The following is a 195,000-nucleotide window of genomic DNA, read 5'->3' as shown; positions in this document are numbered from 1 at the left end:
TAGTGTAACGAGCAAGCTTAAGCCGGTAGGTGTAGGCGTAGCGAAAGCGAGTCTGAACAGGGCGTTCAGTTCGTTGCATTAGACCCGAAACCGAGTGATCTAGCCATGAGCAGGCTGAAGGTTGGGTAACACCAACTGGAGGGCCGAACCCATAACTGTTGCAATAGTTCGGGATGACTTGTGGCTAGGGGTGAAAGGCCAATCAAACTCGGAAATAGCTGGTTCTCCGCGAAATCTATTTAGGTAGAGCGTCGACCTTATACCCTCGGGGGTAGAGCACTGGATGGGCTATGGGGACTCACCGTCTTACTGATCCTAACCAAACTCCGAATACCGAGGAGTACTAGTCGGCAGACACACGGCGGGTGCTAACGTCCGTCGTGAAGAGGGCAACAACCCTGACCTCCAGCTAAGGTCCCCAAGTCATGGCTAAGTGGGAAAGGATGTGAGGATCCCAAAACAACCAGGATGTTGGCTTAGAAGCAGCCATCATTTAAAGAAAGCGTAACAGCTCACTGGTCTAAATAAGGGTCTTTGCGCCGAAAATGTAACGGGGCTAAAGCCATGCACCGAAGCTGAGGATTTGAGCTTATGCTCAAGTGGTAGCGGAGCGTTCCGTAAGTCTGTGAAGGCGGACCCGTGAGGGCTGCTGGAGATATCGGAAGTGCGAATGTTGACATGAGTAACGATAAAGGGAGTGAGAGACTCCCTCGCCGAAAGACCAAGGGTTCCTGCTTAAAGTTAATCTGAGCAGGGTTAGCCGGCCCCTAAGACGAGGCGGACACGCGTAGTCGATGGGAACCACGTTAATATTCGTGGGCCTGGTGGTAGTGACGGATCTTGTGTGTTGTGCATTCTTATTGGATTGGATGTGCGGCGAAGAGGTTCCAGGAAATAGCTCCACCGTATAGACCGTACCCGAAACCGACACAGGTGGTCAGGTAGAGTATACCAAGGCGCTTGAGAGAACTATGTTGAAGGAACTCGGCAAATTGCACGCGTAACTTCGGAAGAAGCGTGACCCCATTTTAGGCAACTATGATGGGGTGGCACAGACCAGGGGGTAGCGACTGTTTATCAAAAACACAGGGCTCTGCGAAGTAGCAATACGACGTATAGGGTCTGACGCCTGCCCGGTGCTGGAAGGTTAAAGGGAGAGGTGCAAGCTTTGAACTGAAGCCCCAGTAAACGGCGGCCGTAACTATAACGGTCCTAAGGTAGCGAAATTCCTTGTCGGGTAAGTTCCGACCTGCACGAATGGCGTAACGACTTCCCCGCTGTCTCCAACATAGACTCAGTGAAATTGAATTCCCCGTGAAGATGCGGGGTTCCTGCGGTCAGACGGAAAGACCCCGTGCACCTTTACTATAGCTTTACACTGGCATTCGCCAAGGCATGTGTAGGATAGGTGGTAGGCTTTGAAGCGCGGACGCCAGTTTGCGTGGAGCCATCCTTGAAATACCACCCTTATCTTCGTGGATGTCTAACCGCGGTCCGTTATCCGGATCCGGGACAGTGTATGGTGGGTAGTTTGACTGGGGCGGTCGCCTCCGAAAGAGTAACGGAGGCGCGCGATGGTTAGCTCAGACCGGTCGGAAATCGGTCGTCGAGTGCAATGGCATAAGCTAGCCTGACTGCGAGACTGACAAGTCGAGCAGAGACGAAAGTCGGTCATAGTGATCCGGTGGTCCCGTGTGGAAGGGCCATCGCTCAACGGATAAAAGGTACGCCGGGGATAACAGGCTGATGACCCCCAAGAGTCCATATCGACGGGGTTGTTTGGCACCTCGATGTCGACTCATCGCATCCTGGGGCTGGAGCAGGTCCCAAGGGTATGGCTGTTCGCCATTTAAAGCGGTACGTGAGTTGGGTTCAGAACGTCGTGAGACAGTTCGGTCCCTATCTGCCGTGGGTGTAGGAATATTGACAGGATCTGTCCCTAGTACGAGAGGACCGGGATGGACGTATCTCTGGTGGATCTGTTGTCCTGCCAAGGGCATAGCAGAGTAGCTATATACGGAATGGATAACCGCTGAAGGCATCTAAGCGGGAAACCAACCTGAAAACGAGTGTTCCCTATCAGAGCCGTGGAAGACGACCACGTCGATAGGACGGGTGTGGAAGTGCAGCAATGCATGAAGCTTACCGTTACTAATAGCTCGATCGACTTCTTCGTTCCCATTGTTCATGCTCATCGAAGATGAGCATTCCTCTTCTGTCCTGACGCGTGGAATACGCTCCGGACGGGCCGCGCCACGAGGCGCGACGACCTCTGGTCTGTATGGGAAACATACGGATAGGTCAGAGAAAGACGTGTTAAAAATAGAAAGTGGCCAAGCCACCCAGCTTCTCGAAAACAGCGTATGTTTTGCGCTTTGCCGACCTGGTGGTTATTGCGGGGCGGCTGCACCCGTTCCCATTCCGAACACGGCCGTGAAACGCCCCAGCGCCAATGGTACTTCGTCTTAAGACGCGGGAGAGTAGGTCGCTGCCAGGTCTGCAAAACGCAAAACATATACTCCATCTTCTCGTCACACCCTCGGCCCAGCCGAAATCAAAAGGGCCGCTAACCAAGCGGCCTTTTGTGTTATGATAGCTTGATCAAAAATAAAGCGGGCTGGAGCAGCCCCCGACCTCCCGCAGGAAGCAAAGCTTCCGAGGAAGGACAAACAAAAGACCCGGGCGCTTGTTCGACGTCAGCTCATAAATAACGCGGGGTGGAGCAGCCCCCGTCCTCCCGCAGGAAGCAAAGCTTCCGAGGAAGGACAAACAAAAAGACCGGGCGCTTGCTCGAACGTCAGCTCATAAATAACGCGGGGTGGAGCAGCCCGGTAGCTCGTCAGGCTCATAACCTGAAGGCCGCAGGTTCAAATCCTGCCCCCGCAACCAAATCCCCCAGCATATCCCGAAAATAACGCCAGCAGAGATGTTCGACACAGCGTCGCTCTTTGATTGGGACTTCTCCCCCTGAAAAACTTAGGAGCCGCTGATTGCGGGCTGGGGCGGTTCGTAAGCCTCGGCAATGTCATGGCTCTCTGCCCTTCAAGGCGCGGGCAAAGACAGGCAAGATTTTAGTTTGCTAGCAAATCCCTCACGATTGTCAGGAACGCCTCGCCCGCCACACAGACATCCCCGCTATTGTCCAGCGTCACCACCTCGAAATCGCCGCAGACGTCGACACCGCTGCGCTCCAGCCGACGGGAAATCTCCGACACGCTCTCACGACCGCGGCCCGACAGACGGGCAGCCAGAACCTCTGGGCGCGCAATCACATTGATCACCAGCAGCTTTAAGAAAATCTCCCGGAAATCAGCAAGCGCTAAGCGGGAGCCATTGGCGATCAGGATTGCGCCACGCTCCGTTGCATCTTTCGCTGAGGCGGGGATGCCGTAGCTCAGGCCGTGGGCGCTCCACGACACGCAGAACGCACCCGACAACCGCCTGCGCTCGAACTCGGCGTCATCCACGCCCTCATGCAGTTCCCCGCCAGCATCGCTGCTGCGTGTAATGACGCGGCGGACGTGGTGAAGGCGAGGGTGCTTGCCGATACGCTCAAGCGCATAGTCGATCAGCGTATCCTTGCCCGCACCGCTTGGGCCAACCACGACGATCATCGTGCCGAGTGTAGAGGAGGTGTTCGGGCTAGAGTCAGTTTCGTCGGCACTCATGCAACACGAACACCCTGACGCCAGACACTGCGCACGACGGGAACACCTGCCTCACGGTGTACGCGCACCAGATCTCCCCGCAGGCCAGCGGCGATACGACCACGGTCGCTCAAGCCGACCGTCGAAGCAGGCGTCGACGTCACCATCGACAAGGCCCGTGGCAAGGAGATGCCCTCGACCTGGTCCGCCAACAGAAATGGCGCGTAAAGCAGGCTGAAGGGAACGTAATCCGAAGACAGCACGTCGAGAACGCCAAGTTCGGCCAGATCACGCGCTGCTATATTCCCCGAATGCGACTTGCCCCGCACGATGTTCGGCGCCCCCATCAGAACGCTCATGCCCGCGCTATGCGACGCCTTGGCCGCCTCGATGCTCGTCGGAAACTCCGCAAGCCTAACTCCGTGACCAATCGCTTCCCCAACATGTGCCTCCGTCGCATCGTCATGACTCGCAACCGTGATGCCACGCTCGGTACAGCGTGCTGCGAGATAGTTTCGATGCTTGTCGGAATATTTCTGCGATGCAGCGACGCGGCGGTCAACGAAGGCTTTGAAGACCTCGTCGCTGAGGCCCCGCTTCTTTTGATAGAACATGATGTACTGATCCATCGTCTGAAACTGGCGCTGGCCCGGGGAATGGTCCATCAGCGAGATCAGCTTCACATGCGGATCGGTCTCGAAATCCTCGAAATGCTCAAGCACATCGGCAGAGGCAACTTCGCAGCGCAGGTGAAGAAGATGGTCTGCACGCAGGCGGTTTTCCCGCTGGGCCTTTTCTATGGCGTCCGCCATGTCACGCATCTCGCCGCGCTCAAAGCCACCGTCCTCGTCCGAGCCCAGACGAAGGCAATCGAAAACGGTGGTGATTCCGGAAGATGCGACCTGAGCGTCGTGCGCCTGAATAGCGGCGATCTTGTCCCAGGTCACACCCGGGCGGGGAGAGTAATGCTGTTCCAGATGGTCGGTGTGAAGTTCGACCAGACCGGGGATGAGATAGTCGCCTTCGAAGTCCTCGCCACTGCGGGTCTGACCTTCGCTGATATCGGCAATCAGGCCGTCACGGAGAAGAACGGAGCCTTCGAGAATTTCATTCTCAAGAACAATTTTTGCATTGGATAGAACATGTTCGGACATATCGGACATCTTTCATATCGTTGTCAGCCAAGAGGCTGCCATGTGTGAACGGTAAATGCATCGCCGCGCGCTTTCTCCACGAACAGGCCGAGGCCGGAAATGGTGAGCGGGCGTTGAGTGAAATCGGAAAATGTCTGCGCGAGAATGCTGGCCGCCCGCTCGCTCTGGCTCTCTTCGACCGGGCCTGTCAGTGTCATGTGAAAGCGGAAATCATCCATCACATGCGGATAGCCCCACGTCGTGAGATTACGCCGCTGGCTGTCGCTGAGGTTCTGCGGTTTCCGGCGCGCTATGTCGCTCTCCGACAAGGGCGCGCGGAATGGCTCGAAATACTCCACGACGTCAGCGGCAAAGTCCTGAAGCGGCTGATATGTCGAAGCGGGAACCAATGCGAAGAAGGGTCCAAGCGAGCCGATAACGATCTCGGGTATGTCGAATGCCGGACGGGACGCGGTGAATCGTGTCAGCGCATCGATGAGGTCCGCTTCGCTATAGTCGGGAGAAAGTTCGAAGGGAGCCTTTAGCGTCGCATGAAAGCCATAACGACGTGGCTCGGCAGTCATCTCCGCAAAGGATGCGTAGTTGCTATAGGCCTGATCCGAAAACGCGTTTCGACCCAGCCAGTGCGATGCCTTCTGTGTGAGGGAATCGCTTTCGGCGGGAGTGAAATAGATTGCGTAGCGCACAGTGTCGCACTTTCGAATGTCACGGGAACGGTTGAGGAGCATTTGAGACGACTCGTCTCGGCCCCGCAAGATCAGAAGTGCGAGGTAGACCTTTTCCGTGACAGAATGATGATATCCGGCAAATGAACATCATGAAAAGACGCTCTAATGATGCAATTTTCCGATCAGGCGAGAGCGGATGGCGTTTGACATATTGTCGAACAGGAAGACGACGATGAGGATGAGAAGCACCATATAGGCGACCTTGTCCCAGTCCTGATTGGTGCCCATGGCTTCGAGCAGCTTGAGGCCGATACCGCCAGCACCCACGGCGCCGATGATGGTGGCTGAGCGCGTATTGCTTTCCCAGAAATAAAGCGACTGCGAGATGAAGACCGGCAGGACCTGAGGAATGACGCCGTAGCGGTTTACGATTGCAGGCGACGCGCCGACGGACTTCACGCCCTCGCGCTGCTTGTCATCCACATTTTCGAGAGCCTCCGCGTAAACTTTACCGAGAGCGCCCGTATCGGTGAAGAAAATCGCGGCGATCCCGGGGATTGGTCCCGGGCCGAAGCTGCGGGTGAAGAACAGCGCCCAGATCAGCATATCGATAGAGCGGAGGAAATCGAAGGCGCGCTTCATGCCCCAGTTGGCGAGGCGGCTGCGCGTTATGTTGCGTGCCGCGATGAAAGCCAGAGGGAAGGCGAAGAGAGTTCCAAGCAACGTCCCGACAAATGCCATCACCAGCGTCTGTAACAGCTTGGAGAGAATATCCGCGTGCTGCCAGACCTTGTTGTTCAGAAAGTCATTGGTCATTGCGGAGATATTGGACTGCTGGGGATCGAGACGCTCGCCCCAGAGCGCCAGCGCTGCGAGCCCGGGATAGCTACGGCCCCAGAATTTGGAATCCGTATCGAACAGGAAATTGGCCCATCCTAGGAAGCGGCGCTGGACATAAAGCTGGCCGGTGCGAATTTCGGCCTGACCGGCAAAACCGTACTCGACGATAACCTTGCTGCCATCCTGACGAATTTGAGGTGGCACGCCTGCGGGTGCGGTCACGGCATCCGGGGTGATCGTGACAGGATAGGATTTTCCATCGACATAGACATCCGCCCGTGTCGGCGTGATATCGATCCGATTGGTGAGATCGCCATAGATCACGCTGTAACCACCATCCGGAAGTGGCTGGAGCCAGTCGATCTTCGCGTGCGCCGGATATTGGCCTCGGCTCGTCCATTGCGGCGTGACTTTGCCATTGTCGAACCGCAGGCGCGGCTGCGCGCGCCATGAGTACCAGTCCTGAATGTAGCTGGAGGCGCGGTCCCAGCGCCCCTGCATGAAGGCGGGGCCGACATTGAAGGCGAAAAAGCAGATGACAAGATAGGAAAACACCGCGCCAAGCGCGATCAGCAGACCATAACGCTGCAAAAAGCTGCGCTGGAAAACGTGAGGATATTGCGAAAGCAGGCGTTCGCGGTCGGCACCGTTGATCACGTAACTGGAAGACATCACGCGGCTCCTCTACCGAATTCGAAGGATTGCTGCCCAATCAGCTTCCGGCGCGCCCAGGCGGAAAACTGGTCGACGGCGATAATGGTGACCAACAGCAGGATGATGATGGCATAGGTCTTGGCAGCGTGATCGCGACCGATGGAGAGGCGGAAGACCTCACCGATACCGCCGCCACCGACTGCCCCGATGATTGTGGATGCCCGCACATTGATTTCGGCACGAAGCAGTGCGTAGGACACGAAATTCGGCAGAACTTGCGGCACGATTGCGAAGCGCACACGCTCGATCCAGTTCGCTCCCGATGCGCGCAAGCCCTCGTCGGGTTTCATGTCGGCATTCTCCACCACTTCGAAGAACAGTTTTCCCAAAGCCCCGACGGTGTGGATGGTGATCGCGACAATGGCTGCGATGGGCCCCAGCGAAAGAATGGCGGTTAGAAGACCCGCGACGACGATCTCGGGAAATGCCCGCATCAACTCCATCACGCGTCGCACGACGAAACGGACGATACCGGCGCCGACAAGATTGGTGGATGCAAAGAAGCATAGAACGAAGGCGAAGGCCGTGCCGATGAGCGTTGAGACAAGCGCGATATTCAGCGTGATGACGAGTTGGTAGAAGAAGTTCGGAATGTAGAAATTATCCGTCAGATAGACCCGGTCTGCCGTGTAGTTGTATTTCAGCGAACCATCGGCAAAAGGCGATGGCAGGTCGAACATGGCGCGGAAGATTTCCAGCGGGCTGTCTGGCACGAAGGTCTTCATGAAGTCGAAGAAGTAGGGAAGCCGCTCGAAGAATTTACCGGAATTGGCGCTATTGGCAAAGTCCAGGGACGCGAACAGGACCGCAAGGAAAACGACTATGGCGATGCCCGTATAGATACGGCGTGTAACCAGTTGCTGCTGGTAATGCTGCATGACCTTTTGAGACGCTTCGCTCAAACTGCCGTGCTGAGATGCCGATAGGGCCATGTCCTGCTTCCTTCTTCCTTGCAAAAACGGCGGCGTCTTCATGACGCCGCCGTTTCTCGTCTATGCCGATGATCAGCCGCCGATGATGGATTTACGGGCGTCTACGATCGTCTGGTAGAAGGAAGGATCAACCTTGATGAACTCTTTATTCTGGCCCTGCGTAAAGCCTTGGAAGCAGGCGAGGTCTTTCTTCGGTAGCGCGAGGAAGAAGTCTTCGATCTTCTGCTTCATGGCGTCCCCAACTTTGTTGGCAACCATGGTCGGGCCATTTGGAATAAGCGGGGATTTCCAAACTTGAACGATATCGTCCATGTCGAGATTGCCCTTGGCGACCATCTGGTGAAGTGCACCACTGGTGTAACCTTCCTCCCACTTTCCGACGCCAGAACCAAAGGTCGTGCCAACGTCGAACTTCTTGTCGAGAACTGCGAGAACCAGGTTCTCATGGCCGCCGCCGAAACCAGTTTCAGAGAAGTATTCTTTCACCGGTGCGCCGGTTTCCTTGGGCAATGCAACGTTTGGCACGAGGTAACCCGACGTGGAGTCTGGATCTGCGAAGCCGAGCTTCTTGCCCTTCGCGTCTGCAAGCGTCTTGATTCCAGAATCCTTGCGGGCAACCATTAGTGTGTAATAACCGCTGGAGCCATCAGCGCCGACTTCAGTCAGGATTGGATCGACGGCCTTAGGATCTTGCAAAGCGATCTTTGCATAGGAAGAGGCGCCCATTCTCGCGATATCGATGGTGCCGCCGAGCAGACCCTGAATAACGCCATTATAGTCCGGCGATGGGAAAATCTGGACTTCGGAAACGCCCGTTGCTGCCTTCAGGCCATCGGCAACGCACTGCGCGTTGCGCAGCTGGTCGGATGCGTTTTCCGAACCGTCGAGACCGATGCGCAGAACCTTGACGTCCTGTGCAAGAGCGGAACCAGCCAGCACGCCAAGCGCAACCGCTGAAAGAAGAACTTTCTTCAACATGGATTTCTCTCCTGTTTTCCGGCATGCCGGAGTTTAGAATGGCTGAAATGAGCCCCTGACGCGGGCGGGTCGATGCTGTGCGGTCTTTAAAGCCCAGCCATTGTGAGCGGCTGGGGAGCCGAGGCTTCTGGACCGGCAGATTGGTTTTGTGCGCGCTCCGGCAGGCGTGCGCCTTCGATGGTGATGCTGGTCGACGTCATGCTTTCATCGATGCCACCACCTTGAGAATCGGTACCGTAGATTTCCTTCACGGCGCGGGCATTAAGCTCGGAAGGCGTGCCATCGAACACGACGCGACCGGCAGCCATGCCGATGATGCGTTCGCAGTAATTGCGCGCCGTATCGAGCGTGTGAAGATTGGTCATGACCGTGATGCCTTCGCGCTCATTGATGTCGCGCAGCGCATCCATCACGATCTTGGCATTCAGCGGATCGAGCGAGGCAATCGGTTCGTCCGCCAGAAGCATGCGCGGTGCCTGCATCAGCGCACGCGCAATCGCAACGCGCTGCTGTTGCCCGCCGGAAAGCGTACCTGCAGCCTGCATCGCAACGTGCTCTATACCGAGGCGCTCAAGCGCAGAGATGGCCATCAGGCGCTCTTCGGTGGTGAAGATGCTTAGCAGGCTAAGGACAGTGGAGCGGTGATTGAGGCGGCCCAGCATGACATTCGTCAGAACATCGAGGCGCGGTACGAGATTGAACTGCTGGAAAATCATCGCGCAGTCGCGCTGCCAGTGGCGCAGAGCCGAACCCTTGAGCGACGATACTTCCGTGTCATTGAAGTGGATTGAGCCCGACGTTGGATCGACCAGCCGGTTGATCATGCGAAGCAGTGTGGATTTACCAGCACCTGACCGCCCAATGACGCCGACCATCTGGCCCTGCGGAATGTCGAGGGTTACGCTATCGACGGCGGTGTGATTGCCGAAGCGGCGCGTAACCTGTTTCAGGTGGAAACTCATAGCCAAAACCCAGTGTATTCTTATGGGTTCGGCGTATCAGCAATACGTGAAGTGCTAATGTCAGTTTGATGAATAAAATATTACACCGCTCACACGACGCTTTATCCGCCATACTTCTCCAGAAACGCTTCTGCCTCAATGGCGCGGAAATCATCGAGCGCTAAACGCAATGTTGCGTGGTCCCAATCCCACCAGGCCAGTCGGTCCATCCGCTCGCCCACTTCTTGGGGAAAGCGGCGCTTGATGAGCTTTGCCGGCACGCCGCCGACAATAGTGTAAGGCGCGACATCCTTGGAAACGACCGCTCCCGCCCCAATCACGGCGCCGTTTCCAACCGTTACGCCGGGAAGGATGGTTGCTCCGTGACCGATCCAGACGTCATGTCCGATGACGACCCGCTTTGCGCGGCGGGCTTCGAAGAACTCGGTTTCGTCTTCCGCATCGTCCCAATAGTTATTGGCGCGGTAGGTGAAATGGTGAAGCGTCGCGCGCCAAGTCGGGTGGTTCGTGGCGTTGATGCGCACAGAGGCGGCGATGTTGACGAACTTGCCGATGGTTGCGCACCAGATGGAACCATCCTGCATGATGTAGGAATAATCGCCCATCTCGGTTTCTTCGATGCGGCAGCGCTCGGAAATTTCGGTGTAGCGACCGATGCTGGATCGGACCACGCGGGCAGTCTCATGAATGACTGGCTCAAGACCCACTTTAACGCTCATGCTGCTGCCTTTCGCGGTGAAAATTGCGAGACGTCGAGAATGCGATCTGCAACGGCTTCACGAACTTCCTCATCATGGAAAATGCCAAGAAGGGCCGTTCCTTCCTGCTTCTTTTGCCGGATCATTTCCACCACCACCTTGCGGTTGGCAGCATCCAGCGAGGCCGTCGGCTCGTCCAGAAGCAGGATGGCGTGATCGGTGATGAAGCCTCGCGCAATATTGACGCGCTGCTGTTCACCGCCTGAGAAGGTGGCGGGCGGAAGCGACCATAATTCGCGCGGCAGATTGAGTTTTGCCAGAAGATATCCAGCCCGATCCCGCGCCTCTTCCAGCGGCACTTTACGCGCTAGAAGCGGCTCTGCCACCACATCCACCGCCGCAACGCGCGGCACGGTGCGCAGAAACTGGCTGACATAACCGATGGTGCGATGGCGGACCTCGAGAACGGTGCGCGGGGCAGCGCTGCCGATATCGACCATCTGCCCGTCATGCCTGATCAGAATCTGGCCGCTATCGATGGCGTAGTTGCCGTAAAGCATTTTGAGGATCGAGCTTTTGCCGATACCCGACGGGCCGCCAAGCACGACGCATTCACCGGCTGCAACGGAAAAATTCACGTTCCGCACCACAGGCAGTTCGATGCCATCGCGCAGATGCATGGTGAAGCTTTTGAACACTTCGGAAACGATGAGAGGAGTGGGCATCAATATCTCTTTCTTATACGCGCAGCTAAACCTGCAAGATCGAGGAGACGAGAAGCTGGGTGTAAGGCTCGCGCGGATCATCCAGCACGCGGTCGGTCAAACCATGCTCGATGACATTGCCGCCCTTCATCACCATCATGCGGTGGGAAAGCAGCCGTGCCACGGCAAGATCATGGGTGACCACAATGACGGAGAGACCGAGATCGTTGACGAGACCGCGAACGAGATCGAGCAGACGGGCCTGAACCGAAACATCGAGACCACCGGTCGGCTCATCCATGAAGACGAGCCGGGGTGAGGTGACCAGATTGCGGGCAATCTGAAGACGCTGACGCATGCCGCCGGAAAAAGCACGCGGCTGATCGTCGATCCGGTCCGTCCCGATTTCAACGCGCTCCAGCCATTCGCTGGCGCAACCGCGAATATTGCCGTAATGACGGTTGCCGATTGCCATCAGCCTTTCGCCAACATTGGCGCCTGCCGAAACGGTCATGCGCAGGCCATCTGCCGGGTTCTGGTGGACGAAGCCCCAGTCCGTGCGCATCAAAAGGCGGCGCTCGGCCTCGCTCATATGGTACAGATCGCGTGTCGAACCATCGCGCATGCGATACTCGACACTGCCGGTCGTCGGCATCAAGCGCGTTGAGATGCAGTTCAGCAGCGTGGTTTTGCCGGAACCGGATTCTCCGACGATGGCGAGAACTTCGCCCGGCCAGAGTTCGAAGGAAACATTGCGGCAACCGGCGCGGTCGCCGTAATATTTCGAAACGTCACGAACTTTCAGAAGCGGTGCGTCACTCATTCTGCGGCCTCCTTCGCATCGGCCAGAAGATGGCCACGATGACCATGGGCCTGACGATCTTCGCAATGATCGGTATCGGAGCAGACGAACATTCGCCCGCCCTTGTCGTCCAGCACCACCTCGTCCAGATAGACATTATCGGCTCCGCACAGCGCGCAGGGCTTGTCGAAGGTCTGGATTTCGAAGGGATGGTCGTCAAAGTCGAGGCTGACGACTTCGGTGAAGGGCGGAACGGCATAGATGCGCTTTTCGCGACCGGCACCGAAGAGCTGCAAGGCCTCCGACATGTGCATTTTCGGATTGTCGAATTTGGGTGTTGGCGAAGGATCCATCACATAGCGATCCGCGACTTTCACCGGATATGCATAGGTGCGCGAGATGCGTCCGTTATGGGCGATATCCTCATAAAGCCGAACATGCATGAGGCCGTATTCTTCCAGCGCGTGCATCACGCGGGTTTCGGTTTCGCGCGGCTCCAGAAAGCGCAGAGGTTCAGGGATCGGCACCTGATAGACCAGAACCTGACCTTCCGTCAGCGTTTCCTCGGGAATCCGGTGGCGAGTCTGGATGATGGTAGCGTCCTTGGTGTGCGTCGTCACCGCAACCTGCGCGACCTTCTGGAAGAAGGCGCGGATGGAAACGGCATTCGTGGTGTCGTCAGCACCCTGATCGATGACTTTGAGCACGTCATCGGGGCCGAGGATCGCGGCTGTCACCTGCACGCCGCCGGTTCCCCATCCATAGGGCATGGGCATTTCGCGAGAGGCAAAAGGCACCTGATAGCCGGGAATGGCAATGGCCTTCAGGATCGCGCGGCGGATCATCCGCTTCGTCTGCTCGTCCAGATAAGCGAAGTTATAACTCGCCAGGCCTTCATCCGTCAGTTCGTCTTCAAATGAAACTTCTTCAAGCATCGTGCGTTGTCCTTCCGTAAGTCACAACGGATGTCAGGAGTAAAAGGTCATGGAGATCGGAATTCTCATCACGCTGTTCTTCACTGTATTTGCAGCATCGAGCGTATTTTGCGCCTATTGGTTCAACGAACACGGCTGAGGCTAAGTCTTTACTCTGCCGCATCGCTCAACCATTCTTCAGATGATTTTTGCGCTGCTTCGAAATCAGCGCGCATCTTGCGGACCAGGCCAAGTTCGGCCTGAAAATCCACGTAATGCGGAAGCTTCAGATGTTCTACGAACCCTGTCGCCTGGACATTATCCGCATGTGAGATAACGAATTCTTCGTCCTGCGCCGGTGCCGTCCGGTCTTCTCCGAATTCATCTGCCCGAAGCGCCCTTTCCACCAGCGACATGGCCATGGCCTTCCGCTCACTTTGTCCAAAAACCAGACCGTAGCCCCGCGTAAATTGTGGTGGTGCCTTTGCCGAGCCTTTGAACTGGTTCACCATTTGGCATTCCGTCACCTGAATATCGCCGATCGAAACGGAAAATCCGAGTTCCGGCACATCCAGCTCCACCTCGATGTCACCGATGCGGATTTCTCCGACGAAAGGATGGTTCCGCCCATAGCCGCGCTGGGTGGAATAGGCCAGCGCCAGCAGGAAACCTTCGTCACCCCGCGCCAGCGATTGCAGACGCAGATCCCGCGGCATGGGAAACTCCATAGGCTCCCGCGTTAGGTCTCCGGGAATATGATCCGTCGCCATGTCTCCATCGCTTTCGATCAGGCCTTCTTCGCTAAGAATGTCCGAAACGCGCATGATATTTTCGGCCTCCGCATCGCGGAAGGCTGGTGCATCCACCGCCTCATCTTCGAGAAGGGATGGATCGAGCAGGCGATGCGTGTAATCGAAAGTGGGCCCAAGCAACTGACCGCCCGGCAAATCCTTGTAGGTCGCGGAAATGCGCCGCTCCACCAGCATCGCGCCGGTATCGACAGGGTTGGAATAGCCGAAACGGGGAAGGGTAGTGCGATAGGCACGCAGCAGGAAGATCGCCTCGATCATGTCGCCACGCGACTGCTTGACTGCAAGTGCGGCTAGCGATCTATCATAGAGGGAAGCTTCCGCCATTACACGGTCGACTGCCAGCCCCAGTTGCTCGACAATCTGGGTGATCGTCATCGCGGGTAAGCTGCGGTCTCCGCGGCGGCGATCCGCCAAAAGGCGGTGGGCATTGGCGATGGCGGTTTCTCCGCCTTTTACGGCAACATACATCCTCAGGCCTCCATCAGGGTAATGCGGGTGGAGCGCGGCAGGCAGAGGAAGTGATTGCCGCAGGTCAGGATGACATCCACGCCGCGCGGAAAGGCTGCGCGGTTCTCATTCCACAGGCGCTCGAAAAGATCGGGCAGGCCGCCGGGGGAAATGGTCATGGAGGTCTGGATGCCCGGGCCGGTAAGGCGCATCGCAGGACCATTCTCCATATCCGGAACTTCGATGAGAAGCGTTGCCGATCGGTCGGGATATTCCTGCGTGCCTTGAGCAAAGAGATCGAAAGAGGAAAGCGCGCTACCAATTTCGATGACGGCGAAACGCGCCTCAGATTTTTCCTGCGCTAGAACCGCCCCCGTATGAAAGCTCAACCAGCTCGGAACCAAAGATTTGGCAGCCAGCGAGCTCAACCACACCGGCGTATCGTGATCGCAAAGCGTGAGAAGAATTCCACCAGCCGCAATATTGAGCGGAGAGGGCGGGCGGATGGGCAGTTCGAACGATTGTTTACTTCCCGGGCGCGCCATTCCGTCCATGAGAGCCCGAAAAACGTGCTGCGAATCGAAGACGGGGTCGGAGAAGCCGCCAGTCACGATATTTGCTCGTGCGGTCATCAGTCGTCTCCTCTGACCATGGTGAAGAAATCGACGCGGGTCGCTGCCGTTTCCCTGATGCGCTGCGACTTCTTTTCAGCGAGGCGCTGCGCGACAACCGAAAGAACCCGGCTTTCGATAAGCGGACGTGTCGCCTCTTCCTGCCACAGCGCATCGGCAATCGCTGCGTACCAGGCCTGCTTGCGACTGGTTCCCAGCGCATGTGCGTGGCCGATTGTGCCGGACCCGAGCTTGACGGTGGCGCGCGTCACCGTGGCCTCACCAAGATTGAAGGGCGAACCACCTCCGCCGATCTTTCCACGCACCATCACCAAACCCGTTTCCGGACCTCTGACTTTTTCAACCTGCGGCTTGGTTTTGAGCGCGTTCCAGAATGCCAGAAGCTCATCCACCGTTGCGCGTGCCAGAAGCCCGGCAGCCCGTCTTCGTGCCTCATGTATTTCGGTCGGATCCATCATGTTTGTCCTTAAATGTCTATTGATATAGACAACCATACAAGATAGGATAGATGTAAGCCTGAAGAATGACAAGCGTGTGACATGAACCTGACGAGCAATATGAGAAAGAAGAACGGCGTCGCGCTTTGGCGCCAGATTGCCGACCGCATCAGAGCCGCAATTTCCGCCGGTGAATATGACGCCACAGGCATGCTGCCGCCGGAAATGGTGCTTGCGGAACGCTTCGGCGTGAACAGGCACACGGTCCGAAGCGCCATCGCGGCGCTGGCTGGCGAAGGGATCGTGCAGGCGCTGCAAGGGCGCGGTACGATAATCACGAGGAAAGAACGGCTCAATTTCCCGATCTCGAAGCGAACTCGCTTCACGCAAGGGCTCGGAGATCAGGCGAGAGACATGGCGGGCCTGCTTCTTTCTCACTCGGTGGAAGGCGCGACGACGTCACTTGCGGAGAAGCTGCGGGTCGATCCCGGTGCACCACTCATTCGTCTGGAAGTGCTTCGCAAGGTCGATCAGAAGCCGGTTTCGAGATCGACCTCATGGTTTCCGGCAGGGCGCTTCGATGGTGTTGCGGAGAATTACGAAAAGACCGGATCGATTACCGAAGCATTGAAGAGGGCTGGCGTGTCCGATTACGTGCGCGCATCGACCGTCGTGTCTGCAAAACACGCCGAAGCTGACGATCTAGCCGATCTCGAGCTTTCTCCGGGTGCCATTCTGCTCGTTTCCGATGCGCTCAACCTCGATATGGACGGCGTGCCCATTCAATATGGCATCAGCCGTTTTCCGGCTGACGTCGTTCAGTTCACAATCGAAAACGATCTGTAATCCGAATCCGGCTTGCAGGCTCGTTCCAATTCGATCAGTCGATCTTGATCGGCAGTGTGACATCCCGGGCCGCATTCGGCGGAGGCGCGGTTACTGGAGACGCCCTTTCGATCCAGGAGACGACCTGCTGATCGACGGAGGCATCGCCTGTCGAACCACGCAGGCGAATGGAGCTCAAAGCGCCGCTTTCGCTGACCCGGAAGCTGACGGTCACCAGCATGCCCTTGGCCTTCAGGTTACCCGGCTTTCTACGTGATATCTGCGAGCGGATCCGAGATTCCCATTTGGCAGGGGTCATGGAAGAAGAAAACAGCCCGCCGCTGTTTCTCGGCGCTGCGGTTCGATTGGACTGCGTCGTCTCCGCCTTGGCAATATCGCGCTGCTCCGCGCGCTGCGGCGCCTGCTTCGGCTTCTCCGCCTGCGTTTTCTTCTTTTCCTTCTCCACCTTCTTTTCTACCGGGGGCGGAGGCGGGCGGATGACGGGAAGTGGAACTTCGACATTTTCGAGCGCTGCCATCTGCTGCTGCTCGACAGGATCGACCTCTTGAACGGGTTCTGGCGGAAGCTCCTCAGGCACTGGCTCGGCAGTTTCCTGCGGAGGCTCCGGCGGGGGGGCTGGCGTTGGCGGCGGCTCTTCGACCACCGGCTCCGGAACGGGTTCCGGTTCCGGCTGCGGTTCTTCCGGTACGGGCTCTTCCACAGGTTCGGTCACATTGCTCATGACCTCCTGCTGCTCCACCTGATCGTTGGCCTCGACGGTGTCTTCGGTCTGAACCGCTTCAGGCAAGGCGGCAAGCTCGATCATGATAGCCGCAGGCGGAGCACTGTCGCCAGCGGGCTCTTCCGGTTCCTGCAGAAGATAATAGGCAGCGCCCGCATGGACGGTCAGTGTCAGCATTGCCGCCGTCGCCCACAGCGCGACTTCTCCCAGCCGGGACCGTCTGGACTGAAGGTAGGCGGTCTTCGTCATTGCGCAGCTCCATTCGCGGACGGTGCCGGAGGCTGCGCAGGCGTACTTGGCTGGCTCGCAGCTGCCGTGCCTTCCAGTCCGACAAGGGCAATCTTGAGATAGCCGCTGTCACGCAGCATGTTCATGATTTCCATGAAGTGCCCGTAATCCACGGCCTTGTCCGCCCGCAGGAAGATGCGCGTATCCTTATTGCCGCCGGTGCGGGCATCGAGGCTTGCAGCTAGTGCTTCGCGGGCAACCGCATCATTGCCGAGATTGAGTGACAGATCGTCCTTCACCGTCAGGTAAAGCGGCTCGTCCGGCCTTTCGGCGGGCTTTGCCGTGGAGGCGGGCAGATCGACATTCACGTCGACCGTGGCAAGCGGTGCCGCCACCATGAAGATGATCAGAAGCACGAGCATGACGTCGATGAACGGCGTCACGTTGATTTCGTGGTTCTCGGAGAGTTCTTCCCCGTGACTTTCCCGAATACCGCCAGCCATGTTCTTAGCGCCCTACCAGAGAAACGGCGGGCTTTACTGCGCCGCCGGGCGGAATGCGACGGAAATCCAGATCACGGCTGACGAGACGCTCTACCCCAGCGGCGACATCGGCCAGCAGATGGCGATAGCCAGTGATAGAACGGGCAAAGACGTTGTAGATCACCACTGCCGGAATGGCCGCGACAAGCCCGATGGCCGTTGCAAGCAGAGCTTCGGCAATGCCCGGGGCGACGACGGCCAGGTTGGTGGTCTGCGATTCCGAGATGCTGATGAAGGAATTCATGATGCCCCAGACGGTACCGAACAGACCGACGAAAGGCGAAACCGAGCCGATGGACGCCAGAACGCCAGTACCACGCGACATGCGGCGACCGGCATGGGTTTCAATGCGCGAAAGAATGGAGGTGACGCGCTCCTTGATGCCACCGCCATCCGTGTGTTCCACCACGGCGTCGGACAGCTTCATTTCATGCGTCGCCATGCGCAGCATCAGGGCCGCCGGGCCGCCCTTCTTTTCCACGGCGTCCGTCGCTTCGGAAAGCGTCTTTGCCTTGTGAATGATCTTCAGCGTCGAACCGGCCCGAACGCGGGCACCCGCGAGCTCTACCGTCTTTGCAAGCCAGACCGTCCAGGTGATGAGGGAGGCGATGGCAAGTCCGATCATCACGCTCTTGACCACCCAGTCGGCGGCCATGAACATGCCCCAAGGGGAAAGATTATGGGGAATATCGGCGCGCGCGCCACTATCGACATCAACCGGTGCCGGGGCAGCCGGAGCGGCTTGAAGCGCTGGATCGGCAGCAGAAGGCTGCGCAGAGGGTGCTTGAACGGGAGTTTCGCCAGCCGGTGCGGCTGGTGCGGGCTCGGCTGGCGTGGTTGCAGCCGGTGGCTGCCCAGCTTGCGACGTGGGTTGCTGAGCAGGCGCAGAAGGCTCGGCGGTCGTGGCAGGCGCCACCTGTTGCTGAGGCTCGGATGATTGGGTAGCGGGCTGCGTGTTCTCAACCGGAGCCGGTGCTGGTGCCTGCGCAAAAGCCGCCGTCGAAGACATGGCCGACATCACCGCCAACGCCAGAACCATATTGCGGGCTCCAAGACGTGGCGTCTTGATAAGGTGCGACGAGAGGATCGAGTTTCCGGCTGCCATCAAAATATTCCCGAGTTTCACACGCTGTCCGACGATGAAGTTCGTCGGTAGGTCCCACTGCCATCACGTCGCAGGCATGCCTTGCCCGTCTCTCGATAAAGTGGAGTAAGATTGGCAACTAATACAGTGTGGAAACCGGAGCTGTAAACTCTTCTTTTACAAAAAAAGAGCGTTTGAGCGCCCGCTCAAGTAAGAGTTGAATTATTTGTGAGGTCAACTCTGCTGCGTGGGGAGGAATTGCGCCACCAGTTCGTGGCGGTCTCCGGGGTAGGTCACCGTGACGTGGGTGATATAGGTCTGGCCATTCCAAGTGCGCCGTTCGATGACGAGGCATGCGGTGCCGGTGGGGATGGCCAGCGCTTCCGCCACCCTACGATCCGCCGAAACCGCGCGAATCCGGTGTTCGGCAGCGCTCCACGGCACCATCTGCAACAGCCATGTGCCGGGGCCGATATGCGTGAAATCCGCCTCTTTCGCTTCCGGCACGGAAGAAACATTGATCGTGCGCTCCTCCAGACAGAAGGGAACGTCGCCGGTAAAATGCCTGCAGGTGATGCTAAGAACGACGGCGCCTGCCTTGACCTCGAGCTGCGCACGGTCCTCAGCGCTCGCTTTTCTCATTTCGCGATGATCGAGTTTATAGGCGTATGCCAGGCCCATATCCTGAACTTCACGCTGAATATCGTGAATTTCCAGCACGGCGGATTGCGCATGTGGCTGCGTGACGAAACTACCTGAACGGCGGCGGCGCTCGATGAGGCCTTTCTTGACCAGTTCTGTCAGCGCCTTGTTCACCGTCATGCGCGAACAGCCATATTCCAGGGTCAATTCGTGCTCGAAGGGAATACGGTATCCAGGCGGCCATTCGCCGGACAGGATACGGCCTTCCACGTCGCTCATAATGCGCTCGTGCAAAGATTTATCCTGCGTTACCCCAGCTTCAGCCATTCGGTTTGCCCCGTTTCACGGACCGCCTGATATCACCCTCTCCAACACTTAGCCATGGGCGACGGTCGCAATGAGCCATGGCTCACGTTGCTATATGCCGGGCGGCTCTGGCCTCCAGCATAGACAGCCCGCTGTGGATCAAAACCGCAAGCGCGGCCACGATAAGTCCGCCTTGGAGAATAAAGGCGAGGTTGTTGGACTGGAGCCCGGCAATGATGACTTCGCCCAGCGTTCTCGCGGCAACTGTCGAACCGATGGTGGCGGTGGACAGGCTGATGACGGCGGAAAGGCGGATACCGGCGAGTATGGCTGGAAGTGCCAGCGGTATCTCCACCCGCCAAAGCCGCTGCCATCCGGTCATACCTGCGCCACGGGCGGCTTCTATGATGGATGGGGGGAGGGTCGTCAGCCCGGTCAGAGTGTTCTCGAAGATTGGCAGGAGTGCGTAGAGAAACAGCGCAACGAGTGTCGGCTTCTGCCCGAAACCCATGATCGGCACCGCCAGCGCCAGAACTGCAACTGGCGGAAAGGTCTGACCGATATTGACGATGCTGCGAGACAGCGGCAGGAATTCGCGCCCGAATGGTCGGCTGACGAGGATGGCAAGCGTCGTGGCGATTAGGATTGCACAGCCCGTGGCGATCCCGACAATGGCGAGATGCGACAGCGTCAGCGACAGGAGATTTGCCTGCGTGTAGATGGCGGGCGCGTTGGTCTGCACCAGCGGCGCGAAGATGACGCTGAAGGCTTCCGGCTTTAGGAGGAACGCCAGGAGCAGGATGGCAAGGGCAACCAGAAGGATCGGCGCAAGCAGCCTTTTCATGCATGCGTCCCCGTTTCGTAACCAGCCGTCATGCGTGTCCCGCTGCCTGCTGCAACAGGGTTTCGCGTCGGATACGTCCGCGTTTTTCGCCCGACGCACTGACGACCGGAAGATAATCGCGACCTGCCCATAGCATGGCGGACAGCGCGTCGCGCTGGCTCAAATCCTCCTGCAAGGGTTCGCCTTCCGCCTCACCCGGCTCGATAATATCGGAAACCGTCGCTACCGAAAGCAGCCTCAATGGCCGCTCGCGCTCGCCGATCATGGTGCGGACGAAATCGGTTGCGGGGTTGAGGACCAGATCGGCGGGTGGCCCGTACTGGACAATCTTTCCCTTGTCCATGACGGCAATGCGATCCGCGAGATGGAAAGCCTCATCCATGTCATGCGTGACGAGGATGATGGTGACGCCAAGCTTCTTCTGGATGGCAAGCAGATCTTCCTGCGCCTTTGCGCGGATGATCGGGTCGAGTGCCCCAAAGGGCTCGTCCATCAGAAGAATATTCGGCTCTGCCGCCAGCGCCCGCGCCACACCGACGCGCTGCTGCTGTCCACCTGACAATTCATTGGGAAAGCGATGCGCGTAGGATGCGGGTTCAAGCTGAAACAGCGCGAGCAGTTCTTCCACCTTGGCATCGATCCGTTGGCGGTCCCAACCCAGAAGCTCCGGCACGGTCGCGATGTTTTGCGCCACGGTCCGGTGCGGGAAAAGCCCATGTCCCTGGATCGCATAACCGATACTACGGCGAAGCTGGAAGCCTGGCATATCCAGAATGTCGTGCCCGTCGATGCGAATGGCCCCGGAAGTGGGCTCCACGAGGCGATTGATCATACGCAGAAGCGTTGTCTTGCCGGAGCCGGAGGTGCCGACGATGACGGTGACGCTGCGAGGCTGCATCGTCAGCGATACGGCATCGACAACCGTCGTGTCGTCATACCTTTTGGTGAGGTTGTCGATTTCGATCATCGTGCTTTTCCTCGCGACAAGAGGTTGCTGTCGATCAGGGCATCGAGAAGGATGGCCGCTGCAAATCCCAGAACGACCGTGGGGATCGTTCCGAGAAGCACGAGATCCATCGCAGTCTGGCCTATGCCCTGAAAGACGAAGACGCCAAAGCCACCACCGCCGATCAGCGCTGCAATCGTCGCAAGGCCGATATTCTGCACGAGCACGATGCGGATACCGGTGAGAATGATGGGAAGCGCAAGCGGAAACTCGACCCTCAACAGCCGCTGAAAACCGGTCATGCCAAGCCCGCGTGCCGCCTCCCGGACGGAAGGTGAGACGCCATCGAGGCCAACGACCGTGTTGGAAACGACGGGCAGCAGCGAATAGAGAAAGAGCGCAACGAAGGCAGGCGCCATACCGATGCCTCGAATGCCGATGTCCGATGCGCCGGGCACGTTGGCGGCGATCCAGCCGAGCGGCGCGATGAGAATACCGAAGAGCGCAATGGAGGGGATGGTCTGGACAATGTTGAGACAGTTCAGCACCGCGGCGCGCAGTCGCTTCACCTTGAAGCAAAGCACGCCCACCGGGATGCCCACGACGGTAGCGGCAAAAAGCGAGCCGATTGCAAGCTGGACATGCCGCAACGCTTCCGTCCAGAATATGTCCGCCCGGCTCTGATATTCCTTCATCACCGACAGGTCATTCCACAGACCCGAAAGGAGAATGGCGGCCAACAGGGCAAGCGCGAGAAGCAGAAGAACGACCCGGATGATCGGTTTAGGGTCGAGACGGGCTATGGCATCGGTCGCCATCACCACCAGTCCTGCAAGCAGCAACCAGAAGCCGCTTGCAGCAGAAACGCGGGCATAGGTGTTATCCGGCGGGATCAGAAAGGAGGCGGAAACACCGATAGACACAGAAAGCGCGGCCAGACCGATAAATGCCAAAAGTAAGCGCAGCTTGGTGTCGGCAACAAAGACCGCTGTAAGGGCGGCGATAAGAACGATGCCTATGAAACAATCGCCTGCCGCGCCGGGCAAGCTGTCGAGTAGGAAACGGGCCTCACCCTGCACGATACGGTTTGCACGAAAACTGACGAAGGGCGGGATGAAGACCGCGTAAAGCAGCAGCGCGCAGATCAAAACGCCGACCTTATCGGGATTGAACGAAATGATCTGCGGCTTGCGCAAGGCGTGCTGCAATGTCGCCTCTTATTTCACGAAGCCGTTTTTGGTCAGGAAGTCCAACGCCACGGCTTTAGCCTGCTCGCCACCGACCTGAACGCGACCATTGAGCTCCTGAAGTGTCGCGAGATCGAGCTTTTCGAAGACAGGCTTGAGGATTTTCTCGATATCCGGGTGCTCTTTCAATACCGTTTCACGGATGATCGGCGCAGGCTGATAGACCGGCTGGACATGCTTGTCGTCTTCCAGAACGACAAGACCGGACGGCGCGATGCCGCCATCTGTGCCATAGACCATGGCGGCATTGGCATTGTTCGTCTGGTTGGCTGCAGCCGCAATGGTCGCCGCCGTATCGCCACCCGAAAGCGTAATCAGCTGCTCTGGCTTAAGCGTAAAGTCATAGGTCTTCTGGAATGCAGGAAGTGCCGCTGCCGAGTTCACGAATTCCGACGATGCGGCAAGCACGATCTGGCCACCGCCAGACACATATTTACCGAGGTCGCTCAGCGTCTTCAGATTGTTCTTCTCAGCCACGTCCTTGCGAACTGCAATGCCCCAGGTGTTGTTAGCCGGCGAAGGGGTGAGCCAGACGATCTTGTTGGCGTCGTAATCCAGCGTCTTGGCTTCTTCATAGGCTTTCGCCGAATCTTTCCAGAGCGGATCATCTGCCTTTTCGAAGAAGAAGGCGGCGTTGCCGGTATATTCCGGGTAAATGTCGATTTCACCTGCCGTAATCGCCTTGCGGACGACGGGGGTTGCGCCCAGCTGAATGCGGTCGGTCGTGGCGATATTATTGACGTTGAGAACTGACTGGATGATGTTGCCCAGCACACTGCCTTCGGTATCGATCTTGGACGAGACGACGACCTGTGCATGTGCAATCGAGGCATAGAGAGCAAGCGCAAATCCAGCGCCAGCCAGCTTCATCAAACGGTTCATGGGCATTCTCCACTCGGAACGGTTCGGCGGGCAGGGCAATCCCTCGTTTCTGTCTGGCTAACGATGTGAGATGTGTCCCCGGTTCAGTCAGCTGTAACGAAGTCGAGAGCAAAAAGGTTGCATTCGAATTTCGATTTATGCACAGTCTCTAATTATACGCCAGACCATACTGCTTCCCGACGATCGCTTCGACAGTTAGAACATTGGAGATTGCGCATGGTGCTCTTCATGATGACGGTTCTGATCGGTTTCGTTTCCGGGCTTAGAACCATGACAGCCCCGGCAGCCATCAGTATTGCCGCCTATCTCGGTTGGCTCAAACTTGCCGATAGTTGGGCGGCCTTCTTGGGGCACTGGCTTGCGGTTGCGATTTTTGTCGTGCTGGCCCTGGTCGAGTTCGTGACCGACCAACTCCCCGGAACGCCAAGCCGCACGGTCCCTCAACAGTTTGGCGCGCGTATCCTCAGCGGCGCGTTTTGCGGAGCAGTCATCGGAACGATCGGCGGTTCGCTTGTTCTCGGGTTGATTGCGGGTGTCATGGGTTCGGTCCTTGGCACGCTCGGTGGCTATGAGGGGAGAAAACGTCTCGTCGCTGCCATCGGCGGCAAGGATTTGCCGATTGCCATTCTCGAAGATGCGATCGCCGTTCTTCTGGCTTTATGGGTGGTGACCTTTTTCTCATGACGAAGCATTTCGACGCAATCATCATCGGGGCTGGGCAGGCAGGACCTTCACTTGCCGGGCGTTTGACGCAGGCTGGTCGCAAGGTCGCACTCATCGAGCGCAAGCATGTGGGCGGCACCTGCGTCAACACGGGCTGCATGCCGACCAAGGCGATGGTGGCAAGCGCTTATGCGGCTCACATGGCAGCACGGGCGGAAGATTACGGTGTGCGCATTCAAGGGAAGCCGGAAATCGATTTTTCCAAGGTTATGGCGCGCAAGGACATAGTGCGGTTCAACGCGCGGAAGAACAACGAAACATGGCTGGAGGGAATGGAGAACTGCACTCTGATCAGAGGCCATGCGCGCTTCGAAGACGCTCATAGCATAAGCGTCGATGGCGCGCGGCTGACAGCGGACATGTTTTTCATCAACACCGGCGGTCGCGCTGCAATACCGGATTATCCCGGCCTGCCGGGCATACCATACCTCACCAACGTCTCGCTGCTCGATCTCGATAGGTTGCCTGCGCATCTCGCAATCATCGGCGGCAGCTATATCGCACTGGAATTCGCCCAGATGTTTCGCCGCTTCGGCTCGAACGTCACGGTCATCGAGCGCGGCCCGCGTTTGATCGGACATGAGGATGAGGATGTATCGGCTGCGGTGAAGGACATTCTGGCAGATGAGGGCATCGATATTCGCTTGAACGCCAAAACGCTGAGCTTTTCCAAGCACGGGGCCGGTGTCAAAATCGCCATTGGCGATGACGCGGTAGAGGCTTCCCATGTGCTGATCGCAACCGGTCGAAGACCGAACACGGATGATCTGGGGCTGGAAAAGGCTGGCGTGGAGCTTGATGCGAAGGGCTTCATCGGGGTGGATGACCGGCTGAAAACCAATATCGATCACATCTACGCGCTGGGAGACTGCAACGGACAAGGTGCCTTCACGCACACATCCTACAATGATTTCGAGATCGTCGCAGCCAACCTTCTCGATGGGGATGATCGCAAGGTAAGCGACCGGATCAAGACCTTTGCGCTCTATATAGACCCGCCGCTTGGGAGGGTGGGCATGACGGAACGCGAGGCGCGTGCCACGGGCCGTAAACTCCTTCTCGGTACACGCCCCATGAGCCGGGTCGGTCGTGCCGTCGAAAAGGGGGAGACACTCGGCTTCATGAAGGTGATTGCTGACGCCGGAACCGACGAAATTCTCGGCGCATCCATTCTTGGAACCGGCGGGGATGAAGCGGTGCAAAGCATTCTGGATGTGATGTATGCCCGCAAACCCTACACAATGATCACGCGCGCCATGCATATCCACCCGACGGTATCAGAGCTTATTCCGACGGTGTTCGACGATATGAAGCCCGCACATTAATCCGACCGCTGTCGGGCGTCCTTTCCAAGAACGAAGGGCATCAGAACGGAAAGGAACAGCATGCGCAGGACGTGGTGCGACCCGACATAGGCAGAATCGGCATGCATCATGACGGCCATGGCTGCCATCGTTTCCAGCCCTCCCGGAGAAAACGCGATCATGACCGCGTTCAGCGGTACGCCGGTGAGGTTTGAGACCAAGAGGGCAACGATGGAAGCGAGCAGCATGACGGCCAAAGTGACGACGCCGCCTGCCAGAAAAGCTTTTCGCATATCCCGCAGGGAAGCGCGGGAAAAACGAGTGCCGATAAGGCTGCCCAATACCACATAGGTCGGAATGCTCATCCAGCCGGGAACGCCGCCGGTGGTCATTCCAGTAACATGCGTTCCAATGGAGATGGCAACGCCACCGAGAAGGAGCGCCGCAGGGAACCGGAGGCGCAGAAAAAGCCAGCCCAGCCCCAGCGATGCGACAATGGTGAAGCCTAGAACAAAGGGGTGCATCGGCGGCGCAAGAGCGGAAGGCTCGGTGCTGATCAGTTCCAGATATTCCACGATTAAGGGGACGGCGAGTGTCAATGCCAGTACGCGCACGCTCTGGATGACGCTGACCGTCGCAAGATCGCTCTTGGTCTCCGCCGTCAAACTGATAATGTAGCTGAGATGACCTGGCGAAGCGCTGAGCATGGCAGTGGTGTGGTCGTAACCGAAGCCGAAGCGGAGAATCCAGTAGGCGACATAGAGCAATATGACGACCGTCAGCAGCACCGCCACGAAGCTCAGTGGCCAGGCTCTGGCGGCATCGAATACTTCCGGCGTGATGTTCGTGCCCATCGAAATACCGACGACCACGAAACTGGCGTTTCGCAGGATGGTGGGTACGGAGAGCTTGAGGCCCAGAAAACCGGCCATGGTTACCGCAAGGGCCGGACCGCAGAGGAATGGAGCGGGAAGGCCAATGATCGTCGCAATGAGGGCGCCAAGACTGCCGATGATTGCGGTCAGGACGAAGCTATGAAATTCCGGCTTGATGATCATTGCGTTACAAAAGAATCATGAAAAGGCAGGCGAGACGGCATTTGCGCCTGTTCCGCCGCCAAAAGCAACCTTGGCGAATAAAAGAAAACCCGCGGGCGGGGAGCGCGCGGGCTTGCATTCACAGCTTTAACGATAAGGTTCAGGCCGCGGCGACCGGCTGAGCTCTCGGAGCGACCTCATCCAGACCAAGCAGGAAGTTGATCTGCGGACGCGCCTTGACCAGATCGTCAATGGAATATTCCGTCAGCACATCGAAGAACGCGTTAAGCGCCTTGCGAAGTGCCGAGTTGAGGCCACAGCTATCGACCAGAGGGCATTCGACGGCGCCGTCTTCGAAGCACTCCGCCATGGCAAAGCTGTCTTCGGTCACCTTCACCACATCGAACAGGCTGATTTTTTCAGCAGGCTTGCCAAGCTTCACACCGCCGTTACGACCGCGAACGGTCTCGACCAGACCGGCCTTCGTCAATGGCTGCAGGATCTTGAAAAGGAAAAGCTCGGAAACGCCATAAGCCTTGGCAATTTCCGGAATGCGGCTGAGCTTGCCGTGATTTGCGGCGCAATACATCAACATGCGAACGGCATAATTGGTCTGTTTGGTCAAACGCATGCTGATCTCCTGACATCTAATGTGGAGTTATATAGTCGGTTTTTCAGTTTAGAACAATTCCAGAAATGAAAAAATCTTTAACCGGGTCCATCATCATGGAATTGCCCCGTTGACCGCTCAAGCGATTCATGAACAAACAACTCAACTATCCAATCTATCGGAGGCCTTGGCCATGGCAAGCTTGAAAACTGCGTTTCTCATGTTCGGGACGGGGATAGGGGTTGTCTGTGGCGGAATGTCCACAGCTTTTGCGGGTGGCGAGGTCAACGTCTACTCCTACCGCCAGCCCGAACTCATCCAGCCGCTGCTCGACGCCTTCACCAAGGAAACCGGCATCGAGACAAATGTGCTTTTCCTCGACAAGGGTCTTGTCGAGCGTATTCAAGCCGAAGGCGTCAATTCACCCGCCGACATTCTGCTGACCGTCGATATTGCGCGACTGGTGGAAGCCAAGGAAGGCAAGGTCACGCAGCGGGTTCTCGGCGATCCGGTGATCGAGAAGGACATTCCCGCCAATCTGCGTGATCCCGAAGGCGAGTGGTTCGGACTGACGACGCGCGGACGTGTGGTCTATGCTTCCAAGGAGCGCGTGCCGCAGCAGAATATTACCTATGAAGAACTGGCCGATCCCAAATGGAAGGGCAAGATCTGCATTCGCGATGGCCAACACTCCTACAACATCGCTCTCTTCGCTTCGATGATTGCCCATCACGGGCTCGATTATACGAGAACATGGCTCACTGGCCTGAAGAACAACCTCGCGCGCAAACCGGATGGCACCGACCGGAGCCAGGCAAAGTCCATCTATTCCGGCGAATGCGACATCGCGCTCGGCAACACCTATTATGTCGGCCTGATGCTGACCAATGAGCAGGAGCCGGAGGAGAAGGTCTGGGCCAATTCGGTAAAGGTCATTTTCCCGAATGCGCAAGACCGCGGCACCCATGTCAACATATCCGGCGTTGCCCTGACCAAATATGCGCCGAACAAGGAAAACGCCCTGAAGCTCATGGAATTCCTCGCTTCCGGTGAAGCGCAGGAAATCTACGCCAAGCAGGTCTTCGAATACCCCGTCCTGCCCGGCGCCCAACCCTCGGATGTCGTCAAAGGCTTCGGCCCTATCAAACCCGACACACTTTCCCTGACAGAAATCGCCGCCCACCGAAAGGAAGCCTCCGAACTGGTGGACGAGGTCGGCTTTAACGATGGGCCGTCGAACTGAGGCCAATAAAAAGGGCGGCACCGAGCCGCCCCTCTTTTATTACTTCATCGTCGGCATGACGAATTCAGCGCCTGATTTGATGCCGGATGGCCAGCGTGCCGTAATCGTCTTGGTCTTCGTCCAGAACTTTATCGAATCCGTGCCATGCTGGTTGAGGTCGCCGAAGCTCGATGCCTTCCAGCCGCCGAAGGAGTGGTAGGCGAGCGGAACAGGGATTGGCACGTTGACACCGATCATGCCGATGTTGATGCGGCTTGCGAAATCGCGGGCTGCATCGCCGTCGCGGGTGAAGATGGCGACGCCGTTGCCGTATTCATGCTTCATCGGCAGATCGAGTGCATCCTCGTAATTCTTGGCGCGAACGACGGAGAGAACCGGCCCGAAGATTTCCTGCTTATAGATATCCATATCCGGCGTGACGTGGTCGAACAGGCAGCCGCCGACGAAATAGCCGTCTTCATAGCCCTGAAGCTTGAAATCGCGACCGTCGACCAGAAGCTTCGCACCCTGTTCCACGCCGCTATCGATCAAGCCTTTCACGCGCGTCTGTGCTTCCTTGGTCACCAGCGGGCCCATATCGGCCTTGTCATCGGTGTAGGGACCGATCTTGAGAGCCTCGATCTGCGGGATCAGCTTTTCTACCAGACGGTTGGCCGTTTCTTCACCGACGGGAACGGCGACGGAAACGGCCATGCAGCGCTCACCGGCAGAGCCATAGCCTGCGCCCATCAGCGCGCTGACGGCCTGGTCCAGATCGGCATCCGGCATGATAATCATGTGGTTTTTCGCCCCACCGAAGCACTGGGCGCGCTTGCCGTTCATCGCTGCCGTGCCATAAACATAGCGCGCGATGGGCGTCGAGCCCACGAAGGAAACGGCGCCGATATCCGGGTTGGTCAGGATGCCATCCACCGCGCTCTTGTCGCCATTGATGACGTTGAGGATGCCAGCTGGAAGACCAGCTTCGATGAGCAGTTCAGCAAGACGGATCGGAACGGACGGATCGCGTTCGGAAGGTTTGAGAATGAAGGCGTTGCCGCAGGCGATTGCCGGAGCAAACATCCACATCGGGATCATTGCCGGAAAGTTGAACGGCGTGATACCCGCGCCGATGCCGACAGGCTGGCGGATGGAATACATGTCGATGGCCGGACCGGCACCTTCGGTGAACTCACCCTTGGCGAGATGCGGGATGCCACAGACGAATTCGCAGACTTCCAGACCACGGATCACGTCGCCCTTGGAATCCTCGACCGTCTTGCCATGTTCGCTGGAAAGCAGGGTGGCAAGCTCGTCCATGTTCTGGTTCAGCAGTTCCACGAACTTGAAAAAAACGCGGGCGCGGCGCTGCGGATTCGTCGCAGCCCATTTCGGCTGGGCGGCCTTGGCGCTCTCGACAGCGGCCAGAATTTCGGCGTCGCTGGCAAGTGCCACCTTTGCCTGCACTTCACCCGTTGCGGGATTGAAGACGTCGGACGTGCGACCGCTGGTGCCCGCAACGCGCTTGCCGTTGATGAAATGGCCGATCTCTCTCATGGGTTTCCTCCGAGATTTTTGCTGGTGCCACCTTCGCCCTTTGAATTGCACAAATCAATCACCTCGAATAATCATCCGTTGTGCGTATATTGAAGTTCCTCAAGCCAAACTTCATCCACTTAGATGATTTTGCGCAGAGCGAAGGAGATGTGGAATGGACGATGAGCGTGTCGTGCGCATGGCGGAAATCGAGATCGACCCTGATCAACTGGATGCCTATCGGCGCCTGCTGTCGGAAGAAATCGAAGCCTCAGTCAGATTGGAAGACGGCGTGCTTGCATTGAGCGCGGTGGCGTTGAAGGATCATCCGCACAGGCTTCGTATCCTCGAAGTCTATCGAAACGTCGCGGCCTATCAGGCACATCTAGAGACGCCTCATTCTGGAAGTACAAGACTGGAACCGCAGGCATGGTGACGTCGCTCACCCTTCTCGATGTCGACCCGATCATGATGTGCAGCAAGTGATGAACTGGGACGATGTACGGATTTTTCTGGCGGTCGCGCGAACGGGGCAAATTCTTGCCGCTTCCAAAAGGCTTGGGCTGAACCATGCCACACTGTCCAGGCGGCTGACCTCTTTGGAAGAGGCGCTGAAGACGCGACTTTTCGTTCGACGACCAAATGGTTGTGAACTGACGGAAGAGGGTGGGCGGTTTCTCGTCTCGGCGGAGCGCATGGAAGCCGAAATGCTGGATGTTCAGGCAAGTCTGGGACGTGTTGACGCCGCTATCAGCGGCACGGTGCGGATCGGCGCGCCGGATGGTTTCGGCGTCTCTTTCCTTGCGCCAAGGCTCGGAAGGTTGACGGCGCTTCACCCGGAATTGAAGATCGAGCTCGTGCCGGTGCCGCGCTCCTTCTCGCTTTCGCAGCGGGAGGCCGATATCGCCATCACCATCGAAAGGCCGGAGCAGGGGCGGTTGGTGTTTTCCAAGCTCACCGATTATTCCCTCGGTCTCTATGCGTCGAAAAGCTATGTGGAGGAGCACGGCAAGCCTGAGACGGTCGAGGCTTTGAAAACGCATCGGCGGATCGGTTATGTGGAAGACCTGATTTTCTCGCCATCCCTGAACTTTACGGGGGAAGTGATGCGCGATTGGGATGCGAGTTTCGCCATTTCCAGTGCGATCGGGCAGACCGAAGCCGTGCGTTCCGGTGCTGGCATCGGCATTCTCCACGATTATATCGCCCGTGGCGACGCCGATCTCGTGCGGCTTCTGCCTGAGGTTTCGATCCGCCGATCCTATTGGACGGCGTTTCATGAGAATGCGCGACAACTGGCGCGCGTTAAGACGGTGGTCGAGTTCCTGCAAGAGACTGTCGCAAGGGAACGACGGATGTTCTCCTGAATTGGATTCAGGCAGCGTAGAGCCGAATCACATAGCTGACGATGTTTTCGGCTTCAACGTCTGCCGGGCCATCCAGAAAAACCGCATCCAAACGCTCCGGCTCAACGTTTTGCGCCTCCGAAGAAATTGAAATCGGGCCAGTCGTAAGGACGACAACGGTTTCATTCTGCTTGGGCGGCGAGATGCTAAAACTGCCGATCATCCTCTCAACCCGATGGCTGAACCTGCCACGACGGGTCATGACATTGAGATCGATGATCGTCCCATCGGCCAAGGTGGCATCGACAGGAACATCAGCAGCGAAACTGAGAGGTTTGCTGCTCGTCGTCAGCAGGACCGGGCCAGCGCCATCAATGGCAAGCGACATGCCCTTTCCATCCAGAATCGATAGCGTTCGATCTATCTGCGGAAATATCGAGAACGGCCCGTCGCTGGCAACGGTCGCCATGCTGATCCGCCAGTCGAAATCATCGACCGTTGCATGGGGAGGAAAGACGGCGATTTCCACCGTCTCCCCGCCGCCGTTCTTCCACGGCATACGCTTGTGATCGCTGGCGCGTAGCACGTGCATGGATCAGTTGCCCAGAATGCCGGGCAGACGCAGGCCCTTGTCCTTGGCGCAATCCAGCGCGATGTCGTAACCGGCATCAGCATGGCGCATAACGCCCGTTGCCGGGTCGTTCCAGAGCACGCGCTCCAGACGGCGTGCAGCATCATCTGTGCCATCGGCGCAGATGACAACACCGGAATGCTGGGAAAAGCCCATGCCGACACCGCCGCCGTGGTGCAGCGAAACCCATGTCGCGCCCGACGCAGTATTGAGCAGCGCGTTAAGCAACGGCCAGTCGGATACGGCATCCGAACCGTCCTTCATCGCTTCCGTCTCGCGGTTTGGCGAGGCGACGGAGCCGCTATCGAGGTGGTCGCGACCGATGACGACAGGCGCTTTCAGCTCACCGTTCTTGACCATCTCGTTGAAGGCCAGCGCAAGACGATGACGATCGCCAAGGCCAACCCAGCAGATGCGGGCGGGCAGGCCCTGAAAGGCAATGCGTTCGCGCGCCATATCCAGCCAGTTGTGCAGGTGCTTGTTGTCGGGCAACAGTTCCTTCACCTTGGCATCGGTCTTGTAGATATCCTCCGGATCGCCGGAGAGTGCTGCCCAGCGGAACGGGCCGATGCCGCGGCAAAACAGCGGGCGGATATAGGCAGGAACGAAGCCGGGGAATGCAAAAGCGTTTTCGAAACCCTCTTCCTTCGCAACCTGGCGGATATTGTTGCCGTAGTCGAGCGTCGGGACACCCGCATTCCAGAAATCGACCATGGCCTGAACCTGCACCTTCATCGAGGCGCGGGCGGCGGCTTCAACGGCCTTCGGGTCGCTCTCCTGCTTTGCGCGCCACTCGGCAACGGTCCAGCCAACAGGCAGATAACCGTGGATCGGGTCATGCGCCGAAGTCTGGTCGGTGACGATGTCGGGGCGCACGCCACCCGCTTTCATCCGCTTGACGAGCTCGGGGAAGATTTCTGCGGCATTGCCGATCAGGCCGACGGACTTCGCTTCGCCCGCCTTGGTCCATTGGTCGATGAGGGCCAGCGCCTCATCCAGCGTATGCGCCTTGGCATCGAGGTAACGGGTGCGAAGGCGGAAATCGACGCGGGTTTCATCGCATTCCACAGCAAGGCAGCAGGCACCTGCCATGACGGCTGCCAGAGGCTGCGCACCGCCCATGCCGCCGAGGCCACCGGTCAGAATCCACTTGCCCGTAAGGTTTCCATCATAATGCTGGCGACCGGCTTCCACGAAGGTTTCATAGGTGCCCTGCACGATGCCCTGTGTGCCGATGTAAATCCACGAACCGGCTGTCATCTGGCCGTACATGGCCAGCCCCTTCTTATCCAGCTCGTTGAAATGCTCCCACGTTGCCCAATGCGGAACGAGGTTGGAGTTGGCGATCAGCACGCGCGGTGCATCCTTGTGGGTGCGGAAAACGCCGACCGGCTTGCCGGACTGCACCATCAGGGTCTCGTCTTCGTTTAGGTCCTTCAGTGTCGCGACGATGCGGTCGAAATCTTCCCATGTGCGGGCGGCGCGGCCAATGCCGCCATAGACCACCAGCTCATGCGGGCGCTCGGCCACGTCAGGGTCGAGATTGTTCATCAGCATGCGCAGCGGCGCTTCGGTCATCCAGCTCTTGGCGTTGAGCTCGGTGCCGGTCAAGCTGCGGACTTCGCGTTCATTATGGCGCGGATTGGTCATCATCATTCCCCTTATTTCTTGAGCTTCGGCGCGATGTCTTCCAGGCGCGTCAGAATGGTTTTGAGGTGTGTGCGCAGCCGCTCGGCCTTATTTTCATCATAGGCAAAAGGCGGCGCTTCCGTTGCGAGATGGGTGGATTGCGCCAATTCCATCTGGATAGCGTGGACGCCATCTTGCGGCTGGCCATAATCGCGCGTGGTCCAGCCGCCTTTGAAGCGGCCATTGAGGATGGAGGTGTAACCCTCGGCCTTGGTCGTGACATCGAAGGCGATATTTTCAATCGCCGGATCGCAGGTCTTGCCCATATCCGTGCCGATGTTGAAATCCGGCAGCTTGCCCTCGAAGAGAAAGGGGATGTGCGAGCGGATCGAGTGGCAATCATAGAGTATGGCAACGCCGTGGATGGATTTGACGCGCTCGATCTCCGCCGAAAGCGCTGCGTGATAGGGTGCATGGAAATGCTGAAGCCGGTGGGCGATATCGGCCTCGGTCGGCTCCTGACCTTCCGTCCAGATGGGATTGCCATCGAAATCCGTCGTTGGAATAAGACCCGTCGTGTTTTGACCGGGATAAAGGCTGGTGCCGGAGGGATCGCGGTTGGCATCGATGACGTAGCGATGGAAGGTGGCACGAACCGTCGTGGCGTCGGCAAGCAGCCCTGCATAAAGCTCATGAATATGCCAGTCTGTATCCGCCAGCAGCCTGCCATTATCGTTCAGCCGCTCCCAGATGTCCTTAGGAACATCGGTTCCCGTGTGGGGCAGCCCGAGAATGACGGGTGATGTACCTTGGTCAAGTTCCAAAGCCGCCATCCTCAAGCCTCCAGCTTCGGCAGAATTCCACCCGAAATCGCGTCAACCAGCGCGCCAGAGGCGATGAGATCGGACGCGGTCCTCAGATCGGGTGCCATGTAACGGTCCTCTTCCAGCGCTGGGATTTCATTTCGAAGGACGCCGATTGCCTTTTGCAATTCCGGGCTGGTTTTCAACGGACCGCGCAGCTCCACGCCCTGAACGGCGGAAAGCGCTTCGATACCAAGGATCGCGAAAAGATTTTCGGTCATGGGCAGCAGGCGGCGTGCGCCGTGGCAGGCCATGGAAACATGGTCTTCCTGATTGGCGGAGGTCGGCGTCGAATCCACCGATGCCGGGTGTGACATTTGCTTGTTTTCACTCATGAGTGCAGCGGACGTGACCTCGGCAATCATCAGGCCGGAATTCAGGCCCGGCTTCTTTGAAAGAAAGGCGGGTAGGCCGTAGGACAGCGCCGGATCCACCAGCAGCGCGATGCGGCGCTGGGCAATGGCCCCGATTTCACAGACTGCAAGCGCCGTCTGGTCTGCTGCGAAGGCAACCGGTTCCGCATGGAAGTTGCCGCCGGAGACGACGGAATTATCGGAGAGAACCAGCGGATTGTCCGTCACCGCATTGGCTTCGATTTCCAGTGTCCGCGCGACCTGTCGCAGCAGATCGAGACACGCGCCATCCACCTGCGGCTGGCAGCGAATGCAATAGGGGTCCTGCACGCGCTCATCGCCTTCGATGTGGCTAACACGGATTTCGGAGCCTTCCAGCAGCTGACGCAGGGCAGCACCCGCATCGATCTGGCCCTTGTGGCCGCGAAGCGTGTGAATATCAGGATGGAAAGGTGCGGATGATCCCATTGCGGCATCGGTCGAAAGCGCACCGGTAATCAGTGCGGCCTGTGCGGCACGGTGAGCGCGGAACAGACCTGCAAGTGCCAGCGCGGTGGAGGTCTGGGTGCCGTTGATCAGCGCCAAGCCTTCTTTCGCGGCCAGCACCACCGGCGTCAACCCGGCCTTGGCCAGTGAGTCCGCTGCCGAAAGTTGCTGCCCCTCGAAGAACGCTTCACCTTCGCCCATCATAACTGCGGCCATATGCGCGAGTGGCGCAAGATCGCCCGAAGCTCCGACCGAGCCTTTTTCTGGAATGAGCGGAATGACGCCCTTTTCCAACATGCCTTCGATCAGCCGCACCAGTTCCAGCCGCACGCCGGAGGCGCCGCGACCGAGCGAAACCAGCTTTAGCGCCATGATCAGGCGCACTACATTCTCCGGCAGTGGAGCGCCGACGCCGCAGCAATGCGACAGGATGAGATTTCGCTGGAGGGTCGCGACATCGGCGGCATCGATCTTGATCGAGGCGAGTTTGCCGAAACCGGTATTGATGCCGTAGACAGGTGCATTACCAGCGGCGATTTCCGCGATCCGGTTCGCCGCCTTCTCGATACCCGCATCGAAGGACGGATCGAGTTTCGCGGTGGCATTGGTCCAGTAGATGGTTGCGAGATCGGAAAGCGGCACGGAGCCCGGGTGAAGCGTGATGGTCATGGTCAGATCGTCCGTCCCTTGAAGATGCGTGTGTGAAGCGGGTTGAAGCCGATGCGGTAGACAAGCTCTGCCGGGCGCTCGATGTCCCAGATGGCGAGATCTGCGGACTTGCCTACCTCCAGCGTTCCGGTTTCGCTTATGATGCCAAGCGCCCTGGCAGCATTTCGTGTTGTCGCGATGAGGCATTCCTCGACAGTCAGCCGGAACAGCGTCGCGCCCATATTCATGGTCAACAACAGGGAGGTAAGCGGCGAGGTGCCGGGGTTGCAGTCCGTCGCCAGCGCGATATCGGCCCCCGCATCGCGCAGCGCCTGAACCGGCGGAAGCTTGGTTTCGCGCAGCGCGTAAAAGGCTCCCGGCAGGAGAACGGCAACCGTTCCCGCCTTTGCCATGGCTTCAGCGCCTGTCTCATCCAGATATTCAAGATGATCGGCGGAAAGCGCGCCGTAGGAAGCGGCAAGTTCAGCACCGTGAAGGTTCGAAAGCTGTTCAGCATGGAGCTTGACCGGCAGGCCCAGCGCCTTTGCATGATCGAAAACCTGCCCCATCTCTTCGACGGAGAAGGCGATGCCTTCGCAGAAACCGTCGACGGCATCGACAAGGCCTTCCGCGTGGGCAGCGTTCATGCCCGGCAATACAACGTCTGCTATGTAATCCGCATTTCGACCCCTGTAGTCTGCGGGAGTGGCGTGCGCCGCGAGATAGCTCGTGACGATGCGAACGGGACGCAGCGTTTCAAGTTTACGCGCGGCGCGCAGCATCTTGCACTCGGTCTCGATATCGAGACCGTATCCCGACTTGATTTCGACGGTGGAAACACCCTCTGCAAGAAGCGTATCGAGCCGAGGAAGCGCCTGAGCCATGAGTTCCTCTTCGCTGCAAGCCCGCGTATCGCGCACGGAGGAAACGATGCCGCCACCGGCCTTGGCAATCTCTTCATAGCTTGCGCCATTCAGGCGCATTTCAAATTCCATGGCGCGATTGCCGCCAAAGACGAGATGTGTGTGGCAGTCGATCAGCGACGGGGTGATCCAGCGACGTTCACAATCGGTCGTTTTGGATTGAGCAGCCAAATCATGGGGAAGCTCGGCTTCCGGGCCAACGAAAACAATGCGCCCGTCGTCTGCCGCAATGGCGCCATTCTCGATGATGCCGAGACCATCCTTAGAGGGGGCAAGCGTTGCAATGCGGGCATTCCGCCACACTGTTGCGCGCTTTTTTTCCGACTTGGAGTTCCTGTCCGCCATCAGTTTTTCCTTCCCATCTGCTGAATATGTATATACATAATAGACGGGTAGGCAAGTGCCTTGCCGATGAATTTGAGGAGCTGAGATGTCTGTTCATGCCAAATCTGCTTTGTTGCCAACGGGTTGGGCAAAGAACGTTCGCATTGAGATCAGCGACGGCAAAATCGCTTCGGTAAACGAAAATACTGCCGCTCTGCCGGGCGATGAGTTGCTTGAGGTTCTCGTGCCCGCCATGCCGAACCTTCATAGCCACGCCTTTCAGCGTGCCATGGCTGGCATGGTTGAAACGCGTGGGGCCACCGAAGACAGTTTCTGGAGCTGGCGCATGCTGATGTACCGCTTCGCATTGACCATGACGCCGGAGCAGATGGAGGCTGTCGCGGCCCAGCTTTACGTTGAGATGCTGGAAGCAGGTTTCGGGCGCGTGGGAGAATTCCACTATCTCCACCACGACAAGGACGGCGGCCAATACGCCAATATTGCCGAACTCGCTGAAAGGATCGCCGCTGCCGCATACGGGACAGGCATTTCGCTGACGCTGCTGCCCGTCCTCTATGCCCATTCCGGTTTTGGCGGGCAAATGCCGGTGGAAGGCCAGCGGCGGTTCATCAATTCACCGGATAGCTTTGCGCGCCTCCTGGAAGGCTGCCGGAAAGCGGTATCCGGCGTGCGGGAAAGCGTGGTTGGTGTCGCGCCACACAGCCTGCGGGCGGTGACGCCGGAACAGCTACAATTCGCAGCGAACCTTGCGCCGGACGCACCAATCCACATCCACATTGCCGAGCAGGTGAAGGAAGTCGAGGATTGCATCGCATGGTCCGGTAAACGTCCTGTGCAATGGCTTTTGGATAATGCAGAGGTGACGGATCGCTGGTGCCTCATCCATGCAACGCATATGACGCAGCAGGAAACGGAAGATGTGGCAAAGAGCGGCGCCGTCGCGGGCTTATGCCCAATCACGGAAGCCAATCTCGGTGATGGCACCTTTCCGGCGGTCGAGTTTCTCGCTCATGGCGGTTCCTTCGGCGTGGGTTCCGACAGCAATGTGCTGATCGGAGTGGGAGAGGAATTACGCCAGCTCGAATATTCCCAGCGTCTGGCCCACCGTGCGCGCAATGTCATCGCTCCCGCCAACGGGTCTACGGGACGTAGCCTTTTCGATGCGGCCATGGCTGGTGGTGCGAAGGCGCTTGGTGCCAAGGCGGGCATCGACACCGGGCGAGCTGCGGATCTCGTGTCGCTCGATATGTCAGCCGCGCCCTATCTGGAAGGCGACCATATTCTCGATGGCTGGATTTTCGGAAATCTGGTGAAGCCGGATCGGGTCTGGATCAACGGCAGATTAGTGGTGAGAGGCGGTCGCCACGTCAACCGCGAAGAAATCGCGCGTCGCTTCCGGCATACGATGAGTCAGCTTTTGAGCGTCTGAAATCTCCATGGATCGCTAATATAGCCCTCAGGACGCCTTGACTTGCGTCGTCTGCTCGTCAAGTCATTGCTGTCAATGCAGGGAGGCGGGGCGTCTGCTGCTTTTAACGGTCGTTTAGCGCTCCGGGGAGTTCAAAACAAAATGCCGCAATTTATTCGCCAGCTTTCGCCGACGGGTCTTGGCGTGGCCGTCATGCTTCTCGGCATGCTGCTCTTTGCCCTCAACGATGCCATGGGCAAATGGCTGGTTTCGACCTACAGCCTCGGGCAGGTGGTTGCTATCCGCAGCGTTGCGGCCATCGTCATTCTCGTGCCAATCCTATGGAAATCCGGCCTCTCAAAGCTGGTGAATGTGGAACGCCCCGGCTTGCAGGTCGCGCGCGTTTTCTTTTCCACCGCCGAGCTTTTCTGTTTCTACTTCGCGGTGGCAGCACTGCCTCTGGCAGACGTCATGACCTACTGGCTGGCCGCCCCCATCTATGTGGCAGCACTTTCGCCCTTTCTCTTAGGCGAAAAAGTGGGCTGGAGACGATGGACCGCAATCGGCATCGGCTTCATCGGCGTTCTGATTGCGCTGAAACCAAGCTCCGCTTCACTAACGAGCGCTGCATTCTTCTCCATTCTCGGCAGCGCCGCCTTTGCCTTTATGATGCTGTCCGGTCGGCAACTGCGTAATACGCCGGATACGGTTCTGGCCTTCTGGCAGGTGATCGGCGCTGGCCTCGCCGGCGTGGTCGCCATCATGCTGGCGCCTTCGGGTTGGGTGCCGTTGCAATCGGGCTTCGATCTCTCGCTGCTTGCCCTTCTGGGCATCGTCGCGATGACCGCGCATGTGCTGGTCAATCGCGCTCTCAAGCTCGCCGATGCAGCGACAGTCGCACCGCTGCAATATACGTTGCTGCTCTGGGCCGTCGTCTTCGGCTGGCTGATGTTCGGCGATATTCCGCAGTCCAGCATCGTTATCGGAGCCGCGCTGATCGTCGTTTCCGGCCTTTACATCTTCTTCCGTGAAAATGCGCTGAAGCGGAAACAGGCGAAGGTGGCGGATCAACCACTTGGCGATGTGGTGTAACACCTGATCGATCAGGAAACGATTAAGCCAATCACAACCTGAGATAATCGAAACAGCATTAAGTTTGACGGTTTTTGGCCGTCAATGCAGTAAAAAACAACTTTCGCCTTGACGAAATCACGAAGTTGAGAGACTAAAGGACATTCCCGCCCCTGACATCGGGTAGGGACAGAACTTTGGTGCCGGGCCCCTCTGGCGAGAGTTTTACGGCGCTCTCGCGATGTCGGTACCGCCTGCTTGTTACGCCGGCGGATTAACACCCATGAACAATCTGACCAAGCATCACATGCTGGCGTCTGACGCCATGCATATGTCTCGCTCTTCCTTTATCCGGGGGGCGTTCTGATGACCTCTACCACACACTCGACCCTCGCCTATTTCAAATGGGCCTTCATCGTCACGGTCGTCGGCCTTATTTTGGGCGGATGGCTCGGCTGGGAAATGACGGGCACCGTCAGCGGTACGGCCACGATCTTCTTCATTTGCGCGGTTCTGGCGGTTCTGGAAATCTCGCTTTCCTTCGATAACGCCATCGTCAACGCCAACAAGCTCAAAGACATGACCCCGGAATGGCAGCACCGCTTCCTGACCTGGGGTATTCTGATCGCCGTCTTCGGCATGCGTATCGTCTTCCCGCTGCTCATTGTAGTCGTTGCAGCCAATGTCGGCCCGTGGACAGCCATGGTCATGGCCGCAACCGAGCCGGATCGTTACGCACAGATCATGCATGACGCGCATCTGCCGATTGCTGCCTTCGGCGGCACCTTCCTGATGATGGTGGGCCTCAGCTTCTTTTTCGATCATGAGAAGGATGTGCACTGGGTTCGCTGGTTCGAAGAAAAGATCGCGACCTATTCGTCCATCAAGGGCATCGAAATCGCTTTCGTTCTCATCATTATGCTGATCTTCACGCGCATCATCAGCAACAGCACCAATCCGGATCTCGGCCCGGAGGCAGCAAACGTTTTCTTCACCTCCGCGATCTGGGGTCTCTTGACCTTCCTTCTGGTCGAGGTGCTGGGCGGCGTTCTCGATCGCAGCCAGCAGATGCTGGAAGGTGCTGCAAAGGGCGGCTTCGGCGCGTTTCTGTACCTCGAAGTGCTCGATGCCAGCTTCTCTTTCGATGGCGTGATCGGCGCCTTCGCGCTGACGTCGAACCTGTTCATCATCGCAATCGGTCTCGGCATCGGCGCGATGTATGTCCGCTCCATGACCATCATGCTGGTGGAAAAGGGTACGCTTGCAGAATACCGCTACCTTGAGCACGGCGCGTTCTACGCCATCCTCATCCTGTCGGTCATCATGTACATGCAGAGCCTTATCCATATTCCGGAAGTGATTACCGGTCTTGGCGGTGCGGCACTCATCGGCATCTCGCTCTGGTCTTCCATCCGCTACAATCGGCAGGAAAAAGGCCGTGAGGTGGAAGCTGCGCAGGGTGCGGAAATCTAAAATCTGCCCGGCCTTTGGTTTTTCAGCTTAAAGGCCGGTGCGACTTAATTTTGCGCGGCGCTTAAAAAAGCGCCTCGCATCTCCTTCTGACCAAGCCATCGTAAGCGAAATGGCTTGAAATCGACTTGGCACGCTTCCTGCATATCGAAGCGCAAGTCCAGAGGGGACGTAAAAAGCTCAAAACGAGCAAAGAAAGCTGCCGCCGTTCTGAAACAGCTGTTTCGAGACGGCGGCGGTTTTGTTTTTATTCACCGCTTTGCGCGACTATGGGCGGCAGATCGTCCGAACGAACAGGGAGTTTCTCCGTGCCAGTGGAATTGTCGCCAAGTCAGGCGCTGGGCTTGTGGCACCGCGTTGCATTGGCGCAGGTGGAAGACAATGCGCCTGATCTGACACTACGGCAGACGGCGATCCTGCTTCACATCTATCTCGTTCCACCGCCTCACACGGTCCGGGGATTGGCCAGCGTCCTCGGTGTAACGAAGCCGGTGATCACGCGCGCGCTGGACAGCATGGGTGCGATGGGTCTGGTGGAGCGCGAGCGCGACGAAAAGGATCGCCGCAATGTGGTGATCAAGCGAACGGTCGCGGGGGCGCTTTATCTGGAAAAATTCGGCGATATGATTATCGATGAAGCGCGCGAGGCGTGAGGCCGAAGATTCGCCGCTTTGGACCTTCATTCAGCGCTAGAGCTTAAACCAATCAGGATCGAAGAGCATGACATCCGCCGAAACCCTGGACCGCCGCCTGAACATTTTCCGTAACGATCTCGCGGATGAAAACCTCAAGGGCAAGGTGGAGGCGGAACGTTTCGTCAGTGGCGCTGAGGCTCGTATCGCCCTTCCCGTCGTCGGACTTCGACCAAAGCCAGACGAAAAATCCGGTATCGATACGGAGCTTCTGCTCGGCGAAACCGTGCGCGTGTTCGACCGCGCTGATGGCTGGGCATGGGTACAGGCCGAATCGGATGGTTACGCCGGTTACGTCCCCGAAGCGGCAATCGGTGAGGTTGAAGCCGCAACGCACATCGTCACTGCGCCCCGCACCTTTCTTTACCCGATAGCTGAACTTCGAAAGCCACCTGTCGCTGCCTTGTCCATGGGCAGCCGTCTGACTTTCGTCGGCGAGGAGGAGACGCGTGGCACGCGCTATCTGATGACCGCAAAGGGCGAGGGCGTGATTGCCGCTCACTGCATTCCGGTCGAACAGCGCGTTTCAGAGGATTATGTTGCGGTGGCTCTCCGGTTTCTGGAAACCCCCTATCTCTGGGGCGGACGTTCCGGTTTCGGCATCGATTGCTCGGGCCTCGTGCAACTCTCCATGGCAATGACGGGAAAATCCGCGTTGCGCGATACGGACATGCAGGTGAAATCCCTGGGCACTGAAATCACGCGCGATGAATTGCGCCGTGGTGATCTCGTTTTCTGGAAGGGTCATGTCGGCATCATGGAGGACGAGACCACGCTGCTCCACGCCAATGGCCACACCATGAATGTGTCGCGGGAGAATCTGGAAGAGGCGATCAAGCGGATTGGCTGGCTCTATGAGTTGCCGACGGCTTATCGCAGACCTTGAACCGCTCACGAAAACGTTTTGATCGAAGCATCTGCATTTGAGCATTTTCTTCGCCTATATTGGCTCGGATAGCATCTGGATGCAGACGATGAAGAGAATGAAACGCTGGAGTGCCGGAATAGCGATTATCGCAGTCGCCCTCTCGATGGCGAGTATGGCCGAGGCGCAAACGGTATTCGAAAAAGGCTATCTGCCGGCACCGGACGCCTACGCCAATCTTCCCGGCGTCAAGGACCCGAAGACGCTCCAGCCAAAGGAGCGATACCACTGCTACTCGACAACGGTCCCCTCGGGATATCCGAACGGCGCCTACCGCGATCTTTTCGGCAATAACGGACTTCCCGTGCAGGGATATCGCTGCACCGGTTCGGCTGGCGTTTCCGCTTTCGGAACACGGGTCCCAACGTCGAAAGACTGGTATCCCGGCATCAATCCACCCGCAACGGACTTTTGAGACGTCAGTAACCGAACCGGCTTCACACAAACCGGTCTGGACTTGAGGCGACGTTTTCAGATAAGTCTTTGTTGAATAAGGCTCACGCCTTTCGAAATGCGCGGCGATACCGGCTTCTCTTCATAGGGAAAGCCCGGTGTGGGGGATGGCAGCAGCAATGACGAAGACAGATATAGCGACCCGTGTTCACAATCACACCTGGAAGCTGGACCCCATTATCCGCAGCCTCATCGATACGGACTTCTACAAGCTGTTGATGTTGCAGATGATCTGGAAGCTTTATCCAGAGGTGGACGCCACCTTCTCGCTCATCAACCGCACCAAAACGGTAAAGCTCGCGGATGAGATCGATGAGATGGAGCTTCGCGAGCAGCTGGATCATGCCCGCAGCCTCAGGCTCTCAAAGAAGGAAAGCATCTGGCTTGCCGGTAATACCTTCTATGGCCGGTCGCAGATTTTCGAGCCGGAATTTCTGTCCTGGCTGTCCAGCTATCAATTGCCGGAATACGAGCTTTTCAAGCGCGATGGGCAATATGAGTTGAACTTCCACGGTCGCTGGATGGATACCACGCTATGGGAAATTCCAGCCCTTGCCATCATTAATGAGCTGCGGTCGCGCAGCGCAATGCGCTCCATGGGGTACTTTACGCTGGATGTGCTTTATGCCCGCGCCAAGGCCAAGATGTGGGAAAAGGTGGAGCGCCTGCGCGAACTGCCGGGCCTTCGGATCTCGGACTTCGGCACACGCCGTCGCCACAGCTTCCTGTGGCAGCGCTGGTGCGTCGAAGCCTTGAAGGAAGGCATCGGCCCGGCTTTCACCGGCACGAGCAATGTATTGCTGGCGATGGATTCGGACCTCGAAGCGGTGGGCACGAACGCGCATGAACTTCCCATGGTGGTCGCGGCTCTGGCGCAGAACGATGAGGAACTGGCGGCAGCACCCTATCAGGTCATGAAGGACTGGAACCGGCTCTATGGTGGCAATCTCCTGATCGTCCTGCCGGATGCTTTCGGCACCGCTGCCTTCCTGCGCAATGCCCCCGAATGGGTGGCGGACTGGACAGGCTTCAGGCCCGATAGCGCCCCACCAATCGAGGGCGGCGAGAAAATCATCGACTGGTGGAAGAAGATGGGCCGCGACCCGAAGAAGAAGCTGCTGATCTTCTCCGACGGCCTCGACGTAGATGCCATAATCGACACCTATAAGCACTTCGAAGGCCGTGCGCGCATGAGCTTCGGCTGGGGCACTAACCTCACCAACGACTTTGCCGGTTGCGCGCCGAAGACCATCGAGGGATTGAAGCCGATCTCCATCGTCTGCAAGGTGAGCGATGCGAATGGCCGACCTGCGGTCAAACTCTCAGACAATCCGCAAAAGGCGACCGGCGATGCGGAAGAGGTGCAGCGCTATCTGAAGTTCTTCGGACAGGAAGACCGGAAGGATCAGAAGGTTCTGGTCTGACACCAGACGGGCGGGGCGCAACAGCGGCCCCGCCTCTGATCCATTATTTCCGCACGAACTCACGGGATATATAATGGAACAGCGCCCGGATCGCCTGCGCTTCACCACCCACGGATGAGTGGGGACGTTCGCTTAAGCACCAGCCGTAAATATCGAAATGGGCCCACTTCTTCGTCTGTGTTACAAAGCGCTTGAGGAAGAGCGCTGCGGTAATCGATCCTGCCATGCCGCCGGATGGGGCATTGGTTATATCTGCAGCGCGCGAGCGAATATCCTTGTCGTAACCCATGTAAAGCGGCAGGCGCCAGACGGGATCATCCGTGTCCATGCTGGCATCGGAAATGCTGTGGGCTAGGTCTTCATCGTCGGTGAAGAAGGGCGGAACATCCGGGCCGAGCGCAACGCGCGCAGCACCCGTCAGGGTCGCCATGTCGATCATGAGGTCCGGGGCATCTTCATCCGCATATGCCAGTGCATCCGCCAGAATCAGACGGCCTTCGGCATCGGTATTGTCGATCTGAACCGTAAGCCCCTTGCGGCTCTGGTAGATATCGCCGGGGCGGAAGGCGTTGGACGAGATCGAGTTTTCCACGGCCGGAACGATGACGCGCAGGTCGATGGGCAGGCGCGCATCCATGATCATCAGGGCAAGGCCAAGCACGTTGGCAGCACCGCCCATATCCTTCTTCATCAGCGCCATGGAGGAGGAGGGCTTGATATCGAGGCCGCCAGTATCGAAGCACACGCCCTTGCCGACAAGCGTCACGCGCGGATTGCCCTTCTTGCCCCAGCTCATTTCCAGCAGGCGAGGGGCGCTTTCGCTTGCGCGTCCCACCGCATGCACCAGCGGGAAATTCTCCTTCAGAAGATCGTCGCCGGTAATGACCGAAACCTGCGCCTTGTAGTGTGCGGCAAGGCTGCGGAAAGCGATTTCCAGCTGGTCCGGCCCCATATCGTTGGCGGGCACGTTGATCAGATCGCGGGCAAGATAGACACCTGCCAGCACGCGCTTGATCTCCGCATCTTCTGCATCGCGCGGTATTAGCAGCTTCGCACCGCTGCTTTTGAGCGTCTTGTATTTATCGAAGCGGTAGGCACCCAGACCGAAACCCAGCGCGAGACGGTTGACCGTCAGCGGCGCGGTTTCGATGTGCCAGTCGCCTTCTGGAAGTTCACGGGCGAGCTTGCCGGTGATGAAGGGCAATTCGGATGGATTGGTGCCAAGACCGAGCAGCGCGCCACCGAGCGCGCCTTCAGCGGACGGAATAAGAAGCATCGAACCGGCATCGGCCTTGAAGCCCGCCTTGCGCGCCCAGTCCAGCGCGATGGGATCGATGGCGCCCTGTTCGATATGGGCTGGCGTAACGGCAAAAACAGGCAGTGTTTTTCCTGCCTTGGAGCTGAAAGGGGTAGCGCGCTCGATAAATTGAAAGGGGGCCATTGTCTGCTTTCGTAAACGGCTGAAATTGCCAAATTAACACTCTGTTAGGGTTAACAGATTATTGCTGGAGCGAAAGTTGCGTCGCAAACGCGGCGTAACTGCAAGATCCGAACACGGAGCCGGGGCGATATCATGATTGCCGTTTCCTTATTCCATGCCCGCAAGCGTGCCGCTCTTCACGGCGTCTGCGCGGCTGCCCTCGCTCTGACGCTCGCAAGCTGTTCTACCAACAAGCCGGACCGCATGTCGACCGGTTCCATCCCTGCGGTTTCGCATTCCTATGATCAGATGAATATGGAGCAGCTGCGACAGGCCGAGACGTCCGTTGGCGCGGCCTATTCGCGCAATCCCAAGGACCGAAATGCCGGTTTGAACTATGCCAACATATTGATGATGACCGGCAAGAATGCGCAGGCGCTGGCCGTCATGCAGCAAGTGGCGATTGCCTATCCGGCGGACCGGGAAGTCTTGGCAGCCTATGGAAAGTCGCAGGCAGCTGCCGGTCAGCTGGAACAGGCGCTGGGCACGATCAACCGCGCACAGACACCGGATCGCCCCGACTGGCGGCTCTATTCCGCCGAAGGCGCCGTTCTCGACCAGCTTGGACGCTCCACCGAAGCGCGGGCGAAATACCGTCAGGCCCTTGACCTGAAGCCGAACGATCCGAGCATACTTTCCAATCTCGGCATGTCTTACGTGCTGCAGAGCGATCCTCGCACGGCAGAAACCTATATGCGGTCTGCCGCGTCCCAGCCCGGCGCCGATAGCCGTATCCGCCAGAACCTCGCCCTCGTCGTCGGCCTTCAGGGTCGTTTCGAAGAGGCGGAGCGCATTGCCATGCAGGAGCTTTCCGCACAGCAGGCGCAGGCCAATCTGACCTATCTTCGCGGCATGCTTGCGCAGCAGAACGCCTGGTCGCAACTGGCGGACAAGAACAAGAAAACCGCTGCCAACTGATCGATCCTCGTAAATACAGCGAGAGAAATTGCGCCGATTGCCGTATGTTCTGCGGTTAAGATAACCGGTGGTCAGAACGTATCCGACACCCGTATGCCTGCCGGTCCCAGAATGACGGCGACCAGAACGGGCAGGAAAAACAAGATCATCGGTACCGTGAGCTTTGGCGGCAATGCAGCCGCCTTCTTTTCGGCCTCGTTCATCCGCTCATCGCGACCTTCCTGCGCCAGGACGCGGAGTGCCTGAGCCAGCGGCGTACCATAACGCTCAGCCTGAATAAGGGCCTGAACGACGCTTTTGACACCCTCGAGCTGGGTGCGGAGCCCAAGATTTTCCAGCGCCGTGCGTCGATCCTGAAGGAAAGAAAGCTCGGCGGTGGTCAGCACCATTTCTTCTGCAAGCTCCGGCGATTGTTCCGTCATTTCATCTGCCACGCGGCGCATGGCAGCTTCCATGGAGGTGCCGGATTCAACGCAGATCAGCATCAAATCCAGAGCATCCGGCCATGCGCGTTTGATGGATTTCTGTCGTTTGGTGATGCGGTTGGAGACATAGATATTGGGTGCGTAAAAGCCGAGATAGCCAAAGAGCAGAACGGCCATGACGCGTACCATGAAACTATAGTCGGGAATGTTACCAAGCCCGAACACCCAGAGCGCAGCAACGATCAGGAAGATGAAGGGCAGGATGAAGCGGGCGGCCAGAAAGGTGTTGAGCGCATTCTGCGAACGGAAGCCAGCCGCCTTGAGCTTGTTCATCGTGTTGGCATCGACCAGCGCTTCACGCAGATTGAAGCGCTCCACGATCTTCGTTGCAGACTTGTTGTTGTTCGCGCGCAGCGTTGCCTTGCCACCGCTTTTGCTCACCGCATTCAGCCGCTCACGTTCGCGGCTGCGAATCTGGTCACGCTCGGTAGACACGGCGCGCATGCGCTTGTTGAGATCGCCACGGTCGAAATAAGGAATAGCCAGCGTGTAGAAGGTGGCGAACGCCGCAACGGCAACCAGAAGCGCGATGATCAGCTGCGGATTGATGAGGCTCGATGCGAATTGCTCGGTCATGGCTAGGCCTCAAATATCGAAATTGATCATGTTGCGCATGATGATGATGCCGATCGACATCCACAGGCCGGATGCACCGAGAATGAGGTGTCCGCGCGGATCGGTGAAGAGCACCATGATGTAGTCCGGTGAGGTGAAGTAGACGAGCGTTGCCACGACGAAGGGAAGCGAACCGATGATCACGGCGGATGCCTTCGCTTCCATCGAAAGGGCGCTGACCTTGGCCTTCATCTTGCGCCGCTCGCGCAACACCTTGGAGAGGTTGGAAAGCGCCTCGGAGAGGTTGCCACCTGCCTGTGCCTGAATGGTGATGACGGTGCCGAAGAAGTTCACCTCCGGCAGTGGCATGGTCAGCATCATGCGGTCGATGGCTTCCGGCACGGTCATGCCCACCTGCTGCGCCTCCACCACGCGCTGGAACTCCGCTTTCACGGGTTCCTGACCATCGGACGCGATCAACCTCACTGCATCGTTCAGCGGCAGGCCGGATTTGATGGAGCGGCACATGACGTCGAGAGCGTTGGGAAATTCTTCGAGAAACTTGTTCTGGCGGCGCTTGATCAGGAAGGCGATGGCCCAGCGCGGCAGGCCGAGAACGCCAACGAAACCGATGCCAAGCGCAATCAGCGGCGGAGCACCGTAAAGCAGCGCGACGAGCGCTGCGGAAACACCGAAGCAGATGCTGAAAACATAAAAGCGGCGAACGGAAAGCGACAGACCGGATTGGGTGAGACGGCCTTTCAGGCTCGTATCTTTCCGGTCCTTGGCCTTTTCACTCTGCTTCTTTTCGAGCTCTTTGAGCGAATCCTGCATGGATTTGCGGCGCTTGCTCATTTCCTGCACGCGGTCGCGCGCAGCCTTGATCTTCGTGTGGTCGGTCTCCGCCGCCTTCACACGGTTGACGCGGCTTGCAGTCTTCTTTTCAGTCTCGATCTGCTGAAAAAGGAAAACATAGGCCAGCGCTCCTGCCGAGATGGCGACAAGGACGACGAGGAGCAGCATGGTCATGTTCATTGCGATGAGCGCTCCATCTCGTCGAGTGCCGCCGCCAGGCGCCGCTCTTCGTTGAAATAGCGCGCGCGATCCCAGAAGTGCGGCTTGCTGATGCCCGTCGAAACGTGGCGCCCGATCAGGCGGCCCGCGGCATCCTCGCCATCGATTTCATAGCGCATAAGGTCCTGCGTGATGATCACGTCGCCTTCCATGCCCAAGACTTCGGTGACCTGCGTTATCCGGCGCGAGCCATCGCGCAAACGGGCAGCCTGAATGATGACATCGACGGAGGAGGAGATGATTTCGCGCACGGTCTTGGCAGGCAGGCTGAAGCCGCCCATCGCAATCATCGATTCCATACGGCTGAGACACTCACGCGGCGTGTTGGCGTGGATCGTTCCCATGGAGCCGTCATGGCCGGTATTCATGGCCTGCAGAAGATCGAACACCTCCGGTCCGCGGACTTCGCCGACGATGATGCGTTCAGGGCGCATACGCAGGCAGTTCTTGACGAGATCGCGCATGGTGATTTCGCCTTCGCCTTCGATATTCGGCGGGCGGGTTTCCAGTCTCACGACATGCGGCTGCTGAAGCTGAAGTTCCGCCGTATCTTCGCAGGTGATGACACGTTCGGTTTTGTCGATATAGCTCGTCAGGCAATTCAACAGCGTGGTCTTGCCAGAGCCGGTGCCACCGGAAATGACGACGTTGCAACGCACACGGCCAACGATCTGGAGAAGCGTTGCCCCTTCCGGCGTAATCGCGCCAAAGCGCACCAGCTGATCAAGGGTCAGTTTGTCCTTCTTGAACTTACGGATCGTCAGCGCCGGGCCATCGATGGAGAGCGGCGGTGCGATGACGTTGACGCGTGAGCCATCGGGCAGGCGCGCGTCGCAGATCGGGCTCGATTCATCCACACGGCGTCCGACCTGGCTGACGATACGCTGGCAGATGGAAAGAAGCTGGGCGTTGTCACGAAAGCGGATGTCGGATTCGATTGTCTTGCCGCCGACTTCGATGAAGGTCTGGCCTGCGCCATTCACCATGATATCGGCAATGTCGTCGCGCGCCAGAAGAGGCTCCAGCGGGCCATAGCCGAGCACGTCGTTGCAGATGTCTTCGAGCAGCTCTTCCTGCTCGGAAATGGACATCGCGAAATTCTTGATGGTGATGATATCGTTGACGATATCGCGGATTTCTTCGCGCGCGCTTTCGGCATCCAGCTTTGCCAGCTGCGAAAGATCGATCGTGTCGATCAGGGCCGAAAAAACCTGAGCCTTGGTCTGATAATAGTCATCCGTGCGCACGCGTTTGCGCGTGGCGCTGGAAGGGGCCTGTGGGGTCGGCGCTGGCTTTGGCGCCGGTGGCTGAAGCACCTTCGTCTCCGAAGGGGCGGGCTGCTCCACCCGTGGCATGGCGCTGACGGCAGGTGACGGGACGGGCGGGGGTGCCGCCTGTCCGGTATTTCCGCTTCGTCCGAAGCCGTCATTGCCGCGTTTTCCAAACATCTCTTGTCTTCCGGTTCATTGCCGCGTGGAAACACCACGCCTTACTTGCGCTTCAGGATTTCCATGAATTTGCCGATGCCCGCGCGCTTCGCCTTACGCGCAGACGAACGGCCCGTAAGGATGTGGGAAAGCTGCGAGAACGTCTCGGCGACAGGCGACTTGGCATCGATCTCGCTGATCATACGGCCACTATTTGCAGCATTGCCGAAGAGCTGTACGTCGAATGGAATGATGGCGACGGGTTCGATTTCGAGAGGTTCGAAGAAATCGGCAGGCACGATTTCCGGTCGCTTTGCCATGCCAACCTGATTGAGCACGAGATGCGGAACCTTGTCATTCGGGCGCAGCTTGCGCAGCGCATCCAGAAGGTTCTTGGTATTTCTCAAATTTGCCAGATCGGGAACCGCAGTGATGACGACTTCATCCGCTTCGGCCAGCACGGTCTGCGTCCAGTCCGACCAGACATGCGGAATATCGAGAACCGCGACCGGCGCACTCCGCTGCAGAATTTCGAGCAGAGGCTGAAAAGCACCCCGGTCAAAGTCGTACCCACGGTCCAGCAGCGAGGGCGCTGCTAACAGGGACAGATGCTCCGAACATTTGGTCAGCAGACGATCGAGAAAGACCTCGTCCAGCCTGTCCGGTGAAAAGACGGCTTCGGCGATGCCCTGTGCGGGGTCCTGATCGAAATCGATATTGGCGGTGCCGAAGGGAAGATCCAGATCGGCAAGAATGGTTTCGGTGGAGAAAAGCGTCGAGATGCCGAAGGCGCAATTATGCGCAATGGTGGAAGATCCGACCCCGCCCTTTGCGCCGATAAAGGCGATATTGCGCCCAAGCGGTTCGGCTTCGGGGTCCACGAAGATGGCGGCGATGGATGCCAGCAAATCCGGCATCTTGACCGGCGCCACCAGATATTCCGAAATGCCGTTGCGGATCAATTCGCGGTAAAGCGAGATATCGTTGTGACGGCCGATGATGATCACGCGTGTCGTGGGATCGCAGACTTCTGCCAACGGCGCCAGATCGTCGAGCAGGGTCGAAGGATCGCGGTTGGTCTCGAGCACGATGAGGTTCGGCGTGGCGGTGGAGGAGAACATGCTTGCCGCTGCCTCGATCTCACCATTGGTGACGCGCAGGCTGACCTTGTTCATACGGCGGTCGCTTGCCAGTCGTTCCATGATCCGCTGCATGCCTTCGCTTTCGCAGAAGGCATGGATGGAGATGCGCGGCAGGGGCCGAAGGCTATCGAGATCGCCCGGACGCATTGCCTCCTCGGCAAGCGGCAGTCCCTCATCCCTGCGCTGAATGTCGTAATCCACCGAGCTCATGTCAGATCCTGTTGCTTATGCTTCGTCGCCATCATCAATTTTCGCTCGTCACGGTCGTCTTACCGGCGCGGTAATTGTCGATGACTGTGGACCGGCGCTCGGCATCGATTGGGCTCATGCCGCGTGGACCGACGAGATCCATCGGATTTGCCACCTGCGCGGCGAGATTGTTTTGCGATGCGCAACCGAAATTGTACCAGTTCTTATTGGAATAGGTGTTGTTGCTAAGGTCTTCCGGCCACTGGCCGCACTGGCCCGTCATGGCGGTAACAGCGATGTAAGACAGGCGAATAGGGGCGGCATCGCCGTAAGGAGATGCTCCATAGGGAACTTCCACGATCTTGTTGCCGGGCACGCCGGAAGACACCAGCGCCGAGCGGATCTGCCGCTTGAGCAGGGAGGCCGTTGCCGAATTTGGCGAACCGGTTGGCACCTGAATTTGAAAGACGCCGGTAGAGGTTGCCGTGTAACTCTGGGCAAAGCCCTTGACGTTGTCCGCCATTGCGGTGGTCAGCTTGTGATCCGCAGGTGAAACCGGAATATCAAGCGAGTGCTGAGCCTCCGACAGCGTGATCGGATGGCGTGTGCGGTAATCGTCGGGGATCGCACCGGTCGTCTGCGGGTCGCGGGCGCATCCCTGCGCCAATAGTGCGACCAGCGACATGGTGCAGATCAGGCCCGATCTGCTGGCGGAAAAACCGGTGGTCTTCATCGGGTGCGTCTTCGTCATTTGTAGATAAATCCTACGGAGCCCTGATAAGGCTGGGCCTGAACCTGCTGCCTGTTGTTGCCGTAAACCTTGTTCACCCGGTTCATGAAATACATCGCGGCATCGTTCTCTGGATTGAAGTTGTCATCCGGGCGGGCGATCTGATTGCGAGCCACGGGACGAACGAGATAGGGCGTGGCGATGATGACCAGTTCCGTTTCGTTGCGAACGAAGTCCTTGCTGCGGAACAAAGTGCCGAGCACCGGTATCTTGGACGCCCCAGGCAGGCCGGACATGGCCTGACGAACATTGTCCTGCACCAGACCGGCAATGACGATTGAACCGCCCGACGGAAGTTCGACACTGGTCGAAGCTTCGCGCTTGCGAATGGAGAGATAGGTGCTGCCGGGCACGCGGGCCGTGTTGCCGTTACCGGAGACAACGCTTCCCTCATAAGTCGGCTCGGAAACGTTGGTCTCGATCTTCAGGCTGATGCGGCCGGGAGAAAGCACGACCGGGCGGAAATTTAGCTCAATCCCGTAGTCGACCGTATCCGTCTGTCGTGTGACAGTCGGTGCACCTTGTTCATCGAAGGTTACGTTCTGTATCCCTGCAAGACGGAATTCGCCGCCCACATAGAACTTTGCCTGCTCGCCGGAAATAGCCGTGAGGCTGGGTTCGGCAAGCGTGCGCATCACGCCAGCCTGCTCCATTGCGTTGAAGTAGCTGGAGAAAGCAACCTTGCCGATGGTTCCGGCAACTGTGCCGGTTCCGGCGACGCCTATCGCATTGCCCAGATTGGCGGGGTTGGCAAAGGACACGCCTGTATTCGGGCCACTAATCGTACCGTTGAATCCGAGCTGCTTCAAAACCTGACGGCTGACTTCGGCAACCGTTACCTTCAACGTCACCTGATCTTCGCCTTCAATGGTCAGCATGTTGACGATGGAGGATTTCTGCCGGTCTTCGGCAAAGATCGCCACAGCCCCATCGCCATTGCTCTGGCTGGTGGCGGTAATGTTGCGGGTTGTTGCTTCACCACCTTGAAGGAATGCGCTGGCAAGCTGGACGGCGCGAGCGGAATCCTGCGGTGTACGCACGCTTCCCGAAAGGACGATATTGTCCGATACGATCTCCACGCGAATGTCGGAATCGGGGATGAAGCGGCGCAGATTGGTTTCGAGCCCGGCAATATCCCGTTCCACTTCGAGATCGAGACTGACGATCTCTTCGCCCTGAGCGCCGAAGATGAAGATATTCGTCTGCCCGACGGACTTGCCGAAAAGATAGATGCGACGCGACGTGCGGGTCACCGCGTCAGCCATGCTGGGATCGGCAACCAGAATATCGTGGGCATCCTGAGGAAGATCGATCACCAGCGCCTTGTTGAGACCGAGCTTCACGCGCTTGCGAACGCCGGTGCCGCTTTCATTGATCCGCACGATGCTCGCGCTCTGCGCCAACGCCTCCATCGGGCCGAAGCCATGGGGTGAAACGCCGGGCACGCCAGCGAAAGCAATGGTGAAAGCGAGGCCGCCGACGATGGACGTTTGAAGGGCTTTTTTCAGCGATTGGATTGGTCTGATCTCGCTCATTGCGTTGCCCCCTGATTGTCCCGCACGATAGAGCCTGACTTGATGACTTGAATTGCAGGCTTGCCCGAGCCGCCGCTGAGAAGGTAATCCGCGGATTGAGTGTCGCTATCCTGCGCGTCCGCGACGGATCTCAGCGAAAGTGTCAGGCGGTCAGCCATCTGGTGTGCAACGGTAATGATCTTCGCCTGATCAGGCGTCAGTTCCAGCGTCGCCGTGGCGCCGACGACCGCCGATGTGCCGTCCTGGCCTTCCTTGATCTGCTGGTCGATGGCAAGAACGCGGACATTGTTGAGAACGTTTTCCGTCAGAAAGCCGCCGCCCTCATTCTTGCGCACCATAATGACATCGACGCGATCGTTGGGCAGCACGAAGCCGCCTGCGCCGGTCGCAACGGAGATTTCGGTCGCAACGGCACGTTTTCCGGCTGGAAGCAGCGAGGACATGATGCGCGTGCTGGAATCGACCACCTTTTCCGGGCGAAGCGGCTCGCCCTCGAACAGCGGCAGGCGCACGACTGCGCCGCTCAATTCATTGACGGCGTCGGGCTGTTTCGCGTCGGTGATATAGCTGTCCGTAACGCTGCCCTGCGGCCAGGCGGCCCAATGTACGGAATTTGCGTCGAGCCTGCTTCCGACCGGCAGATTGATCGAGGAGACGAGCACGTTGACGGTCGGCTCTTTCTGAATAATCGCCTCAGCCTTCTGCACCACCTGCTGCGGGCTGGAAAGTTGCATGGCAAGCAGGCCCGCGAGGCCAGCGGCCACGACAGCAACGGAAAGAATGACGACACGCGAGGGCTTCATGCTGGGCCTTTGAAGAAGGTAGAATCTCTGCCCTCAGGATGGCCCGCCATTCGTGTAATTATGGTTAATAAAATCTGATCGCGTCTGGTTAATCAGAAATAAACAGCGTCGAAGCTCAAGTGGAGACGCAGCGCTCTACTCGAGATCAAAGAATCGAACGCATCGCCGCCTGAACGATAGGAGCTTCCGGGTAAGTCATCAGACCTGCAATCGCGATGGCGATGCCGTAAGGAATTTTCTTTGCGATTAGAAGTGAGTCGGGGACGGGAAGACCAGATGCTGTGATCTCTTGATGATAGGCTCGGATGAAAAGGATCAGCATAGTTAGTATCCCTCCAACGACTGCCACGGCAACCATATACATTGCGAGCTGACTGCTAAAGCCGAACCATAATGCAGAGGCTGTAAGAAGCTTAGCATCTCCGCCGCCCATGGTGTTCAAGGCGAACAATGTGAAGCCACATATGAAGACGAGTGCAGCCCCGACCAAGCTCATACCGAAAGTTTGCCACGTCATTTCGGTAAAGGGCGCAATGAAGAAGAAGGAACTGAACAGGATAATTGAAATCCTGTTGGGTATCGTCATCGTGAACAGATCATTGAAGGCTGCAAAAGCGAGACAAAGCGGAACGATAACGAAAATACATGCAATTATCATATTCACCCGCCAAAGAGCAGTATGTCATTCTCATAGAATCAGCTGCCTTGGAAATTCCAGGACAGCTGATCATTAAAGCATACTATACTGCCGATTAGGATCAGTTAGTTTTTGCTGCGAGGTTCAAGTAAGATCCGATATTCGTAAACTGTGTGCTAAGAGACGTTCCCAAGCTCTTTGCGCCAGTGATGATAGCAACAGAAATGAGGGCTGCGATCAGGCCATATTCGATGGCGGTTGCGCCGGACTCATCTTTCATGAAACGTGCGAAAATCTTGGTCATGCGGGTTTCTCCTAAGCTCTTGTTTGTTGGTCAGCACTCCGACAACTGTTTTCCGTTGTTCGGTTGCCTTCAACCTACAAAAGCTCGATTTCCAGCGGCTTAATAAAAGCGATTAATATAGTGTTAAAGCGGTAATGCCGAGCGATTGGTAAATGATTATACCAAGTAAAATATCGATTTTTACTGAAGTCACAAAAGTCCTGATAATAAGCGCGTTCAGGGTCTTGGAGAAGGCGTATCTGTTTCATATTGTGAGACACACCCTGTGCAATAATGGTTCGCTTCCTGCGTGCTGCAATCATTGCGGGATTTGCGCGTTTACTCTTTCGAGCGCAAAATCCGGTCTTTAAATCTTCATTCACCATTCCGGGTCATTGTGGCCGGGCATAGATAATGCCTGCTCGTGCTAATGAAGGTCCGCCTGAACCATGTCATCCTCTACCTTTACGAGATTCGCAGTTGCCATGGCGGTGCTGGCCGCTGTTCCTGCTGCGGCTCGCGCGCAAGAAGATGAGATGTTGCGGGTGTCGATGAACCATGCGCGCGTGCTGAAACTGGACAGGCCCGTAAGCAAGGTCATCATTGGCAATTCCAAGGTCGCGGATGCGACGGTCGCCGATTCCACGACAATCGTCCTGACCGGCCGCAGCTTCGGCACCACCAATCTGGTGCTGCTTGATGGGCAGGGCAACGCTATTGTCGATGAGCGGATACTCGTATCGATCGATGAGGGCAACACGGTGCGCGTGTTCCGCCAGACGGCGCGAACCGTTCTTTCCTGCACGCCGAACTGCGAAGAGCATTCCCAGAACGAAAGCAGCGCTGGCGCGACCGGCGCAGGCCAATAATCAGACACAATATATCTTTGGAAGAAGCGAGGGACCAGCGCTCTCAGCGCCGCCGATCCGTGCGCGATGGCCACGGAATTTCCGCTGCCCCGAAGGGCAGGTCAACTCATCGATTTTTCGGTAAGTCATTGATCTGGCTAGGATCAAATAAGGAATGGTGCCCAGAAGAGGACTCGAACCTCCACACCCTTTCGAGTACCAGCACCTGAAGCTGGCGCGTCTACCAATTCCGCCATCTGGGCGACGAGGAGCCATGTACGGGGGTGAGCGCTTGGTGTCAACAGAGATTTTGAAGTTTTATGACGATCTTTGTTTTTTCATCGAAAAACATGGATTGTTGTGGATGGCACCCGCTTTCGAACATGCGCTTTTCACCCAAAAGGGGGGTAGAAAAAGAGCAATGGCCTTCAACGATCCGAATCGCGAAGCGGACTTATTATCGAACAACGAGTGGCTTAACTGTCGAGCCCTTCGTTTTTCTGCCGGTCCAGATGACCGAGGTCGCGATCGGGGTCTATCATGTCACGCAGCCTCTGCTTCAATTCCTTAGGGCCAGGGAAGCCACCATCGCGCTTGCGCTCCCAAAGAAGTTCACCATCCACGGTGATGTCGAAGCGTCCGCCTGTTGCCGGAATGAGAGCGACTTCCGCGAGGCTGTCGGAAAACGTGGCCAACAGCTCCTGTGCCATCCATGCGGACCGGAGGAGCCAGTTGCATTGCGTGCAGTAGGTGATTGCGACACGGGGCTTGGTTGTCGTTTCTGTCATGAGCCTCTCCAATGTGGGTCACAGAAATATTACTTACTCACTCAGGTTTTCCGCAATTGCTGCTTGTTAACGGACCCTGTTTTTCGCAGAAGATTGTGCATTGCAACCTGCGGAGTATTCAATGGCTAATACTGAGCTTTCGCGTGAGCGCCTGATCGTCCCGGCGGTCGCTCCCCTTTATAACAGCACATATGAACTGGCGGAAACCATTCTGCGCGTCGTGGCTGGCGTGCTGCTGGTTACGCACGGCTTCGGCAAGATCACCAACCCGTTCGGCGCTGTCGGCATGGTGGAAGGACTCGGCTTTTATCCCGGCGTGTTCTGGTCACCGCTGCTTGCCGCGACGGAATTTTTTGGCGGCATCCTCGTCGCCATCGGTCTGCTGACGCGCCCTGCCGCTTTCGCATCCTTCATCGTCCTGATGGTGACCGTCTATTTCCACTGGATCGTAAAGGCTGAAGGCCTGGGCGGATCGGAGAAGTCGATCCTGTGGGCCGCCATCTTCCTCTTCTTCGCGGTCCGAGGCGGCAATAGCCAGTCGGTCGATGCCAAGCTCAGGAAAGTCTTCTGAATTGATGGCAAGACCGCAGAAGCGTTTTCAGCAAAAGTGCGAAGCGGTTTTGCGTCCGGAAAACGCGATATAGCAGAGACTTAGGGCATTTACACGTTTCGGAGAAAAGCGGAAATGCCCTATATCGCGGCGGTCACCACGACGCGAAGGCCCGGACTGTTGTCCTCTTCATCGAGATGGCCTTTCAGCCGGTCGCCAATGGCGGTCAGCATGCGGGAGCCGAAGCCGCTGGTGTTCTGGCTGGTCTTGCCCCGGCCCTTATCGGCCACGATCAGGCGGAACGAAGTTCGGTGCTGTTCGAGCTTTATCAGCAATGACCCCGGATCGCCGTCATAGGCGTATTTCTGCGCATTGATGATGAGTTCAGTCAGCAAAAGCCCGACATTCACAGCGCGGTCCGTCGAAATCAGGATGGGTGCCAGATCCATGATCATGTGGTTGACCCAGCGCTGATCCATCGACGCCTGCATGTCCCGCACGAGGTCTTCGAGATAGCGCGACAGATCGATAATTTCGACGCTATCATCCTGATAAAGCCTGCGGTGAACCAGCGCCACTGCATTCAATCGCTTCTGCGCTTCTTCCAGATGGGTCGAGACGGCCTCATCGCCTGCGGCTCTGCCCTGCATTCTCAGAAATGCCGAGACAAGCTGCAGGCTGTTTTGAACGCGGTGGTTCACCTCTTTCAGCAGATAGTCCTTCTGCTTGATCAGGCTTTCATTTTCCTTCAGCGTCGTCGTCAGCTCCATATTGAGTTGTCGTGTGCGGCGATTGTTGCGGTGTTCGAGCATCAGCCGGACGATACGGCTCGCAGCATCGATTTCGGCATGGCTCCAAGGCCGTGCCTTTTCGCGCACGCTCTCCGTCCACTCCTCGAAGGATGTTCTGGGATTGAGGGTCTCGTCCGGTTTGACGGGAATATCCTTGTGCGGATTACCCGCCCACTTCACCACTTCCAGATGTTCGGCCCGGAACCATAGCAATATGGTCGGCACTTCCGTCGACATGGTCACTGCAAGAAGCCCGCTGGCCCGATCGGCATAGGCTTTTGCTTCCGGCAAGAGGCGCGGCAGGCTGGCGGTCGAAAGCGCCTGCACGGCTGCGGGGCGTCTGACGAATTCGGCAATATCGCGAATATCGATATTGTCCGGGCAGCGCCCGAAGGTGAACAGGTCCTTGCCCTGAGTCGCGGCAAAACCATCGGCATTCAGCAGCTTGGCAAGCTCACGACCGGAATTCTCAAAGAAGTCGCCAAGCGATTTGTCGCCACCCAGCTGGGACAGCACGGCATCTTCCTGCGCACGAAGCCGGATGCGCTCGCGATAAAACTCCGCCTCTTCCTTCGCCTTCACCTGCCGCGATAGCCCACTGGCAAGCGCCTGACATGCAAGCCGGATGCTGAGCGGTATCGTCTTTGGCTCGTGATGATGGCAGGCGATCAGCCCCCACAGCGTCCCATCCTTCACGATGGAGATGGAGGCGGATGCGGCCACGCCCATATTCCGGAGATATTGCAGATGCACCGGGGAAACGCTGCGCAGCATGGAATCGCTGAGATCGATACCCGAAAAATCCTCCGTGCCCATCACGGGCTGCGGCACATAATGCACATCGGGTATAACGCGCACCTTGTTGCGCACATAAAGCGCGCGTGCCTGACGCGGAATGTCGCTTGCCGGGAAATGGTGGTTGATGAAGCTGCCGGATGTCTCGTCAAGGCTCTCGCCCGTCACCACGCCCGCGTCGTCATCCAGAAACTGGTAGATCATGACCCGCCCGTAGCCGGTCAGTTGGCGGAATGTCTTGGCGGCCTCCTGGCTTAAATCCGCAAGCGTTCCGGCGCGTTCGAACATCGCTGTCGCGGCTTCAAGACCGTAGAGAAAGGGCACGCTCAGAATAGCATCCTCTTCCGCCTCATCCAGCTCGACGACGATGTAATCGCCCGAGACGAAGGCAACAGCGTTCATGTCGCCCTTGGCAACAGACACCCTGCCGATCACGGCAGGATGCCCGGTGCGTGCCGTTGCGGAAATCTGAGTGAGATCGAGCCCGAGAAATACATCTAGGGTCTGGCCATGCCAGTCCCTGCCGAAGCGCAAGGCAACATCACCGCCTGCGCCGACGATTTCCAGTGTTTCCGCGCGCGCAACGAGCATCAGGCCATGCGGCTGAATGGAGCCGGGCCGATGGATCGGTTCGAGATCGCAGGAAATGATCTGGGTGTTCTCGTCTCGCAGCATGCGGTTCTCCCGTCTTCTTGTTGGCACCGCGAATAGCTTCGAGCAGCTATTGAGCGAGATGCGTCTTTTGCGATTGATACATCTTTATCAGTATTTTCGAACAAAGGTAAATTTAAGTCCCGCTAGCGAAAGGATAAATTCGCTTTTTAAAATTCGGCAGCACCAGGAACCTTTCCCGCTCCCAAATATTATGCGTCTAATGGGAATGCGGGAAAATTTATGGTCGATTATTTACTGCCCTCAGAAGCGCGCAAAGCTGGTGAGCGCCTGCTTGCAGATCATCTTTCGGAAGACCCCTTCGCAGCGGCTTTCAAGGCAACGCGAATGCCGATGATCATCACCGATCCGAAGCAGGACGATAATCCTATTATTTTCTGTAACAAGGCCTTTAATGACCTGACTGGCTATTCCAACGAGGAATTGATCGGCAAGAATTGCCGGCTGTTGCAGGGCGAAAAGACTGACCCCGGCGCTGTCGCGAACATTCGCGACGCGATTGACGCGGGTCGCCCTGTATCGGTCGATATCCTCAATTATCGCAAGGACGGTTCAGAGTTCTGGAACGCTCTTTTCGTCAGTCCTGTGCGCGATAACAAGGGCCAAGTGATATACTATTTCGCATCCCAACTGGATTTCACCCGCATCAAAACCAAGGAAGCCGAGCTGGCCGAAGCGCGCATTCTAGCCGAAGAAGAGGTGACCCGGCGCACGAAGGACCTTCGGGATGCGCTGGAAGCCAAGACGCTTCTCGTTCACGAAGTGGACCATCGCGTCAAGAACAACCTCATGACGATTGCCTCCATCGTGAAGCTTCAGGATCGCATGACCGGGAACGAAACGGTGAGCGCAACGCTGAAATCCGTGCTGAACCGGATCGAAGCGCTGAGCACCGTTCATCGCAAGCTGTTCACACTAGAAAATATTGCCCGTTTCGATGTCGCAGATTTTGCGGAGGATCTGGTCGTCAATCTCACCGGCCAATTGAAGCGTAACGATATCAATGTCGAACTGGACCTCTCACCTGTCTATGTTCCCGCTGCAAAAGCCTCGCCGCTATCGCTCATCGTCAATGAACTGGTAGGCGATGCCGTGCGGCGCGGGCTGGGGGACGGCGGCGGCGACATCAAGGTTACAGTGAAACGGCTGAACGGCCATTTCCTGATCGAGGTCACCGACACGATCGATCCCGTAGAGGTCAATGAGGAAGAGCAGAAGTTCAGCCAGATGCTTCTGGAAACCTGCGCGCGGCAGGTGAATGCCGATATCAAACGAGAACGAGATGGCAGGCGCACCATGGTAAGCGTCACGCTGATGGTTGAGAATGAAAAGGAATAATGGTTTGCGCATTATGATTGTTGAGGACGAAGCACTGCTTGCCCTCGAACTGGAGAGCGAAATCGAAGCCGCAGGCCACTCCGTTACCGGTATCGCAGCCGCCAGCATGGCGGCCCGCGCTCTCGTCGAAAAGGACCGTCCGGACTTCGCCTTTGTCGACATTCATCTCGTGGATGGTCCGACCGGGGTCGATGTGGGAAGGTTTTTGGCGGAGGAAGACATTCCATATGTCTTCGTCAGCGGCAATGTGAAGCGCATCCCGGATGATTTTGCCGGTGCCGTGGGCGCCATCGAAAAACCTTACACGGTCAATGGTCTTCAAAATGCGATTGAATATCTCGATGCCAAGATCAACGGGAACGACACGCTCTCCGTTCCGCCAAATCTGATCATGCCGACGCAATAAATCTGTCATCCGTCGAGGTAATAGCGTAAAAAACGCCAGTTTATCGAGATGGCGTTTTTGTGATTATTATGGGGTTGTGAAAATTGACCAGCAGTACCGGCAATATTGGCCCTATCCTGACGCAGCTATTCGAGCAGGCACCCACCTTCATTGCTCTGTTGCGCGGCCCGGAACATCGTTTTGAACTTGCCAATCCCAGCTATATGAACCTCGTCGGTCGGCGCGATATTGTCGGGCGCACGGTTGCCGAGGCCCTGCCGGATGCAGCGGCGCAGGGTTTCGTGAAAATACTGGATGAAGTCTATTCGACGGGCACTCCTTACACCGCCTCAGGCGCGCTTTTTGCCGTGCAGTCCGAACAGGACGGCCCGATCAAGGAGCGTTATCTCGATTTCGTCTATCAGCCGATCCGCGGAGCCGACGGCTCGGTGAGCGCAATCTTCGTGGAAGGTTCGGATGTGACTGAGCGCACACTCTCGGAACGGGCGCGGCGGGAAAGCGAAGATCTCTATAAGGGACTGTTCGACGCCATCGATGAGGGTTTCTGCATCATCGAGTTTCTGGATGGGCCGCATGGTCCAGATAGTGATTATGTCCATATTCAGGCCAATGATGCCTATGCCCGTCATGCGGGTATTCCGAATGTGGTGGGCCAGCGGCTTCGTACCATGGTGCCGGAAGAGGCCGATGCCTGGATTGCCCGTTATGGTGCCGTGCTGCAAACCGGAGAGCCGATCCGCTTCCAGCAGGAACTCGTCGCAACCGGGCGATATCTGGAGCTTGCCGCGGTCCGCATCGAACCGATAGAGCGGCGTCAGGTCGCCGTTCTGTTTCAGGACATTACCGCCCGGCGCAAGGCGGAACTGGCGCTTGAGACGTTGAACGCCACGCTGGAACAGCAGGTGGAGGAGCGCACGAGCGAGCTTATGGCAGCGGAAGAGGCGTTGCGGCAGGCGCAGAAAATGGAGGCCGTCGGCCAGCTGACCGGCGGGCTCGCGCATGACTTCAACAACATCCTCGCGGGCATCAGCGGCAGTCTGGAAATGATGAATACGCGACTGGCGCAGGGGCGGGTGGGTGATCTGAACCGTTACATCAATGGCGCCATGGGCGCGACCAAACGCGCATCGGCGCTGACACAGAGGCTTCTCGCCTTCTCTCGCCGCCAGACGCTCGACCCCAAACCGCTCAATATCAACACGCTCGTCGACAGCATGCTGGAGCTTGTCATTCGCAGCGTTGGGCCTGAAATCAAGGTCGAGACCGTCGGCGCTGCTGGTCTGTGGCCGACATTCGTCGATGCAAGTCAGCTTGAAAACGCGCTGCTCAATCTCTGCATCAATGCCCGTGACGCCATGCCGAACGGTGGCAGGCTGACCATCGAAACGGGCAACCGCTGGATGGACGAGCGCTCTGCCCGCATGCGCGGGCTGGAGCCTGGGCAATATGTATCGCTCTGCGTTTCCGATACCGGAACAGGCATGTCGCAGGATGTCATCGAGCGCGCATTCGATCCGTTCTATACGACAAAGCCGATAGGGCAGGGCACCGGGCTTGGCCTTTCGATGGTTTACGGCTTTGCCGGACAGTCCGGTGGTGCCGCGCGCATCTATTCCGAACTCGGCAAGGGCACGATGATCTGCCTGTATCTGCCACGCTATGCGGGCTCGATTGAAAACGCAGATATGGAGGCCGAGGCGAGCCATATCGATGCTCCGCGCGCCGATGGCGACGAGACGATTCTGGTGGTGGATGACGAGCCCCTGGTTCGCATGCTGGCGGTGGAAGAGCTTCAGGATCTCGGCTATTCCGTAATCGAAGCGGAAGACGGCCCCTCTGCGCTGAAAATCCTCAACTCCAACCGCCCTATAAGCCTGCTGATCACCGATGTCGGTCTGCCGGGCGGAATGAATGGACGCCAGCTGGCCGACGCCGCCCGCGTCAACCGGCCTGAGCTGGAGGTTCTCTTCATCACCGGCTATGCCGAAAATGCAGTGCTGAACCACGGGCATCTGGACCATGGCATGCATGTCATGACAAAGCCGTTCCAGTTGGATGTCTTTGCCCAAAGGGTCAAAACGCTGGTGCGTTCGAACTCGTAGTTCACGCGTGAACTAAGCTACACGGCGCTATCCTCCGACAGCGCCGTGATGCGTCTCTCTCAGCTTCGAAGTGCGTCCACGGGAGACTGACGATAGGCAAGCCAGGCAGGCAGAAGAGCTAGTGCTGCGGCTGCGCCAAGCAGAATGCTGGCCTGTACGCCATCGGCTCTGGCAAATTCCACCGGCATGACGACGCCGCTTTTGGCAACGAGCGTCATGGTAATCGCCTTTGCGGCGACGAAGCCGACGGCAAAGCCGAGCGCGATACCTGTGGCAAACAGCGAAAAGAGTTCGGTCCAGACGATCAGCCATATGGATGATCTCGGAGCGCCGAGCGCCCGCAATGCGCCGATCTGCTTGCGCCGCTGCACGACGTGGGTAAGCGTAACCAGTATGAGCGCCGCCGCAACGAGAATCTGCGCACCGATGGCGACGAAAGACAGCACCTCGCGTGCATCGCCCAGCGTCGCGTAAAGCTTGGTCAGCACTTCCCCGGGGAAAACGGCCAGCGTGTTGCCTTGCCGATATTGCTGGCGCAGCTTGTAGGCATCCGCGATGGACTTTGGCTTCACAAGAATGGCGGGAACGCCGGGCGATGCCTCGGAGAAGTTCTCGACCAGCTCTTCCTCGTGTCCTTCTTCGTGCTCATGTTCATGCGCGTCGTGTCCCTCGTCCTTTGCCTCTTCCGCATGGTCGTGAGAATGTTCGCCGGTTTCCATGCCGTGAATGTGCCAAACAGAGCTTATGGGAACGAGAATGGCCCTGTCCCACGGCGTGCCGGTGGGCTTGAGGCGGCCCTGCACATGGTAGACGATTTCCGTGTGGGTATGCCCGCCTTCCTGCGCGCTTCCATGCATGGGCTTGATCTTTGCGCCGATGGAAAGATCGACGGCAGAGCCAATAACGGCGTCGGAACCGTCCGAAAGGCCTTCGCCTTCCGCAAGGCCGCCGGACGTGTTCTCGATCAAGGCGCGGGTCGTTCCCACGATTGGATAGCCGGCAAAGGAATCGCCGAAGCCCACGGGTCCGGCCCAGGAAACGCGAGGATCTTTCGAAAGAGCTGCCAGAACATCGCCGCCCACAAGCGGCAGGGGTGCGGCTTGCAGGAAGACGGAAGAAAGCACAAGCTGTGTTTCGCTGCCAGCAGCACCGACCACCAGATCGAACTTGTCTGCTGCGCGCGCAGAACCAAGCCGCAGGGCTCTTTCCTGCAGTGTTACTGTCACCCCAAGCGCCGTCGCCATGGCAACGAGCAGGACGACGATAATCGAGCCCGCCCAGAGGCGTCTCAGATCGGACAGGATGAAGCGCATCATTGTGAGGTACTTTCAGAAGCGTCTGAGACGATGCGACCATTGGCGAGCTCGATACGGCGGTCGAGGCGCCGCGCAAGCGACATGTCATGGGTAATGACGACCAGCGTCGAGCCTTCGACCCGCGCCAGATCGACAAGCAGACGCCCAACGGAGGCGCCATTTTCAGGATCGAGGCTGGCCGTCGGTTCATCCGCAACGATGACGCCCGGCTTGCGCAAAAGCGCACGGGCAATGGCCACGCGCTGCATCTCTCCGCGAGACATGGTGTCGATTTTCTGGGCTGTGCGGCTGATACCGACCTTGTCGAGAAGGAACTGGGCGCGCTCGGCATGCGCTTGCGTCATGGAGCGCGAGAGCTGCACCGGCAGCAGTACATTTTCCATGGCGGAGAGCCCTGGCAGCAGATGAAACTCCTGCATGATGAGGCCGACATTTTCCCCGCGCCAGCGGTCGCGCTGCGTTTCAGTCAGCGTCTCTATGGCCTTTCCGCCCCAGGAAACGCTGCCTTCCCGAATACGCTCGAGGCCGGTGACGATATTGACCAGCGTGCTCTTGCCGGAACCGGAGGCGCCGGTCACGGCAATCTTTTCCCCGGCGGAAAGCTGCAGAGAGTCTACAGCAAGAACGGGCGTGCCGAGCCCGGAATAACGAACCGAGAGCCCGGAAATGGTGAGGGATAGCATCGTCAGGATACTCGATATTCGGCGTCGCGAATGCGAACGAGACTGACGAAACCCGTTTCCGGGTCCGTCCAGGAGCCGCGCTCCAGCTTGCCGGTTACCTCGATGGTGGTGCTTGGCTGCACGAAGGTCTGTTTCTCGGAGAGATACACCACGACGATATTGTCCGGCCAGTCCGCATCCGAGGAGCAGAAAGGGCAAAGCGCCATCGGAATTTCGGTCAGCACGAAGAAGGAGGCTTCCGCTTTCAATGGCGGCGCCATGAAGCCTTTCATGCTGATTTCCTTGCCGGTCAGCTGCTTGAGCTTGTCGGAAAATTCAAGGCCCAGAACACCGATCTTGCCATACATCTCATCGAAGGTCAGCGACGAAGCCGAGGCCATGGCCCGCCCGCTGCTCAGCATCAGCGCTCCCAGCCCTAGGGCTTGTAGCGATTGCCTGCGCGTCAACAGAGAAAAAGGTTTCGTCATGACGATCTCCTGTTCGGCTGGGTGGCATGTCGTGAAAATGGATAAAGTAATCTGGACACAAACATTGGATGATACAAAAAGTAAGGCGTGTAAGGTGCTTTAAACGGTAACGATCCGGCCCGCTGAGCGAGCCGGATCATCGAATGTGTCAGATGCTGTTACTGCGTCTGCTTGGCACCAAGGGCAAATGTGTCGGCCAGTACGCGGTAGACGTCGCTCTGTTCCATGTAACCCTTGAACCCTTCCGAGCCGGGACCGGTGGACTGCAGAACGATATCGTCCACGGCGTGAACGCCGCTATCGCCGTCCTTCGGAATGTTACCCTGTACGAATACTGCGCCGGGGACATTCTTGTAGGCTTCGTTGGCGACATATTCCTTCTTCTCGTTCTGGATAGCCGGAACGAAAGGACCGTCCATCTTCGGGCGGAAGGTTTCATAATGGTCAGGACCATTATTGGCATTCAGGAAGAGGCGGCGCGAAACGTCGATACGGTCAGGATAACCGTCGCCATCCTTGTCCTCGTAGTTCGGGAAGCCAGCCTCGGCATAGGTGCCGACCTTGGCACGCATTTCATCGCCTGGCTTTTCATCGTCAACCGTGCCGATGATGGAAACGCCGTGCGCATGGTCACCCGTGACGACGATCAGCGTGTCGGGGTTCTTTGCCGCAAACTCGCGGGCAACGCCGATAGCCTTGTCGAATTCGATGGTTTCGACAACGGCGCGGTCCCAATCCAGCGGGTGAGACATCTTGTCGATGTTCGCCGCTTCGACCATCAGGAAGAAGCCTTCCGGGTTCTTGGAAAGCTCGCCTAGCGCGGCTTGGGTCATGTCGACCAGACCAGGCTGATTCGGGAACCTGTCGACGGTGCCTTTCTTGAGGAACTTGCGGTCGAGAAGCGTGTCCATGTTGCCGGTGTGGAACAGACCGAGCAGCTTTCCGGTGTTGGAACCTTCAGCCTTCTCAAGCTCGCTCTTGTCGGTCGCCAGCGTGTAACCGGCATCCTGGAACAGCTTGATATATTCCTTATCGTCCTTGCGCTTGGAGCCGGGAACGTCCTTGCCGAGGAAGTAGGCGGAACCGCCGCCCAGCACCACGTCCGGCTTCACGTCGAACATCATGGTGGTGATTTCAGCCTTGTCGCCGCGCTTGCGTGTGTGGGAAACGATGGCCGCAGGGGTTGCGTCCTGCAATTCGGATGTCGTGACGATGCCGATGGACTTCTTCGTCTGGCGGCGCAGGGCTTCACCAATCGTCTCTACCTTCGGGTCATCGAAGCTGGAAGGCGTGCGATCGCCGTAAACGCCGAGTGCGTTTACCGGTGCCTTGTGGCCCGTCATGTAGGCGGACATGGTGTTGGCGCTGTCGGTGGCGATTGCTTCGGTGGAAGACGTGCCGATGAACGCCATGCGGTCCATCTCGTCCATGTTGAGGCGGCCGTTCGCCTTACCCTCGGTCATGCCTTTCGACATGATGCGGGCGGCGGTGCGATGAGCGACAGAAAGTCCGTCACCAAGAAGGAAGATGATGTTTTTCGCCTTTGGAGTTTCCGCAGTGGCGTAAACCGTCCATGTCACGTCCTTCTTTTCCGATCCGGCAGACACTTCGACCTTATACTCGCCAGCCTTGGCGATCTTCAGGCCGCGGAGAATGACGGCAGAGCCGAGGACCTTGTCTTCCTTACCCTTTTCTTCCGCTACGAACTGTACGTCGGAGCCGAAGACGGTCTTGTAATCCTGGCCGTTGACGGTGATCTTCACGTCTTCAGCCTTGATGACGTTCTTAAATTCAATTTTGAAATCGAATGGGGATCCGCTGAGAATAGTGGCGCGATCCAGCGGATAGACGGTTGCGGCCTGTGCGGCACCGGCGAGAAATGTCGTCGTGACGAGTGCTGCGATAAGTTTGCGCATGAGAACCTCTAAGGAGTGGCATTTTCTTGAAAACGCCTTCGCTATAGGCAGGCTGCATGACAGATACATGACGGTTCAGGCGAATCATCATGGCTCATACAACCCGGTTCACCTCGCGCCCTTGCAGCAAAGGCGTTGCGCTGCCGCATAATCCTCTTCTTCGCTGCTTCATTTCTTTCTTTTTGCTGCTCTCTCACCCGTCATCCGCCTTGCAGCGGCAAAAATCGCTCCTTATATACGCCGCAGAACAGCAGAAATGCTGACAATTCGGCAAGACCATCCAAGTCAAGGATACGTCAATGGAATGCCTCCCGGGGTTCCGACGTCTCGCTTCAAGGAGAGAAGAAAAATGGCAAAAGTAATCGGTATCGACCTTGGCACGACCAACTCCTGCGTCGCAGTGATGGACGGCAAGGACACTAAAGTTATTGAAAATGCGGAAGGCGCGCGCACGACCCCTTCCATGGTCGCATTCAGCGACGATGGTGAGCGTCTGGTCGGTCAGCCGGCAAAGCGCCAGGCCGTCACCAACCCGACCAACACGCTCTTCGCAGTCAAGCGCCTGATCGGCCGCCGCTATGAAGACCCGACCGTTGAAAAGGACAAGGGCCTCGTTCCGTTCGAAATCGTCAAGGGCGATAACGGCGATGCGTGGGTTCAGGCTCAGGGCAAGGGTTACTCCCCGTCGCAGATTTCCGCGATGATCCTTCAGAAGATGAAGGAAACCGCTGAATCCTACCTCGGCGAAAAGGTCGAGAAGGCCGTCATCACCGTTCCCGCATACTTCAACGACGCCCAGCGTCAGGCCACCAAGGATGCAGGCCGCATCGCTGGTCTCGAAGTTCTGCGCATCATCAACGAGCCGACGGCTGCAGCTCTTGCTTACGGTCTCGACAAGAAGGACGGCAAGACCATCGCCGTTTACGACCTTGGCGGCGGTACCTTCGATATTTCCGTTCTGGAAATCGGCGACGGCGTTTTCGAAGTAAAGTCCACCAACGGCGATACCTTCCTCGGCGGTGAAGACTTCGACATGCGTCTGGTCGAGTACCTTGCTGGCGAGTTCAAGAAGGATCAGGGCATCGACCTGAAGGGCGACAAGCTTGCTCTGCAGCGCCTGAAGGAAGCTGCCGAAAAGGCAAAGATCGAACTGTCTTCTTCGCAGCAGACCGAAATCAACCTGCCGTTCATCACCGCAGATGCGACCGGTCCGAAGCACCTGACGCTGAAGCTGACCCGCGCCAAGTTCGAAAGCCTGGTCGATGACCTCGTGCAGCGCACGGTCGCTCCCTGCAAGGCAGCCCTTAAGGATGCCGGTGTTTCCGCTTCCGAGATCGATGAAGTCGTTCTCGTCGGTGGCATGAGCCGCATGCCGAAGGTGCAGGAAGTCGTCAAGCAGCTGTTCGGCAAGGAGCCGCATAAGGGCGTGAACCCTGACGAAGTCGTTGCCATGGGCGCTGCCATTCAGGCAGGCGTTCTGCAGGGCGACGTTAAGGATGTTCTGCTTCTCGACGTGACGCCTCTGTCCCTCGGCATCGAAACGCTGGGCGGCGTCTTCACCCGTCTGATCGACCGTAACACGACGATCCCGACCAAGAAGAGCCAGACCTTCTCGACCGCTGAAGACAACCAGTCTGCCGTGACCATCCGCGTTTCGCAGGGTGAGCGCGAAATGGCTGCCGACAACAAGTCGCTCGGTCAGTTCGACCTCGTCGGCCTGCCACCGGCACCACGCGGCGTTCCGCAGATCGAAGTCACCTTCGATATCGACGCCAACGGTATCGTGCAGGTTTCCGCCAAGGACAAGGGCACCGGCAAGGAACAGCAGATCCGCATTCAGGCATCTGGTGGTCTGTCCGACGCCGACATCGAAAAGATGGTCAAGGACGCCGAAGCAAACGCCGAAGCCGACAAGAAGCGTCGTGCTGGCGTTGAAGCCAAGAATCAGGCCGAAAGCCTGATCCACTCCACCGAGAAGTCGGTGAAGGAATATGGCGACAAGGTTTCCGAAACCGACCGCAAGGCGATTGAAGACGCCATTGCTGCCCTCAAGACGTCTGTTGAAGCAGCCGAGCCGGATGCCGATGACATTCAGGCCAAGACCCAGACCCTCATGGAAGTGTCCATGAAGCTCGGTCAGGCCATCTATGAGGCCCAGCAGGCTGAAGGTGGCGAAGGCGCAGAAGGCGGCAAGGACGACGGTGTCGTCGATGCCGACTATGAGGAAATCAAGGACGACAAGAAGTCTGCTTAATCGCAGCTCTTGAAATCCAGATTGATGCTTGACTAAAATCCGGCTGCCCCGAATCTCTGATGATTTAAGTTGTTTCAACCTGAAATCATCTTTGTCTGGCAGCCGGAAATCCATTTCCGGGGCTTGTTAATTGATGGCGAAAGCAGACTTTTACGAAACACTTGGCGTTGGCAAAACCGCTGACGAAAAAGAGCTGAAAAGCGCCTTCCGCAAACTCGCGATGAAGTACCATCCGGACAAGAATCCTGATGACGCCGAGTCCGAGAAGAAGTTCAAGGAAATCAACGAGGCCTATGAAACGCTGAAGGACCCGCAGAAGCGGGCGGCCTACGACCGTTTCGGCCATGCTGCCTTCGAACAGGGCGGAATGGGCGGCGCAGGCGGTGGCTTCGGCGGCGGCGGATTTGCCGGTGGCGGCTTCTCCGATATTTTCGAAGACATATTCGGCGAGATGATGGGTGGCGGACGTGCGCGTCGCTCTTCCGGCGGTCGCGAACGCGGTGCCGATCTGCGCTATAATATGGAAATCTCGCTGGAAGAAGCTTTTGCCGGCAAGACGGCGCAGATCAGGGTGCCAACATCCATAACCTGCGATGTCTGTTCCGGTTCCGGCGCAAAGCCGGGCACCAGCCCGAAAACCTGCGGCACCTGCCAGGGTTCTGGGCGCGTGCGTGCAGCGCAGGGTTTCTTCTCGGTCGAACGTACCTGCCCGACCTGTCACGGTCGCGGCCAGACGATCACCGATCCCTGCACCAAATGCCACGGCCAGGGCCGTGTAACGGAGGAGCGTTCGCTCTCCGTCAACATTCCGGCCGGTATCGAAGACGGCACCCGCATTCGCCTTCAGGGTGAGGGTGAAGCGGGTATGCGCGGCGGCCCTTCGGGTGATCTCTACATCTTCCTATCGGTGCGCCCGCACGAGTTCCTCCAGCGCGATGGCGCCGATCTATACTGCGCGGTGCCGATCTCCATGACGACGGCAGCGCTTGGTGGCACCTTCGATGTAACGACGCTGGACGGAACGAAGTCGCGTGTGACAGTGCCGGAAGGTACGCAGGCGGGCAAACAGTTCCGCCTCAAGGGTAAGGGCATGCCGGTTCTGCGTTCTGCACAACAGGGCGATCTCTACATCCAGATCCAGATCGAAACACCGCAGAAGCTGACCAAGCGCCAGCGCGAACTGCTGCAGGAATTCGAGCAGATTTCCTCCAAGGAAAACAATCCGGAATCCACCGGCTTCTTTGCCCGGATGAAGGAATTCTTCGACGGCTGATCCCGTCGGATCATCGCATTTCAAAAACGCCGCCGTCTCTCAAAGACAGGCGGCGTTTTTGTCAGAGCATTTCCAGAAAAGCACGAAGCGGTTTTGCATCCGGACGATGCGTTATTTCCGTGCCTCAAAGAAACGCGGAAACCCTCTCGATCAGCCCGCAAAGCCTCCCTCACGAAGGAAGGCTTCTTCTTCCGGCGTGGTCGGGCGCAGAAGAATGTCGTTGCGATGCGGGAAGCGACCGAACCGCTTTACGATATCCCGATGTTCTATCGCAAAGGGCAGGCAACGCTCACCAAGCGGCTCGCACAATTTGCAGCAAAGCTCCTGATCCTCGATCTTCTCTGAATGCATGTGCGGCAGGTAGAAGAAGATGCGCAGCTCTTCATCGATCTGTTGATCGAGACCCTTTGCCATTGCCTGCTCCGCATAATGCAGTGCCAGCGGGTCCGTCGCATACATATGCGCCGTGCCGCGAAAGCAGTTGCGGGGGAACTGATCGAGAAGAAGCAGGAGTGCGAGGCTGCTTTCCGCACTGTCCAGCCAGCTATCCAGCTCCCGGCGCGCTGCCATGAAATGCAGTTCGAAGAAGCGTTCGTGGAAGCTCGCATCGAAATGAGCGTCCTTGTTGAACCACTTGTCGGGGCCAGCATCGTTCCAGAAGGCCAGAACGTCGGCGGCGGAAACGGGGAGGGAATCGGACGTCATTGCATACTCCTCAATAATGCGGTGGCTTGGTGATTGCGGGCGCGTCCAGCGATTGCTCCTCAAGGCTTAGGAAACGTTCGGTCAGACGGTCGAGCTTGGCGCGTGTCTGTTCCACCACTCTCCATTGTTCGGCCAGCTGGTCCGACAGTTCCTCGATCGTCTTCGCCTGATGCGCCACCGTTTCTTCCAAAGCGATGATCCGCGCTTCGCTGTCCTCTGCCATGGATATCTCCTTTATTATTGAGCCCTGCTTTCGCAGCTTTATACCCAACAAACAAGACAAAGGCCGGACACGATGTGCCCGGCCTTCGTAGCTCGAATATTTCGGCAGCCTCAGCCCTCGTCCTGGAAAACCTCCTCGCGCTTCTTCTTCACGCTTGGCAGGAAGACGACGACGAGAACCAGAAGAGCGATAACCAGCAGCGTCGCGCTGATCGGGCGAGTGACGAAGGTGCTTGGATCACCACGAGACAGGATCATAGCGCGGCGCAGGTTTTCTTCCAGCAGCGGTCCCAGCACGAAGCCAAGTAGCAATGGTGCAGGCTCGCAGCGCAGTTTCACCAGCACGTAACCGATGAAACCGAAGAAGGCGACGGCGTAGAGATCGAAGACGTTGGAATTAACGCTGTAAACCCCGATAGCGCAGAAGGCCATGATGATCGGGAACAGCACGTAGTAGGGGATCGTCAGAAGCTTCACCCAGAGCCCGATCAGTGGCAGGTTCAGAACCACCAGCATAAGGTTGCCAATCCACATGGAGGCGATGATGCCCCAGAAGAGGGCTGGCTGTTCTGTTGCAACATTCGGACCGGGCACGATGCCCTGAATGATCATCGCACCGATCATCAGCGCCATGACCGGATTGGCGGGAATGCCGAGCGTCAGCAGCGGAATGAACGAGGTCTGCGCACCGGCATTGTTGGCCGATTCCGGGCCTGCCACACCGGCAATCGCGCCGTGGCCGAATTCTTCCGGGTTCTTCGAAACACGCTTTTCAACCGTATAGGAAGCGAAGGCCGCAAGAATGGCGCCGCCACCCGGCAGAATGCCAAGCGCCGAACCAATGGCCGTGCCACGAAGGACAGGGCCAAACATCTTTTTGAAGTCTTCCTTGCTGGGCAGAAGGCCTGCCACCTTGGCCATCAGTACGGAACGGCTCTTCTCATCCTCGAGATTGCGGAGGATTTCTGCAATACCGAAGACGCCGACCGCAACCGCAACGAAGTTCAGACCATCAGCATATTCACGGATGCCAAGCGTAAAGCGCGGTGTGCCGCTGTAGATATCCGTACCCACCAGACCGAGCAGCAAGCCGAGCACCACCATGGCCAGCGCCTTGACGATGGAACCATGGGCCAGCGCGATGGAAGACACGAGGCCGACCACCATCAGCGAGAAATATTCGGCAGCACCGAATTCCAGCGCGATAGCCGTCAGTGGCGGCGCGAAGATCGCAACGAGGAAGGTCGAAACGGTACCGGCAAAGAAGGAGCCGATGGCTGCAATCGCCAGCGCCACGCCCGCCTTACCCTTGCGCGCCATCTGATAGCCATCGATGGCGGTGACGGCGGATGAGGATTCGCCCGGCATGTTGATCAGGATCGCCGTGGTCGAGCCGCCATATTGCGCGCCGTAATAGATGCCTGCCAGCATGATGAGCGAGGAGACCGGCTCCAGCTGGAAGGTAATCGGCAGCAACATGGCAATCGTTGCCGTCGCGCCGATGCCGGGCAACACGCCGATCAGCGTTCCGAGCAGAACACCGATCAGGCAGAAGAACAGGTTGTGAATGGACGAAGCGGTGTAGAAGCCGAGCGCCAGATTATCGAAGAGTTCCATGACGCCACCTTTAGAAATTGAGCCAGGGGCCGAAGCGCTGGAAAGGCAGGCCAAGACCGTAATTGAAAACGGCAACGGAGAAGACCGTGATGGCGGCGGACAGAATGACGGCCATGAGCGGTTTCATCTTATGCGATGCAAAGGAGGCGATCAGCGCGCTGAAGAACAGCGCAGGCACGAAGCCGAGACCACGCACCGTGAAGCCGAAGAAGATCGGTGCAGGCAGAATGAGAAAAATACCGCGCCAGGCGATCGCACCGAGAGCCTCATTCGTAACCTTGCCCGCACGCAACAGGATGACCCCACCGAGCGCAATTAAAATGAAGGACAGAACGAGGGGAAAATATCCCGGCCCCATGCGGAAGGCTGTACCCAGTTCCAGCCCATAGGATTGCAGGGCAAAGAAGATGCCCGCGCAGATAAATATGGCACCACAGATTGCCTCTGTGGCATCGATAGATTGTGATTTCATGGTCGTCCCCGCCTGTGCATCGGCATGAAAATCAGGCTCGATGTCTGTAGAGTTCGAAAGATCGATAGGGTTTCATCGCGCTATGCGGAACAGCCCGCAAACAGCGAACCGGCGGCACCTGTCGATGCCGCCGTTGCTGGCGAATGATCAGTCGGCGTACTGGCCAGCGGATTCGATGACCGGCTTCCACCGCGCAATTTCGCTTTCCAGCTTCGCCTTCAGAGCGGCTGGCGTGCCATCTGCTTCAGGCGAAGGAACGGTGCCGAGTTCGGCGAAACGTGCGGACACGTTCTGATCCTTCAGTGCGACCTGAAGCGACTTCGACAGGCGCTCATTAATCTCCGCAGGCGTGCCCTTCGGCGTGTAGACGCCGTGCCAGATGCCGACTTCGAAGTTCGCAAGGCCAGCTTCTTCCGCGGTCGGCACGTTCGGAAGAACGTCGAGACGCTTTGGAGAGGTAACGGCATAGGCTTTTACGGTGCCGCCCTGAATCTGCTTGGTCGTGTTGGTCGTCTGATCGCACATGATATCGACCTGTCCACCGAGAAGATCGGTCATGGCAGGGCCGGTGCCCTTGTACGGCACCGTGACGAGTGGCGTCTGGATGGCGCTCATGAACAGCATGCCGCAGAGATGCGAGGCAGCGCCGATACCGGCATTGGCAACGGTTACCGTGTCCTTGTTGGCCTTGGCATAGTCGATCAGGCCCTTGAGATCATTGGTCTCGAGGTTCTTGCGCGACAGGATCGTCATTGGAACTTCGGTGACCAGACCGACATATTCGAAGGCGTTTGTCGTGTCGTAGGCGAGCTTGCGATAGAGCGTCGCGCTGGTCGCCATGCCGATGTGGTGAAGAAGGATCGTGTAGCCGTCCGGATCAGCCGCCGCCACGCGACCGGCACCCAGCGTGCCACCGGCACCGCCGACATTTTCAACGATGATCTGCTGACCGAGATCCTTGCCCATGGATTCCGCCACAAGGCGCGCCACCGTATCCGTCGGGCCGCCTGCGGCGAAAGGCACGACCATGGTGATGTTGCGGGTTGGGTAGGACTGCGCGGCAGCGGAGAGCGCAAACAGTGATACGGCAGCAGCAGCAACGGCACCCGTGACGGTTTTCAGAAGTTTCATCTTTTCCTCCCGATGAAATATGGCCTCTGCGGCGAAACGCACTCCTCTGCGCCCGCCGGGGTGTGACCATTTGCAATCGGCTCGATCCGCCGTGCAACGGATAGGAAAGGACGAGATCGGAAAAGATCATCCTTATGTGCCGGGATGGGTGGATTCCGAAACATCGTCGTCAAGACGTGGGTGGATTTCCACCCATCGCACTAAAGCTAGATGCGCAGGATCAGTTCTTCATGTCTTCTTCGACAAGAGCGTGTTTCGTCAGCGCGTATTTCTGCATCTTTTCGTAAAGCGTCTTACGCGATATTCCGAGCGTCTCATAGACGGCTTTGAGATTGCCTTTATGGGCAGAAATTGTTCTTGCGAGGATGCTCTTTTCGAACTCCGCGACCTTGGCCGAAAGGCCGTGAGCCGAGAGATCACCCGACTGTACGCCTTCGGCAAGCTGTCCATCCAGCCCGAGAACGAATCTGTCAGCAGCGTTTCTCAACTCGCGAACGTTACCTGGCCAGTCCTGCATAGCCAGCGATGAAATGATGTCGGAGGGAACTTCGGTGTCCTCTCTGCCGTACCGCGCCGCCGCTTCCCGCACGAGATGCAGAAACAACAGCGGGATATCGGCACGCCGCTGGGCAAGCGAGGGTACATGCACGGTTGCGACATTCAGGCGATAGAGCAGATCCTGACGGAAGCGTCCCGCGAGTGCCTCCTGCGCCAGATCGACCTTGCTGGTGGCGATGAAGCGGACGTCGAGCTCAACCGTTTCATTGGAGCCAAGCCTTGTGATGGTTCGCTCCTGCAGAACGCGCAACAGCTTGCCTTGCATCTCGAATGGCATGGAGCCGATTTCATCCAGCAGGATAGTCCCGCCGCGTGCATGTTCGAACTTGCCGTAACGAGGGCGAAGCGCGCCCGGAAAAGCTCCTGCCTCATGGCCGAAGAGTTCGCTTTCGATCAAATGCTGCGGCAGCGCCGCGCAATTGATGGCCACGAAGGGCCGGTCGGCGCGGGCGCTGACATCGTGAAGAGCGCGGGCGACGACTTCTTTACCGGCCCCCGTGTCGCCGATGATCAGCGTATCGGCATCTGCTGCACCGATGGCACGGATGCGGTAACGCAGGTCCACCATGACCTGCGTGCGGCCCGGAAGGCGCGTTTCCAGATCGTCGCGCTTGCCTGCCACTGCGCGCAGGCGTCGGTTTTCCAGCACCAGCGCACGCCGGTCCATGGCGCGTTTGATGATGCCTGCGAGATACTGGATGCTGAAGGGCTTCTCGATGAAGTCATAGGCGCCGTTGCGCATGGCGCTGACGGCCAGTTGCACATCGCCATGACCCGTAACCAGAATGACCGGAATTTCGGCGTCCAGTTCGCGCACCTTTTGCAGCAAGGTCATGCCGTCCATGCCCGGCATTCGAATATCGCTGACGATGACACCATCGAAACTGTAGCCGATCAACTCAAACACATGGTCGGCATTTTCAATGGTGACGACGTCGAGCCCCGCAAGCTCCAGCGCCTGCGCGGTGGAAAGCCGCAAGTCCTCTTCGTCATCGATCAGCAATATGCGGGACATGTTCATTCCGCCGCAACCTCCATCGGCGCCTGCGCCGCCAGTTCGATATCGAACCGCGCGCCGCCGCCGTCAAGATTGGTGACGCTAAGACGCCCACCGAAATCCTTCACGATGTTGTAGGAGATGGACAGGCCAAGCCCCAGCCCTTTGCCCACGCCCTTGGTGGAGAAGAAGGGGTCGAATATGCGCTCCATGATCGCGGGCGGTACACCCGGTCCCCGGTCGCGCACTGAAATCACGATCCGCTCGTCCTGTCGGCTGGCCGTAAGGTCGATCCGCCGGTCTTCGAGGCCTTCCACCGCATCGGCAGCGTTGGAGATGACGTTGACGAGAACCTGTTGAAGTCGCACCGGCCCGGCTTTTACGAAGAGCGGATCAGGCCCGAAATCGACATGCAGAACCGCATCCGCCGCCTTCAGCCGCGCGCTGACTATCTCCAGCGTATCGGCCACCACTGCATCCAGAGACACCGGTCCAATACGTTCATTGGGTTTGCGGGCGAAATTGCGCAGGTGCTTACTGATCGCCGCCATCCTGTCGATGAGCGCGGAAATGCGCGAGAGGTTGGAGCTTGCCTCCTCGACGCGCCCCCGCTCAATCAATAGGGCGGCGCTCTCGGCATAGGTCTTGGCAGCGGCAAGCGGCTGGTTGAATTCATGCGAAAGCGCTGCCGACATCTGGCCGAGTGCTGCGAGCTTGCCTGCCTGAATGAGATCCTTCTGCGTTTTGCGCAGCTGCTTTTCCGTCTGGCGGCGTTCCGCGATTTCGCGCTTAATGTCACGGTTCACCCGCGCCAAATCAGCTGTGCGCTCTTCCACGCGATGTTCCAGTTCTGCCTGCGCCTCCGCCTGATGGACAAGCCGATCCCGCAGTCGCCTGCGCCGCTGAAGCATGGCCGCAGTCACCGCGCCTGCCAGCCCGAGGCAGAGGATGGCGGCAATCATCATCGTCTTGACCTGCGTGCGCACGGAGCCTGTGTCCATCAGCACGTTTACCGTCCACCCGGCTTCGGGCATGGGCTGGGTCAGCAGAAGGTATTCGCGGTCCTGTTCGCCCTCCTTGATCGTCATCAGCCGGTGGCTGCCGAAGGCTCCTTCGGAGGCAGGAAGCTGGCTCAGCCTTGCATCGGCATAGCGGCGGGAGGCTTCGGTGCGGGCAATCCTGTCAGGCGTCAGGGGCAGGATGGCGGAGTAAAGCCATTCCGGCGTTCCCGTCATGAAGATGATGCCTTCGGGATCGGTGACGAAAATGCGGTTCTCACCATTGCCGAAGGAGGATTCGATGCCTTCGATATCCACCTTGAAGACGATGACGCCCTTGATCACGTCGTTGAAAAGGATCGGCGATGCGAAATAATAGCCGCGCTTGTGAGACGTTGTGCCGAGTGCGAAGAAGCGGGATTGCAGACCTTTTGCGGCATCCTGAAAATAAGGCCGATAGCTGAAATTCTGGCCGACGAAGCTTGCCGGTCCGTCATAATTGCTGGCCGCAATGGTCTCGCCATCCAGCGTCATGATGTAGATGTCGGAGGATTTCAGCAGGTCGTTGATGGATTTCAGGTAGATATTGGCCCGTTGGCGCAGCAGCTGATCATCCGGGTGCGCGACGAGTTCCTCGATATCGTCATGATCCGCCATCAGGGCAGGAAGCGGCTCATAGCGGTTGAGATGCCCACCGAGTGCTGAAACCGCAAGCCGCAACGTCGTGCCGCCCTGTGCGGCAGCCTCGTTGAAATAGCTTTCGGCAACAAGATCGCTTCCCTTGGTCAGCGCGATGCCGCCAATTCCAAGGCAAAGCAAAACGATGCCGATCCATCGGTATCTCAACGAAGTTGAACCCTCCACGTTAGCTGGTTTTCCGCTCCGCCGTCATCCCGGACTTGATCCGGAATCCAGTGCGATCAAGTCTTTGATCGCGAAAGAGTCTTTGCGCCGCAGACGCGCCGCTGCTGGATTCCGGCTTAAGGCCGGAATGACGGAGAGAAAAAATGCAGCTCTCCTCTCAGCAAGTCTAAGTGGAAGCGCCCAACTTTCCAAGCACCCTTAGCAAAACAAAAAAGCCGACCCAAAGGCCGGCTCATTCGTCATGCAGGACATGTTGAAGCGCTATATTATGCGCTTTCTTTCGGCGTCAGAACCTGACGGCCACGATACATACCGGTCTTCAGATCGATATGGTGCGGGCGGCGCAGTTCGCCGGAGTTCTTGTCTTCAACGTAGGTTGCTGCCTTCAAGGCGTCAGCCGAACGGCGCATACCGCGCTTGGACGGGCTCGTTTTTCTCTTAGGTACTGCCATTTGTGTTACTCCACTTAAGCGGCGAAACACGGGAACCGGCCAGAACCAAGGCCGAATGTCGCATGTCTCGATATCGGAAATTTGGCGCGCTTATACATGCCTTACGGGGCTTTGACCAGCCCTGACGCGCATTTTTTCGCGAGAGGCGAATCGCCGCGCCATTTTCATATCAATGCGCCTCATCCCAATTGTCTGCAGCGCGGGCATCCACCTGCAACGGCACCTTCATGTCGATGGCGGGCATGGCGGCGTTTTCCATGATGGAGACCACGACGGGCAGGGTCTTCTCGATCTCGCTTTCCTCGACTTCGAAGATAAGTTCGTCGTGTACCTGAAGCAGCATGCGGGCCGAAAGCTTTGCCTCATCAAGGGCAGGTTCCATGCGGATCATGGCGCGGCGAATGATGTCGGCGGCGGAGCCCTGGATCGGTGCGTTGATGGCGGCGCGTTCGTTGAAGGCGCGCACCGATGGATTGGACGACTTGATTTCAGGGTAATTCACCCGGCGACCGAAGATGGTTTCGACATAGCCGTTTTCGCGCGCGAAAGCCTTGGTGTTTTCCATATAATCGCGAATGCCGGGGAAGCGTTCGAAATACTTCTTGATGTAATCGCCCGCTTCCGAGCGGCCAATGCTCAGCTGGTTGGCAAGGCCGAAAGAGGAGATGCCGTAGATGATGCCGAAGTTGATGGCCTTGGCGCGGCGACGCACTTCGGACGGCATGCCTTCCACCGGCACGCCGAACATTTCGGATGCCGTCATGGCGTGAATATCGATGCCGTTTTCGAAAGCGTTCTTCAGCTGCGGAATGTCAGCGACATGCGCCAGCACGCGAAGCTCGATCTGGCTGTAATCGGCAGAAAGCAGCTTGTTGCCCGGCGTGGAGATGAAAGCCGTTCTGATTTTGCGACCTTCTGCCGTGCGCACCGGAATGTTCTGGAGGTTCGGCTCGGAGGAGGAGAGGCGTCCCGTTGTCGTGGATGCCAGCGAATAGGAGGTGTGGACGCGCTTGGTGTCGGCGTGGATATAGCCGGGGAGGGCATCCGTATAGGTGGATTTCAGCTTGGTCAGCTGACGCCAGTCCACGATTTTGCGCGGCAGCTCCATACCTTCGGCGGCAAGGTCTTCCAGCACAGAAGCGGAGGTGGACCATTGGCCGGTCTTGGTCTTCGAGCCACCCGGCAGGCCCATCTTGCCGAAGAGAATATCGCCAAGCTGCTTCGGTGAGCCGATGTTGAATTTCTCGCCGGCGAGCTCGTAAATTTCTTCTTCGAAGGCAGCGGCCTTCTGCGCCAGCTCGCCTGAAAGGCGCGAGAGGATTTGCCGGTCTACGGAAATGCCGCGCTCTTCCATATGCGCCAGAACCGGCACAAGCGGGCGTTCCAGCCGCTCGTAAACCGTGGTCAGGCGATCTGCCACGAGACGAGGTTTCAGCACCATCCAGAGGCGAAGCGTGACATCGGCATCTTCGGCGGCATAGGCAGTCGCCTTGTCGATATCCACGAAATCGAAGGTGACGCCGGATTTGCCGGAGCCCGCGACATCCTTGTAAGGGATCGGCGTGTGTCCGAGCCAGCGTTCCGAGAGCGCATCCATTCCATGCGCGCCTTTGCCCGCTTCCAGAACGTAAGACAGCAGCATCGTGTCGTCATAGCTCTGCATGACAATGCCGAGACGTTTCACCAGCAGGTAATCATATTTCAGGTTCTGAGCGACCTTCAGAACGGCGGGGTCTTCCAGAAGCGCCTTCAGCCGCTCGATCGCAAGATCGTAAGGAATCTGGTCGGGTGCCAGCTTGATGCCATCGCTGAACAGATCGCCACCGGAGCCGGTCTTGTGAGTGAGGGGTACATAGGCCGCGATAATATCGGAACCGCTCGCGTTCTTGCTGTTATCGGCAATCGCCAGCGAAAAACCCACCAGTTCGGCATTCATCGGGTCGAGCGATGTCGTTTCGGTATCGAAAGCGACGACGCCGGTTTCGCGCGCCATGGCGACCCAGCGATCCAGTTCTTCAATGGTGCGGATGGTCTGATAGGCTGTCGTGTCTATCTTTGCAGCGGAGAATGTCGCTTCGCGGGCAGATGCAAGCTCTTTCGGCGTGTCGCCTTCTGCCTTGGAAAGAACGGCACCGACATCCGAAACCGAATTCTCGCCAAGCGGAACCCCAGCCTCGTCTGCCGAGCCCGCTATTGCATCCAGATCGGGCCCGTGTGCTTCTGCGCCACGCTCGACAGGAACATGCGCGGGGTCGATGGCAGAGGCATCCGCTCCGGTCGCTTCGGCCACGCGGCGCGTCAGTGTGGTGAATTCCATGGCCTTCAGGAAGGCGATCAGCTTCGGGCCGTCCTGCGGCTCGAGCGTCAGTGCATCCAGAGCAAGCTCCAGCGGAACATCTGTGCGCAGCGCGACGAGCTGGCGGGAAAGACGCGCCAGTTCCGCATTGGCGATGATGTTTTCACGGCGCTTCTGCTGCTTGATTTCCCCAGCGCGTGAAAGCAGCGTATCGAGATCGCCATATTCTTCCAGCAATTGCGCCGCCGTCTTAGGCCCGATGCCGGGGATGCCCGGAATATTATCGGTCGAATCGCCTGTCATCGCCTGAAGGTCGATCATCTTTTCAGGCGGCACGCCCCATTTCTCGACGACATCGGGAACGCCGATCTGCTTGTCCTTCATCGCGTCGTACATATGCACATTCGGCGTGACGAGCTGCATCAAATCCTTGTCGGAGGAGATGATGGTCACATCCGCGCCGATTGCTTCCGCCTGGCGGGCGTAGGTGGCGATGATATCGTCAGCTTCGAAACCTTCCGTCTCGATGCAGGGCAGGTTGAAAGCGCGCGTGGCGTGGCGGATGAGGCCGAACTGCGGAACGAGATCTTCCGGCGGCGCGGAGCGGTTGGCCTTGTAGAGATCGTAAAGCTCGTTTCGGAAGGTTTTGGAGGAATAGTCGAAAATCACGGCAAAATGGGTTGGCGTCACCCCGACATCGGTATTGCGCGCATCCTTCAAAAGCTTCCACAGCATGTTGCAGAAACCGGACACGGCATTGACCGGCAAACCGTCTGATTTGCGGTTGAGCGGAGGGATGGCATGGAACGCCCGGAAGATGAAACCGGAGCCGTCCACGAGGAAGAGATGATCGCCTTTTTTCATGGGAAGCATGGATAGCGCGCAGGGCAGATAACGTCCACATAAACTTGATGGAAGAGCGGTGAGCGGAGGGCGGATTTCGCTCTCTACCAGTCACTCGGTTTTTCACCGTAACGTTACCGATTTGTAATCCGGTCTTCCCTTGAAAAGCCGCATTTGGGGCCTCATTTCTAGGAGGACGGCGACTGATCACGCCGTAGTCTGATTGCTGGCTCGTCCCCCGCCGCGTCAGACCGGGCAAAGGCCTTTCCCCCTCTCCGGGCCTTTGTCCCTCAATATGACCGCCATGACCGTCCCCTCCCGGTCATGGCGGTTTCTTTTTGTGGATGACGCATGTTTCGCGAAAGCATTCCCTTCTATATCGCATGGTATGTAATTGATCCGGACGATGCGCCCGATGCGATTTTCACGACATGATTCGGCGACCTATCTCGCGGCACAACTTGCCAAGACCTTTTCGAGAGCGCTGCACAAGCGCGCCGCCGCTCTCGGCTTTTCACCGGGCCAGTTCCCCGTTCTGCTGGAACTCTGGAATGAAGACGGCTTGACGCAACGCCAGCTTCTCGACAGGGTCGATATCGAGCAGGCCACCCTCGCCAATACCTTATCCCGCATGGAACGGGACGGCCTCATCGAGCGCAAGCCTCACCCGAATGATCGCCGCGCGCAGGTGATCAAGCTCACGGAAAAAGGCTTGAGCCTCGAGCAACAGGCAATCGCCGCATCGAGGGCAACGGATGATACGATCCTGCAAGGTCTGTTGAAGTTCGAGCGTCAGTTGCTGCTGGAATATATGGGCCGGGCAATCGACGCAGCAAAATCCGAAAAGTGAGTTTTCCGGCTCGAAACCGCGGTGGGTTTGCTCTATCTTCCGCCGATCTAACGCATCGGCGCGAAAACCGCACACGATTTTCGGATAGCGCGATGCGGAGGTTCAAACAGTTGGAGCGTTCCAGTGCGTCCATATGGCGCGCAACTCTCCAGTTATGACAGGATCGCGCAATGACAGATATTTCCCCCGTTCTTTCGGCGGTTGACGACAATCTTCCTTCCAGCCTCGAAAGATTGTTCGAACTCGTCCGCATCAAATCCATCTCGACGGACCCGGCCTATAAGGCCGAGTGCCGCAAGGCAGCCGAGTGGCTGGTGCGTGACCTGACCGGCATCGGCTTCGATGCCTCCATTCGCGATACCGCCGGTCATCCCATGGTGGTTGCGCATCATGATGGTGCAGCGGCTGATGCGCCGCATGTGCTGTTTTACGGCCATTATGATGTTCAGCCTGTCGATCCTATCGAGCTTTGGGAAAACGATCCCTTCGACGCGGGCCTGAAGGACATTGGCGAGGGACGACAGGTCATCACCGGTCGTGGCACCTCGGATGACAAGGGTCAGTTGATGACCTTCGTGGAAGCGTGCCGCGCCTATAAGCAGGTCAGTGGCTCGCTGCCCATCCGCGTCACCATCCTGTTCGAAGGCGAAGAGGAATCCGGTTCGCCGTCCCTCAAGCCATTCCTCGATGCCAATGCGGATGAGCTGAAGGCCGACTACGCGCTGGTCTGCGATACCAGCATGTGGGACAAGCAGACACCCGCCATTGCCGCCGCTCTTCGCGGGCTGGTGGGCGAAGAAATCGTCATCACCGCCGCTGATCGCGATCTGCATTCCGGCCTTTTCGGCGGCGCTGCCGCAAATCCGATCCATATTCTAACCGGCATTCTTGCCGGTCTGCATGATGAAACGGGCCGCGTCACTCTTCCCGGCTTCTACGACGGTGTCGAGGAAACGCCCGCCAATATCAAGGCATCTTGGGAAAATCTCGGTCGCTCGGCGGAATCCTTCCTCGGCGAAGTCGGGCTCTCCATTCCAGCCGGTGAGAAAGGCCGTTCCGTTCTCGAGCTGACCTGGGCTCGCCCAACCGCCGAAGTGAATGGCATCGTCGGCGGCTATACGGGCGATGGCTTCAAGACTGTCATTGCTGCCAAGGCTTCAGCGAAGGTTTCCTTCCGTCTGGTCGGCCAGCAGGACCCGGCAGCCATCCGCGAAAGTTTCCGCGCCTATGTGCGCTCGAAGATCCCGGCTGACTGCTCGGTTGAATTCCACGAGCATGGTGCGTCTCCCGCTATCCAACTGTCTTATGATTCTCCCGCGCTGACCAAAGCCAAGTCCGCCCTTTCCGATGAATGGGAAAAGCCTGCCGTCGTTATCGGCATGGGTGGCTCGATCCCGATCGTGGGCGACTTCCAGAAGTTGCTGGGCATGGATTCGCTCATGATCGGCTTCGGTCTGACGGATGACCGCATTCACTCGCCAAACGAAAAATACGAGCTTCAATCCTTCCACAAGGGCACGCGCTCCTGGGTACGGATTCTGGCTGCGCTGAGCGGAAAGTGAAATCGAGTGGTGCCGCCTGTCGGGCGGCACCTGCTCCAATTCGGAGCCTGAAAAACAAAAAGGCCGGGCAAGCCCGACCTTTCATTCCGTTTAAGCTTTCAGTGCCAGTACATCCGTGGTCAAAGCGCTAAAACGGTTTGTGTCTCAGCACGGCGCCAACTTTTCGCTGTCGCTCATGTCTTCCCTTTCATCATTGCGCACCTTGGTTAATTTTTCATTAACGGGAAGAGCAATGCGGCGGCTCATCTAAAGCCTCATCGGGAACTGCCGAAACACTGAGGAACCCTATATTGGTGTGCATCATGTCTTTTACAAGGCCGATCATCAATTAAACTGAAAAGACCTAAAAACGAAAAAGGCCGAGACGAAGTCCCGGCCTTTCGAATGATGACTGCTGGCCAGGCCAGCAGTTGCGTTATGCAGCTACGATGCTGTCAGCAGACATCTTGCCAGAACGACGGTCCTGAACGAGTTCGTAGGAGATCTTCTGACCGTCCTTGAGACCGCTCATGCCTGCACGCTCAACTGCAGAGATGTGAACGAATACGTCCTGTGCGCCGTCATCCGGCTGAATGAAGCCGTAGCCCTTGGTTGCGTTGAACCACTTTACAGTACCAGTCGCCATAACGATTTCCTTCCGTTGGCAAATTACGTTTGCGCTGAGAATCAGCGCGGTTTGGTCGAATTTGAAGGAAAGAAAGATCGTCGTGTGCGTCTTTTAAGGGACGCCGAAGCTCTGGTCGTCAAACAAATATCGATGGCAAGAGAAGTAGGGTGCAACGATCAAGAAGTCAAGTTTACGCGATCAAACGCAGACCGACAAATTTCGTAGGCGATAATTTCTATGAAAGTCAGATGATTGCGTCACATGACGGCAATAAAAAACCCGGCGCGGGAGGAGGTGCGCCGGGTTCTTAAAACTGACTGACAACTGGGAGGAGGAGTGTTGCCAGTCCAATCGGGCGACGCTGGGAGGAGGAGTGCGTCGCTTCGATGCCTGTAGGATACAATAGTTCCCGTCCGAAAACAGACCTATCATTGCAGCGCAGCATTGCAAATTACGCATAGCTAGGCCGTTGCCACTTGCTTCCAGAACATTCGACGCCTAAAGATTGCGCATGAGCCTCGTTTCCGTCCAAGAATTCTTCGCCAACCATGCTCCAGACATCAAGGTGCTGGAGACAGAGGAAAGCTCCGCCACCGTCGCATTGGCTGCTGAGGCCCATGGCGTCGATCCCGACCAGATTGCCAAGACAATCTGCCTCAAGGCGGGCGACACCATTATCCTTGTGGTCGCGACGGGTATGAAGCGGTTGGATAATCGCAAATTCAGGGACCGCTTTTCGGCAAAGCCGCGCATGTTGGGTGCCGAAGAAGTCGTAGAGGTTACGAGCCATCCCATCGGCGGCGTATGCCCCTTTGGCCTGCCGTCTCCCTTGCCTATCTATTGCGATGTATCGCTTAAGCAATATGCCGAAGTGGTTCCGGCTGCGGGCGCCATCAATGCGGCCGTGCACATCTCGCCGGAGCGTCTGGTGCAACTGACACATGCCGAATGGGTCGATGTTTGCCAGTGAATGCCAGTGATCGGTCGCGGCGCCGCAGGCACGCCCAAGTGACGCTCCAGTGTCGACAATGTGAAGCGCAAGCGCCCTTAACGCCACCTTAAATCGCCGCATTTAAGCTTCATCGGGATGAACCTGAAATCACGAAGCGTCCGCAGCGGCGTCATTATCATGGAGCAGTTTCCGACAGATGGCAGGTAGTGGAAAATCACGCCAGAGAGTTGAACCTTCTTTTGGGGATTTCCACGATTCCGGTGACGATCTGCGTCTGGATGCGAGCGACCGCGTGGCTGGGACCAATGGCGGCGGCAAAAAATCCGGACCATCCGACGCGCCGACGAAAAAACGCCGCAGCAAAACATCCGCGCCAAAGAGGCAATCCCGTGAAAGCAGCGGCGGGTTCACAGGCTTTATCCGCTCCTGCATCTACTGGTGCATCGTGCTGGGCATCTGGGGCGGCATCGCCGTTGCAGGCGTCGTCGTCTATTACGGCGCGCGCATGCCGAGCGCCAGCACATGGACGATCCCCGAAAGACCACCAAATCTGAAAATCGTCGCTGTTGATGGAACGGTGCTTGCCAACCGTGGAACGACCGGCGGGGAGGCGCTGTCTCTCGAAGATATGTCGCCCTATATTCCGCAGGCCGTCATCGCGATTGAAGACCGTCGTTTCTATTCGCATTTCGGGGTGGATCCGCTGGGTCTTGGCCGCGCCATCGTCACCAACCTCATGCATGGACGAACGGTGCAGGGCGGCTCCACGCTGACCCAGCAGCTGGCAAAGAACCTTTTCCTCTCGCCCGAGCAGACATTCGAAAGAAAAATACAGGAAGCGCTGCTCGCCATCTGGCTGGAGCAGAAATACACCAAGGACCAGATTCTCGCGATGTATCTGAACCGCGTTTATTTCGGTTCGAATGCTTATGGTGTCGAGGCCGCAGCGAGGCGTTATTTCAACAAGTCGGCGCGAGACGTCAATCTTGGCGAAGCGGCAATGCTGGCGGGCCTGTTGAAGGCACCGTCCCGCCTCTCTCCCGCGCGTGATCCACAGGCCGCGGAAGAGCGTGCGCAGGTGGTGCTGCAATCCATGCAGGATGTCGGCTTCATCTCTGAAAGCGAAATCAAGACCGCCATGTCCCAGCCGCCTACCAAAGCTAAACGCTTCTGGTCGGGTGCCGAGCATTATGCAGCGGACATGGTGCTAGACGAGGTTCGTGGCCTGATCGGCGATATCAAGCAGGATCTGACGGTCGATACGACAATCGATCTCAGCCTTGAAAAGGATGCGGAAAAATCCCTGGGCGATGTGCTGAAGGGTGAAGGCAAGAAGCTTGGCGCGTCGCAGGCCGCTCTCGTTTCCATCGATGGAAGCGGTGCCGTGCGCGCAGTTGTCGGCGGTGCGGATTATGCCGAAAGCCAGTTCAACCGCGCCACCAAGGCCAAGCGCCAGCCCGGATCTGCTTTCAAGCCCTTCGTCTATATCGCCGCGCTGGAATCCGGCCTGACGCCGAATTCGGTTCGCAACGACGCGCCGGTGAAGATCGGCAACTGGACGCCTGAAAATTACGACCAGAAATATCGCGGCGAGGTAACGCTCGCGACGGCTCTGGCCAATTCGCTCAACACCATTGCAGCGCAGCTGGTCATGGAAGTCGGCCCGAACCGGGTAACGCAGGTCGCCCATCGCATGGGGATCGAATCCGATCTTCAGGCCAATGCCTCCATTGCGCTCGGCACCTCGGAAGTCTCGCTGCTGGAGCTGACATCCGCTTATGCGCCGATGATGAATGGCGGCTTCAAGGCCACGCCGCACATCGTCAAGCGGATAACCGATAGCGATGGCAAGGTTCTGTACGAAAACAAATATGACGATCCGCCCCGCGTGCTGGATGAGGGCATTGCCGCAACGATGAATGGCATGCTGACCGGCGTCATCAATGAAGGTACCGGCAAGGCTGCACGCCTCAAGGGCTGGCAGGCGGCGGGCAAATCCGGGACCACGCAATCCTTCCGCGATGCTCTCTTCGTCGGTTACACCAGCCAGCTGACGACCGGGGTCTGGTTCGGCAATGATGATGGCACGTCGATGAAGAAGGTCACCGGCGGTGGCCTGCCTGCCAAGGCATGGAAGGAATTCATGACGGCAGCCCATAGCGGCCTGTCACCTTCGCCACTCTTCGGCCTTGGAACCTACGGCGCACCGGATATCGGCCAGCCCATGGCACAAACACCTGCCGCACCGCCTTCAACAATCGGCGACATCATATCGCATGCGCTTGGGGGCGGCTCGGCACCCACGCCACCTGAATATCCCGCAGCACCGGTGGGCCGCGAACAGACAGCAGGCACCGTACCTGCGCCGCCTTCCGAATACCCGAGCCAAGCCTATCCGCAACAGCAATATGGTGGCCCGGTTCCGCCTGCGGATGTCGGCGGCGGTTCACCGCAGCGTCAAAACGGGCCGAAACAGACGACGCTTTTCGACATTCTTATGGGTAATTGAGAGCCGACCCATCAGCGCCGCGCCTGCCGCTGCACAATTCTGCCAATCACGCAAAATCAACTGCCGGTGAAGCTTGCCTTCATCCGGCTCGTTGCCGCTTGGCGTAAAGATTGGATTCAGTCTTTTTTGATAATCTTCCGTTAGTCATACCTTTTGGTCACCGGGGTTGCGGATTTTTCGCCGCCGGTTTTGTTTTGCGTACGGGTTCTCATGCGTCGATCGACAGTGCCAGCTTTAGTTCTCGCCTGCCTATCCATTACGGGCTGTACGTCCAGTTCCGGGCCTGAGAGCCTGATGGCGGGCGTGCCTTCAAAGGAAGTGACGAATTCCGTCACGCCGTCTGCGCCTGTTCCACAGGCAAGCGTCGGTCAAGGTCAGGTCAAAGCTCCCTTGCGTGCAGAGCCGCATCAGGAAGTTCTCGCCTGGGGCGGCCCTATGCCGGGAGGTTCTCCGGCATTTGCCGCTGTCGATAAGCAGGTTGGGGGACAGAATATTCCAGTGCCGCAGCCGGTCGCGCCCGTTGCTCCGCAAGCCCGCATCGATCTCCCGCAGGATCGACCGGTGCAGGTTGCCATGGCGGGCAGCGCGGCCATCAGCGCTGGTTCGTCCGCACGTTCGAGAATTTTTCGCTCGGCTTTCTCCGATGCAAAGCCGATCAATTTCGGCAGAATTCAACCGCGGCATTTTGAAGTTCACGGTGTCGATGTTTCCCGCTGGCAGGCCAATATCGATTGGGAGCGCTTAAGATCGCGTGGCGCGAACTTCGCCTTCATCAAGGCGACAGATGGCGGCGACCATCTGGACCCCATGTTCAGGACCAACTGGGCACGAGCCAAGGCCGCTGGCGTTCGCCGTGGCGCCTATCATTTCTTCTACTGGTGCCGCCCTGCGAGCCATCAGGCAGACTGGTTCATCCGCAACGTGCCGAAAGACCCGGACGCCCTGCCTCCGGTTATCGATGTGGAATATAACGGCGAATCCAGCTGCCGATTCCGGCTTTCCCGCGCGCAGGTGCTGGAGAAGATGCAGGTCTTCATGGACAAGCTGGAACGCCATTACGGCCAGCGCCCGATCATCTATACCGCGCCGGATTTCTACAAGGATCACCTTGCCGGTGAGCTGCGTGATTATCCCTTCTGGCTGCGCGCCGTCGCGCAGCATCCATCCAAGGTTTATCCAGACCGTAAGTGGTTGTTCTGGCAATATTCCGGCTCGGGCCTCTCCCACGGCGTGGAAGGCAAGATCGATCTCAACGTCTTCAACGGCAGCGAAGAGGCCTGGCATCGTTGGGTCGGGCGTGGCGGTAATGGTTGAGGCTTAAGGCCGGAGGCTTACTTCGCAAACTTCTTGGCACCTGCCACGCAGGCAACGACGCCAAGCGTGACCGCCAGCATGGCAATGCTGACGGTCTCGCCAAGCAGGGTCGCTGCGAGCAGCAGCCCGAAGAATGGCTGCAATAGTTGCAACTGACCCACTGCCGCGATGCCGCCAAGCGCCAGACCTCGATACCAGAAGATAAAGCCGATCAGCATGCTGAAGAGCGAGACATAGAAAAGTCCGCCCCAGGCCTGTGTCGCGATTCCACTCCATGTAGAAGGCATGGTGAGGAAGGCCAGCGGAAGCATGATCGGCAGGGAAATGACCAGCGCCCAGGAAATTACCTGCCATCCGCCAAGCCTGCGCGAAAGTGCGGCACCTTCCGCATAACCCAGCCCGCAAGCAGCGATTGCCGCCAGCATCAACAAATCACCTTCGAGATTACCCTGACCGTTGAGGCTGATCGCAAAACCGGCGACCAGCGCGCTGCCGATGCAGGAGAAAAGCCAGAACGCCGCCCGAGGCCGCTCACCGCCGCGAAGGACCGCGAAGATGGCTGTCGCCAGCGGCAGCAACCCGATGAAGACGGTGGAGTGAGCGGACGTGATATGCTTCAACGCCAGCGCAGTCAGCAGCGGAAAGCCGACGACGACTCCCAGTGACACGATGACGAGCGAAAACAGGTCACGCCCCGCCGGTCTTTTCTGACGAAAGATAAGCAGCAGCGAAAAACCCAGTAGTCCCGCAATGCTGGCGCGGGCCAGTGTCAGGAAAACCGGATCGAAGCCCGTCACCGCCAGTCGGGTCGCGGGAAGCGATCCGCTGAAAATCAAAACGCCGATAAAGCCGCTCAGCCAGCCGCTCGATAATCTGTTCATGCCATGCACTCCATTTCAAAATTTTTATGGCTTGAAAAGGCTGGCGCTACCAGAAACAGTGGCATACAGTTTTGCAAAACTGTTATGGTTTCTTGAGCAGAACAGATGGATGTCACTCGAAGCAGTACCGAAAGCTTGTCTCCCCGAATAGATGCCGTCATGACGGAAATTCGGCGGCGTATCTCTTCCCGCACATTGACGCCGGGGGCGAAGCTTCCCTCGGTTCGGGCGCTTGCAAAGATTTTAGCCGTCTCGACCTCGACCGTGGTCGAAGCCTATGAGCGGCTGGTTGCAGAGGGCGCGATACGATCGCGCCCGGGCTCCGGCTTCTATGTGGCCAGCGCTCTCGCACCCCTGTCGCTGGCGGACATCGGTCCAAGGCTCGACAGGGCGGTCGACCCCTTCTGGGTTTCGCGTTTAGCGCTCGATCCGAGAGAGGATATCGCCAAGCCCGGTTGCGGCTGGCTTCCGCCATCATGGATGCCGGAGGAGGCGCTCAGAAAGGCGCTGCGCAATTTATCGCGTATGCAAACCAACATCCTGACGGATTACGGCACGCCGCTCGGCCTGCTGCCGCTCAGGCAATTGCTTGCCAGAAGGATGGCGGAGAATGGGCTTGCGGTCGGAGCCGATCAGCTTTTGCTGGTCGATTCCGGAACGCAGGCTATCGACCTTATCTGCCGTTTTCTTCTGGAGCCGGGCCAGACGGTGCTGGTGGATGATCCCTGCTATTTCAATTTCCACGCATTGCTGCGGGCGCACCGCGTCAAGGTCGTCGGCGTTCAGTACACGGCGGATGGGCCCGATGTCGCGCTCTTCGAAAGGGCTCTGGAAGAGCATGGGGCCCGGCTCTACATCACGAATTCGGCCATTCATAACCCGACGGGCGCCGTCCTCTCACCCGTCAACGCTCACCGCATATTGATGCTGGCGGAGCGCGCCGGGCTGACGATTATCGAAGACGATATTTTCGCGGATTTCGAAATCACCAAAGCGCCGCGACTGGCCGCTTTCGATGGCCTGAACCGTGTCGTCCAGATCGGAAGTTTCTCGAAAACGCTCTCCGCCTCTGCCAGATGCGGCTACATCGCCGCCCGCAAGGAGTGGATGGAGCCGCTGGTCGATATGAAGATTGCCGCCAATTTCGCGGCAAGCCAGCTCTCCGAGGCTCTGGTGCTGGAAGTTCTGAAGGATGGCAGCTACCGGAGGCACATGGAAGCACTTAAAGTTCGGCTCTCAAAGGCGCGGGCCGAATTGATCCCGATACTGAAGACGCTTGATATCCAGCCATGGATCGAGCCGCGATCCGGCATCTTTCTCTGGTGCAGGCTGCCGCATGTCGTCGATGCCGCCACTGTTGCGCGTCACGCGCTTAATGAAAACATGGTGCTTGCACCGGGCAATGTCTTTAGCCAGTCGGAAGCTGCATCCGGCTTCATGCGCTTCAACGTGTCCCAGTGCGATCATTCCAAATTCGTTGAGATTCTCCGGCAAGCAATCGCCGCCTCCCGCAAGTAGCGAAACGGCGATTTATCATATTCGGAACAATTCACGCAGATGTGCATTTTCTCCGCATAGGAAGAGGAGAAAATGACATGACTTTTGATCCAAACCTGCCCCGCGACCCGAATCTTCGTCCGGATCGCCCTGAACTGCGTACTACCCCCGAAGCCTCCCGCAAATCCGCCGGTTGGGCTCCATGGGCCGCAATCATCGTCGTGCTGCTGGTAGGTGGTTTCATCTGGATGCAGATGAGCAGCCCATCCACCACCGACCCGACGACAACATCGTCCACGACGCCGCCAGCCGCAAGCGATCAGGCTCCAGCACCGGCACCGATGACGCCAACCGCCCCGGCTACGCCACCAGCAAATAACGCTGCCCCGGCTTCGCCTAACGGTACGTCCACACAGCCGTAATCGGTTCGTTGTTATTGTTATGGAAACCGCTTGCCTCGGGGCAGGCGGTTTTTCTTTTGATCAGAATCCCTGGAAGAGGAAATCAGTTGCTGCGATGATGGCGTCGTTGTGGACCGCAAAGTTCGAAACGGTAGCTTGTATGTCTCTGGAAGAGATTGCACCAAGCATATGGGTGACCATGACATATCGTATGCCATCGAGATCAAATACGGGATTGAGGCGTGCGACGGGTCTGGGAAACTCTTCGAGACGTAAAAGTGGCGCTACGACGCGTGTTTCTAATCCATCGATAATGGACGATTGAAGGTCCACGACAAGCGCGCCCGACTTCAGGCGATGCACATCAAATCGCGTCATCAGAAGGTGCGATATTGGGCAAGTGGCAAACCATGCTTTTCGACATATTCGTTCGATTGCCGAATAGCCTCAGCATTCTCAAGTCGCCATAAGCGCTCACGCTCCGCCTTGATGGCGTGGCTGATGCCTTCTTCGGCTGCACGGGAAATATTGATTTTCAACTCTTTGGCCTGCTCGACAAGAGCACCATCGAGAGAAAGATTAGCGGCTTTTCTGGCTGTCGATGGCATGGCAATCTCCAAAAGCAATGCGCATATCCTATACGCATTGCGCCCGGAGGAAAAGCTTACTCATCTTTCATCTTGAGCGCTGCGATGAACGCTTCCTGAGGAATGTCCACCTTGCCGAACTGGCGCATGCGCTTCTTGCCTTCCTTCTGCTTGTCCAGAAGTTTGCGCTTGCGGCTGGCGTCGCCGCCATAGCACTTGGCGGTCACATCCTTGCGCATGGCAGAGATCGTTTCACGGGCAATCACGTTCGAGCCGATTGCAGCCTGGATCGGAATCTTGAACATGTGGCGCGGAATGAGGTCTTTCAGCTTTTCGCACATGTCGCGGCCGCGCTTTTCGGCAGCCATCCGATGTACGAGCATGGAGAGAGCATCCACTGGCTCGCCGTTGACCATGATCGACATCTTCACGAGATTGCCTTCGCGATAACCATCCAGATGGTAATCGAAGGAGGCATAGCCTTTCGAGATAGACTTCAGACGGTCGTAGAAATCGAACACGACTTCGTTGAGCGGCAGCTCATAGGTGATCATGGCGCGCTTGCCGACATAGGTCAGTTCTGTCTGGACGCCGCGACGATCCTGGCAAAGCTTCAAAATACCGCCGAGATAATCATCCGGCGTCAGGATGGTTGCCTTGATCCATGGTTCGCGGATTTCCGCAATCTTCACGACATCCGGCATGTCAGCCGGATTGTGAAGCTCACGCTCGGAGCCATCCGTCATTGTCAGCTGATAAACCACCGAAGGCGCGGTCGCGATGAGATCCAGATCGAACTCGCGCTCAAGACGCTCCTGAATGATTTCCAGGTGCAACAGGCCCAGGAAGCCGCAGCGGAAACCAAAGCCGAGAGCCGCAGACGATTCCATTTCGAAGGAGAAGGACGCATCGTTGAGGCGAAGCTTGCCCATGGCCGCGCGCAAATCTTCGAAATCTGCCGCATCGACGGGGAAGAGACCGCAGAACACCACCGGCTGCGCAGGCTTGAAGCCCGGCAGCGCATTGGCGGTCGGGCGCTTGTCTTCGGTTATGGTATCACCCACGCGGGTATCGGCCACTTCCTTGATCGAACCGGTGATGAATCCGATTTCGCCCGGACCGAGGCTATCGACAGCCACCATTTTTGGCGTCAAGACGCCGACGCGTTCCACCTGATATTTGGCGTCCGTGCCCATCATGCGGATGGTCTGGCCCTTGCTCAGTACGCCATCGAGAACGCGCACAAGAACCATGACGCCGAGATAGGTGTCGTACCAGCTATCCACCAGCAGCGCCTTAAGCGGACCCTTTTCGCCAAGCTCGCTCTTGGGTGCTGGCAGCTGCTGCACGATTGCTTCCAGCACATCGGGAATGCCAAGACCGGTCTTGGCCGAAATCAGCACCGCCTGCGATGCATCGATGCCGATGACTTCCTCGATCTGTTCCTTGATACGGTCCGGTTCAGCAGCCGGCAGGTCGATCTTGTTGAGAACGGTGACCAGTTCGTGATTGTTGTCGATGGCCTGATAGACGTTGGCAAGCGTCTGCGCTTCCACGCCCTGAGAGGCATCGACCACCAACAGCGAGCCCTCGCAGGCCGACAGCGAACGCGAGACTTCATAGGCAAAATCGACGTGGCCGGGTGTGTCGATGAGGTTCAGGACGTAGGTCTCGCCGTCATTCGCCTTGTAATGCAGGCGCACTGTCTGTGCCTTGATGGTGATCCCGCGCTCACGCTCGATATCCATCGAGTCGAGAACCTGTTCCGACATATCGCGCTCGGCAAGCCCGCCCGTCGACTGGATCAACCGGTCGGCAAGGGTCGATTTGCCATGGTCGATATGGGCGACGATGGAGAAGTTGCGGATATGGTCGAGTGGCGTGCGGGTCGAATTGGTGCTCATGCCCCGCGCTATAGAGGGTTTCGCGCTCAAATGGAAGCTGTTCTATCGCTGCAAAAAGCGCTATCGCGGGCTTTTCGGGCGCTGAATTGTTCAAGGTAGCCACCGCGCGTTGCCGCGTTGAAGATCGAGCCTCGATAGAGCTCAAACGTTGTTCAGCTTCCCACGCATCGCATGCCCCGTATACACGCCGAGGATCCGCACCTTCTCCGAGAAGAACTTCAGCTCTTCCAGCGCGTGGCGCACCGATTCGTCTTCAGGGTGGCCTTCGATATCTGCGTAGAATTGCGTTGCAACGAACTTGCCGCCGATCTGATAGCTTTCGAGCTTCGTCATGTTGATGCCGTTGGTGGCGAAGCCGCCCATGGCTTTGTAGAGGGCTGCGGGAATGTTGCGGACGTTGAAGACGAAGGTGGTGACGATCACCTCTTCCGGCGTCGTGCGCTTCGCCCATTGCTCGTCTCGCGACAGGACGACGAAGCGCGTGACGTTGTTGTCTGAATCCTCAACATTTTCGGCAATTATATCAAGCCCGTAAAGTGAGGACGCGAGGCGTGGCGCGAGCGCTGCCATGCTGCGGTCGCCCTTTTCCGATACGAGCTTTGCGGCACCGGCGGTGTCACCTGCCACCACCGGCTTCCAGCCGTTGGAGCGGATGATCTTGCGGCATTGACCCAGCGCATGGATGTGGCTGTGGACGGTCTTGATCTCGTCCTTTTCAACGCCCGGAAGCACCATCAGCTGAAAGCGGATCGGCATGAAATATTCGCCGATGATGTGCAGGCGGGATTCGGGCAGAAGATGATGAATATCCGCCACGCGTCCCGCCAGCGTGTTTTCGATGGGGATCATGGCCAGATCGGCATCACCATTTTCAAGCGCGTTGAACGCATCCTCGAATGTCGGGCATGGCAGCGGGTCCATGGTGGGAAACACATCCCGGCAGGCCATGTCGGAATTGGCGCCATATTCGCCCTGAAAGGCAATGCGATTGCTGCTGGTCATGATGATGATGCCGTCAGTTCTGTTTGCTGCTGAGAATTTTGCGGGCGGTTTCCAGCTGTGGCTGGGTATCGACGCCAAGAGGAACGGAATTCACGATTTCCGCATCGATCCGCATTCCCGCCTCCACAGCGCGCAGCTGCTCGAGGCTCTCGCGCTTCTCAAGCACCGAAGGCTTCAGCGACACGAATTTTTCGAGTGCGGCACGTCGATAGGTGTACAGGCCGATGTGATGATAAAGCGGGCCGTTGCCATAGGGTGCGGTGGCGCGTGTGAAATAAAGCGCGCGCAGACGCGTGTCGGAAAGCGGGCTGCCGACAATTTTCACGATGCTCGGATCGGTCTTTTCTTCCTCATCGGTGATCGGCACGGTCAGCGTGGCGATATCGACGGAGGGATCTTCCATCGGGCGAAGCGACGCGCGGATCGTCTCCGGCTCGATGGTCGGAAGATCGCCCTGCACGTTGATGATGAATTCGGCGCTACCGTTCGGATCGGCTTTCTGAAGCGCTTCATAGATGCGATCGGAGCCTGACTGGTGATCCTGCCGGGTCATGGTGACATCGAAACCGGCATTCTTCACGGCCTCGAAAACCTGTTCGTTATCGACGGCAACGACAATGCGTTCCGCTCCTGCTTCGCGGGCGCGCAGAGCAACCTGAACGATCATCGGCTTGCCGCAAATGTCGGCCAGCGGCTTGCCTGGAAGGCGGGTTGAAGCCATTCGTGCAGGAATAAGCACGATCGCCTTTTCGAAAAACCGATTATTCATTCGACACCCTTCAAATTCCGCCGGAAAAGTGGCAATACGTCACGGGGCGGAGAGCATATTCAAGTTGCGCAGGCTGTGCAAAAGCCATAGCTTTCAAGCAATTTCAAGATGCCCGTTTCGAGCAAACGGTTGTGAGGGAGCGCAAATCAATGAATTCACGGGTAAACATGGCGGTCGGCGCCCTTCTGGGCACGGTGTTCGTCCTTATGTCGGTGTCTATAGCGTCGGAGGGTATTTTTCACGCCCCGGCCCCCGAAAAGGAAGGCTACGCCATTGTTGCGGAAATTAGCGGTAGCGAAAGTGCTGGTGGAGCAGCCGAAGCGCCCGCGACGCCGATTGCCAAGCTTCTCGCCAGCGCCGATGCGGCAAAGGGCGAGACCACATTCAAGAAGTGTACGAGCTGTCACTCCGGGGAAAAGGGCGGCCCCAATAAAGTCGGCCCTGACCTTTACGACGTCGTCAACCGCCCGATCGCGAGCCACGAAGGCTTCAGCTACTCTGCAGGCATGAAGGATTTCTCCAAGGGCAGCACCGAGAAGTGGGACTACGATCACCTCAACTACTTCATCGAAGCGCCCAAGAAGCATGTTCCCGGCACTGCGATGGGCTTTGCGGGCCTGAAGAAGGAAACCGAACGAGCAGACCTGATCGCTTACCTGCGCACGCTTTCGGACAATCCGGCACCGCTGCCGGACCCGAATGCAGCACCGACCATGCCTGCCGCGACGAATTGATCCTTATCAGTTCATCAAAAAAGCCCGGGTGACCGGGCTTTTCTTTTGTCATGCAGCGGCTTTTTTGGGTGTTTCAACCGCGTCCGCATTGGTGGCATGTTCTCGGTCATGCTTTCTGGAAAAGAGCTTGCCCAGACGCGTTCCCATCCGGTCCATCTCCACGAAGATGACAGGGGTGATGAACAGCGTCAGGATCTGCGAAACCACCAGGCCGCCCACAACCGCGATGCCAAGCGGCTGGCGAAGTTCCGAACTGGCACCCGAACCGAGCGCAATGGGCAATGCACCCAGAAGCGCGCAGAAGGTCGTCATCATGATGGGCCTGAACCGTCGCACGCAGGCTTCGTGGATGGCGGTGATGGGCGATTCGCCCTTGCTGCGAATATTGTCCACTGCCACGTCGATCATCATGATCGCGTTCTTCTTCACGATACCGATCAGCATAAGCAGGCCGATAAGCGCGATGATGGAGAAGTCCATGCCCATCAGCTCAAGTGCTAGAAGCGCACCGAAGGCGGCAGCGGGTAGACCTGAGAGAATGGTGAGCGGGTGGATGAAGCTTTCATACAGCACGCCCAGCACCACATAGATCGTCAGCACCGCAGCCAGAATCAGCAATCCGGTGTTGCCCTGCGATTGCTGGAAGATCGCAGCCGTGCCGCCATAGGTGGTGAAGACATCCGCAGGCAGGCCGATTTCGGACTTGATCGTATCGATCCGCTCCATGGCCTGACTGAGCGACACACCGTCCGGCAAGTTGAAGGAGATGGTGGTGGAGACCAGCTGGCCGGTCTGGTTGATCGTGACCGGAGCCTGCAGGCGTTCGACGGAAGCGAAGTTCGACAGTGGCACCAGCGTATTGGTCTTGGTCGACAGGATGTTGATGTCGCGCAGGAAGTCGTCCGTCCAGGGCTTGGCCCGGTCGAATTCCACCACCACGTTATAGCTGTTGCCGGTGGACTGGATTTGCGCGGCATCATAGCCGCCGAAAGACATTTCCAGCGTCTTGCGCAGCTGATCGTTGGTGATGCCGAAGGCGGCGGCCTTTTCGGGATCGATCTTGATCGTTGCCGAAATCGCGCCGTTCTGCGCATCCGAAGTGACGGATGTGAAGGTGCGGTCCTTGCGCATCTCATCCATCAACTTGCCGGACCACTGGCTGGTGGCATCGGCACTCAGGCCCTGCACCACCAGCTGATATTGCGAGGCGGAGCTGCGGCCACCAAAGCGAAGGCTCTGCTGCGGGGTGATGTAGGTTCTGATGCCCACGACCTTGGAAGTGGTTTTGGTCAATTCGCCAAGCGTTTGTGAAAGAGGCGGTCTTTCGTCCTTCGGCTTCAGCTGAACGAACATCGAGCCGTTATTGAGAGGACTGCGCGAGTTGCCGCCGACGATGGAGGTGACGTGCAGCACAGCCGGATTGGCGCGAATGGCCGCGGCAACCTGGTTCTGAAGATCGCTCATAGCGGTATAGGATATATCCTCACGAGCGCGCGTCGAAACGGACAGCTGGCCGATGTCTTCCTGCGGGAAGAAGCTGGAGGGCAGGATCTTGAAGAGGATGCCAGACGCAGCAATCGAGCCGAGGAAGCACATCAGCACGATAGCGCGATGGCGCAGGCACCAGCCAACCGCCCGGTCGTAACCCGAAAGTGTGCGATCGAACCCGGCATTGAACCAGCGGATGATGGCAGGAGGCCGCGAGGAATGCGAGGACAACCGCGAGGCAAGCATCGGCGTGACGGTGAGCGACACCAGCGCAGACGCCATGATGGCAAGCGTCACCACCATGCCGAACTCGTTGAACAGACGCCCGACAACACCGCCCATCAACAGGATGGGGATGAAGACGGCAACCAGCGATACCGACATGGAGAGGATGGTGGCGCTGACTTCACCTGCGCCCTGAAGCGCCGCTTCGCGCATGGGCAGGCCTTCCTCATGCAGGCGCAGAATATTCTCCAGCATGACGATGGCATCGTCCACCACAAGGCCGACGGAAAGTGTCAGCCCCAGTAGCGAGATGTTGTCGATGCTGTATCCGAGGCAATACATGGCGCCGAAGGCAGCGATCAGCGACAGCGGAACGGCGAGGCCGGGGATGATCGTCGCCGTCAGATGCCCCGTGAAGAGATAGATGACGAGGACGACGAGCGCTATCGTCAGGAACAGCGTGAACTGAACGTCGGATACCGCATCCTTGATCGCGGTCGAGGTGTCGTTCATCACGTGGATATTGATCGATGGCGGCAGCTGCTCCTTCAGCGCAGGCAGCTTGTCCTTGATGGCGTTGACCACATCCACCGTATTGGCATCAGACTGGCGCTGGACGGCGAGAATAATGGCAGGTTCGCCATCGAACCAGCTGCCCGCATCCGGATTATCCACGCTGTCCTGCACATTGGCGACATCGCCGAGATGGATCGGAGCGCCATTCGCCGTGGCGATGACGAGCGACTTGAACTCTTCTGCATTGGTTCTCTGCGTGTCGGCATCGATGGTCAGGCGTTGGTTCTGATTTTGCAGCGCGCCGACCGGCACCTGATTATTGGCCTGGGTGATTGCCGTCGTCACGGTATCGACGCCGATATTGCGTGCCTGAAGTAGCGATGGATCGAGACCCACACGCACGGCATAGGTCTTGGCACCGTAAATACTGACCTGCGCCACGCCTGAAATGGTGGAAAGCAGCGGCGAAATCACGTTTTCCGCAATATCATCCACCTTGCTGGCGGGCATTTCCTTGCTGTTGACGGCAAGCAGCAAGACCGGCGCATCTGCCGGGTTGGTCTTGCGGTAGCTCGGCGTCGTCGTCATGTTCGTCGGCAGCTGCCGCTGCGCGCGCGAGATCGCGGCCTGCACGTCGGCAGCGGCGGCGTCGATATCGCGGTTCAGATCGAACTGGATTACGATGGAGGTGTTGCCGAGCGTGTTGGTGGCGCTGATTTCGCTGATACCGGGGATGGTTTCGAACTGCTTGACCAGCGGTGTCGTAACGGACGTCGCCATGGTTTCCGGCGAAGCACCGGACAGCGAGGCCGAGACGTTGATCGTCGGAAAATCAACCTTGGGAAGGGCCGCGACTGGCAGCAGGCGATAGCCCGCCAGACCCGCAAGGATAAGGCCTATCGCGAGCAGGACGGTGGCAACAGGGCGATTGATACAGAAGCGTGCGATCATTGGGCGGCCTCCGTGACAGGGCCGTTCTGCGCAACGGTGTCTGCCTTATCCGCAGTCGGCGACATCTTCTCGATGACCGTCTGGCCATCCACCAACTCTGACTGACCTTCAACGATGATATGCTGCCCGGCAGAAAGCCCCTTGGCAATCGCAGTCATGTCGCCATTCGAACGTGCGACATCGACGGGCGTGACGTGCACATGCTGGCTGTCATCCACAGTATAGACGAAAGCGCCTGTCGGCCCGGCTCTCAGAGCAACCGTTGGAACGACGATCTGCTCGTCATCCGACTTGAAGTGCACGGTGACATTGGCCGATTGGCCCGGCCATACAAGGCCTTTATCGTTCTGGAATTCCGCCTTGACGAGAACCGTGCCGGAGGCCTGATCGACATTGTTATCGAAGAAGCTGAGCTTGCCGGTGACCGGTGTTCCGCCCGTTGCGGCAGGATCGATGCTGACGGCGGCTTCCGACTTCAGACCCTCATGAAGCTGCGGCAGATAGCGTTGGGGCAGCCTGAACTCCATCGAGATCGGGTCGTAGCGCGTAATGCTGACGATGGTGACGCCTGCGCTCAGGTAAGCCCCGGGGCTGACCGTCACATCGCCGAGCCGCCCATTATAGGGCGCGCGGATTTCCATATCCTGAAGCGCTGCCTGATCGGACTGAAGGGTCGCCTTATCGGCGTCGATCTTGGCTGCTGCCGAATCACGCGCGGCCCGCGTCTGTTCCAGCGACTGCTGCGATTCGACGCTCTGCTTTGCCAGATTGGAAGCGCGCTGAAACGCGGCCTCGTTTTGCGCCAGCGTGGCCTGGTCGGCAGCGATATCTGCCTGATCCTTCGCCACTGCGGCGACCGCGTATCGGTCATCCATCTTGAGGATCAGATCGCCAGCCTTGACTTCCTGCCCATCCTTGGCACTGACGGACAGGACGACGCCCTGTTCTCTCGGCGCGATATTGGTAGAGTCTGCCGCAACGGCCCAGCCGGTTGCTGCAACATCCATTGGCAGTGTCGCTTCTTCGACTGCGACGGTGGAAACCGAAGGCGGGCCACTATTGCGGCGACCGCCGCCCTGGCCCCTGCCGGAACCTTGCCCGCCGGATGACTTTTCACTCGATGATTGGCCGTCCTGCGAGCGGCCGCCAGCTTTTTCACCGTTCTTCTGTTCTCCGCCAGCAGCGGCAAGCTTCTGGTGGTTTTCTCCGGCAATGAATGGCAGGGTCTTAATATAGGGAATAGAGTCGCGAAATGGCCATGCTGCAACAGCGATGACGGCGACACTGGCAAGTATCCATAATTTTTTCATGACGGAGTTCCGGCTTGGATGAGAAAACCGCAGCACGCCACCGTGCCGTTGAGGCTTTCCAAGCTAGAGGAAACATCCTTCCTGCACCAAAATCACCTTAAGTTTTGGTAATCTAATTTTTTATTTAGAATCGCAATCAACAAGCTGTCTCAAATACTGGCGTTAGCGACACCTGTCTTCGGCCATCACGTTATTCCTCTACCGTTTTCCTGTCATTTTTTGCGGGTACGCTCTCTGCTAATCGTAGAAAATCTTTGATCGCAGCTTCAAGATTTACGGCTTTTGTTTGAGGATTCAACGCACTGGACTCATCGGCTTCGCCATTGGCAGAAGAGGCGCTGTCTTCATAAGATTTAGCCGCTCTGATCTTTTCTAAGTCCTCGCGCCATTCCTTTATATAGTCACTATAATGCTCAGGTGGATCAACAGACGCTCCATTCGCCGTTAATCGCAACTCTGGGCGCTCAATTCCATGGTGAACTATGTAGCTTTCCAAGTATGTAAACAATTTAACAAAGTCAGCTTCTCTCGGACGATCCAGTAATTCACTTTCTAAACTTTGAAGATAATCAAAAGCCTCATCGCGACTAGTAATTAGAGAAATAACTGGATATTTCTGGCCCTTTACTACACCTTTAAATTCTTGTGGTTCGTGAAAGACAAACCTTCCGTCAAACTTTGTAGTATCTACATTTCGCTTTGCTTTACATAAAAGATATGCGAGCGCTGGGGAAATAGTAAAAGTATCAATTGTAGAATTACGTGAGATGCGAAAACCGCCGTCAATACCTTTTCCCAAAAAATCATAATTGCTTGGGGTATCGTCGACCTTTGCCTCAAATGCCTCAGTTAAAACTTCATTCTCCCCAATTAATGGATCGTCACCATTCATTGATAAGCGAATACTTCGATTGGGATTAGGAAACGCTGCAATCCAAGCATTTCCCTTCGTGTTCAACTCGTAAGAAGTGTGCACCTCTCGTCCAAAATCTATTAGAGTCTGCGCAAACGCTTTAACATACGCACCTAAGTGAGTAATGCTATTAACTCTATTGACAAATAATATCTCGTCTCCAATCGTTTTCCAGACTTTTGGGTCGACGCTATATTCTTCTACGGGTATTTCGGGAATCGATGAGCAAAGCTGCTTATAATTCCTTTTAAATTGATAAGGAAATTCTCCGTAGAATTTTTGAAAAGCTTTTATCCACTTTAAATTGGTGCTGCCCTCTTTTGATTTGTATGCGGTCGATCCAACTAAATCTACAGATAGAAAGAGGCGAATTCGGTATTCCGGCGGAACTTCGTCATCCATGCGATAAAAGACCAAGCGACTTAGCGCGCGTTTGTACTGCTGCTGCGCTCACGTCAAATTCGTGTTGAGCAGTAACGGCACCGCCATTATTGAAGGAACGAATAAAGGGCTCTTTCGGCATCAAGAACGCTGCAGCAAACCAATTAGCTTCCCATTCTGCCCGCTTCTGAGCTTCGCTATTTTCGTCAACCCAGCGAGTGGCTCTCATGATCGCATCAGCATCCTGCTGCTTAATCTTAGGGAGGTGGAGGAGTAAATGACCTAACTCATGAGCTATTGTAAATCTATCTCTCTGCCTGGAAGTATTTCTAGACAAATATATAGTATAGTCACTCATATCGCGGGCTATGATGGAGCCGCTCTCATAGTCGCCCGTACCGCTTGAGCCAAACAAAAGTTGGCCACCAGTCTTGCTAACGAGTTCTTCTAGGCTATCACCAGGAAAAAAACCTATATGCTTAGCAACATCTTCAGCGAAGATTTCAACCTGATTCTTTGTTGCCCCAACAGCTTCAGGTGCAATATATTTTGTTGACATCCGATGCCTCGCTTTCAGGAGGGCCGAATCACTGCCCGCAAACACTACTCCCTATATAGTAAAAATACAATTCCAATGCAAGTTCCCTATTTGTTCTTTTTTTACTTTCGGTTGTGTTCGTCAGTCCAGTAAAATATAAGCGTGAAGTAGCCGCTTTTTTAAAGTTATCTCGTATTTCCTCGGGAAAAGCCAAATGGCGGACAGGGTGGGATTCGAACCCACGGTACGCTTTCACGCACACACGCGTTCCAGGCGTGCGCCTTAAACCACTCGGCCACCTGTCCTTTTTGAGCATCTGCATGTTTTGGGAAATGCAAATCACTGGAACGGCGCGATATATACCGATGAATTCGCCGCGATCAACCCGATTCTGACAGTTTTTTTAAATGTGTGCAAAAAGCCTGTTTATGACGTGATTGCAAAGCGCTTCTGCGGACAGTATCCAAGAGGCATGAAAGCCGAATATCGGTTTGTGATTTGCCTGTCGAAAAACCGGGGAGACCTGCCATGAAAGCGTTGTTCCGGTTCGTAAGCTTCCTGCTCCTGGCTGGTGCGGTGGCAATCGGCGTTTTTGATTCCATCCGCTCCGTTTCCACATCCTCCGTCGATCTCATGAGCTTTAGCCAGGGCTGGGCGCAACTTTCTCCTTCATCGCTTGCCATGGCAGAAAGCATGACGGCACACTATATTCATCCGGAAGCGTGGCGCTGGATCGAAGACGGCCTGTCTGCAATTCCCGCCTTTGCAGTTCTTCTCGGGCTTTCCCTGCTGTTCTGGATGGCAGGATACAGGAAGCCAAGGCCCTTGGGTCGTTTTGCGGCCTGACGAGACGGCAGCAACCACGCAATGCACATCGGAACGCGGCGTCTGACTGCCGCAGGGAGACTGCAATGTTTGGATTCGATACAATTTCAAAGAAAACCGTGATGCCTACCGCCGACACCGCGATCCCCGGTCGCGATCAGGCGCTTGCGGTGCCCGAACATCATTTCGTCAACGGGAACCCCCTGAAGGGCCCGTATCCGGAAGGTCTGGAGACGGTCTATCTTGGCATGGGCTGCTTTTGGGGGGCAGAGAGGCTTTTCTGGAAGACGCCAGGCGTGTGGGTTACGGCTGTCGGCTATTCCGGCGGTATCACCCGCAACCCCACCTATCAGGAAACGACGACGGGGCTGACGGGCCATGCCGAGGTGGTGAAAGTCGTTTACGATCCGTCACAGGTTACGCTGGCTTCCCTGTTGAAGATATTTTTCGAAGAGCATGACCCCACGCAGGGCATGCGTCAGGGCAATGATGTCGGCACGACCTATCGCTCCGTCATCTACACGACGAGTGACGAGCAACTGGCCGAGGCAAAAGCGGCGCGCGACACGTTCCAGCAGGCACTGGAAGCCGCCGGTCACCGCCCGAAGATCACCACCGAGATCGAGCCGCTCGATATCTTCTATTATGCCGAAGACTATCACCAGCAATATCTGGCCAAAAATCCCGGCGGTTATTGCGGCCTGCGCGGCACCGGCGTCAGCTGCAACATCGGCTAGTTTTTCAACATTATGCCCGGTGGAAAGGATTAAAAAAGCATCAGAAACAGCTTTTTCCACCGGGTAAAAAAAACGGATGAATTTTTCTCGCAGCCGTGCAAAGGTAATCCTTACGCACAGCCGAAAACGGCTGGCTTTTCCGCAGAACATGCCCGATTAAACGGGCTTGCGGGAGGACCCTTTATAAAACCAAACTGCAACAACAGGGCTGCACAATGAAAAAATCCCTTCTGACGCTTTTCGCGCTGGCCGCGATGTCGGCTTCCGCTTTGGCTGCGGATATCAAGCCTGCACTGGTCTACGGAACAGGCGGCAAGTTCGACAAGTCGTTCAATGAAGCTGCTGCGACGGGCGCTGAAAAGTTCAAGGCCGAGACCGGCATCGAATATCGCGATTTCGAGCCGACCAGCGACACGCAGGGTGAACAGGCGATCCGCAACTTCGCAAGCCGCGGCTTCAACCCGGTTGTTGCAGTGTCCTTCGCATGGACATCGGCCATGGAAAAGGTTGCCGCCGAATTCCCGGACACCAAGTTCGTGATCGTGGACTCCGTCGTTGAACTGCCGAACGTGCGTTCGGTCGTCTACAAGGAAGAAGAAGGTTCCTACCTCGTTGGCCTTCTGGCAGGCATGGCTTCCAAGACCGGCAAGGTCGGCTTCATCGGCGGCATGGACATTCCGCTGATCCGCAAGTTCGCCTGTGGCTACGCGCAGGGCGCAAAGGCTGCAAACGCAAAGATCGAAGTCTTCCAAAACATGACCGGCACGACCGGCGCGGCCTGGAACGACCCTGTTCGCGGCGGTGAACTGACCAAGAACCAGATCGACCAGGGCGTTGACGTGATTTACGCTGCGGCAGGTGCTACCGGTATCGGCGTTCTGCAGACGGCTGCCGACAACAAGAAGTTCTCGATCGGCGTCGATTCCAACCAGAACCACCTGCATCCGGGCTCCGTTCTGACCTCGATGGTCAAGCGCGTCGACCTCGCCGTCTACAACGCCTACAAGGATGCCAAGGACGACAAGTTCACCGGCGGCGTTACGGCACTTGGCGTGAAGGAAGACGGCGTTGCATACGCTCTCGACGACAACAACAAGGCGCTGATCACGCCGGAAATGACGGCTGCGGTCGATAAGGCGAAGGCCGACATCATCTCCGGCGCAGTCAAGGTTCACGACTATATGTCGGACAATTCCTGCCCAAAGTGATCTAACCATTTGAACAAGGGCGCATCGCGGCTTCGCGTTGCGCCCTTTTCATTTCTGTCTTCGGAGACGTCTGGTTTTGACCATGGAACCTGCAATCGAGCTTGTAGGCATCGATAAGAAATTCGGTGCGGTACACGCCAACAAGAATATCAATCTCACCGTTGCCAAGGGTTCGATCCACGGCATCATCGGGGAAAACGGGGCGGGGAAATCGACCTTGATGTCGATTCTCTATGGCTTTTATCACGCCGATTCCGGCGAAATCCGCGTCAACGGCAAGCCGGTGTCCATCAAGGACAGTCAGGCGGCCATCGATGCGGGCATCGGCATGGTGCATCAGCACTTCATGCTGGTCGAGAATTTTTCCGTTCTGGAAAACGTGATGCTGGGTGCCGAAGGTGGCGCGCTGTTGTCGAAAGGCACGGCTGCGACCCGCAAGGAACTGAAGCGTCTGGAGGACGAATACGGTCTCGAGGTGAACCCCGATGCCATCATCGAGGATCTGCCGGTTGGCCTGCAGCAGCGTGTTGAGATCCTGAAAGCCATGTATCGCGGCGCAGAAATACTGATCCTCGACGAGCCAACCGGCGTTCTGACGCCAGCCGAAGCCGATCACCTGTTCAAGATTCTAAGTGTGCTGCGTGATCAGGGCAAGACGGTCATCCTCATCACCCACAAGTTGCGCGAAATCATGGCGATCACCGACGAGGTGTCCGTCATGCGCCGCGGCGAGATGGTGGCGACGCGCAAGACATCGGAAACGACAGTCGAAGAACTGGCCGAATTGATGGTCGGTCGCCGCGTGCTTCTGCGCGTGGAAAAGGGTGAGGCAAAGCCCGGCGAAATTCTGTTCTCCGTGCGCAATCTCACCGTCAAGGACAGCCGTGGCGTGACCATGGTCGATGATGTTTCCTTCGATGTACGCGCTGGCGAAATCGTCGGTATCGCCGGTGTTGCAGGTAACGGTCAGTCCGAATTGCTGGAAGCCCTTGCCGGCATTCGCAAACCGCATTCGGGTGAAATTCTGATCGGCGGCAAGCCGGTGGATAAGGTCGATCCTGCTATTCTGCGCCAGCTCGGCCTCGCCCATATCCCAGAAGACCGGCATCATATGGGTCTGGTTCTGAAGTTCGAGGAATATGAGAACTCGATCCTCGGCTATCATCGTGACGAGCGATACGGCAAAGGTCCGTTCCTAAACCCCGAAGCGATCCGCAAGGATGCTGAGGAGAAGATCGAGAAATACGATATTCGCCCACCGAATGCGCGGCTGAAGACGGCCAATTTTTCGGGCGGCAACCAGCAGAAGATCGTCGTCGCGCGTGAAATCGAGCGTGACCCAAGCATGTTGATCATCGGCCAGCCGACACGCGGTGTCGATATCGGTGCCATCGAGTTCATTCATCGTCGCATCATCGAAATGCGCGATGCTGGCAAGGCGATATTGCTGGTATCGGTTGAACTGGACGAGATTCGCTCGCTATCGGACCGTATTCTGGTCATGTTTGCGGGCCGGGTCGTTGGAGAAAAAACGGCGGAAGCCGAAGAACAGACGCTGGGCCTGATGATGGCCGGCATTGCCGCATAAGGCCGGATATTCATGAGTACAGCTTCCGTACCCCTACCCAGTTGGATGACTTACGGCCTTCTGCCGTTGCTCAACATCCTTACTGCCTTTTTCATCTCCGGCCTCGTGGTCTGGTCGATTGGCGAAGACCCTTTTGCAGCCCTTCGATTGTTGATCGAAGGCGCGCTGGGACGCGGTGACGCCATTGGCTTCACCCTGTTCTATACGACCAGCTTCATTTTCACCGGCCTTTCCGTCGCGGTTGCGTTTCATGCCGGGCTGTTCAACATCGGCTCCGAAGGTCAGGCCTATATTGGCGGTCTCGGTGCCGCCATCGTTGCATTGGCGCTCGATCATTATGTGCCATGGTATGTAACCATGCCATTCGCCGTCATCGGCGCTGCCCTTTTCGGTGCGGCCTGGGCCTTCATTCCCGGCTGGTTGCAGGCAAAGCGCGGCAGCCACGTCGTTATCACCACCATCATGTTCAACTTCATCGCTGCGGCGCTGATGGTTTATCTGCTGGTCAACGTCTTCATCGTTCCCGGCAAGATGGCGCCTGAAACGCGCACCTTCCTCGCTGGCGGACAGTTGCCGAAGCTCGACTGGTTGATGGCGATGTTCGGCCTCAAGCTCGGCCCCGCACCGTTCAACGTGTCTTTCATCATCGCGCTCGTCATGGCGTTTCTGGTGTGGGTGCTGATTTGGCGCACCAAGCTGGGTTATGAAATGCGCACTCTCGGCATCAGCCCTTCTGCTGCCGTCTATGCTGGCATTCCCTATTCGCGCACCGTAATCATCGCCATGCTCATTTCCGGTGGTCTCGCTGGCATGATGGCGCTGAACCCTGTCATGGGCGCATCCGCTCGTTTGCAGGTGGAATTCGTCGGCGGCGCGGGCTTTGTCGGTATCGCCGTTTCGCTGATGGGCAGAAGCCACCCGCTCGGCATCGTCTTTGCAGCTTTGCTGTTCGGCATTCTCTATCAGGGCGGCGCGGACCTTTCGTTTGAAATGCCCAATATCACCCGCGAGATGATCGTCGTCATTCAGGGTCTGGTGATCCTGTTCGCCGGTGCTCTTGAATATATGTATCGTCCCGCGCTCGTGCGCATCTACCAGAATTTCGTGAAGAGGTAAGGCTATGGAAACCTTCGATATGCTGGTCAGCATTCTCGGTTCGACCGTTCGCCTGACCATTCCGCTTCTGTTCACCGCACTCGCAGGCCTGTTTTCCGAACGCGCTGGCGTGTTCGATATCGGCCTCGAAGGCAAGATGCTGGCAGCAGCCTTCGCATCCGCCTGCGTTGCCTATTTGACGTCAGACCCATGGGCCGGTCTCGCGGCTGGCATCGGCGTTTCGATCTTTTTCTCGCTGGTGCACGGTTTTGCCGTCATCACCAACCGCGGCAACCAGATCGTTTCCGGTGTGGCGCTCAACTTCGTCGCAGCCGGTCTGACGGTCGTTCTCGGTCAGGCATGGTTCGGCCAGGGTGGCCGCACGCCGCAGATCGCGGGCGAGGGCCGCTTCACGCCCGTCATCCTGCCTGGCGTGGATATGATGCGCGACGTGCCGTTCATAGGCCCGCTCTATGCCAACGTCATTTCCGGCAACAATATTCTTACCTATCTCGCGTTTCTGGCGGTGCCGATCTCATGGTGGGTGCTGTACCGCACTCGCTTCGGTCTTCGCCTGCGGGCTGTGGGTGAAAACCCGGGCGCTGTCGATACGGCTGGCATTTCCGTCACATGGATGCGCTTCCGCGCCGTCATGGTCGCCGGTTTCCTCTGCGGTTTTGCAGGCACTTATCTGGCGGTGGCGCAATCGGCTGCCTTCATTCAGAATATGTCGGCGGGTAAGGGTTACATTGCGCTGGCCGCATTGATCTTCGCCAAGTGGAAGCCAGTGCCGGTTATGTTTGCCTGCCTTTTGTTCGGTTTCTTGGATGCGATGGGAAACTTTTTGCAAGGCAAGGCGATTCCAGGCATCGGAGAGGTACCAGTCCAGACATTTCAGGTGATGCCCTACGTTCTCACGTGTCTCCTGCTGGCCGGTTTCATCGGCGTTGCCAAGCCGCCGAAGGCCGGTGGCGTTGCCTATACGAAGGAGCGCTAAACCATGTCGAACGACACCGCATCTCACGCGCTCTTCGAAGCCGCCCGCGAGGCCATGGGTTTTGCCCATGCGCCTTACTCCAAGTTTCCGGTGGGTGCTGCCATCCGCGCGGAAGACGGCAAGGTCTATAAGGGCGCCAATATCGAGAACCTGTCCTTCCCACAGGGCTGGTGCGCGGAGCCTTCCGCCATCAGCGCAATGGTGATGGGCGGGGCAAAGCAGATCAAGGAGATCGCCGTTATCGCGGAAAAGCTGGCGCTCTGCCCGCCCTGCGGCGGCTGCCGCCAGAAGATTGCCGAGTTCGCCACGCCTGAAACCAAGGTCTATCTCTGCGATGAGACCGGCGTCCAGAAGGTGATGACCATGGACGAGCTTCTGCCCTTCAGCTTCAAGACCGAGTTGTAAGATGGATCACGCGATCATCGACGTGCTGGTCGACAGACTGAACGGCCTCGTGCCGCGCACGGCCATCGTGCTGGGTTCCGGCCTTGGTTCGCTGGTGGATGAGGTCGCGGATGCGATCCGCATTCCCTATGCGGATATTCCGGGTTTCCCGGAAAGTGCAGTATCGGGCCATGCGGGCGAACTGGTTGCCGGTTACCTCGGCGGCCAGCCGGTCATCATGCTGTCAGGTCGTGTGCATTATTACGAAAGAGGCGATGCGGGCGCCATGCGCCCGGCTATCGAAGCACTGGCAGGCATTGGCGTTCAGTCGCTGATCCTTACCAATTCCGCAGGCTCCGTGCGACAGGATCTGCCGCCGGGTTCCGTGATGCAGATTACCGACCACATCAATTACTCCGGCATGAACCCGCTGATCGGCGAAGAGAGCGACCGCCGTTTCGTCGGCATGACCAGCGCTTATGACGCCGATCTGGCGCTCGCCATGCGCAATGCCGCCATCCGCGCGACAGTGCCTCTGTTTCCCGGCGTTTACATGTGGTTTTCCGGCCCGAGCTTCGAAACACCGGCGGAAATCCGCATGGCCCGCACGCTGGGTGCAGATGCTGTCGGCATGTCCACCGTGCCGGAAGTCATCCTCGCGCGCTTTTTCGGGATGCGCGTTGCCGCCGCTTCAGTTATTACGAATTACGGCGCCGGAATGACCGGCGCGGAACTCAGCCATGAAGAAACCAAGGACATGGCTCCCATTGGCGGCAAACGTCTCGCCGCGATTTTAACGGAAATGATTTCAGGAGGAAATTGAGCATGGAACTTCAGCGCCCGCGCGAAGCTGCCGCTCTCGCTTTGTCCTTGCTGGACCTGACCAATCTCAAGGATGACTGCACGCCTGAGCAGATTGCAGCTCTATGCCAGCGTGCCCGCACGCAATATGGCAACACGGCTGCCATCTGCATCTGGCCGCGTTTCGTGGCACAGGCGCGTGCAGCCTTTGGCAATGATCACGCGATCCGCATCGCAACTGTCGTCAATTTCCCGTCCGGCGATCTCGATGTCGAAACCGTTGTTGGGGAAACCGAACGCGCGGTTCGCGATGGCGCGGATGAGATAGACCTCGTCATCCCCTACCGGAAATTCATCGCAGGCGATGAAAATGCGGTGTCTGAAATGGTCGCGGCTGTTCGCAAGGCCTGCCCCGAACCGGTGCTTCTCAAGGTCATTCTGGAAACGGGAGAGCTGAAGGACAAGGCGCTGATCCGCCGGGGATCGGAAATCGCAATTGCCGAGGGTGCGGATTTCATCAAGACCTCCACCGGCAAGGTCTCGACAAACGCTACGCTCGAAGCAGCCGACATCATGTTGCAGGCCATCCGCGACAGCAGGAAGAAAGTCGGCTTCAAGCCAGCCGGTGGCATTGGCACCGTCGAAGATGCGACGCTCTATCTGCGGCTTGCGGAAACCATCATGCAGCCTAACTGGGCCATGCCTTCCACCTTCCGTTTCGGCGCGTCCAGCCTTCTGGACGACGTGTTGAACGTGCTGGGTGGCGGCGAGCCTGCCAAGGCTTCCAGCGGATACTGATCGACCATGATCCCGCAGGAAATCATCCGTCGCAAACGCGATGGCGAAACGTTGGGGGCCGATGATATCGCAGCCTTTATCGCCGCGCTTTCCAACGGCTCGATTTCCGAAGGACAGGCAGCAGCGTTTGCCATGGCCACCTTCTTCCGGGGCATGACGCGGGATGAAACTGTGGCGCTGACGCTTGCCATGCGCGATAGCGGCGATGTTCTCTCTTGGTCGGATATCGGCAAGCCGATTTCCGACAAGCATTCGACAGGCGGCGTCGGAGACAATGTCTCGCTGATGCTTGCCCCAATCGTGGCTGCCTGCGGCTTGGCTGTGCCGATGATTTCGGGTCGAGGCCTCGGCCATACGGGCGGCACGCTGGATAAGCTGGAAGCCATTCCCGATTACAATGTCATGCCGGATGAAGCGCTGTTTCGTCGCACGGTCAAAGAGGTCGGCTGCGCCATCATCGGCCAGACGGGCGATCTGGCCCCTGCCGACAAGCGGCTTTATGCCATTCGTGACGTAACGGCGACAGTGGACTCCGTGCCACTGATTACTGCTTCGATCCTCTCGAAAAAGCTGGCGGCGGGCCTCGAAACGCTGGCGCTGGACGTGAAGTTCGGCAGCGGCGCCTTCATGTTGACGTCTGACGAAGCGGAACTGCTGGCAGCAGCGCTGGTTCAGGTTGCCAATGGCGCAGGCGTGAAAACGTCAGCGCTGATCACCGACATGAACGAGCCTTTGGCGGATGCTGCGGGGAACGCACTCGAAATCGTCCATTGTCTGGATTTCCTGAACGGTAAAAAGAGCGGCACGCGCATCGAAACGCTCGTCCTCGCTTTCGCAGCGGAAATGCTGGTTCAGGGCGGGGTTGCGGCTGAGCTTCCCGACGCGGAAGCCACGGCACGCGATGCGCTTTCCTCGGGTCAGGCTTTGGAGCGCTTCGGGCAGATGGTGGCAGCGCTCGGCGGCCCCCATGATTTCATCGCCCGGCCTCAGAATTATCTGAAAGTCGCGCCACACATCCTGCCAGTTCCCGCTCCCGCAAGCGGGTGGCTTGCGTCGTGCCAGACGCGTGATCTGGGCATGGCCGTGGTGGAACTCGGCGGCGGCCGACGTCATCCAAGCGACCAAATCGATCATCGCGTCGGTATCTCGAACATCGTGCCGCTGGGTACGAAGGTGGATGAGGGCCAGCCGATTGCCATGGTGCATGCCGCGAGCCGAGAGGATGCGCAGCGCGTCGTTGCTTCCGTTCAACGGGCGTATGGCGTTTCGCCGACGGAGACGCAGGTCGGGCCGGTTGTTTTCAAGCGCTTGGGATAGGCAGCTTCCTCAATTAATCTTTATGGACTTGGTATAGGGTATTGATTGCATTTCGTTTTTGTAATCTGTCCGAACTCGGACTCGCCCGTGCAACGCTGGCTATGAATGTGGCAACGGCAATCCCCACTTCCGTCATCCCGGACTTGATCCGGGATCCAGTCAGACCAAGTCCTTGGTCTGAAAGACTTTTTCGACGCGCAGACGCGCGTCTGCTGGACCCCGGCTCAAGGCCGGGGTGACGGGTGGGGGAGCTGTTCTCGCCCCGAACTACCCACCCAGTTAAACCGGACAGAAGTGGGCTTGACCCGAGGATCCACAACCGTTTGATTTCGTTGGCGGCGATGGATCCTCGGTTCAAGGCCGAGGATGACGGTGGTGGGTTTGTCGATGGTGTCATACACATACCCCACGCCATTCTTCGCTTGCGTCCGAAGTCCTGCGAGTTAGCAGAATGCATGGAGTTTATGTCCTGCATCATGTCTGAGTAGTTACATCGGACATTAGTGGACGCGATCCGGATGAAACTTCTCGTGCATTTTGGACGGCGCAGACGAATGTTCGCGCTCGTCCGAAATACTACAGCCCCAAACCCTCGAACAGCGCCGTTGAAAGATACCGTTCAGCAAATGACGGGATGATCACCACGATTGTCTTGCCGGCGCTTTCTTCACGCGCGCCGACCTTGATGGCGGCAGCGAGGGCGGCGCCTGAGGAGATGCCGACCGGGACGCCTTCCAGCCGTGCAGCCAGGCGTGCGGTTTCGAACGCTTCGTCGTTGGTCGTCGTGACGATTTCGTCATAGATTTTGGTGTCGAGAATGGCGGGCGCAAAGCCAGCGCCGATGCCCTGAATCTTATGTGGGCCGGGATTGCCCCCTGAGAGAACCGGACTGTCGGCAGGCTCTACGGCCACGACCTTGAGATCGGGCTTGCGGCCCTTCAACACCTGTCCAACGCCAGTGATCGTTCCGCCCGTGCCGATGCCCGAAACGAAAATATCGACTGCGCCATTCGTGTCGTTCCAGATTTCCTCTGCCGTCGTCTTGCGATGGATTTCCGGGTTGGCGGGATTTTCGAACTGCTGCGGAATGATGGCATCGGGCAGCGTCTCGGCCAGTTCATGCGCCTTGGCAATCGCGCCTTTCATGCCCTTCGGGCCTTCCGTCAGCACAAGTTCAGCGCCCAGCAAAGCCAGCATCTTGCGACGTTCCACCGACATTGTTTCCGGCATGGTGAGGATGAGCTTATAGCCCTTGGCCGCGGCTGCGAAAGCAAGCGCAATGCCCGTATTGCCCGATGTCGGTTCGACAAGCGTCGTCTTTCCCGGCGCGATCTTGCCCTGCGCTTCGAGAGACTCGATCATCGCGACGCCGATGCGGTCCTTTACCGAGGCAATCGGGTTGAAGAATTCCAGCTTGGCCAGAAGTGTCGCCTTCACACCCTTTTCCGCCGCCAGCTTGTCGAGGCGCACCAACGGCGTATCGCCAATCGTGTCGGTGATGGAGGAATAGATGCGTCCGCGTCCGGGTTTTCTGGCTTCAGACATGCTGTGTTCTCCTGCTAATGCCCGCAAAACTTTGGCGCAGGATAGGGCGATGCACGTCGAGAAGCCAGAGAACGAATATGCTTATATTGAGCAGTTCTTAGGACGGATTGCTCAATATAAAGCAGTATCGAGGGATTATTTTCAGTTCGTGCGGGTGGCGATCATTGCTGCCGTTCCAGCGAGAATTCCTGCAGCGGTGCGGTTGAGGATTGTCAGAGCGCTTGGTCGCTTGAGCAGCGTGCGGGCCTTTGAAGCCAACAAAATATAGGGCAGCAGCACCGCCATCAGCACAGCGAATGTGACGCCAAGCAGAAGCATGTATTCGGATGTTCCGATCATGCGGATATCGATCAATGTGGGAACCAGCGCGACATAGAATAGCATCGTCTTGGGGTTTCCGAGCGTGATGAACAGGCCGGAAAGGAAGGACATTCCGATGCTCGTACTTTTCTTCGCCTGCAAATCCTGCGGCAGAAGTCCAGCTGTCCAGAGCTTCCAGGCGATGTAGAGCAGATAGGCAGCGCCCGCGAACTTCAGCACCATGAAGGCTTCCTGAAAAGTCTGCGCCACGAAGGCAAGGCCGAGGATCACGGCCGTCAGATAGGCCATATCGCCAAGCACCAGACCAAGACCCATGAAGAAGGTTTCTCGGAAACCGGAACCCAGCGCTCGTGCAACGATGGCCGTCATGCCCGGGCCGGGAATGGCGGCGGCGATGAACAATGCAGTCGCATAGGCGAGAATGGTCGTAATCGTCATGAAGATGCCCCCGGCGTGTTTCCCTTGGCATACTCCAAAACAGCATGCGTCACAACGTTGTGATCACACGCCCGTCGAGCCGAAACCGCCTGTTCCGCGCGCCGTTTCGGAAAACTCTTCCGCTTCCGTAATCGTCACCTGCGTCACGGGCGCAATCACCATCTGGGCGATGCGCATGCCGCGTTCGATGATGAAATCGGTGTCTCCGAGATTGGCGAGAATGACCTTCACCTCACCGCGATAATCGCTATCCACCGTGCCGGGTGAGTTGAGACAGGTGATACCGTTTTTGATGGCGAGACCCGAGCGTGGCCGGATTTGTGCCTCGTAGCCGAAGGGTACCTCGAAGATGAAACCGGTCGGCACCAGAGCGCGCGCGCCGGGCTTCAGCACCATCGGCTCATCTGGCGAGACGGCGGCACGCAGGTCCATGCCCGCGGCACCTGCGGTTTCATAGGAAGGCAGCTCGATGCCCTCCCCATGCGGAAGGCGGATGAGTTTCAGGACGGGGGAAAGGGTGTTTTGCGTGTTCATGCGGCATTAGTTTGCCCTTGCATCGCCAAGGTCAATTGCAAATGCGGGCTCAAAACGCTAGATAGCCCGCAATTCCACAGGATTTCAGAGAATGGCCGAAACACTTGCCGAGGCGGTCTCCCGCCGCCGCACCTTTGCTATTATCGCGCACCCGGACGCGGGTAAGACGACGCTGACCGAAAAGCTGCTGCTGTTCGGCGGAGCGATCCAGCTGGCCGGTGAAGTGAAGGCCAAGAAGGACCGCATCCAGACCCGTTCGGACTGGATGAAGATCGAGCGCGAGCGCGGCATCTCGGTCGTGACCTCGGTCATGACCTTCGAATATAATGATCGCGTTTTCAACATTCTCGATACGCCCGGCCACGAAGACTTTGCTGACGACACCTACCGCACGCTGACGGCGGTGGATGCAGCGATCATGGTCATCGACGCCGCCAAGGGTATCGAGCCGCGAACGCTGAAGCTGTTCGAAGTCTGCCGCATGCGCGATATTCCGATCATCACCTTCATCAACAAGATGGACCGCGAAAGCCGCGACGCTTTCGAAATTCTGGATGAGGTGGAAGAGAAGCTTGCGCTCGATACCGCGCCGATAACCTGGCCGGTCGGTCGTTCCAAGACATTCTGCGGTGCCTATAATCTGGCGGAAAACACGTTTCGCGGCAACGATACGCAGGTTGACGGTCTGCCCGTCAATGGACCACAGGCCGTTGCAGACCGCTTGCCGGAAAACGAGCGCGATGCCTTTATCGAAGAAACGGAACTGGCAATGGAAGCCTGCCGTCCGTTCGATCGTCAGGCATTTCTCGAAGGCCATATGACGCCGGTCTTCTTCGGATCGGCCTTAAGAAACTTCGGTGTGCGCGATCTCATCAACGCGCTGGGCGATTTCGCACCGCCGCCGCGCGATCAGGTGGCAGACATCCGCACCGTGCATGCGGCTGAAGAAAAGATGACGGCGTTCGTCTTCAAGATTCAGGCCAATATGGACCCGAACCACCGCGACCGTATTGCTTTCGCTCGCATCTGCTCCGGCAAGCTGGAGCGTGGGATGAAGGCGCGGCTGGCACGCACCGGCAAGCAGATGGGCCTCACCGCCCCGCAATTCTTCTTCGCTTCGCAGCGCCAGCTGGCGGATACTGCCTATGCGGGTGACGTAGTGGGCATTCCCAACCACGGAACGCTCCGCATTGGCGATACGCTGACCGAAGGCGAGAACCTCGTCTTCCAGGGCGTGCCGAACTTCTCGCCAGAAATTCTGCGCCGCGTGCGTCTGGAAGATGCGATGAAGGCGAAGAAGCTGAAGGAAGCCCTTCAGCAGATGGCTGAGGAAGGCGTCGTACAGCTTTTTTCGCCGGAAGATGGCTCTCCAGCCATCGTCGGCGTCGTCGGCGCGCTGCAGTTGGACGTGTTGAAGGAACGCCTGATGGGCGAATATGGCCTGCCGGTTTCCTTCGAAATGTCGCGCTTCTCGGTCTGCCGCTGGATTTCTTCGGACCAGTCCGCCGAGTTCGAAAAGTTCCTGAACGTCAAGCGCGGCGATATCGCGCGCGATCTGGACGGTGATCCCGTGTTTCTGGCGCAGGATGCGTTTTCGCTGCGCTATGAGGCGGAGCGTTTCCCCGCCATCAAGATGGTTGCCATCAAGGAATATCACGTCGCCAAGGCGGCGTGATAAACCGCGCTACGCCGAGGCGATTGCACTTTGTATGCCAGGGGCTTGCAGTAGCGAAAGCAAAGTCGCTGCTGCAATATTTCTGATGCGCGCATCTTTTCCGAAAACCGCTTCACACTTTTCGGGATGCGCTATAGTTTCCCAGCCAAACGGAAAACTGGTCCAGCATCATGGCTCTTTCAGGCAAGCATATTCTTCTCATCATTTCCGGCGGCATCGCGGCCTATAAGAGCCTCGATCTCATCCGCCGCCTGAAAGAACGTGGCGCAAAGGTGACGCCGGTAATGACGAAGGGCGCGCAGGAATTCGTCACGCCGCTGGCAGTCGGTGCGCTCTCTGCAACCCACGTCTTCACGGAGCTTTTCTCCCGGCAGGACGAGCAGGATGTAGGCCACATTCGGCTGGCGCGCGATTGCGATCTGGTTCTGGTGGCACCCGCCACGGCGGACCTGATGGCCAAGATGGCACATGGTCTGGCCGATGACCTTGCCTCTACCGTTTTGCTGGCCACTGATCGCAAGGTGCTGTTGGCGCCCACCATGAACCCGAAAATGTGGGAGGCGCAGGCTACAAAGCGCAATATTGCCACCCTGAAACAGGACGGCATTTCCTTTGTCGGTCCCATGGCAGGTGAAATGGCGGAGAAAGGTGAGGCTGGCGTCGGACGCATGGCCGAGCCGTTGCAGATCGTGGCCACTGTGGAAGACTTGCTGGATAATTCCGCCAAACCCCTGGCCGGTAAGACCGCAATCGTTACCTCCGGCCCCACGCATGAGCCCATAGATCCCGTGCGATATATCGCCAACCGTTCATCCGGCAGACAAGGCCACGCCATTGCCGCTGCGCTGGCAAAACTCGGCGCAGACGTAACCCTCGTTTCCGGTCCAGTCACGACCCCTGATCCCGCAGGAGTGAGAACCATCCATGTGGAGCGCGCCGAAGAGATGCGCGATGCCGTCGTTTCAAAGCTACCTGCCGATATCGCTGTTTTCGTCGCTGCGGTCGCAGACTGGCGGGTGGCGGCATCTGCCGATCAGAAGATCAAGAAGCAACCGGGCGATGCGCCGCCCGCACTGCAACTGACCGAGAACCCGGACATCCTGAAAACCGTCGGCCATCACGAGAACCGCCCGAAGCTCGTCGTCGGTTTCGCCGCCGAAACGCAGAATATTGAAGAGAATGGACGCGCCAAGCTGGAGCGCAAGGGAGCAGATTTTATCATCGCCAACGATGTATCCGCCGAAACCGGCATCATGGGCGGCGCGAACAATCAGGTGAGGGTCATCTCGAAATCAGGCATTGACGCCTGGCCGAAAATGACAAAAGCCGAGGTCGCGGAGCGTCTGGCCGCCTTGATCGCGGAGACGCTGGCATGAGCATTTTCGAACGCAAGACTTTCGATGCCACGCTCGGTACCTGGCCCGGTGTTACCTTCGTGGACCAATGGGATTCCCACGTCGCAAAGGTTGGCGACAAGGTCTTCGCCGTTCTGGGTGAGCGTGACAATTGGCGACTTGTCGTCAAATGTTCCGAGGAAAGTTTCGAGATACTCACCTCACTGGAAGGCATTGCGCAGGCTCCCTATTTCGCCAAACGGAAATGGGTGTCGATTGCCGATCATTCTCCGCTTGAGGGTGAAGAGCTCGAGCATTATGTGCGTCGTTCGTATGAGCTCGTGGCTGCGGGACTGACGAAGAAACTGCGGACTGAACTTGGTATCGTGCTTGAGTGATGGAGAGCGTACTGCGCTAACCTCAGCAAGGCATAATGCAAGACAAGAGCGCAGCTCGTCGAAGGTTAGCACGGGAGCGTGTCGAAGAACGCGATGGTGCTGACGGTTTACCTCACCCCATCCCACTCGATCCAGTCCCGCATCAGCCGATGCGCAATCGCGCCGCGTGGGGGAGGGGATTTGCCGTTGGCGGCGCTCGCATTCAACATCTCCACCACCTCGTCACGCGTGAACCAGCGGCAATCCTCAAGCTCTGCCTCGTCACGCGTAATATCGAAGGAGAGTGCTTCCGAATAGCAGCCGATCATCAGCGTATGTGGCATAGGCCATGGCTGTGATGCGTGATAACGGACGCGACCGATCTCGATGCTGGACTCTTCCCGCGTTTCGCGGCGCACAGCATTCTCGATCGTCTCGCCCGGCTCCACGAACCCCGCAAGGCAGGAATACATGCCCGGCGCGAAATGGGCTCCACGGCCCAAAAGGCAGAGTTCGCGCTCCAGATCGATGGTCAGCATAATGACGACGGGGTCGGTGCGCGGAAAGATGGTGTGGCCGCAGCTGGCGCAGATGCGCTTGTAGCCGCCGATGCGAAGTTCCATGTGACCGCCGCAGCGACCGCAGAACCTGTTGTCGGCATTCCAGTTGACGAGGCTGACGGCCTGCGCGACTTCGCCGAGCAGTTCCTCGCCAATCAGCTGGTCGCGGTAGAGCGAGCGTGCATCCACCGGCTTGTAGTGACTGGCAAGCGCATCTTCCGCCACACCCACCGGCACGGCCACGCGGGGCTCGCCGTTTTCCTTGTGGCCGAGCAGGATCGCCCGTTCGAAATCCGGATCGAGCTCAGCCAGTTCATAGGCGGAGAAGAGCGGGTCTAGCACCTGATCGTCGTGCTTCAGAACAAGCTTGTTGCCCGCAAAGGCAAGCAGATGCGTACCTTCGACCTTCAAGGCATCGACAACGCAGTTTTCATCACGTTTCTCCGCCAGACGGTTGAGACCGTTCTGAGCGAATGCTGTGAGAGTCGAGGGTTCGGGATGTGGCGAGTTGGTTTCGAAAATGCTTTTTGAGATCATCAGAGCGCGCCAGCCAGTTTCTTCATGAATGTCTGTTTCTCGTCTTCGGCGTAAGGTATAGCGGTGCCCTGTCCCCAGATCGGCCCCGGCCAGCAAGGATCGCCTTCGTTGCGTGCGATAATATGGACGTGTAGCTGGCGAACGATATTGCCAAGTGCGCCGACATTGATCTTGGTCGCGCCGGTGATGTCCTTCAGGGCTGCCGCAACCAGATTGGTTTCGAATGTCAGCACCGCCTGATCGAGAGGCGTCAGGTCGAACAATTCGCTGACATCGTTGCGCTGCGGGACGAGCACAAGCCAGGGCCAGCGGCTGTCGTTCTGAATGCGCAGCTGGCAGAGACCAAGAGTGGTGATCAGCGCGCTATCGCGAGCCAGTCTGTCGTCCAGCCGGAATGTGTCCAAGGTGTCCTCCAAAGCATGTGGCGTGGAAATGTCAGCGTTTTCGCTCCTGCCACAGGCGCAATTATAAACTGTTTTCACAGCGATAGCAGTTTTTTGAAGGCTTGGCTTGCATTTGCTTTTAATATTGCCGATATGTGGCCCCGGGAGGTTGGTGGTGGACGAGCCACTCGCCAACCGGGTCAGGTCCGGAAGGAAGCAGCCCTAACGAGCCAGGCACGGGTCGCCGTGCCAGCCTCCCACCTTTTCTTTTTTAGACGCGCTCTGCTTCGCCGGGCCAGTTCAGCCTGAAAGCGGGCCCAACTTCAAAACTGGCGAGGCGATGAGCGACACCGGAACCAACATGCCCCAGACGAATGAGCAGGGTACCGGTTACCGGGTCTTGGCACGCAAATATCGCCCCAAGGATTTCTCCGATCTGATGGTCGGGCAGGAGCCGATGGTTCGCACGCTGACCAACGCGTTCGAAACCGGTCGTATTGCCCAGGCCTATATGCTGACCGGCGTTCGCGGCGTGGGCAAGACGACGACGGCGCGCATTCTGGCGCGCGCGCTGAACTACAAGACGCCCGAGATCGACAAGCCGACCATCGACCTGCGCGTTCCCGGCGAACATTGCCAGGCCATCATGGAAGGCCGCCATGTCGATGTTATCGAGATGGACGCCGCCTCGCATACGGGTATCGATGACATTCGCGAGATCATCGAGCAGGTGCGTTACCGCCCGGTTTCGGCGCGCTACAAAGTCTACATTATCGATGAAGTGCACATGCTTTCGACGCAGGCTTTCAACGGCCTGTTGAAGACGCTCGAAGAGCCGCCGGAGCATGTGAAGTTCATTTTCGCGACGACCGAAATCCGCAAGGTTCCGATCACGGTTCTCTCGCGCTGCCAGCGCTTCGATCTGCGCCGCATCAGCGCTGCCGATCTGGTTGGTCTGTTCACGGCCATTTCCTCCAAGGAAGGTTTCGAGGCCGATCCACAGGCATTGGCGATGATCGCGCGTGCGGCGGAGGGTTCGGCGCGTGACGGTCTCTCGCTACTGGATCAGGCGATTGCCCATGGCGGCGGTCGCGTAGAGGCGGAAGCGGTGCGCGGCATGCTGGGTCTTGCGGACCGCGCTCGCATCGTCGATCTGTTTCAACATGTCGTCAAAGGCGATGTGGCCGCGGCACTTTCCGAGTTCACCGCGCAATATGAGGCAGGTGCCAACCCTGTCGTCATTCTCAACGATCTGGCGGATTTTACCCACCTCGTCACGCGTATGAAATATGTGCCGGATGCAGCGGAAGACCCGTCGCTTTCGGAAGTGGAGCGTGTGCGCGGTGCCGAATTTGCTGATAGCATTGCCGTCTCCACCCTGTCCCGCATCTGGCAGATGCTGCTGAAGGGAATACCGGAAACGGAAAACGCCTCGCGTCCGGCAGGCGCTGCCGAAATGGTGCTGATCCGCCTGTCGCATGCGGCAAATCTTCCTGCACCTGAAGATGCAGCGCGCCGTCTGGCGGAGCTTTCCAATGGTGAGGGCAGCTCTTCGAACGGCGGTCCGTCAGGCGGTGGCGGAAATGGCGGTGGTGCGCGTGCGTACTCATCCACTCAGGCCGTAGCCTCAGCCCAAGCCTCACCGCAGATGCAATCCTCTCCGCAGCCGACAGCCATGTTGCGCGCCGTGCCGGATAGCCGCCCGCAGGAGATGCAGGTTGCGGCACCCCGGACCGAAGAACGACCGGAACCGAAGGTGCCGGTAAAATCGGTGCAGGATATCGCCGATCTCTGCCAGAAGAACCGCGATCCGGTGATGAGGGCGAAGGTTCGCAATTTCGTTCGTCTGGTGCGGCTGGAGCCGGGTCGTCTCGACATGCGGCTTGGCGAAGGCGCACCGGGAACGCTTCCCGGTGAACTCGGCGTCAAGCTGAAGGAATGGACCGGCATCCACTGGATCGTCAGCCTCAGCAAGGAAGAGGGCGAGCCGACGCTGGTCGAGGCCGAAGGCAATGCGCGAAATGCGCGGCTTGTCGATGCGCGTCAGGACCCGGATGTTGCCGCGATCCTCTCGCAGTTTCCCGGTGCCAAGATTACGGACGTGCGTATTCGCGCGCCATTGGTGGAAGAGGCGGATGAGATCGCACCGCCTTCCGTTGCCGAATCCAGCGAAGGTGACATCCTTCCGGGCGACGATATCGAATTCTAATAAGCGGCGGATCGAAAAGTGTGAAGCGGTTTTCGGACAATCCGCCGCTACAACAAAAGAGGAGTTTCAGCCATGCGTGACATCATGGGCATGATGGGCAAGGTCAAGGAAATGCAGGCCAAGATGGAGAAGGTGCAGGAAGAAATTGCCGCACTGGAAGTCCACGGCACATCCGGTGGCGGCCTCGTCACCGTTACACTCAACGGCAAGGGTGAAATGCGCGGCCTCAAGGTCGATCCATCGCTCTTCAAGGAAGACGACGTCGAAATTCTCGAAGACCTGATCGTTGCAGCTCACAAGGATGCAAAGGAAAAGGGTGAGGCGCAGGCGCAGGAAAAGATGGCGGGCATCACTGCCGGTATTCCTCTGCCGCCCGGCATGAAGCTGCCTTTCTAAGAAGCTGCTTGGAAACGGCGCTAAGTCTCGATCATCGCGCGAAAGCGACTGGCAAGGGGCGTGTCGAGAAACGCGACGCGCTCTTCCTCAGACAGGCGGTTGGGCCGGAAGCGCTGCAGGATGACCGGGATCAGCAGTTTCGTCCCCTCATAGGGAACGAAGGTCACGCTTTCGCCAGCCTCTATCATGCCGGGTTTCAGCACCCGGCAGTAAAAGCCGGGATGACCGGCCTCCCGGAACCGTGGGGTAAAATGCGGATCACCGATACGGGCGTTCAATGTGGCGCAGGGTATGCGCGCTGCGGTGACTTCAAGTGTGACCTGCACCAGTTCCAGCCGGTCGCCGACATGAAGTTCTGCGCTGTCGATGCCCTCGATCACCAGATTTTCACCGAAAAATCCGGGCTCGATCTCACGGCGAAGTTCGCGTGACCAGAAATCCAGATCGGCGGAGCCCATGACATAGATGGCCTGATCCGGCCCGCCGTGGTGCTTGCGGTTACAGACGGCATCTCCCACGATGCCAGCCTCATCCACCATGACCGGGCCTTGCAGGGCATGCTTGAAGATGCCGGTCTTCGATGTCTTGCCGGGGAGTGCTCTGGGCTCGGCCCGGCAAACGGCCTGAATTTTCATGACACGCCTTTCGCGCTTGTGATTCCCGTTCAACGATTAATGCAGTAGAAACGCTTCATGGCAAAACGAGTCACTGGTCCTGAAATCGAAAAATTGATCCAGCTTCTGGCAAAGGTGCCGGGGCTTGGGCCGCGCTCGGCCCGCCGCGCAGCCCTTCACCTCATCAAAAAGAAGGAACAGCTGCTCGGTCCCCTCGGCCACGCCATGGGCGAAGCCTATGACAAGGTAAAGATCTGCTCCTGCTGCGGCAATGTCGATACGATCGATCCCTGCACCGTGTGTTCGGATGAACGTCGTGACCAGTCCGTCATCATCGTTGTCGAAGATGTCTCGGACCTCTGGGCGCTGGAGCGGGCGGGCGCAATGAACACGGCCTATCATGTTTTAGGCGGCACGCTCTCGCCGCTGGATGGTGTGGGGCCGGAGGACTTGAACATCAAGGGCCTGATCGAGCGCGTCACCGCTGGCGGCATCAAGGAACTCATCATCGCCGTCAACGCCACCGTCGAGGGGCAGGCGACGGCGCATTATATTACCGACCGACTGACCGATCTCGGCGTCAAGATCACCCGCCTTGCACATGGCGTCCCAGTGGGCGGCGAACTGGATTATCTGGACGAAGGCACGCTAACGGCGGCACTTCGTGCACGCACGGCGATTTAGAAGTATTTTCAGCAAACGTGTGACGTGGTTTTGCGTTGGGAAAATGCGTAAACACAGAGTCAGATTATCGAAGGAGACCGAATGCGCGCTCACACCATCGGCCTTGCTATAGCCGCCGCCATCTCGCTTTTGTCATCCGGTTCTGCAATGGCGCAATCCATCCCAACCGGCGCTGCTGCAGCAAAATACGATGCGGAATTCAACGCCTGGCTGAGAAAAGAAATCTGGCCGGAAGCGCGCAAGGCGGGTGTTTCGCAGAAAACTCTCGAAGCAGCGCTGACGGGACTGACGATCAACTGGAAACTGCCGGATGTCATCGTTCCCGGCCAGAAGCCGCCGAAGGAGCAGGCGCAGAGCCAGGCGGAGTTTTCCTCTCCCGGCGCCTACTTCTCCGAAACGCGCCTGCAAGGTCTGGCAGCAACGGGCCGTTCTCTGGCCACCACCCACGCCGCGACACTGAAACGCATCGAGGCGACCTATGGCGTGCCCGGCAATATTGTCGTTGCCATATGGGGCCGCGAGTCCGGTTTCGGTCGCGCCAAACTTCCGAATTCCGTCATCGACGTTTTGGCAACCAAGGCCTATGCCTCCACCCGCAAGGATATGTTCCGCGCCGAGTTGATCGATGCGTTGAAGATTGCCGAAAGCGGGGATGTGCCCGCCTCGCGCATGATGGGATCATGGGCAGGCGCGCTCGGCCAGCCGCAATTCATGCCCTCCAGCTATCTGAAATACGCCGTCGATTTCGATGGTGACGGTCATCGTGACATCTGGAATTCCGTACCTGACGCGCTCGCATCCATCGCTAACTATCTATCGAAGCGCGGCTGGCAGCGCGACCGCGACTGGGGCTTCGAGGTTTCCATACCAGACAATGTATCCTGCGCGCAGGAAGGGCCTGATCTGGCAAAGCCGGTTGCGGAATGGGCGAAGATGGGGATCACCCGCATTTCCGGAAAGGGCTTTCCCGCCAATGACTTGAGTGCCGAGGGCATGATGCTCGTCCCGGCTGGACGCCATGGCCCGGAATTCGTCGTGACGCCGAATTTCTACGTCATCAAGGAATACAACAACTCAGACCTCTACGCGCTCTTCATCGGCAACCTCGCAGATCGCATCGCCTATGGTGCGGGTCCCTTCAAGGCCGAGTGGGGCAATGTCGGCTCCATGTTACGATCCGACGTGCTGGCAATGCAGAAGGCTCTGGTCGCCAGGGGTTACGACGTTGGCAAAGCAGATGGTCTGGCCGGTTTCAAGACACGCCGCTCACTGGGCGACTGGCAGGCAAAGAACGGTTTGCAGCCCACCTGCTTCCCGGATGCTTCTCTAAAGGCAAAGCTGAAGTAAATATCGACCCGCTCAGTGCGGGTCGATATGCGCCTTATGGAAGATATCGTCCTGCGGCGGAATGGCCTGGCGTTCGATCATACGGTGGACACGCGGGCGTGTCTGCCCGCGATGGAGGGTCAGGATACGATCCCAGCTTTCGGCATCTGCCTGCGTGCGGCGGTGATTGTGCCGGACATATTCCACCCATGTCGGGACATGGTAAATCTCGGTCCAGATATCCGGGTTTTCGAGATCCCGCATCAGGCTCCAGTTCTGCGCGCCATCACGTAGGCGAATACGCCGTCGCTCCGCCATGATCGCCATGAATTCCGGCAGATCCGCATCATCGATTTCGTAATCAACCATGATGGCAATGGGTCCGCTGCGCGGCTTCACGTCCAGCCGCAGCGATGGTTCCACGAAGCGGTTGAGCGGATCGAGGTTGAGCGAGGCGAAGGCTGGCATGGTCAGCTTGAAGCCGACGACGACGCCGAGCAACATCAGCGCGCAGGAACAGAGAAGCGAGAAGGTCAGGCCGTGATCTTCGGCCAGTGAGCCCCATAGCCAGCTACCCAGCGCAATGCCGCCGAAGGTCAGCGTCTGGTAAAGCGAAAGAGCACGTCCAACCACCCAGCGCGGAGTGGAAAGCTGGACGATGGTGTTGAAGAGCGAGAGCGCAAGAACCCAGCTGGCGCCGGAAATCGTCAGCACGAGGCTGGTGATGATGGCGTTGGTGCTGATGGCCGTCACACCCGCGCTGAGCGCAAAGCCAAGGAAGGCCACCCGCACGATCCACTCGCTGCTCAGCATCTCGCGCAGCCGGGCGCTGATCAGCGCGCCGCCGATGGCACCGACGCCGAAGGCTCCGAGCATGACGCCATAGGTCAGCGGCCCGCCCTGAACCAGATCGCGCGCCACAAGCGGCATGAGGGCAAGGATGGCACTGGCGGAAAGCCCGAAAAGGAAGCCGCGCACCAGAACCTTGCCGATATTGGGCGACATCGCCACATAGCGCATACCGGCAGATATGGCGGCGAGAAGCTGCTCACGCGGAAGCGTCGACGTGTTCTTCGGCGGCTGCCATTTGACCAGGGCGTAGATCAGCGCGAAATAGCTGAGCGCATTGACGAAGAAGGCCGCGGCAGCACCGGCGGCAGCGACGATGACACCGCCGATGGCAGGACCAACACTGCGGGTGATGTTGAAGCCGACGCTGTTGAGCGTGACCGCGGCTGGCAAGTCTTCGCGTGGGACCATCTCACCGACGGACGCCTGCCAGGAGGGATTGTTGAGCGCCGTGCCGCAGCCGATCATGAAGGTGAAGAACAATAACAGCCATGGCGTCAGCAGGTTGGCCCAGGCGAAGGCGGTGAGCAGCACGGAAGCCACCAGCATCAGAAGCTGGGCCGAGATCATGATGCGCCTGCGGTCGAAACTGTCTGCGAGTGCGCCAGATACCAGAGAGAAGAGCATGATCGGCAACGAGGTGGATGCCTGCACCAGCGCGATCATGTTTTCGGATGTCGAAAGCGCGGTCATCATCCATGCGGCACCCACCGCCTGAATGAGGCCACCGAAATTGGAGGCGAGGCTGGCGAACCATATTCGCTTGTAGGTCGGGTGCCTGAGTGGCGCGAGTGGCGATTTACGGTCCGGCACGAGCGATCCAATTGATTTCAACTGCTGTTCTGGCGCAAGCCACTATAAACGGCGAGGCGGGTAGCGCCACTCATTCAAACTCGCCAGTGGTCATTTTGTGGCAAAAAAATCGAATCTCCGGTTTTAAGCCGTAAACCTTGCAATTCCGGCTACAAGGGTTTATATGCCCATTCAAATTCTTGATCGTCTGATGAAGAGTGGGGCCCGCAAGGCTCCGCTCTTTTTCGTTAGGCGGATTGTTTTATCGGAGCAGATGTTCCGCTTGAGGAAGACCGGAAGAGCATAATGGCAGAAGCCGAACCGAGACTGATAACCGAAACTGGCATCGACCAGCGGATCGCCGAAATCATCGAGCCGGTTTTGACCGGAATGGGTTTCGTTCTTGTCAGAGTTCGACTTTCCAGCCAGAATGGCTCGACTTTGCAGATCATGGCCGAACGCGAGGACGGCACCATGACCGTGGAAGATTGCGAAGCGGTCTCCATGGCCATTTCGCCGGTTCTCGATGTGGAAGATCCGGTCGAGAAAGCGTATCATCTGGAAGTATCGTCGCCCGGCATCGATCGCCCCATGGTGCGCAAGTCGGATTTTGCGCGCTGGCAGGGACATCTCGTCAAGGTCGAGACGTCTATCCTGGTGGATAATCGCAAGCGTTTCCGCGGCAAGATCGCGGAAGTAGAGGCGGACGGTTTCAAGCTCGAGCGTGATCAGATCGGCTATGGTGAAGAGCCGGTCGTGACGATCCCGTTCAACACGCTTTCGGATGCGAAGCTGATTTTGACGGATGACCTTATTCGTGACGCTCTGCGGGCAGACAAGCAGGCCAAGGCCGCCGCTGCTGCGAACCAGAACGAAGAAGCAGACGAAGACTAATTCGAATTAGAGACGCCCCACGGGGCTGTACCCAACGCAAACATGCGACTTATGGAGACAGAAAAATGGCAGTAAGTGCTAACCGGCTTGAGCTTCTGCAGATCGCCGATGCTGTGGCGCGCGAAAAGGTCATCGACCGCGAGATCGTGCTTGCCGCAATGGCCGATGCTATCCAGAAGGCCGCCCGCTCGCGTTACGGCTCCGAAACCAACATTCGCGCCGACATCAACTCCAAGACCGGCGAAATCCGCCTTCAGCGTCTTCTGGAAGTGGTGGAGAAGGCCGAGGATTACGGCACCCAGATTCCGCTTGAACTGGCGCGCGACCGCAATGTCGATGCCAAGATCGGCGACTTCATCGCAGACCCGCTGCCGCCGATGGATTTTGGCCGTATCGCCGCACAGTCTGCAAAGCAGGTCATCGTACAGAAGGTTCGTGAAGCCGAGCGTGACCGCCAGTATGACGAGTTCAAGGATCGTATTGGTGAAATCATCAACGGCACGGTCAAGCGCGTCGAATATGGCAACGTTATCGTTGACCTCGGTCGTGGCGAAGGCATCATCCGTCGTGACGAGATGATTCCGCGTGAAAACCTGCGTTACGGCGACCGCGTTCGCGCCTATGTCTACGACGTTCGTCGTGAACAGCGCGGCCCGCAGATTTTCCTCTCGCGTACCCATCCGCAGTTCATGGTCAAGCTCTTCACCATGGAAGTGCCGGAAATCTACGACGGCATCATCCAGATCAAGTCGGTTGCCCGTGATCCGGGTTCGCGCGCCAAGATCGCCGTGATTTCGAACGATTCCTCCATCGATCCTGTCGGCGCCTGCGTCGGTATGCGCGGTTCGCGCGTTCAGGCCGTTGTCGGCGAGCTTCAGGGCGAAAAGATCGACATCATTCCGTGGAGCCAGGAGCCTGCAAGCTTCATCGTCAACGCGCTGCAGCCTGCGGAAGTGGCCAAGGTCGTTCTGGATGAAGAATCCGAGCGTATCGAAGTGGTGGTGCCGGATGAGCAGTTGTCGCTTGCCATCGGTCGTCGCGGTCAGAACGTCCGCCTCGCTTCGCAGCTGACCGGCTGGGACATCGACATCATGACGGAACAGGAAGAATCCGAGCGTCGTCAGAAGGAATTCAACGAGCGTACCAACCTCTTCATGGAAGCGCTGGACGTTGACGAGATGGTCGGCCAGGTTCTGGCATCGGAAGGCTTCGCGCAGGTCGAGGAACTCGCCTATGTCGAGCTGGACGAAATCTCGTCCATCGATGGCTTCGATGAAGACACCGCTGTTGAAATCCAGACGCGCGCCAAGGAATATCTCGACCGCGTCGAAGCGGAAATGGATGCCAAGCGTCGCGAACTCGGTGTTGCTGACGAGCTGCGCCAGACGACGGTCTGACCTCGCAGATGATGGTTGCCCTCGGTGAAGACGGCATCAAGTCGGTTGAAGACTTCGCAGGCTGTGCGGCTGACGATCTGGTTGGCTGGACCGAACGCAAGGATGGCGAGACGAAGAAGTTCGACGGCATCTTCTCCAAGCTCGACGTTTCGCGCGTCGAAGCTGAGAACATGGTTCTTCAGGCCCGCCTTCTGGCTGGCTGGATCACCGAGGAAGAACTGGCTGCCGAACAGCAGGCTGCGGAAGATGCGGATACGACCGAGGAGGCGGATACCGCTGTTGAGGAATGATTTCGCAGGCGCATGAGCCCGAGGTCGAATCCGACGAGGATTTGGCAGAAGGCAACGCCAATGGGCGTATGTGCATTGTGACACGGCAGAGCGGATCGCCGGATGAGCTGATCCGCTTCGTCGCAGGCCCGAACGGCTCCGTCGTGCCGGACCTGAAACGCCAATTGCCGGGGCGCGGCTGCTGGGTAACCGCAGAGCGCGCCGTGGTCGAAAAGGCAATCGCAAAGAAGCTCTTTGCGCGCGCCTTGAAAACGGATGCCAAGGCAGGGCCGGATCTTCTGGAGATACTGGACCGGCTGATGGTGCAGCAGGTGACGGGCATGATGAACATGGCGCGCAAGGCGGGTCAGTTCATCAGCGGCGCGATGAAGGTGGATGCGGCTGTCCGGTCTGGACAGGCGCTCGCCGTCTTCCACGCCACCGATGCCGCAGCCGATGGTGTCCGCAAACTGGATCAGGCCCGCAAGGCCTGGGTGCTCGGTACGGGCACCGACAAGGAAATACCGTCCTTCAAGCTCTTCACCGGAGCGGAAATGGACGAACTGATGGGCCAGAATGCTTTTATCCATGCCTGCGCGCTTGCGGGACAGGCGGGTGAGGGTGTAGTGAAGCGCGCAAAGATGCTTGAGCGGTATCGCCACGGCGAGAAAACTGAAGCGGAAGTTGGCGCTGCCCGAACGGAACGACAATGATGCGGTTATCGGACAAGACCGGTTTCCGTGTTCGGATGCAGCAATTGAAAGACAGGGCCTGATGGTGTCATCCGGCTCTCGTCTGAAGGAACGGGAACGGAATGACCGATAACAACGACGACAAGACACTCAACGCACAGCCTAAGAAGACGCTCACCCTCAAGCCGGGCGGGTTGAATCAGGGCACGGTGCGTCAGGATATGGGTCGTGGTCGCACCAACGCAGTTGTCGTGGAGACACGCAAGCGACGCCCCATACGTCCTGAAGACGAGAAGCATGTGGCGCCAGCCCCTGTTGTTGCGCAGCAGCCCCGGCCTGCAGCACCTGTTGCTGCGCCAGCCGCGCCGCGTCCGCAGCAACCGGCACCCCGCGTTCATCAGCCGAACAACAATCAGCAGCGCTCGCAGCCATCTTCGCAGCAGCGTCAGCCAGAGCGCCCTCGCGGTGCCGTTCTGCATGACCTTTCTGCCGGTGAAATGGATGCGCGTCGCCGCGCTTTGGCTGAAGCCCAGGCTCGCGATATCGTAGAAGCCAAGCAGCGTGCCGAAGATGAGGCTCGCCGCAAGGTCGAAGAAGAACAGCGCATTGCCGCGGAGAAGGAAGAAGCAGCACGTCGCGCCGCCGAAGAAGCCGCGGCAGCAAAAGCTGCAAGCGAAGCTCCTGCCAAGGTGGAAGAAAAGCCAGCGGAACGCCCGGCAACGACGACGGCTGCTCAGCCGGTGCGTCGCGATGTGCGTCCGCAGTCGCCACGTCCGTCTCCAGCCGCCGCCGCTGCTCCGGCTCCAGACATGCCGGGCCGTGGTGTTCCAGGCGCTCGCCGTACCGATAAGGACGATGACGACGATCGCAATGCACGTCGTACCAGTGCGCCGGCTCGCGGCAAGGTCGTTGCACCTGCGCCCGCCAAGCCTGCTGCCCGTCTGAAGACGGAAGACGAGCGTCGTCGCGGCAAGCTGACTGTTACGTCGAACCTCGATGAAGAAGGTTCGCCACGCGGTCGTTCGCTCGCCTCCATGCGTCGCCGCCAGGAAAAATTCCGCCGCAGCCAGATGCAGGAAACGCGCGAAAAAGTCATGCGCGAAGTCATCCTGCCGGAAACCATCACCATTCAGGAACTGTCGCAGCGCATGGCGGAGCGTGCGGTGGACGTCATCAAGTACCTGATGAAGGAAGGCCAGATGATGAAGCCGGGCGACGTCATCGACGCCGATCTGGCTGAACTGATCGCTGGCGAATTCGGCCACACCGTCAAGCGCGTTTCGGAATCGGACGTCGAAGAAGGTATCTTCAACATTGCCGACGTCGAAGGCGAAATGCAGTCGCGTCCGCCGGTCGTCACCATCATGGGTCACGTCGACCACGGCAAGACCTCGCTGCTCGACGCCATCCGTCAGGCCAACGTCGTTGCTGGTGAAGCCGGTGGCATCACCCAGCATATCGGTGCTTATCAGGTCGAGCAGAACGGCCAGAAGATCACCTTCATCGACACCCCCGGCCACGCTGCCTTCACGGCCATGCGTGCCCGCGGTGCGCAGGCAACCGACATCGCCATTCTGGTGGTTGCGGCTGACGACAGCGTGATGCCGCAGACGATCGAATCGATCAACCATGCCAAGGCCGCCGGTGTTCCGATCATCGTGGCGATCAACAAGATCGACAAGCACGAGGCAAACCCTGAAAAGGTTCGCCAGCAACTGCTCCAGCACGAAGTGTTCGTGGAATCCATGGGCGGTGAAGTGCTGGACGTGGAAGTCTCTGCCAAGAAGAAGCAGGGTCTCGACAAGCTGCTGGAAGCCATCCTGCTGCAGGCCGAAATCCTCGACCTCAAGGCCGACCCGACCCGTACGGCGGAAGGCACGGTCATCGAAGCCGAGCTCGACCGTGGTCGCGGTGCGGTTGCCACCGTTCTCGTCCAGAAGGGTACGCTGAAGCCGGGTCAGATCATCGTTGCTGGCGATCAGTGGGGCCGTGTGCGCGCTCTGGTCAACGACAAGGGTGAGCACGTCAAGGAAGCGGGCCCAGCCATGCCGGTCGAAATTCTCGGCCTGTCCGGTACGCCGTCTGCCGGTGACCGTTTCGCGGTTGTCGAAAGCGAAAGCCGTGCGCGCGAGATTTCCGAGTATCGTCAGCGTCTTGCCCGTGACAAGGCCGTTGCCCGCCAGACCGGCCAGCGCGGTTCGCTCGAGCAGATGATGAGCCAGCTACAGACTTCCGGCATGAAGGAGTTCCCGCTGGTCATCAAGGCCGACGTGCAGGGTTCCGTCGAAGCGATCATCGCATCGCTCGAAAAGCTCGGCACCGACGAAGTGCGCGCACGCATCGTTCATTCGGGCGCAGGCGCCATCACGGAATCGGATATTTCTCTTGCAGAAGCATCCAACGCCGCGATCATCGGCTTCAACGTCCGTGCGAATGCACAGGCACGCACCGCGTCCGAGCGTGCTGGCATCGAAATCCGCTACTACAACATCATCTACGATCTGGTGGATGACGTGAAGGCGGCGATGTCTGGCCTCCTGTCGCCGGAACGTCGCGAGACCTTCCTCGGCAATGCCGAAATCCTCGAAGTCTTCAACATCACCAAGGTCGGCAAGGTTGCCGGTTGCCGTGTGGTCGAAGGCAAGGTGGAACGTGGTGCAGGCGTTCGTCTGGTTCGCGACAACGTCGTCATCCACGAAGGCAAGCTCAAGACGCTCAAGCGCTTCAAGGACGAAGTCAATGAAGTGCCGGTCGGCCAGGAATGCGGTATGGCCTTCGAAAACTACGAAGACATTCGCGCAGGCGACACGATCGAGTGCTTCCGCGTGGAGCATATTACCAGAACGCTCTAAGCGCTCTGCTTGATTGACTGAATTGTAGCGAGCGCTGGCTTTACCGGCGCTCGCTGAATTTTAAGGGTACCCGGCAAAAGACGGCTTTAGCGGTCTTCAGCCAGACGGTGCTTAACCAGAAGCTTGGGCGACATCTCAATTCCGTTTCCCATAATGCTGAGGCAAGAATAACAATGGCAAAAGCAACATCATCCGCACCCTCCCAACGCATGTTGCGCGTTGGTGAACAGGTGCGCGCTGCGATCACCCAGATTCTCCAGCGCGGCGAAGTGCGTGACGACCTGATCGAGAAGACAATCATTTCCATTTCGGAAGTCCGCATGTCTCCCGATCTGAAGATCGCCACCGCCTATGTGACTCCACTCGGCGTTGCCGATCACACCGATACGATCGCGGCGCTGAACCGGCATGCCAAATACCTGCGCGGCAGGCTGGGTCCGCATTTGCAGCAGTTCAAATACGTGCCTGAACTTCGCTTCCGCGACGATACCAGCTTTGACAATTACAAGAAGATCGATGCCCTGCTGCGCTCTCCCGAAGTGCAGCGCGACCTCGGACCTTCCAACGAAAAAGACGACGAACAGAACTGAAGAATGTCCAAACCACGCAAACAGCAGAACCGCAAACCCAAGGGCCGCCCGATTTCCGGTTGGCTCATCCTCGACAAGCCGTTCGACTTCGGCTCCACCGAAGCCGTTTCCAAGATCAAGTGGCTTTTCAACGCGCAGAAGGCAGGCCACGCCGGAACGCTCGATCCGCTCGCCTCCGGCATGCTGCCGATTGCGCTCGGCGATGCCACAAAGACCGTGCCTTACGTCATGGACGGTCGCAAGATTTACGAGTTCACCGTCAGCTGGGGTGAAGAGCGCACGACGGACGATATGGAAGGGGAGGTCCTCAACACCTCCGACACCCGTCCGAGCGAGCAGGATGTCCGTGATCTCTTGTCGAAATATACCGGCACGATCCTCCAGATCCCGCCGCAGTTTTCCGCCATCAAGATTGCCGGTGAGCGCGCCTATGATCTGGCCCGCGAGGGTGAGATCGTTGAAATACCCGCTCGTGAAGTCGAAGTTCATCGCCTGACGCTGCTGGCATGCCCGGATGAGAATACCGCGCATTTCGAAGTGGAATGCGGCAAGGGCACCTATGTTCGTGCGCTGGCGCGTGACATGGGTCGCGATCTCGGCTGCTACGGTTTCATTTCCGAGTTGCGGCGCTCCATGGTCGCGCCCTTTGCCGAAGACGTGATGGTGCCGCTGGAAAAGCTGACGGAACTGGAAACCATCGAAGACCGCGACGAGCGCCTCGCAGCTCTCGACGCTTACCTCATCGATACGTCCGAAGCCCTGTCCTCACTGCCGCATCTGATCATCAATGATGATCAGGCGCATCGCCTGAAAATGGGCAATCCCATCCTGCTGCGTGGTCGCGATGCGCCGACGCAGGAATCGGAAGCCTATGCTACCGCGCGCGGCAGGCTGATCGCGATTGGCGAGATCGGTCAGGGCGAGTTCCGTCCCAAGCGCGTCTTCGGCTGAAACCAGTTAAAAGAGGCGAAGAGCTAAGCCTCTTTCATTTGCACCCGGAATGGTTTATAGGCACCGCCAGCTAGGCGTTGCCTTTGCTATTGAATGGCCAGTGCTGGACGACATCCCGGCACGTGGCGTCCCGTTTTCCTTAAAATAGAAAGGATATCACGATGTCGATTACTGCAGAGCGCAAAGCCGCCCTCATCAAGGAATATGCAACGAAGGAAGGCGACACCGGTTCGCCTGAAGTTCAGGTCGCAATCCTGACCGAGCGGATCAACAACCTGACCGAACACTTCAAGGGCCACAAGAAGGACAACCACTCTCGTCGTGGCCTTCTGACGCTGGTTTCCAGCCGCCGTTCGCTTCTCGACTATCTGAAGAAGAAGGACGACGCCCGTTACACGAAGCTGATCGGCGCCTTGGGCATTCGCCGCTAAAACCTGACCGGCGGGCCACCTCTTGAAGGTGCCCGTCGGTTTTTCATCCGGCACCATGCCGGAAAACGAAGACGGGCCGGATGGGCCGGAGCCGTCTGAACCAACCGATGACCTGTCATGGGGCAGGATTGCAGGACGCTTGTCACCGAACACGGTGGCGCTCTTTTAAAAGCCTCCCGCTGTCTTGCCCGTGATTTGGTTCGCAGCCGCTCTTTTCAAAAAGCGCGGCGACAAGAAGGACAAGATATGTTCAATCAACATTCCGTGGAAATCGAATGGGCAGGCCGCCCGCTGAAGCTGGAAACGGGCAAGGTTGCCCGTCAGGCTGACGGCGCCGTCATCGCCACCTATGGCGAGACGATGGTTCTCGCAACCGTCGTTTCCGCAAAGTCTCCGAAGCCGGGCCAGGACTTCTTCCCGCTGACGGTCAACTATCAGGAAAAGACCTACGCTGCCGGTAAGATCCCAGGCGGCTACTTCAAGCGCGAAGGCCGTCCAAGCGAAAACGAAACGCTCGTTTCCCGCCTGATCGACCGCCCGATCCGCCCGCTCTTCCCTGAAGGCTACAAGAACGACACGCAGGTCGTCGTCACGGTTATCCAGCACGATCTGGAAAACAACCCGGACGTTCTGTCGATGGTTGCCGCTTCCGCAGCGCTGACGCTTTCCGGCGTTCCCTTCATGGGCCCGGTCGGCGGCGCGCGCGTCGGCTACATCAACGGCGAATATGTTCTCAACCCGCATCTCGACGAGATGGACGAGTCCGTTCTCGACCTCGTCGTTGCCGGTACGCAGGACGCCGTTCTGATGGTCGAGTCCGAAGCCAAGGAACTCAACGAAGAGATCATGCTCGGCGCCGTCATGTTCGGCCACAAGGGCTTCCAGCCGGTTATCGACGCGATCATCAAACTCGCTGAAGTCGCCGCCAAGGAGCCGCGCGAATTCGAACCGGAAGATTTCTCCGCTCTCGAAAACGAAATGCTCGGCCTTGCCGAAGCAGAACTGCGTGATGCCTACAAGATCACCGAAAAGGCTGCCCGCTACAACGCCGTCGACGCCGTAAAGGCGAAGGTCAAGGCGCACTTCCTGCCGGAAGAAGGCGAAGCCAAGTACACGCCCGAAGAAATCGGCGCTGTCTTCAAGCACCTTCAGGCGAAGATCGTTCGCTGGAACATTCTCGACACCAAGAGCCGTATCGACGGTCGCGATCTCTCCACGGTTCGTCCGATCATCTCGGAAGTCGGCCTTCTGCCACGCACGCATGGTTCGGCGCTCTTCACGCGCGGCGAAACCCAGGCCATCGTTGTTGCCACACTCGGCACTGGCGAAGACGAGCAGTATGTCGACAGCCTGACCGGCATGTACAAGGAACGCTTCCTGCTGCATTACAACTTCCCGCCCTACTCGGTCGGTGAAACGGGCCGCATGGGCTCCCCAGGCCGTCGCGAAATCGGCCACGGCAAGCTGGCATGGCGCGCAATCCGCCCAATGCTGCCATCTGCCGAGCAGTTCCCCTACACGCTGCGCGTCGTCTCGGAAATCACCGAGTCCAACGGTTCGTCCTCCATGGCAACCGTTTGCGGCACCTCGCTCGCTCTGATGGATGCAGGCGTTCCTCTGGCAAAGCCGGTTGCCGGTATCGCCATGGGCCTGATTCTCGAAGGCGACCGTTTCGCGGTTCTCTCCGATATTCTCGGTGACGAAGATCACCTCGGCGACATGGACTTCAAGGTTGCCGGTACGGCAGACGGCATCACCTCGCTGCAGATGGACATCAAGATCGCCGGTATCACCGAAGAGATCATGAAGGTTGCTCTGGAGCAGGCTCAGGGCGGTCGCACGCACATTCTCGGCGAAATGGCCAATGCCATCACCGAGAGCCGCGGCCAGCTCGGCGAATTCGCACCGCGTATCGAAGTCATGAACATTCCGGTCGACAAGATCCGTGAAGTCATCGGCTCCGGCGGTAAGGTCATTCGCGAAATCGTCGAAAAGACCGGCGCGAAGATCAACATCGAAGACGACGGCACCGTCAAGATCGCTTCCTCTTCCGGCAAGGAAATCGAAGCGGCCCGCAAGTGGATCCACTCCATCGTGGCAGAGCCGGAAGTTGGCCAGATCTACGAAGGCACGGTCGTCAAGACCGCAGACTTCGGCGCATTCGTCAACTTCTTCGGCGCACGTGACGGCCTCGTTCACATCTCGCAGCTGGCTTCCGAGCGCGTTGCCAAGACCTCCGACGTCGTCAAGGAAGGCGACAAGGTTTGGGTCAAGCTGATGGGCTTCGATGAGCGCGGCAAGGTTCGCCTCTCCATGAAGGTTGTCGACCAGGCAACCGGCAAGGAAGTCGTTGCTGAAAAGAAGAGCGAAGGCGACGCTGCCGCCGAATAAGGCGGTACCGCTTTCTCATAATCGAGGCGCGGGTTCTGCCCGCGCCTTTTTTCTATTTGTTCTAACGCATTATCCGCACGCAAAACCGCTTCACACTTTTGCTGGAAATGCACTTAAGGATGCTCCTATGAGCCGTGACGCTATCAAAACCCTGTTCCACCCCTTCGCTGCAAACATGCTGGAAGCGCCGAAAGCTGGCGAGCGCGTGTTGTTTCTGGGCGCAGAAGCAGGCGCGCCCCGGCTGGAAGGCTTCGACGCCGAAATCGTCGCGGTTCAAAATCTGCGTCCGCTTTACCGCGCCCTCCAGGCTTCTGGCGCTGAGGTTACGCCAGAGATTTCCGGCGAAGATTACGACGCGGCTTTCGTTCTCTGCGGCAAGCACCGTGGCGAAAACGAGAACCGCATGGCGGAAGCCTTGAAGCGCGTAAAGGCGGGTGGGCTCATCGTTGCTGCCGGTTCCAAGGAAGACGGCATCGTCACGTTGCGCAAGACGCTGGCCAAGCTGGGGATCGAGGCCGAATCCACACCGAAATATCATGGCGTCGCACTCTGGTTCACGAAGCCGGAGGATGCTTCTGCTGCGATTTCGAAGCTGGAGCAGAAGCCGGTCACCATCGAAAACCGCTTTACCGCCATGCCCGGCATGTTCTCGCATGATCGCGTCGATGATGGCTCGGAACTGCTCGTTTCCCGCCTGCCGACGGAGTTCGATGGCAATGCGGCCGATTTCGGTGCTGGTTGGGGCTATCTCTCGGTCATGCTGGCCGAGAAGTCGCCGCGCACAGCCCGCATCGATCTGTTCGAAGCGGATTGGAATGCGCTGGAATTTGCCAAGAACAACCTGCTGGAGAACAATCCCCGCCTGACGGCCCGCTTCTTCTGGCAGGATCTGGTGGCTGAGCCGCCAAAGGAAAAATACGATCTCATCATCATGAACCCGCCCTTCCATGCAGGCGGACAGGCGGCTGAACCGGCACTGGGTCAAGCGATGATCAAGACGGCTGCGGGCGCATTGCGCAGCGGCGGCAAGCTGCTGATGGTCGCCAATCGTGGCCTGCCCTATGAGCCGATCCTTGCCAGCGAATTCCGCAAGAGCGAAGAAGTGTGCCGCAATGCCCGCTTTAAGGTTTTGAGCGCGCAGAAATAGTTATCAGTTGGGGCCGCGAATGCGGCCTCAGCTTAACAACCAGGCCCAGAGCGAAACCGACAGCACGCCGAAAAGCGTCGAGATGCTGATCGTGGATGCCGCGATGCTGTGGCCTATGCCGAAGCGGTTGGCAAGCAGCCAGGAATTGATGCCCGTCGGGACGCAGGATGTCAGCACCAATGCTGCTGTCCATGCCGGGCTGAGGCCCAACAGATGCGCGGTGAGCCAGACGCAGGCTGGCATCAGAAGCAGCTTGAAGGTGGTCATGGTCACCGCGATCCGCAGATTGCCGCGGATCGGATATTTCGTCAGCGCCATGCCGAGCGAAATCAGCGCCGCAGGCCCGGCCATACTGGCAATCTGATCGATCACCGTCGCCATGACGCCCGGCATGGGCGAACCGATCATATTGAAGCTCAAGCCCAGCAGGAGCGCGATCACCAGCGGGTTCGTGGCAAGGTTTCTGCCAACCTGCTTCAGCACAGCCAGCGCGCTGCGCTTCTCCCCACCGATGACTTTATGGGTTGCATCTTCCATCAGCACCGTACCGGCAATCATCATGATCGGCAGGTGGATGACGAGGAGGATGGAGATGGCGACAATGCCGTCATTGCCGACGGAACGGCCAACAAGCGGCAGGCCGATAAAGATGTTATTCGCGAAGGACGACGATATCCCTGCAATCACCGCGACGCGCAAATCCTGTTTAAAGACATGCTTCGTCACCATCTGGCCGAGGGTCCAGGTGATGGTCACTCCCGTAAAATAGGTGATCCAGAGTTTGAACGGAGATGCGCCGTGGAAATCGGCGGTAGCAAGCGTGCGAAAAATCAGCGCGGGCACCGCAATCTTGAACACGAAGTCACTGAGAATATCGCTGGCATCCGCCTTGAAGAGCTTCGCCTTTACCGTCAGCCATCCGATCAGAATGAGAATGAAGATCGGAGCGACATTGGCGGCAACAGCATACATCAGGCAGGACTTTCGAGGCGGCTATGCGGAAGGTCCTCATCATGTACAGGAAAGAGCAGGGGCACGAAACCGCTTTTATTCTGACAGTGCACAGGTCTGGCATGGCCCAGAAAAGGAAAAAGCGGGGATCAACCCCGCTTAGCCCGGTGCCTCGCCAGTACATCCGTGTCGAGACAGTTACTGTATAGCAGCCTTTCATGACGGCCAGATGACGTAAAATGAGGCCGGACAACCGGAAGTCTCAGGGCGCCTTCGCCTTTTCTCTTTTATTGTCGGCAGAAATCTTTAAGACCAAGTTCCGGATAACGCATCCGTCGATGCGGTTCGGACAAGAGGCTCATGACAAAATTCGACGTACTCACCGTTGGCAACGCCATCGTGGACATCATTTCCCGCTGCGACGACAAATTTCTCAATGATAACGCCATTACCAAGGGCGCGATGAACCTGATCGATGCCGAGCGCGCCGAACTGCTTTATTCGCTGATGGGCCCGGCACTCGAAGCCTCTGGCGGCAGCGCCGGCAACACGGCAGCCGGCATCGCCAATTTTGGCGCAAGTGCTGCCTATTTCGGCAAGGTTGCGGAAGACCAACTGGGAGAAATCTTCCAGCACGATATCCGCGCGCAGGGCGTCCATTTCGAAACCAAGCCTGAAGGCACCTTTCCGCCAACCGCCCGTTCCATGATCTTCGTGACCGAGGACGGCGAACGCTCTATGAACACCTATCTCGGCGCCTGCGTGGAGCTCGGCCCGGAAGATGTCGAGCCGGAAGTGGTCGCAGAGTCGAAGGTCACCTATTTCGAAGGCTATCTTTGGGACCCGCCACGCGCCAAGGACGCGATCCGCGATTGCGCGCGCATCGCCCACGAAAACGGTCGCGAAGTTTCCATGACGCTCTCCGACAGCTTCTGCGTCGGCCGCTATCGCGATGAGTTTCTGGACCTGATGCGCTCCGGCACGGTCGATATCGTTTTCGCCAACAAGCAGGAAGCATTGTCGCTTTACGAGACCGAAGATTTCGATCTGGCGCTGACGAAAATCGCCGAGGATTGCAAGATCGCGGCTGTGACGATGAGCGAAGACGGTGCCGTCATCGTGCGCGGAACCGAACGCGTGAAGGTGGATGCCTATCCGGTGCACGATGTCGTGGATACGACCGGCGCGGGCGATCTCTTCGCTTCCGGCTTCCTCTTCGGCTACACGCAGGGTCGTTCGCTGGAAGACAGCGGCAAGCTCGGATGCCTTGCGGCAGCAGCCGTCATCCAGCAGATCGGCCCACGCCCAATGTCATCACTGAAGGCGCTGGCCGAGAAGCACGGTCTTCTCTGAAGACCTTGCTTACTTGAAAGCCTCTCCCGGGTAAGCGCCCCAGATTTCGCCCTGAGATACCCAGCCAGACACCTGGCTGGCTTCCGCCTTGCACCAGTCGCCATTGCATTCCCCGATGCGGATCTGCACGCCGGGCTCCAGCTTGGCAACGACACCGGCACCGGATTGCGGCTCGCGGCGCATGTTCACATAAACGTCCTTGCCCTTGCCGCGCATCCATGGAGCGGCAACGGCGGTTCGTTCGCCGGAAAGCAGCGCCTGGTTCACCCAGCCCTCGGTGCCATCGGCATCGCGGATGCGGCGCCAGTTTTCGTATTCCTGAATGATTTCCACCGGCATGCCGGACTTCATATACATCCAGGACACGGCATAATCCGTGCTGGGGCCAATGCGCATATTGACGCGTCGGGATTTCAGGCTGACGAAACGCGGCAGCGGCAGGCCGCTTGCGCCCTTGGCCGCGCCCTGCGCCATGACGGGCGTGCTTGCGGCATCGAGAAAACCCAGCGACAATGCAATGCAAACAATAGAAACAATGCTACGCATGCCGGTTTCCGTTTCCTTGCGTTCTAGCAATAAGATGACAATCGGGCCACCATGTCCAAAACCGGCGACGGCAACTGCGAGATTTGTTTGTCTTCGCCGGTGGGTCTGGTAGAAACGCCCTTGATGAGAAATTATCGCTCTTTTTGGTTAACGACCTCTGAACACGGTGCCTGCTGACAATGACGAATAAAAAGAGACCGACCGTCTATTTGACCCGCAAATTGCCGGATGTCGTTGAAACCCGCATGCGTGAATTGTTCGAGGCCGAACTGAACATCGAGGATAAGCCGCGCTCGGAAGCAGAGCTTGTGGCGGCGATGCAGCGTGTGGACGTTCTTGTCCCGACCGTGACGGACCGCATCACAGCAGCGATGATCGATCAGGCCGGTCCTCAACTGAAATTGATTGCCGGTTTCTCCAACGGCATAGACCACATCGATGTGGACGCGGCTGCGCGCAAGGGCATCACTGTCACCAATACGCCGAATGTTCTGACCGAAGACAGCGCGGATATGACCATGGCGTTGGTACTTGCCGTGCCGCGGCGTCTGGTCGAAGGAACGCGCGTGCTGGCCAATGGCGCAGAAGACTGGCGTGGCTGGTCGCCCACCTGGATGCTGGGCCGGCGTCTTTCGGGTAAGCGGATCGGCATCGTCGGCATGGGCCGCATCGGCACCGCAGTTGCCCGCCGCGCCAAGGCTTTCGGGCTGTCGATCCACTATCACAACCGCAAGCGCGTCAACCCGGCAACGGAAGCGGAGCTGGAAGCGACCTATTGGGACAGTCTCGACCAGATGCTCGCGCGCGTCGATATCGTCTCGGTCAATTGCCCCTCGACACCTGCGACCTACCACCTGATTTCGGCACGCCATTTGGCGCTGATGCAGCCGACGAGCTACATCGTCAACACGGCGCGTGGCGATATTATCGATGAGGCGGCGCTCATTCGCTGCCTGCAAAGCGGCAAGATTGCCGGGGCCGGTCTGGACGTTTATGAGAACGAACCCGCCGTCAATCCGAAGCTCATCAAGCTGGCGAAAGAGGGCAGGGTGGTTCTGCTGCCGCATATGAGCTCGGCCACTATCGAGGGCCGGATCGATATGGGTGACAAGGTCATCATCAACATCCGCGCTTTCTATGACGGCCACAGGCCGCCGAACCGCGTGCTGCCGGGCCGCGCCTGATCAAGTATCAGGCGAGCCGCTTCATCATTTCGATGGAGGTCGTTCGGTCAAACCCCGCATGCGCATTTTCGGCAGTTTTCACGAAGCCCCAGGACGTGAACTGCCGGTGATTGCCGATAAGTTCGATGCGCGTTTCCAGGCGCAGGCTGGGAACGCCAAGCTGATGTGCCGTTTCTTCAGCCGCCTTGAGCATGGCACGACCGATGCCGCGACCTTGTGCGCCGGGCGAAACGGCAAGCTTCCCGACATAAAGAGACGCGGCTTCCGGCTTGCAGAAAATGCAGCCGAGCATCTCGGTCTCATCGAACGCAACGAAGGCAATTTCATCCTTGATTTTCTGGCGCAAACTATCCGGCGTCAAACGATGCGCGGATGAGGGCGGGTCGATCACGCCATCCATATAGGCGAAGGACGACATGATGAGCGCCAGCAGTTCGTTCGTCCGGTCGAAGCTTTCGTCAATTCGAACAATCTCTGTCATGCTTTTTCCCGGCGTCTCTTGTAGCGAACAGTTTCGAAGCGGGCAGCAAGCGCATCGTAAAGAAGCAGTCGTCCGACCAGCGGTTCGCCGGTCTCGGTGATCAGCTTGATCGCTTCCATCGCCATGGTCGTGCCGATGACGCCCGTCAGTGCACCGACGATACCGGTTTCGGCGCAGGAGGGAATGAGGCCTTCGGGCGGTGGGGCGGGAAAGAGATCGCGATAGCGGGGCAGCAGATTGCCATCCGGCCCATTCTCATAAGGCTTCAGCACGGTCACCGAGCCATCGAAGCGTCCCACCGCTCCCGTCACCAGTGGTACGCGCGCTGTCTCGGCGGCATCCGCAGCGGCATAGCGCGTATCGAAATTGTCCGATCCATCGATGACGAGATCGAAGGATTTCAGGTGGTCATGCGCCCAGACAAGCGAAAAACGCTCCTCGAAATGGATGGTGCGAACATGCGGGTTGAGCCGTAAAATGGTGCGCCTCGCACTCTCGGTCTTCTGCTCGCCAATCGTTCCGGTGTCGTGGATCACCTGTCTCTGGAGGTTGGACAGGGAGACGATGTCATCATCGATAATGCCCAGCGTGCCGACGCCTGCGGCTGCAAGATAATAGAGGACCGGAGCACCCAGCCCGCCGGCACCGATGACCAGAACCTTGGCCGCTTTCAGCCGCTGCTGGCCGATGCCGCCGATTTCGGGCAACAGGATATGGCGCTTGTAACGCTCGATTTCTTCGGGGCTCAGTGCTTCCACGAGACGATCTCCGGCTTATTGCAGGTGAAGCCTATCCCAACACGCTGCCATGGGACACGGTAAAAAACTGCGCGCGATCTTCAAGCGCCGAAAACATCGAAGCATCCGTGCCTGTCATGAAACTCTGACTGCCCAGCGCATGGATGAGATCAAACAGCGCAGCGCGTCGGCCTTCATCCAGATGCGCGGCGATCTCGTCCAGAAGCAGGATCGGTGCGTAACCGGTCATATTGGCAGTCAGCTGCGCATGCGCCAGCACGAGACCGACGAGCAGGGCCTTCTGTTCGCCGGTGGAGCAGCGCGCCGCATCCATGTCCTTCTCCGCATGGCGCACGAAAAGATCGGCGCGATGCGGCCCATCCAGCGTGCGCCCGGCGCCCGCGTCGCGGTAACGGGTGTCGCGAAGCGTGGCGAGATACTCGTCCTCCAGATCGACGGCGGGGCGATGAAACTGGCCATCGAAAAAGCCGGAGAGGGTGAGCGATGCTTTCGGAAAGCTGGTATCGTCCGACCTGCTTTCGATCAAAGCGCGCAGCAGGCCAAGCATTTCGTGGCGGGCGACTGCCATGGCGATGCCGAGCTCGGCCATCTGCTTTTCGATACCGTCCAGCCAGACCGGATCGAAGCGGCCATCCGAAAGAAGCCGGTTGCGCTGGCGCATGGCCTTGTCGAAATCGCTCGCACGCCGCCCGTGGGAGGGATCGAGCGACAAAACGAGACGGTCGAGAAAGCGGCGGCGATCCGAGGATGATCCGGTAAAAAGACCATCCATGGACGGTGTCAGCCACAAAACGCGCAGATGATCGGTCAACTCATCGACGGATTTGACGGGCGTACCGTTCAGCCGCAGGCGGCGGGCGGGAGATTCCGCATCGCCATCGATGCCCGTCCCAATCGCAACCTCGCCATCCATGCCGATGACATCGGCGAAGATGGAAAAACCTGCATGTTCCGCACCGACGCGGGTGACGTCGGACAGGACGGCGCGCCGCAGCCCCCGCCCGGGGGAGAGAAAGGAAACGGCTTCCAGAAGGTTCGTCTTGCCGGAACCATTGTCTCCCGTCAGCACCACATGCCGCGCATCCAGCCGCAAAGATGCCTCCGCGTAATTGCGGAAATCCGTAAGTTTGAGGCGGGAAAGAGAAACCTTGGCTGTCATGCCACTTCCAGAATCGTCATGCCTTACGACCTACAGCATCGAGCCGCAAATCGAAACGAACTTTCACATGTGGGAACGGGATTTGCCTGCCATTTCAGCGACTACCTGTTGAGGCAAAGAAGCTTCCGTTTACGTCAGCGTCGATTTCGTTGCCAGCCGCCAAATTAGTCGCTATCCATGCTGCTCCCACCTGTCGGATATAGTCCATGCGTAAGCTTTTTCCACTGTTCCTCGCTTTGTCGTTGCTGAATTCCTGCGCCACCCGGCCAGGGGCGGATGTGCTTCAGGCCGTCAATACCAGAAAGACAGGAACGAAGACGATTGAAGCCTTTGTCGTCAGCACGCGCGAGCAGAAGGAAGGCAAGACGCTGGCCTTTGGAGCCGGAAGGGCCGAAGCGCCCAACTATGCCCGCTTCGATATCTCCATTCCGTCTGACCACAAGAAGGGCAAGATTGAATGGGCAAGCGGGAAGCCGGATGCCGCGACGGATTTTGTGGTGACACGGCAGGCGATGCTGTCCAGAAACGCGTTCAACGACGATCTCGGCAACATCCTGAAATCCGGCAAGGATGTCGGCCTTTTCGTGCACGGTTACAATTACAGCTATCAGGAGGCGCTGTTTCGGGCGACGCAGATGGCAGCGGATGCAGATATCAATGGCGTCCCGCTGGTCTTTTCCTGGCCGTCGCTTGCCGATGTCACCGGATATGTTGCCGACAAGGAATCTGCTACCTATTCCCGCGATGCGCTGGCGCAGGTTCTGACCGATCTCGCCCGAAAGTCGCCGCGCAAGAACATCATCGTCTTCGGGCACAGCATGGGCGGCTGGCTGGTCATGGAAGCTCTGAGACAGTTGCGCCTCGAAGGCCGAAACGACGTGATTGCCAAGCTGCAGGTGGTGCTTGCAGCGCCCGATATCGATACGGATGTCTTCCGCAAGCAGATCGAAGTCGTCGGGCGTCTCGATCCGCCGCTTACCGTTCTGGTCTCAAAGGACGATCGGGCGCTGATGGCATCGTCCTTCCTTGGCGGAGAGCGAAGCCGTCTCGGCGCACTCGATGTGACCGACCCCGAAATCAGCAAAGCCGCTGAGAAGGCAGGCGTTCAACTGGTCGATATTTCGGAACTGGATTCCACCGATGGGCTGAACCACGACCGCTACGCCAATCTTGCGGCACTCCTGCCAAAGCTGGATGAGAAGCGTCGCGGCGGTTCGAATGATCTCGGTCGGGCGGGTGCGTTCGTCTTCGATGCGGTCGGTGCCACCATCTCCAGCCCGTTCCGTCTGGCAAGCAAGGTCGTCAACCCAAACTGACGGTCCGCATCAACTCCAGATATCGATGCTGATATCGGCGGCACGCGAATGTTCTACCACCCGCTTCCCGTTGGGAAGGTCGTTCTCGTAGAGCTTCGCCTGTATCGCGGCCTCGTCAAGCCCATAACCGATCCAGCGGTCACGCAGACGCTGTTCGAGAACCTCGTAGGAAGGTCCGACGAAAATCGACATGTCGAAGCTATCTCTCAACCGGTCCCAGGGGGACTCGTCCAGAAGCAGATAGTTGCCTTCCGCCAAAATAAAGCGGGTATTGGGCGAGATGGCGCGGGCCGACGCAATGGCAATTTCGCGGGACCGGTCGAAAACCGGCACCAGCACCTCTTCGTCGGCCTGTCGAACGGCTTTGACGATATCGATGAAACCGCGAACGTCGAAGGTTTCCGGTGCGCCTTTTCGTGGACGCAGGCCTCGGCTTTCGAGGATGCCATTGTCCATGTGAAATCCATCCATGGGAAGGACTTCGGCCAGTTCTCCACGCGAGATGAGGCTATCACGCAACGCATCTGCGAGCGTGGACTTGCCGGCCCCGGGAGGGCCGGCAATGGCAAGAATGAAACGCTTCGATTGAGCGGCCCGTCTCAGGATATCATCCGTCAGCGCCGCAAGCGTGGTCGTCATGCCGCAAGAACCTCTCTTGGGGCTTCCTTTGCGCCGGTCATGAAGGCCACGGCATCCGACATGGTGTAGTCCTTCGGATTGATGACGCAGAGACGCTTGCCAAGACGGTGGATGTGGATGCGATCCGCCACTTCGAAGACATGCGGCATGTTGTGCGAAATCAGAACGATCGGCAGACCTCTGGAACGGACGTCCTGAATGAGTTCCAGCACGCGGCGGCTTTCCTTGACGCCAAGTGCCGCTGTCGGTTCGTCGAGGATCACCACCTTGGAGCCGAAGGCCGCAGCGCGGGCCACGGCAACGCCCTGGCGCTGACCGCCCGACAGTGTTTCCACTGCCTGATTGATGTTCTGGATCGTCATCAGGCCGAGTTCGGAAAGCTTGTCGCGAGCAAACTTTTCCATCGCAGGACGGTCGAGTGCGCGGAACAGGCTGCCCCGGATGCCTGGCTTGCGAATCTCGCGACCGAGGAACATGTTGTCCGCAATCGAAAGCGCAGGTGACAAAGCAAGGTTCTGGTACACCGTTTCGATACCCGCCTTGCGGGCTTCGATGGGCGAGCGGAAATTGACCGTCTGGCCTTCCAGCTGGATCTCGCCCTCATCGGGAGAGATCGCGCCGGAAATCGCCTTGATCAGCGAGGATTTGCCCGCGCCATTGTCTCCGATGACGGCGAGGATTTCGCCGGGGTAGAGATCGAAATCGGCATGATCGAGGGCAGTGACGCGACCGTAGCGCTTGACGAGACCGCGCGCGGTGAGAATGGGGTTCTGTGCCATCAGCCTGCTACCTTTCTGATCCATTGATCGATTGCTACGGCGGTAATGATCAGCACGCCGATGAGCAGATAGGTCCATTGAGGATCGGTTCCGATGAGGCGAAGTCCAAGCGAGAAGACACCGACGATCAACGCGCCGAACAACATGCCGAGAATGGAGCCGCGACCGCCGAAGAGCGAGAGGCCACCGATCACGACGGCGGTGATGGATTCGATATTGGCGAACTGCCCGGCAGTTGGCGAAACGGAACCGATACGTCCGATCAGGGCCCAGCCCGCAAGGGCGCAGATGATGCCGGAGAGCGTATAGACCGCAATCAGCATTCGCTTGACGTTGACGCCCGCAAGCTCAGCCGCTTCGGGGTCGTCACCCACGGCATAGACATGGCGTCCCCATGCCGTGCGGTTCAGCACGTACCAGAGAAGCGCCACGAGAAGGCCCATGGCAATGACGCCATAGGTGAAGACCGCGCTGCCGAGACGAACACTTTCTCCGAAGAACTGGAGCAAAGGTGCCTGCTGGGCGATATCCTGCGAACGGATGGTTTCGTTGGCGGAATAGAGGAAGTTCGAGGCAAGAACGATCTGCCACATGCCAAGCGTAACGATGAAGGGCGGCAGCTTCATGCGCGAGACGAGCACGCCATTGATGAAGCCACAGAGCGCGCCAACGGCAAAGCCGCAGAGAATGGAAAGGGTAGGGGGCAAGCCATAGCGGAAGGTGAACTGGCCCATCACGACGGAAGACAGCACCATGATCGCGCCGACGGAAAGATCGATACCCGCAGTCAGGATGACCAGCGATTGCGCCGCACCCACGATACCGACGATGGCGACCTGCTGCAGGATCAGCGTCAGCGAGAAGGCGGAAAAGAACTTGCCACCAAGCAGCAGGCCGAAGATGATCAGCGACAGCACCAGAACGATCAGCGGAACCGCTGCAGGGCTGGAATGCAGGAAATGCTGGAATTTTTCGAGAGGCGTCTTGTCGTGGGTATCGAAGGACGCGACCTGCGTCGAGCTACCCGAAAGAACGGTCTCATATTCATTGTGAGGCTTAGCCCGTACCGGCTGATCGCTCATCGATAATCCTCCCGATCATCGTTGTTCTTATGGTTCGATGCCGCCGCGAGGGCAGCGGCACCGAAGGGAACGCCAGGCGCGTTTAGAATTATCGCGCCGGATCCGTTACCGGATCAGCCCCAGCACTTGGCGAGGCCTTCCTTGGTGTCGATGGATTCGACGCCCTTGACCGGCTTGTCGGTAACGAGCTTGACGCCGGTGTCGAAGAAGTTCTTGCCAGCGGTCGGCTTCGGCTTTTCGCCGGTGTCGGCAAACTTCTTGACGGCTTCGACGCCAAGCGATGCCATCAGCAGCGGATACTGCTGGGATGTCGCGCCGATCACGCCTTCAGCTACGTTCTTGACGCCCGGGCAACCGCCGTCGACGGACACGATCAGCACGTCCTTCTCGCGGCCGACGGCCTTCAGCGCTTCATAGGCACCGGCAGCTGCAGGTTCGTTGATGGTGTGGACGACGTTGATGGTCGGGTCCTTCTGGAGAAGGTTTTCCATCGCAGTACGGCCACCTTCTTCGTTGCCGTTGGTCACGTCGTTGCCGACGATGCGCGGATCGGTTTCGTCGCCGATCTTGTTGATGTCCTTCACGTCGATGCCGAAGCCCTTCATGAAGCCCTGGTTGCGCAGCACGTCAACCGATGGCTGGGAAGGCGTGAGGTTCAGGAAGGCGATTTTCGCGTCTTTGGCCTTGTCGCCCAGCGTGCCCGCTGCCCATTTGCCGATAAGTTCACCAGCCAGAAGGTTGTCGGTCGCGAAAGTGGAGTCGGCGGCATCGACTGGCTCGAGCGGCGTGTCGAGCGCGATGACCAGAAGGCCTGCATCGCGTGCCTTCTTCACAGCGGGAACGATGCCCTTGGTGTCGGATGCGGTGATGAGGATACCCTTGGCGCCGTCGGCAATGCAGGTTTCGATTGCGGCAACCTGGCTTTCAGAATCGCCGTCGATCTTGCCTGCGTAGGACTTCAGCGTGACGCCGAGTTCTTTTGCCTTTGCGGTCGCGCCTTCCTTCATCTTGACGAAGAAGGGGTTGGTGTCCGTCTTGGTGATCAGGCACACCGACGTATCGGCTGCCGATGCAACGGAAGCGAAAGAAACGCCAAGCGCAAGTGCGCCCAAAAAGGCGGAAACAGTGGTCTTCATTATGATCCTCCCAGTGATGACGAGAACAGCCTTGTCTTCAGGCTGCGCTGCAGCCCCTTTCCTCCGAGATCGGGCGCTACTGGGGCGAATGGAAACATCAAAAACCGGCGCTGTCAATAAATAAATCCAATTGAATTATTAATTCGATGTGTCATTCTTCGCGACGGCTCGGATGAGGAATTTGCCGGGGAGGAGACCACGGCGGCTTGCGAGAGCTTGTGGAATAATGTCCGTTTGCTAAGGAGTGCGCGGGCAGGGAGGTCATGACATGTCGCGCTCGTTAGAGCCATTACAGCAGCTGCCAGCAGGCAGTTCGGATATTAGCGGCGGCGCCAATCAGGTGCGTGTCCGCGCTTATAACGAACGGCTTGTCCTTTCTCTGGTGAGAAGGCACAACGGCCTCTCGAAAGCAGAAATTGCCCGCCGCAGCGGCCTTTCCGCCCAAACGGTCTCCGTCATCATGCGCTCCCTCGAAAAGGATGGACTGCTCGTTCGTGGCGAGTTGCTGCGCGGAAAAGTCGGCCAGCCATCGACGCCGATGCGGCTCAATCCTGATTCGGTCTATTCCTTCGGCATCAAGATCGGTCGTCGTAGCGTCGATCTGGTTCTTATGGATTTCGTCGGACGCATCCGTATGCAGCTGAGGAATACTTATCCCTATCCCATGCCCGAATGGATATTACCTTTCGTCACCGAAGGCATTGCGGAGCTGGAATCGAGGTTGACGGACGAACAGCGCCAGAGAGTGGCAGGCGTCGGCATCGCCGCGCCATTCGAACTCTGGAGTTGGGCCAAGGAAGTTGGCGCTCCCCAACGGGAAATGGACAGCTGGCGCCATGTCGATCTGCGTCAGGAAATTGCCGATGTGGTCGATTATCCGGTCTTTCTACAGAACGATGCCACCAGCGCCTGCGGCGCGGAACTCGTTTTCGGCAATGGGCAGGCATATCCCGATTTTCTCTATATCTTCATCGGCTCCTTCATAGGCGGCGGCGTGGTTCTGAACTCGGCACTGTTTTCCGGGCGTACGGGTGCGGCAGGCGCAATCGGACCTCTGCCGGTGCAGGGACGGGATGGCAAGACAGTGCAGTTGCTGAAGATCGCCTCGATCTTCGTGCTGGAAGACATGCTTCGCGAAAAAGAGATCGATCCGAAGCCACTGTGGTTCTCGCCGGACGAATGGATCGATTTCGGTGAGCCACTGGAAGTCTGGATTCGCAACACGGCTGCCGCACTTGCTCAGGCGGTTATTGCCGCAGCATCGATCATCGATTTCGCCACGGTCATCATCGATGGCGGTTTTCCGGATTGGGTGCGTTCACGCATCGTGCAGGCAACGCGCGAGGCGCTGATGTTGCACGATCTGCAAGGCGTATCCGTTCCAGACATCACGGAAGGCGCGGTGGGAAGCCAGGCCCGCGCCATTGGCGCGGCCAGCCTTCCGTTGTTTTCACGTTATCTTCTGGACCAGAACGTCCTGTTCAAGGAAACATCGGTCTAAGATTATCGTCCCGTGGCGTCAGAGCGCTTCGATCTGACGCAAGATATCGTCTTCGATGACGATGCCGTTTTCGATTGCGTGTTTGCGAATACCCTGGCTGCGTCGTCCGGGAAGACGGGCGCTTTCCTGCGCCTCGATTTCTCCTGCCATCAGCGCCAGCCTTTGCGCCAGAACATGATCTCCGGCAATCACTGGATCAATCGCGATGATCGTATGGCCGAGAGAGGGTGCGGTGCCGGTGTCGTCCAACAGGGATGACGCCTGAAAGGCAAAATTGCCGCCCGTCAGACCTGCGGCCATGATCTCGACCATCAGAGCAAGCGCTGCCCCCTTGGCTTCGCCAGCAGGGACCATGGTGCCATTGATCGCTTCGTTCGGATCGGTCGTTGGGCGTCCCTCAGCATCGAGCGCCCAGTCACCCGGAATGTTTTCGCCCTTTTGCCGGGCAGCCATGATCTTGCCGCGTGCGACCTTCGACAGCGCGAGATCGATAACCAGCGGGTCGGCACCTTCAATCGGTGCTGCAAAGGCAATCGGGTTCGTTCCGTAAAGCGGCTTGATGCCGCCCCAGGGTGCCATGGATGCGGGTGCATTCGCTACCATGAAGGAGACCAGACCCTGCTCCGCAAAGCGTTCCACCGTCAGCGCCATCACACCGGCATGATGCGAGCGACCGATGACCGCAAGGCCGATACCCTGTTCGCGCGCAATGGCTGGTAGCAGCTCCACCGCAAGGTCGATAGCCGGGTAAGCATATCCGAGATCGGCATCGATGGACAGAACTGCGGGCTTGACGCGCGATGCCGAAGGCTTGGCATTGCCATTGACCTTACCGACGCGCAGCTGCGCAATGTACACCGGTATCCGTCTGAAGCCATGGCCGCCCTGGCCGCAAGCCTCAGCCGCAACGAGCGCTCTGGCAACGGAGCGAGCGCTTTCCGGCAAAACGCCATTCTTTTCGAAAATGGAGGAAACGAGGTCTTCGGCCTGCTGAATGCTGAATTTCATGACACTTTATCTAGGGAGAGAAGCGCTCTAGGAGCCTGAAAAAATTCGGGCCCCTGAATATGTCCAGAGGCCCGAGAAGAGGATCAATGTGCGCCGGACATATCGCCCAGAACATCCTTGGAGGCGACCGTGGAGTCCGCCTTCAGCTTGTAGACCATCGGTACGCCGGTCGCGAGGTTGAGCTTGAGGATTTCCTCCTTGCTCAGCTTGTCCAGAACCATGACGAGCGAGCGAAGGGAATTGCCGTGCGCTGCGACCAGAACCTTTTCGCCGCGCAACACGCGAGGCAGAATTTCGGTCAGATAATAAGGCCAGACGCGAGCGCCCGTGTCGCGCAGGCTTTCGCCACCGGGTGGCGGAATGTCGTAGGAGCGGCGCCAGATGTGAACCTGCTCCTCACCCCACTTCTGTCGGGCATCGTCCTTGTTGAGACCGGAAAGATCGCCATAGTCGCGCTCGTTCAAAGCCTCGTCCCGAATGGTTTCGAGACCGGACTGGCCGACATTGTCTAACACGATCTGGCAGGTCTTCTGCGCGCGGATGAGGGAAGACGTATAGGCAACATCGAACTTGATGCCGTATTCCGCCAGCGCCTTGCCGCCTGCATTGGCTTCCTGAACACCGAGGTCGGTCAGGTCCGGATCGCGCCAGCCGGTGAAGAGGTTCTTGAGGTTCCAGTCACTTTGGCCATGACGAACGAGGACGAGGGTTCCGCTCATTAAAATACTCTCCGGGTTGATTATGAATTATCGGCCAGACCGAGAACGTCCAGCATGGAATAGAAGCCGGGCTTCTTATCGAATGCCCAAAGTGCTGCCGCAATGGCACCGCGCCCGAAAATGGTGCGATCTGCCGCATGGTGCGAGAAGGTGATCTGCTCGCCTTCGCCTGCAAAGATAACCGAATGATCGCCCACCACCGAGCCGCCGCGAAGCGTTGCGAAGCCGATGGTTCCCGCTTCGCGCGCGCCGGTATGCCCATCGCGAACACGCACGGACTGCGCAGCAAGGTCGATGCCGCGACCCAGTGCCGCTGCCTCGCCGAGCAGAAGAGCGGTGCCCGAGGGCGCGTCGACCTTATGCTTGTGGTGCATTTCCAGCACCTCGATATCCCATTGCTGCGGCCCGAGCGCCTTGGCCGCCTGTCGTGTCAGCACGCTGAGCAGGTTCACACCAAGGCTCATATTGCCGGATTTCACCACGCGGGCATGGCGTGCCGCAGCCTTGAATTTCTCTTCGTCTCCGACCGAGCATCCGGTGGTGCCGATGACGTGGACAATGCGGGCCTGTGCAGCGAGCCCGGAAAATGCGACGCTGCCTGCTGGAGAGGTGAAATCGATCACACCTTCGGCGTTGACGAAGGCTTCCAGAGCATCGCTCGTCACCGGAATTCCGTTCGTGCCCAGACCCGCGATTTCACCCGCGTCGCGTCCGATGAAAGGCGATCCTTCGCGCTCGATGGCGGCATGAAGCGTAACACCCGGTGTCTCGTGAATGAGGCGGATCAGGGTCTGCCCCATGCGGCCTGCAGCGCCGACCACCACCAGTTTCATGTCATTGCCGCTCATGCCGTCACCTGTAATGCTTAAAGACCCCGAACGCCGGTCGCCTGAAGAGTGTTGAGACGAGCGTAAAGGCCGTCTTCCTGTCGTGCAAGCGTCTCGTGCGTGCCTTCTTCGACAACCATGCCCTCGTTCATCACGATAATCTTGTCAGCCTTGACCACAGTGGAGAGACGATGCGCGATCACGATAACCGTTCTGCCAGTCATGGCGGTATCGAGCGCCTTCTGGACGACCGCTTCCGATTCCGTATCGAGCGCGGAGGTCGCCTCATCCAGAAGAAGGATCGGCGCGTTGCGGACCAGCGCGCGGGCGATGGACAGGCGCTGGCGCTGGCCACCGGAAAGCGTCATGCCGTTTTCACCGACGGGCGTATCATAGCCCTGCGGCTGCGCGAGAATGAAGTCATGGGCAAAGGCGAGCCTTGCCGCTTCTTCGATTTCGGCATCCGTCGCTTCCGGGCGGCCATAGCGAATATTGTCACGGATGGTGCCTTCGAAGAGATAGGGCTGCTGCGAAACATAAGCCAGATTCAACCGCACGGATCGCGTCGTAACATCCGCAATATTTTGCCCGTCGATCAGGATTTCGCCGCCGGTCGGGTCGTAAAAACGCGGTATGAGATTGATGATGGTGGACTTACCGGCGCCGGATGGCCCAACCAGCGCCGTGGTCTTGCCGCCTTCCGCAACGAAGCTGACACCCTTCAGGATTTGGTTCGTGTCTTTGTAGGAGAAGAGGACGTCCTTCAATTCGACGGTGGCGTTGGACACGTTCAGGTCAGGTGCATTAGGCTTTTCACGCTGTACCGGCTCCATGTCGAGGATTTCATAGATCATGCGTGCGTTGACGACCGCACGTTCCAGCGACACCTGCAAGCGTGCAAGGCGGCGAGCAGGATCGTATGCCAGCAGAAGCGCGGTTACGAAGGCGAAGAAAGCGCCCGGTGGCACGTTGTCGTAGATCGCTCTGTAGGCTGCGTAAGCCAGCACACCTGAAACCGCCAAGCCCGCAATAGTTTCCGTCAGCGGTGCTGTCCGTTCGGACAGGCGCGCAATGCGATTGGCGCGAGCTTCGGCACTAGCGATGGTTTTGAAGACACGGCCTTCCAGTGGCTTTTCCATGGTGAAGGCTTTGACGATGGAAATTCCCTGAAGAGTTTCCTGCATAGCGCCCAACACACGGCTATTTATAATGACTGCATCTCGCGTCGCTTGGCGGAGCCGCTTGGAAATGTAGCGTAGTCCTATGACCAGCGGCGGTACGATGAAGACGATAATCGTAGAAAGAACCGGGTCCTTAACGATCATGACGATGACGAGCGCGATGAACGTTAACAAGTCACGCGAAACAGACGTCACCGTCATATTCATAACATCGCGAATGCCGCCGATGTTCTGGCTTATTTGTGCGGCGAGATGAGCGGACCGGGATTCAGTCAGGAAGCCAACCGAGAGCGTCATCAGGTGAGAATAGAGCCGCTTCTGGTAACGGGCGACGATATTGTTGCCGATCTTGGAGAGCGCGACAGACTGCCCGTAGGTTGCGAGGCCACGAATGAAGAAGGCCGCGAATATGGAGCCACAGATGATCCAGACCAAATCGGCCCGTCGATTGACGAAAGCTTCGTTGATGATCGAATCCATGATCCAGGCGGTAAAGGCCGTGGTTCCTGCAACGGTCAGCAGGCAGAAAATTGCAAATGCATATCCCTTGATATGATCACGCGCATTTTCTGCAAAAACGCGCTTCAGGACTGCGGTAATCGTATCGGTATCCACAGGATGCCGTGACTTGGCGGTTTTCAATCGCTCATCCACCTTTTGTCGGTTTGGCGGCAGTGCCGCCTTTTCAACCGGCGTCTATATCCATCTGGGCAGGTTTTGACCAGCCTGAAGTTCCAATCACCTCTGCCAGCGCCGCCCATCAAGCGTCACACCGAAATTCGATGGCGATCTTGCATAGGTGGAAAGGCCTGCCAAAGCTGCCTGCGGATGGGTCACGACATAGGTGGGGATTGAGGCCATGAGTGCCTTGTGCGGCGCCTTGTCTTCGAAGGCGGCACGGAACTCCGGCAGTTTGAGAGCCGGTATGATCTTCTGCGAAATTCCGCCGGCCAGATAAACACCGCCCCGGGCCATGAAAATCAGTGCCATATCGCCTGCTATGCGGCCGAGATAGGTGCTGAACAGGGATAGAGTTTCCTGCGCCTGAGCGTTTGCGCCACTCAGTCCGTTGGCGGTAATATCGGCAGGATCGGAATAGGCTGGGCTTATGCCATCCGTGGTGCAAATGGCACGGTAGAGATTGACGAGACCGCGCCCGCACAAAATCTGTTCGCCCGCGATACGTCCCTCGATGGCTTCGAGATGCGGAAAGACCTGATAATCCCGCGCGCTTCTGGGACCGATATCGACATGTCCGCCTTCGCCGGGAACAGGAAACCACATGTTGCGCGCATATACGAGACCCGCGACCCCGAGGCCCGTGCCCGGTCCAAGCACGACGCGCGATGCCATCATGTAGGCTCGCTCGGGGCCGATCCGTTCGCGGTTGTCATCGCCAAGGGCTGCAATGGCAAGCGCCTGCGCCTCGAAATCATTGATGACGATCACATCGCTCAAGCCGAGATTGGCGAGCATATCCTTCGGTTTGACGACCCAGTGGCAATTGGTCAGCGGTATCTCGTCGGACTCGATAGGACCCGCGACCGCAAGCAGGGTCGAAACGGGCTTGACGGATGTGTTGTTGAGAACGGCAGTCTGGATCGCATCGTCGATGGAGGGGTACTCGGCGGTCTTGACCGTGGTCAATTGCGTCGGTTCGCTATCGGCGTCCAAAAGGATACAGAAACGGGCATTGGTGCCGCCGATATCGCCAATGAGGATCGGAAAGGAAAGATGATCGTTCTGATTGGGCATTCCTGCTCCTGATAGCGGTCTGTTTCTGAAGATTTCGCCAGTGGCAAAAAGCCAGGCCTTATCCATTCACGTTGAAGTCGATCAGCCGCTCCGCCGTCGCGCGGTTGAGGGCCATCGGAATGTCGTAGACGGTGGCAAGCCGTGTCAAGGCTTTCACATCAACATCATGCGGCATGGATGTCAGAGGATCGACGAAGAAAACCAGCATATCGACATCGCCCGTCGCAATCATCGCACCGATCTGCTGGTCGCCGCCAAGCGGGCCGCTCTTGAGACGGATGACATTGAGGTCAGGGCAGGCATCCTGCACGCGGCCTCCGGTGGTGCCGGTTGCGACGATGCGAAAAGCCGATAGAGCATTTTGATGCTGGCGGGCAAAATCCGCCATGTCATCCTTTTTCTGATCATGCGCAATCAGCGCGATGCAGCGTTTGCTATCCATTGATATGCCCAACCCAGCCAGTTTAAATCGATTTGAAGCCTTCTACAGCAACTAAGCCCGCTTTGAAAAGCGGGCCTGATCGACATCAGTTCAGCGATGGGCGGGAAGAAGGCAGCGGAACATCGGCAGGCGGCATCGGACCGCCTGATGTTGACGGGGCGACAGCCGCCGGTGCCTCCACCGCCGCTGGAACATAGGCATTCTGGCGAACCGCAGCACCACCTCTGGCAGCGGGCGCTGAAGCGACAGCCGCGCAGGCTTTCGGCAGGTCGGACACCATCATGGGCCGCGGCGGCTTTGGTGGTTTGGCGTTTGGATCTTTTTTCGGTGCTGCCCAAGGTTCCTTCGTGAACCACCATGCCAGCGACTTGTCGCAGCCATCGCCTGCGCCGACAGCGGCCTGCGGCTTGCAGTTCGTTGCACCGGGCGGGCATTCGAGGCGCACATGGAAGTGTTCATCATGTCCATAGATCGGGCGGATTTTGCCAAGATTGGTGCGGTCGCCCGTCCAGCTCTGGCAAAGCTTCTGCTTGATGGCCGGGTTGACGAAGACGCGTTCGACCTGCGGATAGCTCGCCGCCATCATCACCAGTTTTGCGTTCAGCGCAGACCACTTGCGGTCATCGACAGTCAGGAACTTGCTCTTGTCGAGCATGGAGATGAAGGGCGTATCCTCACGTTCCTGCGCGCTCATGATGTGGTCCGGCATCTTGCGCCACCAGATATCCACATCCAGGCCGATCTGGTGCGACGCGTGACCGTTCAACATCGGCCCGCCACGCGGCTGCGAGATATCGCCGATCAACAGACCCGGCCAACCGATCTTCTGGGCATCCTGCGCAAAGCGCTCGATGAAGGACACGAGCTGCGGCTGTCCCCAGCGGCGATTGCGGGAAAGCCGCATGGCCTGAAAGCCCTGACCCTCAGTCGGAAGAGCGACCGCACCCGACTGGCAGCCTTTGGCATAAGAGCCATAGGAGACCGATGGCCCGGCAGAAGGGAGGTCGATATGGCCGAAGACCTGCTTTGCCGGAAGATCTTCCGCGAGTGCAGGAGCCAGATCGGCACCCACCATCGAAATGACCGAGAGTGCCAGGAGCGAGAACTTCCGCACCGCCATTGTCTGCTTTTTCATACGTCCGCCGCCTGCAATCCCGTTGATTCTTGTCAGCCATATTACGCTGGAACGGGATTTTGGTGAAAGCATGTTTGCAATAAACCGCTTGTGAGCCCGAGCCTCTATTTTTTGACAATCTTTGCCTTATGCTGCGCAGCAACTAATAAAGAAAAGGAATGTTAGCCCATGGCTTTGGCAAGCGCAAAAACCGGTCTTATCCTCGCGATGACGGCTTCGCTTCTGGTCTCTCCGATCAGCGCCCGCGCGCAGGATGAAGGACAATGGCGCGTCGGCATCGCAACGGTTGGAGAGCTGAAGCATCCCAACGGTTTCGAGCGCTTTGATTATGTCAATCCGAATGCGCCGAAGGGCGGCACGCTCAGGATGTCCGCAGAAGGAACATTCGACACTCTTAATCCTGTCCTTGCTAAAGGCGAAATGGCGCAAGGGCTAACTTTAGTTTTCGAAACTCTGATGAAATCCGCAGAAGAAGAGCTTTCTGCATCGTATGGTCTATTGGCCGAGGCTGTTAGTTATCCGGACGATATTTCCAAAGCGACATTTCGTCTGCGCAAGGAAGCAAAATTTTCGGATGGACAACCCGTCACGCCGGAAGATGTCGTTTTTAGCTTCGACAAGGCCAAAGAACTTAATCCTTCGATGTCCATAACCTTCACCCACGTCACAAAGGCCGAAAAGACTGGGGATCGTGAAGTAACGTTTACTTTCGAGGAAAAGAATAATCGCGAACTTCCGCAAGTCGTTGGGCAGCTCCCTATTTTGCCTAAGCACTGGTGGGAGGCGAACGGGCCTGACAATAAACCACGGGACATCTCACGAGGCACGTTGGAACCAGTCGTCGGTTCAGGTCCATACAAAATCGTGTCGGTTACGCCAGGCTCTGCCATTACATATGAATTGCGTGATGACTATTGGGGCAAGGATATCAACGTCAATATCGGCCAGCATAATTTCAAAACGATCAATTACACGTTTTTTGCAGATCAGGATGTAGAGTTCCAAGCGTTCAAATCCGGCACCGTAGACTTCCGAAGAGAGGCATCCTCCAGCCGGTGGGTAACTGGTTATGATTTTCCAGCCGTCAAAGATGGGCGTGTCAAAAAAGAAGAGCTGCCAAACATTTATCGCTCTGTTGGCGTTATGCAGGCATTCGTACCCAATCTCAGGCGCGAAAAATTCCAAAATCCTAAACTTCGCAAGGCATTGAACCTCGCTTTCGATTTTGAGGATCTCAACAAAACGCTCGCTTATGGTCAGTTTCAACGGATCAATAGCTTCTTCATGGGCAGTGAGCTTGCATCATCCGGTCTCCCCGAAGGACGGGAGCTGGAGTTGCTGCAGGAGCTTAAGGACCAGGTTCCACCGGAAGTGTTTACAACCGAATATCGAAATCCTGTTGCCGGTGATCCAGGGAGATTTCGTGACAATCTGCGCGAAGCTGTCAAGTTGATGAAGGAAGCGGGCTATGAATTGCGTGGCAACAAGTTGATCAACGTGCAGACGGGCCAGCAACTGGACATCGAGTTTTTGATCGACTCGACTGGTATGGAACGCACCATCTTGCCCTTTGTCCAGAATCTGAAAAAGATCGGAGTCAATGCTACCATTCGAACCGTCGACGCTTCGCAATATACCAACCGTCAACGCAGTTTCGATTTCGATATGACGATAAAACTTTGGGCAACTCTTCCTAATCCCGGAAATGAACAGGCCGATTACTGGGGATCAAACGCTGCCGACAAGCAGGGTTCGAGCAATTTGGCAGGCATAAAAAATCCGGCAGTTGATGCGCTAGTCAGAAAAGTGATCTATGCGCCGAACCGGGAAGAGCAGGTTGCGGCAGCGCGCGCCCTTGATCGTGTGTTGCTAGCAAACAATTATGTCATTCCGCAGTTCTATCGCGGAGAATTGGCAATAGCCTATTGGAACACCATCGTTCGGCCGAAAGACTTGCCCTATTACGGCGTTGCGTTCCCCGATGCATGGTGGTCCGCCAGCGCGGCAAAATGAGGCGGGTCTTGCTTTATAAGCCAAGCCTTGATTCACATGGGCAATTACGAATCATCGAACAGATCGCGTCGGCGATTTGCGGGAAAGGAAACGGTTTGACGTTAAGGACCAAAGCCGAATTTGGCTGCGCGGAACGAGGCATCTGATGGGAGCCTATATTCTGCGGCGTCTGGCCCTTATGATCCCGACCATCATCGGCATCATGGGCATTTCCTTCCTCGTCATCCAGTTTGCGCCGGGCGGCCCGGTGGAGCAGGTGGTTGCCCAGCTTTCCGGCTCGGGCGACAGCGCGGCCGACCGTCTCTCCGGTGGTGGCGATCTCATGGGCGGTGGGGGGCTCGATGAAAGCGGCTCGAAATATCGCGGTGCGCAGGGGCTCGATCCGGAACTCATCGCCAAGCTCGAAAAGCAGTTCGGTTTCGACAAACCGCCTTTGACGCGCTTCCTCGACATGATGTGGAATTATATCCGCTTCGATTTCGGCGACAGCTTCTTCCGCAATTCCTCGGTCATCGACCTCATCATCGACAAGATGCCCGTGTCGATTTCGCTGGGCTTCTGGATTCTCATCATCTCCTACGCCATCTCCATTCCGCTCGGCATCAAGAAGGCGACGGAAGACGGGTCGAAATTCGATGTCTGGACATCCGGCATCATCATTGTCGGCTATGCGGTGCCAAGCTTCCTTTTCGGTATCCTGCTGATCGTGCTCTTCGCAGGCGGCTCGTTCTTGGACTGGTTCCCGCTGCGCGGTCTGACCTCGGATAATTTTGCCGAGCTGACATGGTGGCAGAAGATCATCGACTATTTCTGGCATCTGGCTCTGCCGCTGACAGCACTTGTTCTCTCAGCATTCGCCACCACGACGCTCCTGACGAAAAACTCCTTCATCGATGAGATCAAGAAGCAATATGTGGTGACGGCCCGCGCCAAAGGCCTGTCGGAACGCAAGGTGCTTTACGGCCATGTCTTCCGCAATGCGATGCTGATTGTGATCGCCGGTTTTCCGGGCGCGTTCATCTCCGCCTTCTTCACGGGATCGCTGCTGATCGAAAACATCTTCTCGCTCGATGGACTTGGCCGCCTCGGCTATCTCTCCGTCGTCAATCGTGATTACCCCATCGTGTTTGGAACGCTGTTCATCTTCTCGCTGATGGGCCTTGTCGTCAGCCTCATATCCGACCTGATTTACACATGGATCGATCCGCGCATCGACTTTGAGCGGAGGGACGTGTGATGAGCGTATCCGCACCTTCTAACGATGCGGCTCAGCCGCAAAAGCGGCCATGGTTTTCGCCGACGAGCATTCGTCGCTGGCAGAATTTCAAGGCCAATCGCCGTGGCTACTGGTCGTTCTGGCTTTTCCTCGTGCTCTTCGGCCTCAGCCTCGGAGCAGAGTTTCTGGCAAACGACAAGCCGATCCTCGCCTCATACAAGGGCGAGCTTCTGGTGCCTGTCTTGGTGGATTACCCGGAAGAAAAGTTTGGTGGCTTTCTGGCCCAGACCGATTACAAATCCTCTTTCATTCAGGATGAGATCAACGCAAATGGCTGGATGATCTGGCCGCCAATCCGTTATTCCTATCAGACGGTGAACTCCAACATTCCGCACTCAGCTCCCACGCCGCCCTTCTGGCTAATGGACCGCGAGGAGCGTTGCTCGGGCTATCCGCAAGGCGCTGTCGACCCCGGTTGCACGCTTGGCAATCTCAACTGGCTGGGCACGGATAATCAGGCGCGCGATGTCGCGTCGCGCATCATCTACGGCTTCCGAATTTCCGTTTTGTTCGGCCTCGCGCTCACCGTCGCCTCTGCTCTCGTTGGCGTCACCGCCGGTGCCGTTCAAGGCTATTTCGGTGGCTGGACGGACCTTTTGATGCAGCGTTTCATCGAAATCTGGTCGTCGATGCCGGTGCTTTATATCCTGCTGATCATTGCCGCCATCATGCCGCCTGGCTTCTTCGTGCTGCTCGGCATCATGCTGCTGTTCTCATGGGTGGGCTTCGTAGGCGTCGTGCGCGCGGAATTCCTGCGGGCGCGAAATTTCGAATATGTGAATGCAGCCCGCGCACTCGGCGTCGGCAACGGCACGATCATGTTCCGGCATCTGCTGCCAAACGCCATGGTGGCGACGCTGACTTTCCTGCCCTTCATCCTGTCGGGCTCGATTACGACGCTGACCTCGCTGGACTTCCTCGGCTTCGGCATGCCACCGGGCTCACCATCGCTGGGTGAGATGATCGCGCAGGGCAAGAACAATCTTCAGGCGCCATGGCTGGGGCTGACAGCTTTCTTCACCATGTCGATCATGCTTTCGCTCTTGATTTTCGTCGGCGAAGCGGTGCGCGATGCATTCGATCCGCGCAAGACGTTCCGGTGATGAAGTGTCGTGTTTTGAATGGTTGTGTAGTAAAGTCGTGAATATTGACAATGGATGAATAGACATGAACAAGGTGGTTAGAGAACACTATCCTGCAAGCAAATTGCCTCAGGATCTCAGAGAGGGGCTTGACGAGCAAGCCACCGTTCGGGTTGTCGTGGAAGTCGAGGATATTCCTCCTTTGTATGACGATACGCTCTCAGGATTTGCCGCGGAGATGGATGCGCGTCCTAGGTCGATGACCGCGAGAGAAGCCATTGACGCGATGGCTGAATACAGAAAAACCAATATACGACGTGTACCAGTAGAAGAGGCGGTCGCCCGTATTCGCGAACTTCGCGATGAGTGGGAAGATTGATGATCGGCATTGAAAAAGTCTACATCGATACGAACATTTTTATTACGGCAATGGAGGGTGAAGAGACCACGAGAGAGCTGCTTCCAAGCCTCTTTCTAGTAGATAGCTTTAGAGCGCCTGTATTTGTAACGAGCGAGCTGACCTTTTCCGAGCTCGTGGTCAAACCTTACAAAGACCAGAACGATCAATTAATAGATCAATATCAGAGACTGATATTGTCGAGCGATTGGCTTAAGGTCGTTCCTGTTGAAATGCCGATTTTACACTATGCTGCGGTTTTGCGAGCGCAGTATCCCTCCTTAAAGTTGCCGGATGCAATTCACGTGTCCACTGCGATAGGACTAAGTTGTTCGCATTTTCTCACCAACGATCTTGGGATTCGCGGAGAATATACGCTGATCCACACAAGATACGGTGTCGTTAAACATGCGAGACCTCTACAAATTATTCGGCCTGATTCCGAAACGCTAAAGCGTGTTATCGAAAGCCTATCTGCATGACTGGCCCCCTTCTCTCCGTCAGCGATCTATCGGTTGCCTTCCATCAGGGCGGTAAGGAAAGCCTCGCTGTCGACCATGTCTCATTCGACATCATGCCCGGTGAAATCCTGGCGTTGGTGGGGGAGTCCGGCTCGGGGAAATCGGTCTCGGCCAACTCCATTCTCAAACTCTTGCCTTATCCTGCCGCAAGCCATCCCTCCGGCCAGATACTCTTTGAAGGCAAGGACTTGCTGCATGCATCGGTGCGCGAGCTTCGCGCCGTGCGCGGCAACGATATCACCATGATCTTTCAGGAGCCGATGACCTCGCTTAACCCGCTGCATAGCATCGAGCGGCAGATTGGTGAGATATTGGAGCTTCATCAGGCGATTACCGGTGCCGAGGCTCGCAAGCGCATCCTCGAACTTCTCAATCAGGTCGGCATTCGCGAACCTGAAAAGCGCCTCAAGGCCTATCCGCACGAGCTTTCCGGCGGCCAGCGTCAGCGCGTGATGATCGCCATGGCGCTCGCCAACCGCCCTAAGCTTCTGATTGCCGACGAACCGACGACCGCACTGGACGTCACGGTTCAGGCGCAGATCCTCGAGCTTCTCGGCGCGCTGAAGAACCAGCATCGTATGTCCATGCTGTTCATCACCCATGATCTCGGCATCGTGCGCAAATTTGCAGACCGCGTCTGCGTCATGACCAAGGGCAAGATCGTGGAAACGGGCACGGTTGAGCAGGTCTTCAGCAACCCGCAACACGCCTATACTCGCCACCTTCTCGCCGCAGAACCGAAGGGTGAGCCGCCGGCTGCCGATGATCGGAAGCCCATTGTGATGCAGGGAGACGAGATCAAGGTCTGGTTCCCGATCAAGGCCGGGCTGATGCGCAAGGTGGTGGATCACGTCAAGGCCGTCGATGGCATCGATATCACGCTCCGCGCCGGGCAGACGGTTGGCGTTGTGGGTGAATCCGGTTCCGGCAAGACGACGCTTGGGCTCGCGCTTTCGCGACTAATCTCGTCCAAGGGCCGCATCAGCTTCATAGGCCAATCCATCGATAGCTATTCATATGCGATGATGATGCCGCTTCGTAACAGGCTGCAAATGGTGTTTCAGGACCCTTACGGCTCGCTCAGCCCGCGCATGTCGGTTGGTGAAATCATTGCCGAAGGTCTTAAGGTGCACGAAAAATCCCTATCCTTCGATGAACGCGATAGACGTGTTGCGCAGGCGCTGGAGGAAGTCGGGCTCGATCCCGCCACCCGCTGGCGCTACCCGCACGAGTTCTCTGGCGGTCAGCGGCAGCGCATCGCAATCGCCCGCGCCATGGTGCTGAAACCCCGCTTCGTCATGCTGGATGAACCGACCTCGGCGCTGGACATGAGCGTGCAGGCGCAGGTGGTAGACCTCCTGAGGCATCTGCAAGCCAAGCATGATCTGGCCTATCTCTTCATCAGCCACGACCTCAAAGTGGTCAAGGCGCTCGCCAATGAGGTGATCGTCATGCGCCACGGCAAGATCGTTGAAAGCGGCCCGGCAAAGACCATCTTCGAAGCGCCGAAGGAAGATTATACGAGGGCGCTGATGGCGGCAGCCTTCAATATCGAGGCGGTGAAAACCGGCGCCGTCAGCGAGTAGTCTTCACGCGAGACTTTTCGGTTTTGCTGTTGCGTTCTCTCGGGCCTATTGCCATCTTTCTTCAAGCGTCGCGTGACGTGCGAAGGAAGAAGGCATATGGCAGCGGATGTGATCGTATTGGGTGCCGGGATCATCGGGGTCTCGGTGGCTCTGCAACTGGCGAGACGCGGAAAGTCGGTCGTGCTTCTGGATCGTCGCGGGCCGGGCGAGGAAACCTCTTTCGGCAATGCCGGTCTCATCCAGCGTGAGGGCGTCGTTCCCTATGGATTTCCGCAGGATGTCAGCGTTCTGGCGCGATATTCGCTGAACAATCGCATCGACACGCATTACCACAAGAGCGCATTGCCGAAAATCGCGCCCTTTCTGGCGCGTTACTGGTATCACTCCACACCCTCGCGACATGCCGCGATTTCACGCTCCTATGCGCCCCTCATCGAACATTCCGTGTCCGAACACAGCACTCTGATCAATGAGGCGAAAGCCAGCGATCTCATCGTCAAGAATGGCTGGATGGAAGCCTATAGAACCGAGGCGCGGCGCGACGCAGATTTCGCCTTTGCTGAACGTATCGCGCGCGATTACGGCATCTCCTACACGAAGTTGGACAGACAGCAGCTGGCAGAGGCGGAGCCCCACATCTCACACGATTTCGTCGGTGGCCTAAAGTGGAACGACCCATGGTCGGTGCTCGATCCGCACGGGCTGACCATGGCCTATCTGCGTCTGTTCGAAAGCCTCGGCGGCACCTTTATCAGAGGCGATGCATCGACGCTGTCGCAGACATCTTCCGGCTGGAAAGTAATGACGCAGGATGGGCCGGTAGAGGCGGAAAGCGCAGTTATCGCACTCGGCCCCTGGGCAGATGTGGTAACGACGAAACTTGGCTATCGCTTTCTGATGGGCGTCAAGCGCGGCTACCACATGCATTATGCACCGCAGGAGGGCACGAAACTCAACCACTGGCTTATCGACGCGGATCGCGGCTATTTCCTCGCGCCGATGAAGAAGGGCATCCGCCTGACGACCGGCGCGGAGTTTGCCGATCGCGATGCGCCGAAATCTCCGGTCCAGCTGTTCAGGGCAGAGCGGGTCGCCCGCACGGTCTTCCCACTCGGCGGCAGGCTGGATGCGGAACCATGGATGGGCTCTCGCCCCTGCACGCCGGACATGATGCCGATCATCGGCAAGGCGCCGCGCCACAGGAACCTCTGGTTCACTTTCGGCCACGCTCACCATGGCTTGACCCTTGGGCCAATCACCGGACGCGTGGTTGCGGAAGCCATGCTTGGCGAAACATCCGTCATTCCCATCCAGCCTTACAGCCCGGAGCGCTTCAATCCGTAAAAAGACGAAACGCTCTGGTCATCTTGCAAAAGCGCACGTAACATGCGGTTGCAAGAGAGGGACGCGCAAGGCGCGTGATGTCACGGTGACGGCGCGATATCTGATCTATCAGCAGCAGGACGACTTTCGTTAGCGCCGATATTTGCGGCATGATGAGAAAGCAACGACCCACTGGTGAATGATGGCAGATATAGACTACGCAAAGACATTTTTCGAACAGAACCCCGACATTGAAATCCTCGAAGCCTTCGTCATAGACGTAAACGGCGTGCCGCGCGGCAAATGGATTCCGCGCGAGCGCGCGCTCGACGTTCTGGAAAAAGGCATGGCCGTGCCACGCTCGGTCTATGCGCTCGACATATGGGGCAGGGACGTGAACGCCGCGGGTCTTGCCGAAGGCACAGGCGATCCGGACGGTCTCTGCTTTGCCGTGCCCGGCACGCTCTCACGCGTCACCTGGCTCGGGCGCCCCACTGCTCAAGTGCTGCTGGCAATGAAGGAACCGGATGGCCCCGGCTTCTTTGGCGATCCGAGACATGTTCTGTCGCAGGTTCTCAACGGCTTTACCAAACGCGGTCTGACGCCGGTCGTCGCAACGGAGCTTGAATTTTACCTCATCGACCCCGTTCGTTCGGCGCTCGATCCGGTGCGTCCGCCGAACAGCCGCGAAGGGCGCTGGCATACGGGCCAGACGCAGGTGCTTTCCATTTCCGAACTTCAGGATTTCGAGGAGGTCTTCCACGATATCGCAACCGCCTGCCGGGCGCAGAACGTGCCAGCCGATACCACGCTTCGGGAAAATGGTCCGGGGCAATATGAGATCAATCTCAATCATGTGCCGGATACGCTTCAGGCGGCGGATTTCGCCGTGTTCCTAAAACGTATCGTCAAGGGCGTGGCGCGCAAGCACGGCTTCGATGCCACCTTCATGGCCAAGCCCTATGGCGTGCAGGCGGGCAACGGAATGCATGTTCATTTCTCGGTTCTGGACCGGGATGGCAACAATATCTACGCGGGCGAAAACGGGCCTTCCGAAGCGCTGATGCATTCGGTCGGCGGACTTCTGGAAAATATGGGGGAGAGCATGGCCGTGTTTGCACCGCATGCAAACTCCTACCGCCGTCTGCGGCCCAGCGAACATGCGCCGACATATGCCTCCTGGGGCATCGACAACCGCTCCGCTGCGGTGCGCGTCATCACGGCCAGCAAACCGGCAACCCGTATCGAACACCGCGTGGCCGGTGCCGATACCAACCCCTATCTCGTGCTTGCCATGATCCTCAATGCCGCGCTCACCGGCATGCGGGAAAAGCGCCAGCCGGGCGGCGCGATTGCGGGCGATAGCCACGCGATCAACCACGAGCCGCTGCCGACCAACTGGGATTATGCCGTCCAGCGCTTTGCAAGGTCGAGCTTTGCCTATGCCACGCTCGGGCAGCGCTACAGAACGCTTTACGCTGCCTGCAAGCAGCAGGAAATTTCCGAGTTTTCACTGCGCGTCACCGATGTCGAATATGACGCCTATATCAGGACGGTGTAAAAATGGCTCACGTAACGGCGCTTCCAAATCCCGGTCACACAACCTCGTGGTACGCAGCCTCCGCCAATGACAAGAGCGTTCGTCCAACGCTTGAGGGCGAGATGCATGCGGATATCTGCGTGATCGGCGCTGGCTTTACCGGCATGTCTGCGGCCCTCGAACTGGCGGAAAAGGGCTTTTCCGTCATCGTACTTGAAGGCACCCGCATCGGCTTTGGCGCATCGGGCCGCAATGGCGGACAGATCGTCAACGGTTATAGCCGCGATCTCGAAACCATCGCCGGTCGTTACGGCCACGACAAGGCGGTGAAACTCGGTGAGATGTCGCTTGAGGGCGGCCAGATCATCCGCGACCGCGTGGCGAAATACGGCATCGATTGCGATTTGGTGAATGGTGGCTTCTTCGCGGCTTTCACACCGAAGCAGATCAAGGAGATGGAAGCCAACAAAACTAACTGGGAAAAGCACGGCCATACTGGTCTCGAGATGGTGTCGAAGGCCGAGGTCGGGAAATACGTGAAGTCCGACCGCTATGCAGGCGGCATGATCGACCGTTTGGGCGGCCATATCCACCCGCTGAATTACGTGCTGGGTGAGGCGGCTGCGCTGGAGAAACTCGGTGGGCGCATCTTCGAAAACTCGCGCGTTATCGCGGTGGAGCAGGGTGTCAATCCAACCGTCAGAACGGCGCATGGCAAGGTTTCGGCAAAATATGTGCTGGTCTGCGGCAATGCCTATCTCGGCAAGCTTCTGCCGCAGATCGGTGACCGCATGATGCCCGTATCCAGCCAGGTCATGGCGACGGAACCGCTCGATGCGGGCCTGATCGAGAGCCTGCTTCCGGCCAATTACTGCGTCGAGGATGCCAATTACATTCTGGATTATTATCGGCGCACCTCCGACAACCGCCTGCTTTATGGCGGCGGTATCGGCTATGGCGGCAGCGATCCCGCCGATCTGACCGGCGTCATCCGGCCCAATATGCTGAAGACCTTTCCGCAGTTGAAGGATGTGAAGATCGACTTCGCCTGGAGCGGCAATTTCGCGCTCACCCTCACGCGCATTCCGCATATGGGCAGGCTGTCGGAGAACATCTACTTCTCCCACGGCGATAGCGGCCATGGCGTGACCACGACCCAGTTGCTGGGCCGCATTCTGGCGGAAGTGGTGGCCGGGCAGGCCGGACGTTTCGATGTCTGGTCTTCACTGCCGAATTTTCCCTTCCCCGGCGGCAAGACCTTCCGCGTGCCGCTCACCATGCTGGGGGCATGGTGGTACGGGCTGCGGGATCGGCTCGGCCTATGAAGCATTTCCAGCAAAAGTGGGAAGTGGTTTTACGTCCGAACAATGCTAAAACAAACAGATAGAGCGTTTCCGCGTTTCCAATATACAGTACACGACAATTCGCTGTCCCGTCACGGCGACCTCAAGGTTTGCTTGAGTTTTTGGGTGTTTCCTCTTCCCCTCATTCCTGTGCCTGTCACAGGAATCCAGCCGACGCGCGTCTGCGCGACGGTAAGAGTCTTTCAGCCCAAGGACTTGGGCTGGCTGGATTCCTGTCACAAGGACAGGAATGAGGGGAAGGAAACCGCAGCATTTAAAAAGCATTGTGTCGTGTACTGCGTTTCTAATAACCACGGAAACGCTATAGCGCCTTCAAACCCCTCAGCGCGTTTTCCACGATCTCATCCGGCGTTGCGTCGATGTTAACGGTAACGACGCCCGGCTCGCCTGTCGGCACCTCCAGCGTATCGAGCTGCGTTTTCAGAAGCGAAAGCGGCATGAAATGGCCTTTGCGCGCACCCATGCGCTCGGTCAACAGCTCAACGCTGCCTTCCAGAAAGACGAACGCCAGCGGCCCGCCACAGGCAGTGCGCAGCCGGTCGCGGTAGGACTTCTTCAGGGCCGAGCAGGAAATCACGATGCCGCCCGCCTCATATCCCTCGCGCAGTTCCGCGCCAACAAGATCGAGCCATGGCCAACGGTCGTCATCGGTCAGCGGTATGCCCGCGCTCATTTTCTCGACATTGGCCTTCGGGTGAAGCCTGTCGCCTTCCTGAAAAGGAATGCCTAGCTTCTCCGCAAGTTCAGCTCCAACGGTGGACTTGCCGCAGCCGCTCACTCCCATCACGATGATTGCCTGCTTCACGAAAACCTCTTCAAGCTGTTGCTGTTTTTGCCTAGCAGCAAGGGCCGATGATGCAAATGATTTTTGTCTTTGAAGAGGCGCGATCCTTTGGGGGATAATTGTCAGTGAGGGTGAGACATGCCTAAAATTGGGTGAAGCCGATCTTTGAGTCGGACCATATCCGCGTTCTTTCACGGCTGCTCATCATGACCAGACTACGACGCCGCAATCTCATCAAGGCCAGACGCACCGGCATGGGAATTGCCCTTGTCGGCGCGATATCCTTCGTCGCCGGAATGACGGATGCGGTGGGGCTGATCATGTCGGGCGATTTCGTGTCCTTCATGACCGGAAATACCACGCGGGCTGCACTCTCGCTCGAAGCAGGCGATTACGGGCATGCGATCAAACTGCTTCTCGCCATCATCGCCTTCGTTGGCGGCAATGCTGCGGGCATCGTGATCGCGCATCGCTCAGAGCGGCGAATTTTCACCGTATTATGCTCTGTCAGTCTTACTCTTGCACTCGCCGCTCTGTTGCAGACGCGCGGCATGGACCTTAGCGCTTTCTATCTCGCCGTCTTCGCCATGGGCATGATCAATGCTGCGGTGGAGCATATCGAAGGTCTACCCATCGGCCTGACCTATGTGACCGGCGCGCTCTCGCGTTTTGGTCGCGGTATCGGTCGCTTCATTCTGGGGGAGCGAAAGCTGGACTGGACCATCCAGCTCGTTCCATGGCTTGGTATGGTGGCAGGCGCTCTGTGCGGTGCGGTTCTTGCCAGCACCTTTGCGGAGGTAGCACTTCTCGTCGTCAGTCTGCTGGTTTTTGCCGTTGCGCTTGCAAGCATGCTGATGCCGCGTTCCCTGCGGAGCCGCTATAATCAGCGCGTTGCCATCAAGCGCATGGGTGCGGAGAACTGATCGGGCCGCGCCTTACTTGCGCGAAATCGTGACGAACTTCGTTCCGCGAACACGAACCGTCATCTCGCAAGGCACGCTGTCCGTCCGGTCGCAGTAGCGCGGGTGCATCTTCAAAACAAAGACCATGTTGCCGAAGCGCTGGACGAAATCATAGCTATAGATCGTCGCGGTTGCGATCAGCAGATAGCCGCCCTCTTTCACCTGCACATAGAAATTATAGGGGCAACCATCGTCGTTGCAGCTGCTGCTTTTCTGGCCGTCGCAGGTCAGCGCGCTGCGATTGGTCACGGCATCGACAAGCCCGTCATTGTTGATATCCAGCCGCGTTAGAAACTCCGGCCCGAACTCGACCACCTTGCATTCCTTGCGAAAGAAATCCTTCTCGTAGATTTCAGGGTCGCTCACCAGCTCCTGCTGGGCAAGCGCCATCACCGGCATGGCAACGAGCACGAGCGCGTAAAGCATTGCTGAGAGAAGGCGTTTCACGGCATTTTCCTTTGTCTGCGCTTTCGCTCATCGCAGGCGAAATCGATCTGGCGTCTTTCATTCCGTTATCCTTACGTAAAAGCTATTCCCACTTTTGCTGGAATTGCTCTATGGATGCGGAAAGCATGGTTGGCGGTAATCCTAACCCGCCCTCCTTGCGTGACACTGACCCGCTGGCCGAAATTTGAGGGGAGCGCACAAATGACACTTCTGGCTTTTCTCGATTATGCGGGCGTTGCGGTCTTTGCCGCAACGGGTGCGCTTGCCGCGTCTCGCAAGCAGCTCGATTTCATCGGCTTTCTGTTCTTCGCAGCCGTAACCGGTATCGGTGGCGGTACGCTGCGCGATCTGGTTTTAGGCCGCTCACCGGTCTTTTGGGTGGTGAACCCCACTTACATTCTCGTCTGCGTCGGTATTGCCATTCTCGTCTATTTCACCGCGCATCTGCTAGAATCCCGATATCGGCTGCTCATCTGGCTCGATGCCATCGGTCTTGCTGCCTATAGCGTCATGGGTGCCGCTAAAGGCCTCGCGGCAACAGGTTCGCCAACCGTTGCCATCGTTACTGGAACATTGACGGCAACATTCGGCGGCGTGCTGCGTGACATTCTGGCTGGAGAGCCATCGGTTCTTCTGCGACCTGAAGTCTATATCAGCTGCGCGCTGGCAGGCGCCTGCGTCTTTACCGGCGTCCATTTCATCGGAGCGCCACTCTTCATCGCATCCGGCGCTGGTGTGCTGACGGCATTCGGCATCAGAAGCGGCGCGCTGATCTTCGGCTGGACGTTTCCACCCTACCGCGCCCGTCCCGGCAGGCCGCCGGAAGACGTCATGTGAACACCAACAAAAAAGGCACCTCACGGTGCCTTTGCATGTTCTGGCGTTTTTTAATCAGCGGCGCTTTCGGCGCAGGCGGATCACCACGTCGACATGGGCAATTTCCATGCCTTCGGGGGGCTCCGGCAGATTGCCGATTTCCAGATTGTTCAGCGGAATATCCAGAACCTCGTTCTCACCTTCCACGAAAAAGTGATGGTGGTCGGAGACATTGGTGTCGAAATAGGTCTTGGCACCCTCGACGGCCAGAACGCGGATCAAGCCCGCTTCGGTAAACTGGTGCAGCGTATTATAGACCGTCGCCAGCGACACCGGCACACCGGCAGTCACGGCTTCATCGTGCAGTTCTTCAACCGTCAGATGGCGGTCGCCCTTGGCAAACAACAGGTCGCCCAGCGCAATACGTTGGCGCGTAGGGCGCAAACCGAAGCGGCGAAGCCTTGTTCCAATGTCCAAAGTGGCGTCAAATGCCATCGGGCGCGGTTCCTGAGAACTGTTATAAAAAATAGCTGTTGAGGATGCATATATCTTTTAAGGACGGGTCTTTCAATAGTTCTCGGGGTGCCATTGCTTGCCAATTGGCTGCAAAACAGGGGTTTTTGCAAATTTCCTCTGGTTCCATCCTTACGCTTACTGTATGCGGGCGCCATGTTAAGGACGGGACTTCGGCGGTGGGCGGAGGCTCGAAGTCGAATGCTGCCCTTGCGGCGCTTCATTTTGAGCCTAACTTGCTCTACAGAAGTCGACAAACACGAATAGACGGGAAACGGAAGCACTATGGCAACGAGGCAATCGAGCTACAATTACGAGGAAATTCTGGCATGCGGTCGTGGCGAACTGTTCGGCCCGGGCAATGCACAGCTTCCTCTGCCTCCTATGCTGATGGTCCATCGCATCACCGAAATTTCCGAAACCGGCGGCGAGTTCGACAAGGGCTTCATCCGCGCTGAATATGATGTGAAGCCGGACGACTGGTACTTCCCCTGCCACTTCCAGGGTAACCCTATCATGCCTGGCTGCCTCGGTCTCGATGGCATGTGGCAGCTGACGGGCTTCTTCCTCGGCTGGCTGGGTGAGCCCGGTCGTGGCATGGCCCTTTCCACTGGCGAAGTGAAGTTCAAGGGCATGGTTCGCCCGGAGACGAAGCTTCTGCAATACGGTATCGATTTCAAGCGCGTCATGCGCGGCCGTCTCGTTCTCGGCACAGCAGATGGCTGGCTGAAGGCCGATGGCGAAACCATTTATCAGGCGACGGACCTGCGCGTCGGTCTGTCGAAGGAAAAGGCCGCTGAAGCCTGATTGAAGGCAGGACGGTTTTTCCGTTCAGCGGCAAGCAAAGAAAAGGTCAACTTCATGAGAAGAGTTGTAGTCACCGGCCTCGGTATCGTTTCATCGATCGGCAGCGATGCTGGCGAAGTCACCGCTTCCCTGAGAGACGCAAAGTCCGGCATTTCATTCTCCCCGGATTTCGCCGAACATGGCTTCAAGTGCCAGGTTTGGGGCAAGCCTTCGCTCGACCCGACCGAACTGGTCGACCGTCGCGCCATGCGTTTCTTAAGCCAGGGCGGCGCGTGGAACCACGTTGCCATGAAGCAGGCAATCGCGGATTCCGGTCTGGAAGAAGGCGATATTAGCGGCAATGAGCGCACCGGCATCATCATGGGCTCGGGCGGTCCGTCCACCCGTACCATCGTCGAAGCCTCCGACATCACGCTGAAGAACAACAGCCCGAAGCGCATCGGCCCGTTTGCCGTGCCGAAGGCGATGTCCTCCACCGCATCCGCCACGCTTGCCACCTGGTTCAAGATCCACGGCGTCAACTACTCCATCTCGTCCGCCTGCTCTACCTCTGCGCACTGCATCGGCAATGCTGCGGAAATGATCCAGTGGGGCAAGCAGGACATCATGTTCGCTGGCGGTCACGAAGATCTCGACTGGTCCATGTCGAACCTGTTCGACGCCATGGGCGCCATGTCTTCCAAGTATAATGAAACGCCATCCGTCGCGTCCCGCGCCTATGACGTCAACCGCGATGGCTTTGTTATCGCCGGTGGTGCAGGCGTCCTGGTTCTGGAAGAACTGGAGCATGCCAAGGCACGCGGCGCGAAAATCTACGCCGAAATCGTCGGTTACGGCGCAACGTCCGATGGCTACGACATGGTCGCCCCATCCGGCGAAGGCGCGATCCGCTGCATGCGTCAGGCGCTCTCCACCGTTAAGGGCGAGATCGACTACGTCAATACCCACGGCACCTCCACGCCGGTCGGCGACAGCAAGGAAATCGGCGCGATCCGCGAAGTTTTCGGTGCGAATACGCCGCACATCCAGTCCACCAAGTCGCTGACGGGCCACTCGCTCGGCGCAGCCGGTGTGCAGGAATCGATTTACGGCCTGTTGATGATGCAGGAACGCTTCATCGGCGAAAGCGCGCATATCGAAACGCTCGATCCGGAATTCGAAGGCGTGAACATCGTTCGCAAACGCATCGACAACGCCAAGATCGACACCATTCTTTCCAACTCGTTCGGCTTCGGCGGCACCAACGCTACGCTCGTCTTCCAGCGCTATAACGGATAATTGCCCATGAACGGCATCATGCAGGGTAAACGCGGCCTCATCATGGGCGTCGCAAACAATCACTCTATCGCCTGGGGCATTTCCAAGGCGCTGGCCGCACAGGGCGCGGAACTCGCCTTCACCTATCAGGGCGAAGCGCTGGGCAAGCGCGTCAAGCCGCTGGCAGCCGAAGTCGGTTCGGATTTCATCGTGCCTTGCGATGTCGAGGACATTGCGTCCGTCGACGCCCTGTTCGAAACCCTGCGTGAGCGCTGGGGCTCGATCGACTTCGTCGTTCACGCCATCGGCTTCTCCGACAAGAACGAGCTGAAAGGCCTTTACGCCGATACGACGCGTGAAAACTTCAGCCGTACCATGGTGATCTCCTGCTTCTCCTTCACCGAGATTGCAAAGCGCGCCGCAAGCATGATGACGGATGGCGGCTCCATGCTGACGCTGACCTATAATGGTTCCCAGCGCGTCATCCCGAACTACAACGTAATGGGTGTGGCCAAGGCTGCTCTGGAAGCCTCCGTGCGCTATCTCGCTGCGGATTACGGCCCGAAGGGCATTCGCGTCAACGCCATCTCGGCAGGCCCTGTCCGCACGCTTGCAGGCGCCGGTATTTCCGATGCCCGCGCGATCTTTGCCTGGAACCAGAAGAACTCTCCGCTTCGCCGCACGGCGGATATCGACGATATCGGCGGATCGGCGCTTTACCTCCTGTCGAACCTCTCCAGAGGCGTGACGGGCGAGTGCCACTACGTCGATTGCGGCTTCAACATCACGTCGATCCCGACGCTGGAAGAGCTTTACAAGGCCGACGCCGAGTAATCGGCCTCGCTGCATATTCAAAAAGCCCGGCACTGCCGGGCTTTTTTCGTTTCAATCATACCGGATCGAAGCCGAAGAGTTTTTCGGGATTGGTGACGAGAGCCTGTCTGCGCGCCGCATCGGACGGCAGCCAGGACAGAACGGTGTCGAGAAGATCGGCATCGTCAGGATAGTCTTCCGTCGTCTTGGCGTTGTTGTGCGGCCAGTTGGTGCCCCAGATGATCCGTTCTGGCGCGTATTCCCCAATGACCCGCGCAATCGCGGCGATATCCTCGAATTCCGGCCCGCCGGACCGGCTGGACTCGTAGCAGCCTGCAAATTTGAACCAGCAATTGCCCTTGTCTATCAGGCGCTTCAGCGCGCCGATCTGCGGGCTATCCGGCGTAACACCGGCAAAGAACTTGCCGTGATGGTCGAAGATCCAGCGGCTCTTTATCGCCGAGAGCCGGGCCTCGTGATTGAGAATATGCGAGCCATCGAACTGAACGGCCACGCTCCAGCCAAGCTCTTGCGAAAGGCTGTCCACCTCTTCCAGGTGGCTGAGATTAACGGCACCACCTGGAAGATCCATGATCCGCGCGCCGACGACGCCGACATCGATCAGTTCCTGTATCTCATCCAGAGGCGTATCGCGCGTCACGACGGCAACACCCTTGGCAACGGAGCCCATTTCGCGCAGGCAGGCAATGAGGTTGCCGTTGTCGCGCTGATGGGCGTTGCCCTGCGTGATGACGACGCGCTCTATGCCGAGCCATTTCATCAGACGTCGATATTCGTCAGGGCCAGGCGTACCCTCGGGCACGGGCGGTCCGCCTGCCTGTCCCGGAAAGCCCGGCAGATACATATGCATCTGGGTGTCGATGGCACCTTTTGGCAGCGTGAATTTCGGCTGTCTGCCTTCGAATGTTCTGTTGATGGTCATGAGCCTTCTCCGGTTGCCTCCATCGTTACGAAGGCCTGATCGAACGCGCCTCCTCAGCGCGTTCTTGGGCGCCGCTATGGGTGCCAGATGATGGGAATGACGGTCAGCCGCGGCGCAGCATGGCGCGGTATCTCTGCTGGCTGCCCTTCAGGTGCTGGCGCATGGCTTCCCGCGCTGCCGCGGCATCTCCATCGGAAATGGCGCGAACGATGCGATCATGCTCATCCTGAAGCTGCTGGAGATAGGAAGCCGCAGTCGTCTCGGTTTGAGTTGCGCGCAGTGCCGCGCGCGGAATGACATTCTGCCCCATGACCTCCAGAAATTCGCGGAAACGCGGATTGTTGGTGGCGTCGGCTATGGAGAGATGCAGCTGGAAATCAGCTTCGGCAGTCGGCTTACCGTTCTGGATGCAATCCTGAACGGCGGCCAGCCGGCGCATGATGGCCTCTTCCTGCGCGGGCGAGCGGCGCACGGCGGCAAGCTCCGCAGCTTCCGTCTCGACTGCGGCACGCAGTTCCAGCAATTCGATGATGGAGGAAATGCGGTCGTGATCGACATCCTGAAAAGGCTGCGGCTGTTGCGTAGGCAGCGCCAGCACGAAAATGCCCGCCCCATGACGCGCCTCGACCAGCTTGTCTGCCCGCAGCGCTGCAATCGCCTCGCGCACCACGGTTCGGCTGACCTTGTAGAGGTCCGTCAGCCCGGCCTCGCTCGGCAGCTTGTCCCCTGGCTTGTACTGGCCGGCAAGAATGGATTGCCGCAGGGCATCCGCCGTCTGGGTTACCAATGAAACACCTGAGCGGGAGCCGACAGGGCTCTCTTTCACATTGCCTTCGGCGGTATCGTTTACATTGGTCAAAAAATTACTCCCGGCGAAATTGAGCGAATGAGATCAATAGGGTTGCAATCACTGTACACGAATATCCAGCAAAGATGCATCTATGGCAATATTTATATTATTTCTACGGTCATTCGTATGATGTCCGTCGCATTCGAGCGATAATGGCACGATCCTCCTAATGCAACATGTTGCAGCAAGGAAATATAAAGAAAGCCACCATAATAATCGTTGCCGTTACGCTTTCGGGCTCAATGCTTCCCATCATGAAGATAGAAAAAGCGCCATGCGACTGCCGTTTTTGAGAAAAGCATTGCCCGGCAAACTGCTGCGTTCGCGCGACGGCACGGCCGCAATCGAATTCGCGCTGCTGGCCATTCCCTATTTTCTCGTCGTCTTCGCCATCATCGAAACATTCATAGCCCTTCTCGGCGAACAGCTGGTGACGAATGCCACCGATACGATGGCGCGCAAATTGCGCACCGGACAGATTGCCAGCACTGTAACGCCGGAAGACTTCCGAAAAAGCTTCTGCGCCGAAGTCTCCATCATGATCACCTGCACGGAAGACGAGATCAAGAAGCCAACCAAGCTTTATATCGATCTGCGCAAGTTCGACACCTTCGCGGCGATCCCGACGACGATACCGCTGATCCCAATCGGCGAATATTACGACCTGAACACCTCCACCTTCGGCTTCACGCCCGGCGGCCCAAGCACGATCAATATGCTCCGCGTCTATTATCGCTGGCAGGTCATCACCGATCTCGTCCGGCCCTATTTGACGAAAATCCGTCCTGCGGATGGTAGTATGCCGTCCCATTTCCTCATCGTTGCAACCGACGCCTACCGCAACGAGGCCTATCAATGAGGAAGAGGATGACGGTGAAGCCTAAAGTGTCATGGAACGGGGCAGGGGGCCTGCTGCGCCGCTTCGCCCGGGATCGCAGGGGTGTGGGCGCGATTGAATTTGCGATCATCTTTCCGATCCTTTTGTCGCTCTACATAACCTCTTTCGAACTGACGGTGGGCTTCAGCGTCTACAAGCGTGCCACGCGGGCAGCGGGATCGATTGCCGACCTCGTTGCGCAGCAGGCGAGCGTCGACAAGGCCTATCTGGGCACGATGAGAGATGTCGCTGCCGCAACCTTCGTCCCTTATGCAACGACTGGCCTGAAGCTGAAGATCAGCGGCATTCAGATCGACGCCAACAAAAAGGCGACGATTGCGTGGTCATGGGACCAGAACGACGGAAAGCCCTACGCAATCGGCTCGGCTGCCGCGATCCCGCAGAATCTGCTGGTGGCGAACGGGTTTCTCGTCCACGCGGAGCTCTCTATCCCGCACGATCTCCTGATGTTCATGCCGACGCTGTCATCGAACCTGTCTTCCATCACCATCGGTCGAGACTATTACTTCGCCAAGCGTGAAGCGGATGCGATCAAGTGCACCAACTGCTGACATAAAGAAGCCGCGCATTAAAAAGCCGCGAAGCCGATCAGGCCCCGCGGCTTATATGCTTAAGAGGTTTCTTATTCGGACGGCATGTCCAGCGTGCGGCTGAAATACAGCGCAACGATGGTGCAGACCGCGCCGGAGAGCAGATAAAGCCCAACGGCGAAGAGACCGAACTTGGACGAGAAACCAAGCGCGACGAGCGGCGCAAAGCCCGCACCGATCAGCCAGGAGATATCCGAGGTCAATGATGCACCGGTGTAGCGGTATTCACGGCTGAAGCGCGATGCCAGCGCGCCACCGGCCTGACCGAAAGACAGGCCCAGCAGCGAGAAGCCGATCAGCACGAAGAGATATCGCCCGATATCGCCTGACGCCATCAGGATGGGTGCAATGAAGCTGAATATACCGATGAGGGCCGCTGCAATCCCCAGCAGCTTGCGACGACCGATACGGTCGGCCAGCGCGCCGGAGACGACGATCATGCCGCCGCCGATAATGGCGCTGATGAACTGGACGAACAGGAAGTCCGACAGGCGCTGTTGCGTGTGCAGAACTACCCAGCTGATCGGAAAGACGGTGACGAGATGGAAGAGCGCGAAGCTGGCCAGCGGCACGAAGGCGCCTGTGATGACGACGCGCGACTGGCTGCGCAGCATCTCGAACATCGGCTTCGGCTCAAGCTCATGCTGCTCCAGCATGGTCTGGAATTCCGGCGTCACGATCATGCGCAGGCGGGCAAAGAGAGCCAGTACATTGAGCGCAAGCGCAACGAAGAACGGGAAGCGCCAGCCCCAGGCCAGGAATTCCGGATTGGACAGCTGGGTTACGAAGATGATGAAGAAAGCGCTGGCAAGGCCAAAGCCCATGGCGGCGCCGATCTGCGGCATCATGGCGTACCAGCCACGCTGCTTTTCCGGTGCATTCATCGCCAGCAGCGAAACGAGACCGTCCCAGGCGCCACCGAGGCCAACGCCCTGACCGATGCGGAAAAGCGCCAGCAGCAGAGGCGCGATCATGCCTGCATCCGAATAGGACGGCAGGAAGCTGATCGCCATCGTGGAGCCACAGAGTGTGAACAGTGCCGCCGTCAATTTCACGGCGCGACCGAACCTGCGGTCGATCTGGAGGAAAAGGAGGGAGCCGATGGGTCGCGCGATGAAGGCGAGGGAAAATACGGCGAAGGAATAAAGTGTGGCCGTCAGCGGGTCCGCATAGGAGAAGAAGACATATGGGAAGACGAGGACGGAGGCGATTGCGTAGACGAAAAAGTCGAAAAATTCAGTCATTCGAGCAAGAATGACGGCAATGGTGATGCGATCCGGATCGACCGGAACTGCCTTTTTGCCGACGTCTGCAGTGCTCGGCCCATCAAATCTGGCCGTATCGGTATAGCTCATAATATGCCCTCCTGCGTATGGCGAACCATTTTCGTAACGCAAACGGCTCCTCTTCCGTTGCGTCACATGCGGCGGATTGTCACACAGCCCATAGGGGTCGTCAAACGGATTTACTTGAAAGGGCTTGCCGATTGGCGGGACTTTGAGATAATCCCACCACTTGCCGTCTCGACGGGTTTAAAGCCATCCTTGTTGCAGTGCGAAAAAACGCTGCACCGCGACAAAATTACGCATTTATTAAATGACATTTGGCAACTACTCCCGAGACATATCGAAATAATCGAGTTCAAGAACGTGCGCACGATCAAGAAAATATCCACGGCCCTCCTGGGCCTGTCGTCGTTGCTGCTGCTCAGCGGCTGTAACCTCGTCGTCATGAACCCATCGGGCGACGTTGCCCGCCAGCAGGCCGACCTCATCATCACCGCTACCGTTCTGATGCTTCTGATCATCGTTCCGGTCATCGCGCTGACGATCTTCTTTGCCTGGAAGTATCGTGAGTCTGCGAAGTCTACCGATTACGATCCCGAGTGGCATCACTCGACGCGTCTGGAAATGGTCATCTGGTCGGCTCCGGTTGCCATCATCCTCATGCTCGGCACGGTGACCTGGATTTCGACGCACCGCCTCGATCCCTATCGCCCGCTCGACCGCATCGATGAATCCCGCGAAGTGACCGAGCAGCACAAGCCGCTGACGGTCGAAGTTGTCGCGATGGACTGGAAGTGGCTGTTCTTCTACCCGGAACTGGGCATCGGCAGCGTCAATGAGTTCGCAGCACCCGTCGATACGCCGATCAACTTCAAGATCACCGGCACGACGGCAATGAACTCCTTTTTCGTTCCGGCGCTGGCTGGCCAGATCTATGCCATGGGCGGCATGCAGACCAAGCTTCACGCCGTCATCAACCGTGAAGGCACCTATGATGGCTTCTCGGCAAACTTCTCCGGCCCGGGCTTCTCGCACATGCGCTTCAAGTTCCAGGGCATGAGCCAGGAAGGCTTCGACCAGTGGGTCGCCAAGGCCAAGGAGGGCGGCAAGCCTTTCGGTCGCATGGAATATCTGGACTTCGCCAAACCTTCCGAGCGCGAGCCGGTGCAGTATTTCGCCAATGTCGATCCGGAACTCTACGATGCGATTCTCAACCGCTGCGTCGAGCCGAACAAGCTCTGCATGCGTGACATGATGCATATCGACGCCAATGGCGGCGGCGGCAAGGAGGGCATCGATATCGCCAAGGCACTGAACTCCGTGGTCTGCACGCCGCTTGCGCCTTATGGCGTGGCATCCGGCCCACAGTCTCTGCCTGCTGCCATCGAAGGCCAGACATTCGAGCCTGCTGCCCTGCCGCAGATCAAGGCTGAAACCGCACCTGCCACCGGTAGCGCCGGCTAAGACGAAACCGATTATCCGCGGCGCGCTTTCGCGCCGCTCTCTGATTTGATTGAAGAGGCTAAAATGGTCGCCACCACCGATCAAACGTCGTTCCTGCTAGGGAAGCTGACGTGGGAATCCATCCCAATCCATGAGCCCATCCTTATTGTCACCTTCATCGGGGTGGCTTTCGGCGGTGCCGCCGTACTCGGGCTGATCACCTATTTCCGTCTCTGGGGGTATCTCTGGAAGGAATGGTTTACATCCATCGATCACAAGAAGATCGGTATCATGTACATCATCCTGGCGCTCGTCATGCTGCTGCGCGGCTTTGCCGACGCCATCATGATGCGTCTCCAGCAGGCGATTTCCTCCGGCGGTTCGGAAGGTTATCTCAACCCGCACCATTACGACCAGATTTTCACGGCCCACGGCGTCATCATGATCTTCTTCATGGCCATGCCGATGATCACCGGTCTGATGAACTACGTCGTACCGCTCCAGATCGGCGCGCGTGACGTTTCCTTCCCGTTCCTCAACAACTTCTCCTTCTGGATGACGACCGCCGGTGCCGTGATCACCATGATCTCGCTGTTCATCGGTGAATACGCCCAGACCGGCTGGCTGGCCTATCCGCCGCTGTCGGGCATTCAGGGAAGTCCGAGTGTGGGTGTCGATTATTACATTTGGGGTCTGCAGATCGCCGGTGTGGGAACGACATTGTCGGGTATCAACCTGATCGTCACCATCATCAAGATGCGCGCACCGGGCATGACCATGATGCGCCTGCCGATCTTCGTCTGGACCTCGCTGTGTTCCAACATCCTGATCGTGGCATCCTTCCCTATCCTGACCGGTACGCTCGCACTTCTGACGCTTGACCGCTACGTTGGTACGAACTTCTTCACCAACGACCTCGGCGGCAACCCGATGATGTACGTCAACCTCATCTGGATCTGGGGCCACCCGGAAGTGTATATTCTGGTTCTGCCTGCTTTCGGTATCTTCTCCGAAATCGTCGCAACCTTCTCCCAGAAGCGCTTGTTCGGCTACACGTCGATGGTTTACGCGACCGCGGTCATCACCATCCTCGCCTATGTCGTCTGGCTGCACCACTTCTTCACCATGGGTTCGGGCGCCAGCGTCAACGCCTTCTTCGGCATCACCACCATGATCATCTCGATCCCGACGGGCGCGAAGATCTTCAACTGGCTGTTCACCATGTATAAGGGCCGCATCAAGTTCGATGTCCCGATGCTTTGGACGGTCGGCTTCATGATCACCTTCGTCATCGGCGGCATGACGGGCGTTCTGCTCGCCGTTCCTCCGGCAGACTTCGTGCTGCACAACTCGCTGTTCCTGATCGCGCACTTCCATAACACGATCATCGGCGGCGTCGTCTTCGGTGTTCTGGCCGGTATCGTCTACTGGTTCCCGAAGGCCTTCGGTTACCGTCTCGATCCGTTCTGGGGCAAGCTGTCCTTCTGGTTCTGGTTCATCGGCTTCTACGTCGCCTTCGTGCCGCTCTACGTGCTTGGCCTGATGGGCGTCACACGCCGCCTCAGCCAGTTCGAAGACACGTCGTTGCAGATCTGGTTCGTGATCGCAGCCTTCGGTGCGTTCCTGATTGCGCTGGGTATCGCGTCCTTCCTCATCTCGCTCGTCGTCAGCTTCTTCAAGCGCGAAGAGCTGCGTGACGTCACCGGCGATCCCTTCCACGGTCGCACGCTGGAATGGTCCACGTCTTCTCCGCCGCCTGCCTACAACTTCGCCTTCACGCCTGTCGTGCATGATGTCGATGCATGGGCGGACATGAAGAAGCGCGGCGCAGAGCGTCCGCTGGAGGGCTTCATCCCGATCCATATGCCGAAGAACACCGGCACGGGCGTCATCATCAGCGCCATCAGCGTCGTTCTCGGTTTCGGTCTGGTATGGCACATCTGGTGGCTTGCAGCCCTCAGCATGCTCGCGATCATCGTGGTCTCGATTGCGCATACCTTCAACTACAATCGCGACTATTACATTCCGGCATCGGATGTAACGGAAGTCGAAGCAGTCCGCACGAAGCTGCTGGCAAATCAGGCTTAAACGAATGGCTCAAGCATCTGCACACACCGCCGATAACGCGGAAAAGCCGGTCTTCTACCTGAAGGAAGACCACCACCCGGAAAACGGCACCTCGCTCGGTTTCTGGCTGTACCTCATGAGCGACTGCCTGATCTTCGCAACGCTCTTTGCAACATACGCCGTCGTCGGCCGCAGCTATGCGGCCGGTCCTTCCGGCGCGGACCTTTTCGATCTGAAGCTGGTTGCCATCAACACCGGCTTCCTGCTGTTCTCCTCCATCACCTATGGCTTTGCCATGCTGGAGGCGCAGAAGAAGAAGGTCAATTCGACACTTCTCTGGCTCGCCATCACCGGCATCTTCGGCCTCGCCTTCCTCGGGCTGGAACTCTACGAGTTTCATCACCTGATCGAAGAGGGCGCGGGTCCGCAGCGCTCGGCCTTCCTTTCGGCCTTCTTCGCGCTGGTCGGCACCCACGGTCTGCACGTCACCTTCGGTGTGATCTGGCTCGTGACGCTGATGGTTCAGGTCAAGAAGTTTGGCCTGCATGCGGAAAACATGCGCCGCCTGACATGCCTGTCCATGTTCTGGCACTTCCTCGACGTCATCTGGATCGGCGTCTTCTCGTTCGTCTATCTGGTTGGAGTTCTGTAATGGCTTCGAACGCACACACACATGATCACGATCATGGCCACGGCCATGGTCACAACGATCACCACCACGATAGCGGTGAGGATCACGGTTCCTTCAAGAGCTACATGATCGGCTTCATCCTGTCGGTCATCCTGACGGCCATTCCATTCTGGCTGGTCATGGGTGACGTGCTTCAGGATCGCACCACCACCGTCATCGTCATCATGGTCTTCGGTGTCATCCAGGTCTTCGTGCACATGATCTACTTCCTGCACATGAACACCAAGTCGCAGGGCGGCTGGACCTTCATGTCGCTGCTCTTTACCCTCGTGGTGGTCATGATCACGCTCGTCGGTTCGCTCTGGGTCATGTACAACATGAACAAGAACATGATGCCGACCATGACGATGGAGCAGATGAAGAATCTGCCCTGATCCCTCATAAGGTCAGCCCTATCAAAGTCCGCGCTTTAAAGGCGCGGACATGTCCTCCGAAAAGACCAATAACCCCATGAATCGGAGAGCGGATTCATGGGGTTATTTGTTGAGCAGGACGCTCCCGTGAAAACTGACATGCAGACATCTCCGAAAAAGCGCATCCGCCCCGCAGCCATCGTCGTCATTCTGATGACGGTCGTCCTCACCGCGTTTTTGCTGGCGCTCGGCACATGGCAGGTGAAGCGCCTTTCATGGAAGCTCGACCTCATCGCACAGGTGGAGCAGCGTGCCCATGCGGAGCCCGTCTCGGCACCGCCGCCATCTAATTGGGGATCGTTGCAAGACCCGTCCAGCTATGAATATCGCCGGGTGAGCCTAACGGGCACATTCCATCATCAGGATGAAGTGCAGGTCTACACCGTCTCCGATCTGGGGCCGGGCTACTGGGTGCTGACGCCGCTGCAGCGCGATGATGGCTCGCTTGTCATCGTCAATCGCGGCTTCGTGCCAAGCGACAAGCGCGATCCTTCTACCCGGGCAGAGGGAGAAGTGCCGGGCATCGTCACCGTCGTCGGCCTGATGCGCGCACCGGAAACCGGCGGCCTGTTCCTGCGCACCAACGATCCGCAGAATGATCGCTGGTATTCCCGCAACATTGCTCAAATCGCCGAGGTGAGGGGCCTGTCCAACATCGCACCATTCTATGTGGATGCGGATGCGACGCCGAACCCGGGCGGCCTCCCGATTGGCGGCAAGACCATGCTCACCTTCCCCAACAACCATCTTTCCTACGCCATCACATGGTACATTCTGGCGGCCATGACGGTTGCTGCGGGCTGGTTCGTAACGCGCAACCTCAATTCGCCCAGACGTCCTGCTGAAGAGGAATAGGAAGCGCTGCCCGGCTTCAGGCTGTCGCAATAAAGCGTTTCACCTTTTCGTGTCCGTTGTTTTATACAAGTCTTTTGTATCGCGGCGATGGTGCCGCGTTTTTCGTGGTGAGACATGGCCCGCGCATTTCTTCTGGTTCTCGATTCCTTCGGCGTCGGCGGCGCACCGGATGCCGAACATTACGGTGATCTTGGCGCAAATACGCTCGGCCATATCGCGGAATTCTGCGCAGCCGGTGCGGCGGATAGAGAAGGACTTCGCTCGGGCCCGCTGAAGCTTCCGAACATGTCGGCGCTGGGCCTGCTGAAGATCGCAGAACTGGCAAGCGGCGATGTGCCCGCGGGGATGCCCCCGCCAGAGCGCATTTATGGCCTGCATGGCTGCGCCAACGAGATTTCCAAGGGCAAGGACACGCCGTCCGGCCATTGGGAAATCGCCGGAACGCCCGTTCGCTTCGATTGGGGTTATTTCTCAACGGAAGGCGATGCGTTTTCGCCGGAGCTGGTTGAGGCCATCTGCGAGCAGGGGAATGTCCCCGGCATTCTCGGCAACTGCCATGCATCCGGTACCGAGATCATCGCCCGCTTCGGTGAAGAACTTATCAGCAGCGGCAAGCCCATCTGCTACACATCGTCGGACTCGGTATTCCAGATCGCCGCCCACGAGACGCATTTCGGTCTGGAACGGCTTATCGCTCTCTGTGAAGTCGTCCGCAAAATCCTCGATCCCCTCAATATTGGCCGCGTCATTGCCCGGCCTTTCGTCGGAGAGACGGCAGCGACCTTCACCCGCACCGGTAACCGACGCGATTTCTCCGTACTTCCGCCAGAGCCGACGCTTCTCGACCGCCTTGTGGAAATGGACCGCAAGGTGCTCGCCATCGGCAAGATCGGTGATATCTATGCCCATCAGGGCGTGTCCCGCGTCATCAAGGCCAATGGCAACGATGCGCTGATGGATGCGACGCTGGAGGCCATGGACGAAGCGCTGAACGGCGATCTGGTTTTCACCAATTTCGTCGATTTCGACATGAATTACGGCCATCGCCGCGATGTCGCCGGTTACGCAGCGGCGCTGGAAGCCTTCGATGCCCGCCTGCCGGAAATTCACCGCAAGATGCAGCCCGGCGATATAGCGCTTCTGACCGCCGACCACGGCTGCGACCCGACATGGCGGGGCACGGACCACACCCGAGAACGCGTGCCGATCATGGCCTTCGGCCCCGGCATCCGCGAAAGAAATATCGGCATCCGCTCGACCTATGCCGATATCGGCGAGAGCATTGCCGCCCATCTTAGCATACCGACTGGCCGACATGGCAGGAGTTTCATGTGACGTCTCATCTTCTGAAAGCGGAAATTCATTGCCATCTGGAAGGCGCAGCCCCGCCATCGCTCGTGCTCGAACAGGCGCGCAAATACAATGTCGATACCAGCGAATTCCTGCGTAACGGCGCTTACGTCTGGACCGATTTCGCCGAATTCATCCGCTGCTATGATGACGTCGCGCAGGTGTTCAAGACGGAAGAAGACTACGCGCTTCTGGCTGAGACCTACCTCACCGAACTGGCTGGCGAGAACACCATTTACAGCGAGCTCATCATCTCGCCGGATCACGGCGACCGCATCGGCCTCGGTGCCGACGCCTATCTGTCAGGCATCACCGAGGGCATTCGGAGGGCCAGGGGAAAGACCGGAATCGAAACCCGCATCATCGTCACGGGCGAGCGGCATTTCGGCCCGGAAAGCGTCATCGCTGCTGCGGAATATGCCGCCCGCGTCAAACACCCGCTGATCACCGGCTTCAACATGGCAGGCGAAGAGCGCATGGGCCGCGTGGCCGATTATGCGCGCGCCTTCGATATCGCCCGCGATGCGGGGCTTGGCCTGACCATCCATGCAGGCGAAGTCTGCGGCGCATTCAGCGTTGCCGACGCTCTGGATCTGGTCAAGCCGCAGCGTATCGGCCATGGCGTGCGCGCCATCGAGGATGCCGATCTCGTCAAGCGTCTTGCAGAGCTTGGCACGGTTCTGGAGGTCTGCCCCGGCTCCAATATCGCGCTCAATGTCTACCCGGATTTCGACAGCCATCCACTGAAGCGCCTGCGTGATGCGGGCGTGCGCGTCTGCATCAGTTCGGACGATCCACCCTTCTTCGCCACTTCGCTTGCGCAGGAATATGAGATTGCCCGCCATGCATTCGGCTTCACCGATGCCGAAATCAATGCCATGACACGCACGGCGCTCGAGGCAGTATTCGTGGATGAGGTGACCCGCCAGACGCTTCTGGCAAGGTTCGATGCATCGACACGAGTGTCAGCCTGAGACCAAGATGCAAGACTGCGGCTTAAAACGCCTCTGCGGTCTTGCGAAATCCTGCCATTCGGTCAAATAGAAAACGATACAAAGAAAAAGGAAAGGCCAGTTTCCATGGACGGCGTCACAGTCATCAATCACCCGCTCGTGCAGCACAAGCTCACCATCATGCGCAAGAAGGAAACATCGACGGCAAGCTTCCGCCGGCTTCTGCGCGAGATTTCCACGCTGCTCTGCTATGAGGTGACGCGCGATCTAGACCTGACGATGTCGACCATCGAAACGCCGATGCAGACCATCGAAGCACCGGTGCTGGAAGGCAAGAAGCTGGTTTTCGCATCCATCCTTCGCGCCGGTAACGGCCTGCTGGAAGGCATGCTGGAACTCGTTCCGTCCGCGCGCGTCTCGCATATCGGCGTCTACCGCGATCACGATACGCTGGAAGCCGTCGAATATTACTTCAAGGCCCCGGAAAGCCTCGATGCCCGCCTGATCATCGTCGTGGATCCGATGCTGGCAACCGGCAACTCCTCCATCGCCGCCGTGGAAAAACTGAAAGAGCGCGGCGCAAAAAACATCCGCTTCCTCTGCCTGCTGGCCGCACCCGAAGGCATCAAGAACTTTCACGAAGCACACCCGGATGTCCCGATCTACACGGCTTCCATCGACAGCCATCTCAACGAACAGGGCTACATTATGCCCGGTCTCGGGGATGCTGGCGACCGTATGTACGGAACGAAGTAACAGCTGTTCTTACATTTCCGGTATGCTAAAGCCCGCTTCCCTCTCCATGGGAGCGGGCTTTTGCTATTCTTCAGTAAGTGATCCGTTGTCCCGCGCAAATCGCGTTGCGAGCCAGAGATGTGCTGCGAGAATGATCGGCGGTAGACCCAGCCAGAAGATGAAGCCTCCATTAGCAAAGGCATCACTGGCGATCGTAAAGGCCCATGCAAGAAATCCCATAGTGCCTATGGGAATGATGGCGACGAGCAACCCGATGCGAAGATCGCGACGATGCCTCACCAAACCCTTCGATCCGTTTTTGACGTAAACGAGAGACAACCTTCCTAACTGCCACAAGGCGAAATAAGCGGCTACGACGAACAGGACGAAGGCTACAGATCCAAACAGGCCCGGCAAGGTTTCCGGATCAATCAGACCCGTAACCATGTAGGCGGGCAAAGCTATCGGTGTCAGCGCCACAGCGAATGCGCCAACCGGCGCAAGAACTGCAGCGAGCAGATAGAGCGGCAGAGCAAAAACAATGAATTCGACGCAATAGGCGCAACGAAAAAACACGGACGGGGTCATCATGCCGCGATTTCCTCGAGTTCGCCTTTTGCCTTGCGTGTCATCGACAGTCGCTTCCAGTTGGAAGAAGCGTAACGATGCGCCTGAACGAGCGCGATCCACATTCCAAGCTGCTTGAGCAACCGAAAACGACCTTTGCTTCGAAATTCCGTCTTTCGCTCGACGCGCGTCCGGTTTCCATCAAGCGGAGTGAGTGTGAACTCGTCCTCCAGCACATCCACCCAATCACCGCACCAGACGGTGGATTCCTGCATGCGGTAACGTAATTTCCGGTTCACATCGCAGATCAGGATACGCTGATTGATCGTGCCAAGATCTGTGGTGCATTGGCGCGTATTGCCGACCTTTGCTTCACCTTCCAGAACCTTGCAGCTCATGGGTTTGGGAATGCCGAAGCGGAAAAGGAGAGGGCGTCTGTCATCCATGCGGGCGTGAAGAAAATGCGGCCATATCTCGTCTGGGCTGCAATCGAAAATCCAGCTGGAACGAATGTGCATGCCGATCTCCTTGCTTCATTTATACAATTAGGTAATCGACTAAATGTAAGTCTGTCAACAATTAATTGATTACCTAATTGTTTAATGGTATGAAGCATCATGACCATACAGCTGATATTCGAAGCCCTGTCTTCGCCCATACGCCGAAAAATCCTGGCCTATGTCGCCCATCAAGAGATGAATGCGGGGGATATAGCCGCACGCTTCGATATGTCGAAGCCGTCTATTTCGCAGCATCTTCAATTGCTTGAGCATGCCGGGCTTGTGGCGTCTGAGAAGCGCGGAAAATATGTCTACTATCGGCAGATGCCGGATACGCTTGCAAGCACGCTGACCGGTTTTGTCCAGGAAATTTGTCCGATCGGCGGACCGCTTCGCCGCGAAAGCGCGCAGAACGCTAAAGACGCATCCGTAAAAGAGATGCAGGTCGAGTCAGGCACCAAGGGCGCCTGACCGAACAAACTTTCTGCGCCGTCCTCAAGCCAGTTCTACGCCGATGCCACAACAAAAAGGGCGCTGTCTCTAACAACGCCCTTTTTTGATTTTTGAAGTCCGCGGGCAAGTCGGCCTTCTGGCCGACCGCGTGCTTACGCGTTGTTTTCGTTGATCAGGCGCTTGAGAAGTTCCACCTCGTGGCCGAGCTTCGTGTCGCCGGAGATCAGTTCTTCGATCTTGCGAACGGCATGGAGGACCGTTGTGTGGTCGCGACCGCCGAAGCGGCGTCCGATTTCCGGGAAGGAACGCGGCGTCAGCATCTTGGCGAGATACATGGCAACCTGGCGCGGCTTGACGATGACACGGGTACGGCGGTTGGAGACCAGTTCCTGACGCGAGACATTATAATGCCGCGCGACGATACGCTGGATGTCCTCGATGCGCACGCGCTTGGCTTCGCCCGTGCCGACGAGATGCGACAGCAGCTCATCCACACGCTCGACAGACAGGTTCGGCTCGAAGGAGCGGCGGAAGATCAGCTGGTTGAAGGCGCCTTCCAATTCGCGACCGCTTGCCGTTACGCTGCGCGCAACATGCGAAACGATGTCTTCGGCGATTTCGAAAGACGGATCTTCCTGACGGGCGGTTTCGATACGCTGCTTCAGCATCTCGTAACGCATCTCGTAATCCGGGCCTTCGATCTCGATGGCCATGCCGCCCTGAAGACGCGAACGAACGCGTGGATCGAGCGATTCCAGCTCCCAGGGCGCACGGTCCGCAGCAACCACGACCTGCTTGGCGCTGTCGAGCAGCATGTTCAGGAGATGGCAGAATTCGTGCTGGATCATCTTGCCCTGCAGGAACTGCATATCGTCGATGATCAGCAGATCGATATTGCGCAGCGTATCCTTCAGCGTCAGCGCATCATTGTCGCGGATCGCGGTGGCGAAACGCCACATGAAATATTCAGCCGTCAGATAGACCACGCGCGGATTGCGCGGGCTGTCGATGGCGGCATTCGCGATGGCCTGAAGAAGATGCGTCTTGCCAAGGCCTACACCCGCATGAATGAAGAGCGGGTTGAAGCGCACGGCACCGGCACCGGCTTCCGCAATCGTCTTGGCGGCAGCCAGGGCAACACGGTTCGAAGACCCTTCAACGAAGGTATCGAAAGTGAAGCGGATGTCGAGCGGAGAGCCGAAAAGCGGGCCGGAACCCGAATGGCGCGGCGCTGGCGCGGATGCCGCGGCACTGCCAGCAAGGCTGGAAGCAGCAACGGGCTGCGGCGGAATGAAGGGCTTCGCGCGCTGTGCGCTCATGCCCATGTCCTGCTGCGGTTGAACGCGCTCTTCCGTCTGCGCTGCACGCACCGGGCGGCTGGCCGAACGAACAAGGATTTCGACCTTCAACACGTCTGCATCTTCGCTCTGCACCAGCGTCGTGATGAGATCGATGTAACGGTTGTTGATCCAGGATTTCAGAAATGTCGTCGGAACCGTAAAGCGAACGACGCTCTTCGATACCGAATGGAGTTTCAGCCGGGCAAACCAGCTTGCGTAAACCTCTGGACCAACCTGAGCCTTGAGCCGCGCGCTAAAACGTTCAAACAGCGCGTCGTGCTTCATGTCCGGTTTGTCTCCCGCCGCATCATTGCAAACTGCATCAACAGCCTTCTGTGCGCGGTCCCCGTTTGCCACCGCGCCCATTGCCAAATTCAATTGCAT

General features: G+C 57.9%; 182 protein-coding genes, 3 tRNA genes, 2 rRNA genes, 1 other RNA gene and 2 pseudogenes (1 of these 190 only partly in view). 90 read left to right on the top strand and 100 right to left on the bottom strand.

Going from position 1 to position 195,000, the window contains the following annotated elements:
* From CFBP5473_RS00945 to CFBP5473_RS00935, 3 genes are all read left to right on the top strand, one after another.
* Positions 1-2,176: ribosomal RNA gene (locus CFBP5473_RS00945) — 23S ribosomal RNA — on the top strand (it extends 771 nt beyond the left edge of the window).
* A 206-nt stretch (positions 2,177-2,382) separates the two neighbouring features.
* A 5S ribosomal RNA gene (gene rrf / locus CFBP5473_RS00940) occupies positions 2,383-2,497 on the top strand.
* Positions 2,498-2,812: 315 nt separating this feature from the next.
* Positions 2,813-2,889, top strand: a tRNA-Met gene (locus tag CFBP5473_RS00935).
* 182 nt (positions 2,890-3,071) lie between these two features.
* On the opposite strand, the gene phnN is transcribed toward CFBP5473_RS00935, so the two are convergent.
* The 14 genes from phnN to phnG form a co-directional block, all read right to left on the bottom strand.
* Positions 3,072-3,668, bottom strand: a complete 597-nt coding sequence (gene phnN, locus CFBP5473_RS00930) for a phosphonate metabolism protein/1,5-bisphosphokinase (PRPP-forming) PhnN (RefSeq protein ID WP_027673969.1) — start codon at positions 3,666-3,668, stop codon at positions 3,072-3,074.
* Positions 3,665-4,801: an alpha-D-ribose 1-methylphosphonate 5-triphosphate diphosphatase gene (locus tag CFBP5473_RS00925; RefSeq protein WP_027674658.1), complete on the bottom strand. Its 1,137-nt coding sequence runs from the start codon at positions 4,799-4,801 to the stop codon at positions 3,665-3,667. The genes phnN and CFBP5473_RS00925 overlap by 4 nt, the downstream gene beginning before the upstream one ends.
* A 23-nt stretch (positions 4,802-4,824) precedes the next feature.
* A complete protein-coding gene (locus tag CFBP5473_RS00920) occupies positions 4,825-5,529 on the bottom strand; it encodes a DUF1045 domain-containing protein (protein ID WP_169696863.1) in 705 nt (234 codons plus the stop codon).
* A gap of 102 nt (positions 5,530-5,631) precedes the next feature.
* The gene (phnE, locus tag CFBP5473_RS00915) at positions 5,632-6,981 is read right to left on the bottom strand and encodes a phosphonate ABC transporter, permease protein PhnE (RefSeq protein WP_027674656.1); all 1,350 of its coding nucleotides are present in this window, start codon (positions 6,979-6,981) and stop codon (positions 5,632-5,634) included.
* The gene (gene phnE, locus CFBP5473_RS00910; protein ID WP_027674655.1) at positions 6,981-7,955 is read right to left on the bottom strand and encodes a phosphonate ABC transporter, permease protein PhnE; all 975 of its coding nucleotides are present in this window, start codon (positions 7,953-7,955) and stop codon (positions 6,981-6,983) included. Before phnE (CFBP5473_RS00910) ends, phnE (CFBP5473_RS00915) begins: the two co-directional genes overlap by 1 nt.
* A 72-nt stretch (positions 7,956-8,027) precedes the next feature.
* Entirely contained in the window at positions 8,028-8,933 is a 906-nt protein-coding gene (gene phnD, locus CFBP5473_RS00905; RefSeq protein ID WP_027674654.1) for a phosphonate ABC transporter substrate-binding protein, read from the bottom strand.
* An 86-nt stretch (positions 8,934-9,019) separates the two neighbouring features.
* Positions 9,020-9,895 carry a phosphonate ABC transporter ATP-binding protein gene (phnC, locus tag CFBP5473_RS00900; protein ID WP_027674653.1) on the bottom strand — a complete coding sequence of 292 codons (876 nt, stop codon included), beginning with the start codon at positions 9,893-9,895 and terminating at the stop codon, positions 9,020-9,022.
* A gap of 101 nt (positions 9,896-9,996) precedes the next feature.
* A complete protein-coding gene (locus CFBP5473_RS00895; protein WP_027674652.1) occupies positions 9,997-10,614 on the bottom strand; it encodes a transferase hexapeptide repeat family protein in 618 nt (205 codons plus the stop codon).
* Positions 10,611-11,318, bottom strand: coding sequence for a phosphonate C-P lyase system protein PhnL (gene phnL / locus CFBP5473_RS00890; protein WP_027674651.1), 708 nt, complete (start codon positions 11,316-11,318; stop codon positions 10,611-10,613). Before phnL ends, CFBP5473_RS00895 begins: the two co-directional genes overlap by 4 nt.
* Before the next feature lie 25 nt (positions 11,319-11,343).
* Positions 11,344-12,120: a phosphonate C-P lyase system protein PhnK gene (gene phnK / locus CFBP5473_RS00885; RefSeq protein ID WP_027674650.1), complete on the bottom strand. Its 777-nt coding sequence runs from the start codon at positions 12,118-12,120 to the stop codon at positions 11,344-11,346.
* On the bottom strand, positions 12,117-13,034 hold the full coding sequence (locus CFBP5473_RS00880) for an alpha-D-ribose 1-methylphosphonate 5-phosphate C-P-lyase PhnJ (RefSeq protein ID WP_106389352.1): 918 nt from the start codon (positions 13,032-13,034) through the stop codon (positions 12,117-12,119). Before CFBP5473_RS00880 ends, phnK begins: the two co-directional genes overlap by 4 nt.
* 149 nt (positions 13,035-13,183) lie before the next feature.
* Positions 13,184-14,293 carry a carbon-phosphorus lyase complex subunit gene (locus CFBP5473_RS00875; RefSeq protein WP_027674648.1) on the bottom strand — a complete coding sequence of 370 codons (1,110 nt, stop codon included), beginning with the start codon at positions 14,291-14,293 and terminating at the stop codon, positions 13,184-13,186.
* Positions 14,294-14,295: 2 nt separating this feature from the next.
* Positions 14,296-14,904 (bottom strand): phosphonate C-P lyase system protein PhnH, encoded by a 609-nt coding sequence (gene phnH / locus CFBP5473_RS00870; protein WP_027674647.1) that lies wholly within the window; start codon positions 14,902-14,904, stop codon positions 14,296-14,298.
* Entirely contained in the window at positions 14,904-15,362 is a 459-nt protein-coding gene (phnG, locus tag CFBP5473_RS00865) for a phosphonate C-P lyase system protein PhnG (protein ID WP_234881767.1), read from the bottom strand. The genes phnH and phnG overlap by 1 nt, the downstream gene beginning before the upstream one ends.
* A gap of 81 nt (positions 15,363-15,443) precedes the next feature.
* Here phnG and phnF point away from each other — a divergent pair, with 81 nt between their 5' ends.
* On the top strand, positions 15,444-16,187 hold the full coding sequence (gene phnF / locus CFBP5473_RS00860) for a phosphonate metabolism transcriptional regulator PhnF (protein WP_027674645.1): 744 nt from the start codon (positions 15,444-15,446) through the stop codon (positions 16,185-16,187).
* Positions 16,188-16,221: 34 nt separating this feature from the next.
* On the opposite strand, the gene tolA is transcribed toward phnF, so the two are convergent.
* From tolA to osmF, 8 genes are all read right to left on the bottom strand, one after another.
* The gene (gene tolA / locus CFBP5473_RS00855; RefSeq protein WP_027674644.1) at positions 16,222-17,157 is read right to left on the bottom strand and encodes a cell envelope integrity protein TolA; all 936 of its coding nucleotides are present in this window, start codon (positions 17,155-17,157) and stop codon (positions 16,222-16,224) included.
* Positions 17,154-17,639, bottom strand: a complete 486-nt coding sequence (gene exbD / locus CFBP5473_RS00850) for a TonB system transport protein ExbD (RefSeq protein WP_027674643.1) — start codon at positions 17,637-17,639, stop codon at positions 17,154-17,156. The genes tolA and exbD overlap by 4 nt, the downstream gene beginning before the upstream one ends.
* 4 nt (positions 17,640-17,643) lie before the next feature.
* Positions 17,644-18,783 carry a tonB-system energizer ExbB gene (gene exbB, locus CFBP5473_RS00845; RefSeq protein WP_027674642.1) on the bottom strand — a complete coding sequence of 380 codons (1,140 nt, stop codon included), beginning with the start codon at positions 18,781-18,783 and terminating at the stop codon, positions 17,644-17,646.
* A 213-nt stretch (positions 18,784-18,996) separates the two neighbouring features.
* Positions 18,997-19,731, bottom strand: coding sequence for a histidine utilization repressor (hutC, locus tag CFBP5473_RS00840; RefSeq protein ID WP_027674641.1), 735 nt, complete (start codon positions 19,729-19,731; stop codon positions 18,997-18,999).
* An 82-nt stretch (positions 19,732-19,813) separates the two neighbouring features.
* On the bottom strand, positions 19,814-20,554 hold the full coding sequence (locus CFBP5473_RS00835) for an ABC transporter permease (protein ID WP_027674640.1): 741 nt from the start codon (positions 20,552-20,554) through the stop codon (positions 19,814-19,816).
* Between the two features lie 28 nt (positions 20,555-20,582).
* Positions 20,583-21,521 carry an ABC transporter ATP-binding protein gene (locus CFBP5473_RS00830; RefSeq protein WP_027674639.1) on the bottom strand — a complete coding sequence of 313 codons (939 nt, stop codon included), beginning with the start codon at positions 21,519-21,521 and terminating at the stop codon, positions 20,583-20,585.
* Complete coding sequence (locus tag CFBP5473_RS00825) at positions 21,518-22,678, bottom strand: ABC transporter permease (RefSeq protein WP_027674638.1); 1,161 nt, start codon at positions 22,676-22,678, stop codon at positions 21,518-21,520. The genes CFBP5473_RS00830 and CFBP5473_RS00825 overlap by 4 nt, the downstream gene beginning before the upstream one ends.
* 39 nt (positions 22,679-22,717) lie before the next feature.
* A complete protein-coding gene (osmF, locus tag CFBP5473_RS00820; protein WP_037170821.1) occupies positions 22,718-23,629 on the bottom strand; it encodes a glycine betaine ABC transporter substrate-binding protein OsmF in 912 nt (303 codons plus the stop codon).
* A gap of 216 nt (positions 23,630-23,845) precedes the next feature.
* Between osmF and CFBP5473_RS00815 the strand changes: the two genes are divergently transcribed.
* Together CFBP5473_RS00815 and CFBP5473_RS00810 are read left to right on the top strand one after the other, a co-directional pair.
* Positions 23,846-24,313, top strand: coding sequence for a DUF4126 family protein (locus CFBP5473_RS00815; RefSeq protein ID WP_027674636.1), 468 nt, complete (start codon positions 23,846-23,848; stop codon positions 24,311-24,313).
* Entirely contained in the window at positions 24,310-25,677 is a 1,368-nt protein-coding gene (locus CFBP5473_RS00810; protein ID WP_027674635.1) for an FAD-containing oxidoreductase, read from the top strand. The genes CFBP5473_RS00815 and CFBP5473_RS00810 overlap by 4 nt, the downstream gene beginning before the upstream one ends.
* Here the strand turns inward: CFBP5473_RS00810 and CFBP5473_RS00805 are convergent.
* Complete coding sequence (locus CFBP5473_RS00805; RefSeq protein ID WP_027674634.1) at positions 25,674-26,714, bottom strand: AbrB family transcriptional regulator; 1,041 nt, start codon at positions 26,712-26,714, stop codon at positions 25,674-25,676. The two genes, CFBP5473_RS00810 and CFBP5473_RS00805, sit on opposite strands and share 4 nt — an antisense overlap.
* Before the next feature lie 139 nt (positions 26,715-26,853).
* Positions 26,854-27,324, bottom strand: a complete 471-nt coding sequence (gene rirA / locus CFBP5473_RS00800) for an iron-responsive transcriptional regulator RirA (RefSeq protein WP_027674633.1) — start codon at positions 27,322-27,324, stop codon at positions 26,854-26,856.
* A gap of 199 nt (positions 27,325-27,523) precedes the next feature.
* Between rirA and CFBP5473_RS00795 the strand changes: the two genes are divergently transcribed.
* A complete protein-coding gene (locus tag CFBP5473_RS00795; protein ID WP_051441212.1) occupies positions 27,524-28,546 on the top strand; it encodes a Fe(3+) ABC transporter substrate-binding protein in 1,023 nt (340 codons plus the stop codon).
* Between the two features lie 39 nt (positions 28,547-28,585).
* Here CFBP5473_RS00795 and CFBP5473_RS00790 read toward each other — a convergent pair whose 3' ends face one another.
* Positions 28,586-30,082, bottom strand: coding sequence for a CoA-acylating methylmalonate-semialdehyde dehydrogenase (locus CFBP5473_RS00790; protein WP_027674631.1), 1,497 nt, complete (start codon positions 30,080-30,082; stop codon positions 28,586-28,588).
* Positions 30,083-30,236: 154 nt separating this feature from the next.
* Between CFBP5473_RS00790 and CFBP5473_RS00785 the strand changes: the two are divergent.
* Together CFBP5473_RS00785 and CFBP5473_RS00780 are read left to right on the top strand one after the other, a co-directional pair.
* Positions 30,237-30,547, top strand: a pseudogene (locus CFBP5473_RS00785) (putative quinol monooxygenase).
* Positions 30,547-31,428 (top strand): LysR family transcriptional regulator, encoded by an 882-nt coding sequence (locus tag CFBP5473_RS00780; RefSeq protein ID WP_027674630.1) that lies wholly within the window; start codon positions 30,547-30,549, stop codon positions 31,426-31,428. Before CFBP5473_RS00785 ends, CFBP5473_RS00780 begins: the two are co-directional and overlap by 1 nt.
* Positions 31,429-31,435: 7 nt before the next feature.
* On the opposite strand, the gene CFBP5473_RS00775 is transcribed toward CFBP5473_RS00780, so the two are convergent.
* From CFBP5473_RS00775 to hutI, 5 genes are read right to left on the bottom strand one after another with little or no spacing between them, the layout of a single operon-like run.
* Entirely contained in the window at positions 31,436-31,999 is a 564-nt protein-coding gene (locus tag CFBP5473_RS00775; RefSeq protein WP_027674629.1) for a HutD/Ves family protein, read from the bottom strand.
* A 3-nt stretch (positions 32,000-32,002) separates the two neighbouring features.
* Positions 32,003-33,688, bottom strand: coding sequence for a urocanate hydratase (hutU, locus tag CFBP5473_RS00770; protein WP_027674628.1), 1,686 nt, complete (start codon positions 33,686-33,688; stop codon positions 32,003-32,005).
* A gap of 11 nt (positions 33,689-33,699) precedes the next feature.
* Positions 33,700-34,500 (bottom strand): N-formylglutamate deformylase, encoded by an 801-nt coding sequence (gene hutG / locus CFBP5473_RS00765; RefSeq protein WP_027674627.1) that lies wholly within the window; start codon positions 34,498-34,500, stop codon positions 33,700-33,702.
* Positions 34,501-34,502: 2 nt separating this feature from the next.
* The gene (gene hutH, locus CFBP5473_RS00760) at positions 34,503-36,044 is read right to left on the bottom strand and encodes a histidine ammonia-lyase (protein WP_106389358.1); all 1,542 of its coding nucleotides are present in this window, start codon (positions 36,042-36,044) and stop codon (positions 34,503-34,505) included.
* A complete protein-coding gene (hutI, locus tag CFBP5473_RS00755) occupies positions 36,041-37,285 on the bottom strand; it encodes an imidazolonepropionase (RefSeq protein ID WP_051441208.1) in 1,245 nt (414 codons plus the stop codon). The genes hutH and hutI overlap by 4 nt, the downstream gene beginning before the upstream one ends.
* A gap of 85 nt (positions 37,286-37,370) precedes the next feature.
* On the opposite strand from hutI, the gene CFBP5473_RS00750 reads away from it, so the two are divergent.
* The 7 genes from CFBP5473_RS00750 to pncB all read left to right on the top strand — a co-directional run bounded on the left by CFBP5473_RS00750 (position 37,371) and on the right by pncB (position 44,728).
* Complete coding sequence (locus tag CFBP5473_RS00750) at positions 37,371-38,714, top strand: formimidoylglutamate deiminase (protein ID WP_027674624.1); 1,344 nt, start codon at positions 37,371-37,373, stop codon at positions 38,712-38,714.
* Positions 38,715-38,855: 141 nt separating this feature from the next.
* Positions 38,856-39,785: a DMT family transporter gene (locus CFBP5473_RS00745; protein WP_027674623.1), complete on the top strand. Its 930-nt coding sequence runs from the start codon at positions 38,856-38,858 to the stop codon at positions 39,783-39,785.
* A 345-nt stretch (positions 39,786-40,130) separates the two neighbouring features.
* Positions 40,131-41,237 (top strand): DUF475 domain-containing protein, encoded by a 1,107-nt coding sequence (locus tag CFBP5473_RS00740; RefSeq protein ID WP_027674622.1) that lies wholly within the window; start codon positions 40,131-40,133, stop codon positions 41,235-41,237.
* 305 nt (positions 41,238-41,542) lie between these two features.
* Positions 41,543-41,887: a MarR family winged helix-turn-helix transcriptional regulator gene (locus tag CFBP5473_RS00735; RefSeq protein ID WP_027674621.1), complete on the top strand. Its 345-nt coding sequence runs from the start codon at positions 41,543-41,545 to the stop codon at positions 41,885-41,887.
* A gap of 67 nt (positions 41,888-41,954) precedes the next feature.
* A complete protein-coding gene (locus CFBP5473_RS00730; protein ID WP_027674620.1) occupies positions 41,955-42,812 on the top strand; it encodes a C40 family peptidase in 858 nt (285 codons plus the stop codon).
* Between the two features lie 88 nt (positions 42,813-42,900).
* Positions 42,901-43,266: a hypothetical protein gene (locus CFBP5473_RS00725; protein ID WP_413228960.1), complete on the top strand. Its 366-nt coding sequence runs from the start codon at positions 42,901-42,903 to the stop codon at positions 43,264-43,266.
* A 157-nt stretch (positions 43,267-43,423) separates the two neighbouring features.
* On the top strand, positions 43,424-44,728 hold the full coding sequence (gene pncB / locus CFBP5473_RS00720; RefSeq protein ID WP_027674618.1) for a nicotinate phosphoribosyltransferase: 1,305 nt from the start codon (positions 43,424-43,426) through the stop codon (positions 44,726-44,728).
* A gap of 43 nt (positions 44,729-44,771) precedes the next feature.
* On the opposite strand, the gene CFBP5473_RS00715 is transcribed toward pncB, so the two are convergent.
* A complete protein-coding gene (locus CFBP5473_RS00715) occupies positions 44,772-46,169 on the bottom strand; it encodes a leucyl aminopeptidase family protein (protein WP_027674617.1) in 1,398 nt (465 codons plus the stop codon).
* 132 nt (positions 46,170-46,301) lie between these two features.
* Here CFBP5473_RS00715 and CFBP5473_RS00710 point away from each other — a divergent pair, with 132 nt between their 5' ends.
* Complete coding sequence (locus CFBP5473_RS00710; protein WP_027674616.1) at positions 46,302-47,126, top strand: tetratricopeptide repeat protein; 825 nt, start codon at positions 46,302-46,304, stop codon at positions 47,124-47,126.
* Positions 47,127-47,197: 71 nt separating this feature from the next.
* Here the strand turns inward: CFBP5473_RS00710 and CFBP5473_RS00705 are convergent, their stop codons facing one another.
* The 9 genes from CFBP5473_RS00705 to CFBP5473_RS00665 all read right to left on the bottom strand — a co-directional run bounded on the left by CFBP5473_RS00705 (position 47,198) and on the right by CFBP5473_RS00665 (position 56,067).
* Entirely contained in the window at positions 47,198-48,187 is a 990-nt protein-coding gene (locus CFBP5473_RS00705) for a type II secretion system F family protein (RefSeq protein ID WP_027674615.1), read from the bottom strand.
* A 9-nt stretch (positions 48,188-48,196) separates the two neighbouring features.
* Complete coding sequence (locus CFBP5473_RS00700; protein ID WP_027674614.1) at positions 48,197-49,201, bottom strand: type II secretion system F family protein; 1,005 nt, start codon at positions 49,199-49,201, stop codon at positions 48,197-48,199.
* Positions 49,198-50,688 (bottom strand): TadA family conjugal transfer-associated ATPase, encoded by a 1,491-nt coding sequence (locus tag CFBP5473_RS00695; protein ID WP_027674613.1) that lies wholly within the window; start codon positions 50,686-50,688, stop codon positions 49,198-49,200. Before CFBP5473_RS00695 ends, CFBP5473_RS00700 begins: the two co-directional genes overlap by 4 nt.
* Positions 50,689-50,729: 41 nt before the next feature.
* Positions 50,730-52,019, bottom strand: a complete 1,290-nt coding sequence (locus CFBP5473_RS00690) for a CpaE/TadZ family protein (RefSeq protein ID WP_027674612.1) — start codon at positions 52,017-52,019, stop codon at positions 50,730-50,732.
* 34 nt (positions 52,020-52,053) lie between these two features.
* Positions 52,054-52,749 (bottom strand): CpaD family pilus assembly protein, encoded by a 696-nt coding sequence (locus CFBP5473_RS00685; RefSeq protein ID WP_027674611.1) that lies wholly within the window; start codon positions 52,747-52,749, stop codon positions 52,054-52,056.
* The gene (locus CFBP5473_RS00680; protein ID WP_037170818.1) at positions 52,746-54,323 is read right to left on the bottom strand and encodes a type II and III secretion system protein family protein; all 1,578 of its coding nucleotides are present in this window, start codon (positions 54,321-54,323) and stop codon (positions 52,746-52,748) included. Before CFBP5473_RS00680 ends, CFBP5473_RS00685 begins: the two co-directional genes overlap by 4 nt.
* Positions 54,320-55,126, bottom strand: a complete 807-nt coding sequence (cpaB, locus tag CFBP5473_RS00675) for a Flp pilus assembly protein CpaB (RefSeq protein ID WP_027674609.1) — start codon at positions 55,124-55,126, stop codon at positions 54,320-54,322. The genes CFBP5473_RS00680 and cpaB overlap by 4 nt, the downstream gene beginning before the upstream one ends.
* 145 nt (positions 55,127-55,271) lie before the next feature.
* Positions 55,272-55,784: an A24 family peptidase gene (locus CFBP5473_RS00670; protein WP_027674608.1), complete on the bottom strand. Its 513-nt coding sequence runs from the start codon at positions 55,782-55,784 to the stop codon at positions 55,272-55,274.
* Between the two features lie 100 nt (positions 55,785-55,884).
* On the bottom strand, positions 55,885-56,067 hold the full coding sequence (locus CFBP5473_RS00665) for a Flp family type IVb pilin (RefSeq protein ID WP_027674607.1): 183 nt from the start codon (positions 56,065-56,067) through the stop codon (positions 55,885-55,887).
* A gap of 428 nt (positions 56,068-56,495) precedes the next feature.
* Here CFBP5473_RS00665 and CFBP5473_RS00660 point away from each other — a divergent pair, with 428 nt between their 5' ends.
* Entirely contained in the window at positions 56,496-56,915 is a 420-nt protein-coding gene (locus tag CFBP5473_RS00660; RefSeq protein WP_027674605.1) for a pilus assembly protein N-terminal domain-containing protein, read from the top strand.
* A gap of 155 nt (positions 56,916-57,070) precedes the next feature.
* On the opposite strand, the gene CFBP5473_RS00655 is transcribed toward CFBP5473_RS00660, so the two are convergent.
* Together CFBP5473_RS00655 and CFBP5473_RS00650 are read right to left on the bottom strand one after the other, a co-directional pair.
* Positions 57,071-57,157, bottom strand: a tRNA-Leu gene (locus tag CFBP5473_RS00655).
* Positions 57,158-57,370: 213 nt separating this feature from the next.
* Positions 57,371-57,682, bottom strand: a complete 312-nt coding sequence (locus tag CFBP5473_RS00650) for an Rdx family protein (RefSeq protein WP_027674604.1) — start codon at positions 57,680-57,682, stop codon at positions 57,371-57,373.
* 121 nt (positions 57,683-57,803) lie between these two features.
* Between CFBP5473_RS00650 and CFBP5473_RS00645 the strand changes: the two genes are divergently transcribed.
* On the top strand, positions 57,804-58,253 hold the full coding sequence (locus CFBP5473_RS00645; RefSeq protein ID WP_027674603.1) for a DoxX family protein: 450 nt from the start codon (positions 57,804-57,806) through the stop codon (positions 58,251-58,253).
* A gap of 119 nt (positions 58,254-58,372) precedes the next feature.
* Here the strand turns inward: CFBP5473_RS00645 and CFBP5473_RS00640 are convergent, their stop codons facing one another.
* Positions 58,373-60,493, bottom strand: coding sequence for a histidine kinase dimerization/phosphoacceptor domain -containing protein (locus CFBP5473_RS00640; RefSeq protein ID WP_027674602.1), 2,121 nt, complete (start codon positions 60,491-60,493; stop codon positions 58,373-58,375).
* A gap of 219 nt (positions 60,494-60,712) precedes the next feature.
* Between CFBP5473_RS00640 and CFBP5473_RS00635 the strand changes: the two genes are divergently transcribed.
* The 3 genes from CFBP5473_RS00635 (at position 60,713) to CFBP5473_RS00625 (ending at position 64,336) form a co-directional block, all read left to right on the top strand.
* Entirely contained in the window at positions 60,713-61,828 is a 1,116-nt protein-coding gene (locus CFBP5473_RS00635) for a PAS domain-containing protein (protein ID WP_027674601.1), read from the top strand.
* Between the two features lie 4 nt (positions 61,829-61,832).
* Entirely contained in the window at positions 61,833-62,234 is a 402-nt protein-coding gene (locus tag CFBP5473_RS00630) for a response regulator (protein ID WP_027674600.1), read from the top strand.
* 83 nt (positions 62,235-62,317) lie between these two features.
* Entirely contained in the window at positions 62,318-64,336 is a 2,019-nt protein-coding gene (locus CFBP5473_RS00625) for a PAS domain-containing protein (RefSeq protein ID WP_169696862.1), read from the top strand.
* A gap of 59 nt (positions 64,337-64,395) precedes the next feature.
* Here CFBP5473_RS00625 and CFBP5473_RS00620 read toward each other — a convergent pair whose 3' ends face one another.
* The 4 genes from CFBP5473_RS00620 to CFBP5473_RS00605 all read right to left on the bottom strand — a co-directional run bounded on the left by CFBP5473_RS00620 (position 64,396) and on the right by CFBP5473_RS00605 (position 68,718).
* The gene (locus CFBP5473_RS00620) at positions 64,396-65,652 is read right to left on the bottom strand and encodes an FtsX-like permease family protein (RefSeq protein WP_027674599.1); all 1,257 of its coding nucleotides are present in this window, start codon (positions 65,650-65,652) and stop codon (positions 64,396-64,398) included.
* Positions 65,649-66,335 (bottom strand): ABC transporter ATP-binding protein, encoded by a 687-nt coding sequence (locus tag CFBP5473_RS00615; protein WP_027674598.1) that lies wholly within the window; start codon positions 66,333-66,335, stop codon positions 65,649-65,651. The genes CFBP5473_RS00620 and CFBP5473_RS00615 overlap by 4 nt, the downstream gene beginning before the upstream one ends.
* Before the next feature lie 2 nt (positions 66,336-66,337).
* Complete coding sequence (locus CFBP5473_RS00610) at positions 66,338-66,802, bottom strand: hypothetical protein (protein WP_027674597.1); 465 nt, start codon at positions 66,800-66,802, stop codon at positions 66,338-66,340.
* Between the two features lie 158 nt (positions 66,803-66,960).
* Positions 66,961-68,718, bottom strand: a complete 1,758-nt coding sequence (locus CFBP5473_RS00605; RefSeq protein ID WP_027674596.1) for an alkaline phosphatase — start codon at positions 68,716-68,718, stop codon at positions 66,961-66,963.
* A gap of 349 nt (positions 68,719-69,067) precedes the next feature.
* On the opposite strand from CFBP5473_RS00605, the gene dnaK reads away from it, so the two are divergent.
* Both dnaK and dnaJ read left to right on the top strand, forming a co-directional pair.
* The gene (gene dnaK, locus CFBP5473_RS00600; RefSeq protein ID WP_027674595.1) at positions 69,068-70,972 is read left to right on the top strand and encodes a molecular chaperone DnaK; all 1,905 of its coding nucleotides are present in this window, start codon (positions 69,068-69,070) and stop codon (positions 70,970-70,972) included.
* A gap of 133 nt (positions 70,973-71,105) precedes the next feature.
* Entirely contained in the window at positions 71,106-72,245 is a 1,140-nt protein-coding gene (gene dnaJ / locus CFBP5473_RS00595) for a molecular chaperone DnaJ (RefSeq protein ID WP_027674594.1), read from the top strand.
* A 150-nt stretch (positions 72,246-72,395) separates the two neighbouring features.
* Here the strand turns inward: dnaJ and CFBP5473_RS00590 are convergent, their stop codons facing one another.
* The 4 genes from CFBP5473_RS00590 to CFBP5473_RS00575 all read right to left on the bottom strand — a co-directional run bounded on the left by CFBP5473_RS00590 (position 72,396) and on the right by CFBP5473_RS00575 (position 75,261).
* Entirely contained in the window at positions 72,396-72,950 is a 555-nt protein-coding gene (locus tag CFBP5473_RS00590; protein ID WP_027674593.1) for a DUF924 family protein, read from the bottom strand.
* A 10-nt stretch (positions 72,951-72,960) separates the two neighbouring features.
* Positions 72,961-73,173, bottom strand: a complete 213-nt coding sequence (locus tag CFBP5473_RS00585) for a SlyX family protein (RefSeq protein WP_027674592.1) — start codon at positions 73,171-73,173, stop codon at positions 72,961-72,963.
* A 110-nt stretch (positions 73,174-73,283) separates the two neighbouring features.
* A complete protein-coding gene (locus CFBP5473_RS00580; RefSeq protein WP_027674591.1) occupies positions 73,284-74,789 on the bottom strand; it encodes a tripartite tricarboxylate transporter permease in 1,506 nt (501 codons plus the stop codon).
* Positions 74,790-74,799: 10 nt separating this feature from the next.
* The gene (locus CFBP5473_RS00575; protein WP_027674590.1) at positions 74,800-75,261 is read right to left on the bottom strand and encodes a tripartite tricarboxylate transporter TctB family protein; all 462 of its coding nucleotides are present in this window, start codon (positions 75,259-75,261) and stop codon (positions 74,800-74,802) included.
* 24 nt (positions 75,262-75,285) lie between these two features.
* Between CFBP5473_RS00575 and CFBP5473_RS25555 the strand changes: the two genes are divergently transcribed.
* Positions 75,286-75,408, top strand: a complete 123-nt coding sequence (locus CFBP5473_RS25555; RefSeq protein ID WP_268817464.1) for a hypothetical protein — start codon at positions 75,286-75,288, stop codon at positions 75,406-75,408.
* Here the strand turns inward: CFBP5473_RS25555 and CFBP5473_RS00570 are convergent, their stop codons facing one another.
* The 5 genes from CFBP5473_RS00570 to polA form a co-directional block, all read right to left on the bottom strand.
* Positions 75,409-76,392, bottom strand: a complete 984-nt coding sequence (locus CFBP5473_RS00570; RefSeq protein ID WP_027674589.1) for a tripartite tricarboxylate transporter substrate-binding protein — start codon at positions 76,390-76,392, stop codon at positions 75,409-75,411.
* A 220-nt stretch (positions 76,393-76,612) separates the two neighbouring features.
* On the bottom strand, positions 76,613-77,971 hold the full coding sequence (locus CFBP5473_RS00565; RefSeq protein ID WP_027674588.1) for a sigma-54-dependent transcriptional regulator: 1,359 nt from the start codon (positions 77,969-77,971) through the stop codon (positions 76,613-76,615).
* Positions 77,968-79,791 carry a sensor histidine kinase gene (locus CFBP5473_RS00560; RefSeq protein WP_027674587.1) on the bottom strand — a complete coding sequence of 608 codons (1,824 nt, stop codon included), beginning with the start codon at positions 79,789-79,791 and terminating at the stop codon, positions 77,968-77,970. Before CFBP5473_RS00560 ends, CFBP5473_RS00565 begins: the two co-directional genes overlap by 4 nt.
* A gap of 284 nt (positions 79,792-80,075) precedes the next feature.
* Positions 80,076-80,261, bottom strand: a complete 186-nt coding sequence (gene rpmF, locus CFBP5473_RS00555) for a 50S ribosomal protein L32 (RefSeq protein ID WP_016556742.1) — start codon at positions 80,259-80,261, stop codon at positions 80,076-80,078.
* Positions 80,262-80,430: 169 nt separating this feature from the next.
* Positions 80,431-83,421: a DNA polymerase I gene (gene polA, locus CFBP5473_RS00550; protein ID WP_027674586.1), complete on the bottom strand. Its 2,991-nt coding sequence runs from the start codon at positions 83,419-83,421 to the stop codon at positions 80,431-80,433.
* Between the two features lie 394 nt (positions 83,422-83,815).
* On the opposite strand from polA, the gene CFBP5473_RS00545 reads away from it, so the two are divergent.
* Together CFBP5473_RS00545 and CFBP5473_RS00540 are read left to right on the top strand one after the other, a co-directional pair.
* Positions 83,816-84,250 (top strand): MarR family winged helix-turn-helix transcriptional regulator, encoded by a 435-nt coding sequence (locus CFBP5473_RS00545; protein ID WP_027674585.1) that lies wholly within the window; start codon positions 83,816-83,818, stop codon positions 84,248-84,250.
* Positions 84,251-84,420: 170 nt separating this feature from the next.
* The gene (locus CFBP5473_RS00540) at positions 84,421-85,812 is read left to right on the top strand and encodes a M20/M25/M40 family metallo-hydrolase (protein ID WP_027674584.1); all 1,392 of its coding nucleotides are present in this window, start codon (positions 84,421-84,423) and stop codon (positions 85,810-85,812) included.
* A 415-nt stretch (positions 85,813-86,227) separates the two neighbouring features.
* Here the strand turns inward: CFBP5473_RS00540 and CFBP5473_RS00535 are convergent, their stop codons facing one another.
* Positions 86,228-86,437, bottom strand: coding sequence for a cold-shock protein (locus CFBP5473_RS00535; protein WP_027674583.1), 210 nt, complete (start codon positions 86,435-86,437; stop codon positions 86,228-86,230).
* 493 nt (positions 86,438-86,930) lie between these two features.
* Between CFBP5473_RS00535 and CFBP5473_RS00530 the strand changes: the two genes are divergently transcribed.
* The 3 genes from CFBP5473_RS00530 to CFBP5473_RS00520 all read left to right on the top strand — a co-directional run bounded on the left by CFBP5473_RS00530 (position 86,931) and on the right by CFBP5473_RS00520 (position 91,194).
* The gene (locus tag CFBP5473_RS00530) at positions 86,931-87,389 is read left to right on the top strand and encodes a YbaK/EbsC family protein (protein WP_027674582.1); all 459 of its coding nucleotides are present in this window, start codon (positions 86,931-86,933) and stop codon (positions 87,387-87,389) included.
* A 178-nt stretch (positions 87,390-87,567) separates the two neighbouring features.
* A complete protein-coding gene (locus tag CFBP5473_RS00525) occupies positions 87,568-89,880 on the top strand; it encodes a transglycosylase domain-containing protein (protein WP_027674581.1) in 2,313 nt (770 codons plus the stop codon).
* Between the two features lie 210 nt (positions 89,881-90,090).
* Entirely contained in the window at positions 90,091-91,194 is a 1,104-nt protein-coding gene (locus CFBP5473_RS00520; RefSeq protein ID WP_027674580.1) for a glycoside hydrolase family 25 protein, read from the top strand.
* 17 nt (positions 91,195-91,211) lie between these two features.
* Here the strand turns inward: CFBP5473_RS00520 and CFBP5473_RS00515 are convergent, their stop codons facing one another.
* Entirely contained in the window at positions 91,212-92,075 is an 864-nt protein-coding gene (locus CFBP5473_RS00515; RefSeq protein ID WP_027674579.1) for a DMT family transporter, read from the bottom strand.
* 159 nt (positions 92,076-92,234) lie between these two features.
* Here CFBP5473_RS00515 and CFBP5473_RS00510 point away from each other — a divergent pair, with 159 nt between their 5' ends.
* Both CFBP5473_RS00510 and CFBP5473_RS00505 read left to right on the top strand, forming a co-directional pair.
* Positions 92,235-93,593, top strand: coding sequence for an aminotransferase-like domain-containing protein (locus CFBP5473_RS00510; RefSeq protein ID WP_106389349.1), 1,359 nt, complete (start codon positions 92,235-92,237; stop codon positions 93,591-93,593).
* Between the two features lie 77 nt (positions 93,594-93,670).
* Positions 93,671-93,994 carry a hypothetical protein gene (locus tag CFBP5473_RS00505; RefSeq protein ID WP_084631533.1) on the top strand — a complete coding sequence of 108 codons (324 nt, stop codon included), beginning with the start codon at positions 93,671-93,673 and terminating at the stop codon, positions 93,992-93,994.
* 60 nt (positions 93,995-94,054) lie between these two features.
* Here CFBP5473_RS00505 and CFBP5473_RS00500 read toward each other — a convergent pair whose 3' ends face one another.
* The 5 genes from CFBP5473_RS00500 to CFBP5473_RS00480 form a co-directional block, all read right to left on the bottom strand.
* Positions 94,055-94,351, bottom strand: a complete 297-nt coding sequence (locus tag CFBP5473_RS00500; protein ID WP_027674577.1) for a CcdB family protein — start codon at positions 94,349-94,351, stop codon at positions 94,055-94,057.
* Positions 94,351-94,581 carry a type II toxin-antitoxin system CcdA family antitoxin gene (locus CFBP5473_RS00495; RefSeq protein WP_027674576.1) on the bottom strand — a complete coding sequence of 77 codons (231 nt, stop codon included), beginning with the start codon at positions 94,579-94,581 and terminating at the stop codon, positions 94,351-94,353. Before CFBP5473_RS00495 ends, CFBP5473_RS00500 begins: the two co-directional genes overlap by 1 nt.
* A 56-nt stretch (positions 94,582-94,637) precedes the next feature.
* Complete coding sequence (lepA, locus tag CFBP5473_RS00490; RefSeq protein ID WP_027674575.1) at positions 94,638-96,464, bottom strand: translation elongation factor 4; 1,827 nt, start codon at positions 96,462-96,464, stop codon at positions 94,638-94,640.
* Between the two features lie 141 nt (positions 96,465-96,605).
* A complete protein-coding gene (locus tag CFBP5473_RS00485) occupies positions 96,606-97,466 on the bottom strand; it encodes a prephenate dehydratase (protein ID WP_037170811.1) in 861 nt (286 codons plus the stop codon).
* A gap of 13 nt (positions 97,467-97,479) precedes the next feature.
* The gene (locus CFBP5473_RS00480) at positions 97,480-98,235 is read right to left on the bottom strand and encodes a 3-deoxy-manno-octulosonate cytidylyltransferase (protein WP_027674573.1); all 756 of its coding nucleotides are present in this window, start codon (positions 98,233-98,235) and stop codon (positions 97,480-97,482) included.
* Positions 98,236-98,384: 149 nt separating this feature from the next.
* Here CFBP5473_RS00480 and CFBP5473_RS00475 point away from each other — a divergent pair, with 149 nt between their 5' ends.
* Entirely contained in the window at positions 98,385-98,969 is a 585-nt protein-coding gene (locus CFBP5473_RS00475) for a c-type cytochrome (protein ID WP_027674572.1), read from the top strand.
* A 48-nt stretch (positions 98,970-99,017) separates the two neighbouring features.
* On the opposite strand, the gene CFBP5473_RS00470 is transcribed toward CFBP5473_RS00475, so the two are convergent.
* The 5 genes from CFBP5473_RS00470 to CFBP5473_RS00450 form a co-directional block, all read right to left on the bottom strand.
* On the bottom strand, positions 99,018-102,149 hold the full coding sequence (locus CFBP5473_RS00470; RefSeq protein WP_051441207.1) for an efflux RND transporter permease subunit: 3,132 nt from the start codon (positions 102,147-102,149) through the stop codon (positions 99,018-99,020).
* Positions 102,146-103,459, bottom strand: coding sequence for an efflux RND transporter periplasmic adaptor subunit (locus tag CFBP5473_RS00465; protein WP_027674571.1), 1,314 nt, complete (start codon positions 103,457-103,459; stop codon positions 102,146-102,148). The genes CFBP5473_RS00470 and CFBP5473_RS00465 overlap by 4 nt, the downstream gene beginning before the upstream one ends.
* A gap of 190 nt (positions 103,460-103,649) precedes the next feature.
* Complete coding sequence (locus tag CFBP5473_RS00460; protein ID WP_027674570.1) at positions 103,650-104,774, bottom strand: hypothetical protein; 1,125 nt, start codon at positions 104,772-104,774, stop codon at positions 103,650-103,652.
* The gene (locus CFBP5473_RS00455; protein ID WP_027674569.1) at positions 104,767-105,312 is read right to left on the bottom strand and encodes an ImmA/IrrE family metallo-endopeptidase; all 546 of its coding nucleotides are present in this window, start codon (positions 105,310-105,312) and stop codon (positions 104,767-104,769) included. The genes CFBP5473_RS00460 and CFBP5473_RS00455 overlap by 8 nt, the downstream gene beginning before the upstream one ends.
* Before the next feature lie 194 nt (positions 105,313-105,506).
* Positions 105,507-105,596: transfer RNA gene (locus tag CFBP5473_RS00450), tRNA-Ser, on the bottom strand.
* 223 nt (positions 105,597-105,819) lie between these two features.
* On the opposite strand from CFBP5473_RS00450, the gene CFBP5473_RS00445 reads away from it, so the two are divergent.
* The 10 genes from CFBP5473_RS00445 to deoA all read left to right on the top strand — a co-directional run bounded on the left by CFBP5473_RS00445 (position 105,820) and on the right by deoA (position 115,041).
* Positions 105,820-106,137 carry a hypothetical protein gene (locus tag CFBP5473_RS00445; protein WP_027674567.1) on the top strand — a complete coding sequence of 106 codons (318 nt, stop codon included), beginning with the start codon at positions 105,820-105,822 and terminating at the stop codon, positions 106,135-106,137.
* Between the two features lie 65 nt (positions 106,138-106,202).
* Positions 106,203-106,853 carry a peptide-methionine (S)-S-oxide reductase MsrA gene (gene msrA, locus CFBP5473_RS00440; RefSeq protein ID WP_027674566.1) on the top strand — a complete coding sequence of 217 codons (651 nt, stop codon included), beginning with the start codon at positions 106,203-106,205 and terminating at the stop codon, positions 106,851-106,853.
* Between the two features lie 215 nt (positions 106,854-107,068).
* Entirely contained in the window at positions 107,069-108,061 is a 993-nt protein-coding gene (locus CFBP5473_RS00435; RefSeq protein ID WP_027674565.1) for a BMP family lipoprotein, read from the top strand.
* 82 nt (positions 108,062-108,143) lie between these two features.
* Positions 108,144-109,649, top strand: coding sequence for an ABC transporter ATP-binding protein (locus tag CFBP5473_RS00430; protein ID WP_106389348.1), 1,506 nt, complete (start codon positions 108,144-108,146; stop codon positions 109,647-109,649).
* A gap of 12 nt (positions 109,650-109,661) precedes the next feature.
* On the top strand, positions 109,662-110,765 hold the full coding sequence (locus CFBP5473_RS00425; protein ID WP_027674563.1) for an ABC transporter permease: 1,104 nt from the start codon (positions 109,662-109,664) through the stop codon (positions 110,763-110,765).
* A 4-nt stretch (positions 110,766-110,769) separates the two neighbouring features.
* On the top strand, positions 110,770-111,741 hold the full coding sequence (locus CFBP5473_RS00420) for an ABC transporter permease (protein WP_027674562.1): 972 nt from the start codon (positions 110,770-110,772) through the stop codon (positions 111,739-111,741).
* A 3-nt stretch (positions 111,742-111,744) separates the two neighbouring features.
* A complete protein-coding gene (locus tag CFBP5473_RS00415; RefSeq protein ID WP_027674561.1) occupies positions 111,745-112,146 on the top strand; it encodes a cytidine deaminase in 402 nt (133 codons plus the stop codon).
* Position 112,147: 1 nt separating this feature from the next.
* Positions 112,148-112,948: a purine-nucleoside phosphorylase gene (locus tag CFBP5473_RS00410; RefSeq protein WP_027674560.1), complete on the top strand. Its 801-nt coding sequence runs from the start codon at positions 112,148-112,150 to the stop codon at positions 112,946-112,948.
* A gap of 2 nt (positions 112,949-112,950) precedes the next feature.
* Positions 112,951-113,724: a deoxyribose-phosphate aldolase gene (deoC, locus tag CFBP5473_RS00405; protein ID WP_027674559.1), complete on the top strand. Its 774-nt coding sequence runs from the start codon at positions 112,951-112,953 to the stop codon at positions 113,722-113,724.
* Positions 113,725-113,730: 6 nt separating this feature from the next.
* Complete coding sequence (deoA, locus tag CFBP5473_RS00400) at positions 113,731-115,041, top strand: thymidine phosphorylase (RefSeq protein WP_027674558.1); 1,311 nt, start codon at positions 113,731-113,733, stop codon at positions 115,039-115,041.
* A gap of 576 nt (positions 115,042-115,617) precedes the next feature.
* Here deoA and cysK read toward each other — a convergent pair.
* The 3 genes from cysK to dut form a co-directional block, all read right to left on the bottom strand.
* Positions 115,618-116,586, bottom strand: a complete 969-nt coding sequence (cysK, locus tag CFBP5473_RS00395; RefSeq protein WP_027674557.1) for a cysteine synthase A — start codon at positions 116,584-116,586, stop codon at positions 115,618-115,620.
* 141 nt (positions 116,587-116,727) lie between these two features.
* The gene (locus CFBP5473_RS00390; protein ID WP_027674556.1) at positions 116,728-117,345 is read right to left on the bottom strand and encodes a LysE family translocator; all 618 of its coding nucleotides are present in this window, start codon (positions 117,343-117,345) and stop codon (positions 116,728-116,730) included.
* A gap of 63 nt (positions 117,346-117,408) precedes the next feature.
* Entirely contained in the window at positions 117,409-117,879 is a 471-nt protein-coding gene (gene dut / locus CFBP5473_RS00385; protein WP_027674555.1) for a dUTP diphosphatase, read from the bottom strand.
* Positions 117,880-117,970: 91 nt separating this feature from the next.
* Here dut and CFBP5473_RS00380 point away from each other — a divergent pair, with 91 nt between their 5' ends.
* The 3 genes from CFBP5473_RS00380 to CFBP5473_RS00370 all read left to right on the top strand — a co-directional run bounded on the left by CFBP5473_RS00380 (position 117,971) and on the right by CFBP5473_RS00370 (position 121,286).
* On the top strand, positions 117,971-119,554 hold the full coding sequence (locus CFBP5473_RS00380) for a peptide chain release factor 3 (RefSeq protein ID WP_027674554.1): 1,584 nt from the start codon (positions 117,971-117,973) through the stop codon (positions 119,552-119,554).
* Positions 119,555-119,724: 170 nt separating this feature from the next.
* Positions 119,725-120,930 (top strand): bifunctional phosphopantothenoylcysteine decarboxylase/phosphopantothenate--cysteine ligase CoaBC, encoded by a 1,206-nt coding sequence (gene coaBC / locus CFBP5473_RS00375; protein ID WP_027674553.1) that lies wholly within the window; start codon positions 119,725-119,727, stop codon positions 120,928-120,930.
* Positions 120,927-121,286 carry an MmcQ/YjbR family DNA-binding protein gene (locus CFBP5473_RS00370; protein ID WP_027674552.1) on the top strand — a complete coding sequence of 120 codons (360 nt, stop codon included), beginning with the start codon at positions 120,927-120,929 and terminating at the stop codon, positions 121,284-121,286. The genes coaBC and CFBP5473_RS00370 overlap by 4 nt, the downstream gene beginning before the upstream one ends.
* A gap of 107 nt (positions 121,287-121,393) precedes the next feature.
* Here the strand turns inward: CFBP5473_RS00370 and nudC are convergent, their stop codons facing one another.
* Positions 121,394-122,362 carry an NAD(+) diphosphatase gene (gene nudC / locus CFBP5473_RS00365; RefSeq protein WP_084631530.1) on the bottom strand — a complete coding sequence of 323 codons (969 nt, stop codon included), beginning with the start codon at positions 122,360-122,362 and terminating at the stop codon, positions 121,394-121,396.
* Positions 122,362-122,766, bottom strand: coding sequence for an HIT domain-containing protein (locus CFBP5473_RS00360; RefSeq protein WP_106389347.1), 405 nt, complete (start codon positions 122,764-122,766; stop codon positions 122,362-122,364). The genes nudC and CFBP5473_RS00360 overlap by 1 nt, the downstream gene beginning before the upstream one ends.
* Before the next feature lie 143 nt (positions 122,767-122,909).
* On the opposite strand from CFBP5473_RS00360, the gene ffs reads away from it, so the two are divergent.
* The 3 genes from ffs to CFBP5473_RS00345 all read left to right on the top strand — a co-directional run bounded on the left by ffs (position 122,910) and on the right by CFBP5473_RS00345 (position 125,350).
* Positions 122,910-123,006, top strand: an RNA gene (ffs, locus tag CFBP5473_RS00355) — signal recognition particle sRNA small type.
* Positions 123,007-123,085: 79 nt separating this feature from the next.
* Positions 123,086-124,954: a DNA polymerase III subunit gamma/tau gene (locus tag CFBP5473_RS00350; protein WP_027674549.1), complete on the top strand. Its 1,869-nt coding sequence runs from the start codon at positions 123,086-123,088 to the stop codon at positions 124,952-124,954.
* Positions 124,955-125,026: 72 nt separating this feature from the next.
* Complete coding sequence (locus tag CFBP5473_RS00345; protein ID WP_027674548.1) at positions 125,027-125,350, top strand: YbaB/EbfC family nucleoid-associated protein; 324 nt, start codon at positions 125,027-125,029, stop codon at positions 125,348-125,350.
* 20 nt (positions 125,351-125,370) lie between these two features.
* On the opposite strand, the gene CFBP5473_RS00340 is transcribed toward CFBP5473_RS00345, so the two are convergent.
* On the bottom strand, positions 125,371-125,985 hold the full coding sequence (locus CFBP5473_RS00340; protein ID WP_027674547.1) for an MOSC domain-containing protein: 615 nt from the start codon (positions 125,983-125,985) through the stop codon (positions 125,371-125,373).
* A 57-nt stretch (positions 125,986-126,042) separates the two neighbouring features.
* Between CFBP5473_RS00340 and recR the strand changes: the two genes are divergently transcribed.
* On the top strand, positions 126,043-126,648 hold the full coding sequence (gene recR / locus CFBP5473_RS00335) for a recombination mediator RecR (protein ID WP_027674546.1): 606 nt from the start codon (positions 126,043-126,045) through the stop codon (positions 126,646-126,648).
* A gap of 81 nt (positions 126,649-126,729) precedes the next feature.
* Positions 126,730-127,995 (top strand): lytic murein transglycosylase, encoded by a 1,266-nt coding sequence (locus tag CFBP5473_RS00330; protein WP_027674545.1) that lies wholly within the window; start codon positions 126,730-126,732, stop codon positions 127,993-127,995.
* Between the two features lie 12 nt (positions 127,996-128,007).
* Here the strand turns inward: CFBP5473_RS00330 and CFBP5473_RS00325 are convergent, their stop codons facing one another.
* Complete coding sequence (locus CFBP5473_RS00325) at positions 128,008-129,636, bottom strand: MFS transporter (protein WP_027674544.1); 1,629 nt, start codon at positions 129,634-129,636, stop codon at positions 128,008-128,010.
* A 285-nt stretch (positions 129,637-129,921) separates the two neighbouring features.
* Here CFBP5473_RS00325 and rimP point away from each other — a divergent pair, with 285 nt between their 5' ends.
* The 10 genes and pseudogenes from rimP (at position 129,922) to CFBP5473_RS00280 (ending at position 141,229) form a co-directional block, all read left to right on the top strand.
* On the top strand, positions 129,922-130,509 hold the full coding sequence (gene rimP, locus CFBP5473_RS00320; RefSeq protein WP_027674543.1) for a ribosome maturation factor RimP: 588 nt from the start codon (positions 129,922-129,924) through the stop codon (positions 130,507-130,509).
* A gap of 65 nt (positions 130,510-130,574) precedes the next feature.
* A pseudogene (gene nusA, locus CFBP5473_RS00315) lies at positions 130,575-132,196 on the top strand (transcription termination factor NusA).
* On the top strand, positions 132,193-132,888 hold the full coding sequence (locus CFBP5473_RS00310) for an RNA-binding protein (RefSeq protein ID WP_027674542.1): 696 nt from the start codon (positions 132,193-132,195) through the stop codon (positions 132,886-132,888). The pseudogene nusA and the gene CFBP5473_RS00310 overlap by 4 nt, the downstream one beginning before the upstream one ends.
* 101 nt (positions 132,889-132,989) lie before the next feature.
* Positions 132,990-135,719 (top strand): translation initiation factor IF-2, encoded by a 2,730-nt coding sequence (gene infB, locus CFBP5473_RS00305; RefSeq protein WP_027674541.1) that lies wholly within the window; start codon positions 132,990-132,992, stop codon positions 135,717-135,719.
* Positions 135,720-135,892: 173 nt separating this feature from the next.
* Complete coding sequence (rbfA, locus tag CFBP5473_RS00300) at positions 135,893-136,309, top strand: 30S ribosome-binding factor RbfA (protein WP_027674540.1); 417 nt, start codon at positions 135,893-135,895, stop codon at positions 136,307-136,309.
* Positions 136,310-136,312: 3 nt separating this feature from the next.
* Positions 136,313-137,260: a tRNA pseudouridine(55) synthase TruB gene (gene truB / locus CFBP5473_RS00295; RefSeq protein ID WP_027674539.1), complete on the top strand. Its 948-nt coding sequence runs from the start codon at positions 136,313-136,315 to the stop codon at positions 137,258-137,260.
* Positions 137,261-137,421: 161 nt separating this feature from the next.
* Positions 137,422-137,691, top strand: a complete 270-nt coding sequence (rpsO, locus tag CFBP5473_RS00290; RefSeq protein WP_027674538.1) for a 30S ribosomal protein S15 — start codon at positions 137,422-137,424, stop codon at positions 137,689-137,691.
* Between the two features lie 22 nt (positions 137,692-137,713).
* On the top strand, positions 137,714-137,860 hold the full coding sequence (locus CFBP5473_RS24975; protein ID WP_157835795.1) for a hypothetical protein: 147 nt from the start codon (positions 137,714-137,716) through the stop codon (positions 137,858-137,860).
* A gap of 77 nt (positions 137,861-137,937) precedes the next feature.
* Positions 137,938-140,082 carry a polyribonucleotide nucleotidyltransferase gene (gene pnp, locus CFBP5473_RS00285; RefSeq protein ID WP_027674537.1) on the top strand — a complete coding sequence of 715 codons (2,145 nt, stop codon included), beginning with the start codon at positions 137,938-137,940 and terminating at the stop codon, positions 140,080-140,082.
* Positions 140,083-140,209: 127 nt separating this feature from the next.
* Complete coding sequence (locus CFBP5473_RS00280; RefSeq protein WP_027674536.1) at positions 140,210-141,229, top strand: class I SAM-dependent methyltransferase; 1,020 nt, start codon at positions 140,210-140,212, stop codon at positions 141,227-141,229.
* A 27-nt stretch (positions 141,230-141,256) separates the two neighbouring features.
* Here CFBP5473_RS00280 and CFBP5473_RS00275 read toward each other — a convergent pair whose 3' ends face one another.
* On the bottom strand, positions 141,257-142,201 hold the full coding sequence (locus CFBP5473_RS00275) for an AEC family transporter (protein WP_027674535.1): 945 nt from the start codon (positions 142,199-142,201) through the stop codon (positions 141,257-141,259).
* 339 nt (positions 142,202-142,540) lie between these two features.
* Here CFBP5473_RS00275 and CFBP5473_RS00270 point away from each other — a divergent pair, with 339 nt between their 5' ends.
* Entirely contained in the window at positions 142,541-143,533 is a 993-nt protein-coding gene (locus tag CFBP5473_RS00270; RefSeq protein ID WP_027674534.1) for an adenosine kinase, read from the top strand.
* Between the two features lie 9 nt (positions 143,534-143,542).
* Here CFBP5473_RS00270 and CFBP5473_RS00265 read toward each other — a convergent pair whose 3' ends face one another.
* Positions 143,543-144,079: an SH3 domain-containing protein gene (locus CFBP5473_RS00265; protein WP_027674533.1), complete on the bottom strand. Its 537-nt coding sequence runs from the start codon at positions 144,077-144,079 to the stop codon at positions 143,543-143,545.
* A 179-nt stretch (positions 144,080-144,258) separates the two neighbouring features.
* Between CFBP5473_RS00265 and CFBP5473_RS00260 the strand changes: the two genes are divergently transcribed.
* Entirely contained in the window at positions 144,259-145,263 is a 1,005-nt protein-coding gene (locus CFBP5473_RS00260; RefSeq protein WP_027674532.1) for a 2-hydroxyacid dehydrogenase, read from the top strand.
* A gap of 7 nt (positions 145,264-145,270) precedes the next feature.
* Here the strand turns inward: CFBP5473_RS00260 and CFBP5473_RS00255 are convergent, their stop codons facing one another.
* From CFBP5473_RS00255 to recF, 3 genes are read right to left on the bottom strand one after another with little or no spacing between them, the layout of a single operon-like run.
* A complete protein-coding gene (locus CFBP5473_RS00255; RefSeq protein ID WP_027674531.1) occupies positions 145,271-145,744 on the bottom strand; it encodes a GNAT family N-acetyltransferase in 474 nt (157 codons plus the stop codon).
* Positions 145,741-146,502, bottom strand: a complete 762-nt coding sequence (locus CFBP5473_RS00250; RefSeq protein ID WP_027674530.1) for a molybdopterin-synthase adenylyltransferase MoeB — start codon at positions 146,500-146,502, stop codon at positions 145,741-145,743. Before CFBP5473_RS00250 ends, CFBP5473_RS00255 begins: the two co-directional genes overlap by 4 nt.
* A 31-nt stretch (positions 146,503-146,533) precedes the next feature.
* The gene (recF, locus tag CFBP5473_RS00245) at positions 146,534-147,661 is read right to left on the bottom strand and encodes a DNA replication/repair protein RecF (RefSeq protein ID WP_027674529.1); all 1,128 of its coding nucleotides are present in this window, start codon (positions 147,659-147,661) and stop codon (positions 146,534-146,536) included.
* Between the two features lie 206 nt (positions 147,662-147,867).
* On the opposite strand from recF, the gene CFBP5473_RS00240 reads away from it, so the two are divergent.
* The gene (locus CFBP5473_RS00240; protein WP_027674528.1) at positions 147,868-148,977 is read left to right on the top strand and encodes an alpha/beta hydrolase; all 1,110 of its coding nucleotides are present in this window, start codon (positions 147,868-147,870) and stop codon (positions 148,975-148,977) included.
* A 9-nt stretch (positions 148,978-148,986) separates the two neighbouring features.
* Here the strand turns inward: CFBP5473_RS00240 and CFBP5473_RS00235 are convergent, their stop codons facing one another.
* The 4 genes from CFBP5473_RS00235 to CFBP5473_RS00220 form a co-directional block, all read right to left on the bottom strand.
* Positions 148,987-149,616 (bottom strand): nucleoside triphosphate hydrolase, encoded by a 630-nt coding sequence (locus CFBP5473_RS00235; RefSeq protein ID WP_027674527.1) that lies wholly within the window; start codon positions 149,614-149,616, stop codon positions 148,987-148,989.
* Positions 149,613-150,395 (bottom strand): ATP-binding cassette domain-containing protein, encoded by a 783-nt coding sequence (locus CFBP5473_RS00230; protein ID WP_027674526.1) that lies wholly within the window; start codon positions 150,393-150,395, stop codon positions 149,613-149,615. The genes CFBP5473_RS00235 and CFBP5473_RS00230 overlap by 4 nt, the downstream gene beginning before the upstream one ends.
* On the bottom strand, positions 150,395-151,477 hold the full coding sequence (locus CFBP5473_RS00225; protein ID WP_027674525.1) for an ABC transporter permease: 1,083 nt from the start codon (positions 151,475-151,477) through the stop codon (positions 150,395-150,397). The genes CFBP5473_RS00230 and CFBP5473_RS00225 overlap by 1 nt, the downstream gene beginning before the upstream one ends.
* Before the next feature lie 113 nt (positions 151,478-151,590).
* The gene (locus CFBP5473_RS00220; RefSeq protein WP_027674524.1) at positions 151,591-152,613 is read right to left on the bottom strand and encodes a sugar ABC transporter substrate-binding protein; all 1,023 of its coding nucleotides are present in this window, start codon (positions 152,611-152,613) and stop codon (positions 151,591-151,593) included.
* Between the two features lie 268 nt (positions 152,614-152,881).
* Here CFBP5473_RS00220 and CFBP5473_RS00215 point away from each other — a divergent pair, with 268 nt between their 5' ends.
* Positions 152,882-154,114, top strand: a complete 1,233-nt coding sequence (locus tag CFBP5473_RS00215; protein WP_037170809.1) for an ROK family transcriptional regulator — start codon at positions 152,882-152,884, stop codon at positions 154,112-154,114.
* 18 nt (positions 154,115-154,132) lie between these two features.
* Here CFBP5473_RS00215 and CFBP5473_RS00210 read toward each other — a convergent pair whose 3' ends face one another.
* The 7 genes from CFBP5473_RS00210 to mepA form a co-directional block, all read right to left on the bottom strand.
* Positions 154,133-155,122, bottom strand: a complete 990-nt coding sequence (locus CFBP5473_RS00210; protein WP_027674522.1) for an Ldh family oxidoreductase — start codon at positions 155,120-155,122, stop codon at positions 154,133-154,135.
* Between the two features lie 83 nt (positions 155,123-155,205).
* Entirely contained in the window at positions 155,206-155,841 is a 636-nt protein-coding gene (locus CFBP5473_RS00205; protein WP_027674521.1) for a 2,3-bisphosphoglycerate-dependent phosphoglycerate mutase, read from the bottom strand.
* Between the two features lie 20 nt (positions 155,842-155,861).
* The gene (dapB, locus tag CFBP5473_RS00200; RefSeq protein ID WP_027674520.1) at positions 155,862-156,689 is read right to left on the bottom strand and encodes a 4-hydroxy-tetrahydrodipicolinate reductase; all 828 of its coding nucleotides are present in this window, start codon (positions 156,687-156,689) and stop codon (positions 155,862-155,864) included.
* 17 nt (positions 156,690-156,706) lie between these two features.
* A complete protein-coding gene (locus CFBP5473_RS00195; protein WP_027674519.1) occupies positions 156,707-158,491 on the bottom strand; it encodes an ABC transporter ATP-binding protein in 1,785 nt (594 codons plus the stop codon).
* Positions 158,492-158,587: 96 nt separating this feature from the next.
* The gene (locus CFBP5473_RS00190) at positions 158,588-159,604 is read right to left on the bottom strand and encodes a glucokinase (protein ID WP_027674518.1); all 1,017 of its coding nucleotides are present in this window, start codon (positions 159,602-159,604) and stop codon (positions 158,588-158,590) included.
* A 58-nt stretch (positions 159,605-159,662) separates the two neighbouring features.
* Positions 159,663-160,046: a methylglyoxal synthase gene (locus CFBP5473_RS00185; protein WP_027674517.1), complete on the bottom strand. Its 384-nt coding sequence runs from the start codon at positions 160,044-160,046 to the stop codon at positions 159,663-159,665.
* An 85-nt stretch (positions 160,047-160,131) separates the two neighbouring features.
* Positions 160,132-161,181 (bottom strand): penicillin-insensitive murein endopeptidase, encoded by a 1,050-nt coding sequence (gene mepA, locus CFBP5473_RS00180; RefSeq protein ID WP_037170807.1) that lies wholly within the window; start codon positions 161,179-161,181, stop codon positions 160,132-160,134.
* A 168-nt stretch (positions 161,182-161,349) separates the two neighbouring features.
* Here mepA and CFBP5473_RS00175 point away from each other — a divergent pair, with 168 nt between their 5' ends.
* From CFBP5473_RS00175 to CFBP5473_RS00135, 9 genes are all read left to right on the top strand, one after another.
* Positions 161,350-163,194, top strand: coding sequence for an extracellular solute-binding protein (locus CFBP5473_RS00175; RefSeq protein WP_027674515.1), 1,845 nt, complete (start codon positions 161,350-161,352; stop codon positions 163,192-163,194).
* A gap of 145 nt (positions 163,195-163,339) precedes the next feature.
* Positions 163,340-164,431, top strand: a complete 1,092-nt coding sequence (locus CFBP5473_RS00170) for a microcin C ABC transporter permease YejB (RefSeq protein WP_027674514.1) — start codon at positions 163,340-163,342, stop codon at positions 164,429-164,431.
* Positions 164,431-165,573, top strand: coding sequence for an ABC transporter permease (locus CFBP5473_RS00165; protein WP_027674513.1), 1,143 nt, complete (start codon positions 164,431-164,433; stop codon positions 165,571-165,573). Before CFBP5473_RS00170 ends, CFBP5473_RS00165 begins: the two co-directional genes overlap by 1 nt.
* Positions 165,574-165,637: 64 nt before the next feature.
* Entirely contained in the window at positions 165,638-165,931 is a 294-nt protein-coding gene (locus tag CFBP5473_RS00160; protein ID WP_037170806.1) for a hypothetical protein, read from the top strand.
* Complete coding sequence (locus tag CFBP5473_RS00155) at positions 165,931-166,431, top strand: type II toxin-antitoxin system VapC family toxin (protein WP_027674512.1); 501 nt, start codon at positions 165,931-165,933, stop codon at positions 166,429-166,431. The genes CFBP5473_RS00160 and CFBP5473_RS00155 overlap by 1 nt, the downstream gene beginning before the upstream one ends.
* A complete protein-coding gene (locus tag CFBP5473_RS00150; protein WP_027674511.1) occupies positions 166,428-168,056 on the top strand; it encodes an ABC transporter ATP-binding protein in 1,629 nt (542 codons plus the stop codon). Before CFBP5473_RS00155 ends, CFBP5473_RS00150 begins: the two co-directional genes overlap by 4 nt.
* Positions 168,057-168,152: 96 nt before the next feature.
* The gene (locus tag CFBP5473_RS00145) at positions 168,153-169,400 is read left to right on the top strand and encodes an NAD(P)/FAD-dependent oxidoreductase (RefSeq protein ID WP_027674510.1); all 1,248 of its coding nucleotides are present in this window, start codon (positions 168,153-168,155) and stop codon (positions 169,398-169,400) included.
* Between the two features lie 178 nt (positions 169,401-169,578).
* Complete coding sequence (locus tag CFBP5473_RS00140; RefSeq protein ID WP_027674509.1) at positions 169,579-170,940, top strand: glutamine synthetase family protein; 1,362 nt, start codon at positions 169,579-169,581, stop codon at positions 170,938-170,940.
* Between the two features lie 2 nt (positions 170,941-170,942).
* Positions 170,943-172,244 carry an NAD(P)/FAD-dependent oxidoreductase gene (locus CFBP5473_RS00135; protein ID WP_027674508.1) on the top strand — a complete coding sequence of 434 codons (1,302 nt, stop codon included), beginning with the start codon at positions 170,943-170,945 and terminating at the stop codon, positions 172,242-172,244.
* A 340-nt stretch (positions 172,245-172,584) separates the two neighbouring features.
* Here CFBP5473_RS00135 and CFBP5473_RS00125 read toward each other — a convergent pair whose 3' ends face one another.
* Positions 172,585-173,067 (bottom strand): gluconokinase, encoded by a 483-nt coding sequence (locus tag CFBP5473_RS00125; protein WP_037170826.1) that lies wholly within the window; start codon positions 173,065-173,067, stop codon positions 172,585-172,587.
* Between the two features lie 206 nt (positions 173,068-173,273).
* Between CFBP5473_RS00125 and CFBP5473_RS00120 the strand changes: the two genes are divergently transcribed.
* Positions 173,274-173,990 carry a YoaK family protein gene (locus tag CFBP5473_RS00120; protein ID WP_027674506.1) on the top strand — a complete coding sequence of 239 codons (717 nt, stop codon included), beginning with the start codon at positions 173,274-173,276 and terminating at the stop codon, positions 173,988-173,990.
* A gap of 12 nt (positions 173,991-174,002) precedes the next feature.
* Here the strand turns inward: CFBP5473_RS00120 and CFBP5473_RS00115 are convergent, their stop codons facing one another.
* Positions 174,003-174,476 carry a hypothetical protein gene (locus CFBP5473_RS00115; protein WP_027674505.1) on the bottom strand — a complete coding sequence of 158 codons (474 nt, stop codon included), beginning with the start codon at positions 174,474-174,476 and terminating at the stop codon, positions 174,003-174,005.
* Between the two features lie 201 nt (positions 174,477-174,677).
* Here CFBP5473_RS00115 and CFBP5473_RS00110 point away from each other — a divergent pair, with 201 nt between their 5' ends.
* Positions 174,678-175,313 carry a trimeric intracellular cation channel family protein gene (locus CFBP5473_RS00110; protein ID WP_027674504.1) on the top strand — a complete coding sequence of 212 codons (636 nt, stop codon included), beginning with the start codon at positions 174,678-174,680 and terminating at the stop codon, positions 175,311-175,313.
* 54 nt (positions 175,314-175,367) lie between these two features.
* On the opposite strand, the gene irrA is transcribed toward CFBP5473_RS00110, so the two are convergent.
* Positions 175,368-175,787: an iron response transcriptional regulator IrrA gene (irrA, locus tag CFBP5473_RS00105; protein WP_027674503.1), complete on the bottom strand. Its 420-nt coding sequence runs from the start codon at positions 175,785-175,787 to the stop codon at positions 175,368-175,370.
* A 303-nt stretch (positions 175,788-176,090) separates the two neighbouring features.
* Between irrA and fabA the strand changes: the two genes are divergently transcribed.
* The 3 genes from fabA to fabI are packed head-to-tail and all read left to right on the top strand — an operon-like array spanning position 176,091 to position 178,703.
* Positions 176,091-176,612 (top strand): 3-hydroxyacyl-[acyl-carrier-protein] dehydratase FabA, encoded by a 522-nt coding sequence (gene fabA, locus CFBP5473_RS00100; RefSeq protein ID WP_027674502.1) that lies wholly within the window; start codon positions 176,091-176,093, stop codon positions 176,610-176,612.
* Positions 176,613-176,666: 54 nt separating this feature from the next.
* Positions 176,667-177,890 carry a beta-ketoacyl-ACP synthase I gene (fabB, locus tag CFBP5473_RS00095; protein WP_027674501.1) on the top strand — a complete coding sequence of 408 codons (1,224 nt, stop codon included), beginning with the start codon at positions 176,667-176,669 and terminating at the stop codon, positions 177,888-177,890.
* Between the two features lie 6 nt (positions 177,891-177,896).
* On the top strand, positions 177,897-178,703 hold the full coding sequence (gene fabI / locus CFBP5473_RS00090; RefSeq protein ID WP_027674500.1) for an enoyl-ACP reductase FabI: 807 nt from the start codon (positions 177,897-177,899) through the stop codon (positions 178,701-178,703).
* 55 nt (positions 178,704-178,758) lie between these two features.
* Here fabI and CFBP5473_RS00085 read toward each other — a convergent pair whose 3' ends face one another.
* Both CFBP5473_RS00085 and CFBP5473_RS00080 read right to left on the bottom strand, forming a co-directional pair.
* Positions 178,759-179,625 carry an amidohydrolase family protein gene (locus CFBP5473_RS00085; RefSeq protein ID WP_027674499.1) on the bottom strand — a complete coding sequence of 289 codons (867 nt, stop codon included), beginning with the start codon at positions 179,623-179,625 and terminating at the stop codon, positions 178,759-178,761.
* A 103-nt stretch (positions 179,626-179,728) separates the two neighbouring features.
* Complete coding sequence (locus tag CFBP5473_RS00080; protein ID WP_234881766.1) at positions 179,729-180,484, bottom strand: FadR/GntR family transcriptional regulator; 756 nt, start codon at positions 180,482-180,484, stop codon at positions 179,729-179,731.
* 265 nt (positions 180,485-180,749) lie between these two features.
* On the opposite strand from CFBP5473_RS00080, the gene CFBP5473_RS00075 reads away from it, so the two are divergent.
* Together CFBP5473_RS00075 and CFBP5473_RS00070 are read left to right on the top strand one after the other, a co-directional pair.
* Positions 180,750-181,334 (top strand): TadE/TadG family type IV pilus assembly protein, encoded by a 585-nt coding sequence (locus CFBP5473_RS00075; RefSeq protein WP_027674497.1) that lies wholly within the window; start codon positions 180,750-180,752, stop codon positions 181,332-181,334.
* An 8-nt stretch (positions 181,335-181,342) separates the two neighbouring features.
* Positions 181,343-181,924, top strand: a complete 582-nt coding sequence (locus CFBP5473_RS00070) for a TadE/TadG family type IV pilus assembly protein (protein ID WP_051441206.1) — start codon at positions 181,343-181,345, stop codon at positions 181,922-181,924.
* Between the two features lie 71 nt (positions 181,925-181,995).
* Here CFBP5473_RS00070 and CFBP5473_RS00065 read toward each other — a convergent pair whose 3' ends face one another.
* Positions 181,996-183,318, bottom strand: coding sequence for an MFS transporter (locus CFBP5473_RS00065; RefSeq protein ID WP_027674495.1), 1,323 nt, complete (start codon positions 183,316-183,318; stop codon positions 181,996-181,998).
* Between the two features lie 294 nt (positions 183,319-183,612).
* Between CFBP5473_RS00065 and cyoA the strand changes: the two genes are divergently transcribed.
* The 8 genes from cyoA to upp all read left to right on the top strand — a co-directional run bounded on the left by cyoA (position 183,613) and on the right by upp (position 191,777).
* Positions 183,613-184,713: a ubiquinol oxidase subunit II gene (gene cyoA, locus CFBP5473_RS00060; protein WP_413228961.1), complete on the top strand. Its 1,101-nt coding sequence runs from the start codon at positions 183,613-183,615 to the stop codon at positions 184,711-184,713.
* Positions 184,714-184,776: 63 nt separating this feature from the next.
* Entirely contained in the window at positions 184,777-186,780 is a 2,004-nt protein-coding gene (gene cyoB, locus CFBP5473_RS00055) for a cytochrome o ubiquinol oxidase subunit I (RefSeq protein WP_027674494.1), read from the top strand.
* A gap of 4 nt (positions 186,781-186,784) precedes the next feature.
* Complete coding sequence (gene cyoC / locus CFBP5473_RS00050; protein ID WP_027674493.1) at positions 186,785-187,411, top strand: cytochrome o ubiquinol oxidase subunit III; 627 nt, start codon at positions 186,785-186,787, stop codon at positions 187,409-187,411.
* A complete protein-coding gene (gene cyoD / locus CFBP5473_RS00045; RefSeq protein WP_027674492.1) occupies positions 187,411-187,824 on the top strand; it encodes a cytochrome o ubiquinol oxidase subunit IV in 414 nt (137 codons plus the stop codon). The genes cyoC and cyoD overlap by 1 nt, the downstream gene beginning before the upstream one ends.
* A 138-nt stretch (positions 187,825-187,962) precedes the next feature.
* Positions 187,963-188,718, top strand: a complete 756-nt coding sequence (locus CFBP5473_RS00040) for an SURF1 family protein (RefSeq protein ID WP_037170805.1) — start codon at positions 187,963-187,965, stop codon at positions 188,716-188,718.
* A 114-nt stretch (positions 188,719-188,832) separates the two neighbouring features.
* Entirely contained in the window at positions 188,833-190,053 is a 1,221-nt protein-coding gene (locus CFBP5473_RS00035; protein ID WP_027674490.1) for a phosphopentomutase, read from the top strand.
* The gene (locus tag CFBP5473_RS00030) at positions 190,050-191,042 is read left to right on the top strand and encodes an adenosine deaminase (protein WP_027674489.1); all 993 of its coding nucleotides are present in this window, start codon (positions 190,050-190,052) and stop codon (positions 191,040-191,042) included. The genes CFBP5473_RS00035 and CFBP5473_RS00030 overlap by 4 nt, the downstream gene beginning before the upstream one ends.
* A gap of 105 nt (positions 191,043-191,147) precedes the next feature.
* Positions 191,148-191,777, top strand: coding sequence for a uracil phosphoribosyltransferase (upp, locus tag CFBP5473_RS00025; RefSeq protein WP_027674488.1), 630 nt, complete (start codon positions 191,148-191,150; stop codon positions 191,775-191,777).
* Between the two features lie 63 nt (positions 191,778-191,840).
* Here upp and CFBP5473_RS00020 read toward each other — a convergent pair whose 3' ends face one another.
* Positions 191,841-192,347, bottom strand: coding sequence for a hypothetical protein (locus CFBP5473_RS00020; protein WP_027674487.1), 507 nt, complete (start codon positions 192,345-192,347; stop codon positions 191,841-191,843).
* Entirely contained in the window at positions 192,344-192,841 is a 498-nt protein-coding gene (locus CFBP5473_RS00015) for an SRPBCC family protein (RefSeq protein WP_027674486.1), read from the bottom strand. The genes CFBP5473_RS00020 and CFBP5473_RS00015 overlap by 4 nt, the downstream gene beginning before the upstream one ends.
* A 99-nt stretch (positions 192,842-192,940) precedes the next feature.
* On the opposite strand from CFBP5473_RS00015, the gene CFBP5473_RS00010 reads away from it, so the two are divergent.
* Positions 192,941-193,294 (top strand): metalloregulator ArsR/SmtB family transcription factor, encoded by a 354-nt coding sequence (locus CFBP5473_RS00010; protein ID WP_413228962.1) that lies wholly within the window; start codon positions 192,941-192,943, stop codon positions 193,292-193,294.
* 134 nt (positions 193,295-193,428) lie between these two features.
* On the opposite strand, the gene dnaA is transcribed toward CFBP5473_RS00010, so the two are convergent.
* Entirely contained in the window at positions 193,429-194,901 is a 1,473-nt protein-coding gene (gene dnaA, locus CFBP5473_RS00005; RefSeq protein ID WP_027674484.1) for a chromosomal replication initiator protein DnaA, read from the bottom strand.
* Positions 194,902-195,000 lie beyond the last annotated feature (99 nt).

Origin of the sequence: Agrobacterium larrymoorei, assembly GCF_005145045.1 — a bacterium.
Lineage (GTDB): Bacteria > Pseudomonadota > Alphaproteobacteria > Rhizobiales > Rhizobiaceae > Agrobacterium > Agrobacterium larrymoorei.
Note: the sequence above shows the minus strand (reverse complement) of the source record. Positions and strands in the feature narration are given on the sequence as shown.

Bases quoted from the DNA above. Each gene is read 5' to 3' on its own strand.
- CFBP5473_RS00575 (WP_027674590.1), bottom strand. From the start codon at position 75,261: ATGAAATCACAATCTATCGATGCCACAGAGGCAATCTGTGGTGCCATA.
- CFBP5473_RS00225 (WP_027674525.1), bottom strand. From the start codon at position 151,477: ATGAGCGATCAGCCGGTACGGGCTAAGCCTCACAATGAATATGAGACC.
- CFBP5473_RS00175 (WP_027674515.1), top strand. From the start codon at position 161,350: ATGGCTTTGGCAAGCGCAAAAACCGGTCTTATCCTCGCGATGACGGCT.
- CFBP5473_RS00635 (WP_027674601.1), top strand. From the start codon at position 60,713: ATGGTCGATTATTTACTGCCCTCAGAAGCGCGCAAAGCTGGTGAGCGC.
- CFBP5473_RS00415 (WP_027674561.1), top strand. From the start codon at position 111,745: ATGTCGAACGACACCGCATCTCACGCGCTCTTCGAAGCCGCCCGCGAG.
- CFBP5473_RS00925 (WP_027674658.1), bottom strand. From the start codon at position 4,801: ATGTCCGAACATGTTCTATCCAATGCAAAAATTGTTCTTGAGAATGAA.
- CFBP5473_RS00790 (WP_027674631.1), bottom strand. From the start codon at position 30,082: ATGAGAGAGATCGGCCATTTCATCAACGGCAAGCGCGTTGCGGGCACC.
- CFBP5473_RS00170 (WP_027674514.1), top strand. From the start codon at position 163,340: ATGGGAGCCTATATTCTGCGGCGTCTGGCCCTTATGATCCCGACCATC.
- CFBP5473_RS00740 (WP_027674622.1), top strand. From the start codon at position 40,131: ATGACCTCTACCACACACTCGACCCTCGCCTATTTCAAATGGGCCTTC.
- CFBP5473_RS00390 (WP_027674556.1), bottom strand. From the start codon at position 117,345: ATGACGATTACGACCATTCTCGCCTATGCGACTGCATTGTTCATCGCC.
- CFBP5473_RS00145 (WP_027674510.1), top strand. From the start codon at position 168,153: ATGGCAGCGGATGTGATCGTATTGGGTGCCGGGATCATCGGGGTCTCG.
- CFBP5473_RS00685 (WP_027674611.1), bottom strand. From the start codon at position 52,749: ATGACGAAGACGCACCCGATGAAGACCACCGGTTTTTCCGCCAGCAGA.
- CFBP5473_RS00875 (WP_027674648.1), bottom strand. From the start codon at position 14,293: ATGTATGTTGCCGTAAAAGGCGGAGAAACCGCCATCGCCAATGCCCAC.
- CFBP5473_RS00185 (WP_027674517.1), bottom strand. From the start codon at position 160,046: ATGGATAGCAAACGCTGCATCGCGCTGATTGCGCATGATCAGAAAAAG.
- CFBP5473_RS00615 (WP_027674598.1), bottom strand. From the start codon at position 66,335: ATGCTATCCCTCACCATTTCCGGGCTCTCGGTTCGTTATTCCGGGCTC.
- CFBP5473_RS00815 (WP_027674636.1), top strand. From the start codon at position 23,846: ATGGTGCTCTTCATGATGACGGTTCTGATCGGTTTCGTTTCCGGGCTT.
- CFBP5473_RS00190 (WP_027674518.1), bottom strand. From the start codon at position 159,604: ATGCCCAATCAGAACGATCATCTTTCCTTTCCGATCCTCATTGGCGAT.
- polA (WP_027674586.1), bottom strand. From the start codon at position 83,421: ATGAAAAAAGGCGATCATCTCTTCCTCGTGGACGGCTCCGGTTTCATC.
- CFBP5473_RS00455 (WP_027674569.1), bottom strand. From the start codon at position 105,312: ATGTCAACAAAATATATTGCACCTGAAGCTGTTGGGGCAACAAAGAAT.
- CFBP5473_RS00510 (WP_106389349.1), top strand. From the start codon at position 92,235: ATGACGGAAATTCGGCGGCGTATCTCTTCCCGCACATTGACGCCGGGG.
- CFBP5473_RS00540 (WP_027674584.1), top strand. From the start codon at position 84,421: ATGACAGATATTTCCCCCGTTCTTTCGGCGGTTGACGACAATCTTCCT.
- CFBP5473_RS00425 (WP_027674563.1), top strand. From the start codon at position 109,662: ATGAGTACAGCTTCCGTACCCCTACCCAGTTGGATGACTTACGGCCTT.
- CFBP5473_RS00230 (WP_027674526.1), bottom strand. From the start codon at position 150,395: ATGGCACAGAACCCCATTCTCACCGCGCGCGGTCTCGTCAAGCGCTAC.
- CFBP5473_RS00460 (WP_027674570.1), bottom strand. From the start codon at position 104,774: ATGGATGACGAAGTTCCGCCGGAATACCGAATTCGCCTCTTTCTATCT.
- deoC (WP_027674559.1), top strand. From the start codon at position 112,951: ATGGAACTTCAGCGCCCGCGCGAAGCTGCCGCTCTCGCTTTGTCCTTG.
- CFBP5473_RS00215 (WP_037170809.1), top strand. From the start codon at position 152,882: ATGTCGCGCTCGTTAGAGCCATTACAGCAGCTGCCAGCAGGCAGTTCG.
- CFBP5473_RS00370 (WP_027674552.1), top strand. From the start codon at position 120,927: ATGAGCATTTTCGAACGCAAGACTTTCGATGCCACGCTCGGTACCTGG.
- fabA (WP_027674502.1), top strand. From the start codon at position 176,091: ATGGCAACGAGGCAATCGAGCTACAATTACGAGGAAATTCTGGCATGC.
- CFBP5473_RS00345 (WP_027674548.1), top strand. From the start codon at position 125,027: ATGCGTGACATCATGGGCATGATGGGCAAGGTCAAGGAAATGCAGGCC.
- CFBP5473_RS00205 (WP_027674521.1), bottom strand. From the start codon at position 155,841: ATGAGCGGAACCCTCGTCCTCGTTCGTCATGGCCAAAGTGACTGGAAC.
- osmF (WP_037170821.1), bottom strand. From the start codon at position 23,629: ATGAACCGTTTGATGAAGCTGGCTGGCGCTGGATTTGCGCTTGCTCTC.
- CFBP5473_RS00690 (WP_027674612.1), bottom strand. From the start codon at position 52,019: ATGAGCTCGGTGGATTACGACATTCAGCGCAGGGATGAGGGACTGCCG.
- CFBP5473_RS00695 (WP_027674613.1), bottom strand. From the start codon at position 50,688: ATGTTTGGAAAACGCGGCAATGACGGCTTCGGACGAAGCGGAAATACC.
- CFBP5473_RS00220 (WP_027674524.1), bottom strand. From the start codon at position 152,613: ATGAAGACCACTGTTTCCGCCTTTTTGGGCGCACTTGCGCTTGGCGTT.
- msrA (WP_027674566.1), top strand. From the start codon at position 106,203: ATGTTTGGATTCGATACAATTTCAAAGAAAACCGTGATGCCTACCGCC.
- CFBP5473_RS00670 (WP_027674608.1), bottom strand. From the start codon at position 55,784: ATGATAATTGCATGTATTTTCGTTATCGTTCCGCTTTGTCTCGCTTTT.
- CFBP5473_RS00340 (WP_027674547.1), bottom strand. From the start codon at position 125,985: ATGAAAATTCAGGCCGTTTGCCGGGCCGAGCCCAGAGCACTCCCCGGC.
- CFBP5473_RS00240 (WP_027674528.1), top strand. From the start codon at position 147,868: ATGCGTAAGCTTTTTCCACTGTTCCTCGCTTTGTCGTTGCTGAATTCC.
- CFBP5473_RS00725 (WP_413228960.1), top strand. From the start codon at position 42,901: ATGAAGAGAATGAAACGCTGGAGTGCCGGAATAGCGATTATCGCAGTC.
- CFBP5473_RS00435 (WP_027674565.1), top strand. From the start codon at position 107,069: ATGAAAAAATCCCTTCTGACGCTTTTCGCGCTGGCCGCGATGTCGGCT.
- CFBP5473_RS00310 (WP_027674542.1), top strand. From the start codon at position 132,193: ATGATTTCGCAGGCGCATGAGCCCGAGGTCGAATCCGACGAGGATTTG.
- rpsO (WP_027674538.1), top strand. From the start codon at position 137,422: ATGTCGATTACTGCAGAGCGCAAAGCCGCCCTCATCAAGGAATATGCA.
- CFBP5473_RS00075 (WP_027674497.1), top strand. From the start codon at position 180,750: ATGCGACTGCCGTTTTTGAGAAAAGCATTGCCCGGCAAACTGCTGCGT.
- cpaB (WP_027674609.1), bottom strand. From the start codon at position 55,126: ATGAAGCCCTCGCGTGTCGTCATTCTTTCCGTTGCTGTCGTGGCCGCT.
- CFBP5473_RS00535 (WP_027674583.1), bottom strand. From the start codon at position 86,437: ATGGCGACTGGTACTGTAAAGTGGTTCAACGCAACCAAGGGCTACGGC.
- CFBP5473_RS00235 (WP_027674527.1), bottom strand. From the start codon at position 149,616: ATGACGACCACGCTTGCGGCGCTGACGGATGATATCCTGAGACGGGCC.
- CFBP5473_RS00805 (WP_027674634.1), bottom strand. From the start codon at position 26,714: ATGATCATCAAGCCGGAATTTCATAGCTTCGTCCTGACCGCAATCATC.
- CFBP5473_RS00745 (WP_027674623.1), top strand. From the start codon at position 38,856: ATGCCGCAATTTATTCGCCAGCTTTCGCCGACGGGTCTTGGCGTGGCC.
- dapB (WP_027674520.1), bottom strand. From the start codon at position 156,689: ATGAGCGGCAATGACATGAAACTGGTGGTGGTCGGCGCTGCAGGCCGC.
- CFBP5473_RS00035 (WP_027674490.1), top strand. From the start codon at position 188,833: ATGGCCCGCGCATTTCTTCTGGTTCTCGATTCCTTCGGCGTCGGCGGC.
- phnK (WP_027674650.1), bottom strand. From the start codon at position 12,120: ATGAGTGACGCACCGCTTCTGAAAGTTCGTGACGTTTCGAAATATTAC.
- cysK (WP_027674557.1), bottom strand. From the start codon at position 116,586: ATGTCTGAAGCCAGAAAACCCGGACGCGGACGCATCTATTCCTCCATC.
- CFBP5473_RS00795 (WP_051441212.1), top strand. From the start codon at position 27,524: ATGTTCGGGACGGGGATAGGGGTTGTCTGTGGCGGAATGTCCACAGCT.
- hutI (WP_051441208.1), bottom strand. From the start codon at position 37,285: ATGGCGGACAGGAACTCCAAGTCGGAAAAAAAGCGCGCAACAGTGTGG.
- recR (WP_027674546.1), top strand. From the start codon at position 126,043: ATGGCAAAACGAGTCACTGGTCCTGAAATCGAAAAATTGATCCAGCTT.
- CFBP5473_RS00515 (WP_027674579.1), bottom strand. From the start codon at position 92,075: ATGAACAGATTATCGAGCGGCTGGCTGAGCGGCTTTATCGGCGTTTTG.
- recF (WP_027674529.1), bottom strand. From the start codon at position 147,661: ATGACAGCCAAGGTTTCTCTTTCCCGCCTCAAACTTACGGATTTCCGC.
- dnaK (WP_027674595.1), top strand. From the start codon at position 69,068: ATGGCAAAAGTAATCGGTATCGACCTTGGCACGACCAACTCCTGCGTC.
- CFBP5473_RS00260 (WP_027674532.1), top strand. From the start codon at position 144,259: ATGACGAATAAAAAGAGACCGACCGTCTATTTGACCCGCAAATTGCCG.
- CFBP5473_RS00255 (WP_027674531.1), bottom strand. From the start codon at position 145,744: ATGACAGAGATTGTTCGAATTGACGAAAGCTTCGACCGGACGAACGAA.
- cyoD (WP_027674492.1), top strand. From the start codon at position 187,411: ATGGCTTCGAACGCACACACACATGATCACGATCATGGCCACGGCCAT.
- CFBP5473_RS00350 (WP_027674549.1), top strand. From the start codon at position 123,086: ATGAGCGACACCGGAACCAACATGCCCCAGACGAATGAGCAGGGTACC.
- CFBP5473_RS00020 (WP_027674487.1), bottom strand. From the start codon at position 192,347: ATGATGACCCCGTCCGTGTTTTTTCGTTGCGCCTATTGCGTCGAATTC.
- CFBP5473_RS00565 (WP_027674588.1), bottom strand. From the start codon at position 77,971: ATGAACATGTCCCGCATATTGCTGATCGATGACGAAGAGGACTTGCGG.
- CFBP5473_RS00680 (WP_037170818.1), bottom strand. From the start codon at position 54,323: ATGAGCGAGATCAGACCAATCCAATCGCTGAAAAAAGCCCTTCAAACG.
- CFBP5473_RS00085 (WP_027674499.1), bottom strand. From the start codon at position 179,625: ATGACCATCAACAGAACATTCGAAGGCAGACAGCCGAAATTCACGCTG.
- CFBP5473_RS00775 (WP_027674629.1), bottom strand. From the start codon at position 31,999: ATGCACGTGCTACGCGCCAGCGATCACAAGCGTATGCCGTGGAAGAAC.
- CFBP5473_RS00580 (WP_027674591.1), bottom strand. From the start codon at position 74,789: ATGGAACTCTTCGATAATCTGGCGCTCGGCTTCTACACCGCTTCGTCC.
- CFBP5473_RS00070 (WP_051441206.1), top strand. From the start codon at position 181,343: ATGACGGTGAAGCCTAAAGTGTCATGGAACGGGGCAGGGGGCCTGCTG.
- CFBP5473_RS00160 (WP_037170806.1), top strand. From the start codon at position 165,638: ATGAACAAGGTGGTTAGAGAACACTATCCTGCAAGCAAATTGCCTCAG.
- CFBP5473_RS00140 (WP_027674509.1), top strand. From the start codon at position 169,579: ATGATGGCAGATATAGACTACGCAAAGACATTTTTCGAACAGAACCCC.
- CFBP5473_RS00665 (WP_027674607.1), bottom strand. From the start codon at position 56,067: ATGACCAAGATTTTCGCACGTTTCATGAAAGATGAGTCCGGCGCAACC.
- CFBP5473_RS00265 (WP_027674533.1), bottom strand. From the start codon at position 144,079: ATGCGTAGCATTGTTTCTATTGTTTGCATTGCATTGTCGCTGGGTTTT.
- CFBP5473_RS00165 (WP_027674513.1), top strand. From the start codon at position 164,431: ATGAGCGTATCCGCACCTTCTAACGATGCGGCTCAGCCGCAAAAGCGG.
- CFBP5473_RS00485 (WP_037170811.1), bottom strand. From the start codon at position 97,466: ATGACCAGCAGCAATCGCATTGCCTTTCAGGGCGAATATGGCGCCAAT.
- cyoC (WP_027674493.1), top strand. From the start codon at position 186,785: ATGGCTCAAGCATCTGCACACACCGCCGATAACGCGGAAAAGCCGGTC.
- infB (WP_027674541.1), top strand. From the start codon at position 132,990: ATGACCGATAACAACGACGACAAGACACTCAACGCACAGCCTAAGAAG.
- rimP (WP_027674543.1), top strand. From the start codon at position 129,922: ATGGCAGAAGCCGAACCGAGACTGATAACCGAAACTGGCATCGACCAG.
- CFBP5473_RS00010 (WP_413228962.1), top strand. From the start codon at position 192,941: ATGACCATACAGCTGATATTCGAAGCCCTGTCTTCGCCCATACGCCGA.
- fabB (WP_027674501.1), top strand. From the start codon at position 176,667: ATGAGAAGAGTTGTAGTCACCGGCCTCGGTATCGTTTCATCGATCGGC.
- CFBP5473_RS00545 (WP_027674585.1), top strand. From the start codon at position 83,816: ATGCGATTTTCACGACATGATTCGGCGACCTATCTCGCGGCACAACTT.
- CFBP5473_RS00505 (WP_084631533.1), top strand. From the start codon at position 93,671: ATGACTTTTGATCCAAACCTGCCCCGCGACCCGAATCTTCGTCCGGAT.
- rpmF (WP_016556742.1), bottom strand. From the start codon at position 80,261: ATGGCAGTACCTAAGAGAAAAACGAGCCCGTCCAAGCGCGGTATGCGC.
- CFBP5473_RS00830 (WP_027674639.1), bottom strand. From the start codon at position 21,521: ATGATCGAAATCGACAACCTCACCAAAAGGTATGACGACACGACGGTT.
- CFBP5473_RS00475 (WP_027674572.1), top strand. From the start codon at position 98,385: ATGAATTCACGGGTAAACATGGCGGTCGGCGCCCTTCTGGGCACGGTG.
- CFBP5473_RS00650 (WP_027674604.1), bottom strand. From the start codon at position 57,682: ATGACAGAAACGACAACCAAGCCCCGTGTCGCAATCACCTACTGCACG.
- phnD (WP_027674654.1), bottom strand. From the start codon at position 8,933: ATGTTGAAGAAAGTTCTTCTTTCAGCGGTTGCGCTTGGCGTGCTGGCT.
- dut (WP_027674555.1), bottom strand. From the start codon at position 117,879: ATGAACACGCAAAACACCCTTTCCCCCGTCCTGAAACTCATCCGCCTT.
- CFBP5473_RS00495 (WP_027674576.1), bottom strand. From the start codon at position 94,581: ATGCCATCGACAGCCAGAAAAGCCGCTAATCTTTCTCTCGATGGTGCT.
- CFBP5473_RS00430 (WP_106389348.1), top strand. From the start codon at position 108,144: ATGGAACCTGCAATCGAGCTTGTAGGCATCGATAAGAAATTCGGTGCG.
- CFBP5473_RS00780 (WP_027674630.1), top strand. From the start codon at position 30,547: ATGAACTGGGACGATGTACGGATTTTTCTGGCGGTCGCGCGAACGGGG.
- CFBP5473_RS00120 (WP_027674506.1), top strand. From the start codon at position 173,274: ATGACCAGACTACGACGCCGCAATCTCATCAAGGCCAGACGCACCGGC.
- CFBP5473_RS00710 (WP_027674616.1), top strand. From the start codon at position 46,302: ATGATTGCCGTTTCCTTATTCCATGCCCGCAAGCGTGCCGCTCTTCAC.
- CFBP5473_RS00040 (WP_037170805.1), top strand. From the start codon at position 187,963: ATGCAGACATCTCCGAAAAAGCGCATCCGCCCCGCAGCCATCGTCGTC.
- CFBP5473_RS00570 (WP_027674589.1), bottom strand. From the start codon at position 76,392: ATGAAACTTCTGAAAACCGTCACGGGTGCCGTTGCTGCTGCTGCCGTA.
- pncB (WP_027674618.1), top strand. From the start codon at position 43,424: ATGACGAAGACAGATATAGCGACCCGTGTTCACAATCACACCTGGAAG.
- phnF (WP_027674645.1), top strand. From the start codon at position 15,444: ATGAACCTGACGAGCAATATGAGAAAGAAGAACGGCGTCGCGCTTTGG.
- CFBP5473_RS00065 (WP_027674495.1), bottom strand. From the start codon at position 183,318: ATGAGCTATACCGATACGGCCAGATTTGATGGGCCGAGCACTGCAGAC.
- CFBP5473_RS00920 (WP_169696863.1), bottom strand. From the start codon at position 5,529: ATGCTCCTCAACCGTTCCCGTGACATTCGAAAGTGCGACACTGTGCGC.
- tolA (WP_027674644.1), bottom strand. From the start codon at position 17,157: ATGACGAAGACCGCCTACCTTCAGTCCAGACGGTCCCGGCTGGGAGAA.
- CFBP5473_RS00730 (WP_027674620.1), top strand. From the start codon at position 41,955: ATGACATCCGCCGAAACCCTGGACCGCCGCCTGAACATTTTCCGTAAC.
- phnL (WP_027674651.1), bottom strand. From the start codon at position 11,318: ATGCCCACTCCTCTCATCGTTTCCGAAGTGTTCAAAAGCTTCACCATG.
- CFBP5473_RS00135 (WP_027674508.1), top strand. From the start codon at position 170,943: ATGGCTCACGTAACGGCGCTTCCAAATCCCGGTCACACAACCTCGTGG.
- CFBP5473_RS00465 (WP_027674571.1), bottom strand. From the start codon at position 103,459: ATGAAAAAATTATGGATACTTGCCAGTGTCGCCGTCATCGCTGTTGCA.
- mepA (WP_037170807.1), bottom strand. From the start codon at position 161,181: ATGAAAAAGCAGACAATGGCGGTGCGGAAGTTCTCGCTCCTGGCACTC.
- CFBP5473_RS00895 (WP_027674652.1), bottom strand. From the start codon at position 10,614: ATGAGCGTTAAAGTGGGTCTTGAGCCAGTCATTCATGAGACTGCCCGC.
- CFBP5473_RS00715 (WP_027674617.1), bottom strand. From the start codon at position 46,169: ATGGCCCCCTTTCAATTTATCGAGCGCGCTACCCCTTTCAGCTCCAAG.
- CFBP5473_RS00210 (WP_027674522.1), bottom strand. From the start codon at position 155,122: ATGAAATTCAGCATTCAGCAGGCCGAAGACCTCGTTTCCTCCATTTTC.
- phnE (WP_027674656.1), bottom strand. From the start codon at position 6,981: ATGTCTTCCAGTTACGTGATCAACGGTGCCGACCGCGAACGCCTGCTT.
- CFBP5473_RS00610 (WP_027674597.1), bottom strand. From the start codon at position 66,802: ATGACGAAACCTTTTTCTCTGTTGACGCGCAGGCAATCGCTACAAGCC.
- dnaJ (WP_027674594.1), top strand. From the start codon at position 71,106: ATGGCGAAAGCAGACTTTTACGAAACACTTGGCGTTGGCAAAACCGCT.
- cyoB (WP_027674494.1), top strand. From the start codon at position 184,777: ATGGTCGCCACCACCGATCAAACGTCGTTCCTGCTAGGGAAGCTGACG.
- lepA (WP_027674575.1), bottom strand. From the start codon at position 96,464: ATGAGCACCAATTCGACCCGCACGCCACTCGACCATATCCGCAACTTC.
- CFBP5473_RS00125 (WP_037170826.1), bottom strand. From the start codon at position 173,067: ATGGGAGTGAGCGGCTGCGGCAAGTCCACCGTTGGAGCTGAACTTGCG.
- CFBP5473_RS00445 (WP_027674567.1), top strand. From the start codon at position 105,820: ATGAAAGCGTTGTTCCGGTTCGTAAGCTTCCTGCTCCTGGCTGGTGCG.
- deoA (WP_027674558.1), top strand. From the start codon at position 113,731: ATGATCCCGCAGGAAATCATCCGTCGCAAACGCGATGGCGAAACGTTG.
- CFBP5473_RS00750 (WP_027674624.1), top strand. From the start codon at position 37,371: ATGTCTGTTCATGCCAAATCTGCTTTGTTGCCAACGGGTTGGGCAAAG.
- CFBP5473_RS00705 (WP_027674615.1), bottom strand. From the start codon at position 48,187: ATGACCGAGCAATTCGCATCGAGCCTCATCAATCCGCAGCTGATCATC.
- dnaA (WP_027674484.1), bottom strand. From the start codon at position 194,901: ATGAAGCACGACGCGCTGTTTGAACGTTTTAGCGCGCGGCTCAAGGCT.
- CFBP5473_RS00480 (WP_027674573.1), bottom strand. From the start codon at position 98,235: ATGAATAATCGGTTTTTCGAAAAGGCGATCGTGCTTATTCCTGCACGA.
- phnG (WP_234881767.1), bottom strand. From the start codon at position 15,362: ATGATGGATCCGACCGAAATACATGAGGCACGAAGACGGGCTGCCGGG.
- hutC (WP_027674641.1), bottom strand. From the start codon at position 19,731: ATGGCTGAAGCTGGGGTAACGCAGGATAAATCTTTGCACGAGCGCATT.
- CFBP5473_RS00605 (WP_027674596.1), bottom strand. From the start codon at position 68,718: ATGCGCAAACTTATCGCAGCACTCGTCACGACGACATTTCTCGCCGGT.
- rbfA (WP_027674540.1), top strand. From the start codon at position 135,893: ATGGCAAAAGCAACATCATCCGCACCCTCCCAACGCATGTTGCGCGTT.
- CFBP5473_RS00525 (WP_027674581.1), top strand. From the start codon at position 87,568: ATGGCAGGTAGTGGAAAATCACGCCAGAGAGTTGAACCTTCTTTTGGG.
- CFBP5473_RS00410 (WP_027674560.1), top strand. From the start codon at position 112,148: ATGGATCACGCGATCATCGACGTGCTGGTCGACAGACTGAACGGCCTC.
- phnN (WP_027673969.1), bottom strand. From the start codon at position 3,668: ATGAGTGCCGACGAAACTGACTCTAGCCCGAACACCTCCTCTACACTC.
- irrA (WP_027674503.1), bottom strand. From the start codon at position 175,787: ATGGCATTTGACGCCACTTTGGACATTGGAACAAGGCTTCGCCGCTTC.
- exbB (WP_027674642.1), bottom strand. From the start codon at position 18,783: ATGGCAGCCGGAAACTCGATCCTCTCGTCGCACCTTATCAAGACGCCA.
- CFBP5473_RS00880 (WP_106389352.1), bottom strand. From the start codon at position 13,034: ATGCTTGAAGAAGTTTCATTTGAAGACGAACTGACGGATGAAGGCCTG.
- exbD (WP_027674643.1), bottom strand. From the start codon at position 17,639: ATGGCTGGCGGTATTCGGGAAAGTCACGGGGAAGAACTCTCCGAGAAC.
- phnE (WP_027674655.1), bottom strand. From the start codon at position 7,955: ATGGCCCTATCGGCATCTCAGCACGGCAGTTTGAGCGAAGCGTCTCAA.
- CFBP5473_RS00500 (WP_027674577.1), bottom strand. From the start codon at position 94,351: ATGACGCGATTTGATGTGCATCGCCTGAAGTCGGGCGCGCTTGTCGTG.
- phnH (WP_027674647.1), bottom strand. From the start codon at position 14,904: ATGACCGCACGAGCAAATATCGTGACTGGCGGCTTCTCCGACCCCGTC.
- CFBP5473_RS00530 (WP_027674582.1), top strand. From the start codon at position 86,931: ATGAGCCTCGTTTCCGTCCAAGAATTCTTCGCCAACCATGCTCCAGAC.
- CFBP5473_RS00470 (WP_051441207.1), bottom strand. From the start codon at position 102,149: ATGATCGCACGCTTCTGTATCAATCGCCCTGTTGCCACCGTCCTGCTC.
- CFBP5473_RS00590 (WP_027674593.1), bottom strand. From the start codon at position 72,950: ATGACGTCCGATTCCCTCCCCGTTTCCGCCGCCGACGTTCTGGCCTTC.
- fabI (WP_027674500.1), top strand. From the start codon at position 177,897: ATGAACGGCATCATGCAGGGTAAACGCGGCCTCATCATGGGCGTCGCA.
- pnp (WP_027674537.1), top strand. From the start codon at position 137,938: ATGTTCAATCAACATTCCGTGGAAATCGAATGGGCAGGCCGCCCGCTG.
- CFBP5473_RS00835 (WP_027674640.1), bottom strand. From the start codon at position 20,554: ATGAAAAGGCTGCTTGCGCCGATCCTTCTGGTTGCCCTTGCCATCCTG.
- CFBP5473_RS00700 (WP_027674614.1), bottom strand. From the start codon at position 49,201: ATGAACATGACCATGCTGCTCCTCGTCGTCCTTGTCGCCATCTCGGCA.
- CFBP5473_RS00380 (WP_027674554.1), top strand. From the start codon at position 117,971: ATGGCCGAAACACTTGCCGAGGCGGTCTCCCGCCGCCGCACCTTTGCT.
- hutU (WP_027674628.1), bottom strand. From the start codon at position 33,688: ATGACCAATCCGCGCCATAATGAACGCGAAGTCCGCAGCTTGACCGGC.
- CFBP5473_RS00660 (WP_027674605.1), top strand. From the start codon at position 56,496: ATGTCATCCTCTACCTTTACGAGATTCGCAGTTGCCATGGCGGTGCTG.
- CFBP5473_RS00150 (WP_027674511.1), top strand. From the start codon at position 166,428: ATGACTGGCCCCCTTCTCTCCGTCAGCGATCTATCGGTTGCCTTCCAT.
- CFBP5473_RS00420 (WP_027674562.1), top strand. From the start codon at position 110,770: ATGGAAACCTTCGATATGCTGGTCAGCATTCTCGGTTCGACCGTTCGC.
- upp (WP_027674488.1), top strand. From the start codon at position 191,148: ATGGACGGCGTCACAGTCATCAATCACCCGCTCGTGCAGCACAAGCTC.
- phnC (WP_027674653.1), bottom strand. From the start codon at position 9,895: ATGAGTTTCCACCTGAAACAGGTTACGCGCCGCTTCGGCAATCACACC.
- truB (WP_027674539.1), top strand. From the start codon at position 136,313: ATGTCCAAACCACGCAAACAGCAGAACCGCAAACCCAAGGGCCGCCCG.
- CFBP5473_RS00330 (WP_027674545.1), top strand. From the start codon at position 126,730: ATGCGCGCTCACACCATCGGCCTTGCTATAGCCGCCGCCATCTCGCTT.
- rirA (WP_027674633.1), bottom strand. From the start codon at position 27,324: ATGCGTTTGACCAAACAGACCAATTATGCCGTTCGCATGTTGATGTAT.
- CFBP5473_RS00810 (WP_027674635.1), top strand. From the start codon at position 24,310: ATGACGAAGCATTTCGACGCAATCATCATCGGGGCTGGGCAGGCAGGA.
- CFBP5473_RS00275 (WP_027674535.1), bottom strand. From the start codon at position 142,201: ATGTATGCTGTTGCCGCCAATGTCGCTCCGATCTTCATTCTCATTCTG.
- coaBC (WP_027674553.1), top strand. From the start codon at position 119,725: ATGGCTCTTTCAGGCAAGCATATTCTTCTCATCATTTCCGGCGGCATC.
- CFBP5473_RS00270 (WP_027674534.1), top strand. From the start codon at position 142,541: ATGACAAAATTCGACGTACTCACCGTTGGCAACGCCATCGTGGACATC.
- CFBP5473_RS00585 (WP_027674592.1), bottom strand. From the start codon at position 73,173: ATGGCAGAGGACAGCGAAGCGCGGATCATCGCTTTGGAAGAAACGGTG.
- CFBP5473_RS00640 (WP_027674602.1), bottom strand. From the start codon at position 60,493: ATGCTGCGAGACGAGAACACCCAGATCATTTCCTGCGATCTCGAACCG.
- CFBP5473_RS00110 (WP_027674504.1), top strand. From the start codon at position 174,678: ATGACACTTCTGGCTTTTCTCGATTATGCGGGCGTTGCGGTCTTTGCC.
- CFBP5473_RS00520 (WP_027674580.1), top strand. From the start codon at position 90,091: ATGCGTCGATCGACAGTGCCAGCTTTAGTTCTCGCCTGCCTATCCATT.
- CFBP5473_RS25555 (WP_268817464.1), top strand. From the start codon at position 75,286: ATGAAAATCAGGCTCGATGTCTGTAGAGTTCGAAAGATCGATAGGGTT.
- nudC (WP_084631530.1), bottom strand. From the start codon at position 122,362: ATGATCTCAAAAAGCATTTTCGAAACCAACTCGCCACATCCCGAACCC.
- CFBP5473_RS00280 (WP_027674536.1), top strand. From the start codon at position 140,210: ATGAGCCGTGACGCTATCAAAACCCTGTTCCACCCCTTCGCTGCAAAC.
- CFBP5473_RS00620 (WP_027674599.1), bottom strand. From the start codon at position 65,652: ATGATGCGCTTCATCCTGTCCGATCTGAGACGCCTCTGGGCGGGCTCG.
- CFBP5473_RS00155 (WP_027674512.1), top strand. From the start codon at position 165,931: ATGATCGGCATTGAAAAAGTCTACATCGATACGAACATTTTTATTACG.
- CFBP5473_RS00645 (WP_027674603.1), top strand. From the start codon at position 57,804: ATGGCTAATACTGAGCTTTCGCGTGAGCGCCTGATCGTCCCGGCGGTC.
- hutG (WP_027674627.1), bottom strand. From the start codon at position 34,500: ATGGCGGCTTTGGAACTTGACCAAGGTACATCACCCGTCATTCTCGGG.
- CFBP5473_RS00015 (WP_027674486.1), bottom strand. From the start codon at position 192,841: ATGCACATTCGTTCCAGCTGGATTTTCGATTGCAGCCCAGACGAGATA.